At 65.4% G+C, this 171,807-nt stretch carries 183 protein-coding genes and 5 pseudogenes (1 of these 188 running past the window's edge); 96 read left to right on the forward strand and 92 right to left on the reverse strand.

The features are described from left to right. The 4 genes from EYE42_RS07050 to EYE42_RS07065 all read left to right on the forward strand — a co-directional run. On the forward strand, nucleotides 1–378 hold the end of the coding sequence (locus tag EYE42_RS07050) for a 2-hydroxyacid dehydrogenase (RefSeq protein WP_130990610.1). 570 nt of this gene lie to the left of the window's left edge; the window shows 378 of its 948 coding nt (coding positions 571–948); its start codon lies beyond the left edge, outside the window; it ends in the stop codon at nucleotides 376–378. A gap of 74 nt (nucleotides 379–452) precedes the next feature. Further along, a complete protein-coding gene (locus EYE42_RS07055; protein ID WP_130990611.1) occupies nucleotides 453–656 on the forward strand; it encodes a CsbD family protein in 204 nt (67 codons plus the stop codon). Between the two features lie 102 nt (nucleotides 657–758). Next, nucleotides 759–1,724 (forward strand): magnesium transporter CorA family protein, encoded by a 966-nt coding sequence (locus tag EYE42_RS07060; RefSeq protein WP_130990612.1) that lies wholly within the window; start codon nucleotides 759–761, stop codon nucleotides 1,722–1,724. Between the two features lie 79 nt (nucleotides 1,725–1,803). Beyond that, on the forward strand, nucleotides 1,804–2,862 hold the full coding sequence (locus tag EYE42_RS07065; RefSeq protein ID WP_130990613.1) for a DUF475 domain-containing protein: 1,059 nt from the start codon (nucleotides 1,804–1,806) through the stop codon (nucleotides 2,860–2,862). A 71-nt stretch (nucleotides 2,863–2,933) separates the two neighbouring features. Here the strand turns inward: EYE42_RS07065 and EYE42_RS07070 are convergent, their stop codons facing one another. From EYE42_RS07070 to EYE42_RS07120, 11 genes are all read right to left on the reverse strand, one after another. Then, nucleotides 2,934–3,215, reverse strand: coding sequence for a protealysin inhibitor emfourin (locus EYE42_RS07070; RefSeq protein ID WP_130990614.1), 282 nt, complete (start codon nucleotides 3,213–3,215; stop codon nucleotides 2,934–2,936). Between the two features lie 35 nt (nucleotides 3,216–3,250). Beyond that, nucleotides 3,251–4,351 carry a M4 family metallopeptidase gene (locus tag EYE42_RS07075; protein WP_130990615.1) on the reverse strand — a complete coding sequence of 367 codons (1,101 nt, stop codon included), beginning with the start codon at nucleotides 4,349–4,351 and terminating at the stop codon, nucleotides 3,251–3,253. Nucleotides 4,352–4,433: 82 nt separating this feature from the next. After that, nucleotides 4,434–5,423, reverse strand: coding sequence for a DUF808 domain-containing protein (locus EYE42_RS07080; protein ID WP_130990616.1), 990 nt, complete (start codon nucleotides 5,421–5,423; stop codon nucleotides 4,434–4,436). A gap of 97 nt (nucleotides 5,424–5,520) precedes the next feature. Continuing rightward, a complete protein-coding gene (locus tag EYE42_RS07085) occupies nucleotides 5,521–6,483 on the reverse strand; it encodes a Bug family tripartite tricarboxylate transporter substrate binding protein (RefSeq protein WP_130990617.1) in 963 nt (320 codons plus the stop codon). A 30-nt stretch (nucleotides 6,484–6,513) separates the two neighbouring features. Next, nucleotides 6,514–8,022, reverse strand: a complete 1,509-nt coding sequence (locus EYE42_RS07090) for a tripartite tricarboxylate transporter permease (protein WP_130990618.1) — start codon at nucleotides 8,020–8,022, stop codon at nucleotides 6,514–6,516. Between the two features lie 9 nt (nucleotides 8,023–8,031). Further along, nucleotides 8,032–8,496 (reverse strand): tripartite tricarboxylate transporter TctB family protein, encoded by a 465-nt coding sequence (locus EYE42_RS07095; protein WP_130990619.1) that lies wholly within the window; start codon nucleotides 8,494–8,496, stop codon nucleotides 8,032–8,034. 67 nt (nucleotides 8,497–8,563) lie between these two features. After that, a complete protein-coding gene (locus tag EYE42_RS07100; RefSeq protein WP_130990620.1) occupies nucleotides 8,564–9,538 on the reverse strand; it encodes a tripartite tricarboxylate transporter substrate-binding protein in 975 nt (324 codons plus the stop codon). 148 nt (nucleotides 9,539–9,686) lie between these two features. Continuing rightward, the gene (locus tag EYE42_RS07105; protein WP_130990621.1) at nucleotides 9,687–11,633 is read right to left on the reverse strand and encodes a MacB family efflux pump subunit; all 1,947 of its coding nucleotides are present in this window, start codon (nucleotides 11,631–11,633) and stop codon (nucleotides 9,687–9,689) included. Nucleotides 11,634–11,636: 3 nt separating this feature from the next. Continuing rightward, a complete protein-coding gene (locus EYE42_RS07110) occupies nucleotides 11,637–12,842 on the reverse strand; it encodes an efflux RND transporter periplasmic adaptor subunit (protein ID WP_130990622.1) in 1,206 nt (401 codons plus the stop codon). 133 nt (nucleotides 12,843–12,975) lie between these two features. Beyond that, the gene (gene xylB / locus EYE42_RS07115) at nucleotides 12,976–14,427 is read right to left on the reverse strand and encodes a xylulokinase (RefSeq protein WP_130990623.1); all 1,452 of its coding nucleotides are present in this window, start codon (nucleotides 14,425–14,427) and stop codon (nucleotides 12,976–12,978) included. Nucleotides 14,428–14,476: 49 nt separating this feature from the next. Further along, on the reverse strand, nucleotides 14,477–15,169 hold the full coding sequence (locus EYE42_RS07120) for an HAD family hydrolase (protein ID WP_130990624.1): 693 nt from the start codon (nucleotides 15,167–15,169) through the stop codon (nucleotides 14,477–14,479). Between the two features lie 88 nt (nucleotides 15,170–15,257). On the opposite strand from EYE42_RS07120, the gene EYE42_RS07125 reads away from it, so the two are divergent. Continuing rightward, on the forward strand, nucleotides 15,258–16,019 hold the full coding sequence (locus EYE42_RS07125; RefSeq protein ID WP_130990625.1) for a bifunctional sulfate adenylyltransferase/adenylylsulfate kinase: 762 nt from the start codon (nucleotides 15,258–15,260) through the stop codon (nucleotides 16,017–16,019). A 22-nt stretch (nucleotides 16,020–16,041) separates the two neighbouring features. Here the strand turns inward: EYE42_RS07125 and EYE42_RS07130 are convergent, their stop codons facing one another. Both EYE42_RS07130 and EYE42_RS07135 read right to left on the reverse strand, forming a co-directional pair. Next, on the reverse strand, nucleotides 16,042–16,269 hold the full coding sequence (locus EYE42_RS07130) for a DUF1150 family protein (protein ID WP_130990626.1): 228 nt from the start codon (nucleotides 16,267–16,269) through the stop codon (nucleotides 16,042–16,044). Nucleotides 16,270–16,281: 12 nt separating this feature from the next. Next, on the reverse strand, nucleotides 16,282–16,692 hold the full coding sequence (locus tag EYE42_RS07135) for an Hsp20 family protein (protein WP_130990627.1): 411 nt from the start codon (nucleotides 16,690–16,692) through the stop codon (nucleotides 16,282–16,284). A 247-nt stretch (nucleotides 16,693–16,939) separates the two neighbouring features. On the opposite strand from EYE42_RS07135, the gene EYE42_RS07140 reads away from it, so the two are divergent. From EYE42_RS07140 to EYE42_RS07155, 4 genes are read left to right on the forward strand one after another with little or no spacing between them, the layout of a single operon-like run. Then, nucleotides 16,940–17,158: a YdcH family protein gene (locus tag EYE42_RS07140; protein ID WP_130990628.1), complete on the forward strand. Its 219-nt coding sequence runs from the start codon at nucleotides 16,940–16,942 to the stop codon at nucleotides 17,156–17,158. Nucleotides 17,159–17,211: 53 nt separating this feature from the next. Next, on the forward strand, nucleotides 17,212–17,697 hold the full coding sequence (gene purE / locus EYE42_RS07145; RefSeq protein WP_130990629.1) for a 5-(carboxyamino)imidazole ribonucleotide mutase: 486 nt from the start codon (nucleotides 17,212–17,214) through the stop codon (nucleotides 17,695–17,697). Beyond that, the gene (locus tag EYE42_RS07150) at nucleotides 17,690–18,724 is read left to right on the forward strand and encodes a 5-(carboxyamino)imidazole ribonucleotide synthase (RefSeq protein WP_130990630.1); all 1,035 of its coding nucleotides are present in this window, start codon (nucleotides 17,690–17,692) and stop codon (nucleotides 18,722–18,724) included. The genes purE and EYE42_RS07150 overlap by 8 nt, the downstream gene beginning before the upstream one ends. Then, the gene (locus EYE42_RS07155; protein ID WP_130990631.1) at nucleotides 18,721–19,161 is read left to right on the forward strand and encodes an NUDIX domain-containing protein; all 441 of its coding nucleotides are present in this window, start codon (nucleotides 18,721–18,723) and stop codon (nucleotides 19,159–19,161) included. The genes EYE42_RS07150 and EYE42_RS07155 overlap by 4 nt, the downstream gene beginning before the upstream one ends. Before the next feature lie 29 nt (nucleotides 19,162–19,190). Here the strand turns inward: EYE42_RS07155 and purF are convergent, their stop codons facing one another. The 3 genes from purF to radA form a co-directional block, all read right to left on the reverse strand. Then, a complete protein-coding gene (gene purF, locus EYE42_RS07160; RefSeq protein WP_130990779.1) occupies nucleotides 19,191–20,681 on the reverse strand; it encodes an amidophosphoribosyltransferase in 1,491 nt (496 codons plus the stop codon). Between the two features lie 147 nt (nucleotides 20,682–20,828). Then, nucleotides 20,829–21,428 carry a CvpA family protein gene (locus EYE42_RS07165; RefSeq protein ID WP_130990632.1) on the reverse strand — a complete coding sequence of 200 codons (600 nt, stop codon included), beginning with the start codon at nucleotides 21,426–21,428 and terminating at the stop codon, nucleotides 20,829–20,831. 41 nt (nucleotides 21,429–21,469) lie between these two features. Further along, the gene (radA, locus tag EYE42_RS07170) at nucleotides 21,470–22,834 is read right to left on the reverse strand and encodes a DNA repair protein RadA (RefSeq protein WP_130990633.1); all 1,365 of its coding nucleotides are present in this window, start codon (nucleotides 22,832–22,834) and stop codon (nucleotides 21,470–21,472) included. A 116-nt stretch (nucleotides 22,835–22,950) separates the two neighbouring features. Between radA and EYE42_RS07175 the strand changes: the two genes are divergently transcribed. Genes EYE42_RS07175 through EYE42_RS07190 form a run of 4 tightly spaced genes read left to right on the forward strand, consistent with a single transcriptional unit; the run spans nucleotide 22,951 to nucleotide 25,552 of the window. After that, a complete protein-coding gene (locus EYE42_RS07175) occupies nucleotides 22,951–24,252 on the forward strand; it encodes a lipoprotein-releasing ABC transporter permease subunit (protein ID WP_130990634.1) in 1,302 nt (433 codons plus the stop codon). Continuing rightward, on the forward strand, nucleotides 24,245–24,916 hold the full coding sequence (locus EYE42_RS07180; protein ID WP_130990635.1) for an ABC transporter ATP-binding protein: 672 nt from the start codon (nucleotides 24,245–24,247) through the stop codon (nucleotides 24,914–24,916). The genes EYE42_RS07175 and EYE42_RS07180 overlap by 8 nt, the downstream gene beginning before the upstream one ends. A gap of 52 nt (nucleotides 24,917–24,968) precedes the next feature. Then, nucleotides 24,969–25,379: a c-type cytochrome gene (locus EYE42_RS07185; protein ID WP_246020627.1), complete on the forward strand. Its 411-nt coding sequence runs from the start codon at nucleotides 24,969–24,971 to the stop codon at nucleotides 25,377–25,379. Continuing rightward, nucleotides 25,379–25,552 carry a hypothetical protein gene (locus tag EYE42_RS07190; protein ID WP_246020629.1) on the forward strand — a complete coding sequence of 58 codons (174 nt, stop codon included), beginning with the start codon at nucleotides 25,379–25,381 and terminating at the stop codon, nucleotides 25,550–25,552. The genes EYE42_RS07185 and EYE42_RS07190 overlap by 1 nt, the downstream gene beginning before the upstream one ends. On the opposite strand, the gene EYE42_RS07195 is transcribed toward EYE42_RS07190, so the two are convergent. The 4 genes from EYE42_RS07195 to fabA all read right to left on the reverse strand — a co-directional run bounded on the left by EYE42_RS07195 (nucleotide 25,549) and on the right by fabA (nucleotide 29,011). Further along, the gene (locus EYE42_RS07195) at nucleotides 25,549–26,370 is read right to left on the reverse strand and encodes an alpha/beta fold hydrolase (protein WP_130990636.1); all 822 of its coding nucleotides are present in this window, start codon (nucleotides 26,368–26,370) and stop codon (nucleotides 25,549–25,551) included. The genes EYE42_RS07190 and EYE42_RS07195 overlap by 4 nt on opposite strands. 66 nt (nucleotides 26,371–26,436) lie before the next feature. Beyond that, complete coding sequence (locus EYE42_RS07200; RefSeq protein ID WP_130990637.1) at nucleotides 26,437–27,225, reverse strand: enoyl-ACP reductase FabI; 789 nt, start codon at nucleotides 27,223–27,225, stop codon at nucleotides 26,437–26,439. Between the two features lie 14 nt (nucleotides 27,226–27,239). Further along, nucleotides 27,240–28,469: a beta-ketoacyl-ACP synthase I gene (fabB, locus tag EYE42_RS07205; protein WP_130990638.1), complete on the reverse strand. Its 1,230-nt coding sequence runs from the start codon at nucleotides 28,467–28,469 to the stop codon at nucleotides 27,240–27,242. 32 nt (nucleotides 28,470–28,501) lie between these two features. Further along, nucleotides 28,502–29,011 (reverse strand): bifunctional 3-hydroxydecanoyl-ACP dehydratase/trans-2-decenoyl-ACP isomerase, encoded by a 510-nt coding sequence (fabA, locus tag EYE42_RS07210; protein WP_130990639.1) that lies wholly within the window; start codon nucleotides 29,009–29,011, stop codon nucleotides 28,502–28,504. 157 nt (nucleotides 29,012–29,168) lie between these two features. Here fabA and gshB point away from each other — a divergent pair, with 157 nt between their 5' ends. Beyond that, the gene (gene gshB / locus EYE42_RS07215) at nucleotides 29,169–30,137 is read left to right on the forward strand and encodes a glutathione synthase (RefSeq protein WP_130990640.1); all 969 of its coding nucleotides are present in this window, start codon (nucleotides 29,169–29,171) and stop codon (nucleotides 30,135–30,137) included. Nucleotide 30,138: 1 nt separating this feature from the next. On the opposite strand, the gene EYE42_RS07220 is transcribed toward gshB, so the two are convergent. From EYE42_RS07220 to EYE42_RS07230, 3 genes are all read right to left on the reverse strand, one after another. Further along, entirely contained in the window at nucleotides 30,139–30,423 is a 285-nt protein-coding gene (locus EYE42_RS07220) for a hypothetical protein (protein ID WP_130990641.1), read from the reverse strand. Between the two features lie 109 nt (nucleotides 30,424–30,532). Continuing rightward, nucleotides 30,533–30,772 carry a hypothetical protein gene (locus EYE42_RS07225; protein ID WP_130990642.1) on the reverse strand — a complete coding sequence of 80 codons (240 nt, stop codon included), beginning with the start codon at nucleotides 30,770–30,772 and terminating at the stop codon, nucleotides 30,533–30,535. Between the two features lie 46 nt (nucleotides 30,773–30,818). Continuing rightward, nucleotides 30,819–31,319: an Lrp/AsnC family transcriptional regulator gene (locus EYE42_RS07230; RefSeq protein ID WP_130990643.1), complete on the reverse strand. Its 501-nt coding sequence runs from the start codon at nucleotides 31,317–31,319 to the stop codon at nucleotides 30,819–30,821. 145 nt (nucleotides 31,320–31,464) lie between these two features. Here EYE42_RS07230 and trxB point away from each other — a divergent pair, with 145 nt between their 5' ends. Next, nucleotides 31,465–32,463, forward strand: coding sequence for a thioredoxin-disulfide reductase (gene trxB, locus EYE42_RS07235; RefSeq protein ID WP_130990644.1), 999 nt, complete (start codon nucleotides 31,465–31,467; stop codon nucleotides 32,461–32,463). A gap of 50 nt (nucleotides 32,464–32,513) precedes the next feature. Here trxB and tkt read toward each other — a convergent pair whose 3' ends face one another. Beyond that, nucleotides 32,514–34,544 (reverse strand): transketolase, encoded by a 2,031-nt coding sequence (gene tkt, locus EYE42_RS07240; protein WP_130990645.1) that lies wholly within the window; start codon nucleotides 34,542–34,544, stop codon nucleotides 32,514–32,516. Between the two features lie 144 nt (nucleotides 34,545–34,688). Here tkt and EYE42_RS07245 point away from each other — a divergent pair, with 144 nt between their 5' ends. From EYE42_RS07245 to EYE42_RS07275, 7 genes are all read left to right on the forward strand, one after another. Beyond that, nucleotides 34,689–35,465, forward strand: coding sequence for a DeoR/GlpR family DNA-binding transcription regulator (locus EYE42_RS07245; RefSeq protein ID WP_130990646.1), 777 nt, complete (start codon nucleotides 34,689–34,691; stop codon nucleotides 35,463–35,465). A gap of 1 nt (nucleotide 35,466) precedes the next feature. Next, the gene (locus tag EYE42_RS07250; protein WP_130990647.1) at nucleotides 35,467–36,234 is read left to right on the forward strand and encodes a triose-phosphate isomerase; all 768 of its coding nucleotides are present in this window, start codon (nucleotides 35,467–35,469) and stop codon (nucleotides 36,232–36,234) included. Then, on the forward strand, nucleotides 36,231–36,692 hold the full coding sequence (gene derI / locus EYE42_RS07255; RefSeq protein ID WP_130990648.1) for a D-erythrulose-4-phosphate isomerase: 462 nt from the start codon (nucleotides 36,231–36,233) through the stop codon (nucleotides 36,690–36,692). The genes EYE42_RS07250 and derI overlap by 4 nt, the downstream gene beginning before the upstream one ends. Nucleotides 36,693–36,695: 3 nt before the next feature. Beyond that, a complete protein-coding gene (locus EYE42_RS07260) occupies nucleotides 36,696–37,676 on the forward strand; it encodes a class 1 fructose-bisphosphatase (RefSeq protein WP_130990649.1) in 981 nt (326 codons plus the stop codon). A gap of 4 nt (nucleotides 37,677–37,680) precedes the next feature. Then, on the forward strand, nucleotides 37,681–38,715 hold the full coding sequence (fba, locus tag EYE42_RS07265) for a class II fructose-bisphosphate aldolase (RefSeq protein WP_130990650.1): 1,035 nt from the start codon (nucleotides 37,681–37,683) through the stop codon (nucleotides 38,713–38,715). A 94-nt stretch (nucleotides 38,716–38,809) separates the two neighbouring features. After that, entirely contained in the window at nucleotides 38,810–39,049 is a 240-nt protein-coding gene (locus EYE42_RS07270) for a type II toxin-antitoxin system CcdA family antitoxin (protein WP_130990651.1), read from the forward strand. A 7-nt stretch (nucleotides 39,050–39,056) separates the two neighbouring features. Beyond that, entirely contained in the window at nucleotides 39,057–39,353 is a 297-nt protein-coding gene (locus EYE42_RS07275) for a CcdB family protein (RefSeq protein ID WP_130990652.1), read from the forward strand. A gap of 86 nt (nucleotides 39,354–39,439) precedes the next feature. On the opposite strand, the gene EYE42_RS07280 is transcribed toward EYE42_RS07275, so the two are convergent. Further along, nucleotides 39,440–39,988 carry a tripartite tricarboxylate transporter substrate-binding protein gene (locus EYE42_RS07280; RefSeq protein ID WP_281277808.1) on the reverse strand — a complete coding sequence of 183 codons (549 nt, stop codon included), beginning with the start codon at nucleotides 39,986–39,988 and terminating at the stop codon, nucleotides 39,440–39,442. Between the two features lie 111 nt (nucleotides 39,989–40,099). On the opposite strand from EYE42_RS07280, the gene EYE42_RS16485 reads away from it, so the two are divergent. Next, nucleotides 40,100–40,234: a hypothetical protein gene (locus tag EYE42_RS16485; RefSeq protein WP_281277809.1), complete on the forward strand. Its 135-nt coding sequence runs from the start codon at nucleotides 40,100–40,102 to the stop codon at nucleotides 40,232–40,234. A gap of 166 nt (nucleotides 40,235–40,400) precedes the next feature. Here EYE42_RS16485 and EYE42_RS07285 read toward each other — a convergent pair. Next, nucleotides 40,401–40,665 (reverse strand): annotated as a pseudogene (locus EYE42_RS07285) (integrase core domain-containing protein); the annotation flags it as partial. A 2-nt stretch (nucleotides 40,666–40,667) separates the two neighbouring features. Here EYE42_RS07285 and EYE42_RS16305 point away from each other — a divergent pair. Continuing rightward, nucleotides 40,668–41,170, forward strand: a pseudogene (locus EYE42_RS16305) (transposase family protein); the annotation flags it as partial. 309 nt (nucleotides 41,171–41,479) lie between these two features. On the opposite strand, the gene EYE42_RS07295 reads toward EYE42_RS16305, so the two are convergent. The 3 genes from EYE42_RS07295 to EYE42_RS07305 all read right to left on the reverse strand — a co-directional run bounded on the left by EYE42_RS07295 (nucleotide 41,480) and on the right by EYE42_RS07305 (nucleotide 43,978). Then, a complete protein-coding gene (locus EYE42_RS07295; protein ID WP_130990654.1) occupies nucleotides 41,480–42,322 on the reverse strand; it encodes a transglutaminase-like domain-containing protein in 843 nt (280 codons plus the stop codon). Beyond that, the gene (locus tag EYE42_RS07300; RefSeq protein WP_130990655.1) at nucleotides 42,322–42,744 is read right to left on the reverse strand and encodes an OsmC family protein; all 423 of its coding nucleotides are present in this window, start codon (nucleotides 42,742–42,744) and stop codon (nucleotides 42,322–42,324) included. The genes EYE42_RS07295 and EYE42_RS07300 overlap by 1 nt, the downstream gene beginning before the upstream one ends. A 76-nt stretch (nucleotides 42,745–42,820) precedes the next feature. Then, nucleotides 42,821–43,978: a deoxyguanosinetriphosphate triphosphohydrolase gene (locus EYE42_RS07305; RefSeq protein WP_130990783.1), complete on the reverse strand. Its 1,158-nt coding sequence runs from the start codon at nucleotides 43,976–43,978 to the stop codon at nucleotides 42,821–42,823. An 86-nt stretch (nucleotides 43,979–44,064) separates the two neighbouring features. Here EYE42_RS07305 and EYE42_RS07310 point away from each other — a divergent pair, with 86 nt between their 5' ends. Continuing rightward, a complete protein-coding gene (locus EYE42_RS07310; RefSeq protein WP_130990656.1) occupies nucleotides 44,065–44,388 on the forward strand; it encodes a HesB/IscA family protein in 324 nt (107 codons plus the stop codon). Here EYE42_RS07310 and EYE42_RS07315 read toward each other — a convergent pair. Continuing rightward, nucleotides 44,385–44,951 (reverse strand): hypothetical protein, encoded by a 567-nt coding sequence (locus EYE42_RS07315; protein WP_130990657.1) that lies wholly within the window; start codon nucleotides 44,949–44,951, stop codon nucleotides 44,385–44,387. The genes EYE42_RS07310 and EYE42_RS07315 overlap by 4 nt on opposite strands. A 64-nt stretch (nucleotides 44,952–45,015) precedes the next feature. On the opposite strand from EYE42_RS07315, the gene xth reads away from it, so the two are divergent. After that, nucleotides 45,016–45,801 carry an exodeoxyribonuclease III gene (gene xth, locus EYE42_RS07320; RefSeq protein WP_130990784.1) on the forward strand — a complete coding sequence of 262 codons (786 nt, stop codon included), beginning with the start codon at nucleotides 45,016–45,018 and terminating at the stop codon, nucleotides 45,799–45,801. On the opposite strand, the gene EYE42_RS07325 is transcribed toward xth, so the two are convergent. From EYE42_RS07325 to EYE42_RS07335, 3 genes are all read right to left on the reverse strand, one after another. Next, nucleotides 45,798–46,685 carry a cation diffusion facilitator family transporter gene (locus EYE42_RS07325; protein ID WP_130990658.1) on the reverse strand — a complete coding sequence of 296 codons (888 nt, stop codon included), beginning with the start codon at nucleotides 46,683–46,685 and terminating at the stop codon, nucleotides 45,798–45,800. The two genes, xth and EYE42_RS07325, sit on opposite strands and share 4 nt — an antisense overlap. Nucleotides 46,686–46,863: 178 nt before the next feature. After that, on the reverse strand, nucleotides 46,864–47,205 hold the full coding sequence (locus EYE42_RS07330) for a hypothetical protein (RefSeq protein ID WP_130990659.1): 342 nt from the start codon (nucleotides 47,203–47,205) through the stop codon (nucleotides 46,864–46,866). Between the two features lie 124 nt (nucleotides 47,206–47,329). Beyond that, on the reverse strand, nucleotides 47,330–49,192 hold the full coding sequence (locus tag EYE42_RS07335; protein WP_130990660.1) for an extracellular solute-binding protein: 1,863 nt from the start codon (nucleotides 49,190–49,192) through the stop codon (nucleotides 47,330–47,332). Nucleotides 49,193–49,454: 262 nt separating this feature from the next. Between EYE42_RS07335 and EYE42_RS07340 the strand changes: the two genes are divergently transcribed. Next, nucleotides 49,455–50,237: a 3-hydroxybutyrate dehydrogenase gene (locus EYE42_RS07340; protein WP_130990661.1), complete on the forward strand. Its 783-nt coding sequence runs from the start codon at nucleotides 49,455–49,457 to the stop codon at nucleotides 50,235–50,237. A 40-nt stretch (nucleotides 50,238–50,277) separates the two neighbouring features. On the opposite strand, the gene EYE42_RS07345 is transcribed toward EYE42_RS07340, so the two are convergent. After that, entirely contained in the window at nucleotides 50,278–50,658 is a 381-nt protein-coding gene (locus EYE42_RS07345) for a baeRF12 domain-containing protein (RefSeq protein WP_130990662.1), read from the reverse strand. Between the two features lie 45 nt (nucleotides 50,659–50,703). After that, nucleotides 50,704–51,906, reverse strand: coding sequence for a pyridoxal phosphate-dependent aminotransferase (locus tag EYE42_RS07350; RefSeq protein WP_130990663.1), 1,203 nt, complete (start codon nucleotides 51,904–51,906; stop codon nucleotides 50,704–50,706). 94 nt (nucleotides 51,907–52,000) lie between these two features. Here EYE42_RS07350 and EYE42_RS07355 point away from each other — a divergent pair, with 94 nt between their 5' ends. Together EYE42_RS07355 and EYE42_RS07360 are read left to right on the forward strand one after the other, a co-directional pair. Further along, complete coding sequence (locus tag EYE42_RS07355; protein ID WP_130990664.1) at nucleotides 52,001–52,291, forward strand: FAD assembly factor SdhE; 291 nt, start codon at nucleotides 52,001–52,003, stop codon at nucleotides 52,289–52,291. A gap of 129 nt (nucleotides 52,292–52,420) precedes the next feature. Beyond that, nucleotides 52,421–52,921: a MarR family winged helix-turn-helix transcriptional regulator gene (locus EYE42_RS07360; protein WP_130990785.1), complete on the forward strand. Its 501-nt coding sequence runs from the start codon at nucleotides 52,421–52,423 to the stop codon at nucleotides 52,919–52,921. 22 nt (nucleotides 52,922–52,943) lie between these two features. Here the strand turns inward: EYE42_RS07360 and EYE42_RS07365 are convergent, their stop codons facing one another. The 5 genes from EYE42_RS07365 to EYE42_RS07385 form a co-directional block, all read right to left on the reverse strand. Beyond that, nucleotides 52,944–53,372: a VOC family protein gene (locus tag EYE42_RS07365; protein ID WP_130990665.1), complete on the reverse strand. Its 429-nt coding sequence runs from the start codon at nucleotides 53,370–53,372 to the stop codon at nucleotides 52,944–52,946. 62 nt (nucleotides 53,373–53,434) lie between these two features. After that, nucleotides 53,435–53,914, reverse strand: coding sequence for a dihydrofolate reductase (locus EYE42_RS07370; RefSeq protein WP_130990666.1), 480 nt, complete (start codon nucleotides 53,912–53,914; stop codon nucleotides 53,435–53,437). A 2-nt stretch (nucleotides 53,915–53,916) separates the two neighbouring features. Beyond that, nucleotides 53,917–54,750 (reverse strand): thymidylate synthase, encoded by an 834-nt coding sequence (locus EYE42_RS07375; protein WP_130990667.1) that lies wholly within the window; start codon nucleotides 54,748–54,750, stop codon nucleotides 53,917–53,919. 1 nt (nucleotide 54,751) lies between these two features. Continuing rightward, entirely contained in the window at nucleotides 54,752–56,710 is a 1,959-nt protein-coding gene (gene parE, locus EYE42_RS07380) for a DNA topoisomerase IV subunit B (protein ID WP_130990668.1), read from the reverse strand. A 101-nt stretch (nucleotides 56,711–56,811) separates the two neighbouring features. Further along, nucleotides 56,812–57,471 (reverse strand): glutathione S-transferase family protein, encoded by a 660-nt coding sequence (locus tag EYE42_RS07385; protein ID WP_130990669.1) that lies wholly within the window; start codon nucleotides 57,469–57,471, stop codon nucleotides 56,812–56,814. Nucleotides 57,472–57,618: 147 nt separating this feature from the next. Here EYE42_RS07385 and EYE42_RS07390 point away from each other — a divergent pair, with 147 nt between their 5' ends. From EYE42_RS07390 to ccoS, 4 genes are read left to right on the forward strand one after another with little or no spacing between them, the layout of a single operon-like run. Further along, complete coding sequence (locus EYE42_RS07390) at nucleotides 57,619–59,169, forward strand: RdxA/RdxB/FixG family protein (protein ID WP_130990670.1); 1,551 nt, start codon at nucleotides 57,619–57,621, stop codon at nucleotides 59,167–59,169. Between the two features lies 1 nt (nucleotide 59,170). Beyond that, nucleotides 59,171–59,635, forward strand: a complete 465-nt coding sequence (locus EYE42_RS07395) for a FixH family protein (protein WP_130990671.1) — start codon at nucleotides 59,171–59,173, stop codon at nucleotides 59,633–59,635. Between the two features lies 1 nt (nucleotide 59,636). Continuing rightward, entirely contained in the window at nucleotides 59,637–61,829 is a 2,193-nt protein-coding gene (locus EYE42_RS07400) for a heavy metal translocating P-type ATPase (protein ID WP_130990672.1), read from the forward strand. Nucleotides 61,830–61,843: 14 nt separating this feature from the next. Then, nucleotides 61,844–62,005, forward strand: a complete 162-nt coding sequence (gene ccoS, locus EYE42_RS07405) for a cbb3-type cytochrome oxidase assembly protein CcoS (protein ID WP_130990673.1) — start codon at nucleotides 61,844–61,846, stop codon at nucleotides 62,003–62,005. Between the two features lie 70 nt (nucleotides 62,006–62,075). On the opposite strand, the gene EYE42_RS07410 is transcribed toward ccoS, so the two are convergent. Beyond that, nucleotides 62,076–63,779: a D-alanyl-D-alanine carboxypeptidase family protein gene (locus EYE42_RS07410; protein WP_130990674.1), complete on the reverse strand. Its 1,704-nt coding sequence runs from the start codon at nucleotides 63,777–63,779 to the stop codon at nucleotides 62,076–62,078. A 174-nt stretch (nucleotides 63,780–63,953) separates the two neighbouring features. Here EYE42_RS07410 and clpS point away from each other — a divergent pair, with 174 nt between their 5' ends. From clpS to EYE42_RS07425, 3 genes are read left to right on the forward strand one after another with little or no spacing between them, the layout of a single operon-like run. Then, a complete protein-coding gene (clpS, locus tag EYE42_RS07415; RefSeq protein ID WP_130990675.1) occupies nucleotides 63,954–64,271 on the forward strand; it encodes an ATP-dependent Clp protease adapter ClpS in 318 nt (105 codons plus the stop codon). A gap of 2 nt (nucleotides 64,272–64,273) precedes the next feature. Next, complete coding sequence (locus tag EYE42_RS07420; protein WP_246020635.1) at nucleotides 64,274–65,278, forward strand: class I SAM-dependent methyltransferase; 1,005 nt, start codon at nucleotides 64,274–64,276, stop codon at nucleotides 65,276–65,278. Further along, a complete protein-coding gene (locus tag EYE42_RS07425) occupies nucleotides 65,278–66,084 on the forward strand; it encodes an SDR family NAD(P)-dependent oxidoreductase (RefSeq protein WP_130990677.1) in 807 nt (268 codons plus the stop codon). The genes EYE42_RS07420 and EYE42_RS07425 overlap by 1 nt, the downstream gene beginning before the upstream one ends. 3 nt (nucleotides 66,085–66,087) lie before the next feature. Here EYE42_RS07425 and EYE42_RS07430 read toward each other — a convergent pair whose 3' ends face one another. Further along, nucleotides 66,088–66,507 carry a hypothetical protein gene (locus EYE42_RS07430; protein ID WP_130990678.1) on the reverse strand — a complete coding sequence of 140 codons (420 nt, stop codon included), beginning with the start codon at nucleotides 66,505–66,507 and terminating at the stop codon, nucleotides 66,088–66,090. A gap of 75 nt (nucleotides 66,508–66,582) precedes the next feature. Between EYE42_RS07430 and hemF the strand changes: the two genes are divergently transcribed. Continuing rightward, nucleotides 66,583–67,437 (forward strand): oxygen-dependent coproporphyrinogen oxidase, encoded by an 855-nt coding sequence (hemF, locus tag EYE42_RS07435; protein ID WP_165455738.1) that lies wholly within the window; start codon nucleotides 66,583–66,585, stop codon nucleotides 67,435–67,437. Nucleotides 67,438–67,446: 9 nt separating this feature from the next. Here hemF and hemE read toward each other — a convergent pair whose 3' ends face one another. Next, nucleotides 67,447–68,475: a uroporphyrinogen decarboxylase gene (gene hemE / locus EYE42_RS07440; protein WP_130990679.1), complete on the reverse strand. Its 1,029-nt coding sequence runs from the start codon at nucleotides 68,473–68,475 to the stop codon at nucleotides 67,447–67,449. 75 nt (nucleotides 68,476–68,550) lie between these two features. Between hemE and hemC the strand changes: the two genes are divergently transcribed. Beyond that, the gene (hemC, locus tag EYE42_RS07445; RefSeq protein WP_130990680.1) at nucleotides 68,551–69,486 is read left to right on the forward strand and encodes a hydroxymethylbilane synthase; all 936 of its coding nucleotides are present in this window, start codon (nucleotides 68,551–68,553) and stop codon (nucleotides 69,484–69,486) included. Between the two features lie 18 nt (nucleotides 69,487–69,504). Here hemC and lexA read toward each other — a convergent pair whose 3' ends face one another. From lexA to EYE42_RS07490, 9 genes are all read right to left on the reverse strand, one after another. Next, a complete protein-coding gene (lexA, locus tag EYE42_RS07450; protein ID WP_130990787.1) occupies nucleotides 69,505–70,218 on the reverse strand; it encodes a transcriptional repressor LexA in 714 nt (237 codons plus the stop codon). A gap of 101 nt (nucleotides 70,219–70,319) precedes the next feature. Next, nucleotides 70,320–71,498: a molybdopterin molybdotransferase MoeA gene (locus tag EYE42_RS07455; RefSeq protein ID WP_130990681.1), complete on the reverse strand. Its 1,179-nt coding sequence runs from the start codon at nucleotides 71,496–71,498 to the stop codon at nucleotides 70,320–70,322. Next, nucleotides 71,495–71,968, reverse strand: a complete 474-nt coding sequence (gene moaC / locus EYE42_RS07460; RefSeq protein WP_130990682.1) for a cyclic pyranopterin monophosphate synthase MoaC — start codon at nucleotides 71,966–71,968, stop codon at nucleotides 71,495–71,497. Before moaC ends, EYE42_RS07455 begins: the two co-directional genes overlap by 4 nt. Beyond that, nucleotides 71,965–72,756: an indole-3-glycerol phosphate synthase TrpC gene (gene trpC / locus EYE42_RS07465; RefSeq protein WP_130990683.1), complete on the reverse strand. Its 792-nt coding sequence runs from the start codon at nucleotides 72,754–72,756 to the stop codon at nucleotides 71,965–71,967. The genes moaC and trpC overlap by 4 nt, the downstream gene beginning before the upstream one ends. A 34-nt stretch (nucleotides 72,757–72,790) precedes the next feature. Then, complete coding sequence (locus EYE42_RS07470) at nucleotides 72,791–73,702, reverse strand: carbohydrate kinase family protein (protein ID WP_130990684.1); 912 nt, start codon at nucleotides 73,700–73,702, stop codon at nucleotides 72,791–72,793. A gap of 12 nt (nucleotides 73,703–73,714) precedes the next feature. Next, nucleotides 73,715–74,974 carry a TFIIB-type zinc ribbon-containing protein gene (locus tag EYE42_RS07475; RefSeq protein ID WP_130990685.1) on the reverse strand — a complete coding sequence of 420 codons (1,260 nt, stop codon included), beginning with the start codon at nucleotides 74,972–74,974 and terminating at the stop codon, nucleotides 73,715–73,717. A gap of 6 nt (nucleotides 74,975–74,980) precedes the next feature. Continuing rightward, complete coding sequence (locus EYE42_RS07480; RefSeq protein ID WP_130990686.1) at nucleotides 74,981–76,102, reverse strand: SPFH domain-containing protein; 1,122 nt, start codon at nucleotides 76,100–76,102, stop codon at nucleotides 74,981–74,983. A 66-nt stretch (nucleotides 76,103–76,168) separates the two neighbouring features. Beyond that, the gene (locus EYE42_RS07485) at nucleotides 76,169–77,194 is read right to left on the reverse strand and encodes a DUF2927 domain-containing protein (RefSeq protein WP_130990687.1); all 1,026 of its coding nucleotides are present in this window, start codon (nucleotides 77,192–77,194) and stop codon (nucleotides 76,169–76,171) included. Next, nucleotides 77,191–78,381, reverse strand: coding sequence for a toxic anion resistance protein (locus EYE42_RS07490; RefSeq protein ID WP_130990688.1), 1,191 nt, complete (start codon nucleotides 78,379–78,381; stop codon nucleotides 77,191–77,193). The genes EYE42_RS07485 and EYE42_RS07490 overlap by 4 nt, the downstream gene beginning before the upstream one ends. 338 nt (nucleotides 78,382–78,719) lie before the next feature. Between EYE42_RS07490 and EYE42_RS07495 the strand changes: the two genes are divergently transcribed. Continuing rightward, a complete protein-coding gene (locus EYE42_RS07495) occupies nucleotides 78,720–79,397 on the forward strand; it encodes a sugar transferase (protein WP_130990689.1) in 678 nt (225 codons plus the stop codon). Here EYE42_RS07495 and EYE42_RS07500 read toward each other — a convergent pair whose 3' ends face one another. Together EYE42_RS07500 and EYE42_RS07505 are read right to left on the reverse strand one after the other, a co-directional pair. Beyond that, complete coding sequence (locus EYE42_RS07500) at nucleotides 79,398–80,147, reverse strand: WecB/TagA/CpsF family glycosyltransferase (protein WP_130990690.1); 750 nt, start codon at nucleotides 80,145–80,147, stop codon at nucleotides 79,398–79,400. It abuts the gene before it with no gap. Nucleotides 80,148–80,225: 78 nt separating this feature from the next. Beyond that, nucleotides 80,226–80,552, reverse strand: a complete 327-nt coding sequence (locus tag EYE42_RS07505) for a DUF1330 domain-containing protein (protein WP_130990691.1) — start codon at nucleotides 80,550–80,552, stop codon at nucleotides 80,226–80,228. A gap of 190 nt (nucleotides 80,553–80,742) precedes the next feature. Here EYE42_RS07505 and EYE42_RS07510 point away from each other — a divergent pair, with 190 nt between their 5' ends. From EYE42_RS07510 to EYE42_RS07555, 10 genes are all read left to right on the forward strand, one after another. Beyond that, entirely contained in the window at nucleotides 80,743–81,936 is a 1,194-nt protein-coding gene (locus EYE42_RS07510) for an efflux RND transporter periplasmic adaptor subunit (protein WP_130990692.1), read from the forward strand. A 25-nt stretch (nucleotides 81,937–81,961) separates the two neighbouring features. Next, the gene (locus EYE42_RS07515; RefSeq protein ID WP_130990693.1) at nucleotides 81,962–85,084 is read left to right on the forward strand and encodes an efflux RND transporter permease subunit; all 3,123 of its coding nucleotides are present in this window, start codon (nucleotides 81,962–81,964) and stop codon (nucleotides 85,082–85,084) included. Between the two features lie 15 nt (nucleotides 85,085–85,099). Continuing rightward, complete coding sequence (locus EYE42_RS07520; RefSeq protein WP_130990694.1) at nucleotides 85,100–85,984, forward strand: LysR family transcriptional regulator; 885 nt, start codon at nucleotides 85,100–85,102, stop codon at nucleotides 85,982–85,984. 91 nt (nucleotides 85,985–86,075) lie between these two features. Next, nucleotides 86,076–86,552 (forward strand): formate dehydrogenase subunit gamma, encoded by a 477-nt coding sequence (locus tag EYE42_RS07525; RefSeq protein WP_130990695.1) that lies wholly within the window; start codon nucleotides 86,076–86,078, stop codon nucleotides 86,550–86,552. Further along, nucleotides 86,549–88,066 (forward strand): NADH-ubiquinone oxidoreductase-F iron-sulfur binding region domain-containing protein, encoded by a 1,518-nt coding sequence (locus EYE42_RS07530; RefSeq protein ID WP_130990696.1) that lies wholly within the window; start codon nucleotides 86,549–86,551, stop codon nucleotides 88,064–88,066. Before EYE42_RS07525 ends, EYE42_RS07530 begins: the two co-directional genes overlap by 4 nt. Further along, the gene (gene fdhF / locus EYE42_RS07535) at nucleotides 88,063–90,996 is read left to right on the forward strand and encodes a formate dehydrogenase subunit alpha (RefSeq protein ID WP_130990697.1); all 2,934 of its coding nucleotides are present in this window, start codon (nucleotides 88,063–88,065) and stop codon (nucleotides 90,994–90,996) included. The genes EYE42_RS07530 and fdhF overlap by 4 nt, the downstream gene beginning before the upstream one ends. 3 nt (nucleotides 90,997–90,999) lie before the next feature. Beyond that, entirely contained in the window at nucleotides 91,000–91,824 is an 825-nt protein-coding gene (fdhD, locus tag EYE42_RS07540; RefSeq protein ID WP_130990698.1) for a formate dehydrogenase accessory sulfurtransferase FdhD, read from the forward strand. After that, nucleotides 91,814–92,014 (forward strand): formate dehydrogenase subunit delta, encoded by a 201-nt coding sequence (locus EYE42_RS07545; protein ID WP_130990699.1) that lies wholly within the window; start codon nucleotides 91,814–91,816, stop codon nucleotides 92,012–92,014. Before fdhD ends, EYE42_RS07545 begins: the two co-directional genes overlap by 11 nt. A gap of 131 nt (nucleotides 92,015–92,145) precedes the next feature. Beyond that, on the forward strand, nucleotides 92,146–93,072 hold the full coding sequence (locus EYE42_RS07550) for a diacylglycerol/lipid kinase family protein (RefSeq protein ID WP_246020638.1): 927 nt from the start codon (nucleotides 92,146–92,148) through the stop codon (nucleotides 93,070–93,072). After that, the gene (locus tag EYE42_RS07555; protein ID WP_130990701.1) at nucleotides 93,069–93,917 is read left to right on the forward strand and encodes a metallophosphoesterase family protein; all 849 of its coding nucleotides are present in this window, start codon (nucleotides 93,069–93,071) and stop codon (nucleotides 93,915–93,917) included. Before EYE42_RS07550 ends, EYE42_RS07555 begins: the two co-directional genes overlap by 4 nt. Here EYE42_RS07555 and modC read toward each other — a convergent pair. From modC to modA, 3 genes are read right to left on the reverse strand one after another with little or no spacing between them, the layout of a single operon-like run. Continuing rightward, nucleotides 93,857–94,951: a molybdenum ABC transporter ATP-binding protein gene (gene modC / locus EYE42_RS07560; protein ID WP_130990788.1), complete on the reverse strand. Its 1,095-nt coding sequence runs from the start codon at nucleotides 94,949–94,951 to the stop codon at nucleotides 93,857–93,859. The genes EYE42_RS07555 and modC overlap by 61 nt on opposite strands. Next, a complete protein-coding gene (gene modB, locus EYE42_RS07565; RefSeq protein WP_130990702.1) occupies nucleotides 94,948–95,643 on the reverse strand; it encodes a molybdate ABC transporter permease subunit in 696 nt (231 codons plus the stop codon). The genes modC and modB overlap by 4 nt, the downstream gene beginning before the upstream one ends. 1 nt (nucleotide 95,644) lies before the next feature. Next, nucleotides 95,645–96,391, reverse strand: a complete 747-nt coding sequence (modA, locus tag EYE42_RS07570) for a molybdate ABC transporter substrate-binding protein (protein WP_130990703.1) — start codon at nucleotides 96,389–96,391, stop codon at nucleotides 95,645–95,647. A gap of 286 nt (nucleotides 96,392–96,677) precedes the next feature. On the opposite strand from modA, the gene rpsA reads away from it, so the two are divergent. The 6 genes from rpsA to trpB all read left to right on the forward strand — a co-directional run bounded on the left by rpsA (nucleotide 96,678) and on the right by trpB (nucleotide 101,672). Then, nucleotides 96,678–98,357, forward strand: a complete 1,680-nt coding sequence (gene rpsA, locus EYE42_RS07575; RefSeq protein WP_130990704.1) for a 30S ribosomal protein S1 — start codon at nucleotides 96,678–96,680, stop codon at nucleotides 98,355–98,357. A gap of 206 nt (nucleotides 98,358–98,563) precedes the next feature. Further along, complete coding sequence (gene ihfB / locus EYE42_RS07580) at nucleotides 98,564–98,848, forward strand: integration host factor subunit beta (RefSeq protein WP_130990789.1); 285 nt, start codon at nucleotides 98,564–98,566, stop codon at nucleotides 98,846–98,848. 46 nt (nucleotides 98,849–98,894) lie between these two features. Beyond that, nucleotides 98,895–99,320 (forward strand): LapA family protein, encoded by a 426-nt coding sequence (locus EYE42_RS07585; RefSeq protein ID WP_130990705.1) that lies wholly within the window; start codon nucleotides 98,895–98,897, stop codon nucleotides 99,318–99,320. Between the two features lies 1 nt (nucleotide 99,321). Continuing rightward, nucleotides 99,322–99,957, forward strand: coding sequence for a phosphoribosylanthranilate isomerase (locus EYE42_RS07590; protein ID WP_130990706.1), 636 nt, complete (start codon nucleotides 99,322–99,324; stop codon nucleotides 99,955–99,957). After that, a complete protein-coding gene (locus EYE42_RS07595) occupies nucleotides 99,954–100,421 on the forward strand; it encodes a GNAT family N-acetyltransferase (RefSeq protein ID WP_130990707.1) in 468 nt (155 codons plus the stop codon). The genes EYE42_RS07590 and EYE42_RS07595 overlap by 4 nt, the downstream gene beginning before the upstream one ends. 24 nt (nucleotides 100,422–100,445) lie before the next feature. Next, entirely contained in the window at nucleotides 100,446–101,672 is a 1,227-nt protein-coding gene (gene trpB, locus EYE42_RS07600; protein ID WP_130990708.1) for a tryptophan synthase subunit beta, read from the forward strand. A 6-nt stretch (nucleotides 101,673–101,678) separates the two neighbouring features. Here trpB and EYE42_RS07605 read toward each other — a convergent pair whose 3' ends face one another. The 3 genes from EYE42_RS07605 to pth are packed head-to-tail and all read right to left on the reverse strand — an operon-like array spanning nucleotide 101,679 to nucleotide 103,411. Continuing rightward, a complete protein-coding gene (locus EYE42_RS07605; RefSeq protein WP_165455740.1) occupies nucleotides 101,679–102,260 on the reverse strand; it encodes a DUF4893 domain-containing protein in 582 nt (193 codons plus the stop codon). 7 nt (nucleotides 102,261–102,267) lie between these two features. Continuing rightward, nucleotides 102,268–102,642, reverse strand: coding sequence for a DUF2237 family protein (locus EYE42_RS07610; RefSeq protein ID WP_130990710.1), 375 nt, complete (start codon nucleotides 102,640–102,642; stop codon nucleotides 102,268–102,270). A gap of 58 nt (nucleotides 102,643–102,700) precedes the next feature. After that, a complete protein-coding gene (gene pth / locus EYE42_RS07615) occupies nucleotides 102,701–103,411 on the reverse strand; it encodes an aminoacyl-tRNA hydrolase (protein WP_130990711.1) in 711 nt (236 codons plus the stop codon). Nucleotides 103,412–103,564: 153 nt separating this feature from the next. Between pth and EYE42_RS07620 the strand changes: the two genes are divergently transcribed. The 5 genes from EYE42_RS07620 to EYE42_RS07640 all read left to right on the forward strand — a co-directional run bounded on the left by EYE42_RS07620 (nucleotide 103,565) and on the right by EYE42_RS07640 (nucleotide 106,913). Then, on the forward strand, nucleotides 103,565–104,197 hold the full coding sequence (locus EYE42_RS07620; protein ID WP_130990712.1) for an ATP-dependent Clp protease proteolytic subunit: 633 nt from the start codon (nucleotides 103,565–103,567) through the stop codon (nucleotides 104,195–104,197). Between the two features lie 151 nt (nucleotides 104,198–104,348). Next, a complete protein-coding gene (gene clpX, locus EYE42_RS07625) occupies nucleotides 104,349–105,614 on the forward strand; it encodes an ATP-dependent Clp protease ATP-binding subunit ClpX (protein WP_130990713.1) in 1,266 nt (421 codons plus the stop codon). Nucleotides 105,615–105,724: 110 nt separating this feature from the next. After that, nucleotides 105,725–106,102, forward strand: coding sequence for an NADH:ubiquinone oxidoreductase subunit NDUFA12 (locus EYE42_RS07630; protein WP_130990714.1), 378 nt, complete (start codon nucleotides 105,725–105,727; stop codon nucleotides 106,100–106,102). Next, a complete protein-coding gene (gene mlaD / locus EYE42_RS07635; protein WP_130990715.1) occupies nucleotides 106,099–106,566 on the forward strand; it encodes an outer membrane lipid asymmetry maintenance protein MlaD in 468 nt (155 codons plus the stop codon). Before EYE42_RS07630 ends, mlaD begins: the two co-directional genes overlap by 4 nt. Further along, nucleotides 106,563–106,913 carry a DUF2155 domain-containing protein gene (locus tag EYE42_RS07640; protein ID WP_130990716.1) on the forward strand — a complete coding sequence of 117 codons (351 nt, stop codon included), beginning with the start codon at nucleotides 106,563–106,565 and terminating at the stop codon, nucleotides 106,911–106,913. Before mlaD ends, EYE42_RS07640 begins: the two co-directional genes overlap by 4 nt. Here the strand turns inward: EYE42_RS07640 and aat are convergent. The 5 genes from aat to hisF all read right to left on the reverse strand — a co-directional run bounded on the left by aat (nucleotide 106,880) and on the right by hisF (nucleotide 110,567). Beyond that, a complete protein-coding gene (gene aat / locus EYE42_RS07645; RefSeq protein WP_130990717.1) occupies nucleotides 106,880–107,509 on the reverse strand; it encodes a leucyl/phenylalanyl-tRNA--protein transferase in 630 nt (209 codons plus the stop codon). The genes EYE42_RS07640 and aat overlap by 34 nt on opposite strands. A 6-nt stretch (nucleotides 107,510–107,515) precedes the next feature. After that, nucleotides 107,516–108,862 carry an acetyl-CoA carboxylase biotin carboxylase subunit gene (gene accC, locus EYE42_RS07650; protein ID WP_130990718.1) on the reverse strand — a complete coding sequence of 449 codons (1,347 nt, stop codon included), beginning with the start codon at nucleotides 108,860–108,862 and terminating at the stop codon, nucleotides 107,516–107,518. A gap of 7 nt (nucleotides 108,863–108,869) precedes the next feature. After that, nucleotides 108,870–109,382 carry an acetyl-CoA carboxylase biotin carboxyl carrier protein gene (gene accB, locus EYE42_RS07655; protein ID WP_130990719.1) on the reverse strand — a complete coding sequence of 171 codons (513 nt, stop codon included), beginning with the start codon at nucleotides 109,380–109,382 and terminating at the stop codon, nucleotides 108,870–108,872. 112 nt (nucleotides 109,383–109,494) lie between these two features. Continuing rightward, the gene (locus EYE42_RS07660; RefSeq protein ID WP_130990720.1) at nucleotides 109,495–109,809 is read right to left on the reverse strand and encodes a phosphoribosyl-ATP diphosphatase; all 315 of its coding nucleotides are present in this window, start codon (nucleotides 109,807–109,809) and stop codon (nucleotides 109,495–109,497) included. Further along, on the reverse strand, nucleotides 109,806–110,567 hold the full coding sequence (gene hisF, locus EYE42_RS07665; RefSeq protein WP_130990721.1) for an imidazole glycerol phosphate synthase subunit HisF: 762 nt from the start codon (nucleotides 110,565–110,567) through the stop codon (nucleotides 109,806–109,808). Before hisF ends, EYE42_RS07660 begins: the two co-directional genes overlap by 4 nt. A 153-nt stretch (nucleotides 110,568–110,720) precedes the next feature. Here hisF and selD point away from each other — a divergent pair, with 153 nt between their 5' ends. From selD to EYE42_RS07695, 6 genes are all read left to right on the forward strand, one after another. Beyond that, on the forward strand, nucleotides 110,721–111,776 hold the full coding sequence (selD, locus tag EYE42_RS07670; protein ID WP_130990722.1) for a selenide, water dikinase SelD: 1,056 nt from the start codon (nucleotides 110,721–110,723) through the stop codon (nucleotides 111,774–111,776). Beyond that, nucleotides 111,777–112,304, forward strand: coding sequence for a bifunctional adenosylcobinamide kinase/adenosylcobinamide-phosphate guanylyltransferase (gene cobU, locus EYE42_RS07675; protein ID WP_130990723.1), 528 nt, complete (start codon nucleotides 111,777–111,779; stop codon nucleotides 112,302–112,304). Next, entirely contained in the window at nucleotides 112,291–113,244 is a 954-nt protein-coding gene (gene cobT, locus EYE42_RS07680; protein WP_130990724.1) for a nicotinate-nucleotide--dimethylbenzimidazole phosphoribosyltransferase, read from the forward strand. Before cobU ends, cobT begins: the two co-directional genes overlap by 14 nt. Further along, on the forward strand, nucleotides 113,237–113,950 hold the full coding sequence (locus EYE42_RS07685; RefSeq protein WP_246020639.1) for an adenosylcobinamide-GDP ribazoletransferase: 714 nt from the start codon (nucleotides 113,237–113,239) through the stop codon (nucleotides 113,948–113,950). The genes cobT and EYE42_RS07685 overlap by 8 nt, the downstream gene beginning before the upstream one ends. A 106-nt stretch (nucleotides 113,951–114,056) precedes the next feature. Next, a complete protein-coding gene (locus tag EYE42_RS07690; protein ID WP_130990726.1) occupies nucleotides 114,057–114,701 on the forward strand; it encodes a TRAP transporter small permease subunit in 645 nt (214 codons plus the stop codon). Beyond that, entirely contained in the window at nucleotides 114,698–116,638 is a 1,941-nt protein-coding gene (locus EYE42_RS07695) for a TRAP transporter large permease (protein WP_130990727.1), read from the forward strand. Before EYE42_RS07690 ends, EYE42_RS07695 begins: the two co-directional genes overlap by 4 nt. A 57-nt stretch (nucleotides 116,639–116,695) precedes the next feature. Here EYE42_RS07695 and EYE42_RS07700 read toward each other — a convergent pair whose 3' ends face one another. The 4 genes from EYE42_RS07700 to EYE42_RS07715 all read right to left on the reverse strand — a co-directional run bounded on the left by EYE42_RS07700 (nucleotide 116,696) and on the right by EYE42_RS07715 (nucleotide 121,514). Next, complete coding sequence (locus EYE42_RS07700; RefSeq protein ID WP_130990790.1) at nucleotides 116,696–117,817, reverse strand: TRAP transporter substrate-binding protein; 1,122 nt, start codon at nucleotides 117,815–117,817, stop codon at nucleotides 116,696–116,698. A gap of 195 nt (nucleotides 117,818–118,012) precedes the next feature. Then, nucleotides 118,013–119,287, reverse strand: a complete 1,275-nt coding sequence (gene eno, locus EYE42_RS07705) for a phosphopyruvate hydratase (RefSeq protein WP_130990728.1) — start codon at nucleotides 119,285–119,287, stop codon at nucleotides 118,013–118,015. 68 nt (nucleotides 119,288–119,355) lie between these two features. Beyond that, nucleotides 119,356–120,033 (reverse strand): endonuclease/exonuclease/phosphatase family protein, encoded by a 678-nt coding sequence (locus EYE42_RS07710; protein WP_246020643.1) that lies wholly within the window; start codon nucleotides 120,031–120,033, stop codon nucleotides 119,356–119,358. An 80-nt stretch (nucleotides 120,034–120,113) separates the two neighbouring features. After that, entirely contained in the window at nucleotides 120,114–121,514 is a 1,401-nt protein-coding gene (locus EYE42_RS07715) for a protein adenylyltransferase SelO (RefSeq protein ID WP_130990730.1), read from the reverse strand. Nucleotides 121,515–121,622: 108 nt separating this feature from the next. Between EYE42_RS07715 and obgE the strand changes: the two genes are divergently transcribed. After that, nucleotides 121,623–122,657 (forward strand): GTPase ObgE, encoded by a 1,035-nt coding sequence (gene obgE / locus EYE42_RS07720; protein ID WP_130990731.1) that lies wholly within the window; start codon nucleotides 121,623–121,625, stop codon nucleotides 122,655–122,657. Further along, nucleotides 122,645–123,757, forward strand: a complete 1,113-nt coding sequence (proB, locus tag EYE42_RS07725) for a glutamate 5-kinase (protein ID WP_130990732.1) — start codon at nucleotides 122,645–122,647, stop codon at nucleotides 123,755–123,757. The genes obgE and proB overlap by 13 nt, the downstream gene beginning before the upstream one ends. 62 nt (nucleotides 123,758–123,819) lie before the next feature. On the opposite strand, the gene EYE42_RS07730 is transcribed toward proB, so the two are convergent. From EYE42_RS07730 to EYE42_RS07760, 7 genes are all read right to left on the reverse strand, one after another. Continuing rightward, a complete protein-coding gene (locus EYE42_RS07730) occupies nucleotides 123,820–126,003 on the reverse strand; it encodes a 3-hydroxyacyl-CoA dehydrogenase NAD-binding domain-containing protein (protein WP_130990733.1) in 2,184 nt (727 codons plus the stop codon). Then, complete coding sequence (locus EYE42_RS07735) at nucleotides 126,000–126,467, reverse strand: cupin domain-containing protein (RefSeq protein WP_130990734.1); 468 nt, start codon at nucleotides 126,465–126,467, stop codon at nucleotides 126,000–126,002. Before EYE42_RS07735 ends, EYE42_RS07730 begins: the two co-directional genes overlap by 4 nt. Further along, nucleotides 126,467–127,678 (reverse strand): acetyl-CoA C-acetyltransferase, encoded by a 1,212-nt coding sequence (locus tag EYE42_RS07740; RefSeq protein ID WP_130990735.1) that lies wholly within the window; start codon nucleotides 127,676–127,678, stop codon nucleotides 126,467–126,469. Before EYE42_RS07740 ends, EYE42_RS07735 begins: the two co-directional genes overlap by 1 nt. Next, nucleotides 127,675–128,316 (reverse strand): glutathione S-transferase family protein, encoded by a 642-nt coding sequence (locus tag EYE42_RS07745; protein ID WP_130990736.1) that lies wholly within the window; start codon nucleotides 128,314–128,316, stop codon nucleotides 127,675–127,677. Before EYE42_RS07745 ends, EYE42_RS07740 begins: the two co-directional genes overlap by 4 nt. 271 nt (nucleotides 128,317–128,587) lie before the next feature. After that, nucleotides 128,588–130,360, reverse strand: a complete 1,773-nt coding sequence (locus tag EYE42_RS07750) for an acyl-CoA dehydrogenase C-terminal domain-containing protein (protein WP_130990737.1) — start codon at nucleotides 130,358–130,360, stop codon at nucleotides 128,588–128,590. Then, entirely contained in the window at nucleotides 130,357–130,764 is a 408-nt protein-coding gene (locus EYE42_RS07755) for a MerR family transcriptional regulator (RefSeq protein WP_130990738.1), read from the reverse strand. Before EYE42_RS07755 ends, EYE42_RS07750 begins: the two co-directional genes overlap by 4 nt. A 120-nt stretch (nucleotides 130,765–130,884) precedes the next feature. After that, nucleotides 130,885–131,265, reverse strand: coding sequence for a MerR family transcriptional regulator (locus tag EYE42_RS07760; protein WP_130990739.1), 381 nt, complete (start codon nucleotides 131,263–131,265; stop codon nucleotides 130,885–130,887). Nucleotides 131,266–131,406: 141 nt separating this feature from the next. Between EYE42_RS07760 and EYE42_RS07765 the strand changes: the two genes are divergently transcribed. Both EYE42_RS07765 and EYE42_RS07770 read left to right on the forward strand, forming a co-directional pair. Next, entirely contained in the window at nucleotides 131,407–131,847 is a 441-nt protein-coding gene (locus EYE42_RS07765) for a PaaI family thioesterase (protein ID WP_170309496.1), read from the forward strand. A gap of 3 nt (nucleotides 131,848–131,850) precedes the next feature. Beyond that, nucleotides 131,851–132,351, forward strand: coding sequence for a PaaI family thioesterase (locus EYE42_RS07770; protein WP_130990740.1), 501 nt, complete (start codon nucleotides 131,851–131,853; stop codon nucleotides 132,349–132,351). A 21-nt stretch (nucleotides 132,352–132,372) separates the two neighbouring features. Here the strand turns inward: EYE42_RS07770 and EYE42_RS07775 are convergent, their stop codons facing one another. Next, on the reverse strand, nucleotides 132,373–132,690 hold the full coding sequence (locus tag EYE42_RS07775; RefSeq protein WP_130990741.1) for a DUF1476 domain-containing protein: 318 nt from the start codon (nucleotides 132,688–132,690) through the stop codon (nucleotides 132,373–132,375). Between the two features lie 128 nt (nucleotides 132,691–132,818). On the opposite strand from EYE42_RS07775, the gene purC reads away from it, so the two are divergent. The 7 genes from purC (at nucleotide 132,819) to EYE42_RS07810 (ending at nucleotide 138,557) form a co-directional block, all read left to right on the forward strand. Beyond that, on the forward strand, nucleotides 132,819–133,580 hold the full coding sequence (gene purC, locus EYE42_RS07780; RefSeq protein WP_130990742.1) for a phosphoribosylaminoimidazolesuccinocarboxamide synthase: 762 nt from the start codon (nucleotides 132,819–132,821) through the stop codon (nucleotides 133,578–133,580). Between the two features lie 12 nt (nucleotides 133,581–133,592). Then, nucleotides 133,593–133,832: a phosphoribosylformylglycinamidine synthase subunit PurS gene (gene purS, locus EYE42_RS07785; protein WP_130990743.1), complete on the forward strand. Its 240-nt coding sequence runs from the start codon at nucleotides 133,593–133,595 to the stop codon at nucleotides 133,830–133,832. An 80-nt stretch (nucleotides 133,833–133,912) separates the two neighbouring features. Continuing rightward, nucleotides 133,913–134,707 (forward strand): ABC transporter ATP-binding protein, encoded by a 795-nt coding sequence (locus EYE42_RS07790; protein WP_130990744.1) that lies wholly within the window; start codon nucleotides 133,913–133,915, stop codon nucleotides 134,705–134,707. A gap of 29 nt (nucleotides 134,708–134,736) precedes the next feature. After that, nucleotides 134,737–135,471: a transporter substrate-binding domain-containing protein gene (locus EYE42_RS07795; protein WP_130990745.1), complete on the forward strand. Its 735-nt coding sequence runs from the start codon at nucleotides 134,737–134,739 to the stop codon at nucleotides 135,469–135,471. 48 nt (nucleotides 135,472–135,519) lie between these two features. After that, the gene (locus EYE42_RS07800) at nucleotides 135,520–136,401 is read left to right on the forward strand and encodes an ABC transporter permease (protein WP_130990746.1); all 882 of its coding nucleotides are present in this window, start codon (nucleotides 135,520–135,522) and stop codon (nucleotides 136,399–136,401) included. Continuing rightward, complete coding sequence (locus EYE42_RS07805; protein WP_130990747.1) at nucleotides 136,398–137,222, forward strand: ABC transporter permease; 825 nt, start codon at nucleotides 136,398–136,400, stop codon at nucleotides 137,220–137,222. The genes EYE42_RS07800 and EYE42_RS07805 overlap by 4 nt, the downstream gene beginning before the upstream one ends. A gap of 3 nt (nucleotides 137,223–137,225) precedes the next feature. After that, nucleotides 137,226–138,557: a glutamine synthetase family protein gene (locus tag EYE42_RS07810; RefSeq protein ID WP_130990748.1), complete on the forward strand. Its 1,332-nt coding sequence runs from the start codon at nucleotides 137,226–137,228 to the stop codon at nucleotides 138,555–138,557. Nucleotides 138,558–138,587: 30 nt separating this feature from the next. Here the strand turns inward: EYE42_RS07810 and EYE42_RS07815 are convergent, their stop codons facing one another. From EYE42_RS07815 to surE, 4 genes are all read right to left on the reverse strand, one after another. Next, entirely contained in the window at nucleotides 138,588–138,884 is a 297-nt protein-coding gene (locus EYE42_RS07815) for a PRC-barrel domain-containing protein (RefSeq protein ID WP_130990749.1), read from the reverse strand. Between the two features lie 69 nt (nucleotides 138,885–138,953). After that, on the reverse strand, nucleotides 138,954–140,099 hold the full coding sequence (locus tag EYE42_RS07820; protein ID WP_130990750.1) for a LysM peptidoglycan-binding domain-containing protein: 1,146 nt from the start codon (nucleotides 140,097–140,099) through the stop codon (nucleotides 138,954–138,956). Between the two features lie 40 nt (nucleotides 140,100–140,139). Beyond that, complete coding sequence (locus EYE42_RS07825; protein WP_130990751.1) at nucleotides 140,140–140,802, reverse strand: protein-L-isoaspartate(D-aspartate) O-methyltransferase; 663 nt, start codon at nucleotides 140,800–140,802, stop codon at nucleotides 140,140–140,142. Next, nucleotides 140,799–141,626, reverse strand: a complete 828-nt coding sequence (gene surE / locus EYE42_RS07830) for a 5'/3'-nucleotidase SurE (protein ID WP_130990792.1) — start codon at nucleotides 141,624–141,626, stop codon at nucleotides 140,799–140,801. The genes EYE42_RS07825 and surE overlap by 4 nt, the downstream gene beginning before the upstream one ends. Before the next feature lie 172 nt (nucleotides 141,627–141,798). Here surE and EYE42_RS07835 point away from each other — a divergent pair, with 172 nt between their 5' ends. The 3 genes from EYE42_RS07835 (at nucleotide 141,799) to EYE42_RS07845 (ending at nucleotide 144,518) form a co-directional block, all read left to right on the forward strand. Continuing rightward, the gene (locus EYE42_RS07835; protein ID WP_130990752.1) at nucleotides 141,799–142,713 is read left to right on the forward strand and encodes a sulfite exporter TauE/SafE family protein; all 915 of its coding nucleotides are present in this window, start codon (nucleotides 141,799–141,801) and stop codon (nucleotides 142,711–142,713) included. After that, a complete protein-coding gene (locus EYE42_RS07840; RefSeq protein WP_246020644.1) occupies nucleotides 142,713–143,573 on the forward strand; it encodes a TIGR02186 family protein in 861 nt (286 codons plus the stop codon). Before EYE42_RS07835 ends, EYE42_RS07840 begins: the two co-directional genes overlap by 1 nt. Nucleotides 143,574–143,660: 87 nt before the next feature. Then, nucleotides 143,661–144,518, forward strand: coding sequence for a D-amino-acid transaminase (locus tag EYE42_RS07845; RefSeq protein ID WP_130990753.1), 858 nt, complete (start codon nucleotides 143,661–143,663; stop codon nucleotides 144,516–144,518). 15 nt (nucleotides 144,519–144,533) lie between these two features. Here EYE42_RS07845 and EYE42_RS07850 read toward each other — a convergent pair whose 3' ends face one another. After that, complete coding sequence (locus EYE42_RS07850; RefSeq protein WP_130990754.1) at nucleotides 144,534–145,442, reverse strand: 1-acyl-sn-glycerol-3-phosphate acyltransferase; 909 nt, start codon at nucleotides 145,440–145,442, stop codon at nucleotides 144,534–144,536. Nucleotides 145,443–145,484: 42 nt separating this feature from the next. Next, entirely contained in the window at nucleotides 145,485–148,076 is a 2,592-nt protein-coding gene (gene pepN / locus EYE42_RS07855; protein ID WP_130990755.1) for an aminopeptidase N, read from the reverse strand. Nucleotides 148,077–148,269: 193 nt separating this feature from the next. Between pepN and EYE42_RS07860 the strand changes: the two genes are divergently transcribed. From EYE42_RS07860 to EYE42_RS07885, 6 genes are all read left to right on the forward strand, one after another. Continuing rightward, nucleotides 148,270–148,761 carry a hypothetical protein gene (locus EYE42_RS07860; protein WP_130990756.1) on the forward strand — a complete coding sequence of 164 codons (492 nt, stop codon included), beginning with the start codon at nucleotides 148,270–148,272 and terminating at the stop codon, nucleotides 148,759–148,761. Nucleotides 148,762–148,925: 164 nt separating this feature from the next. Continuing rightward, complete coding sequence (locus tag EYE42_RS07865) at nucleotides 148,926–150,497, forward strand: Re/Si-specific NAD(P)(+) transhydrogenase subunit alpha (RefSeq protein WP_130990757.1); 1,572 nt, start codon at nucleotides 148,926–148,928, stop codon at nucleotides 150,495–150,497. Between the two features lie 13 nt (nucleotides 150,498–150,510). After that, nucleotides 150,511–151,953 (forward strand): NAD(P)(+) transhydrogenase (Re/Si-specific) subunit beta, encoded by a 1,443-nt coding sequence (locus EYE42_RS07870; protein ID WP_130990758.1) that lies wholly within the window; start codon nucleotides 150,511–150,513, stop codon nucleotides 151,951–151,953. Between the two features lie 202 nt (nucleotides 151,954–152,155). Further along, nucleotides 152,156–153,589: an NCS1 family nucleobase:cation symporter-1 gene (locus EYE42_RS07875; RefSeq protein WP_130990759.1), complete on the forward strand. Its 1,434-nt coding sequence runs from the start codon at nucleotides 152,156–152,158 to the stop codon at nucleotides 153,587–153,589. 10 nt (nucleotides 153,590–153,599) lie between these two features. Further along, nucleotides 153,600–154,907 carry a DUF3422 family protein gene (locus EYE42_RS07880; RefSeq protein ID WP_130990760.1) on the forward strand — a complete coding sequence of 436 codons (1,308 nt, stop codon included), beginning with the start codon at nucleotides 153,600–153,602 and terminating at the stop codon, nucleotides 154,905–154,907. Between the two features lie 146 nt (nucleotides 154,908–155,053). Next, complete coding sequence (locus EYE42_RS07885; RefSeq protein WP_246020646.1) at nucleotides 155,054–155,398, forward strand: arsenate reductase family protein; 345 nt, start codon at nucleotides 155,054–155,056, stop codon at nucleotides 155,396–155,398. On the opposite strand, the gene EYE42_RS07890 is transcribed toward EYE42_RS07885, so the two are convergent. The 4 genes from EYE42_RS07890 to EYE42_RS07905 all read right to left on the reverse strand — a co-directional run bounded on the left by EYE42_RS07890 (nucleotide 155,395) and on the right by EYE42_RS07905 (nucleotide 157,712). Then, nucleotides 155,395–155,820 carry a TIGR01244 family sulfur transferase gene (locus EYE42_RS07890; protein WP_130990761.1) on the reverse strand — a complete coding sequence of 142 codons (426 nt, stop codon included), beginning with the start codon at nucleotides 155,818–155,820 and terminating at the stop codon, nucleotides 155,395–155,397. The two genes, EYE42_RS07885 and EYE42_RS07890, sit on opposite strands and share 4 nt — an antisense overlap. Before the next feature lie 51 nt (nucleotides 155,821–155,871). Further along, a complete protein-coding gene (gph, locus tag EYE42_RS07895; RefSeq protein WP_130990762.1) occupies nucleotides 155,872–156,576 on the reverse strand; it encodes a phosphoglycolate phosphatase in 705 nt (234 codons plus the stop codon). Beyond that, on the reverse strand, nucleotides 156,573–157,127 hold the full coding sequence (locus EYE42_RS07900) for a thioredoxin family protein (protein ID WP_130990763.1): 555 nt from the start codon (nucleotides 157,125–157,127) through the stop codon (nucleotides 156,573–156,575). The genes gph and EYE42_RS07900 overlap by 4 nt, the downstream gene beginning before the upstream one ends. A gap of 96 nt (nucleotides 157,128–157,223) precedes the next feature. After that, a complete protein-coding gene (locus EYE42_RS07905) occupies nucleotides 157,224–157,712 on the reverse strand; it encodes a gluconokinase, GntK/IdnK-type (protein WP_165455742.1) in 489 nt (162 codons plus the stop codon). A 608-nt stretch (nucleotides 157,713–158,320) separates the two neighbouring features. Here EYE42_RS07905 and EYE42_RS07910 point away from each other — a divergent pair. Next, nucleotides 158,321–158,548 (forward strand): annotated as a pseudogene (locus EYE42_RS07910) (transporter associated domain-containing protein); the annotation flags it as partial. Nucleotides 158,549–158,570: 22 nt separating this feature from the next. On the opposite strand, the gene EYE42_RS07915 reads toward EYE42_RS07910, so the two are convergent. Beyond that, complete coding sequence (locus tag EYE42_RS07915) at nucleotides 158,571–159,551, reverse strand: calcium/sodium antiporter (protein WP_089389417.1); 981 nt, start codon at nucleotides 159,549–159,551, stop codon at nucleotides 158,571–158,573. 93 nt (nucleotides 159,552–159,644) lie between these two features. Here EYE42_RS07915 and EYE42_RS07920 point away from each other — a divergent pair. Continuing rightward, nucleotides 159,645–160,036 (forward strand): annotated as a pseudogene (locus EYE42_RS07920) (IS5 family transposase); the annotation flags it as partial. 125 nt (nucleotides 160,037–160,161) lie between these two features. Here EYE42_RS07920 and EYE42_RS07925 read toward each other — a convergent pair. The 3 genes from EYE42_RS07925 to EYE42_RS07935 are packed head-to-tail and all read right to left on the reverse strand — an operon-like array spanning nucleotide 160,162 to nucleotide 164,013. Next, on the reverse strand, nucleotides 160,162–161,604 hold the full coding sequence (locus tag EYE42_RS07925; RefSeq protein WP_130990764.1) for a GntP family permease: 1,443 nt from the start codon (nucleotides 161,602–161,604) through the stop codon (nucleotides 160,162–160,164). A gap of 6 nt (nucleotides 161,605–161,610) precedes the next feature. Continuing rightward, the gene (locus EYE42_RS07930) at nucleotides 161,611–162,693 is read right to left on the reverse strand and encodes a patatin-like phospholipase family protein (protein WP_130990765.1); all 1,083 of its coding nucleotides are present in this window, start codon (nucleotides 162,691–162,693) and stop codon (nucleotides 161,611–161,613) included. A gap of 48 nt (nucleotides 162,694–162,741) precedes the next feature. Next, entirely contained in the window at nucleotides 162,742–164,013 is a 1,272-nt protein-coding gene (locus EYE42_RS07935; protein ID WP_165455743.1) for an MgtC/SapB family protein, read from the reverse strand. A 493-nt stretch (nucleotides 164,014–164,506) separates the two neighbouring features. Here EYE42_RS07935 and EYE42_RS07940 point away from each other — a divergent pair, with 493 nt between their 5' ends. The 8 genes from EYE42_RS07940 to EYE42_RS16310 all read left to right on the forward strand — a co-directional run bounded on the left by EYE42_RS07940 (nucleotide 164,507) and on the right by EYE42_RS16310 (nucleotide 171,472). Further along, nucleotides 164,507–165,019: a Na+/H+ antiporter subunit E gene (locus tag EYE42_RS07940; protein ID WP_088411786.1), complete on the forward strand. Its 513-nt coding sequence runs from the start codon at nucleotides 164,507–164,509 to the stop codon at nucleotides 165,017–165,019. Next, nucleotides 165,006–165,293, forward strand: a complete 288-nt coding sequence (locus EYE42_RS07945; protein WP_198398661.1) for an MrpF/PhaF family protein — start codon at nucleotides 165,006–165,008, stop codon at nucleotides 165,291–165,293. The genes EYE42_RS07940 and EYE42_RS07945 overlap by 14 nt, the downstream gene beginning before the upstream one ends. Further along, a complete protein-coding gene (locus EYE42_RS07950; protein WP_088411788.1) occupies nucleotides 165,290–165,589 on the forward strand; it encodes a cation:proton antiporter in 300 nt (99 codons plus the stop codon). Before EYE42_RS07945 ends, EYE42_RS07950 begins: the two co-directional genes overlap by 4 nt. Continuing rightward, entirely contained in the window at nucleotides 165,586–166,530 is a 945-nt protein-coding gene (locus EYE42_RS07955; protein WP_130990767.1) for an MnhB domain-containing protein, read from the forward strand. The genes EYE42_RS07950 and EYE42_RS07955 overlap by 4 nt, the downstream gene beginning before the upstream one ends. A 19-nt stretch (nucleotides 166,531–166,549) precedes the next feature. Next, entirely contained in the window at nucleotides 166,550–166,858 is a 309-nt protein-coding gene (locus EYE42_RS07960) for an NADH-quinone oxidoreductase subunit K (protein ID WP_198398662.1), read from the forward strand. After that, nucleotides 166,855–168,312: a complex I subunit 5 family protein gene (locus EYE42_RS07965; RefSeq protein ID WP_089389411.1), complete on the forward strand. Its 1,458-nt coding sequence runs from the start codon at nucleotides 166,855–166,857 to the stop codon at nucleotides 168,310–168,312. The genes EYE42_RS07960 and EYE42_RS07965 overlap by 4 nt, the downstream gene beginning before the upstream one ends. After that, the gene (locus EYE42_RS07970) at nucleotides 168,309–169,787 is read left to right on the forward strand and encodes a complex I subunit 5 family protein (RefSeq protein ID WP_088411796.1); all 1,479 of its coding nucleotides are present in this window, start codon (nucleotides 168,309–168,311) and stop codon (nucleotides 169,785–169,787) included. The genes EYE42_RS07965 and EYE42_RS07970 overlap by 4 nt, the downstream gene beginning before the upstream one ends. A 320-nt stretch (nucleotides 169,788–170,107) precedes the next feature. After that, nucleotides 170,108–171,472, forward strand: a complete 1,365-nt coding sequence (locus EYE42_RS16310; RefSeq protein WP_246020654.1) for a complex I subunit 5 family protein — start codon at nucleotides 170,108–170,110, stop codon at nucleotides 171,470–171,472. Between the two features lie 146 nt (nucleotides 171,473–171,618). Here EYE42_RS16310 and EYE42_RS16155 read toward each other — a convergent pair. After that, nucleotides 171,619–171,807, reverse strand: a pseudogene (locus tag EYE42_RS16155) (hypothetical protein); the annotation flags it as partial.

Genomic DNA, 171,807 nt, shown 5'->3' on the forward strand with positions numbered 1-171,807 from the left:
CTGCACGAGATGCTGTCACAGGCCGATGTGGCGGTCCTGGCCGTGCCGGGCGGCGCGGCCACCCGCCATCTGATCGGCGCGGCGGAACTGTCCGCCCTGGGCGCGCGGGGCTATCTGGTCAACATCGCCCGCGGCGATGTCGTGGACGAGGCCGCCTTGATCCGGGCGCTGACCGAAGGCAGGATCGCGGGCGCGGGGCTGGATGTCTATGAACGCGAGCCGGTCGTCCCGCAGGCCCTTCTGGATGCCCCGAACGCGACGCTTCTGCCCCATCTGGGAACCGCGACCGACGATGTGCGCACCGCCATGGGCCTGCGCGCCCTGGGCAACCTGATCGCCTTTGCCGAGGGGCGCGCGCCTCACGATCGGGTGAATTGACCGGCGCGGCCTGGAACCCTGCATGACCTTCGCAGGTTGTCCCGGCGTACAGCAGCTTCGAAAGGAAGATTTGCATGAACTGGGATGTCATTCAGGGCAAGTGGAAGCAGGTCAAGGGTTCGGTCAAGGAAAAGTGGGGCGATCTCACCGATGACGAACTGGACCAGATCGACGGCAACAAGGACAAGCTGTCGGGCAAGCTTCAGGAAAAATACGGCTGGGCCAAGGACGATGCAGATCGTCAGATCGACGATCATTTCCGCGACCGCACCTACTGAGGCGGTCACCGATTGCAGCAAAAGGGTGCCGGTTCCGGCACCCTTTTTCTTTGGACGCCGCCGCATTACCAAGGGCTTCACAAATCCCGGCGGGGCGACGTCATGATGTATTCCTATATTGTCCGCGACGGGCGCATCCTGCGCCAGGACAAGGGCGCCCCCTTGTCCGATGCGATCTGGATCGACCTGATTGCGCCCGACAAGCCGGAAACCCAGAGGCTGCGCGATCTTGGGGTCGATGTTCCCACGCTTGCCGACATGGAAGAGATCGAGATCTCGAACCGGCTGTATCGAGAGGCGGGGTCCGATTACATGACGGCGGTGCTGCTGGGCGAACGCGGCGACGGAACCCGGGCCGCCATGCCTGTCAGCTTCATTCTGTCGGCGCAGCGGCTGGTCACGGTGCGCCATCATTCTCCACGCCCCTTTCTGACCTTTCCCGAACGCGGCGAACGATCCACCCTGGGCTGCGGGACGCCCCATCGCCTGTTTCTTGGTCTGGTCGAGGAGATCATTGCCCGTCTGGCCGACATCCTGGAAGGGTCTGGCCGGGTTATGGACGACACCACCCAGATGATCTTTGAAACCCAGACCGCTGGGCGCGGCCAGGGGGACCGTCTGCATACGGCCCTGCGTCAGGTCGGCCGCGAGGCCGAGATCATGGCACGCGTCAGGCTGTGCCTGCTGACCGTCGAACGGATGCTGGCATTCCATATGGCCACGGTGGACGAACAGCCCGAATCCGGCCGTCTGCGCCCGGTCGTCAAGGGCCAGTTGCGCGATGTCCAGGCGCTGGAGGTTCATGCCGATTTCCTGGGATCGCGGGTCAGTCTGGCGGTGGATACCACCCTGGGGATGATCAATCTGGAACAGAACAGCACCGTGCGCATCCTGTCGGTGGTTGCCGCGCTGTTTTTGCCGCCGACACTGATCGCCAGCATCTATGGCATGAACTTTCAGGCGATGCCCGAACTGGATCAACCCTGGGGCTATCCCCTGGCTCTGGGCCTGATGGCCGGGACAGCAGGTGTGACCTGGTTGCTGCTGCGCTGGAAACGCTGGCTTTAGAAGCCGGGCAGGGGGCCAAAGCCTCTTGTCGCCTTGGGACCATGGGCCTATTGGTCAATCCCCGAACAGGGAGAAATTCATGCGCTCGTCTCTTTCCTATCTGCGTTGGCCGCTGATCGTCACCTTTGTGGGGATCGTTCTTGCGGGATGGCTGGGCTATCGGTTCACGGGCTCGATGTCCGGGCTGATGTCGTTCCTGATGATCGCCGTGGTGCTGGCGATCCTGGAAATCTCGTTGTCCTTCGACAACGCCATCGTGAACGCCAACAAGCTGAAGGAGATGACGCCTGCCTGGCAGCGCCGGTTCCTGACCTGGGGCATCCTGATCGCCGTCTTCGGAATGCGGATCGTGTTTCCGTTGCTGATCGTGGTGATCGCCGCCAGGATCGGACCCTGGGCCGCGATCCAGCTGGCGGCCACCGATCCCGATGAATATTCCCGCCTGATCCGCGAGGCGCATCTGCCGATCGCGGCCTTTGGCGGCGCATTCCTCATGCTGGTGGCTCTGTCGTTCTTTTTCGACCAGTCCAAGGACGTGGACTGGATCGACCGGATCGAACGGGCCCTGCGCGCCTGCGGATCGGTGCGCGGGATGGAGGTGGGCTTTGTGCTGGGCATCATCCTGTTCTTTGTCTGGCTGCTGCCTGTCGAGGACGAACAGGTCTTCATGTTCAGCGCCATGTGGGGGATCGTGACCTTTCTGGCGGTGGACGCCCTGGGCCATGTCCTGGACCGCTGGGGCCAGGCGCAGGAGGCCGCGCGTGGCACCGCGCAGATCGGCCTGGGCGGGTTCCTGTATCTCGAGGTGCTGGATGCCTCGTTCAGCTTCGACGGAGTGATCGGCGCCTTTGCGCTGACGCAAAATCTGTTCCTGATCGCCATCGGCCTGGGCATCGGTGCGATGTATGTGCGATCAATGACGGTGATGCTGGTCGAACGCGGAACTCTGGCCGAATTTCGCTATCTCGAACACGGGGCCTTCTGGTCGATCCTGATCCTGTCGATCATCATGTTCGGCCAGACCATGTGGCACCTGCCCGAGGTCGTGACCGGCCTGCTGGGCGCAGCCTTCATCGCCACGGCCTTTGTGAATTCGATCATGTGGAACCGCCGGCACAAGGGGCGCATGGCGGATTAGCCGATGCCGGGGGCGGTCTGCCCCCGAACCCCCGAGGATTCGCCAAGGCGATGACCGCCCTGTCCCGACTGCTACATCTGGTCGATCAGGTCCAGCATGTCGGGGGGAATCTGCTGTTCCTTCAGGGTGAAACTGTGGCTTTGCCGATCTTCGGTCACGGTGATGCGATAGGTCATGCGGTCCGCGTCCGGGCCGCAAGGCTGGCTGGCAAGGCGGGCAAGCTCGACCGGCTCGAAGGCGTCGCTCAGTTCCTGGCGCATCTGCTCTGGCTGATCGGCCAGATCGATGGTCTTGTGCAGGCTGGCGGCAGGGATGCCGCCGAACCCGCCCTGCGCCGCGATTTCAATGATCATGGCGATGATCCCCCGCTGATGGGGGGAATCTAGTCCTAGATCGCGATTCCGACAAGTTTCCAGGCGCGGCGCAGCATCACCGTCTCGATGCTGCCCCGACCGGCCAGTTCGATGGCCGAATCCATGGTCTGATCGGCCCAGTCCGAAAAGCTGGCCATCGGGTTGTTCAGCGTCTGCAATGCCCGGTACCAGATGCGCCCCGGCAGTTCCCAGGACCGACCGCCCAGATAGCTGCAGAACAGATAGAAGGCATGGTTGGGAATGCCCGAATTGATGTGAACCCCGCCATTGTCATCCGTCGTGGTCACGAAATGGTCCATGTGCCAGGGCTGCGGATCCTGCCCCAGCATACTGTCGGAATAGGCGGTGCCCGGGGCCTTCATGCTGCGCAGCGCGGTCCCGTTGATTCCGGGACCCAGAATGCCGCGGCCGATCAGCCAGTCCGCCTTGTGGATTTCCTGTCCCAGTGCACGTTGCTGCGACAAGGCCCCGAAGACATCGGCGATGCTTTCGTTCAGCGCACCGGACTGGTTCTCATAGATCAGCCCGCCCGAGAACTGGATGACGCCATGGGCCATCTCGTGTCCGATGACCGACAGTTCCAGGAAGGTGCGGAAGACCTTGCCGTCGCCGGTGCCATAGGCCATCTGTTCGCCGTTCCAGAAGGCGTTGTTGTAGTCGCGCCGGTGATGCACCGTGGCCGTCAGGGGCATCCCTTCGCCATCCAGCGAATTGCGGCCGTATTCCTCGGCGAACAGGGAAAACACCTGACCGGCGGCGTCATAGGCGGTGTCGGCGTCGGGGATGCCGGTCGGGCCCTCGCCTTCGGACCGGACCAGCCGGCCCGGCAGGGCGGCGCGATGCTGGCCGTCGTGGATGCGCCGGTCGGGGCAGCACAGACCTTCGGCCGGGGAAACGGCGGTCGCGGCAAAGGCGCCGCTCAGCGGCTGGGCGGGGGGCAGCCCCGCCCGGGTTAGTTCGGCCCGTTCGTCGCGCAGCTTTTCGGTCTGCTTCAACAGCGTACGGGCCATGTCGGCGATCTTCGGCTCGCCGCGCAGGACCAGCACCCGCAGCATATAGGGCGGCACGATGCAGGCGATCGGATGGTGGCGCGAACCGCAAAGCGAAAGGCACATGAGGCGAATCCCCTTCTGGAAACTCGCCTCAGTCTAGCATGGGTCGAACGTGAACAAAACAGGAACAATTAGCCGGGGGCGATCAGCCTTGCGCCCCCCGCAGGCGCGCCATCAGCGGCAGGACCGTCGCCTGGAGCATGGGGTTGATGATCTTTTGCACGATGGGGATCAGGATCAGCCCCAGGACCAGCCCGAAGATGCCGTCGAAAAATGCCGTCACCAGCCAGCCGACCAGACCGGGCGCCTGCGGCACCGCATGGGCGGCGGCCTCGGCCTGGTGATGGACCCAGTCATAGGGGCCGGGCCATCCCATCTCGGCCAGGCCGTGCAGGATGATCTGCCCGCCGACCCAGATCATCGCGGCGGTGCCGACAACGGTCAGCACCTTCATGAAGCCCGGCATCACCTTGACGATGCCTCGCCCGATGGCGGCGGTCAGGCCCCGCCGTTCGGTCGCCAGATGCACGCCCACGTCGTCAGCCTTGACGATCAGCGCCACGAAGCCATAGACCGCGACCGTGATGCCGACCGACACCACCGTCAGGATCAGGGCCTTCATCCAGATCGTTTCGTCGCCCGGAATGGTGGACAGGGCAAGGACCATGATCTCGGCCGACAGGATGAAGTCGGTCTTGACGGCGCCCGCCACCCGCGATTCCTCCAGCGCAGCGCCGTCGCTTTCGGGATGGATATGCTTCTCGCTGTCGTGGGTATGGCCGAAGCCAAGGGCATGGGCGACCTTTTCGGCCCCCTCGTAGCACAGATAGGCGCCCCCCAGCATCAGAAGGGGGGCGATGGCCCAGGGCGCAAAGACCGACAGCAGCAGGGCCACCGGCAGCAGGATCACCATCTTGTTGAACAGCGACCCGCGCGCGATCTTCCAGACGATGGGCAGTTCGCGGCTGGCATCAAAGCCCTGGACGTATTTCGGCGTCACCGCCGCATCGTCGATCACCGCGCCCGCCGCCTTGGCCCCGGCCTTGACGGCCTGGCCGGTGACATCGTCGATGGACGCCGCCGCGATCTTGGAGATGGACGCCACGTCGTCCAGAAGTGCCAAAAGTCCGCTCATCCGTTCCTCATGAATAGGGCGGTTTTCAAGGCCCGCCGATCAGGCGCGATCCCCGCAGGGTACGCGCCTGACACAAGCCGCTGGGGGCCGCCCGGGTTCAATCCATGGTAACATTCGCATCGCGGACCACGGGTTCCCATTTCGCCATCTCGGCCTGGACATGGGCCGCCAGTTCCTCGGGGCCGGACGCGACGATGGTGGCCGAGAATTCGGCCATGCGTTCGGCCACGGCGGGATCGGCCATGGCGGTCCGGGCCGCGACGGCAAGGGCCTCGATCGCCTCGGGCGGGGTGCCGGCGGGGGCGAACAGCGCGTTCCAGGTATAGGTCTCGTAGCCCGGCAGGGTTTCAGCGATGGTCGGAATGTCCGGGAAGCTGGGCGCCCGTTCGGCGGTCGTCACGCCAAGCGCCCGCAGCTTGCCGCTGCTGATATGGCCAGAGGCCGAGGGCAGGTTGTCGAAGATGATCGGCACCTGGTTGCCCAGAACGTCCGTCAGCGCCGGACCGGAACCCTTGTAGGGGATATGGTCGATCTCGACCCCGGCCATGGACTTGAACAGTTCCCCTGACAGGTGCAGCGGCGTGCCGTTGCCCGACGAGGCATAGGCCAGCGGCTGTTCCTTGGCCAGGTCGATCAGTTCCTGGACCGTGTTGACCGGCAGTTCGGGGTTCACCGCCAGCACGTTCGGGACCAGCACCAGCAGCGAGATGGGGGCGAAATCGGCCACCGGGTCATAGGGCTTCTGCGTCAGGATCAGCGGGTTCAGCGCATGGGTCGCGACCGTTGCCATCAGGATCGTGTAACCGTCGGCGTCCGCCTGGGCCACCTGCTGCGCGCCCAGCGAACCGCCCGCGCCGCCGACGTTCTGGACAACGATCTGCTGTCCCAGTTCTTGGCTCATCCGTTCGGCGACGATGCGGCCCACCACGTCGGTGGATCCCCCGGCGGCGAAGGGAACGACCAGGGTGATCTGGCGTTCGGGAAACTGCGCTGCGGCGGTTCCTGCAAGGCCAAGGGCAAGGGCCGACCCCAGCAGGATGCGGCGGGTGATTGCGGTCATTCTAATTCCTCCCGTAAGTGAAAAGGCGTGTCATGCGTCGCTTTCGGTGAACACCTCGTCGCGGCGCTTGCGGATCTGGGGCAGGAACACCAGCACCAGGATCGCCAGCGACAGCACCAGCAGGGTGGCGCTGATCGGGCGCGTCACGAAGGTCGTGGGATCGCCGCGCGACAGGATCATGGCGCGGCGCAGGTTTTCCTCCAGCAGCGGACCCAGGACGAAGCCCAGCAGCAGCGGCGCGGGTTCGCAGCGCAGCTTGGACAGGACATAGCCCAGCAGGCCGAACCCGGCCACGGCGAACAGGTCGTAGGTGTTCGAGTTGACCGAATAGACCCCGATCGAACACATCGCCATGATGATCGGAAACAGAACGTAATAGGGCACTGTCAGCAGTTTCACCCACAGCCCGATCAAGGGCAGGTTCAGCACCACCAGCATCAGGTTGCCGATCCACATCGACGCGATGATGCCCCAGAACAGTTCGGGCTGTTCGCTGACCACGTTCGGACCCGGCACGATGCCCTGGATGATCATCGCCCCGATCATCAGCGCCATCACCGGGTTGGCGGGGATGCCCAGCGTCAGCAAGGGGATGAAGCTGGTCTGCGCGCCGGCATTGTTGGCGGATTCGGGGCCGGCGACACCGGCAAGCGCACCCTTGCCGAACTCCTCGGGGTGTTTCGACAGCTTCTTTTCGACGGTATAGCTGGCAAAGCTGGCCAGGATCGCGCCGCCGCCCGGCAGGATGCCCAGCACGGACCCGATGCCGGTGCCGCGCAGAATCGGAGCGACCATCTGGCGGAATTCGTCACGGTTCGGAAACAGGCGGCTGATGTTCTTGGTCATCACCTGCCGGTCGTGCTCATTCTCCAGGTTGCGCAGGATCTCGGCGATGCCGAAGACGCCCACGGCGACGGCCACGAAGTTCAGGCCATCGGCGAACTGCGTGATGCCCATCGTAAAGCGCGGCGCGCCGGTATAGACATCGGTGCCGACCATGCCCAGCAGCAGGCCCAGCACTACCATGGCCAGAGCCTTCAGCACCGATCCGTGCGCAAGCGCCACCGACATCACCAAGCCCATGACCATCAGGCTGAAATATTCGGCCGCACCGAATTTCAGCGCCACGGCGGTCAGCGGCGGGGCAAACAGGGCCACCAGAAAGGTCGCCACGCTGCCCGCGAAGAACGAGCCCAGGGCAGCGGTCGCCAGCGCCGTTCCCGCACGCCCCTGGCGCGCCATCTGATAGCCGTCGATGGCTGTGACGGCGGAACTGCTTTCGCCGGGCATGTTGATCAGGATCGCCGTGGTCGATCCGCCGTATTGCGCCCCGTAATAGATGCCGGCCAGCATGATCAGCGACGACACCGGCTCCAACTGAAAGGTGATCGGCAGCAGCATGGCGATGGTCGCCGTGGCCCCGATGCCGGGCAGCACGCCGATCAGCGTGCCCAGCAGCACCCCGATCAGGCAAAAGCCGAGGTTGGTCAGCGACGAGGCGACGCCGAAGCCCAGGGCCAGGTTTGACAGCAATTCCATGGCGGCCCCTTACAGCGGCAGCCAGGGGCCAAAGCGCCGGAACGGCAGCCCCAGGCCATAGCTGAAGATCAGCGTGGACATGATCGTGACGACCACCGACAGCACCAGGGCGGCCAGCGGCCGCATCCGCAGGGACGCCTGCGATGCGATCAGCGTGGTGACGAACAGCGCGGGCACGAAGCCCAGGCCCCGCACGGTCAGGCCGAAGAAGATCGGGGCGGGCAGGATGAACAGGATGCCCCGCCAGGCGATGCGGCCCATCGGCTCGTCATCGGGACGGCCAAAGGCCTTGAACAGGATCACCGCGCCCAGGATGAACAGCAGCCCCGACAGGACCATCGGAAAATAGCCCGGCCCCATCCGGGTCGAGGTTCCCATGTCCAGTCCCAGGCCCTGCCAGGCGAAAAAGCCCGCGATGGCCATGAACAGCAGCCCCGCGGCGATATCGGTGCCGTCCTTCGGTTTCGTGGACATGGTGCCTCCGGCTTGTCGAAACGCCCCGCCGCGTCATGGCGGCGGGGCTGTGGCCCGATACGGGTATTCAGTCGGCGTAAACGCCCGCAGCCTCGATCACCGGCTTCCAGCGGGCGATTTCAGATTCCAGCTTGGCCTTCAGGGCCTCGGGGGTGGCATCCTCGGCAGGCGAGGGGGCGGTGCCCAGGTCGGCCATGGCCTTGGCGACCCCCTCGTCGGCAAGCGCCTTTTGCAAGGATTCCGACAGGCGCTGATTGACTTCGGCGGGCGTGCCCTTGGGGGTATAGATGCCGTGCCAGATGCCGAACTGCATCGCCTCCAGCCCGGATTCGGCGGCTGTCGGCAGGTCGGGGAACAGGTCCAGCCGTTCCGGGGTGGTCACGGCATAGGCCTTGATGGTGCCCGCCTTGATCTGCTGGGTGGTGTTGGTGGTCTGGTCGCACATGATGTCGACCTGTCCGCCCAGCAGGTCGGTCATCGCCGGGCCGGTGCCCTTGTAGGGAACCGTGACCAGCGGCACCTCGAGCGCCTGCATCAGCAGCATCCCGCACAAGTGGCTGGCCGCGCCGATCCCGGCATTCGCCAAGGTCAGGGAATCGGCATTGGCCTTGACGTATTCGACAAAGGCCGGGAAATCGTCGGGCTCGAAATCCTGGCGGGCGGTGACGACCATCGGCACCTCGGTCACAAGGCCCACATATTCAAAGGCGTCCAGCGTTTCATAGGCCAGGTTGCGATACAGCGTTTCCGAGGTTGCCATGCCGATATGGTGCAGCAGCACGGTGTATCCGTCGGGCTCGGCCTTGGCGACATTGCCCGCGCCCAGGGTGCCGCCCGCGCCGCCGACGTTCTCGATCACGATCTGCTGGCCCAGATCGGCCGACATGCGTTCGGCCACCAGCCGTGCCACCGTGTCGGTCGGCCCGCCTGCCGCGAAGGGTACCACCATGGTGATCTGGCGTTCGGGATAGTCCTGCGCAAAGGCCGGCGCGGTCAGGATCGTGGCGGCCAGAAGGCCCGCCGTCATCTTCGATAGGGTCATGTGTCCTCCCAGACATCGTGTGCGGCGCGGCTGACGGCGCCGTCATGCTGGCGCCAGATTGCGCCAGCTTTGCAGCGGGACACAACGCATTTCTTTCAAAAGCGTTTATGGCGGCGGACACTTTTTTTCGGTTTTCGGCCCGGAAGGATCACCCCTTGGACAGGGCCGCCACGGGGTCCAGACGGGACGCGTTGCGCGCGGGCAGAAAGCCGAAGGTGATCCCGATCAGCGTCGAACTGACAAGCGCAGCGATCATGGCGCGGGGCGACTGGATCATGGAAAAGCTGGTGCTGAGCCGGTCGAACAGCACCTGAAAGCCCAGCGCGACGGCGATGCCCAGGATGCCGCCGATCAGGCAGACCAGCATGGCCTCGATCAGGAACTGTTGCAGGATGTCGCCGCGCCGCGCCCCCACGGCCATGCGCAGGCCGATTTCCGACACCCGTTCGGTCACCGACACCAGCATGATGTTCATCACCCCGATGCCCCCCACCACCAGCGAGATCACCGCGATGGCCGAGATCAGCAGCGTCAGGGCCCCGGTGGTGCTGGTGATGGTCTGCCGGATCTGGTCGGTGTTGACGATGAAGAAATCCTGGGTGCCGTGACGTTGCGTCAGGAACCCCGTCACCGCCGCCTGCGCGGCCCCCATGTCGGCATCGTCGGCAATGCGCAGGGTCAGGCTGGACAGCGTTCGCGTGCCCAGATAGCGGGCCTGCACCGTCGTATAGGGCGCATACATCCGCAGGGTCTGGCTTGCTCCGGGTCCGCGGGACGAGATGTCCGCCACGCCCACCACGCGCAGCATGGCGTTGCCTGCATAGATCACCTGCCCCACCCCGCCGTCGGGATGGCCTGGAAACAGGCTGTCGCGGCTGTTGGTGTCGATCACCACCTCTTGCGCCATGCGGTCGATGGCCGTCTGGTCGAATCCGCGTCCCGCGACGATGCTGGACCCGGTAACGGTGAAATAATCCGCCCCCACGCCGCTGATCTGGGCGTTGGCCTCGGCCGCGCCGTATCGCACGACCGCCGCCGTGGCGGTGCCGGGCGTGGCCGCCGCCACAAAGGGCAGCCGGGCCAGGGCCTCGGCATCGGACGCAACCAGCGTGCGGATGCGGCCCGACCGCATGTCGCCAAAGTCGCGGCCCGGAAACACCTCGAGCGTGTTGGTCCCCAGACTGGCGATATTGGCCAGCACCCGCTGGCGCGAACCCTCGCCAAGCGCCACCACCGACACCACGGACGCAATGCCGATGATGATGCCCAGCATGGTCAGGAAACTGCGCAGCTTGTGGGCGCGCATCGACACGACGGCCATGCGCGCCGCTTCGAAAAAGGCCGAGCCGGGCAGGGCGCGGGTGGACCCTGCCGCCATCGGGCGGGGCGCGGGCGGGGCATCGGTCTGGTTGCGGCGATCGGCGATGATACGACCGTCGCTGATCTCGATCACGCGGCGGGCACGGGCGGCGACCTTGGGGTCGTGGGTGACGATGATGATGGTGCGGCCGTCGGCATTCAGCTCGTCCAGGATGGACAGCACCTCGTCGCCGCTGCGGCTGTCCAGCGCGCCGGTGGGTTCGTCGGCCAGGATGATGCCTGCGTCGTTCATCAGCGCGCGGGCGATCGACACGCGCTGCTGCTGGCCCCCCGACAGGGCGGCGGGACGGTGATCCAGCCGCGTGCCAAGACCCAGCCGGTCCAGCAGTTGCGCGGCCCGTGCGCGCCGGGCCGACACGGGTTCGCCCCTGTAGACGGCGGGGATTTCCACATTGCCAAGCGCGCTCAGGTCCGGCAGCAGGTGGTATCGCTGAAAGATGAAGCCGAACCGTTCCCGCCGCAGCGCGGCCAGGTCCGCGCTGTCCAGCCCGCCAATGTCGCGCCCGGCCAGCAGATAGGTTCCGCTGCTGGGGCGGTCCAGACAGCCCAGGATGTTCATCAGCGTTGTCTTGCCCGATCCCGAGGCGCCCATGATCGCCACGTATTCGCCGGGCATGACCGTCAGGTCCACGTCGCGCAGCACGGTCAGTTCGCCGTCGCCAGACCGATAGCTGCGCCCGATCCCCGACAGGCGGATGGCTGGCCGGTCGTCCATGGATCAGCCCCGCATCCCGCGCGCCAGCGGGCTGCGGCCGGAGGGGCCGGCAGGCGCGTCCGCCGTGCCGGTGACGACGGTTTCGCCTTCGGCCAGGCCTTCGGTGATCTCGGCAATGACCTTGTCGTTCAGCCCGACGCTGACCACCCGTTCGGACAGCGTGCCGTCGCTGCCCTGCACCTGCAGGCGATAGCGCCCGTCATCCTGCGGATCGCCAAGTGCCATGGATGGTACCGTCAGCACGTCCTGCGCGGCGCCCATGACGATATGCACCTCGGCCGTCATATAGGTGCGCAGGTGGCCGTCCGGGTTGGGGACGGTAAAGCGGCCGTTGTAATAGACCGCCCCGGACGACGATGCAGAGGCCGGGGACGTGCCGCCGATGCTGGAATCGTTGACGATGCTGTCGGGGGCGGGGGCCACCGATTCCAGAACCGCGTCATGGCGTCGGTCGGGCGCGCCCAGCACGGTGAACCAGACCGGCTGGCCCGGCTGGACCCGGCCGATGTCGGCCTCAGAGATCTGGGCATGAACCTCCATCCGCGTGAGGTCGCCCAGGACCGCGATGGTGGGGGCCGACTGCGCGGCGTTCACCGTCTGGCCCTGCTGGGCGGTGATCGCCAGAACCGTGCCGTCGCCGGGGGCGGTGATCCGAGTATAGGCCAGATTTGCCTGCGCCGTCCGGATCGCGATCCGGGCCTGATCGATCTGCGCGTCAAGCGCCGCGATCTGCGCCTGGGCCACGGCCACGTTCGACACCGCGGTGTCGTATTCGGCCTGCAAGGTCAGGTTGCTGGTTTGCAGCCGTTCCAGGCGGGCCAGCGTCCGCTGCGCCAGATCCAGGGTCGATTCCCGCTCGCGCCGCTGCGCCTCGGCCACGGCCAGATCGGATTCCGCGGCCCGCAGGGCATTTTGCTGGTTGACCGAATCGATCTCGGCAATCAGGTCGCCCCGCCGGACGGTCTGGCCCAGTTCGACGGCGATGCGGGTGATCCGCCCGGATGCCTGCGCCCCCACCGCAACCAGATTGCGCGGCTTGAGGGTGCCTTGGGCCAGCACCGTCACCTCGATATCGGCGCGGGCGACGGGCGAGGTCAGGATCTGCGCGCCGCTGTCGGATGTCTGGCCCACGCCGATCGCCGCCGCCCCCGCCGCCAGCAGCCCGCCGGCGGCCAGTCCTATCAACCCCAACCGAAATGCGCGCCGCATGAAACCGCCTTATCCCGCCGTCCGTATCCGGCCGTCCGTATCCGAAAGATAAGAGGGATTCGATCAAATCCAATGGCCCAGTGCCTTGCCGGCACATCACACCCTGATGCACGATCGCCTGTGTCAGCCGATGTCACTGTATCCCCCGCACCGCCGGATAGGCGGCACGGAAGGCCTGATGGGCCGCGTCAAAGGCGTCGCGCAGCGCGGCGTCGGGGGCGATCTCGTCAATCACGCCCGGCGCAGTCATCACGTCGGCGATGCTGCCCGACCCGGCTGCCACCATGCCCAGCCGCGCCGCGCCCAGCGCCGCGCCGAATTCCCCATCGGCTGGCAGGGTCAGGGTCGCATCCAGCGTGGTGGCAATCACCTGCAGCCAGTATCGCGACCGCGCTCCGCCGCCGATGGCCATGATCCGGTCCAGCCGCGCACCGGTGGCCCGCAGCGCCTGGTGGCTGTCACGCAGGCCAAGGGCCACCCCCTCCAGCACGGCGCGCACCATGTCGTCGCGTGTCGTGTCGGACCCCAGCCCCGTGAAGGCACCCCGGATCACCGCATCGTTGTGGGGGGTCCGTTCGCCCGACAGATAGGGCAGGAATCGTACCGGTCCGGGGGCCTGCACCGCATCGCCCAAGGGCGCCGTCAGATCCGCAGGCCGCGTCCCGGTTATCCGCGACAGCCAGTTCAGGCTGTCGGTGGCCGACAGCATGACCCCCATCTGATACCATGTGTCCGGCACCGCATGGCAGAAGGTGTGCAGCGCCGTGTCGGGTGCGGGATGGTATCCGTCCCGTGCCGCCAGCAATACGCCCGATGTTCCCAGCGACACGAAACCCTGTCCCTCGGTCATGGCGCCGATCCCGCAGGCGGCGGCTGCGTTGTCGCCCGCCCCGCCTGCCACCAGGACCGGACGGGACAGGCCCCAGGCCCGCGCCAGATCCGTACGAAGCTGGCCCGCGGGGGCCGACCCCTCGACCAGGCGCGGCATCTGGTCGCGGCGCATGTGGCCCGCCGCCAGCAGCGCGTCCGACCAGTCCCGCGTCCCGGTATCCAGCCAGGACGTGCCCGAGGCGTCGGACATGTCGGTGACGTGATCGCCGGTCAGATACAGGTTCAGATAGGCGGCGGGCAGTAGCACCCGGGCAATGCGGGCATGGTTTTCGGGCTCGTGGTCCCGGACCCATTCAAGCTTGGGCGCGGTGAAACCCGGAAAGACGATGTTGCCCGACAGGTCGCGGAAATCGGGAATGGCGTCCAGCCGCGCGGCCTGTTGGTGGCTGCGGGTGTCGTTCCACAGGATGCAGGGGCGGATCACCCGGTCGCCATCGTCCAGCAGCGTGGCGCCATGCATGTGCCCGGCAACGCCGATACCGCGCAGGGCCGAGAATTCCGGGTGGCGGTCGCGCAGTTCGGACACCGCCGTTTCAAGCGCCGCGATCCAGTCGGCGGGGTTCTGTTCTGACCAGCCGGACCGGGGATGGCTGACGGGGTAATGCCGTTCGGTCGATCCGACCGGCTGGCCGGCGCCGTCCACCAGCAGGGCCCGCAGCCCCGAGGTGCCCAGATCGATTCCCAGAAAGCTCATCGTCGTGACCTCCGCGCCGTCGCATTCGTGCCGGATCGGCGAGGCCGCGTCAAACGCCGGAAGGCTGCCGGTCAACCAGGGTATCGACCATCCCGTCCAGGGTCGGCAGCACCGAGGCGGCCCCCGCATCGCGCAGCCGCCGCGCGTGATCCTCGCGCATCCCGTCCAGATGGCTGCCGCCGGTAAAGCCCACGGCGTGCATTCCCGCGGCCCGCGCCCCGGCGATGCCATGCGGCGAATCCTCCATCACCGCGCAGGCCTCGGGCGCGATGCCCAGACGTGCGGCGGCCAGCAGGAACAGGTCCGGCGCGGGCTTGCCATGACGCACCTGATCGGCGCTGAACACGTTGGGACCGAAGCGTCCGGCCAGACCTGCCACCTGCAACGTGAGGCTCAGGCGACGGATCGAGCTGCCGGTGGCGATCGCCACCGCGATGTCCCGCGCCGCAAGATCGTCCAGAATCCCGAAAATACCGGGAATCACCCGCAGCTCGGCTGGATAGCGTGCCATCAGCCGGTCCTCGAACCGTTCGACAAAGCCCGGCAGGTCGCGGCCCAGCAGGTCGCTGATATGGCTGACGATGGACTGGATCGACACGCCCAGGAACCGCTTGCGCAGGTCGTCAGGGGTGGCCGGCAGTCCTTCGGCGATGATCATGTCGGCCAGAATCTCCAGCGACAGCGGCTCGCTGTCCACCAGGCAGCCGTCCATGTCGAAGATCACGGCGTGGATATGGCTCATGCTTGCATCCGCTATCGGTAACACCGGGGTCTTCTTACAGACATCGGCTTCGGATGACAAACCACGCAGGCTGCGATAGGTCCAAGCCATGATTCCGGCCCACCATCGCCCCATTCCAGAACTGTTCGTGTCCCCCGACGCGATCCGCGCCTTGCAGGAGGATGCGGCCAGACTGCCCGCCTGGACGATGGACCAGGGACAGGCGGACGAACTGGCGCTGCTGCTGACGGGGGGATGCGCGCCCCTGCGGGGCTATATGACCCAGATCCAGCATGACGAGGTTGTGGGGGGTGCGGTGTTGCCATGGCCCGCGCCCTTGGTGCTGACGGTCGGCGACGACCTCGGCAACCAGGTTTCGCCGGGCGAAGACATCGCCCTGCGCGACAGGGGGGGAAGGGTTCTGGCGGTGATGTCGGTGACGGACCGTTGGAGAACGGGGCCGGTCCGGCTGGGTGGCCGGGTCAAGGGGCTGCGCCGGCCTGACCATCCCGGCCCGAACGGAATGCGCGCCCTGTGGCGTGCCCGGAACGCGGCGCGCGTCCTGTCGGTGCAGCCCGGTGATGCCGGAGACATCGGCGCCGCTGCCGGTCTGGCCCGACGGCTGGATGCCGCCCTGCTGATCCAGCCTTTTCCGGGCGTGCATATCGACCTGCCCGACGACGCGGTGATAGCGCCCTTGCCGATCGCCCCGCCGGAGGGGCCGCACCGCCTTCTGTGGCAGGGCGCGGTGGCCCGCAATTTCGGGGCAACGCATCTTTTGGTGGAAAACGATCCTGCGGGGCGCGATCTTCTGGACCGGCATCGGGCCGCCATCGGAGTGCGGGCGGTCATGCCCGCCGACATGGCCTGACCCGGCGCAGCGGCGCGCAGGGTCAGTGAACGCTGACCGGAGTCAATTCATTCTGCCGGGCCAGCATGAAGGCCAGCGACCGTTCCTTCACCAGCGCCAGGCGTTCCCCGTCGGCGTCATGGACGGCATACATGCTGGCCACGCCGCCCAACTGGTCGCGAATCTCGCGTGGCAGGCTGCGGGTTTCGACCTGCCGGACATAAACGGTCTTTTCCGGGTCGATGCCGCTGAAATCGAATTTCGTATCCATGATGATCCCCTGTTACCGGCGGCTGATAGGAATGGTCTGGACGACCTGCTGCGGCTGGACCCGCCTGAGATCCACATGCAGCAGACCGTTCTCGATCTGCGCCCCCTCGACCTCGACCCCGTCGGCCAGAACGAAGCTGCGCTGGAACGCCCGTGCGGCGATGCCGCGGTGAAGGAACACCCGCTCCTCTTCGGGTTCCGCCATCCTGCCGCGGATGACAAGCTGGCGATCCTCGGTGGTGACGGAAAGATCCGCTTCGGAAAAGCCCGCAACCGCCAGCGTGATGCGGAAACCATCGGGCGCGACATGTTCGATATTATAGGGGGGATAGCCCTCGGCGCCCTTGGCCGCCCGTTCGGCCAGACGCTCGAGCTGGTCGAAACCCAGCAGATAGGGATGCGCCCCCAGAGAGATCTTGGTCATCCTCAGCCCTTTCCGTCAAAGCGACTGTTTCGGTGGATCCCGGTTTCAGGCGATCCGCGTGGCATGGATATGTGGTCGCCGTCACAGGCCGACAAGAGGGGGCGGAATGCCGCCGGAAAAGCGTTGCTTTTGCAAGACATTCGCAAGGCTTTCGGCGCGGCCGTCGAACAGCGATGTTAACAGCACAGGTTCGGCGCGCTATGATGGGCGGCAACCTAGGGTCAACCGTCCAGACGGGCCATGCCAGATGAACATCCACCCCGAAATGTCCCGCGACGAAATCGCCCGCGCCCGCCTCGAGGCGCTGAAATGCGAACATCGCGACCTTGACGAGGCGATTGCGGCATTGTCTGCCCAGCAGTTGACCTCTTCGCTGGCCTTGCAGCGGCTGAAAAAGCAAAAGCTGATGCTCAAGGACCAGATCGCCCGGCTCGAGGATGAGATCACCCCCGACATCATCGCCTGATTGCGGCCCCGCGCCCTGCGCGCTAGGACGGGCAGGCAATCGCGGGGGACTTGATGGACAAACCGGTGGGCATCATCATGGGCAGCCAGTCGGACTGGCCCACCATGCGCGAGGCTGCGGCGATCCTGGACGACCTGGGCGTGGGCTATGAATCCCGCATCGTCAGCGCGCACCGCACCCCCGACCGGCTGTGGGACTATGGCAGGACGGCGGTTGCGCGCGGCCTGCGGGTCATCATCGCCGGGGCCGGGGGCGCGGCCCATCTGCCGGGCATGATGGCGTCCAAGACCCGCATTCCGGTGATTGGCGTGCCGGTGCAGACCAAGGCCCTGTCGGGCGTCGATTCGCTTTATTCCATCGTGCAGATGCCCAAGGGCTATCCGGTCGCCACCATGGCCATCGGCGCGGCCGGCGCGGCCAATGCCGGGCTGATGGCGGCGGGCATCCTGGCGCTGACCGACCCGGCGCTGGCGCAGCGGCTGGATGCCTGGCGCCAGGCCCTGTCCGATTCCATCCCCGAGGAGCCGCGCGATGACTGAGGTCCGCACCATCGGCATCCTGGGCGGCGGCCAACTGGGCCGGATGCTGTCGGTCGCCGCCAGCCGCCTGGGACTGCGCTGCCACATCTACGAACCGGGGGCGGCGCCGGCGGGCGATGTGGCCTGGCGGATCACGAATGCGCCTTACGAGGATCAGGACGCCCTGCGCGTCTTTGCCGACAGCGTGGACGTGATCACCTATGAATTCGAGAACGTGCCGACCTCGGCGCTGGATCTGCTGGAACGGGTTCGGCTGATCCGCCCGGACCGTCGGGCGCTGGCCGTGTCGCAGGACAGGCTGACCGAAAAGACCTTCCTGAACGACATCGGCCTGACGACCGCCCCCTTTGCCGATGTCCCGACCCAAGCCGACCTGCCTGCCGCCATCGCCGCCATCGGCCGCCCGTCGATTCTCAAGACCCGCCGCCTGGGCTATGACGGCAAGGGTCAGGTGCGCGTCGGCGACGGCCCGGTCGAATGGACAGGCGCGCCCTCGGTCCTGGAAGGATTTGTCGATTTCAGCGCCGAAATCAGCGTCATCATCGCGCGCAACGCGGACGGGCAGGTGGCGGCCTTCGATCCCGGCCTGAACCTGCACCAGGGCGGCATCCTGCGCACCACCACCGTGCCTTGCGGGCTGCCCGGCAAGGTCACGACCGACGCCGTTCTGATCGCCGCCCGCATTGCCAATGCGCTGGATTACACGGGCGTCATGGGGGTGGAACTGTTCGTGACCCCTGGCGGGCTGATCGTGAACGAGATCGCGCCGCGGGTCCACAATTCCGGCCACTGGACCCAGGCAGGCTGCGCCGTCGATCAGTTCGAGCAGCATATCCGCGCCGTCGCCGGCCTGCCGCTGGGCGACGGCAAACGCTATGCGGATGTGGTGATGGAGAACCTGATCGGGGACGATGTGGACCGCGTGCCCGAGCTGCTGAAGTCGGCCGATACGCAAGTCCACCTTTACGGCAAGGGCGCGCCACGGCCGGGGCGGAAGATGGGCCATGTGAACCGGATCACCGGATGACACGGCCCCGGCTTGCTGTCCGGGCCGCGATCCTGCATGACGACCGGCTGTTGCTGGTGAACGCCTATCCGGGCGGGGAATCCGACCTTTGGTGCCTGCCCGGCGGCGGCGTCGAACCGGGCCAGTCGCTGCCCGAAAACCTGATCCGCGAGGTGGCCGAGGAAACCGGCCTTGCCATCGCCGTCAGCGCCCCGATCCTGGTCAACGAATTCCACGACCCTGATCGCGGCTTCCATCAGGTCGAGATCATCTTCCGCGCCGCCCTGTCCGGCGGGGCCGGGATCGTCCTGAAAGACCCGGAAAAGGTGGTAAACCGCTTTGCCTGGGCGACGCGTGCCGAGCTGGCGAGATTGCGCCACAAGCCCGGACTGCTGGCGCGTGCGGTCTGGGGACAACATGCCGCCTGGTATGACCCGCTGGAAAGGATCGTCGGCTGACGCAGGGCCTTTGCCGGAATATCCCCGGCTTACTCTGCCGCCTCGTTGACCGCCGTTTCCGATCCGGCCTTCATGCGGAACCCGCGTTCAAGCTGATCGAACGGCGCGACCGGATAGTCTCCGGAAAAGCAGGCGTCGCAATATTGCGGACTGGCATTGTTGCGCCCCCGCGCCTCGCCCACGGCACGATAAAGCCCGTCCAGCGACACGAAGGCCAGCGAATCGACGCCGATCCAGTTGCGCATCTCCTCGGGCGTCATGTTCGCGGCCAGCAGCTTGTCGCGGTCGGGCGTGTCCACGCCGTAAAAGCAGGGCCAGGCGGTGGGCGGGGACGCGATGCGGAAATGGACCTCGGCGGCGCCCGCGTCCAGGATCATGTCCTTGATCTTGCGGCTGGTGGTGCCGCGCACCACCGAATCGTCCACCAGAACCACGCGCTTGCCCGCGATCAGCGACCGGTTCACGTTCAGCTTCAGCCGCACGCCCATGTTGCGGATCTGCTCGGTCGGTTCGATGAAGGTGCGGCCCATGTACTGGTTGCGGATGATCCCCATGCCATAGGGAATGCCCGATTCCTGCGCGTAACCGATGGCGGCAGGTGTGCCGCTGTCGGGCACGGGGCAGACCAGATCGGCCTCGATGGGGGCTTCGCGCGCCAGTTCCACCCCGATCTGGCGGCGCGTTTCATAGACCGACCGCCCGCCGATGATCGAATCGGGGCGTGAGAAATAGACGTGCTCAAAAATGCAGAACCGCCCCTTGGAGGGACCAAAGGGACGCGATGATTCCACTGCGCCACGCGAAATGACGACCATCTCGCCCGGCTCGATCTCGCGCAGGAAATCGGCGCCGATGATGTCCAGCGCACAGGTCTCGGATGCCAGCACGAAGCCGTCGTCGCCGACCTTGCCCAGCACCAGCGGGCGCACCCCCAGCGGGTCGCGCACCCCGATCAGCTTGGTGCGGGTCATGGCGATGACGGAAAACGCACCCTCGATCCGACGCAGCGCGTCCTTCATCCGCTCGGGGATGTTGCGCTGGATGGATCGCGCCATCAGGTGGATGATGCATTCGCTGTCGCTGCTGGATTGAAAGATCGACCCGCGCTCGATCAGCTCACGCCGCAGGGCGGCGGCATTGGTGATGTTGCCGTTATGGGCGATGGCGCAGCCGCCCATGTGGAATTCGCCGAAAAACGGCTGAACGTCGCGGATCGCGGTGTTGGCCTTGGTGCCGGTCGTGGAATAGCGCACATGCCCGATGGCCAGCGGTCCCGGCAGGGTGGACATCACGTCGGCCTTGGTAAAGTTGTCGCGCACATAACCAAAGCGGTGGGCACTGTTGAATCCCTGTTCGGGATCATGGGCGACAATGCCGCCCGCCTCTTGCCCGCGATGCTGCAAGGCGTGCAGGCCCAGGGCCACGAAGTTCGACGCATCGGTGACGCCGATCGCCCCGAAGATTCCGCATTCCTCGTGCAGGCGATCGGAATCGAACGGGTGGGCCAGGAAGGGTTGCATCATGGCGTCCTGAATGGCTTGGGGCTGTCATGGGTATGTAGGGCCGATGCGTCCCAAAGTCACGCCCCCGCACAGTGGCGGCGGCGGTTTTTCGTCATCAAAGCGTCACGACAAGGCAGCCATGCAACCCCTGCAACCCCATAGGCATCAATTCGCGGCGGGCGGGGTTTCCTGCGCCGCTGGGGGCGCGGCCGTGGCGGTGCAGCCCGCCACCATCTGTTCATAGCGGCTGACGACCCAGCCCGGCGCGTCGTCGGGAACCTGCTGGTCCAGCTGGCCCCGCATCCGTTCGAAGACTTGGGCGGAACGGCTGTTTTCCACGACCGCGACCTGTTGGCTTGTCATCACGCGGTCATAGACGATGAAGGCGATGGCGACCAGCAGGATGCCCCGCGCCACCCCGAACAGGAAACCCATGCCCTGATCGACCCCGCCCAGCGCCGACCGCTGCACGACCGACGAGAACAGCGGCGTGATGATCGAAAAGACCACAAGCGCCAGCGCAAAGACCACGGCGAAACCGGCGATGGTGGCCAATTCGCAACTGTCGCCCAAGAAACGGTCCAGCACGGGAAGCTGCGCGATCAGCGGGCGCATGGCGGCGGCGAAGATGAACGCCAGAATGGCCGCGCCGATCCAGCCCAGGATCGCCAGCGATTCGCGCACGAAGCCGCGCGACCAGGCCAGGATGGCCGAAAGGATGATGACCGCAGCCACCACCGCGTCGATGATTGTAAACCCGTCCATGGCCTTGTCCCTTGCGCCGGTCATGTTTCTTTTCAGGCACTTCAGCCGGCGCCGAAGACCTCTCCTGCAAATCCCGTCAGATCGGAAATGCGCCGCACGCCCATTCCCGCCGCGCCCTCGACCTTTTGGCTGTCAGGCAAAATCGCCTGTGAAAAACCAAGTTTCTGCGCTTCTTTCAACCTGTTTTCGGCCTGCGCGACGGGACGTAGCGCGCCGGACAGGCTGATTTCGCCGAACAGCACGGCTTCCGGCGGCAGGGCGCTGTCTTCGCGCGCGGACAGCAGCGCCCCCGCGATGGCCAGATCGGCGGCCGGTTCGCTGACCCGCATCCCGCCCGCGACGTTCAGGAATACGTCCAGTCCCGCGAAGGGAATGCCGCAGCGTGCCTCCAGCACGGCCAGGATGGTGCTGACGCGGCCGCTGTCCAGGCCCACCACCGTGCGGCGGGGGGATGCCAGCGTGGACGGGGCGACCAGGGCCTGAACTTCGGTCAGCACGGGCCGGGTGCCCTCGATCCCGGCAAAGACCGCGCTGCCGGGAACCGGCTGGCCGCGTTCGGACAGGAACAGGGCGGACGGGTTGGCGACCTCGGCCAGGCCCACGCCGGTCATCTCGAACACGCCGATCTCGTCGGCGGGGCCGAAGCGGTTCTTGACCGATCGCAGGATGCGGAACTGGTGGCCGCGTTCGCCTTCGAAATACAGGACCGTATCGACCATGTGTTCCACCACGCGGGGACCGGCGATCTGGCCGTCCTTGGTGACGTGGCCCACCAGAAAGATCGCCACGCCCTTGCGCTTGGCAAACGTCACCAGCTCGTGCGCGGCGGCGCGGACCTGGGCCACGCTGCCCGGTGCGGCCTCGACCTGATCGGACCACAGGGTCTGGATGGAATCGATGATCGCCAGATCGGGACGTTCGGTGTCCAGCGTGGTCAGGATGTCGCGCAGGTTCGTTTCCGCGCCCAGCCGGACCGGCGCATCCGCCAGCCCCAACCGCTGCGCACGCATCCGCACCTGGGCGCTGGCTTCCTCGCCGCTGATATAGACGGCGTTCAGCCCGCGCCGGGCAAAGGCGGCTGCGCCCTGCAACAACAGCGTCGATTTGCCGATGCCGGGATCGCCGCCGACCAGAACCGCGCTGCCGGGCACCAGTCCGCCGCCCAGCACCCGGTCCAGTTCGTCCATTCCGGCCAGATGGCGCGGGGGCGGGGCCTCGGTCGTGGCCAGGCTGGATAAGGGCACGGCTCGGCCCTTGGCGGCGCCCAGGCCCCGGCCCGGACCCTGGGACAGGGGCGCTTCCTCGACGATGGTGTTCCAGGCGCCGCAGGCGTCGCAGCGCCCGGCCCATTTCTTGTGGGACGCACCGCAGGCGGTGCAGGTGAACGCGTTGGTGGATTTTGCCATGACCCGTCATGTGGCATCTGCCGGGCGTCGCCGCAAGCGGGCCCGGTCACGCCATTGTCGGCTTGATCTTTTGCGGCGGCCCGGTCAGGTTCCGCGCGCAAAATCAAGGCGCCCCCATGGCCACACCGCGACCCTTTTCCCGATACGAATTCCTGATCGCCTGGCGATACCTGCGCGCCCGCCGGGCCGAGGGCGGGGTCAGCGTGATGACCTGGATCAGCCTGATCGGCATTGCCCTGGGGGTGATGGCGCTGATCGCCACGCTGGCCGTCCGGGCCGGATTCCGGGCCGAATTCGTGGACACGATCCTGGGCGCCAATGCCCATACCACCGTCTATATGGCGCCCCAGCGGATCACCAACGAATACACCGACGATGTCTATGTCGTTCCCGGCCGGATCGCCGATTACGACGCACTGGCCGCCACGCTGGCGGCTGTGCCCGGCGTCACCCGGACCGCGCCGGTGGTGCGCGGGCAGGTCATGGCGACCGCCAACGACAGTTCGAACGTGGCCGAGGTATTCGGCGTAACCATTGACGATCTTGGGAAAATGCCGCGCATCGTGGATCCCGGAACCTCGGTCGGCAGCCTTGAGGATTTCGACCGGGGCATCGCCATCGGATCGGGCATCGCCCGTGAGCTGGCCGTGGGGCTGGGCGACCGCATCCGCCTGATCGCCCCCGAGGGCGCGCGCACGGCGATCGGCACCACGCCGCGCGTCAAGGCCTATAAAGTCACCTATATCTTCAGCGCCGGACGATACGACATCGACCGCACCCGAATCTACATGCCGATGGCCGAGGCGCAGTCCTATTTCAACCGCGAGGGCGTCGCCGACGAGATCGAGGTCTTTGTCGCCGATCCCGAACGGGTGGACGACTGGACCGGGCCGCTGCTGGCGGCGGCGGGCGAGGGGGCGCAGGTCTGGAACTGGCGCAACTCCTCGGGGTCGTTCCTGGCCGCGCTGGACATGGAGGATGACGTGATGTTCGTGATCCTGTCGGTGCTGGTGCTGATCGCGTCGATGAACATCACCTCGGGCCTCATTATGCTGGTCAAGAACAAGGGCCGCGACATCGGCATCCTGCGCACCATGGGCCTGACCGAGGGTGCGGTGCTGCGGGTGTTCTTCCTGTGCGGCGCCTTTACCGGCATTCTGGGCACGCTGGCGGGGGTGATCCTGGGTGTATTGCTGGCGCTGAACGTGGACAGCATCATGGCGGCGCTGAACGCCCTGACCGGGGGCGGTGCCTGGCAGCCCGAGGTGCGGGGCATCTATCGCCTGCCTGCCGACCTGCGCGCCTGGGACATCCTTCGCGCGGTGGGGTTGTCGCTGTTCCTGTCCTTTGTCGTCACCATCTTTCCCGCGCGCCGCGCCGCGCGCATGAACCCGGTCGAGGCGCTGCGCTATGAATGACGTGTTGCGCCTGGAAGGGGTCGGCAAGACCTATGGCAAGGACGGCCCCGCGCCGGTGCCGGTGCTGCGCGGGCTGGACCTGACCGTGGCGCGCGGAGAGGTGGTGGCCCTGGTCGCCCCCTCGGGCGCGGGCAAATCGACGCTGCTGCATATCGCGGGCTTGCTTGATACGCCCGATACCGGCCGGGTGATCCTGAACGGGCGCGACATGACCGGCCTGCCGGATCGCGCCCGGACCGAAGCGCGGCGCGCGACCCTGGGGTTCGTGTATCAGTTCCACCACCTGCTGCCCGAATTCAGCGCGGCGGAAAACATCGTCCTGCCGCAGCTTGCCAATGGCGTGACCCAGCGAAAGGCCGCTGCCCGCGCCGCCGATCTTTTGTCCCGCGTGGGCCTGTCGGAACGCGCCGATCACCGCCCGGCGGCGTTGTCGGGGGGCGAACAGCAGCGGGTGGCCTTTTGCCGGGCCCTTGCCAACCAGCCCGCGCTGCTGCTGGCGGACGAGCCGACCGGGAACCTTGACCCCGAAACCTCGGACCGGGTCTTCGACATGCTGATGGCGCTTGTCCGCGACACCGGCCTGTCGGCGCTGATCGCCACGCACAACCACGACCTGGCCCGGCGCATGGACCGGGTGGTGCGCCTGACGCAAGCGGTTGCCTGACCGCGCCAGCCGGGGCAGACTTGGCCCAGAAGCAACCGGGGGGACACCAGCGATGAAGGCGACACACGGGGCGGCCCTGACGGGGCTGGCAATGGCGGGCCTGATCGCTGCCTGCGCGCCGCCGATGACCGATGGGGCCCAGGCCCGCAACGATTTCAAGTCGCTGTGCGTCGATTGCCATGGGGCCGATGGGCGGGGCAATGGACCCGCTGCGGCGGGCATGGTGCCCGTGCCGGTCGATCTGACGCGCGTGGCGGCCAGCAACGGCGGCGTGTTCCCGCGGCTGCAGGTCATGGGCCACATCTATGGCTTCACGCCCGGGCGCAGCGAATCGCCCATGCCGGAATTCGGTGACCTGCTGGATGGGCCCGCCGTTCCCTATGACGCGGGCGACGGGATTTCCACGCCCACCCCGGCGCGTCTGGTCGCCCTGATGGAATATGTCGAGGCCATGCAGCGATAATGTCGCGACGCCCCTTGCTGGCGGCGGGGCTGGCGGCGGCCAGCCGCGTCCATGCGGGCGAACACACCGCGCAGCAGGTGCTGACCGGCGCGCTGATCGGGTTCGGCTTCGGGGCCGCCCGTTTCGGCATCGGAACGGATGGCGCCAGCTTCGGCGTGGGGATGCGCGTCTAGCGCCCGCAGCGGTCCAGCCAGGCGTTGATGGCGGCCAGCGATTCCGGTTCGTCCAGCCAGGGGACATGGGCGCGGTCGGGCACGGCGGCAAGGATCGTGTCTGGTCGGCGGCGAACCATCTCGGCCGCGACCTCGGGCGACAGAAGGTCGGAATTGGCCCCCCGGATCAGCGCGACCGGCAGACCCGCCGTCGCATCCCACAACGGCCACAGGTCCGGGGCAGCGCCGTCAAAGGCCGACAGGAACGCCTCGCGCAGGGCCGGGTCGTACCTGATCCGAAGCCCGTCCGGCGTCTCGTCGTAATGGCGCTGCGCATCGGCCAGCCAGCGGCCTTCGGGCACGTTTGCAAAACCCGTCATCGCCTGGGGCAGCCGTTCGGCCAGCGCGGCGTGGGTCCGCGCCGCCGGATTGCGCCCGACATAATCAAAGATCCGCTCCAGCCCCGAACGCTCGATCACCGGACCCACGTCGTTCAGGCACAGACCCAGCAGCCGGTCATGCGCGACCGCCGCCAGCAGCATCCCGATCAGCCCGCCGCGCGACGTGCCCAGAACCGCAGCCCGTTCGATCCCCAGATGGTCCAGCAGCGCCAGGGCATCCTTGCCTTCCTGCGGCACGGTATAGGTCGCGGCGCCCGTATGGTCCGACCGCCCGCGCCCCCGGTAATCCATGCGGATCAGCCGCACGCCCGACAGATGCGGCGCCAGATAATCGAAATCGCCCATGTTGCGCGTCAGGCCGGTCAGGCACAGGACCGGCAGCCCCGCGCCCTCATCCAAATAGGCCAGCCGCGCGCCGTCATTCGCCGTAAAGAACATTGCCGGCCCTTTGCCTTGGTTCCAAATATCCAACACGGGGCCAGGGTGTGAGCCCCGGACGCGGCCTCACAAATTCTCGCTCTGCGGCATTCCCAGGACGTGATAGCCGCCATCGACCAGCACGATTTCCCCGGTCGTGCAGGCGCCCCAGTCCGACAGCAGCCAGACGGCCGTGCCGCCGATCGCCTCCAGCGTGGCGTTCCGGCGCAGGGGGGCGTTGGCCTCGGTATGGCGGAATGTCTTGCGTGCCCCGCCGATGGCCGCGCCCGCCAAGGTCTTCATCGGCCCGGGGCTGATCGCGTTCACGCGGATGCCGTCCGGTCCCAGGTCGTTGGCCAGGTATCGCACGGCCGATTCCAGCGCCGCCTTGGCCACGCCCATCACGTTGTAGAACGGCGTCACCCGGTTCGACCCGCCATAGGTCAGCGTGATCAGCGACCCTCCGTTTGCCATCAGCGGATGGGCGCGCCGCGCGACCTCGATCAGCGAATAGCAACTGATCTCCAGACTGTGCTTGAAATTCGCCCGGCTGGTGTTCATGAACCGGCCGGTCAGTTCGTTCCTGTTGGAAAAGGCGATGGCGTGGATCACGAAATCCAGCCGCCCCCAGCGGTCCCCGATCGCCGCGAAAGCCCGGTCCAGCGAGGCATCGTCCGTCACGTCCACGTCCAGCAGGAAATCCGACCCGACCGAGGCCGCAAGCGGCTGCACCCGCTTGCCGAAAGCCTCGCCCTGATAGGAAAAGGCCAGTTCCGCCCCCTGGCCGGCCACCGCCTTCGCGATGCCCCAGGCGATGGAATGATCGTTGGCGACCCCCATCACAAGCCCGCGCCTGCCCTGCAGAAGATCACCCATTCCTGAAGCCCCGCTCAATCCCGGTATTTCGACATCAGCAGGGTGGCGTTCGTTCCCCCGAACCCGAAACTGTTCGACAGCACGGAATCAAGGCCGGCATCGTCCACCCGGCTGGTCGCAATCTCGCCCGGCGCGATCTCGGGGTCCAGAGTGGTCACGTTTGCAGATGCTGCAATGAAGTCATTTTGCAACATCAGCAAACAATAGATGGCCTCGTGCACGCCGGTCGCGCCCAGGGAATGACCGGTCAGCGACTTGGTGGAACTGATCGGCGGCGTGTTTCCTTCGCCCCAGATGCGGCGAATCGCCCTCACCTCGCCGATGTCGCCGACCGGGGTCGAGGTGCCGTGCGCGTTGATATAGCTGACCCGGCGCCCCTCGGGCAGGGTTTCCAGGGCCAGCCGCATCGACCGCTCGCCCCCTTCGCCCGACGGGGCCACCATGTCATATCCGTCGCTGGTCGCGCCATAGCCGGTGACTTCGGCATAGATCCTGGCACCGCGCGCCCTGGCGTGTTCCAGTTCCTCCAGCACGACCACGCCGCCGCCGCCCGCGATGACGAACCCGTCGCGGGTCGCGTCATAGGGGCGGGACGCGGTTTCCGGGGTGTCGTTGTATTTCGACGACATCGCCCCCATCGCGTCGAACAGGCACGACAGGGTCCAGTCCAGCTCCTCGCCGCCGCCGGCAAAGACGATGTCCTGCTTGTTCATCTGGATCTGTTCGACCCCGTTGCCGATGCAGTGGGCCGAGGTCGAACAGGCCGAGGTGATGGAATAGTTCACCCCCTTGATCTTGAAAGGCGTGGCCAGCGTGGCGGAATTGGTGGACGACATGCAGCGCGTGACCATGAACGGGCCCATGCGCTTGGGGCTGCCCTTTTCGATGACGGTCTGATGCGCCTGGAAAAAGTTGCTGGTCGATGGCCCGCCCGATCCCATGATCAGGCCGGTGCGCGGATTCGATACATCGCCCTCCTCAAGCCCGCTGTCCTTGATCGCCTGTTCCATGGCGATGAAGTTGTAGGCCGCGCCCGGACCCATGAAGCGCAGGTCGCGCTTGTCGATGTGGTCCTCCAGCACGATCCGGGGCATCCCGTGGATCTGGCTGCGGAACCCGTGTTCGGCGTATTCGGGGGCAAAGACGATGCCCGAACGGCCTGCCTTCAGGCTTTCGGTGACCTCGCCTGCGTTGTTGCCGATGGGCGAGACGATGCCAAGGCCGGTGATGACGACGCGTCGCATGGGGCCTCCTCCTTTTGATTAGCTGGCCGCCATCAACTCGATGACAGCGCGACCTTCATGTCCTTGACCTGATAGATGGTTTCGCCATCCGCCTCGACGCGGCCGTCGGCCACCCCCATGGTCAGGCGCCGTGTCTGCACGGCCTTGGTGAAATCCACATGATAGCGCAGCAGCGTGCGGTCGGGGCGCACCATGCCGGTCAGCTTGACCTCGCCCACGCCCAGGGCATAGCCGCGCCCCTGCCAGCCGCGCCAGCCCAGGTTGAAGCCGGTCAACTGCCACAGCCCGTCCAGGCCCAAGCATCCCGGCATGATCGGGTTGTCGGGAAAGTGGCAGGCAAAGAACCACAGGTCCGGGGTGATGTCGAATTCGGCGACCACATGGCCCTTGCCGTGTTCGCCACCGTCTTCGGAAATGTCGGTGATCCGGTCCATCATCAGCATCGGCGGCTCGGGCAGTTGCGCATTGCCGGGGCCGAACAACTCGCCCCGCGCGCAGGCCAGCAGGTCGCCCTTGTCGAAGCGGGTCTTGTCCATCGCCATGCGGTATGTGCCTTTCCTTCAGGCCATACGGCCAGGCTGCAAGTTGACGCCTCGTCTAGCACTTGGGCCAGCGCCGGTGCAAGTCAATGCCAATACCCGGCTTGCATCCTTCTGGGCGGCGGGCGACAACCGGCCCAACCCCGCACGGAGAACCGCCATGAGCCTGTATGTCGCCCTGCAGATGGACCCGGTCGAGCATGTCTCGATCACCGCCGACAGCACCTTTCGCATCGGGCTGGAGGCGCAGGCGCGCGGCCACCGGCTGTTCCAGTACACCGTCGATCAACTGCGCTACGACGAGGGCCGGGTGATCGCGCGCGGCCGTCCGGTGACGCTGCGCCGCGAACAGGGCAGCCATGTCGCCTTTGGCGACTGGACGGATGTGGACCTGTCGGATTTCGACGTGATCTGGCTGCGACAGGATCCGCCCTTCGACATGGCCTATGTCACCTCGACCCACCTGCTGGACCGGGTGCATCCCAGGGCCCTGGTGGTGAACGACCCGTTCTGGGTGCGCAACTGCCCCGAAAAGCTGATGGTGCTGGATTTCCCTGACCTGACGCCGCCGACGATGATCGCGCGCGATGCTGCCGCCATCCGGCAGTTCCGCGACCGGCACGGCGACATCATCGTCAAGCCGCTGTATGGCAACGGCGGGGCAGGGGTGTTCCACTTGGACCCCGAGGATCGGAACCTGTCGGCGCTGCTGGAGCTGTTTTCCGGCATCAGCCGCGAACCGATGATCGCGCAGAAATACATCCACGCTGTCAGCAAGGGCGACAAGCGCATCATTCTGGTCGATGGCGAACCCGTTGGCGCGATCAACCGCGTTCCCCAGACCGGAGAGGCCCGGTCGAACATGCATGTCGGCGGTCGCGCCGAGCAGGTGGGCCTGACCGAGCGCGAATACGAGATCTGCCGCCGCATCGGCCCGGTCCTGCGCGACAAGGGCCTGATCTTCACCGGCATCGACGTGATCGACGGCTGGCTGACGGAAATCAACGTGACCTCGCCCACGGGGATCCAGGAGCTTGAGCGGTTCGACGGGATCAATGCGGCGGAGAAGATCTGGGAGGCGATCGAGGGGCGGGTGGCTGAACGGGCGACAGAAACGACAGAAACCTAGATCACTGGCTGATCGTTGAGATCAGGCGCGGACCAAAGATCGCTGCCGCCATCAGGGCGCCGGTCACATAGAACACGACCCGCGCCATTGCCCATTCGTTCGGCAGTTTGTCGATCTTGCGGCCCATGTCATCAAGACGCTTGTTCACGTTGTCAAATTGCTTGTTCACATCGTCGAACCGGCCGCTGAGCGCCTTGAAGCCGTCATCCAATCGACGGTCAAGTCCGTTGAGACGCTCAACGACAACCGCATGACTCCTCTCAAGTTCTCTGACGCGCAGTTCCATGTCGCCTCCGGGTGGCTCTCCCGGATTATGTGGCCCTTTCGGGCCGCCTGGCAAGAGGCCGCCAGGGTGGCGTTTGAGGAAGTCGTCATTTTTAGGAAACGGGTATGGGTCACTCATTGGTATCTTCCACAGAAATACCATGGAGATAATGGGCATTGTCGGTAATGTGGTTCACAATATTTCGACTTTGCAGCATTGCTTCTTCGTTGCGATCTTCTGAACGAAAAAAAAATTCGAGTATCATCGTATCTTGATTGGCAAGCGCCTTTACCCAAGCCCAAAGCGCCTTGTTTGAACGCTCAAGTTCATCGACGCGCTTCACAAGATTAGCGGCTTCTTCGTTAGTCATTTTGGTCAGCCTATACCTTGGACATACTTACAATCTCAAGCGCCCCTCACCCCGCCTCCCTTACCCTTTCCTCAACCACCTCGAACGGCACCCCCGGCTGGTCCTTTCCGGCCCGGATCACCAGGCTGGTCTTGACGCTGGCCACGTTCGGCGCCGCCGTCAGCGATTGCGTCAGGAACCGCTGGAAGCTGGACAAATCGGGGGCCACGCATTTCAGGATGAAGTCGATCTCTCCGTTCAGCATGTGGCACTCGCGGACCAGCGGCCAGCCCTGCACCAGCGTCTCGAAGGCCGACAAGTCGCGTTCGGACTGGCTGGCCAGGCGGACCATGGCAAAGACCTGCACCTCGAACCCCAGCTCGCGCGCGTCGATGTCGGCGTGGTATCCGCGGATGAAACCGGTTTCCTCCAGCGCGCGGACGCGGCGCAGGCAGGGGGGCGCCGAGATGCCCACCCGGCGGGCCAGTTCGACATTCGTCATCCGGCCCTGGGCTTGCAACTCGGCCAGGATCTTGCGGTCGATGTCGTCCAGTTTCGCCCCGGCCATGCTTGGTCTTTACCCCATCGGATTTGCAGAATGCCAGAAACTACAATGCTGGCCCTTCCCGCGCAACATTCTTTCCGATCCGGCTTGGCGATTGCACGAGGCGCGCGGACGCATTACCTCGGGGAAAACAGCCAGGGGATGCAGGATGACCGACCGCACGCATGTGAAACTTCTGATCGTCGGCTCGGGCCCGGCGGGCTACACCGCCGCCATCTATGCCGCACGCGCCATGCTGGACCCGATGCTGATCCAGGGGATGCAACCGGGCGGGCAGTTGACCATCACCACCGAGGTCGAGAACTGGCCCGGCGATACCGAGGTTCAGGGCCCCGACCTGATGGTGCGGATGGAGGAGCATGCCCGTGCCATGGGGGCGAACATCGTGGTGGACATGGTGACGGGGCTGGATCTGGGGCAGCGGCCCTTTGTGGCCACCTGCGACAGCGGCCGGATCGTCACCGCCGATGCCGTGATCCTGGCCACCGGCGCACAGGCCCGCTGGCTGGGCCTGCCCTCCGAGGAAAAGTTCAAGGGCTTCGGCGTCAGCGCCTGCGCCACCTGCGACGGGTTCTTCTATCGCAACCGCGAGGTTCTGGTGATCGGCGGCGGCAACACGGCGGTCGAGGAGGCGCTGTTCCTGACCCGCTTTGCCAGCAAGGTCACGCTGGTCCATCGCCGCGACAGCCTGCGGGCCGAAAAGATCCTGCAAAAGCGCCTGTTCGACCATCCCAAGGTCGAGGTGATCTGGAACCATGCCCTGACCGAGGTGCAGGGCGCCGACAGCCCGATGGGCGTGACGGGCGCGGTCCTGACCTCGACCTTGGACGGCAGCACGCGGGCGATCCCGGCAGAGGGTGTGTTCATCGCCATCGGCCACGCCCCGGCCAGCGAACTGGTGCGTGACCAGTTGGACCTGCACAATGGCGGCTATGTGAAGGTTGAGCCCGGCAGCACCCGCACCTCGATCCCTGGCGTGTTCGCGGCGGGCGACCTGACCGACCATGTCTATCGCCAGGCCGTGACCAGCGCCGGCATGGGCTGCATGGCGGCGCTGGATGCCGAACGCTGGCTGGCCGAACAGGACGCGGCGGGGACACCCGACCCCGAGCATGCCTGGGCGCCCGCCGGGGCCGAGGCCTGGTAAGGAAAGGCCGCGCGGATTTTTCCGCGCGGCCCTTTGCCCTGCGACGGTGCTTACCGCCTTGTCACCGCCTTGGCCCGCGCCACGATGGCCTCTGCCGTGATGCCGAATTCCCGATACAGCCGGTCGATGGGCGCCGAGGCCCCGAATCCGGTCATGCCGATCACGTCGTCCTCGCTGGCGACATAGCGCGTCCAGCCGAACTTGCCCGCTGCTTCGACAGCAATGCGCGGCGCGTCGCCCAGGGTGGCCTGACGGTAATCGTCAGACTGGGCCTCGAACAACTCCCACGACGGCATCGACACCACGGCGACGTTCAACCCGTCGCCATGCAGCGCCTCGGCGGCCTGAACGGCAAGCGCGACCTCGGTCCCTGTGGCGATCAGGGTCACGTCGCGGCCCTCTCCGAACTGGCGGATCACATAGGCGCCCCTGGCGGTCAGGTTCTCGTCCCCCGCCTCCAGCCGCAGTTGCGGCACGTCCTGGCGCGACAGGGCCAGCAGCGACGGGACATGGCGGTTGCGGATCGCGATGTCCCAGGCTTCCAGCGTTTCCACCGTGTCGGCGGGGCGCAGCACCGTCAGGTTCGGAATGGCGCGCAGGGACGCCAGATGCTCGATCGGCTGGTGAGTCGGGCCGTCCTCGCCCAGGCCGATGCTGTCATGGGTCATCACGAAGATCGTGCCCACCCCCATCAGCGCCGACAGGCGGATGGCGTTGCGGGCATAGTCCGAAAACACCAGGAACGTCCCGCCATAGGCGATGAATCCGCCATGCAGGGTGATGCCGTTCATCGCGGCGCACATGCCGAATTCGCGCACGCCATAGCCGATGTAACGGCCCGGCGCCTGCCGCGTATACTGGCTGTCTACGGCCTTGACGCGGGTCAGGTTCGATCCGGTCAGGTCGGCCGATCCGCCGATCATCTCGGGCAGGGCGGCGGTCAGCGGCTCCAGCGCCATCTGGCTGGCCTTGCGGGTCGCGGCCTTTTTCGGATCGGCGAACAGCGCGTCGCGCGCGGCCTTGACGGCGGCGTCATAGCCGTGGGGCAGGGTGCCCGACACGCGGCGGTTGAATTCGTCGCGCACCTCGGCGGATTTCCCGGCCAGACGCGCTTCCCAAGCCTCGCGGTCCTTGGCGCCGCGCGTGCCGATCTGCCGCCATTCCTGCGCCAGATCGTCGGGGATCACGAATGGATCGTATCCCCAGCCGATCGCCTCGCGGGTCAGCGCGGCCTCGTCGCGGCCCAGGGGCGAGCCGTGGACCGCATAGCTGCCGGCCTTGTTGGGCGAGCCGAAGCCGATCACCGTCTTCATCGCGATCAAGGACGGCTTGCCCGTCTCGGCCTTGGCCGCCGCGATGGCCGCATCCAGAGCCTTGCCGTCATGGCCGTCGCATTTCTGGACCTGCCAGCCGCAGGCCTCGAACCGCGCCGGGACATCCTCGGAAAAGCTGATCGAGGTCGGGCCGTCGATGGTGATGTCGTTGTCGTCATAGAGCACGATCAGCTTGCCCAGGCCCAGGTGGCCCGCCAGGCTGATCGCCTCTTGCCCGATGCCTTCCTGCAAACAGCCGTCGCCGGTGAAGACATAGGTGTGATGATCGACCAGATCGTCGCCGAATTCCGCCGCCAGACGTCGTTCGGCCAGCGCCATGCCGACCGCCGTGGCAATGCCCTGGCCCAGCGGGCCGGTGGTCGTCTCGATCCCCTTGGCATGACCGTATTCCGGATGGCCCGCCGTGATGGACCCCCACTGGCGAAAGTTCCTGACCTGCTCCAGCGTCATATCCTCGTAGCCGGTCAGGTGCAGCAGGCTGTAGAGCAGCATCGAGGCATGGCCGTTCGACAGCACGAACCGGTCGCGGTCCGGCCAGTCAGGATTCTTTGCGTCGAATTTCAGGTGGTTTCTGAACAGAGCCGTGGCCGCGTCCGCCATGCCCATGGGCGCGCCGGGATGGCCCGAATTGGCCGCGTTCACCGCGTCGATGGACAGCGCGCGGATGCAGTTGGCCAGCGCGAAGTTCTGCGGGTCCAGCGCGGCCTTGGCGGCGATCTTGGGGTCTTTGGGCGAATCGAGCGGCATGGGGTTCTCCGGGCGGTTTGCGGGTCCATACTCTGGACCGGCCCTGTTCACAACAGTAATCACAAATCTATATCACAAAATAACAATAATCATGTTGCAATTTTTGCAGGCGCTGTTACAAACCTGCCAACCGAGGAGGCTTGGGTGAAGCGGGACGAACGCCGACAGGCGATCATGGACTTGTTGGTCGGTTCGCGCGCCGTCGATCTGGACGATCTGGCCGACCGCTTCGCCGTGTCCCGCATGACGATCCACCGCGACCTGGACGATCTGGAACAGGCCGGCCTGTTGCGCAAGGTCCGCGGCGGCGCCACCATCGAGGCCGGGACCCAGTTCGAAAGCGATTTCCGCATCCGTGCGCTGCAGGACGGCGACGCCAAGGCGCGGATGGCCCGCGCCGCCCTGGACCTGGTGGAACCGGGCATGACCGTGATGGTCAACGACGGGTCCATGGCGGCGCTGCTGGGGGCCAGCCTGTCAGACAAGGCGCCGCTGACGGTCATCACCAACAATGCCGCCGTGATCGACCGGCTGAAGGACGCGCCCCGCATGACGCTGATCGCCCTGGGCGGCACCTACAGCCCAAAATTCAACGGCTTCTTCGGCGTCGTGACCGAGGATGCGCTGTCACGCCTGCGCGCGGATCTGGCCTTCATATCCACCCCCGCCGTGGCGGGGCGGCGGGCGTTTCACATGGATGACGCGGCGGTCCGGGCCAAGCGCGCGATGATGGGGGCGGCCGACCGGTCCGTCCTGCTGGTCAACCACACGCGCTTTGGCCGCTCGGCGCTGCATGCCCTGGCGGATCTGTCGGCCTTTGACGCGATCATCACCGATGCCGCCCCCGCGCCCGAAGATCGCGCCGCGATCGACAGGGCCGGGCTGCGGCTGACCATCGCCCGCGACCGAATTGGGGACTGAGATGAGCGATTTCTGGATCGGCACAAGCTGGAAGATGAACAAGACGCTGGATCAGGCGCGCGTCTTTGCCGAGGGACTGGCCGCCGCCGATGCGGAGCGCGACCCGCGCATCCAGCGGTTCGTGATCCCGCCCTTCACCGCCGCGCGGCAGGTCAAGGACTGGCTGGCCGATACGTCGGTCAAGGTCGGCGCGCAGAACATGCACTGGGCCGACGAGGGCGCCTGGACCGGGGAAATCTCTCCTCTGATGCTGCGCGACTGCAACCTCGACATCGTGGAACTGGGCCATTCCGAACGCCGCGCGCATTTCGGCGAAACGGACGAAACCGTGGGCCTGAAAACCGAGGCCGCCGTGCGCCACGGCCTGATCCCGCTGATCTGCATCGGCGAGACGCTGGCCGAACGCGAGGCGGGCCGCGCGCAGGACGTGCTGGAAACACAGGTGCGCACCGCGCTGTCCCGCGTGGCGGGCAGCGACGCCCCGATCCTGCTGGCCTATGAACCCGTCTGGGCCATCGGCGTGAACGGCATCCCCGCGACCTCGGACTATGCCGACGCGCGGCAGGCCCAGATCATCGCAGTGGCGCGGGACGTGCTGGGCCGTCCCGTGCCCTGCCTTTACGGCGGCTCGGTCAATCCGGGCAATTGCCAGGAACTGATCGCCTGCCCGCATATCGACGGACTGTTCATCGGCCGCTCTGCCTGGGACGTGGGCGGCTATCTGGATATCCTGGCGCGCTGCGCCGCAACCATCGGAGACGTGACATGAAACTGGCAGTCGCAGGCGACAGCGCGGGCGAAGGTCTGGCCAAGGTGCTGGCCGATCACCTCAAGGACCGGCATGAGGTCGCAGAGATCAGCCGCACCGAGGCCGGTCCGGATGCGTTCTATGCCAACCTGTCCGACCGCGTGGCGTCGCAGGTCAAGGACGGCACGTATGACCGCGCCATTCTGGTCTGCGGCACCGGCATCGGCGTCTGCATCGCCGCCAACAAGGTGCCGGGCATCCGCGCCGCGCTGACCCACGACACCTATTCAGCCACCCGCGCCGCGCTGTCGAACGATGCGCAGATCATCACCATGGGCGCGCGCGTGATCGGTCCGGAACTGGCCAAGGCCATCGCCGACGCCTGGCTGGCCGAAACCCTGAACTTCGACAAGGCCGGCAAGTCGGCGGGCAACGTGAACGCCATCGACGCGGTCGATGCGAAATACACCAAGGCTTGACGAATGCTGAAACTGCCGAACGACGGCCCGGCGACGGGCCGCCTGCTGTCGCAGGTGCTGAGGGGGGATGGCCCTGCCGCGATTGTCCACGCGATTGCACGGGCGCAGGCACCGCTGATGGAACGCCTTGCCGCGGGTCGTCTGCACGGCGACCCGACCAAGATCGTCGGCGTCAACGACAGCGGCGATAGGCAGAAGGCCCTGGATGTCGGCGCGCATCACCACATGGTCGAGGTGCTGCGCCGCGCCGGTGTCCGGCAGGTGCTGTCCGAGGAAGCCGAGGCGGTGATCCCCCTCAACCCCGACGGCGGCTGGGACGTGGCGATGGACCCCATCGACGGATCGGGCAGCATTGGCATCGGCGCGCCGCTGGGGATGCTGTTCAGCGTCCTGCCCGCCGCGCCCGAAGGGTTTCTGCGCACGGGGGAATCGGTCGTGGCGGCGGGCTATGCCAGTTTCGGCCATTCGATGGACTTCGGCTGGTCGCTGGGCGACGGAACGCATGTCGCGGGCTGGGATGCCGAGGCCCAGGAAATCCGCATCGTGCGCGAGAACGCCACGCTGAAGCCCACGGCATCCACCGTCGCTTATAATGCGTCCAACGAACGCCACTGGGCGCCGGGTCTGCAACGGTGGGCGGCCGATCTGCGCGCGGGCCGGGACGGTCCGCTGGGCAAGGACTACAATATGCGCTGGCTGGCCGCCGCCGTGGGCGAGTTGCACCGCATCCTGCTGAACGGCGGGGCGTTCCTCTATCCCGCCGACCGGCGGCCGGGATACGAACGGGGCAAGCTGCGGCTGGTCTATGAAGCCATGCCTATCGCGTTCCTGGTGGAACAGGCGGGCGGGCTGGCGTCCGACGGCACCCAGCCCATCCGTTATCGCCAACCGTTAGCGGTACATGACATGACGCCCCTGATATTCGGCGCTAAGCACGAGGTCGAGACGATCCTCGGCTATCTGGCTGAACCCACGGAAGGATAACGACATGGCTATGATTACCCTGCGACAGCTTCTCGACCATGCGGCCGAGAATGGCTACGCAGTCCCCGCCTTCAACATCAACAACATGGAGCAGGGTCTGGCGATCATGACCGCAGCAGCGGCGACGAAATCGCCGGTGATCCTGCAGGCCAGCCGCGGCGCGCGCGCCTATGCCAACGACCTGGTGCTGGCCGGGCTGATCCAGGGCTTTGCCCGCGCTTTTCCCGACATTCCGCTGTGCATGCATCTGGACCACGGCAACGGGCTGGCGACCTGCGCCACCGCCATCCAGAACGGATTCACCAGCGTGATGATGGACGGCAGCCTGAAGGCCGACGGCAAGACGCCCGCCGATTATGCCTATAACCGCGACGTGACGGCCCAGGTGGTGCAGATGGCGCACGCCTGCGGCGTGTCGGTCGAGGGGGAACTGGGCGTGCTGGGGTCGCTGGAAACCGGCATGGGCGACCAGGAGGACGGCCACGGCGCGACCGAACAACTGGGCCACGACCAGCTTCTGACCGACCCGGACGAGGCCGTGCGCTTCGTGAACGACACCGGCGTCGATGCGCTGGCCATCGCCATGGGCACCTCGCACGGGGCCTACAAGTTCTCGCGCAAGCCCGATGGCGACATCCTGGCGATGCACGTGATCGAAGAAATCCACACCCGCCTGCCCAACACCCACCTGGTGATGCACGGATCGTCGTCGGTCCCCGAGGATCTGCAGCAGATCATCAACAGCTATGGCGGCGACATCAAGCCGACCTGGGGCGTCCCGGTCGAGGAGATCCAGCGCGGCATCCGGCACGGCGTGCGCAAGGTCAACATCGACACCGACAACCGCCTGGCCATGACCGCCGCGATCCGCAAGGTGTTTGCCGAGGAACCGTCCGAGTTCGACCCGCGCAAGTACCTGAAGCCCGCGATGCAGATGATGTCGCAGGTCTGCAAGGACCGATTCGAGGCGTTCGGCACGGCGGGCAACGCCGACAAGATCGTGCCGCTGCCGCTGTCGGTGATGGCTTCGCGGTATTGATCCGGGGACCGGCCTGAGGAGCCATGGCCCCGCAGGCACTTACAAGTGAGGGTCCGGTGTGTATCCTTTATACACACTGCCTTGGAGTATCCTCATGCCGCAGACCGCGACAAAGACCGCGACGAACGTGACCTTGTCGGCAAGCCTGCTGGCCGAGGCGCGGGAGCTTCATCTCAACGTCTCGGCGATCGCAGAACATGCCTTGGCGGCGGCGGTTCGCGACGCGCGAGCCGCGCGCTGGCAGAAGGGCAATAGCGAAGCCCTTGCACAACGCGCAGTCTGGATCGAGGAGAATGGGATGCCGCTGGCTGATATCCAGACCTGGCGGATCTGATCCCGCAATGCAGTTCCACGTCTATCGGATCGCCCGAGACCGGCTGGTGATCGACTTGCAGTCGGACATCCCGACGCTTCCGATTTGGGTGGTTGCGCCCTTATTCCCGGAAAATTCGGATCTGAAAGCGCTTTCGATTCTCGAGCCGATCATCGCGATCGAAGGGCAGCGCTCTGCCCTTCATGTCGGCGAATTGGCGGCCGTTCCGGCCTCGATCCTTCGCGGCGACCCTGTCGCGGACGTGAGGGCGCATGATTACGCGATCCGGCAGGCGCTCGATATGATATTCTCCGGGGTCAGGTAAATTTGGTTGCCGCAACCAATTGCATGGCTCGTTTTAGAACGCCATTTATGGCGTATCAATAAGCGTGCTCCATGTCTCAATTTCTGCTAGAAATCGAGCAAGATGGGCATCCGGCGTTCTTTACTCCACGAGAAACGCCGTCGTGCTGACCGCGTGAAAGCGGCTCTGCAGCGTTTCGTCCTCAGGTCTATCGTGCCACCCATAAAGTCATTCATCGCGGGTCCCGTTCCCTTGTAGGCAGCAAGGGTGAACTCTGTCTCAAGCGCATTTTGCAATAGCAACGTGCACAGATGTGAATTTGACCCAACGCCTGCATATCCGACGGCTATGTCGGGGCAGGCTTCGCGCATCGGTGCCAAAAGACCGGTGGCGTCTGCTGCCTCCAGATCCTTGCGACTCAGCAATACCATGGGTCCGCTATTGATCAGGCCAAGAGGGGCGAACGCAGTTTTCGTATCATAATCAAGCTGGGGATACAGAGAGGCTCCGGCTGCCAAGGCAACGTGGTTAATCAGAATTGTGTATCCGTCCGGCTCAGACCGGGCAAGGCGAGCTACGCCGAGTGTGCCTCCCGCACCACCAACGTTCTCGACGACCACCTGCTGGCCCGATGCCTCTGACAGGGACTGCCCCACCGGCCGCGCGATCGCGTTACTGGGGCCGCCCTATGGTCTTCTTCCAAAGCCTTATTGGCCCGGAATCGCAAAATGCCTGCGTGACAAGCATCCTGGAGAGGGAATTTATCCATGACATCCGACGAAAGCTGCGAAAGCAGGGCCAGATCGCAGTCCCTCATCGGCGGTGCTTTGCTGATCTTGTTCGCGGCAATCGCGCTTTGGGCGATGCATGGGTTGGACAGCGGAACACTGCGGATGATTTGACCGGGGGGTTGCCTCGTGCAATGGCTCTCGGGATCGGCGGCCTGGGAGTGATTGTCTTCGCCGGAGGCCTGACGAAAGACCGAGGTGGCGCCGTGCCCCCTGTCGCAACCCGCGGAACTGTGGTGGTGCTGCTATCGATGGTCCCACCCCAGAAGCTTGGGCCGGATCAGATGAGAACCTCCGGCGGGTTGGCGGCTCGGGGCGGCGCCTCGAGCCTTGATATCATGATCTGCGGTGACCTGTCACGGATTGCGCCATGGGGTCTCACTTCGTTGTATTGGCGACGCCATTTCTCGACCTTTTCCTGCGCATCGGAGAGGTCCAGGAACCAGGGCTGGCCCAAGGCATTCCATCCGCACGATGGCGTTGAAGCTCTCGGCGTAAGCGTTGTCGGTGGGTTTGCCTGGCCGATTGAAGTCTAGCACAACGCCACTGGGCGCGCATTCTGGAAGCGGTATCAGCCGCTTGCGACGGCCACCTGTAGATGATCGACCCGTCCTCGATCCGGGTTCACCAGCACGCCGCCAACGGCCCAAAAAAGACCAGCGATCCCGTTTGCATGGGTCGCTCGCGCGGCGGCCTGACCACCAAGATCCCTGCGCGTGTCGATGCCGAGGGCCGTCCGATCCGGCTGAAACTGACCGAGGGCCAGGCCCACGACAGCCGTCGGCCGCCGACATGGACGAGGCAGGAAACATCCTGCTGGCCGAACGCGGCGCATGGGCCAACATCCGCGCCATGCCCAACCGCGTCAAAACCTTGCTGTTCAGCACATGGGTCTACCGTCAGCGCAACGCGGTCGAACGGTTCTTCCACAAACTCAAACAGTTCAGGGCGGTCGCCACCCGATACGACAAGCGTGACGACAACTTCCTCCCGCCCGTCCAACTCGCTTCGATCCGCATCCGGTCGCGAAGTTATGAGTCGGTGAGCTAGACTGCCATCAGGGCATTCATAGCCTGGTGCAGCGCGGCATCCTGGCCTTGAGGGGACAGGATGGGTCGCGGCGGTTCGGCATCGGTCAGGCCCATCAGGTTCGCAGACCGGCGGACCATGCGAAGGCTACCGTATTTGCGGAACAGCGCCCACGGCCCGGCGCGGCAGGCGACGCAGTTCGGCAGGCCGGGTCCGCCCATCCGAGTCGGCTGGCGTGATCGGAAAAGCGGAAAGGCCGCGAAACGGAGTCATTGGAATTTCCGTCAAGAACCCCTGCCGGTCGGGCATGGGCCCGCCGGGATGAAAAGATCAGGCGAACAGCATTCCGTCCAACTCGTTACCCATCTCATCGACCGGATGGCACCATACGCGAAAGCCCGTCAGCCTGTGGGGACCGAAAGTGTTGATAAGCGGAACATCCGCGGCGTCCAGGCCGCGCGCCACCACGACGCGGCCGATGCGCCGCTGGTTGTTGCGGGGATCGAAGGTCCACCATTTTCCGCCCAGGAACACCTCGATCCAGGCAGCGAAATCCATCGCCGAGGCCGCCGCAGGAACGCCGATGTCGCCGACATATCCGTTGACATAGCGCGCCGGGATATTCAGCGCCCGCAGATAGGCCAGCGTCAGGTGGGCAAAGTCGCGGCACACGCCCACGCCATCGTGGCGCGCACTGGCCGCCGTGCGAAACTGCGAGGCAAGGCCATAGTCGAAGGCAAGGCCCCCGTTCACATGGTTCACGATGTACTGGACGCGGTTCCAGCCGGGCGCGATGTGGCCGAACAGGTTCCACGCCTCGTCGCTGACCAGATCGCTTTCCACATATCGCGATGCCGTCAGGAAACCCAGCACCTCGGTCGGAAGGGCCTCCACGGGCCATTCGGTGGCATTGGGATCGGCCTCGTCAAGGGTGCCGGGATCGTTGACGGTAATGTCGCTGAACAGCGTGAAGGACCCTGCCGGCGCCACCATGCGCCGACAGATATTGCCGAAACGATCGACATAGCTCTGGACCGGCACGGATGGCGTTGTTCGGTAATCCTCGGGCTGCACGTAATCGCGATGGCGCGCAGGTTCCGGGGTGGTCAGACTGATCAGGGTGGTGTCCTGACCGATCTGGATCGTCATCTCGTGCCCGATCCGAATGCGCATCAGACGACCGTCGCGTCCATGGTGACCTCGGCGTTCAAGAGCTTGGAGATCGGGCAGCCCGCCTTGGCTTTCTGGGCAAGTTCCTCGATCTGGGCCCGGTCGCCATCGCCCGAAATCCGCGTGGTCAGGTGCGCCTTGGTCACGGTGAAGCTGTCACCGTCCTTTTCCAGCGTGATCTTCGAGGTGGTCTGGATGTCGATCCCGCCCACGCCCGCCTCGGACAGCATGTTCGACAGGGCCATGCTGAAGCAGGCCGCATGGGCGGCGCCGACCAGTTCCTCGGGGTTGGTGCCAGGTTCGTCGCCAAAACGCTTGTTGAAGCCATAGGGCACTTCCTTCAACGCGCCCGATTGCGTCGAAACCGTTCCGTTGCCGTCCTTTAGCCCGCCATTCCATGTGGCCGATCCGGTCCGTGTGAACATCGCATTTCCTCCGTGCGTTTCTTCCTGCTGCGACAGAACGCCTGGAACGGGCGGCAGTTCAAGCCGGTTGCAAATATCAATGGCCGGGAAACAGCCTTTGATGCTCGGCGATGGCAAAGCGGTCGGTCATGCCTGCCACGTAATCAAGAACGACACGCGCGCACAGGGTCTCGTTGCCCGCCTGGCGCGCGATTCGGCACCATTGTTCGGGCATCTGCGACGGATCGTGCAGATACAGGGGAAACAGGTCGTTCAGCATGGCCGTGACCGTGGTGCGTTCCACGACAACCGAGGGGGCACGATACATGCGCGTGAACAGAAAGGACTTGATGGCCTTGATGTTCTGATAAAGCGGCTTGGAAAAGCGGATGATCGGCCCCTCCATGTCGCGGATGTCCTGCGCCGATTGCGGCCGCAGGCCGGTCAGCCGGTTCTGGGCCACGGCGATCACATCCTCGACCATGACGCCAAAGACGCGGCGCAGGGCTTCATAGCGGCGGCGGGTCGGGTCGAGGCCGGGATACAGCCGGTCCACCTCGGCAAAGGCGGGACCGACGACGGGCAGTTCGGCAAGCTCGTCTTCGGTGAACAGGCCGGCGCGCAATCCGTCGTGCAGGTCATGGTGGTTGTAGGCCACGTCGTCGGCCACCGCCGCCACCTGCGCCTCGGCGCTGGCATTGGTGTGCAGTTCCAGGTCCAGATCGGCATTCACTTCGGCCAGGGCATAGGGCAGGGGACCAACGACCGGGCCGTTATGCTTGGCGATCCCCTCCAAGGCCTCCCACGTCAGGTTCAGACCGTCGAAATCGGCATAATGGCGTTCCAGGCGCGTTACGATCCGCAAGGCCTGGGCGTTGTGATCGAATCCGCCATAGGGCTGCATCAGGGCGGACAGCGCATCCTCGCCCGTATGGCCGAAGGGGGGGTGGCCCAGATCGTGCGACAAGGCCACGGTCTCGGCCAGGTCGGTGTTCAGTCCCAGGGCGCCTGCAATGGTCCGGGCCACCTGGGCCACCTCGATCGTGTGGGTCAGGCGGGTGCGGAAATAGTCGCCGCGATAAGCCTTGCCGTCATGTTCGACGAAAACCTGCGTCTTGTGCTTGAGGCGGCGAAACGCGCTGGAATGGATGATCCGGTCGCGGTCGCGCTGCCAGGGGCTGCGGAACGTGGACATCCGTTCGGGATGCAGCCGACCGCGGCTGGCGCCGGGACAACAGGCATAGGGCGCGGTCATGGCTGAGATCACGAGAGAGGGCCTTCCTTGCAACGGAATGGCGTCAGCCTATATTCTGGACAGGCCCACGAAAACGGGAACGCCCCATGAACCTGCCGCCGAAAGTCACCGAACGCGCCTTTGCCAGACTGGCCGAGATCAATGAGACCGGCGATGTGCGCCCCCTGCGCGTCGCCGTGGCCGGGGGCGGCTGTTCAGGGTTCCAATACGACATTCGCCTGGACCGGGCCGAGGCCGACGATCTGGTTCTGGAAGGCGCCGGCCAAAAGGTCGTGGTCGATCCCGTGTCGCTGCCCTATCTGGCCGGGGCGACCATCGACTTTGCGGACGAACTGATCGGGGCACGCTTTGTCATCGAAAATCCGAACGCTTCGTCAAGCTGCGGGTGCGGCACATCGTTCTCGATCTAGCCGCAGACGCGGCTCCGGGTTTCCAGGTCGATTTCCAGCCTGCGCAAGGCTGGCGCGGGCAGCCGGTTCGGGGTGTCGCGTTCGTCGTCCAGGTCGCTCACCTCGGTCGTGACCATCAGGGCCTGACATTGATCCATCGGGCCGATGGATGCGACCTGCATCCGCCCGTCGCTTTCGATCAGGCGGATGATGTGTCCATGCCGTCGCGCGATGCCCGCGCCAAAAGCCATCGGTCGTTCGATCAAGGTCCATTCGGTCGCGGGTCCGAACAGCTTTCCCTCACCCTGCCATGTCCTGCCGTGCGCGAACCGGACCCGCCATGTTCCGGGCGGAACCAGCAGGCGAAACAGATCGCCGCCCCGGATGTATCCCGCCATGATGTCCCGGCCCTCCGCATCACTCAGGAATACGGCATGATCCCGGCCCGCCATCGTCCTGACGACCAGTGGCAGGGTCGCTGGCAATCCGCTGCGGTTCCACATCAGCCCGGCCTGGGGCCGGTCATCGGCCCGGGCAGGCAGGGCCGTCGCGATCATCAGCAGCAGGGCAATCAGGCGGAACATTCCGCATGGTAACAGGCCCCCATGCCGGTTGCCAATCGCCAGAGGGCGGATAAACATGCCGACCATGAAGATTGCGACATTCAACATCAACGGTGTCAAGGCCCGCATCCAGGCCCTGACCGACTGGCTGGCCGGATCGGGTGCCGATCTGGTCGTGCTGCAGGAAATCAAGTCGGTGGACGAGGGGTTTCCCCGCGCCCATTTCGAGGATCTCGGCTGGATCGTGGAAACCCACGGGCAAAAGGGGTTCAACGGCGTGGCCATCCTGTCGCGGCTGCCGCTGGAGGACGTGACGCGCGGCCTGCCCGGAGACGATGCCGACGAACAGGCCCGCTATATCGAGGCCACGGTGGTCGGATCGACGGCGGTGCGGGTCGCCGGGCTCTACCTGCCCAACGGCAATCCCGCGCCAGGTCCGAAATACGACTACAAGCTGGGCTGGATGGAGCGTTTGCGTCTCCGCGCGGCCCAGCTTCTGGCCAGCGAGATGCCGGTTGTGATGCTGGGCGACTTCAACATCATTCCCGAACCGCGCGATGCGGCCCGCCCAGCGGCCTGGGCCGAGGATGCGCTGTTCCTGCCTGACAGCCGCGCGGCCTTTCGCCGGATCACCCATCAGGGCTGGACCGACGCCGTGCGCATCCGCGACCCTTGGGCCACGCGCGGGCCATTCACATTCTGGGACTATCAGGCCGGTTCATGGTCCCGCGACGACGGCATCCGCATCGACCATATCCTTTTGTCCCCGCAGGCGGCGGACCTGCTGCTGGAAACAGGTATCGACAAGGAGGCGCGGGCCGGGGAAAAGCCCAGCGATCATGTGCCCGTCTGGGCAAGGCTGGCCGCCTAGATCACCAGAACCCCCGAATGCTTGGCCTTGTGTTCGGGTTCGACATGGATGGTGATCTGTGCATTGTCCAGGCGGTCGCGCAGCGCGGCCTCGATCCGGTCGCAGATGGCATGCGCCTGCGCGACCGAGGTGTTGCCGTCCATGACCAGGTGGAAATCCACAAAGGTCATGCTGCCCGCCGACCGCGTGCGCAGGTCATGCGCCTCGATCGCGCCGCCTGCGTTGCTGGAAATGGTTTCATGGATGTCGCGGAGCAGATCGTCCGGAACGGCCTTGTCCATCAGCCCGCCCAGCGACGCCGACATCACCATCCATCCCGACCACAGGATGTTGACCGCCACCAGGGCGGCAAGGATCGGGTCCAGAATCGGATAGCCCGTCGCGATCGCCAGCGACACGCCCACCAGCACCCCGGCCGAGGATACCACGTCCGACAGCAGATGGTGTCCGTCCGCCACCAGGGCGGGCGATTGCAGCCGCCGCCCCTGTCGCAGCAGGATCGCGCACCAGACGGCATTGATCGTGCCGGCAAGGGCATTGACCAGCAGCCCCTCCCAGGGTGCCACCAGCGGGCGGGGGTTGCGGATTCCCTGCCACGCCTCGTCAAGGATCAGCAGGGCGGCCACGATGATCATCACGCCTTCCAGCACGGCGCTGAGAAATTCGGCCTTGTGATGCCCATAGGGATGGGTGGAATCCGCCGGGCGCTGGGCGATACGGATCGCAAAAAGGGCGGCAAGGGCGGTGACGACATTGACGGTGCTTTCCAGCGCGTCGGACAGCAGCGCGACCGATCCGGTCATCCACCAAGCCAGGGTCTTTAGCCCCAGCACGACGACGCCGACCGCAATGCTGCCGGTGGCGATCCAGAGGGTGCGGTTCATTGCCAGATTCCTTTCTGCCCCCCCGCCGGGGTGCCTGTGGCAGAACCATCCTTTTATTGCAATTGGAAAGGACTGGTGGATCGACAGGCAGACCGCCTGACGAAGCCAGACGGATATCCTTTGGCAAAGTCCCGGTCAGAACCGCCCGATGCTTCGTTTCCCGGCATGTGCGGGCCCGTCAGTCGTCCCCGTCATCGGGGTAATCGTCATCGTCCCCGAAACGCGCATCGTCGGAATATTCGTCCTCTCCCTCGCCCACATACTTGCTGCTGAGCGCGATCGAATGGTTGTCATGGGCGGGGTCCATGACGACATCGGACGGGATTTCCCCGGCCAGCCATTCGCGCAGTTCCTCGCGGATCTCGGCGGGCTCCTGGCCTGTCATCTCGGCCAGATGGGCGACAAAGGCCCGTTGATCGCCGTCGATCTCATCCAGGTCGGCCTCGTCGATCTCGGGCCACTTCTCGACGATGGCTTCGTAGAAAGCGGTCCAGTTTTGCTGAACGTGTTGCCATTTCATCAGTATCCGCCTCCTATCGATCCTTGTGCCCAATTCGCGATGCCGGTGATATCCTCGCCGACCCCTGCGACGGTGTTGCACCCTGCCAGCATGGCACAGACCAGCAAAGCGCCCGTTACTGCCTTCATTCCCTTGCCTCCTGCCACCACAGCTCGGGCAAGAAGCCCGGCCAATCTCCGTAAAGTGGCGTTGTCCGGTCAGGATAGCGCAGGTCCGCCGCATGGGCCAGCCGCGAGACAGGCGAGAACCCGACCGGGACCACGTAACGCCCGGCGGTCAGGATTCGATCCAGGGCACGAACCGCAGAGGCGAAATCGTCGCGCGTCTCGGCCGTGACCATGGCACCGATCACGGCATCGACAGCAGGACTTTTCACGCCCATCCAGTTGCGGCTGCCGGGCTGATCGGCCGCCACCGACCCCCAATAGAGCAACTGCTCGTTCCCCGGCGACAGCGACAGCGCGCGTTCGTACCAGGTCATGTCGAACTGGAATTGATTGGTGCGCTGCACGAATTGCGCGGAATCCAGCAGGGTGATGCGCGCCTGGATGCCCAGATTGCGCAGGGCCTGGACATAGATGTCGGCGATCTGCTGGGTTTCGGATGCCGTGCGCATCGCGGTGCCCGACTGGTTCAGCAGGATTTCAAAGGCAAAAGGGCGACCCTGGGCGTCTGCAAGCACCCCGTCCCGGACCGTCCAGCCCGCCTCGGCCAGCAAGGCCATGGCCCGGCGCAGGGCCCCCCGGTCAAGCGCACGGTCGGACCCTTCGGGAAGACTGTATCCCTCGATCGTGCCGGGGGGCAGGTCGGCCTTGAACGGCTCGAGCAATTCGGCCTCGCGGCCCCCGGCCGGACCCGGCTGCATGGCCAGATCCGAATTGGCGAAATACGAGGTGATGCGCCGGTCCTTGCCGCCGTTCAGGGTCATGTTGATGAAGCGGAAATTGAATGCCTCGATCATGGCCTGTCGCACCCGCCAGTCCGCGAACAGGGGGTTTCGGGTATTCATCACCAGCCCCATGATCCCCGACGGGCGCCCATGGGGAATTTCCGTTTTGACGGCATCGCCGCGCTGCATCAGGGGAAAGTCGTATTCGGTCTCCCATTTCTGGGCGGAAAGCTCTCTCCAGACCGTGACCTCGCCGGCCTTGAACGCCTCGAACATGGCGTTGGCATCGCCGAAATAATCGTAACGGATCACATCCAGATTGTTGCGCCCGCGATTGACCGCCAGATCCTTTCCCCAGTAATCCGGGTTGCGGCGCAAGGTGATCGACCGCCCTGGGTCCACCTTGTCAACGATATAGGGACCAGACCCCACCGGCACTTCGAGACTGGATGCACTGAAGTCCTGCCCATCCCACTGCGCCTTTTTCAGGACCGGACGCAGGCCCATGAGCAGCGGCAGTTCCCGGTCCGCCTCGGTAAAGGTCAGGCGAACGGACCGCTCGCCGGTTTTCTCCATCGAGGCGACCCGCGCCCAGGCGCTGTGATAACGGGGATGGCCCTGCGTTCCCAGAGTCTCGAATGACCACATCACGTCCTCGACCGTGACGGGGCTGTTGTCGGAAAAGCGCGCCTCGGGGTGCAGAGTGAACTCGACCCAACTGCGGTCCGGAGCGGTTTCGACGCGTTCCGCTAGCAGGCCGTAAAGCGTGAAGGGTTCGTCAAGGCTGCGATACATCAGGGTCTCGGCCACATGAACCCCGATTCCCCACGCCCCGTTTCCCTTGAGAACCCAAGGCTTCAGCGAATCAAAGCCCCCCGGTTCCGCAAGGCGAATCATGCCGCCTTGCTGCGCCTCTGGGTTGACGTAGGGCAAAGCGGTGAATCCACTGGATAACGCCGGTTCTCCATACATGGCAAGCCCATGCCCCGACTGTGCGCCAGCCGAAAGCGGCATCAATGCCACAGTCGAAAAAGCCCCACATAACAGGCACAAGACCCTTAGCGTAAAGGATTTGTTAAGTTTTCTTAAGAACCACATTGCCTGCCCGCCCGATGTTTTGTGTTTTCGATGCAAATTCAACAAAGTCAGCGGGGGATCGTCAATGGCGCGACGAACTTCTTCGTTGGACTCGGACGGGCTTTCGCGTATAAGTGACTTACTGCTCGATAGGTTTCTTGCCTGTATGAAACCTGCCTCATGACTTGCGCCCGCCTTGTGCGGGCGTTTTTTTTTGACCATTCTGGCCCCGCAACACGCTTCCGGTCCCGGAAAGCGTGGAAACTGCCTCAGCGGAGGGCCAATGTTCGAAAGATTTCTTGTCGGTAAGACGGCAATCGTGACGGGTTCTAATTCCGGGATCGGTCTGGGGGTTGCGCAGCGGCTTGCCAGGGCGGGGGCCGATATCGTTCTGAACAGCTTTACCGACCGGCCCGAGGATCATGACCTTGCCGCGCGACTTGCAGCCGATCACGGGGTCGTCGTTCGCTATATCCAGGCGGATATGTCCCGTGGCGACGAATGCCGCGCCCTGATCGACAAGGCAGGCGGCTGCGACATCCTGGTGAACAACGCCGGTATCCAGCACGTCGCCCCGATCCCGGACTTTCCGGTGGACAAATGGGATGCGATCATCGCCATCAACCTGTCTTCGGCCTTCCATACCACCGCAGCCGCCCTGCCGCAGATGCGCAAGGCCGGGTGGGGCCGCATCGTGAACATCGCATCGGCCCATGGCCTGACGGCCAGTCCCTACAAATCCGCCTATGTCGCGGCCAAGCACGGCATCGTGGGACTGACCAAGGTAACGGGCCTGGAAACCGCTCGCGAGCCGATCACCTGCAACGCCGTATGTCCCGGCTATGTCCTGACCCCGCTGGTCGAGGCCCAGATTCCCGACACCATGAAGGAATACGGCATGACCCGGGACGAGGTCATCCAGAACGTGATGCTGCAACGCCAGCCCTCCAAGGACTTTGCCACCATCGAGCAACTGGGGGACACCGTGGTTTTCCTGTGCAGCGAATCGGCCGCGCAGATCACGGGAACGACCATCAGCGTGGACGGCGGCTGGACGGCGCTTTGACAGCGCCGTCCCCTGTGAGAACAGCGCCGTTCGCGACGGGTCAGGCCAGCGCAGCCTCTATGGCACGCAGGTCCGCGTTGGACAGGTTCTTGTTGATTTCCTTTCGCAGGCGGAACTGCAATTCCTTGTGGTAATGCTTGCGCAGGATGCCCAGGGCGGCGGGATCGGCGATGACGACGATATCCTCGAACCGCTGGTGCAGGGCCATGTCGTTCAGATGATCGGCCAACTGTCTGACGAACAGCCCCGGATCGTCGCCGGGAATGACATCCGGGCTGCGATCACCGGGCGTCGGTTGGTTCAATGATTCCGGCGTGATCTGCTCGACCTCGGCCAGATCGAGGCCATGTCGCGCCGTGTTGCGGAACAGGACCGCGGAATGGCCGTCGGCGACAACGACCAGGGTGTCATGGGGCAGCATGTGCGTCTTCCTTTTGCCTGTCGGGGCCAACGCACGGATGCAGCGTCAGTTGCAACTTTCGCAGAATTGCCGGATGCGCCCGATGGCCTCGACCAGGTGCGCATCACCGGTCGCATAGGAAATGCGGAAATGGGGGGACAGGCCAAAGGCCGCCCCAAACACCACCGCCACGCCCGATTCATCCAGCAGCGCGTTGGCAAAGGCCTCGTCATCGGCAAGCATCGTTCTCGCGGCCGAGGTCTTGCCGATCAGACCCGCGATCGAGGGATAGACATAGAAGGCCCCCTGCGGAACCGGGCAATCGATGCCGGGGCAGGCGTTCAGGCCAGCCACCACAAGATCCCGGCGTCGCTGAAATGCGGCGCGGCTTTCGCCGATATAGTCCTGGGGACCGGTCAGCGCCGCCTCGGCCGCATATTGGCTGATGGAACAGGGATTTGACGTGGACTGCGATTGCAGCTTGGCCATGGCACCGATCAGGGCTTCGGGCGCCGCGCCGTATCCGATCCGCCAGCCGGTCATGGCATAGGCCTTGCTGACGCCGTTCATGGTCAGTACCCGATCCTTCAGGCGCGGTTCGACCTGGGCGGGGGTGACGAATTCAAAGCCGTCGAACACAAGATGCTCGTAGATATCGTCGGCCAGAACCCAGACCCGAGGGTGGCGCAGCAGGACATCGGTCAGCGCCTGCATGGCCGCATGGTCATAGCCGGCGCCCGACGGGTTTGACGGCGAATTGAGGATCAGCCATTTCGTCCGCGGCGTGATCGCGCCCTCCAAATCCTCGGGGGTCAGGCGAAAGCCCTGATGCTGGTCGCATTCCACGATCACCGGACTGCCCCCGGCCAGCAGCACCATGTCGGGATAGCTGACCCAGTAGGGGGCTGGAATGATCACCTCGTCACCCTCGTCCAGGGTCGCCATCAGGGCGTTGAACAGGATCTGCTTGCCGCCGGTACCCACGGTGATCTGCGACGGGGCGTATTCAAGCCCGTTTTCGCGCGCGAACTTGTCGCAGATGGCCCGCTTCAGCGACGGCGTTCCATCGACGGCGGTATAGCGCGTATGGCCTGCGTCGATGGCGGCCTTGGCCGCCTCGCAGATATGGGCGGGGGTGTCAAAATCGGGCTCTCCTGCGGAAAGGCCGATGATGCTGCGTCCCTGGGCCCGCAGATCGGCGGCGCGTCCGGTCATGGCAATGGTCGGCGAAGGCTTGATTCGCGACAAGCGGCTGGACAGAAAACCCATGGGCAATCCCTCGGCGATTTGAAAGGCGGTGAAACATGGCTTATGCTGACGCCTTGGCCGCGGCAAGGACGGCCGCACAGACGAAGGATGCCACATGACTGAAACGCCCGAAATCCGCCTGCGCCGCCTGAGGATGCGGAGCTGGCGGCGCGGCATGAAGGAGATGGACCTGATTCTGGGCCGCTTTGCCGACGAGGTCATGGCCGACCTGTCGCCGGCAGAACTTGATGCCTTCGAGGCCATGCTGTCGGAAAACGATCAGGATCTGTATCTGTGGGTGACCGCGCGGATGAATGGCGGACCGAATGCCGGTCCTGACCGGATCGCCGCCATCCTGGACAGGATCGCGCTTCATGCCACGAAACGACTGGGCATTGTCCGATAAAATTTTTTCTATTCCCGGAAAGCAGGTTCGGTTGAATTAACTGAAGATTTTGCTTTTTGCGGCAATGATGCCGTCATGACAGATAAATCAGGACCGCAAGCCGCCATGATTTCCCCCGTGCCGCGCGACATGCGCCCCCAGTCCGACGTTCAGGCATTGCCCGATCTGGCCGACATGACCGATGCCTATCTGGAGTCGTTGCAGCTTCTGGAACGTTTGCATCGGTTGATGCTGGACCTGGTCAAGGACGAATTCGAGCGTCTCAACCAGAACGACCTGACGCCGGTTCAGGCGATGATCCTGTACAACCTCGGCGGGGCCGAGGTGTCGGCGGGCGAATTGCGGTCCCGCGGCATGTATCAGGGATCGAATGTCAGCTATAACCTGAAAAAGCTGGTCACGATGGGCTATGTCCATCATGAGCGCAGCGACCTTGACCGCCGTTCGGTCCGGGTGAAGCTGACCGAAGAAGGACAGGCGATCCGCGATCTGGTTCACCGGCTGTTCCTGCGCCATGCCGAAGGGCTTGCCATATCCGGCGTGCTGGAGGATCCCCCCCTGGATCAGGTGAACCTGCAGAACCGCCGGATCGAACGGTTCTGGCTTGAACAGATCCGTTACATCTATTGACGGCCGGCCGTCCCTGCGCAGCCTACCAGTGACCGGTGTTCTCCATGCTGGTCCAGGGCTCGCTCGGGGGCAGGGGATCGCCCTCCTGCAGCAATTCGATCGAGATGTTGTCGGGGCTGCGCACAAAGGCCATGTGCCCGTCACGCGGCGGGCGGTTGATGGTGATGCCTGCGTCCATCAGCCTCTGGCACATCTCGTAGATGTTGCCGACGCGATAGGCCAGATGGCCGAAATGACGGCTGTCAGAGGGCAGGCCGTCGTCGCCGTCCCAGTTGTGGGTCAGTTCCACCGGGCATTCCGGCTGGTCCGGCGGGGCCATGAAAACCAGGGTGAAGCGCCCTTTGTCATTGTCGATACGGCGCGTTTCCTCAAGCCCGAGCAGCTTGAAGAACGCCATGGTCTTGTCCAGATCCTTTACGCGGACCATCGTATGCAGATAGCGGATCTTCACGGGCATCTCCTTCTTGCAGATTGCCCGCAGCTTGGCATGGCGGGCAACGGGGCGCAAACGGATCAGCGGCGGCGCAGGTATTCGACCAGCACGCAGGCCGGATCGGCCGGGCGCAAGGAAAAACTCCCGATGCAGGTCCACTGTGCCAGGTCGAGGCCCGGAAAGAATGCGTCGGCGTCCGGGACGGCCAGATCCACCTCGGTCAGCAAAAGCCGGTCTGCCTGCGGCAGCAGCGCCCGATAGATGCCGGCCCCGCCGATGCCATAGACCCGGCGATGGCCTGACCGACAGGCATGATCGACCGCCATCTCGGGCGACGAAAAGACCTGTTCAGCAATCGATTCATCCGAAGAAACAACAAGGTTCAGCCGGTTCTTCAAGGGTTTTACGGGCAGGCTGATCCATGTCCGGCGACCCATGACAAGGGCGCCGCCGGTGGTTTCTCGCTGGAAGAAAGCCAGGTCTTCGGGCGCGTGCCAGGGGATCTTGTTGTTCTTGCCGATGGCACCGTCGATGCCGCGCGCCGCGATCAGGGTCAGCATGACTAGACCGCCACCGGGGCCTTGATGGCCGGATCGGGATGATAGTCCCGCACCTCGAAATCGTCGTATCGGAAATCAAAGATCGAATCCACCTGTCGGCGCAGATGCAGCCGGGGCAGGGGCTTGGGCGTCCGGGCTAACTGGGTGTGCACCTGTTCCAGATGGTTCGAATAGATATGCGCGTCGCCGATGGAATGCACGAAATCGCCTGGTCGGTAGCCTGTCACATGCGCCAGCATCACCAGCAGCAGCGCATACGAGGCGATGTTGAAGGGCACACCCAGGAACATGTCGGCGGACCGCTGGTAGAGCTGCAGATGCATCCGGTCGCCCAGGATGCGCACCTGCCACAGCGTATGGCACGGGGGCAGGGCCATGTCGGGGACCTCGGCCGGATTCCACGCCGATACGATCAAGCGGCGCGAATCGGGGGTCTTGCGGATCGCCTGAACCAGATCGGCGATCTGGTCGACCTGGCCGGCCAGAAACAGCGGCTGCCCGTCCAGCGTCTGACCGCTGGGCACCAGCTTGGGGAACCGGCGCCACTGATGCCCATAGACCGGCCCCAGGTCACCGTCCCCGTCGGCCCATTCGTCCCAGATTGAGACGCCGTTTTCCCGAAGATAGCGGATGTTCGTGTCGCCCGACAGGAACCACAGCAATTCATGGATGATGGATTTCAGATGCAGCTTCTTGGTTGTGACCAGGGGAAACCCGTCATCCAGGGCATAGCGCGATTGCAGTCCGAAATACGAGATCGTGCCCGTGCCGGTGCGATCCGTGCTGTCCTGACCGTGGTCCAGAACCGTCCGCAGGGCGTCGTGATACTGCTGCATGTCAGACGTCCAGTTCTTCGGCGAAACGGGCGTTTTCCTGGATGTATTCGAACCGCAGTTCGGGCTTTTTCCCCATGAGACGCTCTACCAGGTCGCCGGTTTCGCCGCCTTCGTCGTCGTCGATGCTGACCCGGATCAGCTTGCGCGTTGCGGGGTTCATCGTCGTGTCCTTGAGATCCTTGGCGTCCATCTCGCCCAAGCCCTTGAATCGCTGGACGTCGATCCTGCCCTTGCCGCCCAGTCCCTTGGCCAGCATCCGTTCCTTTTCGGCATCGTCGGCGACATAGATTCGGTGTGCCCCCTGCGTCAGGCGGTAAAGCGGCGGGCAGGCCAGATAGAGATGCCCCTTGTCGATCATCGGCCGCATCTGGGTGAAAAAGAACGTCATCAACAGCGACGCGATATGCGCGCCGTCCACATCCGCATCGGTCATGATGATGATCTTGTCATAGCGCAGGTCATCGACGTTGAATCTGGTTCCCATTCCGACGCCAAGCGCCTGGCAAAGGTCATTTATTTCCTGGTTGGCCCCCATCTTGCCAGATGCCGCCCCGAGGACGTTCAGGATCTTGCCCCGCAGGGGCAGCAGGGCCTGGGTGGTGCGGTCGCGCGCCATCTTGGCGCTGCCGCCCGCGCTGTCGCCTTCGACGATGAACAGTTCGGTGCCGTCGCGGCCGGTGGCGGAACAATCGACCAGCTTGCCCGGCAGGCGCAGCTTGCGCGTGGCCGTCTTGCGGGCGGTTTCCTTTTCCTGCCTGCGGCGCATCCGTTCATCGGCGCGAAGGATGAGAAAATCGAGGATCGCGCCCGCCGATTTCGTGTCGCCGGCAAGCCAGGTATCGAAATGGTCGCGCACGGCGTTTTCCACCAGCCGGGCGGCCTCGGTGGTTGCCAGCCGGTCCTTGGTCTGGCCCACGAATTCGGGCTCGCGGATGAAGCAGGACACAAGGGCACAGCCCCCGGTCAGAAGATCCTCTCGGGTGATCTGGGCGGCCTTCTTGTTGTTGACCCGTTCGCCATAGGCGCGAACCCCCTTGAGGATTGCGGACCAGAATCCTGCCTCGTGCGTTCCGCCTTCGGGGGTGGGAACGGTATTGCAATAGGACTGGATGAATCCATCGCGCGCAGGCGTCCAGTTGATCGCCCAGTCGACCTTGCCCGGCGCCTTGAACCTTTTGAAATCGACGCTGCCCGCAAAGGGTCGGTCGGCATAGGTGCTGGCACCCTTCAGCGTTTCGGCCAGATAATCGGCAAGGCCGCCTGGAAAATGGAACGTCGCCTCGCAGGGCGTTTCGCCGTCGTCGATCTCGGACTTCCAGCGGATCTCGACGCCGCTGAACAGATAGGCCTTGGACTTGACCATCCTCAGCAGCCGCGCAGGCTTGAAGCGGTGATGGCCGAAAATCTGTTCGTCCGCGTGGAAGGTCACGGTTGTGCCGCGCCGGTTGGGCGCCGCGCCGATCCTGGCCACCGGCCCTTGCGGCACCCCGCGCGAAAACCGCTGCTCGAACAGTTCCCGGTTGCGGGCGACCTGCACCACCATGCTGTCCGACAGCGCATTCACCACCGAAGCACCCACCCCGTGCAGCCCCCCCGATGTCTGATAGGTATCCCCCGAGAACTTGCCCCCCGCATGCAGGGTGCACAGGATCACCTCAAGGGCGGACTTGCCCGGAAACTTGGGGTGGGGGTCGACGGGGATGCCACGGCCATTGTCGCGCACCACCACGCTGTGATCGGCCAGCAGCTCGACCTCGATCCGGGTCGCATGGCCCGCCACGGCCTCGTCCATCGAATTGTCAAGGATTTCGGCCACCAGATGATGCAGCGCGCGGTCGTCCGTGCCGCCGATATACATGCCGGGCCGCTTGCGCACGGGTTCCAGCCCCTCCAGCACCTCGATCGAAGCGGCGGAATAGCTGTCGGTCGCCTCGGCGGCGGAAAGAAGATCGTCGGCCATGGGGTCTGCTCTGGTTCTTGGCTTTGGCAAAGGACTATTCCCTGGGGCAGGGCCCAAGGCCAGTCCGGCATGGGCAATATAAGGCGCCCGGACCGGAATGGCTACTCCGGCTCTGCGGCGCGGCTTTCCCACATCTTGCGGAAGGCCGGGCGTGCCTGGCACGCCTCGAGCCAGGCCATGACGGCCGGGAACCGGGACATCAGGTCGCCATGGCCCTGCGCATATCGCAGCACCTCGGCCATGTTGATGTCGGCCACGGTGAACCGGTCGCCCATCAGATAGCTGCGGCTGGACAGATGCCCCTCGACCACCTTCAGCGGGCGGACCAGCCGTTCGGCCGAATTGGCGATGATGGCCCCGTCTTCGTCCGATGGCGGGCGGGCACGGCCATGCAGGAAAAGGATCGTCAGCGCATCGGGTTCGATGCTGGTGGCGGCGTAAAAGCTCCACTGCATCATCAGCGCGTCCTCGGCCAGATCGGCCGGGGCCAGGGGGCCGCCGTGCTTGCGCGCCAGATACAGGGTCGCGGCCAGGGATTCCGACAGCACCAGCCCGTCATCCTCGATCACGGGAATCGCACCGGCGGGCGACAACGACAAAAAGGCCGGCGAATGGGTGTTCAGGGGCGCATCGGTCGCATCGGGATCGCCAAGGCGATAGGCCTGAATCACCGGGATCTGGCGGAACGGCAGTTCCATTTCATGGCACAGCCAGATGATGCGAGAAGCCCGGGACCGGGTAACACCGTGAATGGTCAGCATGAAAGGCTCCTTATGTCCGAACCGCAGGTTAGGCCAGCAGGCCGCCCTGCGGAAGCGTCATCCTGAGGTCCGGGATTTGATGCAGGTCAAGGTATGCCCCGTGCCGCCGGTCTAGACCAGTCTGGCGAAACAGGAGCACTTCTTCCCATGTCCAGCCAAGAGTTGGACCCCCCCAGCCTTTATGCGGCGCGCGAGCCGATATTTCCCAAGCGCGTCAAGGGGCGGTTCAGAACCCTCAAGTGGATCGTCATGGCCCTGGCCCTGGCGGTCTATTACGTCACCCCGTGGATCCGCTGGGACCGCGGGCCGGCAATGCCCGACCAGGCGGTTCTGGTCGATCTTGCCAATCGCCGGTTCTTTTTCTTCTGGATCGAGATCTGGCCGCATGAATTCTATTTCGTGGCAGGCCTTCTTGTCATGGCGGGACTGGGGCTGTTCCTGTTCACCTCGGTCCTGGGGCGGGTCTGGTGCGGCTATGCTTGCCCGCAGACCGTCTGGACCGACCTGTTCATTCTGGTCGAACGCTGGATCGAGGGTGATCGGAACGCCCGTCTCCGCCTGTATCGGCAGAACTGGAATGCCCACAAGGTCGGGCTGAGGGTGGCGAAATGGGCGGCCTGGCTGGTCATCGCCCTGCTGACGGGCGGGGCGTGGATTTTCTATTTCACCGACGCGCCGACGCTGTTGTCAGGCCTGCTGGCCGGGCAGGCCCATCCCGTGGCCTATATCACCATGGCCATCCTGACGGCCACGACCTTTGTGTTCGGAGGCTTTGCGCGCGAGCAGATCTGCATCTATGCCTGCCCCTGGCCGCGCATTCAGGCCGCCATGATGGACGAGGACACGCTGACTGTCGCCTATCGCGAATGGCGGGGCGAGCCGCGCGGCAAGGCCAATATCCACCGGCGCTGCACATCTGGGGCAGCGATTGCCGAGGCGATCAGCCCCGCCGCCGGTCCGGCGGTGGGCCGCAATTATCCACCGACGCCCTATCCGGGCGTTCCGACCGGTGTCGATGCCCCCATCCGGCAGGATTCGCCCGGCGACTGCATCGATTGCCTGGCCTGCGTGAACGTTTGCCCGATGGGCATCGACATCCGCAACGGCCAGCAGATGGAATGCATCACCTGTGCGCTGTGCATCGACGCCTGCGACGAGATCATGGACAAGATCGGCAAGCCGCGCGGTCTGATCGGCTACATGGCGCTCAGGGACGAGACGGCCGAACGGGCCGGTGTCGCGCCCAAGCCGGCGTGGCGGCATATCGTCCGGCCGCGCACGATCCTGTATTTCACCCTGTGGGCGGGGATCGGCCTTGCCATGATTGTCGCGCTGTTTCTGCGTTCGCCGCTGGAACTGAACGTTTCGCCGGTGCGCAACCCCCTGTTCGTCACCCTGTCGGATGGCGCAATCCGCAACACCTACGAGGTGCGCCTGCGCAACAAACAGAACGAGGCGCGCAGCTTTGCCTTTGATGTCAAAGGGGCGGACGGCCTGTCGGTCGCCATCGAGGGCGCGCCTTCGGGTTCGGTCGGGGTCGCGGCGGATGAAACCCTCAGCCGCAGGCTGTATGTGACGGCGCCCGCAGGATCCGATCCGGCACAGAAAGCCACCACCCCGCTGGCCCTGGTCGCGCGCGACCTTTCCGATGGCACCACCGCGACGGCGGAAACCGTCTTTCATGGAAAAGGGGAATGATATGGCACAGGAACTGACCGGCCGCCACGTCCTGATCATCACCCTGTCGGCCTTTGGCGTGATCATTGCGGTCAACCTGGCAATGGCTTTTCTGGCCATCGGCAGCTTTCCGGGGGTCGAGGTCAGGAACAGCTATATTGCGTCCCAGACCTTTGATCGCGACCGCAAAGCACAGCAGACTCTGGGCTGGGCGGCCCGTGCCGATCACGATGGCGCCAACCTGGTCATCCGCGTCGTCGATGCCGCGGGCAATCCTCCGGTCCTGCGCGACCTGTCCGCCACGGTCGGGCGCCCGACCCACCGGCGGGGCGACGTGACGCCTGCATTGCGGGCCGAGGGCGGCGTCTATCGCGCGCCGCTGCCGCTTGCCCCGGGCAACTGGACCATTCAGGTGACGGCTTTCGCCCCTGATGGCACGGCCTTCCGGCAGAAGCTTCACCTTTATGTCCCCGACCGGGGGAACTGACATGGCAGACCTGACCGTCTCGGGCTTCAGCGCCTGCCCGGCCTGCGACGCGGCCCCCCTGGCGCAACGGCTGGCCGACCGGGCCGAGGTTGCGCAGGGCACGCTGATCCTGTCGCTGCCCACCGCCCATTGCGCCACATGCATCGCCGATGTCGAAGCTGCCCTGTCCGGCCATCCGGGCGTGCGCCATGCCCGCGTGAACCTGACGCTGCGGCGCGTCACGGTCGATGCGCCCGGATTGAAGGCCGACGATCTGATCCCGGTTCTGGCGCGCGCGGGCTACGAGGCGCACGAGCTTGACCCCGATGCCCTTGCGGCAACCACCGCCGACCGGCAGGGACGCGACCTGCTGATGCGGATCGGCGTGTCTGGCTTTGCCATGATGAACATCATGATCCTGTCCGTCGCGGTCTGGTCCGGCGCGCAGGATGCCACCCGCGACCTGTTTCACTGGATCAGCGGGGCCATCGCCCTGCCAACGGTGGTCTTTGCGGGACAGCCCTTTTTCCGCAGCGCCTGGATGTCGCTGAGGGCAGGACGACTGGGCATGGATGTGCCGATTTCCCTGGCGCTGGTCCTGGCCAGTGCGATTTCCGTCTTTGAGACGATGCAGTCGGGCCATCACGCCTATTTCGACGCGGCGGTGATGCTGTGCTTCTTTCTGCTGATCGGTCGTTATCTGGACCACCGCACCCGCGCCATCGCACGCTCTGCCGCCGCCGAACTGACCGCGCTCGAGGTACCGCGCGCCACGCTGCTGGCGGACGGAGCCGAGCGGGTCGTGCCGGTGGCGGCGCTGCGTCCGGGCGATCTGATCCGCATCCGCTCCGGCGCCCGCATTCCGGCGGATGGCCGGATCGTCGAGGGCCGGTCCGAGATCGACCGCGCCCTTCTGACCGGCGAAACGCTGCCGGTGCCTGCCGCCCCCGGCCAGATGCTGTCGGCCGGCGAGGTGAACCTGACCGGACCCCTGACCCTGCGGGTGACGGCGGCGGGCCGCGATTCGTCCCTGGCGCGCCTGACCGCCCTGGTCGAGGCCGCCGAGGCCGCGCGCGGCCGCTATACGTCGCTGGCGGAACGGGCCTCCAGGGCTTATTCCCCCAGCGTGCATCTGATGGCGCTGTGCAGTTTCGCGGGCTGGATGTGGGCCACCGGCGATCTGCGGCTGGCGGTGAATATCGCGGCGGCCGTGTTGATCGTGACATGCCCCTGCGCGCTGGGGCTGGCGGTTCCGGCGGTCGCCACGGCGGCCTCGGGCCGGCTGTTCCGGCGCGGGCTGCTGATCAAGGATGGCACCGCCCTGGAACGTCTGGCCGAAATCGACACCGTCGTCTTCGACAAGACCGGCACGCTGACCCTGGGCAGCCCGGTGCTTGTTTCCCTTGATTCCCTTCCCGCGGACCTGCGCCCCGCGGCCCGCGCCATGGCCGAGGCGTCTGCCCATCCGTTATCGCGCGCCCTGGCCCAGGCTCTTGCCGATGAACCGGCTGCTGCCCTGACGGATGTGGTCGAACATCCGGGTTGCGGCGTCGCGGCCCGCTGGGGGCACAGAACCTTGCAGCTGGGGCGTGCGGAATGGCTGGGAGCCGGCGACGACGAGGCCGACAATCCCCACAGCGCCACCTGGTTCGCGGTCGAGGGGCGCGAACCGGTGCGGCTGGACTTTGCCGACGCGCTGCGCCCCGGCGCGGCGGATTGCGTTGCACGGCTGCGCGGGGCAGGACTGTCCGTGATGGTCATATCCGGCGACCGACAGGCTGCGGTCGCGGACCTTGCTGGTCGTCTCGGGATAGGGGCTTACCACGCAGGCGTGGACCCTCGGGGGAAAGAAGCCATCATAGCCGATCTCTCGGCAGAGGGCAGGCGCGTCCTGATGGTGGGCGATGGTTTGAACGACACGGCCGCGCTGGCCCGCGCCCATGCCTCGATCTCGCCCGCAAGTGCGCTGGATGCGGCCCGGGTGGCCAGCGATATGGTTCTGACCGGCGTCGATCTGGCCCCGGTGGCCGATGCCGTGGCGACCGCCCGCTGTGCGACCCGCCGGATCCGCGAGAATTTCGCGATCTCGATCGCCTACAACATCGTGGCCGTGCCGTTGGCCGTTTTCGGCATGGTCACACCGCTGATCGCCGCGCTCGCCATGTCGCTCAGCTCGATCACGGTGACGCTGAACGCCCTGCGGCTGCGGGACTGACAAGGGAAACGCCTGTGGAAATCCTGTCCATCCTCATCCCCGTATCGCTGGCCCTGGGTGCGGCCGGATTGGCGGCCTTTGTGTGGGCCCTGCGGTCGCGCCAGTTCGAGGACCCCAAGGGCGATGCCGAACGTATCCTGAACAATCGGTGGGATGACCGGCCGCGGCCCGACTGATGCCCCTGGCCGAGCGCGAAATGGAAAAGGGGGCAGATGTTCTGCCCCCTTCCGCACATGGTCCGAAAGATCAGCGGCTGACAACGGCGCAGTCTTGCGACCGGCTGGCGAAGCGGTTGCAGATCAGGTCCGCATTCGCTTTGGTCAAGTTCGCAAATCCCGGCTGAAAGCCACGCCGGGTGTCAGCCACCTGGCGGGTGGCGCTGCCCAGGATCGCACCGTCCTCCAGGGCGCTGCGCATCAGCAGGCCCTCAGCCTCGGCACGGGAGGTGAACAGCCCCAGCGTCACGCCCCAGCCGCGTCCGCCGTCGGACGATCGGGACACGATTTCCAGCGCTTCGGGCTCGGCAAGGTCGCCTTCGCCCATCGCGGCCAGAATGACCGTTTCAGACCGCGGCTTGGGCGCGGGCGAAGCCAGAAGCGACATCGTTGTTCCCCCTGCCGGAGGAACGGCCTCGGCCACGGCGCGGGCGATGGCCTCGGGTTCGATGGCGGGTGCGGCAACAACCGCGGCGGTGCTTGCCGACCGGGACCGGGGGGCCGGGGCAGGGCGCGCCGACTGCGCCAGAACCGGGGCGGCAAGGCTGGCCGACTGCGGCGCAGGGTCATCTGCGGCTGCAACGGGGGTCGCGGGAACGGCCGCGGGCGCAGCGGCCGCACGGCGGCTGGCAGGCCGGGCACTGGAAGCCAAGGTCAACCCACCGGTCGGTTGGGCAACCTGTGCCGGCACAGGGACGGGTGGGGATACCGCCGCCGTCGAGGCCAGGGCCGGGCGGCTGACCCGAACCGGCGGGGCCGAGGCGCTGAGAACCAGGCGCTCGGTCGCGGGCTGTGTCGCGGCTGCCGAGGGCTGGACCTGCGCGCGGCGCACGACCCGCTGGGCGATCAGGTTGGGCGCCTCGGGCCGTACCTCGCGCACGCGGTTTGGAACGCGGTTGAAGCCGGCATCCAGCAATTGGGCCATCACCTGGTTGCGATGGGCCGTCGAGGTGCCGCCGAAAACCGTGGCCACCAGCCGCTTGTTTCCACGCTGGGCCGAGGCTGTCAGGTTGAAGCCCGCCGCCCGCGTGTATCCGGTCTTGATGCCGTCGGCCCCCTGATAGGCGTCCAGGAAACGCTTGTTCGTCGATGCGACCTGCGCAATTCCCGCATCGGCCGAGCGACGCGAAAAGATATTATAGTATTGCGGGAAATCGTAGAACAGCCGCCGTCCCAGGGTGGTCATGTCCTGCGCGGTCGAATAATGACCCTCCTGCGTCAGGCCATGGGCGTTCCGGAAATTCGTGTTCCCCATTCCCAGGGCGCGGGCCATCTGCGTCATCTGCTGGGCAAAGGCGGCCTCGGACCCTGCAAGCCCTTCGCCGATCGCGGTCGCGGCATCGTTGGCGGACTTGATGGCGGCTGCACGGATAAGATAGCGTAATTCGATCCGCTGGCCCGCCCGCAGGCCCAGCTTGGACGGAGGCTCGGCGGCGGCGTTGCTGGACACGGGAAACTGCGAATCCAGCCGGACCTGCCCCCGTTCTATGGCGGTGAACGCCATGTAAAGCGTCATCATCTTTGTAAGGGACGCGGGATGCAGCCGCGTCCCCTCGTTCTGGCGATAGATCGGCTGGCCGGTCCGCGCGTCGATGACATAGGCGGCGAAAGGGGCCGCCGACAAGGTCGCCGGAGCCAGGACGGCCAGCACAAGCAAAGCCCATAGCCGGGCTGTCTGGAAAAATCGGATCACTGTCGCGGTCTCTCTGCCTCTGCGGCATGTCGTTGGTTGCATGCCATTGCTTAACAAACCAAGAATAACACGAGATATTCTGCCCTGTCACCGTTCTTTTGTTTTATTTTGATGCTTTCCGACACGCCTGCCCGGTCTTTCATCGGCGGCAGAATTCGCTATATTGGCAGACGGATGACAGGATTTTCGATCACTTTGAACAGCATGGCGCACGGGATGACCAACAGCGACCGCCCCGACGACCAAGTCGATCTGGTGGTCAAGCCGCGTACCCGCACACAGCGGCCACCCATGTACAAGGTCTTGATGCTGAACGACGATTTCACGCCCATGGAATTTGTGGTCCATGTGCTGGAACGCCTGTTCAACATGACCCACGCCCAGGCGATAGAGATCATGTTGACCGTTCATCGCAAAGGTTTGGCGGTGGTGGGGGTGTTCTCGCACGAGGTCGCCGAAACCAAGGTGGCGCAGGTGATGGAACTGGCGCGACGCCAGCAGCATCCGCTGCAATGCACGATGGAAAAAGAATAACGGTGACCACGACTCGCTTGGCCCTTGCGTTCCCCGACGGACATCCCGGGGGTCGCTTTCTTGTGATCGGCGCCAGGGGGGGGGACGATCTGGCACCCCTGGATATGGAACAGACATGTCTCCGTCAGGGCAATGTCCACGACCACCACGTTCTTGCCGGGCGGGGATTTCAGGTCATGCCGCAGGTCGAGGGACGATTCGACGGGGCGATGGTCGTTCTGCCGCGCGCCAGGGCACAGGGCCGTGCCTGGATCGCCGAGGCTGCGTCCCGCCTTGCGCCGGGTGCATCGCTGTGGGTCAGCGGGCAGCGGACCGATGGCGTCGAGACCATGCTGAAGGACTTGCGCAGGCTGGCCCCCGTGGACGAGGTTCACAGCAAGGCCCACGGCAAGATCTTTCGCGTCATCCTTCCCGAAGGGGACTGGCTGCCGGCGGACTGGGCGGGTCGCAGCCGCGAGATCGCACCGGGTTTCGTTACCCGACCCGGCGTGTTTTCGGCGGACGGCATCGATCCGGGATCGGCGCTGCTGGCGGCGTGCCTGCCCGACCGGATGCCGACGCGCGTGATCGATCTGGGCGCGGGGTGGGGATGGCTTGCGGCGCAGGCCCTGGCAAGGCCGGGCATCGAGGTCATCCATCTGGTCGAGGCCGAGCATGATGCCCTTGAATCGGCCCGCGACAATATCCGTGATCCGCGTGCCCGGTTCCACTGGGCCGATGCCCGCGATTTTTCGCTGGCCGAGCCGGTGAACGGGGTCTTGATGAACCCGCCCTTTCACGACGGGCGCACCGCGGACCCGCGGATCGGGACCGACTTCATCGCGGCGGCCGCGCGTTTGCTGACGGGGGCTGGGCGGCTCTGGCTGGTGGCCAACCGTCACCTGCCCTATGAGCCGGCCCTGACGCAGCATTTCGCACAGGTTCAGGAAATCGGAGGCGACAACCGCTTCAAGGTGATCGAGGCCACAGGGGCCGGACGTGGTGCCATACGCAGGGGACGACACTGATGGGAACCTCGATCCAGGGCAAGACGGCCATCGTCACCGGCGCCGGACGCGGCATAGGATTGGCCATTGCCCGCCATTTCGTCGAACGGGGCGCCAATGTCATGTTCGCCGATACCGACGAGGCCGCATTGAACGAGGCGATATCCGACTATGATGATCGTGACCCGCATGTGCGCAGCTTCTGGGGCCGGGTTTCGGACAAGCTGGCAACGGCCAATCTGCTGTCGGCCACGCTGGATGCCTTTGACCGCGTGGACATTCTTGTCAACGCGCATCGGCTGGTTCTGGCATCGGACCCGCTGGATGCCGATCTTGAGGTGCTGGAGCGGTTGCTGCGGCAGAACATGATGACCAGCCTGCGCATGACGCAACTGGTGGCCAAGCGCATGATCAAGCAGGCCGAGGGCGAAGGCGGAACCGCCTCGGCGGGTGCCATCGTGAATCTTTCCACCCTGGCGGCCCTGCATCCCGTGCCGACCATGCTGGACTATTCCATCGCCTATGCCGCACAGGAGCAGGCCACCAGGGGCATGGCACTGGTGCTGGCGCCGCACCGCATCCGGGTGAACGGCGTGCGGTTCGGCAGCGTGATGTCCCACGAACTGAGGGAATCGCTGCGCAGCCGGCCTGAACTGCGCGACAGGATCATTGCCGCAACGCCCATGGGCCGCATTGCCGCCGCGGACGAACTGGCCGAGACGGTATCCTACCTGGCCAGCGATGCGTCGAAATTCGTGACCGGGCAGATCATCACAGTCGACGGCGGACGCAGTCTGGCCGACCGGGTGGGCGCCCAAACGGTCTGAGGGTCAGCCCTGGTCTTCGGGAAATGCGGCTTGGCAGGCCTGCACCACAGCCTTGGCCTGGCCTGCCAGGGCGGCTTGCCGGGCTGCCAGATTGTCGCGCTTGCGCTGCTCGGCCGCCGGGTCGATCGGGACACGATAGCGTTCGACGTCGACGTAATCGCGCCAACAGGGCTCGTAGGTCGCCACGACGCGTCCATCCCGGTCGCGCGCATAGGCGCGGCACTGGGTCAGGCGATCACGGATCACCTGCCGTTCCTCCCAGGCATAGCCGCGCGCAAGGTTGCCCTCGACCTCGGCCAGCAGACCGCTGACGGTGCGGTACTCGCCGGTATTCCGGCTGATGCAGCGGTCCTGGGGCGTGCCGCAGGCCGCAACCAGCAGGGGAAGAAGCACGGCCGCAGCAAGGGTGGTGTTGCGAGGCATGGCCTGTCCCATTAGAGCGGATGGCAAATGCTAACGCTGCCGGAACGAACTGGCAATTCACGTCTGGAGAGCTTGATGGATCACGAACGCCGGATCGCCGCCGCCTGGTTCCGGGAATTGCGCGACCGCATCGTCGCGGCCTTTGAATCGCTCGAGGATCATGGTCCCGCCACTTTGCCGGCGGGTCGTTTCGAGGTGACCTCCACCCGGCGCGACACCGATGGCGGGGGCGGTCTGATGTCGGTGATGCGCGGCGGGCGGGTGTTCGAAAAGGTCGGCGTCAACTGGTCCGAGGTTCACGGCACCCTTGCCCCCCGTGCCCAGGCGGCGATGGCGTCCCGGGGGGTTCCGGGCATCGACAGCGACCCGCGCTTCTGGGCCTCGGGGATCAGCCTCGTGGCGCATATGCAGAACCCCCATGCTCCGGCGGTGCACATGAACACGCGGATGTTCTGGACGCCCGGCGCCTGGTGGTTCGGCGGCGGGTCCGACCTCAATCCCTGCATCGAATACGCCGAGGATACGGCCCATTTTCACGCGACGCTGCGTGCGGCCTGCGATGCGCATGGGGCTGGCTATTACGACCGGTTCAAGGCCTGGGCCGACGACTATTTCTTCATTCCCCATCGTGGCCGCGCACGCGGGGTGGGCGGTGTTTTCTTCGACGATCTGAACACCGGAGACTGGCAGGCGGATTTCGCCTTTACCCGCGCCGTGGGCGAGGCATTCCTGCCCGCGTTCATGCCGCTGGCGGAACGCCGATCCGGGCAGGCATGGACCGACGCCGACCGGGATGCGCAACTGATCCACCGCGGCCTTTATGCGGAATACAACCTGGTTTACGACCGGGGCACGAAATTCGGGCTGGAAACCGGCCATGACGCCAATGCCGTCCTGATGAGCCTGCCTCCGCTTGCGAAATGGATCTGACCGGCTGGCTCAGGCGGTCCTGACCGCCTCGATCATTGCGGCCACATTGTCGGGATCGGCGTCAGGGGTGATCCCATGGCCCAGGTTGAAGATATGCGGCCCGCCGCGAAAGGCGCGGGTGATCCGCTGCGCCTCGGCCGTCAGCTCGGGCCCGCCCGTGACCATGTGCCGCGGATCGAGGTTTCCCTGCACGCAGCCGTCCGTCTGGACATGCCACGCGGCCCATTCCGCGCTGACCGAACTGTCCAAGGCCACGCAATCCGCCCCCGTCGCCCTGGCAAATCCGGCATAGCGGTCGCCGGCCTCGCGCGGGAAGGCGATGATCGGCACATCGGGATGACGGGCCTTCAGCGCGTTGATGATCCTGCGGGCCGGGGCAAGGGCGAAATCGTCGAAATCCGCGCCTCGCAGGCTGCCTGCCCAACTGTCGAACAGCTTGACGGTTTCGGCGCCCGCCTCGATCTGGGCCGACAGGTAAAGGATGGTGGCTTCGGTGATCCGGTCGATAAGCGCGGAAAACGTCGCCCGGTCGGCATTCTTCAAGGCATGGGCGGGGGCTTGGTCAGGGGTGCCGCGACCGGCGATCATGTATGTCGCGACGGTCCAGGGGGCGCCGGCAAAGCCGATCAGCGCGGTTTCGGGCGGCAGTTCGCGGGCCAGGATGCGGACCGTTTCATAGACGGGCGCCAGACGGTCGTGGATCTGGTCGGCCGGCCGCAACCGCGCCAGGTCGCCGGGTGTCGTCACCGTGGAAAGCCGCGGCCCTTCGCCGGTCACGAACCACAGATCGGCGCCAAGCGCCTGGGGCACCAGCAGGATGTCGGCGAACAGGATGGCCGCGTCGAACCCGAAGCGGCGAATGGGTTGCAGCGTTACCTCGGCGGCAAGGTCGGGCGTATAGCAGAGGGACAGAAAATCGCCGGCCTGTGCCCGTGTGGCCCGATATTCGGGCAGATAGCGTCCGGCTTGGCGCATCATCCAGATCGGAGGAACCGGCAGGGTCTCGCCCGCCAGGGCACGCAGCAGCAGTTTGGTCATGAGGCCTCCTGACCGCCCCTTCAAGGCGAGGTGGGGGGCGTTGTCAAGCGGCCTGCCGCCCGCTATGCCGGCGTCATGACGCAGATGCCCGACCCTTCCCGCCCGCTCAAGATCGGAACCCGCGGCTCGATGCTGGCGCTTGCCCAGGCCTATGAGACGCGCAATCGCCTTGCCGCCGCACATGGCCTGTCCGCAGATGCCTTCGAGATCGTGGTGATCAAGACCACCGGCGACCGGATCATCGACCGCCCCCTCAAGGAGATCGGCGGAAAGGGGCTGTTCACGCGGGAGATCGAGGATGCCTTGATTGGGGGGCAGATCGACCTCGCCGTTCATTCGATGAAGGATATGCCGACGATCCAGCCCGATGATTTGGTGATCGACTGCCTTTTGCCGCGCGAGGATGTGCGCGACGCCTTTGTCAGCCCGCATTTCGACTCGATCGCCGCAATGCCCACCGGGGCGGTGGTCGGCACGTCCAGCCTGCGCCGCCGGGCCCAGTTGGCAAATCGGCGGCCGGATCTGACGATTGTCGAGTTTCGCGGAAACGTTCAAACACGGTTGAGGAAACTGGACGACGGGGTCGCCTCGGCGACGTTTCTGGCCATGGCCGGGCTCTCGCGTCTGGACATGCTGGACGCCGCACGGGGTCCGATCGACCCGGCCGAGATGCTGCCGGCTGTGGCGCAGGGCGCCATCGGGATCGAACGGCGCAAAGAGGATGATCGTGCAGCCCGATTGCTTGCGGCGATCCATGACGGTCCCACCGGGCACCGGATCGCGGCCGAGCGTGCCTATCTGGCGCGGCTGGACGGTTCATGCCAGACGCCGATCGCGGGACTGGCCGAGATACGGGAAAAATCGTTGCTGCTGCGGGGTGAAATCCTGCGCCCGGACGGGTCGGCCAGGATCAGCGGATATCGCGAGGGCGGTGTCGCCGACGCGGAAACCATGGGGGCCGATCTTGCCGACGAGCTGCTGGGTCGGGCCGGCAAGGATTTCTTTTCCTGAACCGGCGGCATCCGCCCTTCAGTAGCTGCGGATAAGCCCCACCAGCCGGCCCTGGATGCGAACGCTGTCCTCGGGCAGGATGCGTGTCTCATAGGCGGGATTGGCTGCTTCGAGGGCGATCATGCCACCGCGGCGGCGATATCGCTTCAGCGTGGCTTCATGGCCATCGACCAGGGCCACGATGATGTCGCCATTGTCGGCCGTATCCTGTTCACGGATCACCACCACGTCGCCATCGTTGATTCCGGCCTCGATCATGGAATCGCCCTGCACCTCGAGCGCATAGTGATGTTCCCGGCCGCTCAGCATCGTGCCCGGCACGGCGACATGATGCGACACCTCGGAAATCGCCTCGATGGGCACACCGGCGGCGATCCGCCCCATCAGGGGCAGTTCCACGGCAGGACTGTCGGCGATGGTGATCGCGCCCCGGGGGCGGGCACTGCGGGCCGCGGCGGGACCGGACACGACGCGCGGAACGAAGCCGGGCCTTGTGTCCCCGCCCGCCTCGGCAAGGGCATCGGGCAAGCGGACGATTTCCAGCGCGCGGGCCCGATGAGGCAGCCTGCGGATGAAGCCACGTTCCTCAAGCGCCGTGACAAGACGATGAATACCTGACTTGGATCGCAGGTCCAAGGCTTCCTTCATTTCGTCAAAGGAGGGCGGCACCCCGTCGCGCGCCATCCGTTTCTGAATGAAGTCCAGCAGCAAGATCTGCTTCTTCGTCAGCATTTCCGTCATCCCGCCCATGGCATTGTTCCATTTCTGTTCTATCGCAAGAGCGCCCCTGCGTCAACGAACAGAACAGGAAATGCTGAAAAAAATGTTAATCGTCAGCCGCGAAGGGGGATGAAGTTCACCTGCTCGCCCGCCTTCCGCGCCGGGTCATGGGCAGGCCGGACCAGCAGCGCATCGGCCTCGGCCATCAGCGACAGTCGGGCGGAATCCTGGCTGGCGAACGGAACGATGACGGGCAAATCCCCCCTGCGCTCCAGTCTTGCCCGGAGATAGTGCTGACGGTTGCCCTCGGCCGCCAAATCAGCCCCGAGACGCGCTCTCTCCACCCGCAATCCCGTCTCCAGTCCCTGCATGATCCTGATAAGGGGCTGCACGAACAGGATACCGCAAACGATTGCCGAAACGGGATTTCCCGGCAGGCCCAGCATGGGTATGTGGCCAAGTTTTCCCGCCAGAAGCGGTTTTCCGGGGCGCATTGCGATCTTGTGGAACGAAAGGTCCATTCCCACGTCGTCCGCAACCTGGCCCACAAGATCATGATCCCCGACCGAGGCACCCCCGATCGTCACCACCAGGTCAGCCTCGCAGGCCGCCTCGAGGGATGCCCGCAGGCTGCCGAGGGTGTCGCGCGCGATCGGCAGACGCCAGGGATCGCCCCCGGCTTCCTGCACGAGCGCCGCGATCGCGAGGTCGTTGGAGCTGATGATCTGGCCCGGTCCGGGCACTGTTCCCGCAGGAACCAGCTCGTCTCCGCCTGCCAGGATCGCCACCCGGGGCCGCGCCGCAACCGGGACCACAGGCAGGTTCATCGCGGCCAGCAAGCCGATATCCGGCGCGGACAAAGGCCGCACAGGATGAAAGGGCTGGCCCTGGCGGAAGTCGTCGCCCGCTGGCCGGATATTGCTGCCGCCGTCGGAATTGGCGATGATGATCGTGTCGCCCGTGCGGGACACGTTTTCCTGCATGACGACCCGGTCATAGCCTGCCGGCACAGGCGCGCCCGTGAATATACGCACGGCCGTCATGGGCGCGGCCTTGCCCGGAAAGGCCCGTCCCGCCGCCGCCTCTCCGATGACCGCAAGGGGGCTGCCGATATCCGCGTCGCGGATGGCATAGCCGTCCATGGCCGAGGCCTCGAAGGGCGGCTGCGTGATCCGCGACAGGACCGGTTCCGCCAGAACCCTGCCGAATGCCTGATCGAGAGGGATCATCTCGCTGCGGACCGGCGGCGCGAGGGCCAGAACATGGGAAAGGGCCTGTTCGACCGTAATCACGACTTTGCCTCGTAATCGCCTGATTTGCCGCCGCTTTTCCTGACCAGTCCGATTCCGGTGATGGTCATGGATTTTTCTGCGGCCTTGAGCATGTCATACACCGTGAGGCACGCGACCGAGACGGCTGTCAGCGCCTCCATCTCGACCCCGGTCCGTCCCGTCGTGCGGACCGTCGCCGATACCCGGATGCCGGGCAGATCGTGATCGGCTTGCAGGTCCACCGAAACCTTGGTGATCGGCAGGGGATGGCAAAGGGGGATCAGGTCGGCGGTCCGCTTGGCCGCCATGATACCTGCCAGCCGGGCCACGCCCAGCACGTCGCCCTTTTTGGCGCCGCCCAGGGCAAGGGCCAGGGTTTCTGTGGTCATCACCACCGAACCCCGCGCCACGGCTTCGCGGGCGGTTGTATCCTTGTCCGAGACATCGACCATATGTGCCTGTCCCGCGGCGTCGAAATGCGTCAGGGTCATGCGGCGACATCCAGGATCTGGCGGGTGGCCGCGGTCACGTCGGCCTGGCGCATCAGGCTTTCCCCGATCAGAAAGCGGCGCGCGCCCACCTGCATCATGGCGCGCAGGTCCAGGGCAGTGTGCAAGCCGCTTTCGCAGACGATATCGCGGCCGACAGGGACCAGCGGGGCAAGTTCCCGCGTTACGTCAAGGGACAGATCGAACGTCTTGAGATTTCGGTTGTTTATGCCAATCAGGGACGACTGCAATCGCAAGGCGCGGTCAAGTTCATGGGCATCGTGAACCTCGATCAGGGCGTCCATGCCCCACGCGTGGGCAGCGCTTTCCAGTTCGGCGGCCTGGCTGTCGCTGACCGAGGCCATGATGATCAGGATGCAGTCGGCACCCCAGGCCCGTGCCTCGACGACCTGATAGGGATCATACAGAAAGTCCTTGCGCAGGACGGGCAGGGAACAGGCGTCCCGGGCCTGCGATAGGAAATCGGGGGCGCCCTGAAAACTGGGGGTGTCCGTCAGGACCGACAGACAGGCCGCGCCGCCGGATTCGTAGGCGCGGGCCAGGCCGGCCGGATCGAAGTCTGCCCGGATCAGGCCCTTGGACGGGCTCGCCTTCTTGATCTCGGCGATCAGAGCGGGGCCGGTCCTGGCCCGCTCGCTCAGGGCACGCGCAAATCCGCGCGGGGGCGAGGCATCGCCCGCCGCCCCTTCGATCTCGGCAAGGGGCCGGGCCGTCTTGGCGATCGCGATTTCCTTCAGCTTGTAGGTCTTGATCTGGTCGAGGATGTCCATTGCCGATCCCTCGCTTTTGGATGTGTTCAAGGTTTCAGACCGGCATCTCGTGTGCCCAGGGGGGATTGGCGCCCGGTCGCGACACGGTGATGGCGGCAGCCTGCGCGCCAAAGGTCAGGGCGGCTGCGACCTGGTCGGCAGTTATCGCCGCAAGGCCCTGTTTGCCCAGGACGCCCTGCCGACGCAGGCTGGCCAGGATGCCCGCATTGAAGGTGTCGCCCGCGCCGATCGTATCGGCAACGGTGGTTCGGATCGCGGCGGCCGATACGGTTTCCCCCGCCCAATGCGCCCGCGCGCCCGCCGCCCCGCCCGTTTGCAGCACCAGGCGCGGACCCTGGGCCAGAACCTGTCGCGCGGCTTGGTCAGGCGCCAGGCCCGGATACAGCCAGTCCAGATCGTCGCCCGACAGCTTGACGATGTCGGCACGCCCTATCAGCCGCCCCAGCCGGGCGCGATAGGCATGGGGATCGGCGATGAAGAACGGCCGGATATTGGGGTCCAGCATGACCGGCAGCCGGTCGCCGTCGCGCGCGATCAGCGCCTCGATGGCCGCGCCGCAGGGGTCCGGAACCAGGCTGATGCCCCCGGCGAACAGGGCCTGCACCGCATCGGGCAGCGCGGGAATATCGGACGGCGCCAGCATCCGGCCCGCCGATCCTTCATCATAGAAGGAATAGCGCGCCTCGCCATCCGACAGCGTGACCACGGCCAGCGTGGTCAGCCGGTCGGTGCGGGGGCACAGGCCGGTGTGGACTCCGGCCTGGGTCAGCGGTTGCAGCAGCACATCGCCAAAAGGATCGGTGCTGATCGGCCACAGATAGGACACGGGTTCACCCAGCCGGCCAAGGGCGATGGCGGTATTATAGACCGATCCGCCCGCAAGCGGCCTGAAGCAGCCGTTATCGGGCACCAGGTCGATCAGAGACTCGCCCGCGCACAGGATCATGATCCCCTCCGTTCAAAACCCCTGGATGACGACATCGCCGCCCTGCACCGCAGCCCCAAGGTCGATATAGCCCGCCGCATCCGCCGCATACAGGAAAGCTGCAAGCGCAACCAGCCCGAGGATGATCGCGCCCGCAATCTTCCAGACCGACCAGGGGCGTTCGCCCATGACCCGCCCGGACTGGCCGTTCACCACGAAGCGATAGCTTTTGCCGTTATAGCGATAGGCCGCCGTCCAGATCGGCAAGAGGATATGCTTGAAGGTTTCGGCGGAATAGTCGGTGCTGACATGGTCCACGCGCTGTTCGTCGCCGCCGATATGGCGGCGCACGTCGTTCAGGATGACGCCGGCCATCTCGTCGCGCGCGGTACGATGTCCCTCGGCCAGGGGAATCGTATAGGCTTCGGCCTCGAACCCCGCCAGATAGTCGGGGCGATAGGCCCGCAGATGCGACAGATCCCAGGGCGTCAGACCGTCGGAAAACCGGCGCGGCAGCGATGCCGAGGCCAGAACCAGCAGGTCGTTGAAATCGCGCGCGACCTGACCTGACGCCGGCGTCCACCGGGTCCGCCTGACCTGCCGGGCGACGCGCTGGCCGCGGCCATCGACCTGCTGCGTCATCCAGACGGTTTCGAAATAATGATCGCCGCGCTGTCCGATATACCGGGATCGGCTGCGGGCGTCGAAGGTCCAGAAGGGCGAATAGACGCCGCGCATCCTGCGGCCCCGCCGGGCATAAGCCGTCAGGCCCGAAGGCGCGAACCACAGCTTGCCCAGCCAGTCTGCCATCGCGCGATGGGCCTGGGTTTCGGTCAGGAGAAAGGGCAGCACGCCCTGCGGCTTGATCCGGCGCATGGTGCCGGTGTCCGTGACGACAGGCGTGGCGCAGAACGGGCAGGCGCCTGCGTGGGCCGCCGCGCCGATCTCGATCCGGGCCCCGCAGTTGGGGCAGGACAGCAGGCGCACGGTTTCAACAATGGCGGAATCGCGGTCCAGCCGCAGGCCCAGGTCCAGCGGCAGTTCGACAAGGTCGGGCGACTTGTGGCCGGCGTCCCATTGCAGCGCCCGCCCGGTTTCGGGATCGGCCAGGATCGCGCTCTCCCCCTCGGCCCCTCCCGCGGGCTGGCGCGCGGGCGCGCGGGCAGGGCCGTCGCCGATCGACTGGCGATGGCCGCACCAGTCGCAGACCAGAACCTGCTGGCCCGGCAGGAACCGCAGGCTGGCCCCGCACTGTTCGCACGGATAGCGATATTCCGTTCTGCGGGTCGGCACCGAGGATCAGCCGGGCAATGGCGGCGGCATGGCCGGAAACAGTCCGGACAGATCGGCGATTTCGTCCGCCTTGCGCCAGCCGTCCTGCCCCGCCGTCCAGACCAGCGTATCGCGCGTGAGGCGCCCCTCGGAGGCGAGGCGCTCAAGATGCTGGCGGTCGAACGGACCTTCGGCCTGGCCGTTCAGGGCAATGTGCCACAAGGTGGCGGATCGCGGGGGCAGGGGTGGGGGCACCGCCCCGCCCGACTGGGGCGTCTGACCCCAGGGACCGGATCGCCCCGCCATTCCCATGCCCATCGCAGCGCCCATCGCAGCGCCCATTCCGGCACCCATTCCGGCGCCGGCCGCCCCCGGATTCTGGCTGGCATGTCCCATCGCCTCGGCTGCGGCGTATTGGGCGAAGCGATCCAGATCGCCCAGGATTCCCATCGAGGTCCGCTGATCCAGCATCTTTTCTACATCCTGGGGCAGACTGATGTTTTCGATATAGAATTCCGGGATCGTCAGGCCGTATTCGGTGATCGTGGGGGCAATGGCCGTTGCCACCAGCTTGCCCATCTGGTCGGTGTTTGCCGCCATGTCCAGAACCGGGATTCCCGAGGCCGCGACCATGCGGGAAAATTCCTGCACGATGACGTTGCGCAACTGAAAGGCAATCTCGTCGCTGGTGAATTCGCCGTCTGTGCCGACGATCTCGGTCATGAAGCGGGCGGGATCGGCGATGCGCATCGAATAGGTTCCGAAGGCACGCAGGCGAACCGGGCCGAATTCCGGGTCGCGCGCCATGATCGGGTTGCGCGTGCCCCATTTCAGCCCGTTGAAGCGGGTGGTGCTGACGAAATAGATTTCCGACTTGAACGGGCTGCGGAAGCCGTGGTCCCAGTGCTGCAACCGCGTGAGAACCGGCAGATTGTTGGTTTCCAGCATATAGAGACCGGGCTGGAACACGTCCGCCAACTGCCCTTCGTGGATAAAGACGGCGGCCTGTCCCTCGCGCACCGTCAGCTTGGCGCCGTACTTGATGGCCTTGCCCACGGTGGGAAAGCGCCAGACCATCGTGTCGCGGGTGTCGTCGGTCCATTCGATGATCTCGATGAACTCGCCGCCGAAGATATCGAAAAATGCCATCATCGTTCCCCATGGTCTGCCGGTCCTCGGTGTATGGGGCCGGTCCCCGCGTTCGGCAAGATGCCGTTACGGCGCGGGCGGCAGCAATTCCTCGGCAATCTGCTGCACGATTGGCTCGGCCTCGGCCCGCGTCATGCCGGGTTGCAGGCGTTCGTCGTACAGGATCGCCAGCAGCAGTTCGTCATGATGCGTCAAAAGGGCGAATTCCTCGTCGTCGTTGAAGATCGACGGACGGGCGACCGGGCTGTCGTTCGCCAGACCCATGCCCTGCGCCAGTTCCTCATGGATGCACGAGGTCTGCAACAGGGGCGTCAGTTCCGACCGGATCAGCGCGACCGCATGGGAATAGACCGGCGCCGCCCCGTGGGAATAGGCGAAAACCGTGCAGAAGTTGTCGGGATCAAGCTGCTGCATCGCCACGATGTCCTGCGGGGGAATGCCGGGAACAAGCTGGGCCAGCCGGGGGCCGATGGCGCGGCGTTCGTCGTCGGACAAAACCATCACCACAAAGTTTCCGCCGTTTTCCGTCAGCGACACCGGATGCCCCGAGGCCGCCGCCAGCCGGGCGGCATATTGCGTCACCTCGACCCGATAGGCCCGGCGGGTGGCGACATCCGAGCTGTCGCCGAACTCGACCTGCAGGCGCACGGGCTCCCCCCAGCGGCGCAGGGGCGCCGGTGTTCCTCCGGTTCCCGCCTGCAATCCCCCCGGACCGTACTCGTCCCGCAAGGCGATGTTCAGGAAATTCCGCGCCAGCGTCCGGGCGTCGATGGGCGCGTCCTGCGGCACACGATCCTGGCGCAGGCGGCCCTGTTCGCGCAGGGCGGTTTCGGCGCGGGCATAAAAGTCGCGCTGCGCATTGCTGATGCTGCTGGCCTTGACCAAAGCCTCGGTCGCGGCGGCATTGGCTGCCCGATTGCGCTCGGCCCGCGCGCGGCGCAGGTCGGCCTGCGACGGCTTGGGCTCGGCGGGCCGGGCCAGGGGACGGGCATCGGCCACAGGGGGCGGCGGCTCGGGCGCCTGGCAGGCCGCAAGAGCCATCAAGGCCAGCACGGACAGACGCGGCCGTGGCGTGACGTGGGGCGCAATCATCGAAAGGCGGTCGCGCCCTGGGCCGGACGGGCGTCCCGGCGCTGCGCCGTGGCACGCGCCAGGGTGTCGCGCAAGTCCGCCTCCATCTTTGCCAGGTCGGTCTCGGCGGCGGCGCGCCGGGCCCGGCCTTCGTCGGCGATGCGCAGGCTGTCCTCGATGGTGGCGATCAGTTGGGCATTCGCCGCCTTGACCGAGTTGATGTCGAAAACGCCCCGTTCGGTCTGCGTGCGAATCTCGGCATTGGCCTGGCGAAGGTTCTCGGCGTTGCGCGTCAGCAGGTCGTTGGTCAGGTCGCTGGCCTCCTTGACGGCGCGGGCGGCCTCGGCGCTGCGCTGGATGGTAACGGCCTGGGCCAGTTGCGTTTCCCACAGCGGCACGGTGTTGACGAGGGTCGAGTTTATCTTCGTGACCAGCGACTTGTCGTTTTCCTGAACCAGCCGGATCGAGGGCAGCGACTGCATCGTGACTTGGCGCGTCAGCTTGAGGTCATGCACCCGCCGTTCCAGATCGTCGCGCACCGCGCGCAGATCCCGCAGCGCCTGTGCCTGCATCACCTGATCGGTTTCGGGGGCATCCTTGACCTGTGCTTCCAGGCGCGGAATGGCGGCGCTGTCCAACTCTTTCAGCTTTTCCTCGCCCGCCGCGATATACAGCGCCAGCTCGTCATAGAATTTCAGCGTGTGATCATACAGCAGGTCCAGCGACCTCACGTCCTTGAGCAGGGTCTGTTCGTGACGTTCGAGTTCGACGGTGATCCGGTCGATCTGGGTCTGCACCTGCTCATAATTCGCCACGAACCTGGCAAAGGGGGCTGACCGGCCCAGCAGCTTTTCCCACCAACTGCGGGTGCGGCGCATGTCCAGTTCGCTGGTCGAAAAGCCACGGATCGTCGTGACGATATTGCGCAGGCTTTCCCCGGCAGGGCCGACATCCTTGCTTTTGACATCGGCCAGCATCTTCTGGCTGATTTCCTGCAAGCCCGCCTGTGCGCGGGTGCCAAAGCGGACGATCGAGCCGGTGTCGGACAGGTCGATCTCGTCCATGCGGCGACGGATCTCGGCGGCAAGCTGGGGGTCGGCCGACCGGGCGTCGATCTTGTCGGCCTTTGGTTCCGGCAGGGGTGCCGCAAGCAGATCTTCGATCTCGGTGCGGATTTCGGCAGCGCGGCGGCGCGTGTCGTCGGTCATGGATTCCTTGTCCCTTGTTCTGGGCAGGCGGGTTGACCTGCAGGATAGGCGGAAAACGCCGCAGTTCAAGCCGGTCCGCCCGTCCGCCTGTCGATGGCGAATCATATAGACCGGAATTGAATCCGTTGCGATCCGGCACCACGAAAAATTGCCGGACCACCGTTTCACAAACGTTAAGGTTGAACAGACAAGGTAATTGTTCAAAAGAACAGGTACAGATCCAGTTTTAATCAAACTTTAGCCATTTGCACCGCCGCCGGGCGATGCTATCGTGGGGTCGTTCCAAGTAAGCGCCCCAGTGGTCCGGGGCATGGTTTTCCAGGTTTGTGCAGGTAAAGATGTCGGTTAAAATTCAAACGGTTGCTTTGGCCCGTGTTGCGGCCGCCCCTTTGCGTTCCGGGGAACGTCCCTGGCTGTATCGCAATCTTTTCAAACGACCGCTCGATGTTTTGATGGTCGTGCTCAGCTCGCCCGTCGTACTGCCGCTGGTGCTTCTTCTGGCGATTGCCGTCATGATGGATGGCAAGAACCCGTTCTATTCGCAAAAGCGGATTGGTCGCGACGGGCGGATTTTCCGCATCTGGAAGCTGCGCAGCATGGTGCACGACGCGGACGAGCGGCTGCAGACCTATCTGGCCGCGAACCCCGAGGCCCGTCAGGAGTGGGAAACCACCCAGAAACTTCGCCACGATCCGCGTGTCACGACCGTCGGCCGGGCCCTGCGCGCCAGTTCGATGGACGAGCTGCCGCAACTGTTCAACGTGCTGAAGGGCGACATGAGCCTGGTCGGCCCGCGGCCGATGATGCCGGACCAGCAGCCCCTGTATTCCGGCGACGGCTATTACCGTTTGCGTCCGGGCATCACCGGTTTCTGGCAGACGGCGGGTCGCAACCGTACGACCTTTGCTGCCCGTGCCTGGTATGACAACCGCTATGAACGCAGCTTGTCCTTTACCAGCGATCTGGTCATCCTGCTGCGGACCGTGCGCGTGGTCCTGGGTCGGACAGGCTGCTGATCAGGGTCGCTGTTTCAGCGCTGCCAAGGCCTCGGACGGCAGAACGGCGGCGCAGCGGGCATAGCGCGGCACCAGCCGCCGGGGCGCCGACAGCATCCGCCATGCCCATTCCATCGCCATGCGCCTGACCCATTCGGGCGCGCGCGTCTGGTTCCCGGCCAGAAAATCCAGTCCCGCACCGATCGAGGCAAAGCCGACCCCCGGCGCCATCTGACGACCGCGTGCCGCCAACCGTTCCTGCCGGGGGGCGCCAAGCGCCAGAAAGCACAGCCCGGCGCCGCTGTCCCTGACCCGATGCAACAGGTCAAGCGCCGCGGGACTGTCGGGATCGAACCCCATCGGCGGGGCGATCCGGGCCACGATCCGGGCTCCGGGTGCCTGCCGCTCAAGTTCCTGCGCGGAAGCCGCAAGCGCCGCGTCGGTCGTTCCGACCAGGGCGATGCCCACCCCCTCGGCCGCAGCCAGTTGCGCCAACGGAATGACCAGGTCGGACCCCGTGACAAGGCCCACGGGCTGCCGGGCCAGGCGCGACAACCAGACGATGGGGTTGCCGTCGGCCACGATCAGGTCATGGTCGGCATAGGCGGTGCGGAACGCCGGGTCCCCGCGCAGCTTGACAAGGTGATCCAGATTGATCGTCGCCAGAGCAAAGCCTTCCCGTGCGCGCAATCGCCGCGCGATCTCGGTCATCAGCAAGGCCCGGTCGGGCATATTGACCCGGATCAGGGTCGAACCATAGGAAAACTGCATCGCGTGTCCCGCAACAGACCGGCGTTGGCCGCCGTGCCCGTTCCTTGCACCTTTGCGCCGGGCCTGCAATCGGACCGTTCAACCTTTCGGCAGATAGGGAATGCCGCCGGCCAGATCGGTATCGTCGATCAGATGGAAATTGCTGACGCTGCCGGCCTTGCGCGCCTTGGCAAAGCGGGCATAGTCGGGATCGCCGGCAAAAGCCCGCGCCGCGTCCTTTGACGGAAACTCTATCAGCGCGACCAGCGTGCCGCCCAGGGGCTTGCCCTCCAGCGTGTCCACATTGCCCGACCGCGACAGGTATCGCCCGCCGTGCCGGGCTGCGATCTCGTGGACCTGGGCCGCGTATTCCGGCACCCAGGAATCGTCCGTTACCGTGACATCCGCGATCAGATAGGCCGCCATCGTTTCCTCCTCTGGCATGGGCAGGGAAAAGAGTGCCGTTTGCCCCCCGATCAGGCAAGTGTTATTGCACGATATGAAAGTACGGGTTGTTCCTGCCATCTGCTGACATTAGCGTCTGGCATGGTCCGGAACTTCGCGTGTAATCAGGGCTGACGCCATCATCAACATTCATCAATCACGGACGTATGGCATGGCCACGTTGACACGGACCCTTGTTCTTGCCGGTTTCATCGGGGCTGCGGCCGCATCCGCTGCCCTGGCCCAGGCCCCCGGGGCCGAGGCCCCGCCGCCCCCCGCCGTGACCGTCGTGACGCTGAAGGCCGAGGACGTGACCCTGACGGCCAGCCTGCCGGGCCGCGTCGTGGCCTCGGCCGAGGCACAGTTGCGTCCCCAGGTCAGCGGCCTGATCGTAGAGCGTCTGTTCGACGAAGGCAGCCAGGTCTCGCAGGGCGATCCGCTGTATCGCATCGACCCCCGGACCTATGAAGCGGCGGTTGCCCAGGCCGAGGCCGCCCTGGCGCAAGCCCAGGCCCAGGCCGATGCGGCGCGGCGAGAGGCCGATCGGATCGTCGCCCTGCGCGACCGGCGCGTCGCCAGCGAACAGACCGAGGACACGGCCCTGTCTGCCAGCGACGCAGCCGCAGCCGCCGTTCAGGCAGCCCAGGCCCAATTGCTTGCCGCGCAGATCGACCTTGACCGAACCACGATCACCGCGCCCATCGACGGCGTCATCGGACTGGCGCAGGTCAGCCCGGGCGCCCTGGTCACCGCCGGGCAGGAAACCCCGCTGGCCGTCATTCGCCGGATCGACCCCGTGCGCGTCGATGTCACCCAGTCCGCCGCCGAAATCATCCGCTGGCAGCGCATGGGTCCGGATGCCGCGCTGCCCGAAGGCATGGACCGCACGGTGACGCTGCGGCTGGCGGACGACAGCATCTATGATCAGACCGGCTCGCTCACGGCCGCCGAGCCGCGCGTGGACGAAACCACGGGCGTCGTCACGCTGCGGATGGAGTTTTCCAATCCTGACAGGCTTTTGCTGCCGGGAATGTTCGTTCTGGCCGACATTCCGCAGGCGCAGTTGCGCGGCGCGATCCTGGCCCCGCAGGAAGCCGTCAGCCGTGACAGGCGCGGCCGTCCGGTGGCCCTGGTGGTGAACGGCCAGAACGTGGTCGAGGAGCGCGCGTTGGACATTGCGCAGGATCGGGGCAGCGACTGGATCGTGACGGACGGATTGGCCGAGGGCGACCGCATCATCGTGGCCGGCCTTCAGCGCGCGGCGCCCGGCGCGACCGTGACGCCCCAAGAACAGGGTGCCGCCAATCCTGCCGATGCCCCGGCCGAGCAAGCGGCAATGGGCACCGAACCGGCCCCCGTCAACTGACGATCCAGCGAAGGCGCGACAGATCATGGCCCGTTTCTTTATCGACCGTCCGGTTTTTGCCTGGGTCATCTCGATCATCATCATGGGAATCGGCGTTCTGTCGATCCTGTCGCTGCCGGTGGCGCAGTATCCGCAGATCGCGCCGCCCTCGGTCACGATCCGCGCGGCCTATCCCGGTGCCTCGGCCGACACGATCTCGAACACCGTGACGCAGGTCATCGAACAGCAGATGACCGGGCTGGACGGTCTTCGCTATATCTCGTCCAACTCGTCCTCGGCCGGGGCGTCGTCAACGACGCTGACCTTTGAAACCGGCACGGACGTGGATATCGCGCAGGTCCAGGTCCAGAACAAGCTGTCCCAGGCGACGCCGCTTTTGCCGGAACCCGTGCAGCGGCAAGGCGTCGTGGTCGAGAAATCGACCGCCGGATTCCTGATGGTCATCGGCTTGATCGGCAATGACGATTACGACCAGACCGACCTGTCCGACTATCTGGCCACCAACCTTGTGGACGAACTGTCGCGGATCGAAGGGGTGGGCAGCGTCCAGGTTTTCGGCGCACCCTATGCGATGCGGATCTGGCTGGACCCCGACAAGCTGGCCGCCTACGAGATCGCGCCATCCGACGTGGTGGCGGCGGTCTCGGCGCAGAACACCCAGATTTCCGCCGGGGCCTTTGGCGATCTGCCCACCGTGTCCGACCAGCAACTGAACGCCACCGTCACCGCCCAGTCGCTGCTGTCCACGCCCGAGGATTTTCGCCAGATCGTCCTGCGGGCCGAGGAGAACGGCGGCCTGGTCCTGCTGCGCGACGTGGCCCGGGTCGAGATCGGCGCGGAAAGCTATGCGACCCAGGCCACGTTCAACGGGCGGCCCTCGTCGGGCATGGCGCTGAGCCTGGCGCCGGGGGCGAACGCCCTTGATACGGCCGAACGGGTCAAGACGCGGATGGAGGAATTTGCCCAGTTCTTTCCCGAAGGCGTCGAATACGTCATTCCTTTCGACACCTCGCCCTTTGTCGCCATCTCGATCAAGGAGGTCGTCAAGACGCTGGTCGAGGCGGTGATCCTGGTCTTCCTGGTCATGTACGTCTTTTTGCAGAACTGGCGGGCGACGCTGATCCCGACGCTGGCCGTTCCCATCGTCCTGCTGGGCACCTTCGGCATCATGGCGGCATTCGGGTTCACCATCAACACGCTGACCATGCTGGCCATGGTCCTGGCCATCGGCCTGCTGGTGGACGATGCCATCGTGGTGGTCGAGAACGTCGAACGCATCATGGAGGAGGACGGCCTGCCCCCGCGCGAGGCCACCCGCAAGTCGATGGGCCAGATCACCGGCGCACTGGTCGGGATCGCCCTGGTCCTGTCGGCGGTGTTCGTGCCGATGGCGTTCTTCGGCGGATCGACCGGGGTGATCTATCAGCAGTTCGCCATCACCATCGTCTCGGCCATGGGCCTGTCGGTGCTGGTCGCCCTGACGCTGACCCCCGCCCTGTGCGCGACATTGCTGCGGTCCAAGGACCATCATCCCAGGCGGGGGCTGTTCGGCTGGTTCAACCGCGGCTTCGATGCAACCACCAGCGGCTATACCGGCGCGGTCGGCTGGCTGATCCGCCGTCCCTTGCGGATGCTTCTGGTCTATGCGGCCATCGGGGCGGCGATGGTGATGCTGTTCCTGCGCACCCCCGAGGGATTCCTGCCGGACGAGGATCAGGGCATCATGTTCGTCCTGATCCAGGGCCCGACCGGGGCCAGCGCCGAACGGACGGCCGCCGTGGTCGATCAGGTGCGCGACTACATGCTGACGCAGGAAAGCGCGGCGGTCGAATCGATGTTCGGCGTGGTCGGCTTCAGCTTTGCCGGTCAGGGGCAGAATGTCGGCATCGCCTTTGTCAGGCTCAAGGACTGGGAGGAACGTTCCGATCCCGCGCAGTCGGTGCAGGCAGTGGCGGGCCGCGCCTTTGGCGCGTTCAGCGGCATTCAGGATGCGATGGTGTTTCCCATCGTGCCGCCCTCGGTGATCGAACTGGGCAACGTGTCGGGGTTCGATTTCTACCTGCAGGCCCGTGGCGGCCAGTCGCACGAGGAATTGCTGGCCGCGCGCAACCAGTTGCTGGGCATGGCGGCGCAAAGCCCCCTGATCGCCCAGGCCCGTCCTTCGGGGCTCGAGGATGCGGCCCAGTTCAACCTCGACATCGACTGGCGTCAGGCGGGGGCCATGGGGGTCACCGCGACCGACGTGGCGAACCTGCTGCAGATCGCCTGGACCGGACGCTATGTCAACGACTTCGTGGATCGCGGCCGGATCAAGCGCGTCTATATCCAGGGCGAGGCGGATTCGCGCACGGCGCCCAGCGATTTCGAAAAATGGCGGGTGCGCAACGCCACCGGTGGTCTGGTGCCGTTTTCCAACTTCGCGACAGGCGACTGGACCTTCGGGCCGCAGGGGCTCAGCCGCTATAACGGCATCCCGTCGATGCAGATCCAGGGCAGCCCCGCCCCCGGCGTCAGTTCCGGCGACGCCATGGCCGAGATCGAGCGTCTGGTCGCGCAGATGCCCGGTTTCGCGGTGGCATGGTCTGGGCTGTCGCTCGAGGAACAGGAATCGGGCGACCAGACGCTGCTGCTTTATGCCCTCTCGCTGGCTGCGGTGTTCCTGTGCCTGGCCGCCCTTTACGAAAGCTGGTCCATTCCGCTGGCGGTGATCCTGGTGATGCCCATCGGCATCCTGGGCGCCCTGATCGGGGCAACCCTTGGCGGCTTCGACAATGGCGTATTCTTCCAGGTGGGACTGCTGACGGTGATCGGTCTGACGGGCAAGAACGCGATCCTGATCGTGGAATTCGCCCGCGATCAGGTCGATTCCGGCGTGCCGCTGTTCCAGGCCGTGGTCGAGGCCGCGCGCCAGCGGTTTCGCCCCATCGTGATGACCTCGATCGCCTTTACGCTGGGCGTGCTGCCGCTGTTGTTGTCTGCGGGGGCAGGGGCCAATGGCCGAAACGCCATCGGCGCCACCGTGATCGGCGGCACGCTGGCCTCGACCGTGTTCGGCATCCTGTTCGCGCCGCTGTTCTTTTCGCTTCTGGCCCGGATATTCGGCCGCAAGGACAGCGTGGAGCGGGCGCAGCCGACGCCTGCGGAATGACCGGGGGCCCGGGGCATGATCGACAAGCTGGAAATGTTTCTGGCGGTGGCCAAGGAACGCCATTTCGGACGTGCCGCCGCCAGCCTCGGCATCACTCAGCCGACGCTGTCCGCAGGCATCAAGCAGCTTGAGGAACAGCTTGGCGTGCTGCTGGTGTTTCGTGGCTCGCGCTTTGGCGGGTTGACCCCGGAAGGCCAGTCGGCCCTGATCTGGGCCCGTCGCATCGTCGGCGATACCCGGCAATTGCGCGAGGAGATGCGGGCCACCCGGCATGGCCTGTCGGGCCGGTTGCGCATCGCCGTGATCCCCACGGCGCTGACCTGGGCCGCCCGGATCAGCGCCCGGTTCGGCGCGGCCCACCCCAATGTCGGCATGACGATCCTGTCCCGCACCTCGGTCGAGATCCTGCAGATGATCGACGATCTGGATGTGGATGCGGGGATTTCCTATCTGGACAACGAACCCCTGGGCCGGGTCACCACCGTCAGTCTTTATGATGAGCGATACATACTGGTCTGCGGGGCCGAGTCGCCGCTGACCGGGCGGGATCACGTGGCCTGGTCGGATCTGGCGGGCCATCGCCTGTGCCTGCTGACCAGCGACATGCAGAACCGCCGGATCATCAATCGCAACCTGATCGAGGCGGGCGTGACGCCCCAGGCGACCGTCGAATCCAGTTCCACCGTGGTTTTGGTCGCGCATGTCCTGGAAGGCGGCTGGATCACCATCCTGCCCGAGGACATCGCGGCCTTTCTGAGCAAGGGCAAGCCGCTGTCCCTGATCCCGCTGGACGGGGCCGGTGCCAGCCATTCGGTCGGCTTGGTGGCACCCTGGCGCGAACCCCATACGCCGGTGCTGGAAGCACTGTTGTCCGAGGCACGGCGGATGGCGGCACGATAGATAATTTCTATCAATCAACGGAACAGCGATATTGATTCCGGATTGCACGACCTGCTTAGATGGCCGTCTCAAGACCCTGAAAGGCCAGTCGATGCAAGTCCATGCGCCAGCCCCGACCGAGGAGGAGATCCGTGGCGTCGTCATGCCGCTCGCCTCTCTCGAAGGGCCGCTTTTGCCGATGCTGCACGCGTTGCAGGATGCCTGGGGCTATGTCCCGCAAGAGGCCGTTCCGGTGCTGGCCGACATCCTGAACCTGGGCCGGGCCGAGGTGCATGGCGTCATCAGCTTCTATCACGATTTCCGCGACCACCCCGCGGGTCGGCATGTCCTGAAGCTCTGCCGGGCCGAGGCCTGTCAGTCGATGGGCGGCCATGCCCTTGCGGAATCTACCCTGCAAAGGCTGGGGATCGGCTGGCATGGCACCACGCCCAACGGCGCGGTGACGGTGGAGCCGGTCTATTGCCTGGGCCTGTGCGCCTGCGCCCCCGCTGCCATGGTCGATGGCCGGGTCGTTGGCCGCGTCGATGACGCCCGCATGGACCGCATCTTGTCCGAGGTGGGCGCATGAAGATCTTTGTCCCTCTGGACAGCGCCGCCAAGGCGCTTGGCGCGGACGAGGTGGCCGAGGCCATCGCGCGCGCGGCTGTGGCGCGCGATCTGGATGTGCAGCTTGTGCGCAACGGCACGCGCGGCATGGTGTGGCTTGAACCGCTGGTCGAGGTCGAGACGCCCGAAGGCCGGATCGGTTACGGAAACGTGACCTCCGATCAGGCGGCCGATCTGCTGGACGGCAGGCTGAACAGCCTTGGCCGGGTCGAGGATATCGACTGGTTTGCCCGCCAGACCCGACTGACCTTTGCCCGTTGCGGCCTGATCGACCCGCTGGATCTGGATGATTATGCCGCGCATGGCGGCCTGGTCGGCCTGCGCCGGGCCATGGACATGACCAGGGCCGGGATCGTGCAGGAGGTTCTGGACAGCGGCCTGCGCGGGCGCGGCGGGGCGGGGTTTCCGACCGGCATCAAGTGGAAGACCGTGGCCGAGGCGGAAGCATCGCAAAAGTATATTGTCTGCAACGCCGACGAGGGTGACAGCGGCACATTTGCCGACCGCATGATCATCGAGGGCGATCCGTTCTCGTTGATCGAGGGCATGGCCATCGCCGGCCTGGGGGTCGGCGCCACGCGCGGCTATGTCTATCTGCGGTCGGAATATCCCGACGCCATCGCCATTCTGACGCAGGCGGTAAAGATCGCACGTCAGCGGGGCCTGCTGGGGCCTGACGTGCTGGGTTCGGGACGCGCCTTCGACATGGAGGTCCGCACCGGCGCGGGCGCCTATGTCTGCGGCGAGGAAACCAGCCTGCTGAACAGCCTGGAGGGCAGGCGCGGCACCGTGCGCGCCAAGCCGCCCCTGCCTGCCTTGCAGGGATTCCTGGGGCAGCCGACGGTCGTGAACAACGTGATCTCGCTGGCGACGGTCCCGGTGATCTTCGAACGCGGGGCGCGGCATTATGCCGATTTCGGCCTGGGCCGGTCGCGCGGCACCGTCACCTTGCAGATCGCGGGCAACGTGAAGCGCGGCGGGTTGTTCGAAACCGCGTTTGGAATGACCCTGGGCGAGGTCGTGAACGACATCGGCGGCGGCACCGCCAGCGGGCGGCCGGTCAAGGCGGTGCAGGTGGGCGGCCCGCTTGGCGCCTACATGCCGGTGTCGAAATTCGACACGCCGATGGGATACGAGGAATTCGACCGGCAGGGCGGGCTGATCGGCCATGCCGGGCTTGTTGTCTTTGACGACACCGCCGACATGCTGCGGATGGCCCGCTTTGCCATGGAGTTCTGCGCCATCGAATCCTGCGGCAAATGCACGCCCTGCCGGATCGGCGCGGTGCGCGGGGTCGAAACCATCGACCGCATCGCCCAGGGCGACGCTGCAGCGATCCCGCTGCTGACCGACCTGTGCGAGACCATGCGCGACGGCTCGCTCTGCGCGCTTGGCGGCTTCACGCCCTTTCCGGTGATGTCCGCCCTGACCCATTTCCCCGACGATTTCGCCACCTTGCAGGAGGCAGCCGAATGAGAGACTTCATCATCCCCCAATACCCGCCGGGCGCAGAACCCCATGACGACCGCGACATGGGCACGCCTGCGAAACAGGGCGCCCCGGTCACGCTGACCGTGGACGGGTTCGCCATCACGGTCCCCGAGGGCACGTCGGTGATGCGCGCCGCCGCCGAGGCCGGGATCATGGTTCCCAAGCTGTGCGCCAGCGACAACATGGAGGCTTTCGGGTCCTGCCGGCTGTGCGTGGTGGAAATCGAAGGCCGACGCGGCACGCCTGCGTCCTGCACCACGCCCGTAACCGAGGGGATGGTGGTCCACACCCAGTCCGACAAGCTGCGTCGGATGCGCAGGGGGGTGATGGAGCTGTATATCAGCGATCACCCGCTGGATTGCCTGACCTGCGCGGCCAACGGCGATTGCGAATTGCAGGACATGGCGGGCGCCGTGGGCCTGCGGGACGTGCGCTACAAGGCGCCCGAAGATCGCCCATTGCTGAACCATTTCGCCCAGCGCGACGGGGCGGGGGTGAATGCGCATTATCTTCCCAAGGACGAAAGCAATCCGTATTTCACCTTCGACCCGGCCAAGTGCATCGTCTGTTCCCGCTGCGTGCGGGCCTGCGAAGAGGTGCAGGGCACCTTTGCCCTGACCATCGAAGGCCGGGGCTTTGACAGCCGTGTCAAGGCGGGCGCGATCGGCGATGACTTTCTGACCTCGGACTGCGTGTCCTGCGGCGCCTGCGTGCAGGCCTGTCCGACCGCGACCCTGCAGGAAAAGTCGGTGATCGAGCTGGGCACGCCCGAACGATCCGTCATCACCACCTGCGCCTATTGCGGCGTCGGCTGCAGCTTCAAGGCGGAACTGAACGGCGACCAGTTGGTGCGCATGGTTCCCTACAAGCACGGCAAGGCCAACCGCGGCCACAGTTGCGTCAAGGGCCGCTTTGCCTATGGTTATGCCCAGCACAAGGACCGCATCCTGAAGCCGATGATCCGCGACACCATCGACCAGCCGTGGCGCGAGGTCGAATGGGCCGAGGCGATGGCCTTTGCCGCCGCCAAATTGCGCGGCATCCAGGAAAGGTATGGCCGCAAGTCGGTCGGCGTCATCACCTCCAGCCGTTGCACCAACGAGGAAACCTATCTGGTCCAGAAACTGACCCGCGCGGTCTTCGGCAACAACAACACCGATACCTGCGCCCGCGTCTGCCATTCGCCCACCGGATACGGCCTGGGCAAGACCTATGGCACATCCGCCGGGACGCAGGATTTCGATTCCGTCGAACAGGCGGACGTGGTGATGATCATCGGGGCCAACCCGACCGACGGGCATCCGGTCTTTGCCAGCCGGCTGAAAAAGCGGCTGCGGCAGGGCGCCAGGCTGATCGTGGTCGATCCGCGCCGCACCGACATCGTGCGATCCGCCCATGTCGAGGCAACCCATCACCTGCCGTTGAAACCCGGCACAAATGTCGCCGTGGTCACCGCCATGGCCCATGTGATCGTGACCGAGGGCCTGTTCGATCAGGACTTCATCCGCACCCGCTGCGACTGGGACGAATTCCAGTTCTATGCCGATTTCGTCAGCGATCCGCGCCATAGCCCCGAGGCGGTCGAGATGCTGACCGGCGTTCCAGCCGCAGACCTGCGTGCGGCGGCCCGCCTGTATGCGACGGGGGGCAACGGCGCGATCTACTATGGTCTGGGCGTTACCGAGCACAGCCAGGGTTCGACCACCGTGATCGGCATTGCCAACCTTGCCATGCTGACGGGCAACATCGGGCGGGTCGGCGTGGGCGTGAACCCGTTGCGGGGGCAGAACAACGTGCAGGGGGCCTGCGACATGGGATCGTTCCCCCACGAACTGCCCGGCTATCGCCATGTCAAGCTGCCCGATGTGCGCGCGATCTTCGAACAGGCCTGGGGTTGCACCATCGATCCCGAACCCGGTCTGCGTATCCCCAACATGCTGGACGCCGCGGTCGAGGGCACCTTCAAGGGCCTTTATTGCCAGGGCGAGGATATCCTGCAATCGGACCCGGACACCCACCATGTCGCGGCCGGTCTGGCGGCGATGGAATGCGTGATCGTCCACGACCTGTTCCTGAATGAAACCGCGAACTATGCCCATGTCTTCCTGCCGGGTTCGACCTTCCTGGAAAAGGACGGCACATTCACCAACGCCGAGCGCCGCATCAACCGCGTCCGCAAGGTGATGGCGCCGCGCAATGGCTATGAGGACTGGGAAATCACCCAGCTTCTGGCCAATGCCCTGCTGAAGGAAACGGGGGGCGCGGCCTGGCATTACACCCATCCCCGCCAGATCATGGAGGAAATCGCCGCCACCACCCCCAGCTTCGCCGGCGTCACCTATGAGGTGCTGGAGGAGAAGGGCTCGGTCCAGTGGCCCTGCAACGAGACGGTGCCCGACGGCACGCCGCTGATGCATGTGGACGGCTTCGTATCGGGCAAGGGGCATTTCATGGTCACCGAATACGTCGCCACCGACGAACGCACCGGCCCGCGCTTTCCGCTGCTGATGACCACGGGACGCATCCTGTCGCAGTACAACGTGGGCGCGCAGACCCGGCGAACCGAAAACGTCGTCTGGCATCCCGAGGACGTGCTGGAGATCAACCCGCATGACGCCGAACAGCGCGGCATCAAGGACGGCGACTGGGTCCGCCTGGCCTCGCGCGCGGGGGAAACCACGCTGCGGGCGATCCTGACGGACCGGGTCGCGGCAGGAGTGGTTTATACGACCTTCCATCACCCCGCGACGCAGGCTAACGTGGTCACGACCGATTTTTCGGACTGGGCCACGAACTGCCCCGAATACAAGGTGACGGCGGTGCAGGTCAGCCTGTCGAACGGGCCTTCGGACTGGCAGGAACGGTATGGCGAACAGGCCGAACGGTCGCGGCGGATTCTGACCGCGGCGGAGTAGAGGATGGACTTGCCTTCGCCCTTCGGGGCCACGACTGCCATGCAGCACCGGTCCGACGGGGGGGTGACGATCAGCCGTGACCTGCCCGAGGAAATGGCGGTCGCCATGGTCTATGACGGCACCACCCATGCCGTGATGATGGCGACACCGGCCGATATCGAGGATTTCGCGGCGGGCTTTTCGCTGACCGAAGGGATCGTGGCGGGCATCGACCAGATCGCCTCCTGCGATGTGATCGCGCATCCGAAGGGAATCGAGGCGCAGATGTGGCTGGCCGAGGATCGGGGCGCGGCCTTGGCGGCACGCCGCCGCACCCTGGCCGGGCCGGTCGGCTGCGGCTTGTGCGGCATCGACAGCATCGAGGCCGCGATGCGGTCCTTGCCGGAGGTTGCAGACCGGGGGCCCATGCTGACAGACGGTGAGATCGCATCCGCCGTGCTGTCCCTGCGCGACTGGCAGCCCTTGCACGACCGCACGCGGGCGGTCCATGCGGCCGGCTTCATGCTGCCGGGGCAGGGGGTGGTCCTGGCACGAGAGGATGTCGGCCGACACAATGCGCTGGACAAGCTGATCGGCGCCATGGCGTGGCAAGGCATCGACCCCGCGCAGGGGGCCATCGTGCTGACCAGCCGGGTATCGACCGAGATGGTGCAGAAATGCGTGATGGCGGGCTGTTCGGTCCTGATCGCCGTGTCCGCCCCCACCCTCCACGCCCTGCGCCTGGCTCAGGACGCGGGCCTGACCCTGGCCGCATTCGCGCGCGGCGAAGGGTTCGAGCTGTTCTGCCACCCCCAGCGCCTGCGGGCAAAGGTGCCTCATGTCGCCTGAAAAGATGGTCACGATGGCCAATCAGATCGCCGCCTTTTTCGACAGCCAGCCGGGCAGCGCCCCGGACCTGATCGCCGATCATCTGAAGGATTACTGGGAGCCCAGGATGCGCGACCAGCTTCGGGCCTATTGCCAGGCGGGGGGCGGCGGTCTGCGCCCTTCGGTCGAGCAGGCCGTGCTCCGGTTGTGACCGCATCGTCATGAAACCGTTCGGCCGGATTGCGGGTTGACCGGCGCATTCAGAACGGGGGACCGATGCCGAATTCAGTAGGGCCGGCTTCAGAGAGGCCGGATTCGGGGGGGCCGAATTCGGGGGGGCCGGTGGATCTGGCAGCCTGCCGCCTTTGCGTCGTCGGAAACCAGACCTCGGGGCGCAAGGACGCGCAGGCGCAGGCCGATCCGATCCGCAAGGCGCTTTCAGGCAAGGTGGCCGCGTTAGAGATTCGGCTGACCGCACGGGGCGACGGGATTGCCGCCTTGGCCCGGCAGGCCGTGTCGGATGGCTTTGACATCATCGTGGCATTGGGGGGCGACGGCACACAGGCCGCCGTCGCGGGCGCCCTAGCGGGTACGGACCGGATCATGGGCGTGCTGCCGGGCGGCACCTTCAACTATTTCGCCCGCGATCTTGGCGTCGGGGAGACGATCGAGGATGCGCTTGAGACCATACTGGCCGGACATGCGGCGCCGGTGGATATCGGGCAGATCGACGATCTGGTCTTTCTGAACAATGTCAGCCTGGGCATCTATCCCCATATCCTCAAGACCCGGGAAGGCATTTACAAGCGATGGGGACGGTCGCGGATCGCGGCCTATTGGTCGGTTTTGGTGGCATTGCGCCGGCTGCGCCATCCCATGCAGATCACGGCCATCGTCAAAGGGCGCCCGCAAAGCTATTCGACCGCCCTGGTCTTCGTGGCACGCAGCGCCTATCAACTGGACGCATTCGGGCTAGAGGGGGCGGATGCCGTCCGTGATGGGCGGATGGCCGTGCTGATCGCCCGCGCGCGCAGGCCGCTGCCGTTGTTGCGGTCGGCGCTGCGGCTGGCCGTGGGCCTTGGCGCCAAGGACAGCGATTTCGACCTGATCCTTGCCGACAGTCTGGTGATCGAAACCCGCAAGCGCCGGCCGCTGATTGCCCATGACGGCGAAAAGACGCGGCTGGATAGCCCTCTTGACCTGCAGGTCCGGCATGGTGCGCTGACGGTCCTGGTGCCGCCCGTCCCGGCCGGCGGGGCCGGGACGTGACCCGGATCGTTCATCTGTCGGACCTGCATTTCGGATATCACCGCGCCGATCTTGTTGCCCCACTGCTGGATCGCATCAACGGGGCGGGGGCCGACCTGGTGGTCGTGACCGGCGATCTGACCCATCGTGCAAGGGCCGCGCAATTCCGCATGGCCCGCGACTTCCTGTCACGGATCGCCCCGCCCGTGATGGCGGTTGCAGGCAATCACGACGTGCCGCTCTATAACCTGCCGGTGCGGCTTCTGGCCCCCTATTGCGGTTATCGGCGTGCCGTCAGCCCGGCCCTGGCCCCGCTCCGGCAGGTCGGCCCGGTGTGTGTGCTGGGCCTGAACAGCGTCGATCCGCTGGCGGTGCAGAAGGGGCGCATCCGCCGGGCCGATCTTCGGCGGCTGACAGCGGGCCTGGACGGGGGCGCGATGAATGTCGTGGCCCTGCATCATCCGCTGGAGCACCTGCCCGCCGTGGACAAGGATCTGCCCCGGAACGCGACCCAGGCGCTTGCCCGGATCGAGCGGGCGGGCGCGCAGGTGGTGCTGTCGGGGCACCTGCATGTCTGGGCGACAGACGCCATGCTGGAACAGACCGCCCATCCCGGACTTCTCCAGATCCAGGCGGGAACGGCGCTGTGCGCGCGGCCCTCGGACCGGCAGAACGAATTTGCGGTGCTGCAGTTCGACGGTCCCGTGATCCACATCGAACGACACATCGCTCCGATGGCCGAGGCCGGGTTTCGCCCGCCGATCCACGAGCGTTTCTCGCGGCAGGGCGGCATCTGGCGGGCGCATCAGCCGCCCGAAACGCCGATCGTTCCGGGCGCGACGGAAACCGCCTTCAGCACCGCCTGAACCGGCATTCCAGGCGCCAGCTTCAGGGCCGTGGCGGATCGGGCGGTGACGCGAGACAGGATCGTCTGGTTTCCGGCATCCAGCCGGACAAGAACGCCGCCCGCCGTGTCCGTCAGATCGCGGACGCGGGCCGGGATCACGTTCAGGGCGGAAATGCCGTGCAATTCTTCCGTGGCGATCATCACGTCCTGCGCCAGAATGCGCAGCCGCAGCAGCGTTCCCGGCGGGGCTGCGACATATGGCACGAACAGCGTGCCGGCCGGGATGGCCAGCCGGGTCAGGCCGTCCGGTTCCTGCGCCGCGATCCGGGCGGTCAGGACGGCGCCGGTCTGGTCCTGCCCCAGAAGCGGGGCAACGGCCGGGTCCGACAAGACCCTGGACACCGATCCCGCCACCGCGACAATCCCGTCCGTCAGCATGACCACATGGGTCGCAAGGCGCGCGACCTCGGCGGCCGCATGGCTGACATACAGGATCGGCAGTCCCGCCTGATCGCGCAGCCGTTCAAGATAGGGCAGGATTTCGTCCTTTCGCGCCTGGTCGAGCGCCGCCAGGGGTTCGTCCATCAACAGCAGACGGGGATGGGACAGCAAGGCCCGGCCCAGGGCCACCCGCTGCCGTTCGCCCCCGGACAGGGCTGCGGGACGGCGCCTCAGCAAATGCCCGATGCCCAGCAGGTCCACGACATCGTCCAGATGCGCCGCCCGGCCCCCTCCGCGGCCCGTGAACCAGTGGCCGAACAGCAGGTTCTGCCGGACGCTCAGATGCGGAAACAGCCGGGAGTCCTGAAACACGTAGCCCACGCCCCGCCGGTGCGGAGGCAGCCAAAGCCCTTGGGCGCTGTCCGTCAGCACGTCGTTTCCCACGGCAATGCGCCCCGATTGCGGGCGCAGCAGCCCCGCCACCGCGTTCACCACCGTTGTCTTGCCCGACCCGGATGGACCGAACAGCACCGTCAGCCCGGCGGGCGCCTCGAAGGCCGCATCCAGTACAAAGCCCTTGAACTCGTGCCGCAGCCTGACCGACAGCATCACCCGCCCCGGATGCGCCGGGCGATCGCGCGCGACAGCCATTCGGACAGGAACAGGGCCGCGATGGCGATGGCGATGGCGGTGGCGACCAGCCGTGCGGCAGCGGCCTCGCCCCCCGGCACCTGCAAGACCGCATAGATCGCCGAGGGCAGGGTCTGCGTCTGGCCGGGAATGTTCGACACGAAGGTGATGGTGGCGCCGAATTCCCCCATCGCCTTGGCAAAGGCCAGGATCGCACCGGCCAGGATGCCCGGCAGGATCAGGGGCAGCGTGACGGTCAGGAACACCCAGGGCCGCGCGGCGCCCAGGGTCGAGGCTGCCTGCTCCAGCCGCGGATCCACCGCCTCGACCGCCAGCCGGATGGCGCGGACCATCAGCGGAAAGGCCATGATCGCCGCCGCAAGGGCGGCCCCGGTCCAGCGAAAGGCAATGACGATGCCGAACTGGTCCAGCCACTGCCCGACCACACCCCGTCGCCCGAAGATCACAAGCAGCAGATAGCCCGTGACGACCGGCGGCAGCACCAGGGGCAGATGCACCAGCCCGTTCAGCACCCCGTGTCCGGGAAAGCGCCAGCGCGCCAGGGCATAGGCGACCAGGATGCCCAGGGGCAGGCTGGCGGCCACCGCCCACAGCGATACCCGCAGCGACAGCCGCACCGCCTGCCAGCCTTCGGGTGTCAGCCAGTCGGCCATCTCAGCCGATCACCAGAAAGCCGTGGCGTTCAAAGATCGCGCGCGCCATGCTGCCCGACAGGGTATCGAAAAAGGCCCGGTCAGCGTCGTCCACAGCCCCCTTCAGCAGGGCGGCGGGATAGGTGATCGCGGGATGGCTGTCGGCAGGAAATTCGCCCACGATGGTCACATCGTCCTCGGCATCCGCATCGGTGGCATAGACGATGCCCAAGGGTGCCTCGGCGGTCGCGACCAGGGCCAGTGCGGCACGCACGTTGTCCGATTGCGCGACATCGGCCCGAACGTCGTCCCACAGGCCAAGGGTTTCGAGTGCGGCCTTGCCGTATCGTCCGGCAGGAACGGAATCGACCAGGGCCATGGCCAGCTTGCCCCCCTCCAGCAAGGCGGGCAGGTCGGTATCGGCGCCGATCCGCACCGGCGGGGCATCGGCGCTAGGCGCGATCAGGACCAGACGATTGCCCAGAATGTCGGCCCGGGTCCGCACCAAACCGTCCTTTGCTACCTCATCCATCCAGCCGGCATCGGCCGAGACGAACAGATCGGCGGGAGCGCCCCGGAGGATCTGGCTGGCCAGGGTATTCGAGCCGGCATAGGACAGCGTGACCTGATGCCCGGTTTCCGCCGTGAACCGGGCGGCCACCTCGTCAAGGGCGGTTTTGAGCGATGCCGCCGCGAAAACCACGACCTCCTCGGCCCGGATCGGCAGCGGAACCAGCGACAGCATGGCGGCAAGCAGGGCAGGGCGCATCGAAACCTCGCTGGCGATATGTCCGAGGGAACTTATCGGTTTCCCGTTGTCTCAGGCAAGCGGTATTTCCAGGCGGAAATATCGAGGGAAATCACTATTGAGTTGAAAGTCGCGCCGAATATGAGTATTTGACCGCCAGTCTTGCGGATAACGGGGTCACAACAGGCCGTATTCGAACGGGTCGGGCATCCTGCCGCGACCCTTTGTCGTTCCCGGAAGGCATCATAAAGACCGGCGGAGCCAACCGCATGGCCTGAAAAATCGTCGTAAAGGAACCCGATCATATATGTGCGCTAAAGCGACCATGGAGGAATTCGAAGCCCTCCTGAACGAAAGCTTCGATATCGACACTCCGGACGAAGGTTCGGTCGTCAAGGGCCGGGTCATCGCCATCGAGGCGGGCCAAGCCATTATCGACGTCGGCTACAAGATGGAAGGCCGGGTCGATCTCAAGGAATTCGCAAATCCCGGCGAGGAACCCAACATCAAGGTTGGGGATGAAGTCGAGGTCTATCTGGACCGCGTGGAAAACGCCCGCGGCGAAGCCAGCATCAGCCGCGAAAAGGCCCGCCGCGAGGAAGCCTGGGACCGTCTGGAAAAAGCCTATGCCGATGAAGAGCGTGTCGAAGGCGCCATCTTCGGCCGCGTCAAGGGCGGCTTCACGGTCGATCTGGGCGGCGCCGTGGCCTTTCTGCCCGGTTCGCAGGTCGATGTGCGCCCCGTGCGCGATGCCGGCCCGCTGATGGGTCTGAAGCAGCCCTTCCAGATCCTCAAGATGGACCGCCGCCGGGGCAACATCGTCGTGTCGCGCCGCGCCATTCTGGAAGAAAGCCGCGCCGAACAGCGCGCCGAGGTCATCGCCAACCTGACCGAAGGCCAGACCGTCGATGGTGTCGTCAAGAACATCACCGAATACGGCGCCTTTGTCGATCTGGGCGGCGTTGACGGATTGCTGCACGTCACCGACATGGCCTGGCGCCGGGTCAACCACCCGTCCGAGATCCTGTCGATCGGCGAGACGCTCAAGGTCCAGGTCATCAAGATCAACAAGGACAGCCACCGCATCAGCCTGGGCATGAAGCAGCTCCAGTCCGATCCGTGGGATACCGTGGGCGACAAGTTCCCGATCGGTTCGGTCCACCAGGGCCGCGTGACCAACATCACCGACTACGGCGCGTTCGTCGAGCTGGAGGCCGGAGTCGAGGGTCTGGTCCACGTTTCGGAAATGTCCTGGACCAAGAAGAACGTCCATCCGGGCAAGATCGTGTCCACCTCGCAAGAGGTCGAGGTCATGGTGCTGGAGATCGACGAAGCCAAGCGCCGCGTGTCGCTGGGCCTCAAGCAGACGCAGCGCAACCCGTGGGAAGTGTTCGCGGAAACCCATCCGACCGGCACCGTCATCGAGGGCGAAGTCAAGAACATCACCGAATTCGGTCTGTTCGTCGGCCTCGACGGCGATATCGACGGCATGGTCCACCTGTCGGACATTTCGTGGGATGCCCGCGGCGAGGATGCGATCCAGGACTTCCGCAAGGGCGACGTGGTCAAGGCCGTCGTTCAGGACGTGGATGTCGAAAAGGAACGCATCAGCCTGTCGATCAAGTCGCTGGAAAACGAGCACATGGCCGAGGCCGTTGACGGCGTGAAGCGCGGCTCGGTCGTCACCGTCGAGGTGACCGCGATCGAGGAGGGCGGCATCGAGGTGGAATACAACGGCGTCAAGTCGTTCATCCGCCGCTCGGATCTGGCCCGCGACCGTCAGGATCAGCGTCCCGAGCGGTTCCAGGTCGGCGACAAGGTCGATGCCCGCGTCACCAATATCGACACCAAGACCCGCCGTCTGGGCCTGTCGATCAAGGCACGCGAGATCGCCGAAGAAAAAGAGGCCATCGACCAGTACGGCAGCTCGGATTCGGGCGCCTCGCTGGGCGACATCCTGGGCGCCGCGCTGAACCGCGACCGCTGATCGCGTTTCCCTTGCCCTCAGGCCGCTCCGTTCATGCGGGGCGGCCTTTTTCATACCGTTCCGTTGCCGGGGATCTGCATCCGCGCCTTGCATGGCGGCCGCAAAACTGGCATCGCTATGGAAACTGGGAACCTTTTGCTGCGTTGCCGTTTCGTCTAGTGTCCGGCGAGGCACGTTGTTCAGCCTTAACGCCACCTGGGGGAATGATGATCCGTTCCGAACTGATCCAGTTGATTGCCGATGAAAATCCGCATCTTTTCCGCCGCGATGTCGAGCGGATCGTCAACACCGTTTTCGATGAGATCATCGACGCCATGGCCCGCGGGGATCGGGTGGAACTGCGCGGCTTCGGTGCCTTTTCCGTGAAAAAGCGCGATGCCCGCACCGGGCGCAATCCCCGCACCGGCGAGGCGGTCAGCGTCGATCAGAAGCATGTGCCGTTCTTCAAGACCGGCAAGCTGCTGCGCGACCGTCTGAACGGCGACGCCTGACAGTTTTCATGACGGGCCGATCCCCGGCCCCATCCAAGGACGACCGATGCGCCTTCTTCGCCTGATCTTCATTGCAACGCTGGCCCTCCTTCTGGTCGCCGTTGCCCTTGCCAACCGCGACATCGTGACCCTGTCGGCCTTTCCGGCGAATTTCGGGCAATATCTGGGCGGCCAGTGGTCGGTGGAATTGCCGCTTTTCCTGGTGATCTTTCTGGCCATCGCCCTGGGCATGCTGGCGGGTCTGATCTGGGAATGGCTGCGCGAGTCCCATATCCGCCGCGAGGCGCGGCTTCATGCCGAAAAGGCCGCGCGCCTGGAAAATGAAGTCGGCCATCTGCGCCATCGCCACGCGGCACCGCGGGACGAGGTTCTGGCCATCCTGGACCGGCCGAAGGAAGCCCCCCCGGCGGTGCCCGCCACATCCCCTGCCGCAATCCCTGCTTCTGGCACATCCGTCGCGCCGACACGCTGACATGGCGCAGGTCAAGATCTGCGGGTTGCGGCAGGCCGACCATATCGCTGCTGCTGCCGATGCCGGGGCGCGTTACGTGGGCCTGGTGTTCTTTCCGAAATCCCCCCGTGCGGTTTCAGCGCCAGAGGCGGCGGCCCTGGCGCAGCACGTCCCCATGGGCATTGCCCGCGTGGGCCTGTTCGTCGATCCCGATGACAGCCTGCTGGACCGGACGCTTGGGCAGGTGCCGCTGGACATGATCCAGCTTCACGGGTCGGAATCCCCCGACCGGGTGGCGGCGGTGAAGGCGTTGACAGGGCTGCCGGTGATCAAGGCGGTGGGGGTCGCAGACCCGGACGACTTGCCGGTGCTGACGAACTACGGTCTGGTCGCCGACATGTTGCTGGTCGATGCCAAGCCGCCCCGCGAGGCGGAACTGCCGGGCGGCAACGGCCTGTCCTTCGACTGGCGCCTTCTGGCGGGCCGCCGGTGGCTGCGCCCCTGGATGCTCGCGGGCGGGCTGACCGCGCAGAACGTGGCCGAGGCGATCCGTCTGACGGGGGCGCCCGTGGTGGACGTGTCCTCGGGCGTGGAGACAGAGCCCGGCCAAAAGGACGAGAACCTGATCCGCGCCTTTGTCGCGGCTGCGAATCGATGACGGTCGCCTTCCGGCTTGCCCGACAGCAGGACATTGCGGCAGTGGCAGGCCTGCTTGCGGATGACGTTCTGGGGCAGGGCCGCGAGGGAGCAGACCTGGCCCCCTATCTGGCGGCATTCGAGGCGATGAGGAACGACCCCGGCAACCTGCTGATCGTCGGCGAGGAGGAGGGCGCCATCGTTGCCTGCTATCAGATCACCTTTCTGGTCGGGTTGTCACAGAAGGGCGCCCGTCGCGCGCAGATCGAAGGCGTGCGTGTCGCTCAGCATCGGCGTGGCCGAGGCATCGGCACGATGCTCATTGCCGATGCCGAGCGGCGGGCCAGAAATGCCGGCTGCCGGCTGATGCAGTTCACCACGAACAAGGCGCGCCACGATGCGCACCGCTTCTATGACCGCATGGGCTTCACCCCCAGCCATATCGGCTATAAGAAGACGCTCCGTGGTGCATGTCCGCCCCGTTGACACTTCTACCGCAAAGGCGATTCCATGGCCGACGATCTGGTGAACAGTTATAAGACCGGCCCGGACGAACAGGGGCGGTTCGGCATCTATGGCGGCCGTTTCGTCAGCGAAACCCTGATGCCGCTGATCCTCGATCTTGAGGCGGAATACGAACGGGCCAAGACCGATTCCGGTTTCTGGGCGCAGATGGACGATCTGTGGACCCATTATGTCGGCCGCCCGTCGCCGCTGTATTTCGCCGAGCGATTGACCCAGCATCTGGGCGGCGCCAAGATTTATATGAAGCGCGACGAGCTGAACCACACCGGCGCGCACAAGATCAACAACGTGCTGGGCCAGATCCTGCTGGCGATCCGCATGGGCAAGACCCGCATCATCGCCGAGACCGGCGCGGGCCAGCATGGCGTCGCCACCGCCACGGTCTGCGCGCGCTTTGGCCTGAAATGCGTGGTTTACATGGGCTCGCACGATGTCGAGCGTCAGGCGCCCAACGTGTTCCGGATGCGCCTTCTGGGGGCCGAGGTGGTGCCCGTGACCAGCGGACGCGGCACGCTGAAGGATGCCATGAACGACGCGCTGCGCGACTGGGTCACGAACGTGCGCGACACGTTCTATTGCATCGGCACGGTCGCCGGACCTCATCCCTATCCCGCGATGGTGCGCGATTTCCAGTCGATCATCGGCAAGGAGGTCAAGGAGCAGATCATCCCCCGCGAGGGCCGTCTGCCCGATACCATCATTGCGGCCATCGGCGGAGGCTCGAACGCCATGGGGCTGTTCTATCCCTTCCTCGATGACAAGGAGGTTCGCATCATCGGCGTCGAGGCGGGCGGCAAGGGCGTGGACGACCGGATGGAACATTGCGCCAGCCTGTCAGGGGGCCGGGCGGGGGTGCTGCATGGCAACCGGACCTATCTGCTCCAGGATGACGACGGGCAGATCCTCGAGGGCCATTCGATCAGCGCAGGTCTGGATTATCCCGGCATCGGCCCGGAACATGCCTGGCTGAACGACACGGGCCGCGCCGAATATGTCAGCATCACCGATGCCGAGGCGCTTGAGGCTTTTCAGTTGTGCTGCGCCCTGGAAGGCATCATCCCCGCGCTGGAGCCCAGCCATGCCCTGGCACATGTCATGAAGATCGCACCCGGCCTGCCGGACGACCACATCATCGTCATGAACATGTGCGGACGCGGCGACAAGGACATCTTCACCGTCGCCAAGCACCTGGGCTTTGACATCAAGATCTGATGCGGATCAGCGGTTTAGAACAAGAATATTGAAACGGGACTCAAGATGGGGGTCGGGGAACATCACCCGGCCCCGGTTGGGGCCGGTGATCTCGACCAGGCCGACCTCGGGCACCCTTTGCGGATCGGCGGTGGCCGAAAACGGCGGCAGCTCGGCATAAGGCGGCGGATCGTCCCCGGCGACAAAGCCGGTGCCCAGATAGACCAGCCGGTCGCCGTCCCGATAGATCGTTCCCCGTGTGTGCTGCGATCCTGTCAGCTTTTCCAGGCTGCCGTCAGGGCCTGTCCGGTACCGGAACGGCTGATACACGACGATCGGCAACAGCCTGCCCATCTTGATCGTTCGGCAAGACCATTCCCCCTTCAGGATTGCCAAGGCATCGTCAGGCGGCAGGGCATCTCCCTTCAGGACTTCGGCCAGGATCGTCAGGTCAGCCGCGTCGCCTCCTGAAAACGCCTCCAGCAGCGCCTTGCCCGCAGCAGCGTGATATGCGGCCAGGCGGCGTTCGTCGTCGGGACGGATGGCCATGCCGTCGCCGGGCTGCTGGCATGATCCTGCCGCCGGCCACAGGCCGATGCAAATGGCCATGGCCAGATCAGCCCTGCGCATCAAGGGCATGGGCTTTCAGCAATTCCAGCGGAATGACATCCAGGGCGCGGGCATGAGTGGATTCCAGAACCACCTTGGGCGCGCAATGTTCCTGGGCGGCCTGCAGGAACCGGGCCGCGCAAAGACACCAGCGATCCCCCGGTTTCAGTCCCTCGAACCGATACTCGGGGCGCGGCGTGGACAGATCGTTGCCCAGATATTTCGACAGGGCCAGAAACTCGGCATCGACCACGACGCAGACCGTGTGGCTGCCCCTGTCGCCCGGACCGGTATCGCAGCATCCGTTGCGATAGAATCCGGTCAAGGGACTGTTTGAACAGGACTCCAGCCGGGTTCCCAGGACATTTACCGATGGTTCCATGGCATCCTCCGTCCGCAAGGCTAACCCCTGGCCGGCGGATCGCCAAGCCCCTTGCCGGTCACGAGGGGCGAAAGCGGTCGGCAAGCTGGCGCAGGCGGCCGGTCAGGCCGGCAGGTTCGGGCGCGGGCGCCCCAGCGTCCGGGACAGCCGGGGCAGGGCGATCCTGCCGGGGCTTGCCGGGGCCCGTTCCGCTGTTCCGGGCAGGCTGTGTCCGCAGCGCCACCAGGGTCTGAAACTGTTCGTTGCTGCCGTCGGCCAGGGCCGCCGCCCCGTCCGACACGCCGCGCAGCAGGTCGTCCAGCCAGTCGCGATCCGACTTGGCGAAATCCGACAGCACATAGGCGGCCACGCGGTCCTTGTGTCCCGGATGGCCGATCCCCAGACGGACACGGGCATAGTCCGGGCCGATATGCTGGTGGATCGACCGCAGGCCGTTGTGCCCGGCATGGCCGCCGCCCTGTTTCAGCCTGCACTTGCCGGGGGCCAGGTCCAGTTCGTCATGCAGCACGATCACCTCGGCCGGCGTCAGCTTCAGATAGCGCATCGCCTCGCCGACGGATTGGCCGGACAGGTTCATGAAAGTCTGCGGCTTGAGCAGGGTGACGCGGCCTTGACCCAGCCGGCCGTCCGACACGAGGCCCTGGAACCGCGACTTCCAGGGCGAGAAGCTGTAATCCGCGGCGATCCGGTCAACGGCCATGAAGCCGATATTGTGACGATTTTCCGCATATTTCGTGCCGGGGTTGCCCAGGCCCACGATCAGCTTCATCGCTGTCTCCTGCGTTGCGTGCTTGGCGGATGTCGTTCCATGCCTTGCGGCGGACCTTGCCCGTTACTAAGACTCTGTCAACCTTTCGCGGCTAACGATGCGATCAGCGCCCTGACGAATCGCGGGAACAGGGACACAAGGCAAGGACAGACAATGACCGATCCGGCAGAATTCTACATGAACACGCTTGTTCCCATGGTGGTCGAACAGACCTCACGCGGGGAACGGGCCTATGACATCTTCTCGCGGCTGCTCAAGGAACGGATCATTTTTGTCTCGGGGCCCGTTCACGACGGCATGTCCACCCTGGTCTGCGCGCAACTGTTGTTCCTGGAAGCTGAAAATCCCAACAAGGACATCAGCATGTACATCAACAGTCCCGGCGGCGTGGTGACCTCGGGGCTGTCGATCTATGACACGATGCAGTACATCCGCCCCCGGGTATCCACGCTGGTGGTCGGACAGGCGGCCTCGATGGGATCGCTGTTGCTGGCCGCGGGCGAAAAGGGCCTGCGCTATTCGCTGCCCAACAGCCGGGTGATGGTCCACCAGCCCTCGGGCGGCTACCAGGGACAGGCGACCGACATCCTGATTCACGCGCGCGAAACCGAAAAGCTGAAGCGGCGCCTGAACGAGATCTATGTCCAGCACACCGGTCGTACCCTGCCCGAGGTCGAGGAAGCATTGGAGCGTGACCGCTTCATGTCCCCGGATGAGGCCAAGGAATGGGGACTGATCGACGAGGTCGTGGCCCCGCGCGGCAAGGTCGAGCCGGAAAAGAAATAGACCTGTTGGGGATTGTGACCAAGGCGTGTCGTCCTTAACATAAGAACCAGACCCCGTGGCGGCCCGTCCGCCCCGGATCAACCAGACGCGGCCGGGGCTTCCCGCGCCGCCCGCAGGTCAGGGGATCTGTGGCAATCAAGGAACGTGGACGATGGCGAACCAGTCCGGCAGTGACAGCAAGAACACGCTCTATTGCAGCTTTTGCGGCAAGAGCCAGCATGAGGTGCGCAAGCTGATCGCGGGGCCGACCGTATTCATCTGCGACGAATGCGTCGAACTGTGCATGGACATCATCCGCGAGGAGACAAAGGCATCCGGCCTGAAATCGGGCGACGGGGTGCCGACACCCAAGGAAATCTGCGCGGTCCTGGACGATTACGTGATCGGGCAGGAACATGCCAAGCGCGTGCTGTCGGTGGCCGTCCACAACCACTACAAGCGTCTCAACCATGGCGCCAAGGGCGACATCGAACTGGCCAAGTCGAACATCCTGCTGATCGGCCCGACCGGCTGCGGCAAGACCCTGCTGGCACAGACCCTGGCCCGTATCCTGGACGTGCCCTTCACCATGGCCGATGCGACCACGCTGACCGAGGCCGGCTATGTCGGCGAGGATGTCGAGAACATCATCCTGAAGCTGTTGCAGGCCAGCGAGTACAATGTCGAACGCGCCCAGCGCGGCATCGTCTATATCGACGAGGTGGACAAGATCACCCGCAAGTCCGACAACCCCTCGATCACCCGCGACGTGTCGGGCGAGGGCGTGCAGCAGGCGCTGCTGAAGATCATGGAAGGCACGGTCGCCTCGGTGCCGCCGCAGGGCGGGCGCAAGCATCCCCAGCAGGAATTCCTGCAGGTGGACACGACGAACATCCTGTTCATCTGCGGTGGCGCGTTTGCGGGTCTGGACCGGATCATCGCGCAGCGCAACAAGGGCACGGCGATGGGCTTTGGCGCCAGCGTCAAGGAAAACGACGACCGCGGCGTGGGCGAGCTGTTCAAGGAGCTTGAACCGGAAGACCTGCTGAAATTCGGGCTGATCCCGGAATTCGTCGGCCGCCTGCCGGTCATCGCGACGCTGACGGATCTGGACGAGGAAGCCCTGATCATCATCCTGACCAAGCCCAAGAATGCCCTGGTCAAGCAGTATCAGCGCCTGTTCGACCTGGAAGGGGTCCAGTTGACCTTCACCGAGGATGCCCTGACGGCCATCGCCAAGCGCGCGATCAAGCGCAAGACCGGCGCCCGGGGACTGCGCTCGATCATGGAGGATATCCTGCTGGACACCATGTTCGAACTGCCCGGCATGTCCAGCGTCGAGGAGGTCGTCGTCAATGACGAGGCTGTGGACAATCCGGCCGCCAAGCCCCTGCTGATCTATTCCGATCCCAAAAAGGAAACCGCCTCGGCCGGCTGATACCGGGGGCATACCCCGGCACGTCCTGGCGGAAAACCGGCATGGCCGTCTGGACCTCGGTCAGGGTTTGCTCCATATCTGTGCGCGACAAGCCCTGGAGGTTTCGGCCCATGTCGTTTCTGCTTCGCGCCCTGACCTGGTGGAACAGCCAGACCCTCAACACCCAGTTCTGGACCTGGCGGCACGGCATCAAGGTGGGCGAGGATGGCGAGGGCAATGTATTCTACCAGAACAAGGACGGATCGCGCCGCTGGGTGATCTACAACGGCGAATCCGAGGCAAGCCGGGTCAGTCCCGAGTGGCACGGCTGGCTGCATCACACCTGGGACGAGCCGCCGACCACGGCGCCCCTGCCGCACAAGCCTTGGGAGCGTCCGCACCAGGAAAACCGCACGGGAACGCCCGGCGCCTATTATCCCGAAGGATCGCTTTATCGTGCCGAGCCGGTCGCGCGGCGTGATTACGATGCCTGGCAGCCGGAGAAATGACGGCCACGACCGAACAGCGCGCCGAACTGCTGACGGGCGGAGTTGTGCTGGCTGTGGCGGCCGGTTTCCTGATCTGGGGCTTCGGAGAGGGTTTTTCGCGACCCGCCGGCTATGAGGTGAGGGCATCGTTTCCCGATGTCGACGGGGTCGACGTGGGCACCGAAGTCCGCCTGGCCGGTGTTCCGGTGGGCCGCGTGTCGGACATATCCCTGAACCCCGATACCTATATGGCCGATGCATGGCTGACGATTCCCGCCGACATCGCCCTGCCCAGCGACAGCGCGGCCCTGATCCAGACGGATGGTCTGCTGGGCGGGGCCTATATCCAGATCCAGCCGGGCGGAAGCCCTGACAACCTGGCCCCCGGAGACGAGATCGAGGACGTGCAGGGGGCGGTCAGCCTTTTGCAACTGATGATGAAGTTCGTGGACAGCCAAGCCTCTTCCGAAGGGGACGGGCCGTGATCCGCGCAGCCCTGCTGGCGACCGCACTGGCCATCCCGGCATCCGCACAGGAGGTTGCCCGGGCCGAGGGCGCGCTTTTGCGGGGCTTGGACAAGATATCGGGGCGGACCACCGACATGCCCGTTCCGGTGGGGCAGGCGGTTCGCTATGGCCGTCTGGAGGTGCGCCTGGGCGAATGCCGCTATCCGGCGGACGATCCCAGTTCCGACGCCTTTGCGCAACTGACCATCACGGATACCACCCAGAACGTCACCCTGTTCAGCGGCTGGATGGTCGCGTCGTCCCCTGCCTTGTCAGCCTTGGACGACGCCCGTTACGATGTCTGGGTCATTTCCTGCCAAAGCTGATCGGCCCGCGGCAGCGGGTGCGAAAACAGATCGGCGGGCTGTCGCAAGGCGTGGAACAGCCGACGATGGTAATCCTCGCGCGAAATCTCGCGCGCGCCCATCCTGGCCAGATGCGGAGTCAGAAACTGGGTGTCGAACAGCGTAAATCCACAGCGGGCAAGGTGGCTGGACATCCACAGCAGGGCCATCTTTGACCCGTTGGTCCGCGCCGAGACCATGGATTCACCAAAGAACGCCGCCCCCAGGGTCACGCCGAAGATGCCGCCTGCAAAGGCTCCGGCATGGCGGATCGTCAGGGCATGGGCATGGCCGGCCTGATGAAGCCGCTGATAGAGCCGGGCCAGGGGCTCATTGATCCAGGTCGTTTCGCGCTGTGCGCAGGCCGCGACCACGGCATCGAAATCTCCGTCCAGATGCGCGGACCAACCGCCGCGCCGCAGGTCGCGGCGCAATGACCGCGACGCATGGATTCCGCCCACCGGGATGATCCCCCGGCGGGGCGGATCGTACCAGAACAGCCGGGGGTCATCCGCGCTGTCGGCCATGGGAAAGACACCCTGCGCATAGCCTTGCAGCAGTTGCGCCGGCGTCAGCATCGGCCCTCAGCCGAACCGGGTGGCCAGCCAGCGTTCCAGCCAGTGGATCGAATAGTTCCCCGACAGGATGTCGGGTTCCCGCAGCAGGGCCGTGAACAAGGGAACGGTGGTATCGACACCATCCACGATCAATTCGCCCAGGGCACGGTCCAGCCGGGCCAGGGCCTCGGGCCGGTCGCGGCCATGGACGATCAGCTTGCCGATCAGGCTGTCGTAATAGGGCGGAATGGAATAGCCGTCGTAAAGCGCGCTATCCACCCGCACGCCGAGGCCGCCCGGCGCATGATACTGCGTGATCCGCCCCGGCGAGGGGGCGAATCCGGGCAGCTTTTCGGCATTGATGCGGACCTCGATGGCATGGCCGCGGATGACCAGATCCTCCTGGCGGAACTCCATCTCTTGTCCTGCGGCCACCAGGATCTGCTGGCGAACCAGATCGACGCCGAAAATCGCCTCGGTGACGGGATGTTCGACCTGCAGGCGGGTGTTCATCTCGATGAAGTAGAACGCCCCATCCTCGTACAGGAACTCGATCGTTCCGGCTCCGGCATAGCCGATCTTGGCAACGGCCTCGGCGCAGGTTCTGCCGATACGAGCCCGCTCCTCGGCGGTGATGGTGGGGCCGGGGGCTTCTTCCAGGACTTTCTGGTGGCGGCGCTGCAGCGAACAGTCCCGCTCGCCCAGATGCACCGCGCGGCCCTTGCCGTCGCCGAACACCTGGATTTCGATATGGCGCGGCCTCTGGAGGTATTTCTCAAGATAGACATCGGGATTCCCGAAAGCGGCCTTGGCCTCGGCCCTTGCGGTGCGAAAGGCGACCTCGAGCCCCTTGGCGTCTTGGGCGACCTTCATGCCCCGACCGCCCCCGCCGGCCGTGGCCTTGACGATGACCGGATATCCGATGCCCTGGGCAATGCGCAGGGCCGCTTCGACATCGTCCACGCCGCCGTCGCTGCCCGGCACGCAGGGAACGCCCAGCGCCTTCATCGTGTCCTTGGCGGTGATCTTGTCGCCCATGATGCGGATATGTTCCGCGCGGGGGCCGATGAAGGTGATGCCGTGATCCTCGACCATCTGCACAAAGGCGGCGTTTTCCGACAGGAACCCATAGCCGGGATGGATGGCCTGCGCGCCCGTGATCTCGCAGGCCGAGATGATGGCAGGCATGGACAGGTAGCTGGCCGAGGAGGGCGCGGGACCGATGCAGACCGATTCGTCGGCCATGCGGACATGCATCGCATCGGCGTCGGCGGTGGAATGGACCGCGACCGAGGCGATGCCCATTTCGCGGCAGGCGCGAATCACGCGCAGGGCAATCTCGCCCCGGTTGGCGATCAGGATCTTGTCGAACATCCGCGCCTCACTCGACGACCATCAGGGGGGCGCCGAATTCGACCGGGGTGCCGTCGTCCACCAGAATGCGCCTGACGGTACCGGCGCGGGGCGAGGGAATGTGGTTCATGGTCTTCATCGCCTCGACGATCAGCAGCGTATCGCCCTCGGCCACGGTCTGGCCGATCGTGACAAAGGGGGCTGCACCCGGTTCGGCGGACAGATAGACGGTGCCCACCATGGGCGACGTCACCGCCCCCGGCAGGATGGCAGGATCGCCGCTGACGGCGGGCAGGGATGACGGTGCCGCCGCCGGTGCAGCAGACGCGGGGGCGGCAACCGGCGAACCGCCGGGGGTGGCCGCGATCTGGGTGATCTGGCGGGCGTGCTTGGACAGGCTGACGGTCAGGCGGTCATGTTCGCCGTATTCGCGCTTGACCGACAGTTCCGACAACTCGCTTGCATTCAACAATTCGGCCAGCGACTGGATGAAAGCCACATCGCCTTCGTGATGCTTGCCGTCCTTGGAGTCATTGCTCATGCGGTCCTCTGCCATGTTTTATGATGCCGCTGCCCTGCCTGACTGCGGCAAATTGCCTGCTTATAGACAGGATAGCCGGTCAAGGAAAAGGGTATGATGCCGTTCGCCGCGATCAAGGGCGGCGTGCCGCCTTTTCGGTCAGGCCCGAGGTTCCCGCGCGGCGCTCAAGCTCGGCCTCGACCTCGGACAGGGAAACGTCGCGCGCGGCCAGCATGACCAGCAAATGAAAGATCACATCGGCGGCCTCGGCCGTCAGGCGGGCCCGGTCGCCTTTGACAGCCTCGATGATGGCCTCGACGGCTTCCTCGCCGAACTTTTCGGCGCATTTCTCGGGGCCTTTGGCCAGCAGCCGGGCCGTCCAACTGTCATCGGGACTGGCGGACGTGCGGGCGGCGATGGTGGCGGCAAGATCGTGGATCGCGCTCATGTCAGCCTCATGGGGATGCCGGCGGCGGCCATATGCGCCTTGGCCTCGGCGATGGTATGGGTCCCGAAATGAAAGATGGACGCCGCAAGAACCGCGCTGGCATGGCCCTGGATCACGCCTTCGACCAGGTGGTCCAGCGTGCCGACCCCGCCCGAGGCGATCACCGGAATGTTGACGGCATCGGCAATCGCACGGGTCAGGGGAATGTTGAAGCCCGCGCGCGTGCCGTCGCGGTCCATGCTGGTCAGCAGGATTTCGCCGGCGCCCCTGGCCTCGACGGTGCGGGCGAATTCCACGGCGTCGATGCCGGTGGGCCGGCGCCCGCCATGGGTGAAAACCTCCCACCGGCCATCGGCCACGGTCTTGGCGTCGATGGCCACGACGATGCACTGGCTTCCGAACCGGTCGGCAGCCTCGGCCACGACATCGGGATTGGCGACGGCGGCCGAATTGAAGCTGACCTTGTCGGCGCCCGCCAGCAACAGCGCCCGCACGTCCCCATGCGTTCGCACGCCGCCGCCCACGGTCAGCGGAACGAAACACTGTTCGGCGGTCCGTGTCACCAGATCGAACATGGTGCCGCGGTTTTCATGGGTGGCATGGATGTCCAGAAAACAGATCTCGTCCGCGCCCGCCGCGTCATAGGCGCGCGCGGCCTCGACCGGATCGCCCGCATCGATCAGGTCCACGAAGTTGACGCCCTTGACGACGCGGCCATCGGCCACGTCCAGGCAGGGAATGATCCGGGTCTTGAGCATGTCGCGTTCCTTGCGGTCCGCGCCCCTGATAGGGCCAAATGCCCCCCGCGACCAGAGGGCAGGCCCTGCCTGCCCCCGGCAGCATAAGAACTGGAACCGGACCGGCTTTCGCTGCTAGAGACCTTTCGGAACGCTTGGGCGAAAGGATTGCCGATGGATGACCTGCAGAAATCCGAACCGCGCCTGACATCGCTGTCCCATGGCGGCGGCTGCGGCTGCAAGATCGCGCCGGGTGTCCTGACCGGCCTGCTGCGCGGCACGGCGATGCTGCCCGTGCCCGAGGCGCTGATGGTCGGGATCGAAACCTCGGACGATGCCGCCGTGTATCGCCTGAACGACCGGCAGGCCCTGGTTGCGACGACCGACTTTTTCATGCCGATCGTGGACGATCCGCTGGATTTCGGGCGGATCGCCGCCACGAACGCGATCAGCGATGTCTATGCCATGGGGGCGACGCCGATCATGGCGCTGTCACTGGTGGGAATGCCGATCAACACCTTGTCCCCGGAAACCATTGCGCGGATTCTGGAGGGCGGCGCCATGGCCTGCCGCGATGCGGGCATCCCCATCGGCGGCGGCCACACCATCGATTCGGTCGAGGCGATCTATGGCCTTGTCGCCCTGGGCATCGTCGATCCCGGCCACGTCAAGCGCAATTGCGGCGCGCGGCCCGGCGACGTTCTGATCCTGGGCAAGCCCTTGGGCGTGGGGGTGATGTCGGCAGCCCTGAAAAAGGGATTGCTGTCCGACCGGGGCTATGCGGCCATGATCGGCGCCACGACCCGCCTGAACACCCCCGGCCCCGACCTGGCCCGGCTGCCCGATGTTCACGCCATGACGGATGTGACCGGCTTTGGCCTGGCCGGACACGCGCTGGAAATGGCGCGGGGGTCGGGCTGCGACCTGCATCTGGACTGGGGGGCGGTGCCGTTTCTGCCAGAGGTGCGCACGCTGGCAGGTGCGGGCCATGTGACCGGCGCCTCGGGGCGGAACTGGGCCAGCTATGGGGCCGATGTGACGCTGGCCGACCCCCTGACGCCCCAGGACCGGGCCCTGCTGACCGATCCGCAGACCAGCGGCGGACTGTTGGTCGCCTGCGCGCCCGCCCAGGCGGATGCGGTCCTGGCGATCTTTCGCGACCATGGCTTTGACGAGGCCGCCGTGATCGGGCGCGCCGCGCCGGGACCGGGCCGGCTGCTGGTCGCCTAGATGGCCCACGGGCATGTCACCCTTGTGACGGGCGGCGCGCGGTCCGGCAAGTCGGCCCTGGCCGAGCGTCTGACGCTGCGCCATGGCGGCACGCCCGTCTATATCGCCACCGCCGAGGCGCGCGACACCGAGATGGCCGCCAGGATCGACCTGCACCGCCAGCGGCGCGGCGCGGGCTGGCAGGTCATCGAGGAGCCGGCCGATCTGGTCCAAGCCCTGCGCCGCAGCGATGGTGCGGGGGCGCGATTGGTCGATTGCCTGACCCTGTGGCTGGCCAATTGCGGCGAGGATGCCGATATTCCCCGGCTGGCCGGGACATTGCGCGCCATGCAATCGCCGGTGGTGCTGGTGACGAACGAACTGGGCCAGGGAATCGTGCCCGCAAACGCCGTGGCACGCCGTTTCCGCGACCGTCATGGCTGGATGAACCAGACCATCGCTGCTGCGGCCGACCAGGTCTGGATGGCCGTCAGCGGACAGCCGCTGCGCCTGAAGCCCGGAAAGGACGATCCCGATGAAGTCCTTTGACAGCGCCGCCGCCGCCCAGGCCCGCGCGCGTCAGGACAGCCTGACCAAACCCCCCGGATCGCTGGGCCGGCTCGAGGATCTGGCCGTGTTCATGGCGGGCTGGCAGGGTCGCGCCCGCCCCCGGCTGGATCACGCGCAGGCCCTTGTGTTCGCCGGAAATCACGGGGTGGTGGCGCAGGGGGTCAATCCCTTTCCCGCTGCGGTGACCGGGCTGATGGTCCGCAATTTCGATGCCGGCGGCGCGGCGATCAACCAGCTTTGCCGCGTCGCGGGCGCGGACCTGACGGCGATCCCCCTGGATCTCGACCGCCCGACCGCGGATTTCACCCAGGGTCCGGCCATGACACGGCCCGAGGTCGAGGAGGCCATGCATATCGGCGCCAATGCGGTCAATCCCCAGGCCGACGTGCTGATTCTGGGCGAAATGGGCATCGGCAACTCGACGGTCGCGGCCGCGCTTGCGGCCTCGGTCTGGGGGGGAGGAGCGGCGGATTGGGTGGGGCCGGGGACCGGCGCCACGGGCGACATTCTTGCCAACAAGCTGCGGGCGGTCGATGCGGGTCTGGCACGGCATCGCCCCACGACAGCCGCCGAAACCCTGATGGCCTTTGGCGGGCGCGAGCAGGCGGCAATCTGCGGCGCGGTCATGGCGGCGCGTCATCAAGGCATCCCGGTGATCCTTGACGGGTTTATCTGCACCGCCGCCGCCGCCGTGCTGACCCGCGACGATCCCGACGCCCTGGTCCACTGCCTGATCGGACACCAAAGCGCCGAGCCCGGCCATCGCCGCCTGATCGCCTGTCTGGACAAGCAGCCCGTCCTGTCGCTGGACCTGCGGCTGGGCGAAGGGTCGGGGGCGGCCATCGCCCTGATGATCCTGCGCGCGGCCGTTGCCTGCCATGACGGCATGGCCACCTTTGCCGAGGCCGGGATTGGTTAGGCTGAACCAGCTTTGCCTGGCAGTTGTCTTTTTGACCCGCCTGCCGCTGGGCCGCCTTCTGCCGCCGCGGGCCATGCCCCTGGCCCCGGCCATGTGGGCCTTTCCCCTGGCGGGGGCGGTCGTCGGCGTGATCGCGGCCCTGCCGCTGATGGCGGACGGCCCGCCCTTGGTGCAGGCGGCGCTGTCGCTGGCGCTGTCGGTCTGGCTGACCGGCGCCCTGCACGAGGATGCCCTGGCCGATTTCGCCGATGCCGCCGGCGGACGCACGGTGCAGGACCGGTTGCGGATCATGCGCGATTCGCATCTGGGCGCCTATGGAACGATGGCGCTGATCTGCATCTCGGCGCTGCGGATCGCCGCCTTGTCGGTGGTCGGCCCTGCCGCGCTGATCGCGTCGGCGGCAGGGGGGCGGACGGCGGCGGTCGTGGCGGCACGAATGCTGCCCGCGGTCCGGCGCGACGGTCTGGGGCATGGCGCAGGCCGGCCCGGCCTCGCCACGACCGGGGCGGCCGTCGGTCTGGCCTGTCTGATCCTGCTTCCCACGGGAACGGATGGTCCTGTCGCGGCGATGGCGGCGATCATTGTCCTGTTTCTGATCATCCGGCAGGCCCGGTGCTGGATCGGCGGGCAGACCGGCGATGTCCTGGGTGCGGCTTCGGTGTGCTGCGAAACGGCCATGCTGCTGGTGTTTGCATGGCTGACGTAAGGGCCGCGTCGCGAGAACCTTGACCGGTTTTTTCCCTTGGCGCATACCGCCACAAGATAACGGCTGGCCAGTCCCTGAAACGGCCGGTCAAGGGGGAGGATCATCCATGAGCGGCCTTTTGGCCCTGTCGCGCGGCATTGACCGCGTCAATACCGTGATCGGCCGGAACGTGTCCTGGCTGATCCTGCTGGCGATCTTCGTCAGCGCCACCAACGCCATCATCCGCAAGGTTTTCAGCGTCTCGTCCAACGCCTGGCTGGAATTGCAGTGGTATCTGTATGGCGGCGCGTTCCTCCTGGCGGCGGCCTATACCCTGCTGGAAAACGAACACATCCGCATCGACATCGTGTTTACCGCCTGGTCGCGCCGGGTCCAGCACTGGATCGAGCTGTTCGGACATGTCTTTTTCCTGATGCCCTTCGTACTGCTGACGTTGTGGCTGACCTGGCCCTGGCTTGCCCGGTCCTATCGCACGGGCGAGATGTCGATGAACTCGGGCGGGTTGATGCTGTGGCCCGCCAAGGCGTTGCTGTTCACGGGTTTCGTGCTGCTGTTCCTGCAGGGCCTGTCAGAGATCATCAAGAAGATCGCCGTGATGCGGGGCATCATCCCCGACTATAACGCCCCCATGGGGCACCATGCTCCGCTGGATCTGGACGAGGAATTGCTGAAACAGGCCGGTTTCGCCGACCCGAACCACCCCCTGACCGACCTGCCGGTGGACGGGACGCGCAAGGACGACCGCACATGATGGAACTTATTGCGCAGAACATGGCGCCGATCATGTTCGTTTCGCTGATCGTCTTTCTGCTGCTGGGCTATCCGGTGGCCTTCGCGCTGGCCGCGAACGGGTTGCTGTTCTTCGTCGTGGGCGTGGAACTGGCGCCGTTGTCGGGCGGTTCGATCAACCTGTCCTGGCCCTTGCTGGGCGCCCTGCCGGACCGCTTTTTCGGGGGGGTCGTCGCCAATGAGACATTGCTTGCCATTCCCTTCTTCACCTTCATGGGGATCGTGCTGGAAAAATCCGGCATGGCCGAGGATCTGCTGGACACCATCGGCCAGCTTTTCGGCCCGATCCGCGGCGGGCTTGCCTATGCGGTCATCATCGTCGGCGCGCTGCTGGCGGCGACGACGGGCGTCGTGGCCGCGTCGGTGATCGCCATGGGCCTGATCTCGCTGCCGATCATGCTGCGCTATGGCTATGACCGGCGGATCGCGTCAGGCACCATTGCGGCATCGGGAACCCTGGCGCAGATCATCCCGCCTTCGCTGGTGCTGATCGTGCTGGCCGACCAGTTGGGCCGGTCGGTGGGCGACATGTACAAGGGCGCGCTGATCCCCGGTCTGGTGCTGACCGGGTTCTACATGTCCTACATCTTCCTCATGTCGATCATCCGTCCCCATTACCTGCCCGCCCTTCCGAAAGAGGCGCGGACGCTGGGGTCCGGCGTCACCTCGCTGGCCGTGGCCCTGGCCATCGCCGGGGGCATCTTCTGGCTGACGACGCGCTGGCTGGGACCGGAACACGCGGGCGACGCGCCCATCTGGGGCCTGGTGATCGCGGTCACGGTGATCTATGTCGTCGCCTTGATCGACAAGGCCAGCGGCATCAACATGATGTCGCGGCTGGCCCAGCAGGTCATCATCGTGCTGATCCCGCCGCTGGCGCTGATCTTTCTGGTGCTGGGAACGATCTTCCTGGGCATCGCCACACCGACCGAAGGCGGGGCCATGGGGGCCGTCGGCGCCCTGTTCATGGCGGGGATCAAGCGCCGCCTGTCGATGGACGTGATCCGGCAGGCGCTCTATGCGACGACGCGGCTGTCGGCCTTCGTGATGTTCATCCTGATCGGTGCGCGGGTCTTTTCGCTGACCTTCTACGGCGTGAACGGGCACCTGTGGGTCGAACACCTGCTGACCTCGCTGCCGGGGGGCGAATACGGCTTCCTGATCGTCGTGTCGATCCTGGTGTTCCTGCTGGCCTTCTTTCTGGACTTCTTCGAACTGGCCTTCATCATCGTGCCCCTTCTGGCCCCCGCGGCCGAGGCCTTGGGCATCGACCTGATCTGGTTCGGGGTGATCCTGGGCGTGAACATGCAGACCGCCTTCATGCACCCGCCGTTCGGCTTTGCGCTGTTCTATCTGCGGTCGGTGGCGCCCAAGGCGGATTACATCGACAAGGTGACGGGGCTTCGCATGGCGCCGGTCAAGACCGGCCAGATCTACTGGGGCGCGGTGCCGTTCGTGTGCATCCAGCTTGTCATGATCGGGGTGGTGATCGCCTTTCCGGGAATGGTCATGCACTACAAGGGGGCTCCGGTCGATACCTCGAACATCCGGCTGGAGATTCCGGCGGGCAACCTGGGCAGTTCGGGCGGCAGCGGCGGCGGCTTCGGCACGCTGGGGGGCCTGGGCGGGTCGCCCTTCGGCCAGCAGCAGGCCCCGGCCGGCGATGGCGGCACGGCGCCCTCTGGCGGGCTGGGCGGGCTGGGCGGCCCACCGCCCGGCCTGGGCGCGCCCGCGACGCCGGCACCCGCGCCTGCACCCGCACCCGCCCCGGCCGAGGGTACGGCACCCGCCACGCCCGCGCCCGCCGAGGGGACGGCCCCCGCAACGCCGCAGCCGGCCCCATCCTCGGGCGGGCTTGGGCTGGGCGGTCCGCCGCCCGGCCTCGGCGGCGGTAACTGACCAACAGAAAAGGCCGGGCGGAATGCCCGGCCTTTTCCTTGTTGTCGATGACGGCAGTCAGCCCTGGTTCGGCGTCAGCTTGCCGTTGCGCTGCTGGATCATCATAAAGGTGTCATAGGTATAGTCCGCAGTCTGGCTGTACAGATACCAGTCGTCGCGGAACTGCAACTGCGCCTCGTACTGCCGCTTGAAATCCTCGTTCTCTGCCGACAGCTCGGCATAGACCTCGTTCGCGGCGGCAAAGGCGGCATTCAGGATCTCTTCGCTGAACGATCGCAACTGCGCACCCGATGCGGCCAGTTCCTTCAGCGCGGTCGGGTTCTTGTAGTCGTATTTCGCCAGCATGTTCTGGTCGGTCGCCTGACAGCAGGTGCGCAGCAGCGCCTTGTAGCTTTCGGGCAGTTCGTCGTACTTCGCCTTGTTGGCAAAAAAGCTGACCGTCGGGCCGCCTTCCCAGAAACCGGGGTAGTAGTAATAGGGTGCGACCTTCTGGAAGCCCAGCTTGTTGTCGTCATAGGGGCCGACCCATTCGGCGGCGTCGATGGTGCCCTTTTCCAGCGACGGATAGATGTCGCCGCCCGCGATCTGCTGCGGAACCACGCCCAGCTTTTCGACTACGCGACCGGCCAGGCCGGAAATGCGCATCTTGAGGCCCTGCAGGTCGGCGACGCTGTTCACCTCCTTGCGGTACCAGCCGCCCATCTGTGCGCCGGTATTGCCGCAGGGATAGGCGACAAGCCCCTGGGTTTCCAGGAACTGGTTGTATTGGTCGATCCCGCCGCCCTGATAGTTATAGGCGTTCTTGGCGCGCGCGCTGAAGGTAAAGGGCAGGTCGGCGCCGGGGGCAAAGGCCGGGTTCTTGCCCCAGTTGTAATACCCGACCGAATGCGCCGTTTCCACGGTGCCATCGGCGGCGGCATTGATGGCGTCCAGACCGGGCACGATCTCGCCCGCGGCAAAGACCTGGATGTTGAACTTGCCGTCAGACGCTTCGCGCAGCCGCTGTGCCAGTTCCTCGCCGCCGCCATAGATCGTGTCCAGCGATTTGGGAAAGGACGAGGCCAACCGCCAGTTGATGGTGGGGGCTTCCTGAGCGATTGCGGGGGCCGCAAGGGTGGCCCCGGCCGCCGCGGCAACGCCACCGACCGACGCCTTGGTCAGAAACGACCTGCGGTGCAGGTTACTGGAATCTTTCATAAACTCTCCTCCGATAAGGGCAATCGGGATCGTTGCCCAACGGGGTCGCCCCCCGAATGAGGTGCAGTTTAGCCGGTGATTGCCGCCTGTCGAGGGGCCAGCACGCCTCTGCCCGAAAAAATGAAACCGTCCCCGGCATCCGCGCGGGGACGGCCTTTGTCTGCAGCAGGCCGACGTTTACCGCAGGATGCTGCGCCCGGCGTATTCGGCGGTGGCGCCCAGCATTTCCTCGATGCGGATCAACTGGTTGTATTTTGCCAGCCGGTCCGACCGCGCCAGGCTGCCGGTTTTGATCTGGCCGCAGTTGGTGGCCACCGCCAGATCGGCGATGGTCGCATCCTCGGTCTCACCGGACCGGTGGGACATCACCGATGTATAGCCCGCCCGGTCGGCCATGCGCACGGCGTCCAGCGTCTCGGACAGGGTGCCGATCTGGTTGACCTTGACCAGCAGGCTGTTGCCGCAGCCCTTTTCGATCCCCTCGGCCAGACGGCGGGGGTTGGTCACGAACAGGTCGTCGCCCACCAGTTGCACGCGGCTGCCAAGCCGGTCGGTCAGCATCCTCCAGCCGTCCCAGTCATCCTCGGCGCAGCCATCCTCGATCGACAGGATCGGATAGTCGCCGCAGAGCGCGGCCAGATAGTCCACGTTCTCGGCCGAGGACAGCGATTTGCCTTCGCCCGCCAGTTCATACCTGCCATCCTTGAAGTATTCGGTCGCGGCGCAATCGAGCGCCAGCATGATGTCGTCGCCCGGCGTGTAGCCGGCCTTTTCCACGGCGCGCAGGATGAAATCCAGCGCGTCGCGGGTGGACGACAGGTTCGGGGCAAAGCCCCCTTCGTCGCCCACGCCGGTCGCCAGGCCCGCCGCCGACAGTTCCTTTTTCAGCGTGTGGAACACCTCGGACCCCATGCGCACGGCGTCGCGGATGTTCTCCGCGGAAACCGGCATGATCATGAATTCCTGGATGTCGATGGGGTTGTCGGCATGTTCGCCGCCGTTGATGATGTTCATCATCGGCACCGGCAGAATCCGCGCGGCGGTGCCGCCGACATAGCGGTACAACGGCTGCTGGCAGGCGTCAGCCGCAGCCTTGGCCACCGCCAGCGACACGCCCAGGATCGCGTTGGCCCCCAGACGGCCCTTGTTCGGGGTGCCGTCCAGTTCGCACATCATCGCGTCGATGGCGCGCTGTTCGGTCGCATCCTCGCCGATTAGGTTCTCGGCGATCTCGCCGTTGACGGCCGCCACGGCCTCCAGCACGCCCTTGCCCATGTAGCGGGCCTTGTCGCCGTCGCGCTTTTCCACCGCCTCATGCGCGCCTGTGGACGCCCCCGAGGGCACCGCGGCCCGGCCCATGGTGCCGTCTTCCAGCGTCACATCCACCTCGACCGTCGGATTGCCCCGGCTGTCCAGAATCTCGCGCGCGAAAATGTCGATGATGGCGGTCATGGGTGCCCCCTGATGTTTCGTGTCGGCGCCTTCTTAGCGACCGCAAGGGCAGGCCGGAAGCCGAAACTTCAGGGCTGCTCGATCTCGGCCCAGATCGGCAGGTGGTCGGATGCCTCACGCGCCGCGGCACCGGTAAAGACGCCATGCCGCAGCAGGGTCAGATGGTGCGACATGGCGATGCGGTCCAGCCGGAACTGCGGCAGCGGGGCGGGATAGGACGGGCCGGGGGCGACGACCCGGAATCCCGTCAGCGATTCCAGCCCGCGGCTGTCGTGCCATTCGTTGAAATCGCCCATCAGCACGATGTTGTCGTCCGCGATCCGCGCCGCCTGCGCGGTGATCCGCGCCAGTTGCGCCCGGCGCGAGGATCGCGCGAGCCCCAGATGCACGCCGATCACCGTCAGCCGGGGCAGGCGCAGCACGACCGCGCCGCGCGGCTCCAGCCCCGGCAGGGGCAGGCGGCGCAGCACCGCCTGTTCGGCCAGGTCGGGGCGCATCAGGATCGTCTGCCCGTGCCAGCCCAGGGAATTTTCGCCCGTGGTCGCCATGTCTGCGGGGACCAGCCCGGTCGCGTCACGGATCAGGCGGCGGGGCAGGGCCTCGGGACGGGCGCCCAGCCGGAAATCGACCTCTTGCAGGGCGATGATGTCGGGTTTCAGGGCGGCGATGACGGCAAGGTTGCGTTCCGGCGCGTGCGGGCCGGTCAGGCCACGACATTTGTGCAGATTGTAGCTTGCCAGTCTCAACAAAAATCAAACCTTTTGCGCTTTCCGCAGGATAGCCGCGGGGGGGATTGCCGCAAGGGGCATCGTTGAAATCCCGGCTGTCAGGTGCCGCAGAACGTCTGATGGACGATCTGGTCGCTGCGCGGCGGCGCGGCCAGATCGTTCCAGTCCTCGCGCCTGTCGCGGGGATGGGTCACGGCGTCGAACAGGCGGCGGAACGGCGACAGGTCGTCGGCAAGGGCTGCGGCGATGGCGTCCTCGATCCGGTGGTTGCGGGGAATGCGCAAGGGATTGGCATGGCGCATCAGGTCCGCATCAGGGGAAAGCGCCTGCCAGTCCCTGTGCCAGTCGTCAAAGGCGTCGCGGTCAACGAATTCGTCGCGGGCGGTGCCGTCGGACAGGCCGGCAAAGACGCGGGTGAAATCGGCGCGCTGCTGCGCCATGATCGTCAGCAGGCGTTCGGCCAGGGGCTGCGCCTTTTCCGCATCGGTCAGGCCCAGCTTTTCGCCGAAGCGGCGCCTCCACGCGGCCTGATAAAGCGGCGCAAAGCTGTGGACGGATTTCGTCGCGGCTTCGACGGCGGCGTCGCGGTCGCCCATCAGGGGAATCAGGCATGTCGCCAGTTGCGCCAGGTTCCAGACCGCGATCTGCGGCTGCTGCGCCCAGGCATAGCGCCCGCCCCGGTCGATCGAGGAAAACACCGTGTCCGGGTGATAGGCATCCATGAAGGCGCAGGGACCATAGTCAATGGTTTCGCCCGACACCGCCATGTTGTCGGTATTCATCACCCCGTGGATGAAGCCAAGCGCCATCCAGTGCGCGATGGTTTCCGCCTGCCGCGCCACGACATGATCCAGCAGCGACAGCGGACCGTTGGCCGTCGGATAATGGCGGGCGACGACATGATCGGTCAGGGCCGCCAGCGCCTCCTCTTGCCCCCGCACGGCGAAATACTGAAAGGTGCCGACGCGGATATGGCTGGCGGCAACCCGGGTCAGGACGGCGCCGGGCAGCCCGCTTTCGCGCCACACCGTTTCCCCCGTGGCCACCGCCGCCAGGGCCCGCGTGGTCGGCACCCCCATGGCATTCATGAATTCGCTGACGACATATTCGCGCAGCACCGGACCCATCCAGGCCCGCCCGTCGCCGCGCCGGGAAAAGGGCGTCGGCCCGCTGCCCTTCAACTGGATGTCGAAGCGCGCGCCATCGGGGGCCACGACCTCGCCCAGAAGAACGGCGCGGCCGTCGCCAAGCTGCGGCACGAAGCCGCCGAACTGGTGGCCGGCATAGGCCTGGGCGATCGGATCGGCCCCCTGTGGAATGTCGTTGCCCGCCAGCATCGCCACGCCGTCCGGGCCGGTCAGCCAGTCGATGTCCAGGCCCAACCGCCGCGCCAGGGCGTCATTCAGGGCCAAAAGCCGGGGCTGTGCCACCGGCGTGGGCGCGACACGGGCATAGAACCCCTGCGGCAGACGGGCATAGCTGTTGTCGAAATGGATCATCGCTGTCTCCTCCACCGTTAGATAGGGCATGTCGGCCGCATTGCCAGACCGCACCCTTGCGTGCCTTGGACCAAGCGCGTATCGCATCATCCCCAAAGGAGCCTGCCCATGAAATTCCTCGACCTCGCCAAAGTCTATATCCGTTCGGGCGGGGGCGGTGCGGGCTGCGTGTCGTTCCGGCGCGAGAAGTTCATCGAATACGGCGGTCCCGACGGCGGCGACGGCGGCAATGGCGGCGACGTCTGGGCCGAGGCGGTCGAGGGGCTGAACACCCTGATCGATTTCCGCTATCAGCAGCATTTCTTCGCGAAATCCGGCCAGCACGGCATGGGCAGCCAGATGACCGGCAAGTCGGCGGATGATGTCGTGCTGAAGGTGCCGGTCGGGACCGAGATCCTCGAGGAAGACGAGGAAACCGTCATCGCCGACCTGACCGAACCCGGCCAGCGGGTGTTGCTGGCGCGCGGCGGCAATGGCGGCTGGGGAAACCTGCATTTCAAGACCTCGACCAACCGTAGCCCGCGCACCGCCAATCCTGGCCAGCCGGGGGTGGAACGCACGATCTGGCTGCGGCTCAAGCTGATCGCGGACGCGGGGCTGGTGGGCCTGCCGAATGCCGGGAAATCCACCTTCCTGGCCGCCGTGTCCAACGCCCGGCCCAAGATCGCCGATTATCCCTTTACGACGCTGCACCCGAACCTGGGGGTGGTCGGCATCGACGGCCATGAATTCGTCATGGCCGACATCCCCGGCCTGATCGAGGGCGCCAGCGAGGGCAGGGGCCTGGGCGATCAGTTCCTGGGCCATGTCGAACGGTCGCGGGTGCTGCTGCACCTGGTCGATGGCACCTCGGACGACGTGGCGGCCGACGCCCGCACCATCCTGACCGAACTGGCGGCCTATTCCCCCGTGCTGATGGAAAAGCCCCGCGTCACGGCACTGAACAAGATCGACGCCCTGGACGACGAGACCATCGCCGAGCGCAAGGCCGGGCTGGAGGCCGAGATCGGCGGTCCGGTCCTGCTGATGTCCGGCGTAGCCAGGCTGGGCGTGACCGAGGTTCTGCGCGCCCTGTGGACGCGGATCGAGCCATCCCGCCATGCGGCGGCACGCACCGAGCCCGAGGCGCCATGGCAGCCGTAAGCCCGTCCCTGACCGGGGCGCGGCGGCTGGTCGTCAAGGTCGGCTCGGCGCTGCTGGTGGACGCGCAGGGGCTGCGCGGCGACTGGCTGCGGGCCTTGTGCGACGATGTGGCCCTGTGGCGCGCGCGGGGCTGCGATGTGGTGCTGGTGTCGTCGGGGTCCATCGCGCTTGGGCGCCGGGTGCTGAACCTGCCCGCCGGTGCCCTGCCGCTGGAACAGGCCCAGGCCGCTGCCGCCGTCGGGCAGATCCGGCTGGCCCGCGCCTATGAGGAGGCCCTGGCCCCCCACGGCGTCACGACCGCCCAGGTGCTGCTGACGCTGGAGGACAGCGCGGACCGGCGCCGTTATCTCAACAGCCGGGCGACCATGCAGACGCTGCTGGGCCTGGGGGTCGTGCCCATCGTCAACGAAAACGACACGGTCGCCACCGACGAGATCCGCTTTGGCGACAACGACCGGCTGGCCGCGCAGATCGCCGTGACCTGCGGTGCCGACCAGTTGCTGCTGCTGTCGGACGTGGACGGGCTTTACACCGCCAACCCCAAAACCGACCCGACCGCCCGGCATCTGCCCCTGATCGAGCATCTGACCCCCGAGATCGAGGCCATGGGCGGCGATCCCGTATCGGGCCTGTCCAAGGGCGGGATGAAGACCAAGCTGATGGCGGCGCGCACGGCCATCGCGGGGGGCTGCGCCATGGCCATCGCCGAAGGCTCGGTTTTGCGGCCCTTGTCGGCGGTGGCCAGCGGCGCCCGGTGCAGTTGGTTCCTGCCCGAAAGCGATCCCCAGACCGCGCGCAAACGCTGGATCGCGGCGATGAAGCCCAAGGGGGCCCTGGTCCTGGACGAGGGGGCGGTCGAGGCACTGGGCCGAGGGAAGTCGCTTCTGCCCGCAGGGGTGCGCACGGTGATCGGCGACTTTGGGCGGGGCGATCCCGTGGCCATCACCGGCCCCGCGGGCGAAACGCTGGCCACTGGCCTGTGCCGCTATACCGCCGACGAGGCGCGGCGCATCGCCGGTCACCGATCCGCGCGGATCGAGGAGCTTCTGGGCTATCCGGGCCGCGCCGCGCTGGTTCATCGCGACGACATGGCGCTGTAGCAGCGGCCGCGCCGTCCCGCCCCGACCTTGCGGGCGGGGCGGCGGGTTTCAGCCTGCCGGGATCACGCCGCCTTCTTGCCGCCGCCATAGCGGTCATAGAAGGTCTGGCCGCTTGTGGCGATATCGCGCAACAGCGGAGGCGCGGCAAAGCGGTCGCCCTGTTCGGCGGTCAACCGGCCGCAGATCTCGACGGCGCGGGCGGCGCCCAGCATGTCCAGCCAGGCAAACGGCCCGCCGGACCACGGCGCGAAACCCCAGCCGAGGATTGCCCCCACATCGCCTTCGCGGATATCCTCCAGAACGCCCTCCTCGAAGGCGCGGACGGCCTCCAGCGTCTGGATGAACATCAGGCGGTGCTGGACGGTGGTCAGATCCGGCTGGTCGTCGGCCTGGGGATAGCGCGCCGCAAGCCCGTCCCAGAAGCCCTGCCGCTTGCCGTCCTCGCCATAGGCATAGAAGCCTGCGTTCGACTTGCGGCCCAGTCGGCCCTGATCGGCCATCCAGAACAGCACCTCGTCCACGGCGCCGTCGGGATAGTCCTCGCCCATGCCCGCACGGGTGGCCTTGGCGATCTTGACCGCCAGGTCGATGGAAATCTCATCGACCAGTTGCAGCGGCCCCAGCGGCATCCCCATCAGCTTGGCGGCATTTTCGATCAGCACCGGGTTCACCCCTTCGGCAACCATGCGGATGCCTTCGTTGATATAGGGGATGATGCAGCGGTTCGCGTAGAAGAAGCGGGCGTCGTTGACCACGATAGGCGTCTTGCGGATCTGGCGCACGAAATCCAGCGCCTTGGCGACGGCGCGGGCACCGGTCTCGCGGCCCTTGATGATTTCGACAAGGGCCATCTTGTCCACCGGGCTGAAGAAGTGGATGCCGATGAACTGGTCCGGGCGACTGCTGGCTTTCGCCAGGTCGCTGATCGGCAGGGTCGAGGTGTTGGTGGCGAAGATCGCGTCCTGCGGGATCACGGCTTCGGCCTTTTTCGTCACCTCGGCCTTGACCTGCAGGTCTTCAAAGACCGCCTCGACGATCAGGTCGCAGCCCTCGAGGGCGGCATAGTCGGTGGTGGCGGTGATATGTCCCAGCACCTCGGCCTTTTTCTCGGGAGTCGATGTCTTGCGGCTGATGGCCTTGTCCAGCAGGCTTTCGGAATAGGCCTTGCCCTTGTCGGCACTGGCCTGGGCCGCGTCGATCAGCACAACGTCGATCCCCGCCATGGCGCTGACATAGGCGATGCCCGCGCCCATCATGCCCGCGCCCAGGATGCCCACCCTGCGCACGGTCTGGTCCGGCGCCCGGGGACGGTTGGCACCTTTCTCCAGCGCCTCCTTGTTGATGAACAGGCTGCGGATCATCGCGGTGCTGGACGGGTTCATCAGGACGTTGGTGAACCAGCGCGCCTCGATCCTCAGCGCCGTGTCGAAGGGCACCTGCGCGCCCTCATAGACCGTCGACAGCAGCGCCTTGGCGGCCGGATAGACGCCCATCGTCTTGCCGTTGACCATCGCCGAGGCGCCGACAAAGGTCATGAAGCCTGCCGGATGGAACGGCTCGCCTCCGGGCATCTTGTAGCCCTTGGCATCCCAGGGCTTGACCAGATCGGCGGCGGTGGCATTCAGCACCCAGTCCCGCGCCGCGGCCAATGGATCGGCGACAACCTCGTCGATCAGGCCGGCGGCCTTGGCCTTTTTGGGGTCGGACAGCTTGCCTTCCAGCAGATAGGGCGCGGCGGCCATGGCACCCAGCTTGCGCGATAGGCGGATGGTGCCGCCGCCGCCGGGAAAGATGCCGACCATGATCTCGGGCAGGCCGATCTTGGCGCGGGCGTTGTCGGCGGCAAAGATGCGATGTGTCGCCAGCGGCAGTTCCAGCCCGATGCCCAGCGCGGTGCCGGGCAAGGCGCTCGCGATGGGCTTGCCGCCCTTCAGCGTCTTGGGGTCCATGCCCGCACGCTCGATCTTGCGCAGCACATGGTGCAGCGACATGATGCCGTCGAACACCGCCTGCGCGCCGCCCTGCTTCATCTGCGCGATGACGTTCAGGTCCATCCCGGCGGCAAAGTCCTTTTTCCCGCTGGTGATGACGATGCCCTTGACGGACTGGTCCGCCAGCGCATCGTCGATCAGCGCGTCCAGTTCGGAGGCGCCCTCCATCGACAGCACGTTCATCGACTTGCCCGGCACGTCCCAGGTGATGATCGCGACGCCATCGGCGTGTTTCTGCATGGTGAAATCGGTCATTCGTTCTCTCCCTTCGTCGGGTAGGGGGTGCCGTCCAGATGCGTGTATCCCTGCGGCGTAGCCAGCAGGTCGAGGCCCGGATAACGGCAGATGTTTTCGGGGTTCCGGCTGCCCGCGATCAGATAGACCGCCGGCTGGTCAGTGTTGTTCTTCAAAGTATGCGCAACGGCCGTCCCGGCCTTCCAGCAGCAGGCATCGCCCGGATGGATGATCGTCGGCACGCCGTTCTCGATCACCGTCAGGGCGCCTTCCAGTATGTACAGGAACTCGTCATCGTGCTGTTCCCAGTGCGGCTGGCTCGACTGCTTGCCGGGGTGCAGGGTTTCCAGCGCAACGCCAAACTGCGTCAGCCCGCCAGCCTCGGTCAGGTGGCGATAGGACAGGAAACCGCGCCCCAGATTGTAGGGTTCGGGATAGTCTGACACAGCCTCGGTCACAGGCACGCTGTCCTTGCGCAGGATCATCACACCCGCTCGATGATGGTGGCCGCGCCCATGCCCGACGCGATGCACAGGGTGGCAAGGCCAATATTCTTGTCCTGCCGTTCCAGTTCGTCCAGCAGCGTGCCGATGATGATCGCGCCCGTCGCGCCCAGCGGATGCCCCAATGCCATGGCGCCGCCATTGACGTTGACGCGGGCGGGATCGACCTGGAACGCCTGCATGAAGCGCAGGACCACGGCGGCAAAGGCCTCGTTCACCTCGAACAGGTCGATGTCGCCGATCGACAGGCCGCTGTCGGCCAGGATTTTCTCGGTCACGGGAACCGGGCCGGTCAGCATGATGGTGGGGTCGGTCCCGATCTTGGCGGTGGCGCGGATGCGGGCACGGGGGCGCAGGCCGTGGGCCTTGCCGAATTCCTCGTTTCCGATCAGCACGGCGGCGGCGCCGTCCACGATGCCGCTGCTGTTGCCGGCGTGGTGGATATGGTCGATCCGGTCCAGATGCGGATATTTCAGCATCGCCACCTTGTCGAATCCCGGCATCACCTCGCCCATGTCCTTGAAGGCGGGCTTCAGCTTGGCCAGATCCTCTATCGTGGTGCCGGGACGCATGTATTCGTCGCGGTCCAGGATGGTCAGGCCGTTCTGGTCCCTGACCGGCACGATGGATTTGTCGAACCGGCCCTCGTCCCAGGCCTGCGCCGCGCGCCGCTGGCTTTCGACCGCCAGTTTGTCGGCCTCTTCGCGGGTGAAGCCGTATTCGGTGGCGATGATGTCGGCGCTGATCCCCTGCGGCACGAAATAGGTCTTCATGGCCAGCGAGGGATCGACCGCAATGGCCGCGCCGTCGCTGCCCATGGCCACGCGGCCCATCATCTCGACGCCCCCGGCGATATAGGCCTGTCCCGCGCCGCCCCGGATCTGGTTGGCGGCCAGGTTCACGGCCTCCATGCCCGATGCACAGAAGCGATTGATCGACAGGCCGGGAATGCGTTCGTCCAGGTCGGAGGCCAGCACGGCGGACCGCGCCAGGCAGCCGCCCTGTTCCTTGACCTGGGTGACGTTGCCCCAGATCACATCCTCGACCGCGTGGCCTTCAAGGCCATTACGCTCTTTGATTGCGTTCAGCAGCCGGGCCGACAGCGCCAGAGAGGTCACTTCGTGCAGGCTGCCATCGGGGCGGCCCTTGCCGCGCGGCGTGCGGGCCGCGTCATAGATGAATGCGTCGGTCATGCGTCCTCCTTGGGCGCCCGGTCCGATGGGTTGCCGGGCATCAGGTCATAGGGGTGTTTCCAGCCGGGCAGGGCGGCGATGCCATCCAGCCAGCGGTCGATATGGGGCCAGGCCTTGCGGTCGAAACCGAAGGGCTCGGGATAGAACAGGTATCCGCAGCAGGCGAAATCGGCGATGGTGGGGGCGGCGTCTGCAATCCAGTCGCGCGCGGACAGGTGGTCGTCCAGAACCCTGTAGGCCGCCTTCAGGCGGCCCTGCAGATATTCGGCCGCCCCGGCAGGGCGCTTGTCTGCAGGCAGGAAGTTCAGTAGGAAACGGGCCGGGCCTGCCTGCCCCGACAGCTTGTGATTGTCGAACATCAGCCAGCGCAGGGTTTCGTTCCGATCAGGGCCCAGGAATTTTCCGGTCCGCTCGGCAATGTGGATCTGGATCACGGCCGATTGCGTCAGGGTCAGATCGCCCTCGCGGAAGACCGGCACCTCACCCATGGCATTGATCGCATGGAAAGCCGGGCTGCGCGCCTCGCCATTGAAGAAGTCCACATAGACGGGCGTCCAGTCATAGCCCGCCAGTTCCATCGTCAGCGCCGCCTTGTAGGCATTGCCGGATTCACCAAAGCACCAGAGTTGCGCGGTCATTCTGTTCCTCCATCCACCGGGGGCTTCGCGCCCCCGGACCCCCGCGGGGTATTTTTCGCAACGAAGAAGGCGCGTGGCTTAACCATTTTTCAACCCGTATCCGCCAGGCTGGCCGCACGGTACAGGCTGGGGAGCCGATGACCGTCAACGGAGAAGTCGTCCCGGTTCCTGGCTGAGACATGCCAAACCGGCCGGAAGGCTGGAGGGGCCGGGACGCATCCGCTTCTTCGTTGTCCAAATACCCATTCGGCCTCTCCTCTCTCGGTCCGGTTCAGAACGCCTCGGCCTCCAGTTCCATCACCGGTGCAGCGCCAGACTGGATGCGGGCCAGATGCGTGGCCGTCATCGGCAACTGCCGCTGCATGTAATAGCGTCCGGTGGCCAGCTTGGTCTTGAAAAACGCTGTATCGCCGGATTGGGCCTCAAGGGCCGCCTGGGCTGCCACGGCCATCTGCGCCCACATGAAGCCAAGCGTGACATGCCCGAACAGGTGCATGAAGTCATAGCTGCCAGACAAGGCATCGTTGGGGTTCTTCATGCCCCGTTCCATGAAGAACATGGCGGCGGTCTGCAGATCCCTGGAAGCGGCCTTGAGAGGCGCAATGAAATCGTCTCCGACAGCACTTTCGCTGTGCTGCCTGCAGAACGCCTTGACCATCTCGAAAAAGGCCATGACATGCTTGCCGCCGTCCTGGGCCAGCTTGCGGCCGACCAGATCCAGGGCCTGCACGCCGTTTGCGCCTTCGTAGATCATGGTGATGCGGGCGTCGCGGACGAACTGCGACATTCCCCATTCCTCGATATAGCCGTGGCCGCCAAAGACCTGCTGGGCCAGCACCGTCGATTCGAACCCCTTGTCGGTCAGGAACCCCTTGATCACCGGCGTCATCAGCGACACGAGCCCCTCGGCATCGGCGTCGCCGTTATGTCCCTTGTCGATCATGTGCGCGCCCCACAGGACCAGCATCCGCGCGCCTTCCAGGAAGGATTTCTGGTCCATCAGGCTGCGGCGGATATCGGGATGCACGATCAGCGGGTCGGCAGCACCCCGGGGATTGGCGACACCCGTGACCGCCCGGCCCTGCAGGCGGTCCTTGGCATAGGCGACGGCATTCTGATAGGCGGGGACCGCGCAGGCGTAGCCCTGCAGCCCGACGCCCAGGCGGGCCTCGTTCATCATGGTGAACATGGCCCGCATCCCCTTGTGCAGGTCGCCCAGAAGCCAGCCGCGGGCATTGTCATAGTTCATGACGCAGGTGGCATTGCCGTGGATGCCCATCTTGTGTTCCAGCGCGCCCACGGACACGCCGTTGCGTTCGCCAAGACTGCCGTCAGGGTTCACCAGGAACTTGGGCACGATGAACAGGCTGATCCCCCTGGTTCCCTCGCCCCCGCCGGGCGCCTTGGCCAGAACCAGATGGATGACGTTTTCCGCCAGATCGTGGTCGCCGGCCGAAATGAAGATCTTCTGCCCCGTGATCAGGTAGCTGCCGTCGTCCTGGGGTTCGGCCCTGGTGCGCAGGATGCCCAGATCGGTGCCGCTGTGGGGTTCGGTCAGGTTCATCGTGCCGGTCCATTCGCAACTGACCATCCTGGGCAGATAGGTCCGCTTTTGCTCCTCGGTGCCATGGGCATGGATCGCGGAATAGGCGCCGTGGGTCAGGCCCTGATACATGTTGAAGGCCATGTTGGCGGACACGAACATCTCGCCCGTGGCAACGCCCATGACATAGGGCATTCCCTGGCCGCCATAGTCGGGGTCGCAATCCAGGGCCGTCCAGCCGCCCTCCTTCATCGCCGCGAAGGCCCGGTCGAATCCCTCGGGCGTGTGCACCACGCCGTTTTCCAGGCGGCAGCCCTGCCGGTCGCCCACCGCGTTCAGCGGCGCCAGAACCTCGGCCGCCAGCTTGCCTGCGGCCTCCAGGATGGCCTCGGTGAACTCTGGTTCCAGATCCTCGTGGCCCGGCAGGCCGGACTGCGAAAGCTTCAGCACGTCATGCAGCGCGAATTGCATGTCACGGACGGGCGGAATGTAGATCGTCATGGCGTTGACCCTGTGCTTCTGGCTTTGGACTGGGCGGCAAGGCGATGTTCCGCGTCGGAAAGCTGAACCCTGAGATCGGCGATCGCCTCGCTCAGCTCAGCATATTGGCGTTCCATGTCCGCCAGACGCTGACGCCCGACCCCGATGGTCGCGGCGATCTGGGCGCTGTTGGTCCCGCCCGGCTCGTAGAGTTCGAGCAGTTGGCGGATTTCCTCGAGACTGAATCCGAAACGCTTGCCACGCAGGATCAGCGTCAGGCGGGCCCTGTCCCGGCGGTCATACAGGCGATGCTGCCCGCGACGTTCGGGAAAGATCAGCTCGCGCGCCTCGTAGAAACGCAGCGTGCGGGGGGTCACGCAGAACGCATCGCACATCTGGCGAATCGTCATCAGCTCCTCGGACATGGTTCGCGGCTCCTCCTCGTGCACCGTCTGCCGTCCTTGACCGTCGATATAGGGCCAAGTTGACGCAAACGTAAGCGGGACGCCGCGTCACGACGAGTCAAGGCGATGTATGACGCAGGGTCAACCCATCTTGCGCAGGTCCTGGGCAGCGGTTTCGCGCAGAGCCATGAGATCGGCCCGCGCCGCCTGCAAGTCCTTGATCTGCTGGTCCAGAACGCCAAGCTGCCGGTCGGCAAGTTCCAGCCAGACCTGAAACTGTTCGCGCGAGCCCCTTTGTTCATAGATCAGCAGCCACTGACGGATCTCCTCGAGCGAAAAGCCGAAACGGCGGCCGCGCAGGATCAGGGTCATCCGCGCGATTTCACGCGGGGTATAGAAGCGCAGGCGACCCTGGCGGACCGGGCTGAGCAATTCCAGGTATTCGTAATAGCGCAGGGTCCGGGGTGTCACGTCGAAACGCGCGCACATGTCCTTGAAGCTGATGGTCTGATCGCCCGGCATCGGTCCCTCCGCATGGTCTTGCGACAAAGGCTATCTCGGGATGGCCCCGCGCTCAACCGGCCCGCCGTTACGTCGGGGATCGGGGCTTGAGCGGACCTGCCCGTCGCGGATAGCGTAGGGTTCCCTATGCCGGAGATGAACATGCCTCAGGGCCCTGACCTGACCGACCGCGACCAGACCCGGATTGCGCAGCAATTCATCGAGGCGATCCCCCATGCCCGCGCCCTGGGGATGCGGGTCGATGCCCTGGGCGAGGGAACCGCAACGATCAGCATGCCCTGGGCCGAACATCTGGTCGGCGACCCGCGCAGCGGCGTGGTTCACGGCGGCGTGGTGTCGGCGCTGATGGATACCTGCTGCGGGGCGGCGGTGATGTCGCATCCGGCTGGCCCCGCGTCCACCGCGACCATCGACCTGCGCATCGACTACATGCGCGCGGCGCGACAGGGTCAGCGGATCACCGCAACGGCCGAATGCTATCACATGACCCGGACCGTGGCCTTTGTCCGGGCGATTGCCCTGGACGAAGACGACGGCAATCCCGTCGCGGCGGCGACCGGCGCCTTTACCGTGGAGGGATAGCCTATGGCCGACCGACGCGAACCCCTGCACCTGATCAAGTCGCGCCGCGACTCGGCCCTGGCGACGCTTGTGTCCGGGGTGCCTTACCTGGCCTGGCTGGGCATCCGCTTCGACCGGCGCGGCGACGAACTGACGGCGATCCTGCCTTATGACGAAAAGCTGATCGGAAACCCGCTGCTGCCGGCCATCCATGGCGGGGTGACGGCCGCGTTTCTGGAGGTGACGGCGATTATCGAACTGGCGTGGGCCGGGCTTTGGGAGGAAATGGAATCGGGCCGCATCGTCCCCGACGCCGCCGTGGATTCGGCCATGCCCCGTCTGCCCAAGACGATCGACTTTACAGTCGATTACCTGCGCAGCGGATTGCCCCGCGATGCCTATGCCCGTGCCCGGATCGTACGGTCCGGGCGGCGCTATGCCTCGGTCCAGGTCGAGGCGTGGCAGGACAACCGCGCGCGGCTTCTGGCGCAGGCGACGGGGCATTTCCTGATGCCGCAGGGCTAGGAACGGCGGCCGCGTTTACGGTCATTCGGCCTCGTCGATGACCTGCCTGCGGGCCACCTCGCGCAGTTCGGACATCTTGGCGCGAACCTGGGATTCGCTGGTCTTTCCATCCAGATCCGACATGATCTTGCGAAACACGTCCTCATCGCCCGGCTCGGAGAAATCCGAGGTCACGACGGCCATCGCGTAGGCGCGGGCGTCGTCGCCCTGCTTGCCCAGAAGACCGGCCGCCCATTCCCCCAGCAGGCGGTTGCGCCGCGCCTCGGCCTTGAAGCGCAGATCGGCGTCATGGGCGAATTTCTTTTCAAAACCGCGTTCGCGGTCGTCGAAGGTGGTCATCGTTGCCTCCATTCCAGGTTGACCGGATTCTAGTCGCGCCACGGTCGCTTGCAAGCCTTCGTATTGCCCTCGAGGGCGCTTGTGGAGTAAGGCCCATGGGACACGGGACATGCGAAAGGACGCCGGCCATGGCACCGCGCCGCAAGAAGGTTTACGAAGGCAAGGCGAAGATCCTGTACGAAGGCACCGAGCCCGGCACGCTGGTCCAGTATTTCAAGGACGATGCGACCGCCTTCAACGCGCAGAAGCGCGCCACGATCGAGGGCAAGGGCGTCCTGAACAACCGCTTGTCCGAATTTTTCATGAACGGGCTGACGAATATCGGCGTCCCGAACCACTTCATCCGCCGCATCAACATGCGCGAGCAACTGATCCGCCAGGTCGAGATCGTCCCGCTCGAGGTGATCGTGCGCAACTTCGCCGCCGGGTCCATTTCCAAGCGTCTGGGAATCGAGGAGGGCACCCTGCTGCCGCGCCCGATCGTCGAATACAGCTTCAAGAACGACGAACTGGGCGATCCGATGGTGTCCGAGGAATACATCATCGCCTTCGGCTGGGCGACCCAGCAGGATCTGGACGACATCGTGTCGCTGGCGCTGCGCGTCAACGATTTCCTGTCGGGCGTGTTCTATGGCGTGGGCATCAAGCTGATCGACTTCAAGATCGAGATCGGGCGCGTCTGGGACAACGACTTCATGCGCCTGATCGTCGCCGACGAGATCAGCCCGGACAGTTGCCGCCTGTGGGACATGAAGACCGGACAGAAGCTGGACAAGGACGTGTTCCGCCGCGACCTGGGCAATCTGACCGACGCCTATACCGAGGTTGCGCGCCGGTTGGGCCTGATGCCCGCCAACACCACCAGCCTGAAACCGACCGCGATCAACTGAAAAGGGCGCCCCATGAAGGCACGTGTCACCATCATGCTGAAGGATGGCGTTCTTGATCCGCAGGGCGAGGCGATCCGCCACGCACTGGGGGGCCTTGGCCATCGCGGCGTCACCGGCGTCCGGCAGGGCAAGCTGATCGAACTGGACCTGGATGCCGCCGATCCCGATACTGCAAGAACCGAGATCGAACGGATGTGCGAACGGCTGCTGGCCAACACGGTGATCGAGAAATATTCGGTCGAGATCGTCTGACGCCACGGCAAGCCGATTTATCGTCGGGTTGCCCGTCAGACCCCGTTGCAAAAGCGCCGGGATTATCGCCCAATGCGCCGATGACGAACGACAATTCCGCCCGAACCACCGACTCTCCCGTGATCCGCATCCAGGGGCTGCACAAGTCCTATGGCGCTGTCGAGGTACTGAAGGGGGTTTCCATGGCGGCGCCCCGCGGCCATGTGGTCAGCCTGATCGGATCGTCGGGATCGGGCAAGTCCACCCTGCTGCGCTGCTGCAACCTTCTGGAAAACAGTCAGGCGGGCGACATCGCCTTCGAGGGCGAGCCCGTGCGCTGGAAAGGGCAGGGCGCGTCGCGCGTGCCTGCCGACCGCGCCCAGGTGCTGCGCTTTCGCACGAACCTGTCGATGGTGTTCCAGCAGTTCAACCTGTGGTCCCACATGACGGTCCTGCAAAACGTCTCCGAGGCGCCGGTCACGGTTCTGGGCGAAGATCGCGCCGTCGTCGAGGAACGTGCCCGGATGCTGCTGGACAAGGTCGGCATCGGCGACAAGGCCGGTGCCTGGCCCTCGCAACTGTCGGGCGGCCAGCAGCAGCGCGCCGCCATTGCCCGCGCGCTGTGCATGCAGCCCAAGGCGCTGCTGTTCGACGAACCGACAAGCGCGCTCGACCCCGAACTGCAACAGGAGGTGGTGCGCGTCATCAAGGATCTGGCGTCCGAACACCGCACCATGATCATCGTGACCCACGACATGCGGCTGGCCGCCGATGTCAGCGACCATGTTGTCTTTCTGCATCAGGGCCTGATCGCCGAGGAAGGCCCCCCGGCCCAGCTTTTCGGCGCACCGAAAACCGACCGGCTGCGCCAGTTTCTCAGTGCGTCGATGCACTGATCCGATCACCAACAGGAGAAGAAAACAGAATGAAGAAACTGCTGATCGCCGCCACTGTCCTTGCCGCCGCCACCGGAATGGCATCGTCGCAGACCGTGCGCATGGGAACCGAAGGGGCCTATCCTCCGTACAACTTCATCGACGATGCGACGGGCGATGTCGCGGGGTTCGAGATCGACCTGGGCAACGAGCTTTGTGCGCGCGCTGAACTGGAGTGCACCTGGGTGCGCAACGACTGGGACACGATCATCCCGAACCTCGTGTCGTCGAACTATGACACCATCATGGCCGGCATGAACATCAACGAGGAACGCAAGGCCGTTATCGCCTTTACCCAGCCTTATACACCCGGGATGCCTTCGGCCTATGCGGCGCTTTCGGCGGATGTCGATGTCGAGGGCGGCGTGGTCGCCGCACAGACGAACACGATCCAGTCGGGCCATGTCGCCAGCACCGGCGCGACGCTTCTGGAATTCCCGACCCCCGACGAAACCGTCGCCGCCGTCCGCAACGGCGAGGCCGACGCGGTCTTTGCCGACAAGGACTTTCTGGCGCCCATCGTCGAGGAATCGAACGGCGAGCTGGTCTGGGTCGAGGGCTATGACACGGTGCCGCTGGGCGAGGGCATCGGCATGGGCCTGCGTCAGTCCGATACCGAACTGCGCGAGAAATTCGACGCCGCCATCACCGAGATGAAGCAGGACGGCAGCCTGAACCAGTTGCTGGTCAAGTGGTTCGGCGAAGACGCCATGGTCTTTGAATGATCCAACGCCGTCGCGGGTGTCGCCCGTGACGGCCTTTCGGGGACAGGGATGTTTTCGTATTGCGCCGATCCGTCCCTGTTGCAGGGATTTCAGTGGATGTCGTGCTATCTCACCTCGGGCACGCATCTGCTGTTCTATGCCAGCTTCGGCATGGTCCTGCTGCTGCTGGCGGTCACGGCGCCGATCGCCCTGGCCTTCGGCTATGGCGGGGCCATGGCCTGCCGGTCGCCCATCGGGCCGCTGCGGTGGGTCGGCAAGACCTATACCGGCATGGTCAGGGGGGTGCCGGACATTGTCTTTTTCCTGTTCGTGCCCATAGCTCTGGACCAGGGGCTTGAATGGCTGCGCCATCAGGCTCTGTGCGACAGCGACGCACCGGTCCGGCAGGGCAACGATTTCGTGGTCTGCGCGGCGGCCAAGCTGCCGCTGTCGGACAGTCCCGCCTGGGTCCATGACACCTATGCCCTGATCCTGGCGGTGATCGCCTTTGCCACCGTATTCGGCGCCTTCGCCGCGAATGTCCTCTATGGTGCCATGCAGGCCGTTCCCCGCGAGCAACTGGAAACCGCCGAGGCCTATGGCATGTCGGCCCGCCAGGTCACGCGGCGTGTGCTGGTGCCGCAGATGTGGATCTATGCCTTGCCGGGACTGTCGAACCTGTGGCTGATCCTGATCAAGGCCACGCCGCTGCTGTTCCTGCTGGGGATCGAGGATATCGTGTACTGGGCGCGCGAACTGGGCGGGGCCAAGACAAGCGCCTTTTCCTATCCGCACCCGGACTGGCGGCTGTATTATTTTCTGGTCATCCTTGTCTTCTATCTGCTGATGACCTGGATTTCCGAACGCGTTCTGGGCCGCCTGACCGCGCGCCTGTCCGCCGGACAGGCGACCCTGGCGGGTGAGGCGCAGCGCAAGGCGGCCACGGCATGAGCTGCCTCCAGACGATCGCGGATTACGGACTGAGATCCATCGGCCTGGGCGAACGGCTGCTGCCCCGGACCGATTTCACGCTGTGCCAGCAGGTCACGCTGATCGGGTCGGGGCTGATCTGGAACCTGTACTTCGCGGTCTTCGCATTGCTGATCGGATTCTTTCTGGCGACCGGACTGGCGCTTGCCAGGGCAGGGCGCAATCCGGTCCTGCGCGGGGCGGCCAACGGTTTCATTTTCCTGTTCCGGGGCAGTCCGCTGTTCATCCAGTTCTTTCTGGCCTATTCGGCGCTGGTGCTGCTGCCCCGGTCCGGCATCGAGGTCTTTGGCCTGACCCTGCCGACCACCTGGCTGACCCGCGCCTGGGCGGGCGCCCTCCTGGTGCTGATCCTCAATACCGCAGCCTATTCCGCCGAGATCTTTCATGGCGCCCTGATGGCGGTGCCGCGCGGCGATATCGACGCCGCGGACGCCTATGGCATGTCGGGATGGACCCGGTTCCGCCGGGTGATGTGGCCCACCATGCTGCGGCTGGCCTGGCCGGCCTATACGAACGAGGCGATCTTTCTGTTTCATGCCACGACGCTGGTGTTCTTTTCGGCCTTTCCCGCCTTTCAGCAGCGCGGCGACAGCCTGTATTATGCCAGCTATTTCGCGGGCCAGACCTTCAACCCGTTCGTCGCCTATCCCATCGCGGCGGGGTATTTCATCGTGCTGACCCTTGCGCTGATCGGGCTGATGGGCATCGTGAACCGGCGCCTGAACCGCCACCTGCCCGGCGCGGCAGACCGCATCCGATATCGTCCGCAACTGTTCCGGTGAGGCATGGACTGGCTGAAAGAACATCCCGAGGTCAAGACCATCCGTGTAGCTGCCGCCGACCTGAACGGGGTGGCGCGGGGCAAGCGCATTCCGGCACGCTATGCGCGCAAGCTTCTCGAGGAGGGGACAAAATTTCCCTATTCCGTCCTGAACCTGGACATCTGGGGCGAGGATATCGAGAACAGTCCCCTGGTGTTCGAGACCGGCGATCCCGACGGCCTGCTGCTGCCGACCGAGCGCGGCTTCATGCCGATGCCCTGGCTGGACGCGCCGACTGCGCTGTTGCCGCTGTGGATGTTCCATCCCGACGGCCGCCCCTATGAGGGCGATCCCCGCCAGGCGCTTGCCCGGGTCGTCGAACGCTATGCCGAGGCGGGCCTTACCGCCGTGGTCGCGACCGAGCTGGAGTTCTTTCTGATCGACGATTCCGGTCGCCAGCTCCGCGTGCCGCCCAGCCCGCGTTCCGGCAAGCGCCGCACCGGCGGCGAGGTGCTGAGCCTGCGCGCGCTGGATGCCTTCGACCAGTTCTTCACGACGCTTTACGAGGCGTCCGAGGCGATGGACATTCCGGCCGACACCGCCATCTCGGAGGCCGGGCCGGGCCAGTTCGAGATCAACCTGATGCATCAGCCGGACCCGCTGAAGGCCGCTGACGACACCTGGCTGTTCAAGATGCTGGTCAAGGGGATCGCCCGGCAATACGGCTTTGCCGCCAGCTTCATGGCCAAGCCCTACGAGACGTTTTCCGGAAACGGGCTGCACATGCATTTCTCGATCCTGGACAGGCAGGGGCGGAACATCTTCGACAATGGCGGCGACGAAGGCACGGCGGCCCTGCGGCACGCCGTGGCAGGCTGCCTGCGGGCCATGCCGGGATCGACGTTGCTGTTTGCCCCGCACGAGAACAGCTACGACCGCCTTGTCCCCAATGCCCATGCGCCGACGGGCATCGGCTGGGCCTATGAAAACCGGACAGCCGCAATCCGCATTCCGGCCTCGGGTCCGAAAGCGCGGCGGATCGAACACCGGGTGGCCGGCGGCGACGTGAACCCCTATCTGACGGTGGCCGCCATTCTGGGCGCCGCGCTGAACGGTATCCAAGATGGGCTGCCGGCCCCCGAACCCTTCAAGGGCAACGCCTATGACCAGAACCTGGCGCAACTGCCGGGCTCGTGGGGCGAGGCCATCGAGGCTTTCCATGCCTGCCCCGAGATACGGCGGATCTTTCCCGAACATCTGATCGAGAACTATGTCCTGACCAAGCGACAGGAACTGCACTACATGGCGGAACTGTCGGACGAGGAAACGGTCGAGTTGTATCTGGATACGGTATAGGAAGCGGCGGGAAAACCGCCGCCCCATGGCTTAATCCCGATGCTCGGGCAGGGCCTTGAGGTCTTCCTTGGTCCAGCGCGTGACGCCGTGAACCACGCCGTCCTGATCGCGCATCATGTCCAGATCCGACACCGAAACCAGAACCGGCTTCGAACCGATCCCCAGAAAGCCGCCCACGTCGATGACGACCTGCGCAGTGCCGCCCGAGCCATGGACATGGGACACGGTTCCAACCGTTTCGTCGCCGGGGCCATAGATGGTCGCGCCGGTCAGCACCGCATCGGTCATCTCGTCGGGCAAAAGCCGGGGGTGTTCAGAATGGTCCATGCCATATCCTTTGCTGATGGTGATGATGACAGGCCAACGTCCCGGCGGGACAGACGTTCCACCCGGACATCAGTTCAGGAAATCCTCGGGGTCGAGGCTTTCCAGCCCACGGCGCACCTCGAAATGCACGAAACCGCCGCTGCCGGCCTTGCCGATCGCCTGTCCGGCATCGACCACATCGCCCTTGGCGACGTCGAGGCTGGCCAGGGCGGCATAGACCGTCATCAGGCCGCCGTCATGGCGGATCACCGCGATGGGCGATCCGGCCGCGTCCTGCGTGACCGCAGCGACGGTTCCCGTGCCGGCGGCGGTGACGGGGGTGCCTGCCGTGGCCGAGATGTCGATCCCGTCGTTGCGACCCTTTTCGTAGACGCGGATGATCGAGCCCGACACCGGCATCCGGAACCGTCCCCCGGACGAGGCCGCCGTTCGCGTGGCCCCCAGATCGGTGGCCGGGGCGGCGGGGCCGGGGTCGGCGGCGGGTGCCGTGTCCTCGGACGGCAACGGCTCGGACGCTGACGGAGGCCGGGGGGTCGGGCTGCCGGTGCCGGGAAGGGTCGTTGCTGCCATGGCCCGGTCGGGTGGCTGCCGACCGGCGACAGGAATCACCAGCCGCTGGCCCACGCGCAGCGTCATGCTGGCGGGCAGGCCGTTCCAGACCGCCAGATCCTGCACGCCGACATCGTATCTGCGCGCGATCGACCAGGGGGTTTCGCCAGCCGCGACAACATGCTGCCGGGGATTGGCAGAGGCAGAAGCAGCGGCCGGCCCCGAGGCAGCGGCAGGGGACTGCCGGTTGCCGGCGGACTGCCCGGCAAAGGGGTCGCGGACCGCGCCCGTTCCGCCACCGCCCGCTGTGCCGCCGACCGAGGCTCCGACGCGCTGCGGCAGCACAAGGGTCTGACCCGCCCCCAGCATGGCATCGGCAGGCAGGGCATTGTGCTGCGCCAGCCGCGCCGCGTCCACTCCCAGCCTGGCGGCAACGGTCGCCGGGGTGTCGCCCGCACGGGCCACGACAAGCTGATAGGCCGGAAAGCTGATGATGCCCCGTTCGTCGGGCTGGGGCCGGGGTGCCGCCCGCGCCGCGGCGTCGGCCGTGCTGAGCGCACCCGGCAGCCAGCCGCGCAGATCCGCATCGAATCCCGTTGCGCCGCAGGACGACAATATCAAAACCGCCGCCACGGTCCGTGTCGCAAGCCTGAAAGTCCTGCTCATTCTTTTCGCCGCCCTCGGACTGCCTTGCCGCAGGTCCGGGTCATGTCTGCCCCAACCCTTCGACCAGCGGCACGAACCGCACCTGCCGCAATTCGTCGTAATCAAATCCGGTATCGGTCCGGGTGACGCGGATCAGGGTCTGAACCGCGTCGGACTGGCCGACCGGAACGACCATGATACCGCCGATCTTCAACTGTGCCAACAAGGGGCCGGGCGGGTCTTCGGCCGCGGCGGTGACAAGAATGCGATCGAACGGCGCCTGATCGGGCAAGCCGCGCGATCCGTCGGCCACCTGTGCGGTGATGTTGGGCAGGCCGAGCTGTCGAAAGATCGCCTCGGCCTCCTGGACCAGGCGGCGGTGGCGGTCCACGGTGTAAACCCGCCGGCACAGCCCGGACAGAACGGCGGCCTGATAGCCCGATCCGGTCCCGATCTCCAGCACGGTATCGCGCGGACCGGGGTTCAGCGATTGCGTCATCAGCCCCACGACGGAAGGCTGGCTGATCGTCTGGCCGCAGGGAATCGGCAGCGGCGTATCCTCATAGGCGCGGTCGGCGAACTGGCCGCGCACGAACAGGCCCCGGTCGATGCGCTCCATGATGGCAAGAACACGGGGGTCCGTCACGCCGCGCGAGCGCAACTGGAACAAAAAGCGCATCTTGCGCTCGGCGGGGTCGTGTTCCTCGTCGTGATCGACGGTCATGGGTTTCCGGCGGCCCTTTCCTGGCAAGAGATGTCGTCGTCAAACAATGAGCCCATTTCCGCCAGCGAGTCGTGGCACGTCAAATCCGCCCGCATCGGCGTCACCGAAACAAAGCCGTCCAGATTGACGGCCACGTCGGTTCCGGCGCGCGCCGGCGCATTCTGCGCCCCGCCTGCCGCCCACATGAAACGGCGGCCGTTCGGCGCCGTATACGGCACCACCCGGAACTTGGTGCCCTGCCGCCGACCCTGGGCCGCAACCCGGACCCCCCTGACCGAAGCGGCCGGAACCGGCGGAAAGTTGATGTTGTAGAACAGCCGGAAATCGGCATCCGATGTCCAGTCGCCGTGATCCAGCAGGCGGCGAACGACGGCCGCCCCATGCCGGCGCGCGGCCTCGAACGGGTCGGCAAGGTCCGAGGTTTCCGGCCCCAGATACTGGGACAGCGCAATGGCGGGCAGGCCCTGCAAGGCCGCCTCCATCGCGCCGCCGATGGTGCCCGAATACATCGCGTTCTCGCCCGAGTTGTTGCCCCGGTTGACGCCCGACAGAACCAGATCGGGCGGTGCATCGGTCATGATGTCGCAAACCGCCGCCAGCACGCAATCCGCCGGACTGCCCTCGGTGGCATAGCGGCGGTCGTCAAGCTGGGCGACCATGGTGGGATGGGCATAGCTGATGCAATGCGCCACTCCCGACTGCTCAAAGGCAGGTGCGACGATCCAGACCTCGCCCCGCGGTCCGGCCAGGGTCGTGGCGATCTCCTGCAGGACTTGCAGGCCGGGGGCATTGATGCCGTCATCATTGGTAATCAATATGCGCATCATCCGGCCCGCATCATGTCGCGCCAACAAGCGCCTTGTTCCGTCCCGCTTCCTGATTAGCCGGGCTATTGCCCCGCTTCAAGCGCAAGGGGACCGAATGGCGCGGGAAAGCGGTTTGACCTGACTGCCGGGGCGTTGCATCCTTGTCCGCGACGCAGGCGGCGGGCGGGACATGCAGATCTATCTTCCCATCGCAGAGGTTTCCGTCAACGCCTTCACGCTGGTCGGGCTTGGCGGCCTCGTGGGCGTGATGAGCGGGCTTTTCGGCGTCGGCGGGGGATTCCTGATCACGCCGCTGCTGTTCTTCATCGGCATTCCCCCGGCCATTGCCGTCGCGACCGGGGCCAATCAGGTCGTCGCCTCGTCGGTGTCGGGCGTGCTGGCCCATGTAAAACGCAAAAGCGTCGATTTCCGCATGGGCGGGGTGCTGCTGGCCGGGGGCTTGCTGGGTTCCTGGATGGGGGTCTGGGTCTTCAACCTGCTGCAACGGGTCGGCCAGGTCGATCTGGTGGTGCAGCTTTGCTATGTGGTCTTTCTGGGCCTGATCGGCGCGATGATGCTGCAGGAAAGCCTGCGTGCCCTGTACCGGTCGTCCAGGCCCGGCCACCGCAGGCGCCTGCATCAGCACAACTGGGTCCACCGCTGGCCGCTGAAGGTCAAGTTCCGGGCATCGGGGCTGTATATCAGCGCCTTTCCGCCGCTTCTCGTGGGGGTGGCGGTGGGGGTGCTGGCTGCGATCATGGGCGTGGGCGGGGGCTTCATCATGGTTCCCGCGATGATCTATCTGCTGGGGATGCCGACAAAGGTCGTGGTGGGCACGTCGCTGTTCCAGATCACCTTCGTGACTGCCTTCACAACATTGATGCACGCCGTCAGCTATAACACCGTCGATATCATGCTGGCGGTCCTGCTGATCATCGGCGGCGTGGTGGGCGCGCAGATCGGCACCGGCCTGGGCGCGCGATTGCGGGCCGAGCAGTTGCGCATCCTGCTGGCGCTTCTGGTGCTGGCCGTCTGCGCCAAGCTGGCTGTCGATCTGTTCATGACGCCCGAGGAGCTTTACGCCATCCAGCCGGGGATCGGCTGATGCGATGGCCTGCCCTGTGCCTGCTGCTGCTGCTGCTGCTGCTGCTGATGCCGGCGGGGGCGGGGGCGCAATCGACCATGCCCCGCACCGATGCCGATGCCTTGCCGGTGCCTGCTGAACCGCGTCCCGAAGCGCCGGCGCCGGTGCCGGGGGAAACGGTCGTGGCTGGCCTTTCCAGTGACTCGGTGTCCATCACGGCCGATTTCGACGGGTCCGATATCCTGATCTATGGGGCAATCCGGCGCGAAAGCCCCATCCCCGACGGTCCCCCTTTGCAGGTCATTGTCACGGTCGAGGCGCCATCTGCCGGCCTGACCGTCTGGCGCAAGGAACGCAGGGCCGGCATCTGGGTCAATGCGGATGCGGTCCGTATCGGCGCCGCGCCAGGATTTTACGCCGTGGCGACCTCGGCCCCGCTGGACGACATCCTGCTGCCGGAATGGGACAGCCGCTATCGCATTTCCCTGTCAACGGCGATGCGGGCCTTTGCCGGGGAAATCGCCGTCGAAAGCACTGTGCCCTATACCGAGGCCCTGATCCGGATCCGCCGGAACGAAGGGCTGTACCGCCTGGACGAGGGCAGCGTGTCCGTGATCGACCAGACCCTGTTCCGTGCCGACATCAGCCTGCCTGCGAACCTTGTCGAGGGCACCTACAAGACCCGCATTTTCCTACTGCGCGACGGCCAGGTGGTCGATGTCTTTCTGGCGCCGCTCAATGTCCGCAAGGTGGGGGTGGAACGCTGGCTGTATCGGCTGGCCTTTGACCAGCCTCTGCTTTACGGGATCATGTCGCTGGCTGTCGCGGTCCTGGCCGGCTGGGGTGCCTCGGCTGCGTTCCGAAAGCTGCGGCGCCCCTAGAGACCGTCATTCTTCCCAAGCCCTTGACGATTCCGCGCTTTGGGCGCAGGACCGCCGGCAGGGATGCTGAAGCGAGGGACAGGCACGATGCGCACGGTCTATGTGAATGGCGAATTTCTGCCCGAGGATCGAGCCATGGTATCGGTCTTCGACCGGGGCTTCCTGATGGCCGACGGGGTTTACGAGGTCGTCAGCGTCCTTGACGGCAAGCTGCTGGATTTCGAGGGTCATCTGGTGCGGCTGAAGCGGTCACTGGCCGAGCTTTCGATGGACAACCCGCTGCCTGATGCCGATTACCTGACGGTATTCCGCGCCCTTGTTCGGGAAAACGGGATCGTTGACGGGTTGATCTATCTGCAGGTGACGCGGGGCAATCCGGGCGACCGGGATTTTGCCTATCCCCCCGCCGGGACAAAGCCCACATTGGTGATGTTCACGCAGTCCAAGCCCGGCCTTGCCGAGGCGCCGGCGGCCCGGACCGGCTGGCGCATCATCAGCATCGAGGATCAGCGCTGGGCGCGGCGCGACATCAAGACGGTGCAGCTTCTGTTTCCCTCCATGGCCAAGATGGAGGCCAAGGCCCGCGGCGTGGATGACGCCTGGATGGTCGAGGACGGGCTTGTGACCGAAGGCACCAGCAACAACGCCTATATCGTCAAGAACGGCACCATCGTCACCCGCGCCCTGTCCAACGACATCCTGCACGGGATAACCCGCGCGGCCGTCCTGCGCTATGCCGCCGAGGCGCAGATGCGGGTCGAGGAACGCAGCTTTTCCATCGACGAGGCGCAGTCGGCGGACGAGGCCTTCGTCACCTCGGCCTCGGCCTTCGTGATGCCTGTGGTGGAAATCGACGGACAGGCCGTCGGTTCCGGACAGGTGGGTCCGGTGGCAAGGCGTCTGCGCGAAATCTATCTGGAAGAAAGCCGCAAGGCGGCGATCTGATGGGCCGGCCGACGCTCAGGCCAGTTCCTTTGCCCCCCGCACCAGCCGCGACCGACCCCGGTCCTGCGTCAGCCGCGCCGCATTCGGCCCTGGCGCCGGCAGGGCCAGCACGCGGTCCCGCAGGACGTTGATCGCATCCTCGCCCTTGGACAGGGCGGCCGGATCGATCGGCGCGCCGACCGTGATGCGATAGGCCTGGCTGCGCTTGTTCAGCACCTCGTTGAACAGGGTGACGTCGCGCAGCGTCGGATGGATGGCGTCCAGCAGATAGAACAGTCCCGAATTGCGGGCACGGATATGCATGGGGATGATCGGCACCCCGAACTTGCGTGCGATCATCGCGGCGCTGGCCATCCAGGGGCGTTCATGCAGCGCCAGCCCGTGCCGCTTGGCCAGGCGGCCCGATGGAAAGATCAGCCCGATCCGCCCGGCCGCAAGCGCCTCGCGGGTATAGTCCATCGTGGCCTTGGTCTTGGCATGGCTGCGCTTTTCCAGCCGCCATTCCACGCCCGCGATCAGGTCGGCCACCTGCGGCAGCACCCGGATCATGTCGTGGTTGGCATAGATGAACAGGTCGTCGCGCAGTTGCGACATCAGCGCATGGACGACGATCCCGTCCGCGATGCCGGTCGGATGGTTTGCGACGATCAGCGCCGGGCCCGTCGCAGGAATATGCTCCATCCCCTCGACCCGGACATCGCGGACGATCAGGTCGGTCATGCGCCGCATGATTTCGGGGGTGGGCGCATCGCGGAATTCCGCGCCCAGCCGGATCGTGGTGGGATAGCGCAGCAGCCCCATCATCGCCCATTTCGCCAGACGGTGATGCAGCCTGCCGGAATACAGCCAGGGCGCCCGCTCGGCGATCAGCGGGTCAAGGCGGGCCTGCATCTCGGCCCTGGCATCGGCATAACGGTCTGTCATTGCGGCCTTTCTGCCTCGACGCCGGGGCTGCTGCAAGCGGGATCATGCACCGGCGGCGATCATCCGCGACACCATTTCCCGCGTGTTCCTGCTCAAACCGTCGGCAGCCGCGATTCGTTCCAGGGCCGCCAGGGCCTTGGCGCGCCGCCCGGCGTCGTATCGGGTCCAGGTCTCGAACACCGCGGACATGCGCGCCGCGATCTGGGGGTTGAACGGGTCCATGCGCAAAAGCCATTCGGCGGTAAAGTCATAGCCCGAACCATCCGCCGCATGAAAGCCTGCGTGGTTCGCGGCCAGCCCGCCCAGCAGCGCACGGAAACGGTTGGGGTTCTTCCAGTCGAAATCAGCGCGCTGCGACAGGGTGCGGGCAATCGGCGCAGCCTGCGCCGGCAGGGCGGCCATGGGCTGAACGGCGAACCATTTGTCCATGACCAGACGATTGCCGTCGAACAGGTCGTGCAGGGCCGCAAGTTCGGCCTGCCCACGGCCCCGTCGCAACAGGGCGATCAGCGCCGCCATCCGTTCGGTCATGTTGCCCGCGATCCCGAACAGGATCTCGGCCCGCTCGCCCCCGTCGATGCGGGTCAGCAGCGCCAGAACGGCGTTGCGCAGGGACCGGCGGGCGGCGTCGGCGGCATCCGGCCGATAGGGACCGGATACCGCCATGCCGTCATAGAGCCGAGACAGCAGATCCTGATGCGTCTCGGCCATGCGCAGGGCCATCGCCTCTCGTGCCGCGTGGATCGCCTCGGGATCGGGAACCTTCCCTTCTGAAAACAGGCGGGTGGCGATTTCCTCCTCTCCGGGCAGGGTGAGGCACAAGGCGCGAAAGGCGGGATCGGCGGCATCGTCGGCGATCAGGCGGCCGATGGCCGCGACATGATCGCCGCCGGGGGCCAGGCCCTGCGCGGCCGCGGTCAGGGCCGACAGGGCCAGGTCGCGCCCGGCCTCCCACCGGGAAAACGGATCGGTATCGTGGGCGAGCAGAAAGGCACGGGTCTGATCGTCCATCGGGCGGGTCAGCACGACCGGCGCGGAAAACCCGCGCAGGGCCGACACGACCGGACGGGCGCCCAGGCCTTCGACGATAAAGCTCTGGCTGGCCTCGGTCATTTCCAGCACCTGCGTGGGCGCCACCTCGTCCCCGTTCGGGCCGATAAGTCCCACGGCAATGGGAATGACACGCGGCAGCTTTTCGGGCTGGCCAGGGGTGGGCGGGGTTTCCTGCTTGAAGGTCAGGCTCAGCCTGCCGCCTGCCACGCCCGGCTGCCAATCCTCGGCCATGGTCAGGCGCGGGGTTCCCGCGTCGGTGTACCACCGCTTGAACTGGGTCAGGTCGCGGCCGGTCGCGTCCTCGAAGACCTTCAGCCAATCCTCGATGGTGGCGGCATCGCCGTCGTGGCGGTCGAAATACAGATCCAGCGCGCGGCGATACCCGTCGTCGCCCACCAGCCGCTTCAGCATCCCGATCACCTCGGCGCCCTTTTCATAGACGGTCGCGGTGTAGAAGTTGTTGATCTCCTCATAGCGGTCAGGGCGCGGCGGATGGGCCAGCGGCCCCTGATCCTCGCGGAACTGGCGGCTGCGAAGCGCCTGGACATCCTCGATCCGCTTGACCGCCGCCGACCGCATGTCGGACGTGAACTGCTGGTCGCGAAAGACCGTTAGCCCTTCCTTCAGGCAAAGTTGGAACCAGTCGCGGCAGGTGATCCGGTTGCCGGTCCAGTTGTGGAAATACTCATGCGCGATCACCGCCTCGATTCGTTCGTAATCGCCATCGGTGGCCGTATCCGGCGAGGCCAGGACCAGTTTCGAGTTGAAAATGTTCAACCCCTTGTTTTCCATTGCCCCCATATTGAAATCATCGACCGCGACGATGTTGAACACATCCAGGTCGTATTCGCGGCCATAGACGTCCTCGTCCCATTTCATCGACTTGATCAGGGACTCCATGGCGAACCCGGCGCGATCCTGGTCGCGGGGGCGGACCCAGACATTCAGCGCGACCCTGCGGCCCGACCGGGTGGTGAAGCTGTCGCTGACGGCGGCCAGTTCTCCGGCGACCAGGGCAAAAAGATAGGAGGGCTTGGGCCAGGGATCATGCCATTCGGCACGCCCCTGCGACTGGCCGACCGGGTTGCCGTTCGACAGCAGCACCGGCAGGTCGCTGTCGATGGTCACATGGAACGTCGCCATGACATCGGGCCGGTCCGGATAGAAGGTGATGTGCCGAAAGCCCTCGGCCTCGCACTGGGTGCAGAACATGCCATTCGAGATATACAGCCCTTCGCAGGCCGTATTGGCGGACGGATCGATGCGCACCGTCGTTTCCAGAAGAAAGGGATGCGGGGGCAGGGCGGCGGCAGAGAGGGTCAGCGTCTCGTTGCGGCGGATGACATGGGCGGGGTCGGGAACCTCGCCGTCAAGCGTCAGGGACAGCAATTCGACGCCCCGCCCCCCATCCAGGACCAGATCCTGTGGCATATCGGCATCACGCGGCGAAAACGACAGCGCGGCCCTGACTTCGGTCGCCGCAGGATTCAGGGCGAAATGCAGGCGCGTGGCGGTCAGGACGAACGGATAGGGCCGATAGTCGGCAAGTTTTTGCACGTTTTGCCCATTTGGCTCGGTCATCTCGTCCTCTGCGTGAAGAAAGCGGCGGCACCTTGCGGAACTTCCATGTGTCCAACGTGTTAGACGCCTGAAGGCCGGGTCGCAAGTCGGCTGGTTTTCCTCGTTGGACCGCCGCAACGGCAACCATTGCAGGAAACCGGCATCATCATGCGGCGCAAGACCGGCTTGCCAACCTGATGTCTGGAGGCCAGCGATGACCCATGATCCAAACGACCCGAACCGCACGCGTCCGGTTGATCCCGTGACCCCGCGCGATACCCTCAACACGACCCACAACACCACCTATGTCGAGCCGGTCGAGAAACGGTCTTCGGCCCTGCCGCTGATCATCGGTGTGCTTTTGGCACTGGCCTTGGCATATTTCGTGTTGCAGCAGTTCACCGGCGATGACGACACGGTCGCCGTGGACGGTGACACCACGACCGTGACCACGACCGATGCCCCGGCAACGACGGCCGCCGATACAGCCGCGGACGAGGCCGAAGCGGCCGCAGCCCAAGCCGAGACGGCCGCCGAAAATGCTGCCGATGCGACCGAGAATGCCGCCGATGACGCAGCCGATGCCGCAGGCGCGGCTGCGGATGACGCGGGCGAAGCGGTTGACGATGCAATCACCGTCGATGAGGCTCCTGCTACGGATGCCCCTGCGACGACGGCACCGGCTGCCCCGGCACCCGCGAACTGATTGCCGCACCGGATCGAATGCAGAACCCGGGGTTTTCGGACCCCGGGTTTTTTTGCGCATCCGGGTAATCGTTCCGCTACGTCATCACATGCCCTTGTGAACAAAACTTTCGCGATGCTATCAGGTAACACGACGGGGACGACAAGCGAGGGGGTGGCGTATCCATGAAGATCGGCGCATTACGGGAAGGGTTTGCGGGCGAGGCTCGGGTTGCGGTCACGCCCGCCTCGGCCGGGCATCTCATGAAGCTGGGCCATGAGGTCTTTGTCGAAAGCGGGGCGGGCGCGCGGGCGGGGTTTTCCGACGACGCTTATCGCGCCGCCGGCGTAACGGTGGTGCCGTCGGCGGACGAACTGATCGCCCTGGTCGATGTCGTGGCCAAGGTCAGGCCCCCCGCCGAAGGCGAGATCGCTCAGATGCGCGAAGGGCAGACGCTGATCAGCTTTTTCTATCCTTCCCAGAACGCCGAGCTGTTGAGCCTGGCCAAGGAGCAGGGCGTTACCGCCATTGCCATGGACATGGTGCCGCGCATCAGCCGCGCGCAAAAGATGGACGCCCTGTCCTCGATGGCCAATATCGCCGGCTATCGCGCGGTGATCGAGGCCGCGAACAATTTCGGCCGGTTCTTCACGGGCCAGGTCACGGCGGCGGGCAAGGTGCCTCCGGCCAAGGTGCTGGTGGTCGGTGCAGGGGTCGCGGGACTGGCCGCGATCGGCACGGCGGTCAGCCTTGGCGCCCAGGTCTATGCCTTTGACGTCCGCCCCGAGGTGGCCGAGCAGATCGAATCGATGGGCGCCGAGTTTGTCTATCTGGACTTCGAAGACGCTCAGGACGGGGCGGCGACGGGTGGCTATGCCGCGCCCTCGTCGCCCGAATTCCGCGAAAAGCAGCTTGCCAAGTTCCGGGAACTGGCGCCGCAGATGGATGTGGTGATCACCACCGCGCTGATCCCCGGCCGCGACGCGCCCAAGCTGTGGACCCGCGACATGGTCGAGGCGATGAAGCCCGGCAGCGTGATCGTGGATCTTGCCGCCGAACGCGGCGGCAATTGCGAGCTGACAATTCCTGACGAAAAGCACGTCACCGAAAATGGCGTGACGATTATCGGCTATACCGATTTTCCGTCGCGCATGGGCGCGCAGGCGTCCGAACTCTACGGCAACAACATCCGTCATTTCGTGGCCGACCTGACGCCCAAGAAGGACGGCGTGATCCAGCACAACATGGAGGACGACGTGATCCGGGGCGCCACGGTGACGCACGACCGTGACATCACCTGGCCGCCGCCGCCGCCCAAGATCGCCGCCATCGCCGCCCAGAAGCCCAAGGAAAAGAAGCGCGAACTGACGGTCGAGGAACGCCGCGCCGCCGAGGTCGCCGCCTTCAAGGCCGAGACGCGCAGCCAGGTCGGCCTGCTGGTGGGCGGGGGCCTGCTGGTGCTGCTGATCGGCATGGTCGCCCCGGTCAGCTTCATGGCGCATTTCATCGTTTTCGTGCTGGCGTGTTTCGTCGGCTTCCGGGTGATCTGGAACGTCGCCCATTCGCTGCACACGCCGTTGATGGCGATCACCAACGCGATCAGTTCGATCATCATCCTGGGCGCGCTGATGCAGATCGGGTCGGGATCGTGGTGGGTCGTCCTGCTGGGCGCCCTGGCCGTTCTGATGGCGGGCGTCAACATCTTCGGCGGCTTCATGGTCACGCGCCGGATGCTGGCGATGTTCCAGAAGTCGTAAGGGAGAGGAAAGCATGGAATACGGATTCACCACCGCGGCCTATGTGGTCGCAGCCGTGCTGTTCATCCTGTCGCTGGGGGGGCTGTCGGGTCAGGAAAGCGCCAAGCGGGCGATCTGGTACGGCATCGTCGGCATGGGTCTGGCCGTGCTGGCGACGCTGTTCGGGCCGGGCGCAGGAAACTGGCTGCTGTCGGTCGTGATGATCGCCATTGGCGGCGCCGTCGGCTGGGTTGTCGCCAAGCGCGTGCAGATGACCGAGATGCCGCAACTGGTCGCCGCCATGCATTCGCTGGTCGGCTTGGCCGCGGTCTTCGTGGGCTTCAACGCCCAGATCGAACTGGCCCGCGTGCTGCGCGCCAAGGCCGAGGGCGGCGTGCAGATCTTTCATGGCTTTGCCGCCGTGCTGGCCGACAAGACCCCGGCCGAGATCGCAATGCTGAAGATCGAGGTCTTTCTGGGCATCTTCATCGGCGCGGTGACCTTTACCGGGTCGGTCGTGGCATTCGGCAAGCTGGCCGGCAAGGTGGACGGCAAGCCCAAGAAACTGCCGGGCGGGCACATGCTGAATGCGGGCGCCCTGGGGCTGTCGATCCTGCTGGGCATTCTTTATTTCACGGGCGTTGGTCCGGCGATCCTGTGGCTGATCCTGATCACGCTGCTGGCCTTCTTCATCGGCTATCATCTGATCATGGGCATCGGCGGGGCCGACATGCCGGTGGTGGTGTCGATGCTGAACAGCTATTCCGGCTGGGCCGCCGCCGCCATCGGCTTTACGCTGGGCAACGACCTGCTGATCGTGGTGGGCGCGCTTGTCGGTTCATCCGGTGCGATCTTGTCCTACATCATGTGCAGGGCGATGAACCGCAACTTTGTCAGTGTGATCCTGGGCGGATTCGGCGGCGAGACCGGCCCCGCGGCCGAGATCGAGGGCGAGCAGGTCGCCATCGATGCCGAAGGGGTGGCGGCGGCGCTGAACGACGCCGACAGCGTCATCATCGTGCCCGGTTACGGCATGGCGGTGGCGCAGGCGCAGGGCGCGGTCAGCGAACTGACCCGCAAGCTGCGGGCGGCGGGCAAGACCGTGCGCTTTGCCATCCATCCCGTCGCGGGCCGCCTGCCGGGCCACATGAACGTGCTGCTGGCCGAGGCCAAGGTGCCCTATGACATCGTCATGGAGATGGACGAGATCAACGAGGACTTTCCGTCCACCGACGTGGTGATCGTCATCGGCAGCAACGACATCGTGAACCCGGCCGCCCAGGACGATCCGAACAGCCCCATCGCCGGGATGCCGGTTCTGGAGGTCTGGAAGGCCAAGCAGGTGTTCGTCAGCAAGCGCGGTCAGGGCACCGGCTATTCCGGCATCGAAAACCCGCTGTTCTTCAAGGAAAACACCCGGATGTTCTATGGCGATGCCAAGGACAGCATCAACAAGCTGCTGCCGATGATCGAGTGAGGAAGAAAGGGGGCGTCCGATCGGATGCCCCTTTCGATTCGTGCCTGTCCCGCCCGCATTTCAGGCAGCCTGTAAAGCGATTTGATCGCAAAACTGTTTCCATGCAAACGCATGAAGTCACCGTGCAGAGTCGCTTGGCGATACAAAGGGTTTGGGTTGTGATGACGCTTGATCGAACAACCAGACCAACGGGGACAGCGCCATGAACCATCCGGACTATATCCACATCGAGAGGGGCGACCCATCGCTTTATAATGAGGATCTGGCGCCGGTTCCTCATGAACGGCGGCATTGGGGCGCATTCGAGATCTTCAACGTCTGGAACAATGACATCCAGAGCCTGTTCGGCTATACCCTGGCCGCGTCGCTGTTCCTGTCCTATGGCCTGAACGGCTGGCTGACCTTCGCGGCGATCGTGGTTGCGGGACTGATCGTGATGGGGCTGGTGAACCTGTCAGGCCGCCCTTCGGTCCGCTATGGAATTCCCTATGCGGTCATGGCCCGGTCCTCGATGGGGGTGAAGGGCGCGCGGTTTCCGGCGCTGATCCGGGGGGTCGTCGCGATCTTCTGGTATGGGGTGCAGACCTATTTCGCCTCGACCGCGGTGGCCCTGGCGATCCACGCCCTTTTCGGGATCGACGATGCGGGGGGCGGGTTCCTGGGCCTGAACGGCGTCGACTGGATCGCCTATATCATCGTCGCGGGCTTCCAGATCGGGTTGTTCCTGATGGGGATGGAATCGGTCGGCAGGTTCCTGAACTGGGCCGGGCCGTTCGTCTATGTCGTGATGATCGCCCTGGCCCTGATGATCTGGTACCAGGCGGGCAACGGCATCTGGTCGGAAATCGGACTGATCTTCCAGGGCGGCGAAAGCGAGCGTGGCGCGGTGGCGGGCTTCATCGCGGTGGTGGGCACCATGGTTGCCTATTTCGCGGCGGTGGTGATCAATTTCGGGGACTTTTCGCGCTTTGTCCAAACCGAGCGGCAGATGCGGATCGGCAATTTCTGGGGCCTGCCGGTGTCGATGGCGTTCTTTTCGTTCATCGCGCTGTTCATCACCGCAGGCGCCGTCGTTCTGTTCGGGGAACGGCTGACCGACCCCACCGCCATCGTCGAACGGGTGGACAGCCTGGCACTGACCCTGATTGCGGCCGTCACGTTCTTTGCGGCAACCGTAGGCATCAACCTGGTGGCGAACTTCGTGCCCGCTGCCTATGACATCGCGAACCTTTCGCCTTCGACCATCAGCGCCCGGACGGGGGGGCTGATCACCGCAGCCGTCGCCTTTGTCATCGGCGCCTTGTGGGTATCGCTGATCTCGACCATCGGGATCGCCGGATTCGTCGATACGCTGGGGGCGATTCTGGCCCCGCTCTACGGGATACTGATCGCCGACTACTACATCGTGAAAAAGCGCCGGCTGCAGATCGACCAGATGTTCACGGCCGATCCCTCGGGGCTCTATTACTATGACGGGGGCTGGAACCGGCGGGCGATCCTTGCGGTGGGGGTGGCTGCCCTGTTTTCCATCGGAACGGTATGGCTGCCGTCGCTGCAGGCGCTGGCGGGATTCGGCTGGCTGATCGGCGCGCTGCTGGGCGGGGTGCTGTATATCATGCTGGCGCGCGACAGATAAGGGGGCCGATGTGGGGCCGGAATTCGAACATCCGCTGCGATACGAGGTAGCCAATGAACTGCATGCCCGGCCATCGCCGCGGCTGTCGGCCCCGGCCACCTGCATCTTTCTGGCCTTCAAGGAACCCGAATTCGCGGCCCGCCGTGACCCTGCCCGCGATCTGGAACACCTGACCGAACTGACCGCACGGCATGGCGGACCCCGCCCGGACCCCGATTCCAGCCATTACCAGGGACGGCTTGGGCGCCATGACCTGAAGTGGGAAAGCCATACGGAATTCGTGACCTACATGGCCCTGACGCCGGGCCTGCCCATCAGGCCGTTCGATCCTTCGGCCGCCGCGATCTTTCCGCAGGACTGGCAAGGGTCGGCCCCCGGCAAGCGCGTGGCCGCCGTGATGGTGCAGATCGACGTGCTGCCTGACGATCCGGGCGAGGCCCTGAACAGGATCGAACGGTGGTTCGTGCGCGACAGCCTGACCGCCGTATGGGTGCTGGAGGAATCCGTGCTGATCGCCGGAGACTTCCGGATCGACGCCGACGGCTGGATGCGGTTTGCCATGTTCGTCCGCCCCGGCGTGGGCGAGGGCCGCATCGGCCGGATCGTGCATCGGCTGGTCGAGCTGGAAACCTATCGCACCATGTCGATGCTGGGGCTTGGGCGGGTTCGGGGGCTGACGGCGCGGCTGAACGTCATCGAGCCAAAGCTGGCTGCCATCGTCGCGCAAATGACCGATGAAAACTGTCCCGCCGAGGCCGTGCTTCAGGATCTTCTGGATGTCTCGGCCGAACTGGAGGCACAGGCCGTTTCCCATTCCTTCCGCTTTGGCGCGACCAAGGCCTATGAGGCGATCGTCATGGACCGGATCTCGTCCCTGCGCGAAAGCCGGTTTCGCGACCGCCAGATGCTGACCGAATTCATGCATCGCCGGTATCGACCGGCCATGCGCACCATCGGTTCGGCCGAGTCGCGTCTGACGGCGATGCTGGAACGGGCGGAACGGGCGGGCGAGCTGCTGCGCACCCGCGTCGATGTCGAGCGTTCGGCACAGAACCAGGCCTTGCTTGCGCGGATGGACCGCCGCGCCGAATTGCAACTGCGCCTGCAGCATACGGTCGAAGGGCTGTCGGTGGTCGCCATCAGCTATTATGTCATAGGCCTGCTGTCCTATGCGCTGTCTCCGGTAGCCGCGCGGCTGGCGGTGGACAAGGGCTATCTGATCGCAGGCCTGACCCCGATCACCGTGGTCGTCGTCTGGCTGGCCATGCGCCGGGTTCGGAGGAGCCTGCACAGCCACGGTCCCGATGATGGAATATGACTGGACAACCGGGGACCGGGCGCTGACATGATGGGGGATCAATCGCCAAAGGAAGTGATCGTGAAAAGACTTCTTGCCTTGGCCGCACTGCTGGGCCTCTCGGCCTGCGGCATTCCGGTGGTGCCGTTCATATGACAGGGACAGCCTTGAAAAAACGCCTGACCCTGTTTGGCCTTGCCCATTGCTCCACGTGCCAAAAGGCGCAGGCCGAGCTGGAGGAAAACGGCTGGACGGTGGACTTTCGCGATGTGCAAAAGGAACCCCTGACCGAGGGCGAGCGCGCGTCCCTGGTCGCCGACTTCGGCGACAGGCTGGTCAACCGGGCCAGCCTGACCTGGCGGGGCCTGTCCGAGGCCGAGCGCGCAGCCGATCCCGTAGCCTTGCTGGGCAGCAAGCCCAGCGTCATGAAACGCCCCACCATCATTGCGGGCGATCTGCGCCTGTCGGGCTGGACGGCAAACGTCAAGCGTGCCCTGGGCGTGGCTGCCTAACGGCTTGCACCGGCCAGGGACCGCATCAGGGGCACGATACCCGACAGGTCATAGCCCGCATCGGCGGCTGTCTGCAGCAGTTCGGACTCGGACTGCTTGCCGGACTGGCTGAGCGCCCACAGAACGGTGGACCGGTTTCCCGATCGGCAATAGGCGACGGCGGGCTTGGCGCCATCCAGCGCCGACGCAAATCCCTGGATCAGGTCGGGCGTGACCTGACCGGGAAAGAATGGCAGATAATGATACGCCATTCCGGCCTCGGCCGCTGCCTTGGCGATCAGATCGTGGTCGATGGCTCCGTCCTCGGTGTCGGGACGGTTGTTGATCAGCGTCCTGAAGCCCGACCGGGCCAGCAGCGCCACATCCTCGAGTTCGATCTGCGAGGAAACAGCGAGGTTCGGGGTAAGCTGACGCAGGTCCATGACAAGCCCTTTGCTGAATAGGTTTCCGATTGTGTTGAACCTCTGGGAAAGTCAAGACCACGCAGCAGAAAGCCCTTCCCGCTGGCCATGGGCCTCGACCAGCGCAGGAAGGTGGCTGAAATCGTCGAAGGCTGCCGCATGAACCATCTCGGACGCGCCCGACCGGCGATAGCCCTGGGCATAGAGGAGAAAGGGCACCCCAAGCGACGCTGCGCAGGCGGCATCGAATTCGCTGTCGCCGACATAGATGGCGTGGGGACGCCGGGGATCGGCCCCAAGCCTTTCAAGCGCCCTTCGCAAGGGCAGGGGATGGGGCTTGCGAAAGGGGGTCGAATCGCCGCCGATCAGGCAATCGAACAAATGGGCCAGTCCGGCATGTGCAAGGGCCGCATGGGTCACGGATAACGGCTTGTTGGTGCAGATCCCCAAAGGGTGGCCGCGCCCGGCCAGCGTTTCCAGCGTTTCCGAAACCTCTGGAAAGACCGTCGTTCGATCATGGGCATGTTCGTAAAGCGCCATGAAGGCCCTGACCAGGTCCGACATGCGAGCGTCGTCCAGACGCCGTGCCGCGACGACCTTTCGCCAGAGCGTCTCGACCCCTTCTCCGACAAAGCCCCGGACCTCGTTCAGATCCAAAGGGACGGCACCGATATCGGTCAAGACGGCGTTCACACAGGCCTGGATGTCGGGCGCGCTGTCAATCAGGGTCCCGTCCAGATCGAACACCACGGGGCAGGGGGCAAGGCAGACGTTCATCCGTGTTTCCACTTGATGGAACACCCCATGGACGGAACCTGCTTGTCGGGGCCGCGGCCCGTGTCTGCGATCAACAGCATCGCCTCGAGCAGTTCGGGACGTGCATCGTCGGGACCTTTGCTGCGCCCGGACTGGTCGAACCGGCCGCGATACTGCAACTCGCCACGGGCATTGTATCCAAAGAAATCCGGCGTGCATTCGGCGCCATAGGCCCTCGCAACCGCCTGGGTTTCATCGTAGAGATAGGGAAAGGTAAAGCCATGGCGATCGGCCTTGGCCTTCATCTCGGCGAACCCGTCCTCGGGATAGGCGTCAGCATCGTTCGACGATATCGCCGCCACGCCGATCCCCGCAGCCTGTATCCTTCCCGCATCCCGCACGATCCGGTCGATGATCGACTGCACATAGGGGCAGTGGTTGCAGATGAACATGACCAGCGTTCCGCGCGGGCCCCGCACGTCGGCAAGGCCATAGGTCCGTCCATCCGTCCCCGGCAGCGTGAAATCATGCCAGGGCGCGCCAAAATCGCAGACGGGGGGTGAAACAGCCATGATCCTCTCCATTCCGATGCTCGGGTGAAAATGGTGGCACGAAAATCGGCGCAACGCCATGATCCATGGCGCTTCTGCAAGGGGGTGGTTCTGACGTCAACGGGAACCGGCCCTCGCAAGGATCGCCGCGGCGATTTCGGGCACCGGCCTGTCGATATCGACCGTCACCGCGCGCTCGTCCGCAGCAGGGGGCTCCAGCGTATCGAGCTGGCTTTGCAGCAGCGCCAGAGGCATGTAGTGACCCGTTCTCTGGGCCATCCGCCGATGCAGAAGCGCCTCGGACCCGGCCAGATGCACGAACAGCAGCTCGCGCAGGCCCGAACTGCTTCGCAACCGGTTCCGATAAGACCGGCGCAACGCCGAACAGCCCAGAATCAGGCCCCGCGGATGATCCGCCAGCGCCCGCCCGCAGCGTTCCAGCCAAGGCCACCGATCCGCATCGTCCAGGGCCGTCCCGGCCCGCATCTTGGCAACATTCAGGGGATCGTGAAAATCATCGCCATCCAGATAGGGCAGGCCGGTTCGGGCCGAAAGTTCGGCGCCGACCGAGGACTTGCCACACCCTGCCACTCCCATAAGCACCATATGCAGTGGACCAGAACGGGACACCGATTCCTCCAAGAATGATCGCCCTGCGGCCTTCACGGCGTGATACGCCAAGGGGCGATAGGATGCATGTGCCAATCAGGCGTCGACAGATTGCAAAAGCGATTTCTTCGCAGCAACCGCAAGGCGATTGGCGCCGGCATTGCCTCCGGCACCTGATCCGGTCCAAGGGAATTTCTGGCCGAACCGAAGGGGCTAGAGGGATGCATGAGACAGGAGGGTCTGGCCGATGTGCGCCTGAATCACGATGATGCTGGGCCTTGTCGTCAGGGCGGCCTGAGAGATCGCCGGCCTGCATTGCGAAGTAACACGCGACGATCAGGCGGTTCTCTTGACCTGTTGAGAGCCCCTGGACATAGCGTCAGCTATAAGAGGAACGTTTCCTTTTATCAGTTACCTATAGAAACACTCGCACCGATGCGAAGGGTTGGGCATTGTGACTCTGTTTGTGTTGGAAAAGTGGCGGAGGGGATGGGCCTGACGTCGAACCTTCTCCAGTCTAAGTCATTGTTTTTATTGATCGCACGCACCCTCGACGGAATGGCGAGACCCGACCTCCTGTATGACCTGCGACGCGGGCCGACGGATCCTACCTGATCGCGGGCTGGATGCCGGTCGACGAGTTCGCCGATCTGCTCTCGCTCGACTTGGACGAAGATCGCGACTTCGAGACAGTTGCAGGACTTGTCCTCGACGAAGTGGGCCAGTTGCCGGAAGTGGGGCAGCGCATCGACCTGCAAGGCTGGGGGGTCGAGGTGGTCGATATGGACGGTCGGCGCATCGACAAGCTTCTGGTGCAGAAGGCGGCGGCCTGAGCCCGCCGCCGCTATCCTGGATTTAGGGCCAGATCGCCCAGACATAGACGAGGTAGCCGGCGAGCAGGACCGCGCCCTCCCATCGCGCGATCCTGCGCCCGGTCCAGGCGAAGGCGACCAGCGCCAGCGAGACGCCGATCATCACGAGGTTGTCGAAGCTCACGATCTCGGCCGGGACCACGCCTGGCGCGATCAGCGCGGTGAAGCCGCCGATGCCAAGGATGTTGTAGATGTTCGAACCGACGATGTTGCCGAAGGCCACGTCGCCCTGCTTTTTGAGCCCGGCGACGATGGAGGTGACGAGTTCCGGCATGGAGGTGCCGACCGCGACGATGGTCAGCCCGATCACTGTCTCTGAGATGCCGAAGCCACGCGCGAGCGATACGGCGCCGTCGACGAGGAACTTGCCGCCGAACACGACGAGCACCAGTCCGGCGACGGCGATCAGGGCTGAGACGAGGAGCGACGCCTGTGGTGGCGCCGGAGGGGCGAGCGCGGGATCTACCTCCTGCAAGGCGATGCTCTTGTCGTAGACCGCTCCGTGATCCGGGGTGGCGGCGCGCTCTTGCCGGAAGGCAAGAAAGATGTACCCAACGAGCGCAAGGATGAAGACCGCGCCTACGGCCCGCCCCATGGGCATCACCGCAGCGGCTGCCGCGAAGGCCACGGCCACGGCCAGCATCACCAGACCGTCGCGCTTGAGAGCCGACGACGCCACGATAATCGGGCTCAGGAGTGCCGCGATGCCCGCGATCAGCAGGATGTTGGCGATGTTGGAACCGACGATGTTGCCGTACGCGATCCCCGGCGCATCCGAAAGCGCGGCCTGCACGGACGTTACGAGCTCGGGCGTCGAGGTGCCGAAGCCCACCAGCGTTAACCCAATGACAAGTGGCGAAACGCCCAAGCCCGTGGCGACCTGCACGGCCCCGCGCACCAACAGTTCGCCGCCTGCAATCAGCAAGACAAGGCCGCCAATAAGCGGCAACCAGATTTCCAACACGTTCAAACTCCGTACGTTTTTTGATTGAGAACCTAGGGTCAGTCCCTATAAATCTTTCTTGCACGCCAGCATGTTGACTGATTCATGCTGGTCATGAACCAGAGCAATACAAGATACTTCTGGCTGAGCGCGGAGCAGATGCGACGCATTCAGCCCTTCTTTCCCAAAGCGCGAGGGCGTGCCCGATCTGACGATTGCAAGGTGCTGAGCGGCATCATCTATGTCAAGCGAAACGGTCTTCGCTGGCAAGATGCGCCAGCGGTCTATGGCCCTTATAAGACCCTGTATAACCGGTTCGCCCGCTGGTCCCGGATGGGCATCTTCGCCAGAATATTTCAGGAGCTGGCGCAACCAGGCGCTCAAGGCGACACGCTGATGATGGACAGCACATTCCTGAAGGCGCACCGCACCGCGGCCAGTCTTCGAAAAAAGGGGATCGTACGCGCGCGATCGGACGCACGAAAGGCGCGGAGGGGACGGGCCTGGGGTCGAACCTTCTCTGGCGAGTTGCCTCTCCACGCGGATGACGATGCACACAGGTCTGCTTGCACGCGCGCCACCGGCTGCCAGCGGGATATCTTTCCAGGCTGGGCCGACTGGTTGGCATATTTCAGAAACTCCCCAGCAACGTTCCCAGGGTGATCAGCACGATCAGCGCGAGGATCGGGACGGCCACGGCGACGACGGCGACATCAAGATAGGCCTCGCGGTGCGTCAGGCCGCAGATTGCTAGAAGCGTGATGACGGCACCGTTATGGGGCAATGCGTCGAGCCCGCCGGTGGCCACCGCGGTCACCCGGTGCATCAGCTCCGGCGAGATACCCGCGGCCTGGGCCATCTCCAGATAGACGCCGCCGAGCGTGGTGAGCGCGATGCTCATGCCTCCGGACGCCGAGCCGGTCATCCCGGCCAGAAGGTTGACCGAGATCGCCAGCGAGATCAGGGGATTGTCGCCGCCGATCCCGATCACCGAATCACGGATCAGCGCGAAGGCCGACAGCGAGGCGATGACGGAGCCGAACCCGACAAGGCTCGCGGTATTGAAGATCGGCAGCAGCGAGGCGTGGGCCCCGGCATCCAGCGAGGCGGTCAGCCTCGGTAGGCGCGACCAGTTCACGGCGATCATGAGCACGATTGAAATGACCAGCGCGGCGATTATGGACCAGATGCCGCGCACCGCATCGATGGTCACCGAGCCATATTCGGGCGCGGCAAGATAGTCGGTGTCCATGGCCGGGATGACGAGGGCGGTAAAGGTGAGGTTGATGGCGATCACCGTGACGAGCGGCAGTGCCGCCAACATGAGGGCCGGCGGCGCGGCCGGACGCGCCCCGGCCGGGAGTTCGCCAATGTCGAAGCCTTCGCCCGCGGCGCGCTCGCGCAAGGCCCTGTCAGTGCGCCGTTCAGCGTCGGGGTGGTCGCCGTAGCCTTCGGAGGTGGCCCGCGCCCGTCGCTCCAACCACAGTTGGCCAAGCGCAAACATAATCAACGCCGTCAGGATGCCGAGCCCCGGCGCGGCAAAGGGCGACGTGCCGAAATAAGGCATCGGGATCGCGTTCTGGATCGCCGGCGTGCCGGGCAGCGCGGTCATGGTGAAGGTGAAGGCGCCAAGAGCGATGGTGCCCGGTATCAGCCGCTTGGGGAGATTGGCGCGGCGAAAGACTGCTGCAGCGATCGGAAACACGGCGAACGCGACCACGAACAGCGATACCCCGCCATAGGTCATCGCCGCGCATGACAGCACCACCGCCAATATGGCGCGGTCGCTGCCAAGCCTCCGGATCGTGGCGTTGGCCAGAACCTCGGCACTGCCGGTATCCTCCATCAGCTTGCCGAAGATGGCCCCGAGCAGGAAGACCGGGAAGTACTGGACGATGAAATCACCCGTCGCCACCATGAAGATCTGAGTGTAACTGGCAAGCAGCGGCCGTTCAAACGAGGCGAGCACGGTGAGCAGGGCGAGACCCGGCGCCAGGATCAGCAAGGTGACGCCACGGTAAGCGAGATACATGAGCCCGCCGAGCGCAGCAACGACGACCAGGATGCCATACATTTGCGACTACTCCGCTGACCGGTTGGCGCTCGACTTGTTGGACCTCTGCATCGGCCGCAGCGAGTCGACGAACAGCGCGTCGAGGTCGAACGTGGAGCGCACGCCGAGGTCACCAAAGTTCGCCTCTAGCCAATGGTGCGCCCAACCCCGGCCGCGCTGTTGCAGGTGGCTGAGGAATGTCCATTCGGCGTTGAGCTTGCTGGAGGCGTCCAGGTCCTGCAGCTCCTCATCAGCATGGATCAGATGGACCCGCATGTCGCGGTAGCGTTCCGTCTCAAGCCCCTCCGCCTCAATAAGTTTGTGCAGCAGCTGGATCGCCCGAAGGTCCTTTATGAGGCTGGAATTGAAGCTGATCTCGTTCACCCGGTTGAGGATCTCACGCCCCGTTCGCGGCAGTTTGCTGCGAGTCATAGGATTGATCTGGACGATCACCATGTCACGACAGTCGGTCTCGTCGACTAGGCGGTGAAGCGCTGGATTGCCGATATAGCCACCGTCCCAATAGGCTTCGCCATCGATCTCCACCGCCTGGTACACCGATGGCAGACAGGCCGAGGCCATGATCGTTTCCACCGACAGATGCGGCTGGGTAAAGACGCGCGCCTGGCCGGTGCGCACATTGGTAGCGGTGACAAAGATCTTCGGCATCGCGCAGGCATTGACCCGATCGAAGTCGACCGTGCTGGCTACGAGGTCGCGCAACGGATTGATGTCGAGCGGATTGAGCTCATAGGGAGAGAACTGCCGTGACAGGTTGTCGAAGAATTGGTAGCCGGGCGACTTGTCGAGGTTGAAGTTGCCGGTGAGCCTGTTCCACCAGCTGCGCTGCACCGGCGAAAAGCGCGCTGCAACGCTCACGGCCCGCCAGAAGGCGGCGAGCGCCTCGCGCGCTCCCTCCCGGCCACGCTCTTGAAATCCTTGCGCAAGCACCACGGCATTCATTGCCCCAGCGCTGGTCCCGCTGATGCCGGCGATCTCCAGCCGTTCGTCTTCCAGGATGCGGTCGAGCACACCCCAAGTCAGCGCCCCGTGGGACCCGCCGCCCTGAAGCGCCAGATCGATCGTCTTTTTGGGCTGTTGCTGGACCATATCGCCCTCCACACATGCGCTTCCCGCGTCTACGCCGCGGCACGACTCTCAGGCCGCCATCATGATGCGGATGGCGGCTGCAAACCACCACCCCGCCCAGACAGCGGCGGCGGTCAACAGGAGGCCGGTGGCAACCGCCCAGCCGAACGCCGTCGCCCCTCCGCGAAGGGCCAGGACGATCCGCACACCGGCATTCACGCTGATCGCTGCTGCCAGCGGCACGACCGCCTCGGATGCCGGCAACTGCCCGGCAACAACAAGCGAGGCAAGCGCAACGGCAGCGGATCCCGTGCTCACCAGCCCCGCGAGCGCCGCCGACACCAGGACGGCCTCGCTTCCGAAACGGTCGTTCAGGACAGCGGAGACGACGATGACCGTCGCCACGATCGTCGCAAAGCTCAATGCGCCCTGGACGCTGAAAATCCGGCTGGGAAGTTCGAGCCCATCGGGCTCTGCGCCGCCGCCGCGCGATCCGATGCGTGCAAGCAGGATCCCATAGAGGAAGGCCACGCCCGAAGGGATGATCAGGATCGGGGCTGCAAGTGTGAACATCGAGGAGCTGAGGAACAGCAGTACGATGCCGGTTTGCGCGAGCGACGAAACCGAGGAGAACGTGACACCAGCAGCAGCGGGATAGGCCTCGAACGGCCGATCCTGCACCTTCTTCAACATGGCCGCCACGGTGGCGGTGCTCGACACGAACCCCGAGAGGAAACCGCTCAGCGGCAGCCCCAGCCGTGAACCGAAGACCCGCGTGCAGACGTGGCCGACAGCGCCGATCGCCATGACGAGAATGACGATCACGAACAGGTTTTGCGGATTGATCGCCCCGCCCGGACCCAAGTCTTCGTTGGGCAGGATCGGCAGGATCAGTAGCGCCGAGACGCCGAGGATGAGGCCGTCGCGGATCTCGAAGTCGTTTAGCACCGAGCGACTGAACTCGCGCAGCACTGTGCGCGCGGCCAGGAGCGCCGCGACCAGAACCCCGGATGCCGCCGCGAGGAACGTGTGCTCGATCGACAGTGCGCCCAGCACGACCACGATCAGCAGCGCAAGGCTGGTCGTCAGGCCCGCCTGACGATCCGGCTGAGACAGATGCGTCACCATGCGCAGGCCGCCGATGACGGCGACGGCGACGGCGAGCATCGGCCATCCACCGGCAATCTGACTCAGCGCCCCGGTCAGCGAGGCGAGCGCAAAGGTGCGCACCCCTGCCTGGGCGGGGCCTCCGGTCGTTCCCGCATTCCGCTCGCGTTCGATCCCGATCAAAAGGCCGATGCCCAAGGCCTCGAGCAGCAATAACACTTGAGAGGTTTCCAAGACTATTTTACCATTCTTTGTTGCATCCAACGAACGAATGACCGGACAGTAGGCGGTTTGGCGGCTGCCGTTGCAGTCAGGCCCACCTTGTGCTTTGCGCAGTGCCGTATCGCAACGGATTTCGAGCTATGGCTGAATCTGGGTGACGCGGCTCGGTCACCAGCGAGGCTGGCTTGTCGCTCGCCCGGATCGCGGCCCGGATCTTCGGCGTGGTCGTCCCCTGCTCGTGAAGCGAGATCAGCATTCCCAGCCCTCGTCCGTTTGGTGGGGAAACAGTCCAATGGATTGTCTTCCTTCTTGTCCGCCGCACCCCCCGCAGGATCGATTTTGCCTTGAACAGGGCAATCCAGCGAGAGTCTATGTCCTCATCCGGGATGGAACGCCTGGGGCACCAGTAAGCCCTATCATTCGGCCAACAACTACAGTAAACAAAATCCACGCATCATGATTTGGCGGCCGTGAGCCAGTTAGATGAGATAGTGGGGATTAGAGCATGAAAATGCTTGCGACATCAGTGCGCCTCGTGGCCTTCTCAACGTTCTGGCTAGCGCTGACAGGGGGCGCAATGGATGCGCTGTACTACGGGGCGCCAGCGGTCCTGCTGACAACCTCAATCAGCCTTGCGCTTTACCCGGCGACACAACCGGGGATTCGGCTGTGGTGGGCGGTCCTGTACGTGCCGCACCTCCTGCTCCGCGGCTTCTTAGGTGGTCTGGACGTCGCGCGGCGAGTGCTCGACCCACGTCTGCCCGTCCGGCCCGGCTGGCGCCGGGTGCCGCTCTTGACGAATATCGCTGAGGTGAATGCCGTCCTTGGCGGGGTCGTCAGCGTTCTGCCTGGCTCATTGGCCGCAGGGATCCGCAATGGCGCGTTGGAGGTTCACATGCTTGACACCGAAGATTTCAACCTGCGCAGCCTTCAGGCAGAAGAACGCCGCGTGCTACGCTTGTTTGGTATGCCTGTCGTTACCCCTCGCTACGCAGGAGAAAATCGTGGACGCAGCTGACCATTTCATGGTCGCCGCCGTCGTTCTTCTGCTCACGCTGGCGCTGGCGCTTTTTCGTGCCTGGTTCGGGCCACGGGCGATCGACCACGTAATGGCAGCGCAACTCGTCGCGACCAGCGGGGTCGGCGTGGCGCTGACGCTGGGCGCGGCCAGGGACGACGCTTCGATGCTGGATGCGGCCTTGGTTGGCACAGTGCTGGCCTCGGTGGCAATTCTCGCTTTTGTGCGGGACGGCCAGAGTGATGCGGACGAGCCCGGAGACCCAAAGCCATGACATTGGCCGATTACCTGGTCCCTGCGCTTCTTTACATCGGTGTCTTTTTCTATGCGGCCGGATCGTTGGGGCTGCTCAGGTTTCAAGATGCCGAGTTAAGGCTGCACGCGCTTACCAAGGCCGACAACGTCGGTCTGGGCTTCGTGGCGCTTGCCGCCGCGTTGCACTGGGGTTCGGTGGCTGTCGCTTTCAAGATCGCCGCCGTCTGGCTGTTCGCGCTCATGGCCGCCGGAGCGACCGCACAACTGATGGCGCGCCGCGCGAAGACTGCGGCCGAGCGGGGCACGGACCGATGACGCTGGCATTCGACCTCATCCTCTGCCTGATGATCGTCGGTACTGCAGCCGCAGCGCTTCTCACGCACAACGCGCTGGCGGCAATCGTTTTTTTCATCGTTTTCGGCAATCTGCTCGGACTGGCATGGCTGGCTATGAACGCAGTCAATGTCGCCATGGCAGAGATCGCCATCGGCGCGGGCATCACCGGAGTTTTGCTGATACTGACGCGGCAACGGCTGATGGCGCTTGGTGACGATCTGATCAGCGCCGAGACGCCCGGCTGGCTACGTGCCGGCGCGGTGTTGGCCTGCACTGGTTTGACGGCGCTGGTTGGGTCCGCGGTCCTGAGTGTCGCGCCCGCAGACGACTTGGGCGGGCCAATCGCCGCGCTGCTGCCGGAGCTTGGCATCGAGAACCCGGTGACTGGCGTGCTTCTGGCCTTCCGGGCCTATGACACATTGCTGGAAACATTCGTCCTGCTGGGCGCGCTTGTCGCAGTCTGGTCGCTCGCCCCGGGAAATGCATGGCCGCGCCCGCCCGCGTCACTGAACCTGGCGGAAAGCGGGGGGGGAAGCGTCGCTCAGGCCTTCGGACGGTTGCTCTTGCCCTTGGCGCTGGTGATGGCGGCCTATCTGGTCTGGGCCGGGTCGGACTTTCCGGGTGGAGCGTTTCAGGCCGGAACCGTGCTTGCCGGCGGTCTGATCATCGCCGCGATCGGCGGAGCGGTCGCATGGCCGCGGGCCGACAACAGCATTCTCCGCGCGGTGCTTGTGCTTGGCCCGGGGGTCTTTCTCATCATCGGCCTGGCGGGAATCGCACTGGGCCGATTCCTGTTCTATCCGCCAGGCTTCGCGAAGGCCATGATCGTCGCGATCGAGTACAGCCTTGCGCTGTCGATCGGCGCGACCCTCGCGCTGCTACTGGCGGGTCGGTCGGTAGCGCCGGATCATAGGAGCTGACTACTGCATGCCAACGTTAATGCATCTTTACCCGCTAACAGGGGCGGCATTGGTGGGGCTCGGCCTCTACGGCATCGTGACCCTGCGTCATCCGTTGCGTCAGCTTCTGGCCGTCAATGTGGTTGGTGCCGGTATCTTCCTGATCCTCGGTGGACTCGGGCGCGGCACCGCTTCGACCGATCCGTTCCCGCAGGCGCTGGTCATCACCGGCATCGTCGTCGCGGTGGCGCTCACCGCTTTCGGTGCTGCGTTGGTTGTGCGCGTGGCCGAGGAGGAGCGGGCACGAGATGACACCGCGGCGGTCGAAGCGACCGGCGACAGTGCATGAGCCCGCTTGACCTGCTTGTCGCAGTGCCCCTCGCTCTGATGATCGCGGCGGTGCTGCTTGGGAGCCGGGGACGCTTATTGCTACTGGCGGCAATTCCGGTCATGGCGGGTCTGACGGTGTGGCTGCTGCTACTGCCAGAGGGTACCGCCCATATAGTGGGTGACTGGAACCTGCCGCTGGGAATCCTGTTGCGTGCGGATGGGGTGGCACAGCTTTTGGTGGCAGCCACGTCAGCCTGCGCTTCGATCATTGGACTGTACGCGCTGCGCGAATTCGCGCCCGGGCCGAGCGGGTCGGAGACCGCCCACGGCTATGCCTTCTGGCCGCTCTTCTACCTGTTGTGGGGCGGAGCAAATGCTGGATTCCTGACCACCGATCTCTTCAATCTTTATGTCGCGCTGGAAATGGTCAGCCTTGCCGCGGTGGCGATGGCGGCGATGGGCTCGCTGCGCGCCGCGCTGCAGTACTTCGTGGTCGCGCTGGTCGGATCGCTGGCCTACCTGCTAGGCGTCGCGCTTCTGTTTGCCAATTACGCGACAGTGGACATCACACTGCTGGCCGGGACAGCGAGGCCGGACCTTGCGACCAAGGTCGCACTGGCGGTGATGACGGCGGGACTGCTGATCAAGGCGGCGGTCTTTCCGCTGCACGGCTGGCTGCCGCCAGCCCATGCCGCAGCACCCGCACCCGCCAGCGCCCTGCTCTCCGCGATTGTCGTCAAGGTAGGATTCGTGATCCTGCTGCGCCTTTGGTTCGAGGCCTTCCCGGCCATCGTAGCCCCTGCGGCACTCGATGTGCTTGGCTGGCTCGGTGCGCTGGCGGTACTTTACGGCTCGATCCAGGCGATCCGGCAGGAAACCCTGAAAGCCCTCGTGGCCTATTCGACCGTGGCGCAGATCGGCTATCTGCTGCTGGCTTTTCCGCTTGTCGTGACAGCGGCAGGGTCCGACCGGGCTTGGGCCGGAATGACAATCCATGCGATAGCCCACATGCTTGCGAAGGCTGCGATGTTCCTCGCGGCCGGGCTTATGCTCAAGGCGGTGAACGGCCACCGCTTGGAGGACCTTAGTGGCCTTGTGCGGGTAATGCCGCTGACGGTGGCTGCCTTCGGGCTGGCCGCGATATCATTGATGGGCCTGCCGCCCTCGGCCGGCTTCATAGCGAAGTTCCTCCTGCTCGAGGCTGCGCTGGAGCAAGGCGCCGTGTTCCAGGCCGCCATCCTGCTCGTTGGCGGGTTGATGGCCGCAGTCTACCTGTTCAATCCGCTATCCAGGACCTTCGCCGGCAGAGACACACCGGTTACCGAGGCAAAGGACACGTTGCAAACCGCCGCTCCGCTGGCGCTGGGGCTTCTGGCAGTGTCGCTGGGGTTCGCCGGACAAGCGATGGTCGATATCTCTGCAGGGGTGTCCCAGGCAGGGCCTCCGGCGGCTGCGGTTGGGGAGGTCCCGTGAACAGTCTTTTACCCCTGCTGCTGGTCTCGCTGACAATCGTTCCGGCGCTGATCAGCTTTGCCCTGCCGGACCGCCTCGCGGTCTGGCGCGACGCGATCAACATCGGCTTCGCCCTGAGCAAGCTGGCGCTCGTGGGCGCCTTGCTGCTGGCAGCACGCGAGGGCACGATCACGGAATGGCGCTACGAATTCCTGCCGGGACACGAATTCATCCTCCGGCCGGATTCACTTTCATTGCTGTTTGTCACTCTCTCTGCCTTCCTGTGGCTGATAACCACCGTCTATGCGATCGCCTATTTCAAGCGCGGACCGCACTTGGGGCGCTTCTTCGGATTCTTCAACCTCTGTGTCCTATCGGCGACCGGAGTGGCCATTTCTGGCACGGCGATCACCTTCTTCCTCTTCTATGAACTCCTGACCTTGGCGACGTGGCCGCTGGTCGTCCACAAGGGTGACGAGAAGTCCCTCCGCGCGGGGCGCATCTACCTGATCTATACGCTGGCAGGCAGCGCCGCCTTTCTGGCGGGCATCGTCTGGCTGAAGTCGCTCGTCGGCACGATCGAGTTCACGGCACCGCCTGATCTGACCGGGATCCCGCGGCTGGAACTCACGCTGATCTTCATCCTTTGCATCGGCGGGCTCGGCGTGAAGGCGGCGCTCATCCCGTTCCACGTATGGTTGCCCGAGGCGATGGCCGCGCCCGCTCCGGTGAGCGCGCTGCTCCACGCCGTGGCCGTGGTCAAGGCCGGCGCGTTCGGGATCCTGAGGATGATCTACGACGTTTACGGAATCGATACGGTATCGGAGCTTGGCCTCGGCACGCCGCTTGCCTTGTGGGCCGGAGCGACCATCCTCTATGGCTCGTTCCGCGCCGTGATGCAGACCGACATCAAGAAGCGGCTGGCCTATTCGACGGTCAGCCAGGTCAGCTACATCATTCTCGGGGCCAGCCTGATCGGCCCCTTCGCGATCATCGGCGGGCTGGTGCATCTGGTGCATCAGGGGATCATGAAGATCACTCTTTTCATGTGCGCAGGGGCGCTGGACAACCGGATGGGGATCAAGTTGGTGGCGGATCTCGACGGTGCCGGGCGGGCGATGCCGGTGACAATGGCAGCCTTCAGCATCGGCGCGCTCGGCATGATCGGCATTCCGCCGACCGCAGGTTTCATCTCGAAATGGTACCTGGGGATGGGAGGGCTGCAGTCCGAGGCGAGTTGGGTCATCGCCGTTCTGGCGGGATCGTCACTTCTGAATGCGCTCTACTTCCTGCCGCTGCTCTACCGCGCCTGGCTGCTTCCGCCATCGAAGGAGCTGGCGCCGGTACGCGAACTGGACGGCGCGTGGAACAGGATGCTGGTCCTCCCCGCCGCGGTGACCGCCCTGATAACATTGGCGGCCGGAGCCTTTGCGACTTTTCCGTTCAGCCCGCTGAGATGGGCCGAGCTGATCGCCGAGAGTGGCTATCTGAAATGACAATCGCACCCAGCCTTCTTCTGTTGGTCGTGATCCTCTGGCCACTCTTTCTCGCCTTTCTGTGCCTGCTGCCGAAGCTGGGGCCGAGGATGCTTTTGGCGCTGCCGCTTGGGCCGCTCCCGGCACTCGCCGCCGTGTTCCTGGCGCCGCGAGACCAGACCCTGAGCGTGCCTGGGGTACTGCTCGATGGCGGACTCCGACTGACCGAAACGGGGGTGCTGTTTCTGGGCGGCGCCGCGCTGCTGTGGTTCTGGGCTGGGGTTTATGCCCTGCGGTACATGCGCGGCGATTCCCGCGCGCAAACCTTTGCCCTGTTCTGGATGCTGGTACTCGCTGGAAACCTGGGTGTGTTTCTGGCAGCGGATCTGGCGACCTTCTACGTGTCCTTCGCGCTGGTGTCGCTGGCCGCCTATCCGCTTGTGATCCACGATCGCAAACCCGCGTCGATGAGGGCCGGCGTGGTCTACATCATCCTTGCAGTTGTCGGCGAAACCGCGCTGCTGGCCGGTTTCATGATGATCGCCCATGCGGCAGGGGGAACGATCCTCATAGAGGGGGTTCGCGACAGGCTCGCCGACCCGGGGGCCGACCCGCTGGTGCTGTGGTTGCTGATTGCGGGTTTCGGCATCAAGGCGGGATTGGTCCCGCTGCATGTCTGGCTTCCGGTGGCACATCCGGCGGCGCCGGTCCCGGCCTCGGCGGTGCTGTCTGGCGCCATCGTGAAGGCGGGCATCTTCGGGCTGGTCACATTTCTGCCTTGGGGCAGCGCCTGGCCGATCAGTGGAACGCTGCTGGCTCTTGCGGGGTTCGGCGGGCTCTTCACGGCGGCGCTCTACGGGGCGATGCAGGGCAATCCAAAGACGGTGCTGGCCTATTCAACAGTCAGCCAGATGGGGCTTCTGATGGGCGTGATGGGCGCGGCGCTGGCGGCGGGCCTGCCGGCGGCTTCGGTTCTGCCGGCGGTAGCGCTTTATGCGCTGCATCACGGGCTGGCCAAGGGGGCGCTGTTCCTGGGCGTCGGCGTGGTCGGCAAGGCTCGGGGCGTGGCGCGGGGCTTGGTGATCGCGGCACTGGCAATGGCCGCCTTGTCGGTGGCCGGGTTGCCGCTAACCGCCGGCGCGCTTGTGAAATCGGCGATCAAGGGTCCCGCAGGCGACTTTGGCGCGACGTTAATCGGCCTCTCGGCGCTGACCTCAGGGCTGTTGCTGGTGCGCTACTTTTTCACCCTTCCCGCGCCTGCAAAATCTGGCGGCCCGCCCGGTCTCATGGTGGTGCCGCTGGTAGCGCTGTCAGCCGCCGCGCTTGGCCTGCCGTGGTCACTCTATGCCCGGGCAACGGGCAATGCGCCCTACGAGGCGATTGACCTGTTGGCGCTCGGCATCAGCGCCTGGCCCCTTGGGCTCGCGGCAGTTCTCGTCATCGCCGCGTTGGGAACCGGACTGCGCGCCCCGTCGCTGGCCGAAGGCGACCTGCTCGGCCCGGCAGCCCGGCTCAGCGCGAGGGCAGCCGCCGTTGCCCGGGCAGCCGCATTGGCGGGCCGATCGGAGAGGCCGGGCGAAAACGGGCAGCTCTTGGCGGAGATCGCCGAGGGGCTTGAGCGTCTGGAACGGCTGATCAACGATCGTGCGGCCACGTCGGCCGCCGTTATACTGATTGCGCTGGGCCTGTTCGCTGCGCTTACCTGACGGCGCCGCGTGCGAAACTAGTCAGCGATCGCCGTTCAGCGGAGATGTCCACCAGCCCACCGAGTCTTTGGCAGCAGCAAGTAGTTTGCTTTTAGTTTCGTATTGTGAGGCTTTTTCTGCCAGACGCTTTTTGCAACGTCCTCAAGTCACTCGCGTCGACCGAGGAACTGCAGCAGGAACATGAACATGTTGATGAAGTCGAGGTATAGGCGCAGGTCGTGTCTCGGAAGTGGTAGAAATTGGATGGCGGCGTAATCTCCGGGTGAACTGACACCCACCCAGCCGGCGGCTGCAACCGCCAGGGAGATCACGCCATGAAGCAGAATACCGACAGC

The organism is Paracoccus subflavus (genome assembly GCF_004310345.1).
GTDB lineage: Bacteria > Pseudomonadota > Alphaproteobacteria > Rhodobacterales > Rhodobacteraceae > Paracoccus > Paracoccus subflavus.

What these genes read in the sequence shown, in the direction of transcription:
- EYE42_RS07055 (WP_130990611.1), top strand. Translation starts at nt 453, where the DNA reads ATGAACTGGGATGTCATTCAGGGCAAGTGGAAGCAGGTCAAGGGTTCG.
- EYE42_RS07060 (WP_130990612.1), top strand. Translation starts at nt 759, where the DNA reads ATGATGTATTCCTATATTGTCCGCGACGGGCGCATCCTGCGCCAGGAC.
- EYE42_RS07065 (WP_130990613.1), top strand. Translation starts at nt 1,804, where the DNA reads ATGCGCTCGTCTCTTTCCTATCTGCGTTGGCCGCTGATCGTCACCTTT.
- EYE42_RS07070 (WP_130990614.1), bottom strand. Translation starts at nt 3,215, where the DNA reads ATGATCATTGAAATCGCGGCGCAGGGCGGGTTCGGCGGCATCCCTGCC.
- EYE42_RS07075 (WP_130990615.1), bottom strand. Translation starts at nt 4,351, where the DNA reads ATGTGCCTTTCGCTTTGCGGTTCGCGCCACCATCCGATCGCCTGCATC.
- EYE42_RS07080 (WP_130990616.1), bottom strand. Translation starts at nt 5,423, where the DNA reads ATGAGCGGACTTTTGGCACTTCTGGACGACGTGGCGTCCATCTCCAAG.
- EYE42_RS07085 (WP_130990617.1), bottom strand. Translation starts at nt 6,483, where the DNA reads ATGACCGCAATCACCCGCCGCATCCTGCTGGGGTCGGCCCTTGCCCTT.
- EYE42_RS07090 (WP_130990618.1), bottom strand. Translation starts at nt 8,022, where the DNA reads ATGGAATTGCTGTCAAACCTGGCCCTGGGCTTCGGCGTCGCCTCGTCG.
- EYE42_RS07095 (WP_130990619.1), bottom strand. Translation starts at nt 8,496, where the DNA reads ATGTCCACGAAACCGAAGGACGGCACCGATATCGCCGCGGGGCTGCTG.
- EYE42_RS07100 (WP_130990620.1), bottom strand. Translation starts at nt 9,538, where the DNA reads ATGACCCTATCGAAGATGACGGCGGGCCTTCTGGCCGCCACGATCCTG.
- EYE42_RS07105 (WP_130990621.1), bottom strand. Translation starts at nt 11,633, where the DNA reads ATGGACGACCGGCCAGCCATCCGCCTGTCGGGGATCGGGCGCAGCTAT.
- EYE42_RS07110 (WP_130990622.1), bottom strand. Translation starts at nt 12,842, where the DNA reads ATGCGGCGCGCATTTCGGTTGGGGTTGATAGGACTGGCCGCCGGCGGG.
- xylB (WP_130990623.1), bottom strand. Translation starts at nt 14,427, where the DNA reads ATGAGCTTTCTGGGAATCGATCTGGGCACCTCGGGGCTGCGGGCCCTG.
- EYE42_RS07120 (WP_130990624.1), bottom strand. Translation starts at nt 15,169, where the DNA reads ATGAGCCATATCCACGCCGTGATCTTCGACATGGACGGCTGCCTGGTG.
- EYE42_RS07125 (WP_130990625.1), top strand. Translation starts at nt 15,258, where the DNA reads ATGATTCCGGCCCACCATCGCCCCATTCCAGAACTGTTCGTGTCCCCC.
- EYE42_RS07130 (WP_130990626.1), bottom strand. Translation starts at nt 16,269, where the DNA reads ATGGATACGAAATTCGATTTCAGCGGCATCGACCCGGAAAAGACCGTT.
- EYE42_RS07135 (WP_130990627.1), bottom strand. Translation starts at nt 16,692, where the DNA reads ATGACCAAGATCTCTCTGGGGGCGCATCCCTATCTGCTGGGTTTCGAC.
- EYE42_RS07140 (WP_130990628.1), top strand. Translation starts at nt 16,940, where the DNA reads ATGAACATCCACCCCGAAATGTCCCGCGACGAAATCGCCCGCGCCCGC.
- purE (WP_130990629.1), top strand. Translation starts at nt 17,212, where the DNA reads ATGGACAAACCGGTGGGCATCATCATGGGCAGCCAGTCGGACTGGCCC.
- EYE42_RS07150 (WP_130990630.1), top strand. Translation starts at nt 17,690, where the DNA reads ATGACTGAGGTCCGCACCATCGGCATCCTGGGCGGCGGCCAACTGGGC.
- EYE42_RS07155 (WP_130990631.1), top strand. Translation starts at nt 18,721, where the DNA reads ATGACACGGCCCCGGCTTGCTGTCCGGGCCGCGATCCTGCATGACGAC.
- purF (WP_130990779.1), bottom strand. Translation starts at nt 20,681, where the DNA reads ATGCAACCCTTCCTGGCCCACCCGTTCGATTCCGATCGCCTGCACGAG.
- EYE42_RS07165 (WP_130990632.1), bottom strand. Translation starts at nt 21,428, where the DNA reads ATGGACGGGTTTACAATCATCGACGCGGTGGTGGCTGCGGTCATCATC.
- radA (WP_130990633.1), bottom strand. Translation starts at nt 22,834, where the DNA reads ATGGCAAAATCCACCAACGCGTTCACCTGCACCGCCTGCGGTGCGTCC.
- EYE42_RS07175 (WP_130990634.1), top strand. Translation starts at nt 22,951, where the DNA reads ATGGCCACACCGCGACCCTTTTCCCGATACGAATTCCTGATCGCCTGG.
- EYE42_RS07180 (WP_130990635.1), top strand. Translation starts at nt 24,245, where the DNA reads ATGAATGACGTGTTGCGCCTGGAAGGGGTCGGCAAGACCTATGGCAAG.
- EYE42_RS07185 (WP_246020627.1), top strand. Translation starts at nt 24,969, where the DNA reads ATGAAGGCGACACACGGGGCGGCCCTGACGGGGCTGGCAATGGCGGGC.
- EYE42_RS07190 (WP_246020629.1), top strand. Translation starts at nt 25,379, where the DNA reads ATGTCGCGACGCCCCTTGCTGGCGGCGGGGCTGGCGGCGGCCAGCCGC.
- EYE42_RS07195 (WP_130990636.1), bottom strand. Translation starts at nt 26,370, where the DNA reads ATGTTCTTTACGGCGAATGACGGCGCGCGGCTGGCCTATTTGGATGAG.
- EYE42_RS07200 (WP_130990637.1), bottom strand. Translation starts at nt 27,225, where the DNA reads ATGGGTGATCTTCTGCAGGGCAGGCGCGGGCTTGTGATGGGGGTCGCC.
- fabB (WP_130990638.1), bottom strand. Translation starts at nt 28,469, where the DNA reads ATGCGACGCGTCGTCATCACCGGCCTTGGCATCGTCTCGCCCATCGGC.
- fabA (WP_130990639.1), bottom strand. Translation starts at nt 29,011, where the DNA reads ATGGCGATGGACAAGACCCGCTTCGACAAGGGCGACCTGCTGGCCTGC.
- gshB (WP_130990640.1), top strand. Translation starts at nt 29,169, where the DNA reads ATGAGCCTGTATGTCGCCCTGCAGATGGACCCGGTCGAGCATGTCTCG.
- EYE42_RS07220 (WP_130990641.1), bottom strand. Translation starts at nt 30,423, where the DNA reads ATGGAACTGCGCGTCAGAGAACTTGAGAGGAGTCATGCGGTTGTCGTT.
- EYE42_RS07225 (WP_130990642.1), bottom strand. Translation starts at nt 30,772, where the DNA reads ATGACTAACGAAGAAGCCGCTAATCTTGTGAAGCGCGTCGATGAACTT.
- EYE42_RS07230 (WP_130990643.1), bottom strand. Translation starts at nt 31,319, where the DNA reads ATGGCCGGGGCGAAACTGGACGACATCGACCGCAAGATCCTGGCCGAG.
- trxB (WP_130990644.1), top strand. Translation starts at nt 31,465, where the DNA reads ATGACCGACCGCACGCATGTGAAACTTCTGATCGTCGGCTCGGGCCCG.
- tkt (WP_130990645.1), bottom strand. Translation starts at nt 34,544, where the DNA reads ATGCCGCTCGATTCGCCCAAAGACCCCAAGATCGCCGCCAAGGCCGCG.
- EYE42_RS07250 (WP_130990647.1), top strand. Translation starts at nt 35,467, where the DNA reads ATGAGCGATTTCTGGATCGGCACAAGCTGGAAGATGAACAAGACGCTG.
- derI (WP_130990648.1), top strand. Translation starts at nt 36,231, where the DNA reads ATGAAACTGGCAGTCGCAGGCGACAGCGCGGGCGAAGGTCTGGCCAAG.
- EYE42_RS07260 (WP_130990649.1), top strand. Translation starts at nt 36,696, where the DNA reads ATGCTGAAACTGCCGAACGACGGCCCGGCGACGGGCCGCCTGCTGTCG.
- fba (WP_130990650.1), top strand. Translation starts at nt 37,681, where the DNA reads ATGGCTATGATTACCCTGCGACAGCTTCTCGACCATGCGGCCGAGAAT.
- EYE42_RS07270 (WP_130990651.1), top strand. Translation starts at nt 38,810, where the DNA reads ATGCCGCAGACCGCGACAAAGACCGCGACGAACGTGACCTTGTCGGCA.
- EYE42_RS07275 (WP_130990652.1), top strand. Translation starts at nt 39,057, where the DNA reads ATGCAGTTCCACGTCTATCGGATCGCCCGAGACCGGCTGGTGATCGAC.
- EYE42_RS16485 (WP_281277809.1), top strand. Translation starts at nt 40,100, where the DNA reads ATGACATCCGACGAAAGCTGCGAAAGCAGGGCCAGATCGCAGTCCCTC.
- EYE42_RS07295 (WP_130990654.1), bottom strand. Translation starts at nt 42,322, where the DNA reads ATGCGCATTCGGATCGGGCACGAGATGACGATCCAGATCGGTCAGGAC.
- EYE42_RS07300 (WP_130990655.1), bottom strand. Translation starts at nt 42,744, where the DNA reads ATGTTCACACGGACCGGATCGGCCACATGGAATGGCGGGCTAAAGGAC.
- EYE42_RS07305 (WP_130990783.1), bottom strand. Translation starts at nt 43,978, where the DNA reads ATGACCGCGCCCTATGCCTGTTGTCCCGGCGCCAGCCGCGGTCGGCTG.
- EYE42_RS07310 (WP_130990656.1), top strand. Translation starts at nt 44,065, where the DNA reads ATGAACCTGCCGCCGAAAGTCACCGAACGCGCCTTTGCCAGACTGGCC.
- EYE42_RS07315 (WP_130990657.1), bottom strand. Translation starts at nt 44,951, where the DNA reads ATGTTCCGCCTGATTGCCCTGCTGCTGATGATCGCGACGGCCCTGCCT.
- xth (WP_130990784.1), top strand. Translation starts at nt 45,016, where the DNA reads ATGAAGATTGCGACATTCAACATCAACGGTGTCAAGGCCCGCATCCAG.
- EYE42_RS07325 (WP_130990658.1), bottom strand. Translation starts at nt 46,685, where the DNA reads ATGAACCGCACCCTCTGGATCGCCACCGGCAGCATTGCGGTCGGCGTC.
- EYE42_RS07330 (WP_130990659.1), bottom strand. Translation starts at nt 47,205, where the DNA reads ATGAAATGGCAACACGTTCAGCAAAACTGGACCGCTTTCTACGAAGCC.
- EYE42_RS07335 (WP_130990660.1), bottom strand. Translation starts at nt 49,192, where the DNA reads ATGTGGTTCTTAAGAAAACTTAACAAATCCTTTACGCTAAGGGTCTTG.
- EYE42_RS07340 (WP_130990661.1), top strand. Translation starts at nt 49,455, where the DNA reads ATGTTCGAAAGATTTCTTGTCGGTAAGACGGCAATCGTGACGGGTTCT.
- EYE42_RS07345 (WP_130990662.1), bottom strand. Translation starts at nt 50,658, where the DNA reads ATGCTGCCCCATGACACCCTGGTCGTTGTCGCCGACGGCCATTCCGCG.
- EYE42_RS07350 (WP_130990663.1), bottom strand. Translation starts at nt 51,906, where the DNA reads ATGGGTTTTCTGTCCAGCCGCTTGTCGCGAATCAAGCCTTCGCCGACC.
- EYE42_RS07355 (WP_130990664.1), top strand. Translation starts at nt 52,001, where the DNA reads ATGACTGAAACGCCCGAAATCCGCCTGCGCCGCCTGAGGATGCGGAGC.
- EYE42_RS07360 (WP_130990785.1), top strand. Translation starts at nt 52,421, where the DNA reads ATGCGCCCCCAGTCCGACGTTCAGGCATTGCCCGATCTGGCCGACATG.
- EYE42_RS07370 (WP_130990666.1), bottom strand. Translation starts at nt 53,914, where the DNA reads ATGCTGACCCTGATCGCGGCGCGCGGCATCGACGGTGCCATCGGCAAG.
- EYE42_RS07375 (WP_130990667.1), bottom strand. Translation starts at nt 54,750, where the DNA reads ATGCAGCAGTATCACGACGCCCTGCGGACGGTTCTGGACCACGGTCAG.
- parE (WP_130990668.1), bottom strand. Translation starts at nt 56,710, where the DNA reads ATGGCCGACGATCTTCTTTCCGCCGCCGAGGCGACCGACAGCTATTCC.
- EYE42_RS07385 (WP_130990669.1), bottom strand. Translation starts at nt 57,471, where the DNA reads ATGCTGACCATTCACGGTGTTACCCGGTCCCGGGCTTCTCGCATCATC.
- EYE42_RS07390 (WP_130990670.1), top strand. Translation starts at nt 57,619, where the DNA reads ATGTCCAGCCAAGAGTTGGACCCCCCCAGCCTTTATGCGGCGCGCGAG.
- EYE42_RS07395 (WP_130990671.1), top strand. Translation starts at nt 59,171, where the DNA reads ATGGCACAGGAACTGACCGGCCGCCACGTCCTGATCATCACCCTGTCG.
- EYE42_RS07400 (WP_130990672.1), top strand. Translation starts at nt 59,637, where the DNA reads ATGGCAGACCTGACCGTCTCGGGCTTCAGCGCCTGCCCGGCCTGCGAC.
- EYE42_RS07410 (WP_130990674.1), bottom strand. Translation starts at nt 63,779, where the DNA reads ATGCAACCAACGACATGCCGCAGAGGCAGAGAGACCGCGACAGTGATC.
- clpS (WP_130990675.1), top strand. Translation starts at nt 63,954, where the DNA reads ATGACCAACAGCGACCGCCCCGACGACCAAGTCGATCTGGTGGTCAAG.
- EYE42_RS07425 (WP_130990677.1), top strand. Translation starts at nt 65,278, where the DNA reads ATGGGAACCTCGATCCAGGGCAAGACGGCCATCGTCACCGGCGCCGGA.
- EYE42_RS07430 (WP_130990678.1), bottom strand. Translation starts at nt 66,507, where the DNA reads ATGCCTCGCAACACCACCCTTGCTGCGGCCGTGCTTCTTCCCCTGCTG.
- hemF (WP_165455738.1), top strand. Translation starts at nt 66,583, where the DNA reads ATGGATCACGAACGCCGGATCGCCGCCGCCTGGTTCCGGGAATTGCGC.
- hemE (WP_130990679.1), bottom strand. Translation starts at nt 68,475, where the DNA reads ATGACCAAACTGCTGCTGCGTGCCCTGGCGGGCGAGACCCTGCCGGTT.
- hemC (WP_130990680.1), top strand. Translation starts at nt 68,551, where the DNA reads ATGACGCAGATGCCCGACCCTTCCCGCCCGCTCAAGATCGGAACCCGC.
- lexA (WP_130990787.1), bottom strand. Translation starts at nt 70,218, where the DNA reads ATGCTGACGAAGAAGCAGATCTTGCTGCTGGACTTCATTCAGAAACGG.
- moaC (WP_130990682.1), bottom strand. Translation starts at nt 71,968, where the DNA reads ATGACCCTGACGCATTTCGACGCCGCGGGACAGGCACATATGGTCGAT.
- trpC (WP_130990683.1), bottom strand. Translation starts at nt 72,756, where the DNA reads ATGGACATCCTCGACCAGATCAAGACCTACAAGCTGAAGGAAATCGCG.
- EYE42_RS07470 (WP_130990684.1), bottom strand. Translation starts at nt 73,702, where the DNA reads ATGATCCTGTGCGCGGGCGAGTCTCTGATCGACCTGGTGCCCGATAAC.
- EYE42_RS07480 (WP_130990686.1), bottom strand. Translation starts at nt 76,102, where the DNA reads ATGGCATTTTTCGATATCTTCGGCGGCGAGTTCATCGAGATCATCGAA.
- EYE42_RS07485 (WP_130990687.1), bottom strand. Translation starts at nt 77,194, where the DNA reads ATGATTGCGCCCCACGTCACGCCACGGCCGCGTCTGTCCGTGCTGGCC.
- EYE42_RS07490 (WP_130990688.1), bottom strand. Translation starts at nt 78,381, where the DNA reads ATGACCGACGACACGCGCCGCCGCGCTGCCGAAATCCGCACCGAGATC.
- EYE42_RS07495 (WP_130990689.1), top strand. Translation starts at nt 78,720, where the DNA reads ATGTCGGTTAAAATTCAAACGGTTGCTTTGGCCCGTGTTGCGGCCGCC.
- EYE42_RS07500 (WP_130990690.1), bottom strand. Translation starts at nt 80,147, where the DNA reads ATGCAGTTTTCCTATGGTTCGACCCTGATCCGGGTCAATATGCCCGAC.
- EYE42_RS07505 (WP_130990691.1), bottom strand. Translation starts at nt 80,552, where the DNA reads ATGGCGGCCTATCTGATCGCGGATGTCACGGTAACGGACGATTCCTGG.
- EYE42_RS07510 (WP_130990692.1), top strand. Translation starts at nt 80,743, where the DNA reads ATGGCCACGTTGACACGGACCCTTGTTCTTGCCGGTTTCATCGGGGCT.
- EYE42_RS07515 (WP_130990693.1), top strand. Translation starts at nt 81,962, where the DNA reads ATGGCCCGTTTCTTTATCGACCGTCCGGTTTTTGCCTGGGTCATCTCG.
- EYE42_RS07520 (WP_130990694.1), top strand. Translation starts at nt 85,100, where the DNA reads ATGATCGACAAGCTGGAAATGTTTCTGGCGGTGGCCAAGGAACGCCAT.
- EYE42_RS07525 (WP_130990695.1), top strand. Translation starts at nt 86,076, where the DNA reads ATGCAAGTCCATGCGCCAGCCCCGACCGAGGAGGAGATCCGTGGCGTC.
- EYE42_RS07530 (WP_130990696.1), top strand. Translation starts at nt 86,549, where the DNA reads ATGAAGATCTTTGTCCCTCTGGACAGCGCCGCCAAGGCGCTTGGCGCG.
- fdhF (WP_130990697.1), top strand. Translation starts at nt 88,063, where the DNA reads ATGAGAGACTTCATCATCCCCCAATACCCGCCGGGCGCAGAACCCCAT.
- fdhD (WP_130990698.1), top strand. Translation starts at nt 91,000, where the DNA reads ATGGACTTGCCTTCGCCCTTCGGGGCCACGACTGCCATGCAGCACCGG.
- EYE42_RS07545 (WP_130990699.1), top strand. Translation starts at nt 91,814, where the DNA reads ATGTCGCCTGAAAAGATGGTCACGATGGCCAATCAGATCGCCGCCTTT.
- modB (WP_130990702.1), bottom strand. Translation starts at nt 95,643, where the DNA reads ATGGCCGACTGGCTGACACCCGAAGGCTGGCAGGCGGTGCGGCTGTCG.
- modA (WP_130990703.1), bottom strand. Translation starts at nt 96,391, where the DNA reads ATGCGCCCTGCCCTGCTTGCCGCCATGCTGTCGCTGGTTCCGCTGCCG.
- rpsA (WP_130990704.1), top strand. Translation starts at nt 96,678, where the DNA reads ATGTGCGCTAAAGCGACCATGGAGGAATTCGAAGCCCTCCTGAACGAA.
- ihfB (WP_130990789.1), top strand. Translation starts at nt 98,564, where the DNA reads ATGATCCGTTCCGAACTGATCCAGTTGATTGCCGATGAAAATCCGCAT.
- EYE42_RS07585 (WP_130990705.1), top strand. Translation starts at nt 98,895, where the DNA reads ATGCGCCTTCTTCGCCTGATCTTCATTGCAACGCTGGCCCTCCTTCTG.
- EYE42_RS07590 (WP_130990706.1), top strand. Translation starts at nt 99,322, where the DNA reads ATGGCGCAGGTCAAGATCTGCGGGTTGCGGCAGGCCGACCATATCGCT.
- EYE42_RS07595 (WP_130990707.1), top strand. Translation starts at nt 99,954, where the DNA reads ATGACGGTCGCCTTCCGGCTTGCCCGACAGCAGGACATTGCGGCAGTG.
- trpB (WP_130990708.1), top strand. Translation starts at nt 100,446, where the DNA reads ATGGCCGACGATCTGGTGAACAGTTATAAGACCGGCCCGGACGAACAG.
- EYE42_RS07605 (WP_165455740.1), bottom strand. Translation starts at nt 102,260, where the DNA reads ATGGCCATTTGCATCGGCCTGTGGCCGGCGGCAGGATCATGCCAGCAG.
- EYE42_RS07610 (WP_130990710.1), bottom strand. Translation starts at nt 102,642, where the DNA reads ATGGAACCATCGGTAAATGTCCTGGGAACCCGGCTGGAGTCCTGTTCA.
- pth (WP_130990711.1), bottom strand. Translation starts at nt 103,411, where the DNA reads ATGAAGCTGATCGTGGGCCTGGGCAACCCCGGCACGAAATATGCGGAA.
- EYE42_RS07620 (WP_130990712.1), top strand. Translation starts at nt 103,565, where the DNA reads ATGACCGATCCGGCAGAATTCTACATGAACACGCTTGTTCCCATGGTG.
- clpX (WP_130990713.1), top strand. Translation starts at nt 104,349, where the DNA reads ATGGCGAACCAGTCCGGCAGTGACAGCAAGAACACGCTCTATTGCAGC.
- EYE42_RS07630 (WP_130990714.1), top strand. Translation starts at nt 105,725, where the DNA reads ATGTCGTTTCTGCTTCGCGCCCTGACCTGGTGGAACAGCCAGACCCTC.
- mlaD (WP_130990715.1), top strand. Translation starts at nt 106,099, where the DNA reads ATGACGGCCACGACCGAACAGCGCGCCGAACTGCTGACGGGCGGAGTT.
- aat (WP_130990717.1), bottom strand. Translation starts at nt 107,509, where the DNA reads ATGCTGACGCCGGCGCAACTGCTGCAAGGCTATGCGCAGGGTGTCTTT.
- accC (WP_130990718.1), bottom strand. Translation starts at nt 108,862, where the DNA reads ATGTTCGACAAGATCCTGATCGCCAACCGGGGCGAGATTGCCCTGCGC.
- accB (WP_130990719.1), bottom strand. Translation starts at nt 109,382, where the DNA reads ATGAGCAATGACTCCAAGGACGGCAAGCATCACGAAGGCGATGTGGCT.
- EYE42_RS07660 (WP_130990720.1), bottom strand. Translation starts at nt 109,809, where the DNA reads ATGAGCGCGATCCACGATCTTGCCGCCACCATCGCCGCCCGCACGTCC.
- hisF (WP_130990721.1), bottom strand. Translation starts at nt 110,567, where the DNA reads ATGCTCAAGACCCGGATCATTCCCTGCCTGGACGTGGCCGATGGCCGC.
- selD (WP_130990722.1), top strand. Translation starts at nt 110,721, where the DNA reads ATGGATGACCTGCAGAAATCCGAACCGCGCCTGACATCGCTGTCCCAT.
- cobU (WP_130990723.1), top strand. Translation starts at nt 111,777, where the DNA reads ATGGCCCACGGGCATGTCACCCTTGTGACGGGCGGCGCGCGGTCCGGC.
- cobT (WP_130990724.1), top strand. Translation starts at nt 112,291, where the DNA reads ATGAAGTCCTTTGACAGCGCCGCCGCCGCCCAGGCCCGCGCGCGTCAG.
- EYE42_RS07690 (WP_130990726.1), top strand. Translation starts at nt 114,057, where the DNA reads ATGAGCGGCCTTTTGGCCCTGTCGCGCGGCATTGACCGCGTCAATACC.
- EYE42_RS07695 (WP_130990727.1), top strand. Translation starts at nt 114,698, where the DNA reads ATGATGGAACTTATTGCGCAGAACATGGCGCCGATCATGTTCGTTTCG.
- eno (WP_130990728.1), bottom strand. Translation starts at nt 119,287, where the DNA reads ATGACCGCCATCATCGACATTTTCGCGCGCGAGATTCTGGACAGCCGG.
- EYE42_RS07715 (WP_130990730.1), bottom strand. Translation starts at nt 121,514, where the DNA reads ATGATCCATTTCGACAACAGCTATGCCCGTCTGCCGCAGGGGTTCTAT.
- obgE (WP_130990731.1), top strand. Translation starts at nt 121,623, where the DNA reads ATGAAATTCCTCGACCTCGCCAAAGTCTATATCCGTTCGGGCGGGGGC.
- proB (WP_130990732.1), top strand. Translation starts at nt 122,645, where the DNA reads ATGGCAGCCGTAAGCCCGTCCCTGACCGGGGCGCGGCGGCTGGTCGTC.
- EYE42_RS07730 (WP_130990733.1), bottom strand. Translation starts at nt 126,003, where the DNA reads ATGACCGATTTCACCATGCAGAAACACGCCGATGGCGTCGCGATCATC.
- EYE42_RS07735 (WP_130990734.1), bottom strand. Translation starts at nt 126,467, where the DNA reads ATGATCCTGCGCAAGGACAGCGTGCCTGTGACCGAGGCTGTGTCAGAC.
- EYE42_RS07740 (WP_130990735.1), bottom strand. Translation starts at nt 127,678, where the DNA reads ATGACCGACGCATTCATCTATGACGCGGCCCGCACGCCGCGCGGCAAG.
- EYE42_RS07745 (WP_130990736.1), bottom strand. Translation starts at nt 128,316, where the DNA reads ATGACCGCGCAACTCTGGTGCTTTGGTGAATCCGGCAATGCCTACAAG.
- EYE42_RS07750 (WP_130990737.1), bottom strand. Translation starts at nt 130,360, where the DNA reads ATGACGATCTACATTCCGCCCGTCCGTGACATGCAATTCGCGCTGCAT.
- EYE42_RS07755 (WP_130990738.1), bottom strand. Translation starts at nt 130,764, where the DNA reads ATGTCCGAGGAGCTGATGACGATTCGCCAGATGTGCGATGCGTTCTGC.
- EYE42_RS07760 (WP_130990739.1), bottom strand. Translation starts at nt 131,265, where the DNA reads ATGCCGGGCGATCAGACCATCAGCTTCAAGGACATGTGCGCGCGTTTC.
- EYE42_RS07765 (WP_170309496.1), top strand. Translation starts at nt 131,407, where the DNA reads ATGCCTCAGGGCCCTGACCTGACCGACCGCGACCAGACCCGGATTGCG.
- EYE42_RS07770 (WP_130990740.1), top strand. Translation starts at nt 131,851, where the DNA reads ATGGCCGACCGACGCGAACCCCTGCACCTGATCAAGTCGCGCCGCGAC.
- EYE42_RS07775 (WP_130990741.1), bottom strand. Translation starts at nt 132,690, where the DNA reads ATGACCACCTTCGACGACCGCGAACGCGGTTTTGAAAAGAAATTCGCC.
- purC (WP_130990742.1), top strand. Translation starts at nt 132,819, where the DNA reads ATGGCACCGCGCCGCAAGAAGGTTTACGAAGGCAAGGCGAAGATCCTG.
- purS (WP_130990743.1), top strand. Translation starts at nt 133,593, where the DNA reads ATGAAGGCACGTGTCACCATCATGCTGAAGGATGGCGTTCTTGATCCG.
- EYE42_RS07790 (WP_130990744.1), top strand. Translation starts at nt 133,913, where the DNA reads ATGACGAACGACAATTCCGCCCGAACCACCGACTCTCCCGTGATCCGC.
- EYE42_RS07795 (WP_130990745.1), top strand. Translation starts at nt 134,737, where the DNA reads ATGAAGAAACTGCTGATCGCCGCCACTGTCCTTGCCGCCGCCACCGGA.
- EYE42_RS07800 (WP_130990746.1), top strand. Translation starts at nt 135,520, where the DNA reads ATGTTTTCGTATTGCGCCGATCCGTCCCTGTTGCAGGGATTTCAGTGG.
- EYE42_RS07805 (WP_130990747.1), top strand. Translation starts at nt 136,398, where the DNA reads ATGAGCTGCCTCCAGACGATCGCGGATTACGGACTGAGATCCATCGGC.
- EYE42_RS07810 (WP_130990748.1), top strand. Translation starts at nt 137,226, where the DNA reads ATGGACTGGCTGAAAGAACATCCCGAGGTCAAGACCATCCGTGTAGCT.
- EYE42_RS07815 (WP_130990749.1), bottom strand. Translation starts at nt 138,884, where the DNA reads ATGGACCATTCTGAACACCCCCGGCTTTTGCCCGACGAGATGACCGAT.
- EYE42_RS07820 (WP_130990750.1), bottom strand. Translation starts at nt 140,099, where the DNA reads ATGAGCAGGACTTTCAGGCTTGCGACACGGACCGTGGCGGCGGTTTTG.
- EYE42_RS07825 (WP_130990751.1), bottom strand. Translation starts at nt 140,802, where the DNA reads ATGACCGTCGATCACGACGAGGAACACGACCCCGCCGAGCGCAAGATG.
- surE (WP_130990792.1), bottom strand. Translation starts at nt 141,626, where the DNA reads ATGCGCATATTGATTACCAATGATGACGGCATCAATGCCCCCGGCCTG.
- EYE42_RS07835 (WP_130990752.1), top strand. Translation starts at nt 141,799, where the DNA reads ATGCAGATCTATCTTCCCATCGCAGAGGTTTCCGTCAACGCCTTCACG.
- EYE42_RS07840 (WP_246020644.1), top strand. Translation starts at nt 142,713, where the DNA reads ATGCGATGGCCTGCCCTGTGCCTGCTGCTGCTGCTGCTGCTGCTGCTG.
- EYE42_RS07845 (WP_130990753.1), top strand. Translation starts at nt 143,661, where the DNA reads ATGCGCACGGTCTATGTGAATGGCGAATTTCTGCCCGAGGATCGAGCC.
- EYE42_RS07850 (WP_130990754.1), bottom strand. Translation starts at nt 145,442, where the DNA reads ATGACAGACCGTTATGCCGATGCCAGGGCCGAGATGCAGGCCCGCCTT.
- pepN (WP_130990755.1), bottom strand. Translation starts at nt 148,076, where the DNA reads ATGACCGAGCCAAATGGGCAAAACGTGCAAAAACTTGCCGACTATCGG.
- EYE42_RS07860 (WP_130990756.1), top strand. Translation starts at nt 148,270, where the DNA reads ATGACCCATGATCCAAACGACCCGAACCGCACGCGTCCGGTTGATCCC.
- EYE42_RS07865 (WP_130990757.1), top strand. Translation starts at nt 148,926, where the DNA reads ATGAAGATCGGCGCATTACGGGAAGGGTTTGCGGGCGAGGCTCGGGTT.
- EYE42_RS07870 (WP_130990758.1), top strand. Translation starts at nt 150,511, where the DNA reads ATGGAATACGGATTCACCACCGCGGCCTATGTGGTCGCAGCCGTGCTG.
- EYE42_RS07875 (WP_130990759.1), top strand. Translation starts at nt 152,156, where the DNA reads ATGAACCATCCGGACTATATCCACATCGAGAGGGGCGACCCATCGCTT.
- EYE42_RS07890 (WP_130990761.1), bottom strand. Translation starts at nt 155,820, where the DNA reads ATGGACCTGCGTCAGCTTACCCCGAACCTCGCTGTTTCCTCGCAGATC.
- gph (WP_130990762.1), bottom strand. Translation starts at nt 156,576, where the DNA reads ATGAACGTCTGCCTTGCCCCCTGCCCCGTGGTGTTCGATCTGGACGGG.
- EYE42_RS07900 (WP_130990763.1), bottom strand. Translation starts at nt 157,127, where the DNA reads ATGGCTGTTTCACCCCCCGTCTGCGATTTTGGCGCGCCCTGGCATGAT.
- EYE42_RS07905 (WP_165455742.1), bottom strand. Translation starts at nt 157,712, where the DNA reads ATGGTGCTTATGGGAGTGGCAGGGTGTGGCAAGTCCTCGGTCGGCGCC.
- EYE42_RS07925 (WP_130990764.1), bottom strand. Translation starts at nt 161,604, where the DNA reads ATGTATGGCATCCTGGTCGTCGTTGCTGCGCTCGGCGGGCTCATGTAT.
- EYE42_RS07930 (WP_130990765.1), bottom strand. Translation starts at nt 162,693, where the DNA reads ATGGTCCAGCAACAGCCCAAAAAGACGATCGATCTGGCGCTTCAGGGC.
- EYE42_RS07940 (WP_088411786.1), top strand. Translation starts at nt 164,507, where the DNA reads ATGAAAATGCTTGCGACATCAGTGCGCCTCGTGGCCTTCTCAACGTTC.
- EYE42_RS07950 (WP_088411788.1), top strand. Translation starts at nt 165,290, where the DNA reads ATGACATTGGCCGATTACCTGGTCCCTGCGCTTCTTTACATCGGTGTC.
- EYE42_RS07955 (WP_130990767.1), top strand. Translation starts at nt 165,586, where the DNA reads ATGACGCTGGCATTCGACCTCATCCTCTGCCTGATGATCGTCGGTACT.
- EYE42_RS07960 (WP_198398662.1), top strand. Translation starts at nt 166,550, where the DNA reads ATGCATCTTTACCCGCTAACAGGGGCGGCATTGGTGGGGCTCGGCCTC.
- EYE42_RS07965 (WP_089389411.1), top strand. Translation starts at nt 166,855, where the DNA reads ATGAGCCCGCTTGACCTGCTTGTCGCAGTGCCCCTCGCTCTGATGATC.
- EYE42_RS16310 (WP_246020654.1), top strand. Translation starts at nt 170,108, where the DNA reads ATGCTGGTACTCGCTGGAAACCTGGGTGTGTTTCTGGCAGCGGATCTG.